The sequence below is a fragment of the Nocardia sp. CDC160 genome, from assembly GCF_035818795.1.
Lineage (GTDB): Bacteria > Actinomycetota > Actinomycetes > Mycobacteriales > Mycobacteriaceae > Nocardia.
The window spans coordinates 1,439,462-1,647,133 of the sequence record NZ_JAYKYT010000001.1; the positions used below are offsets into that span (position 1 = coordinate 1,439,462).

Below are 207,672 nucleotides of genomic sequence, written 5' to 3' on the forward strand. Positions count from 1 at the left end.
CTCATCGAAGATCGGTGTCATGGCCTGCAGCGCCGCCGGGAATCCCGCACCGCCGCCCGCCCGGATCGTCTTGTCGCGCAGCACATCGAAGAACGGCGACACATCGACACCGTGCCGTGCCCAGTAGTCGCGATACACCCGCTGTTCGGAGACCACCGCCGGAATGGTGGCCCCGTTCGCGCCGAGATACCGATTGCCCGCCGCACTGCCCAGCCAGGCCAGCACCCGCCGCACCGCGTCCGGATGCGCCGTGGCCGCATTGCCCGCGACCCCGATCGCATTGTCGGCCGATGCCCGCCCGGCCGGACCCGCGGGAATCATGGCCAATCCCCAGGAGAATCTGGCACTTTGCGCGACGGTGGCCAGAGTGAAACTGCCGGATTGGAACAGCGCCATGCGCCCCTGTAAGAAGGCGTTCTTCGCGAAATCACCGCTGGTATTGGTATCGGCAGCGGACGGTGACAACCCGTCCGCGACCAGGCCCACGGTGTAGCCGAAGGCGTCGCGTCCCGCCGGAGAGTCGAAGGCGAACTGTCCGTCGCGCTGCAACTGCCCGCCCGCCGACCCCAGATACGGCAGCGTGATGGACTGAAAGTCATTGGCGGCGTTGTACGGCCACGTCGACACCGAGGCCAGCCGCCGCAGCAGGGGACGGAATGTGTCCTGCCCCGCGTCGGGACTCCACCGGGCCGTTTCCAGTTCGGCCGGATCGACCCCGGCTCGCGCGAGCAGATCCCGGTTGACATACACCGCGCTGCCGCCATCGACGAATTGCGGTACCGCCCAGAGCTTTCCGGATCGCGTGTATTGCGCGACGGCACGCGGATCCCAGTCCCGCGCGGCCTGCGGTCCGAGCGCCGCCCCGATATCGATCAGGTGCCCGCTGTCGGCGTAGTCCTCGTACAGGTTGGTCCAGAACAGGTCGTCGGCAATGCCGCCCGCCACATCCAAACGCAGCTTCTGCGCGTAGGAAGCCCACGGCACCAGCGTGATTCGCACCTCGATATCCGGATTGTCCCGCTGGAACTCGTCGAGTGCGGCCCGGTAGGCGGAGACGAAACTCTGATCCCAGATCCGCATCCGGACAATGGTGCGTCCGCCGCCCTCGCCCTCCCGCCCCAGCCACAGTGCCGCCGCCACCAGCAGCACGGCCACCACCACGATCCCGAGCACGGCCCGGGTCGAATCCTTCGGCCGCAACCCGCTCATTTGAGCCCCGTCACCGCGATGGACCGCAGCACCTGCCGCTGGAACACCACGAACAACACCACCAGCGGCACGATGGCCAGCGTGGTGGCGGCCATGATGAGCGTCCATTGCGCGTTGTATTCGGTCTGCAGGGTCGCGGTGGCGACCGTCAGCACCTGCCATTTCGGTCCCGACGCGGCGACCAAGGGCCACATGAAACTGTTCCACTGCGAGACCACGGTGATGACCGTGAGCGTGGCCAGAATGGGTCGGCTCATCGGCACCACCACGCTGACGAGGATGTCCAGCGTCGCGGCCCCGTCCACCCGCGCCGCGTCGATGATCTCGCCGGGTATGGCCCGAAAGTACTGGCGCAGTAGGAAAATCGCGTATGGCGACCCGAACAGGAACGGCAACACCAGCGCCCAGAAGGTATTGAGCCAGCCCAGTTTCGCGAACATCAGATACAGCGGCACCAGCGTGACCACGCTCGGCACCATCATGGTCGCGAGATAGGTCCAGAACAGCGCGTCGCGCCCGGGAAAGTCCAGGCGCGCGAAGGCGTACGCGGCCATGATCGCGGTGAGCAGCTGCCCGCACGTGATGCAGACCGTCATCAGTGCGGTGACCGCCACCGCGCGCCCCAGCCCTTGCTCGAGGACCGTCCGGAAATTCTCGAGGGTGGCGGGATGCGGCGTGGCCAAGGCGGATTCGTTCGCGAACTGGCGCGGCGTCTTCCACGCGGTCTGTGCGCTCAATACCAGCGGCGCGACCGTCACCAGCGCCCCGAGGATCAGCACCGCGTACGCCGCCGCGGCGCGGCCCCACCGCCGATCAGTACGCATAGCTCGTCCGATCCCGGAAGTACCGATGCTGCGCGAGCGTGATCACGAACATGACCGCGAACACCACCACCGCCATGACGGCCGCCCGCCCCGGATGCGCCGCCTCGAACGCCTCCGAATAGATCCGCATGGCAACCACATCCGTGCGATGGTCCGGCCCGCCCTTGGTGAGCGCGTACACCGCGTCGAAGGTCTGAAAGACATTCAGCACCCCGGTGACCAGCACGAAGAACATGGTCGGCCGCAGCAGCGGCAGGACCAGCCAGCGAATCCGCCGCCACCCCGTGGCACCGTCCAACGCACCGGCGTCGAGTATCTCGGTCGGTATGGCCCGAATCCCCGCCACGAAGAACAAGGCGACATAACCGACATTCATCCAGACGATCACCGCCGCCACCGCGGGCAACGCGAGCGTCGGCGAGCTCAACGACTCCACCCGCCGCCCCAGCAGCGCGTTCAACGCCCCGTCGGTCGGCGCGAAAATCCACTGCCACACCACGCCCACCGCCACTGGCGCGCACATCCACGGCAGCGCGTAAACCACCCGCAGCACGGTCCCGCCCCGTCCCCGCCGCGCCAGCAGGGTCGCCACCGCGAACCCCAGCGCCGTCTGCACCGGCACCGCGATCGCCGTGAGCGCCAGGGTCACCACGATCGAATGCCCGAACCGCCGATCGGTCAGCACCGAGCGCCAGTTGCTCCACCCCGTGAATCCCATGGGCCCCAAGAGATTCCAGCTGTGCACGCTCAGCCACAGCACCACCGCGATCGGCACCAGCAGAAAACACCCCACCCCGACCAGACTGGGCAGCAGCAGGGCATAGCCGACCGCGGCGCGTCCGCGCCGTGCCGTCACGGGATGGCGAACCGTCCGGTCCATGGTCCGCGACGCTACCGGGGCGGCCCGCCGCCCCCGCTCTCCCACGCCCGATCTGCCCGATATTGTGCTGTGCCCGACGCGATTTCGGACTGGCCTCCACCCGGTGCGCGCGCCTGGCGCATGATAGTTTCAGCCGCGCTCGTTCATAGCGTTACGGCGAGGCTGGCCACGACAGGGCAGGGGACGGCGTCGATGAGAATCAAGCCACGGGAACAGATCCTCGGAGTCTGGCGGTCGCTGTTGACCGCGTGTTACCACGATGAAGCCTGGGTCTGGGGCGGCCGCAATGGCTCGAACTCCATCAGCGACGCCGAACAACTGCTGTGCCTGCTGTATCCGGCCACCGAGATCGACGGCTTCGGCCTGGAGCGTCCCGACGAGATCGCCGACGACATCCGCGAGGTGCTCTCACCCCTGGGCGACAACGACCTCAAGATCGGCGAGCGGGTGGTCTGGCTGCTCGAGCAGTACATCGACCGCCACACCGAGGGCGAACCCGGCACCGCCACCGAACTGCCGATCTTCGCCGCGGGCAGCTACCTGGCCTCCTCCAACGGCGACGAGCCGACGCCCGCGCAACGCGCCCTCGATGTCGTCGACTCCTATTCCATGTCGCTGACCCTGTGCCTGGCCGCGCTGAAGTTCCTGCGCGGTTTCAGCGGCCCGGTCGCCGAGCGGGCGGTCGGTCGCCGCACCCGGCTCGCGGTCGAATTGGTCCCGCGCATCGAGCGACTCGACGCCCGCGTCAATGTCCGGCTCACCGCCGCCATGGTCGGTCTGATTCGCAGCTTCGTGGTGAATACCGTCGAGCCCCGCTCCGAGGCCGGGCAGGCCATGCTGTCCATGCTCAATCAGACCGGCGGGCCGCCCGAAGCGGTGGTGCACGCCGTCCAACAGCGCCTGGACCGGGTCCGCATTCGACTACGCAATGACGCCACGCTCAGCCAGGTCGAGGGCGTGGACCTCGACAGCGACGACATGCTCTTCGAATGCGGCTGGAGCTGGGGCATCGTGCGCAAGGCCGCGGGCATCGACTTCGTGGACATGGCCATCGCGGATCAACCCGGCCACGCCATCGCGCGACCGTATCTGCATTTCACGGTGGTGGCCCTGGACGGCATCAATGACCTCACCTCGGTCCGCACCCGCGAACTCGACCTGCTCAACGGCCAGCAGCGCCGCCTGGCCGAGGCGCTGCAGCTGCGCTGGGATCTGGCCCAGCGCTACTGGGCGGCGGTGGCGCGCTTCGGATCCGGTCGCTGGCCGCTCGAGGACATTCCGTGGCGCACCTCCGACGGCGAGGAGTCGGACTACTTCAGTCTCATCGTGTCCGCGGTTCTCATGCAGGATCTGCTCAATCGCGAGGCCGATGACGACGATCTGGACCGCGCCGCAACGATTTTCGACGAGCTGGCCCGCCGCGGCCGGATCATTCGCCGCTTCACCGAGGGTGATCCGGCGCGCACCATGCACACCCCGGGCGTGAGCCTGCGGCTGCTGGGCAGCGAGGAGCTGGACGGCCCGCTGCTGCTGTGGACCGTATCCGATTACGCCACCGTGCTTTTGAAGCGCACCCTGCAGGCCGCGCGCCTGTCGGGCACCATCGAGACCCGCGATCAGCTCATGAGCCTGGCCCAGGCCACCATGGACCATCTGGATCTGCGTGCCTTCCGCGAGGGCCCGGCCACCGGCCTGTGGGACGATCCCAGTCGCCTCTTCGGTGGCGGCGTCGAATCCCTTTTGCCGTCCTGGTATCTGACCGAGCGCGTCGTGGAGTGCATGGTGACCGCCGCGCGCATGTACCGCGAGCCGCCGCTGCGCTCGCCCACCTCGGTGACCCGCGCCATGGAACTGCTCATGGAGGCCGAGCACCTGCTGAATCGGGAGATGCTGGAGCTCAGTGAGACCGATATGTCCGCCGGGCGCACCGCCCTGACGCTGGCCGAACAGCGTCTGGAGCGCGCCCGCAAGCTCATCGACGAACGCCCCGGCACCGCCGTCAGTCTCGCCTCGCAGGCCCTACTGGAACTGGACGAGCTCGCCTACGCACGGTCCGACGCCACCAGGAGTGTGTGACCGTGCTCGTGTTCTCGGCTTCCGACAAGGGCGGCACCGGCCGCTCGGTCACCAGCTGCAATATGGCCTACTGGCTGAGCATGAAGGGCTACAAGGTCGCCTATCTGGACTTCGATTTCGGATCACCCACCGCGGGCGGCACTTTCGAGATCAGCCGGATCGACAATGGCGTGCGCGACGGCACCGGCCTGCACGCCTACCTGCTCGACGAGAACGGGACACCCGCGCGGCTGAGCGTGCGCTCGGAGACCGATCGCCTGGAGCTGAGCCGCTCCCGCCACCCCTCGGGCCGCCTGGTGCTGTTCCCCGGCGATCTCGGCGGCTCCGAGTTCACCACGCTCGACGAGCCGATGATCGACCGCTGCGCCGCGCTGTTCGCCACCTGCGAGCAGGAATTCAATATCACCTTCGTGGATTTGAGCGCGGGCCGCTCCATCGCGCTGGCCCTGGCGCTCAGCGCCACCAAGCATCCGCAGCTGGCCCGCGCGGTGTGCCGATGGCTGATCTTCCACCGCTGGACCCGCCAGCACATCGCCGCGGCCCGGGGCCTGGTCCACGACGAGCACGGCGTGCTGGCCACCGGCCTGGCCTGGGGTCACGATCGGACCGCACTGCTCAATTCGCTGCGCTATGTCCGCACCGCGGTGCCGGAACTCGGCGCGACCGCGGGGCTGCGTCCGGCCCAGGCGGCCTGGCTGCAGGAACAGCACAACACCCTGACCCGCGCGGCGAACCGGCACGGCATGGGCGAGAGCGGGATACTCGGAAAGATTCCGGTAGAGCCCATGCTGCAATGCCGGGAACAGGTGATCCTGGATGTGGACGTGGCCGCGCATGTGGCCAATGCCGAGACCGTGGCGGCGTTTCGGGAGCTGACCGAGAAGCTCATGAACGAGGCCGTCTGGGAACAGGTGGAGGTGCGCCGATGAGCTCCGCGACCGACTACAGCGAGGCCGGTGAGCGCAATCGCGTGGCCGGGCAACCGCTCTCGCACCTGTCCATCGAGGTCGGCCACTTCTATATGGACGAACTCGTCAACGGCGTCGACCGTATCCACGCGCAGTTGCGCAAGGTCGCGCCGATCGTGGCGGATCAGATCGCGGCGGCCGAACGGGAATTCGGTCCCGGCGCGCGGGTGAGCACCTGTTTCCTGGTCGACGACTACTTCTGGAATCGGACCGGTGCCCGCTCCCGGGAGACCCGGCGCACCGCCGATCCCCGCGAGGTGCTGCCCAAGCTGCTCGAGGCGGCACAGACCTGCGGGGTGCCCATCGACTACCTGGCCCGCGAGGCCGGATGCGCCGAGGTCCCGTCGTTCCTGGACGGCGAGCCGGTCGGCGCGCCGGTGCGCCTGGCGGAAATGATGGCCGCGCGTATCGTGCCCGAACCCGAACGCGAGGGCACCGGCCGCCGCCCGCCGACGGTCGAGTCGGGGTGGCTCTGCAATGGTCGCCGATCCTCGGAATTCGATGCGGGACAGGCCATGCGGATCGCGCGCTACCGGCCGCCGGAGGAGTTCGGCGCGCGCAATCACTCGATCTTCCTGGATGTGCAGCTGTGGAGCCGCCAGCTCGAGGAGGTCGCGGGCGAACAGGTGGAGCGGATTCTGTGGTCCTGCCCCTTCCTCGCCTCCATCTGGCAACTGTTGCGGCTCGGGCTGATTCGCGATGAAGGGGCCATGGTGGCCGCGCCGGTGCCCTGGCCCGATCCCTGGCCCAGCGACTGGTCCCGGCTGCCCGCGGTCGTCCAGCTCAACCCCGACGCCAAGCCGTTCGCGGCCTATCGGGCGCTGTCGGTGCTGCCCTACGGCTACCTGGGCATCGAGCATGCGGTGCGGGTCATTCTCGACCATCTGCAGCTCGACGAGGACGTGCAGGCCAAACTGGTGGAACGCGGTGCCAGCGAACGGAATCCGGTGCCGGTACCGCGGCTGGCCACGCGGCGGCTCAACCACATCTTCCTCGGGGATGTGTGAGGTGGCGCGCGCATGAGCGATCCGCTGGTGCTGTTGGGGGAGGTACGCACGGCACTGCTGCCGAACTCGGGGGCGCTGGCGGCGCGCGAGGCGTCGGCATTGTTGTCACTGCTGCCGGGGCAGCGCGTGTTGATGCGGGAACGCCCACTCGCACTGGCGATTTCGCCGAGCTCCGCGGTCGGCGTGGACTGTCGGCTGGCGTCGACCAAGGAGACGCGGGCCATCGGGACGGTGGCGGCGCACGCGGTGCTGGTCGGTGGCCGGGTGGCGCAGAGTTCGGCCTGCTCGACGGTGGTGCGGGCGCCGGACAAGAATCGGCGGCCGTGGTCGCATTATCTGACCCAGGTCGGGACGGTGGAGGTGTGGCACCGGATCACCGAGGACGCCCCGGCCGCGGTGGATCTCACCGAGGGCTTCCTCGGCGGCTCCAGTGCCACCACCCTGGATCTGGGTTCGATCAGCGATCGGCTGCTCACCCGGGTGCGCACCGATCGACGGCTGGATCAGGATCCGCCCGTGCGATCCAGCGCGACCCGATTGCGATGGGCCGCGCGGGTCGCGCCGCCGCTCGGGGGCAGCGTGCGCGAACGCGCCCACCTGTCCTTCCGGCTGGAGGACGAGACCACCCGCTCGGTGCAGATCATTGTGCCGTCGATCCGGGAGCTGGGTTTCGTGCAGCGCTTCTGCGAGGATCTGGCAGTCCACGACTGGCTGCTGTCGGTGCTCGGCGCGGCGCTGTCCGAGGCCGATCGCCCCATGCCCGAACGGGATTCGACCGCGCAGCTGGCCCCGCTGCTCGAGCAGCTGGTGCACCTGTGGATGCCCGGCGCGCACACCCCGCCCAAACTGCGCGACCTGTGGACCCGGCTGGAATCCGATCCCGGCTTCACCCGGCAGTGGACGGCCCAGGTGGGTCAGCTGCGCGACCGCCTGGCGGTGGCGACCCTGGAGGCCCTGCGCAGCTCCAAGATCAGCACCATCCAGTGGTGACGCCGTGCGTTCGACCGGGAGCTACAGCCGGAACCAGCGGCGCACCAGCAGGGCGAAGAACACCGACATGGTGACCGCGCCCAGATAGCTCTCGACCACGAAGATCGCGCGCCCGCCCACCCGGAGGTTGGTGGTATCGCCGACGCCCAGGGGATTCAGATAGTTCATCAGCACCTGGAAGACGGTGACGGCGGGCGGCTGGTCCGCCCGCAGCAGCACGGCCAGGACGAAGACCAGCAGCTGGCAGGCCACGAACCACAGCATGCGGAAGGGCCGATACCCGTAGCCGCAGATCAGGTCCGGCACCAGCCCGCCGACGCGCTTCCAGCCCACCGGCTGCGCCAGCCGCCGCGCCCGCGCCAGGGCCAGACCGCACCGGTCCTCGGCGTCGGTGTCCTCGTCGATGCGGTACAGGCTGCCCGCGCGGCGGTAGGCCAGCGCGGCGTGCGCGGGCAGTCCGGCCTGGACCAGCGGCGGACCCACGCGCTCGTACGCCTCGGCCAGCAGCCGATTCTGGGTGCGGCTCAGGCGCAAGGGGCCCCGGAACTCGACCTCGGCGGCGATCAGCGCGGTCAGCAGGACGGTGACCGGCAGGGCCTGCGGGGACGCGGTGGCGGTGTGCTCCAGCACCGGTGCGTAGAGGTGGGTGAAGACGAGACTGTCTCCGGCCCTGCGGATTCCGGGCGGATCGTAGGTGGCCACCACCGCCTCGGTGTGGCGGGTGAACAGATCCAGCAGCGGCTGTTCGGTGGCGCGGCGGCGCAGGCCGTGCGGCTGCTCGAGAAACTCGGTGACGCTCTCGGCGTAGGTGGCGGCGTGCCGTTCGATACGCATGCTCATGTCCGCCACGAATGGCGAAGAGGGAGCGCTTTTCTCGAGCATGATCAATGGTAGATCTTGTGCACCAGGACATCTCGGGGCTCGTCGGCCCCGAAGTAGGTCGCCTCGTGGCTGGCCCAGACGAAGCCGACCTCCTTGTAGAGGTGGTAGGCCGTGCGATTGGCAGGCTTCACGGTCACGAAGACCTGGTCCGCGCGGGCGCGACGGCATTGGTCCAGGGCGGCTTCCAACAGCGCCCGACCGTAACCCTGGCCCCGGCAGTCGGCGGCCACGGCAAACCCGAGGAACCACGCCGCACCTTCGCCGCCGATGGCGGTGAGGACGTAGCCGCACACCTCCCCCGCCTCTTCAGCAACCGTCCAGTTTGCTCCGTGCAGCTCGAATAGTTGGCGGAGTACGAAATACGGATACGCGAGGTGTGCGAACTCGGACACCTCGAGCGAATGAATGGCGTCCAGATCCGCCAGCGACGCGGTCCGGCACACCGGAACATACGGCTGTTCGAAGGCCAACAACGGTGTTCCCCTTCACCCCTGGGCACGCCGCGGGTTCGGGCGGAACGCGCGGTGGATTCCAGGGTAGGCGTCGCACCGGATCTTGGGTGCGGTTCGGCCGCCCGCCGTCTGTGGAGCGGGCGGGCCGAACCGCGCTGCAGCACCGCGATGGGGACTGCGCCACCGTTCCCGGAGGTTAGGCGCGGGGCGTTCGAAAGCGCTGTGCGGCAGCGTTTATCGCGGCCGGGGGCCTTCCCCGGTACGTCCCGGGCCGCGAAGTCTGAATTGTCCGTTGCTGTGTGGTTCCGAGGTGACGGCGCAGGGCGGCGCGGGTGTCCAGGGCCAGCCACAGCAGGCAGTGAACCAACCGGTCGGAACGGGTTGGGGCGGAATGGGCGGTCATGGGAGGGCGCGCTCGTCGAGCACGCACCGGCCCTCCTCGACCAGGATGGCCCTGGCGCGCCTGCGCACCTTGCAGGTTGCCACGGTGCAATCGAGGTGCAATTGCATTGCGGCATGGGCTTGTTCGACGGACATCACACCCGGATCACGGCGGCAGCGCGACAGACCGGCGATGTGCATATTGAGGGACGTCAGTTGCATGTCCAGACCACTCCAGTTCCCACTAGTTCCTGAAGTGCCCGGAGACTCAGGAAAGGAAAGGGGCCTAGCTACGCGCTCCGGGCACACATCTAGCACACCACGAGCAGACGCCAGGCGGGCGAATTTCGAGAAGGAGAACGCAAAATTGCGCGAATTCCCAGCAGCGAATCCACCTGGGGGAGGACGATTCTCCATAGTGGACGAGGCCCTCGCCGCTGAGCAGCCCCGATTCACGCCAACCCCGATCCATGCCCGCGACCGCGAATGGAGCGTGTTGTGTCCGAAGGTCCCGCGTCATCCACCCTGCCTCGCCGCCAACTCGGCCGTTATCTGCGCGACTGGCGCATCCAGGCGGGTCTCACCATCGCCGAAGCCGCCAAGCTGATGGAGTGGGGTGCGAGCACCTTACAACGCTTGGAAAAGGGCAATGCCGATCGCATCCGGACCATCGACATCCAGGCGCTGTGCCGGATCTACGGCATCCCCGCCGAAATCGCCGAGGGCCTCAAGGGTTTGGCGCAGCAGGCGGCGGTGAAGAGTTGGTGGCACTCCTACGGCGATCTGATTCCGGAGAACTTCGACGTCTACGTGGGCCTGGAGGCATCCGCGCAGCAGTTGTCGTGCTACCAATCGGAATTGGTGCCCGGTCTGCTCCAGACCGCCGAGTACGCAAGGGCTCTGAACCGCCTCGGCTATCCGGAGGAGACCGCCGCGGAGGTCGATCGTCGCGTTCAACTGCGCATGCAGCGCCAGGCCATGATCACCCGCCCGCTGCGCCCCGCGAACATCGCCATGGTGTTGCACGAATCGGTATTGCGCCGCCTGGTGGGAGGTGCAAGGGTGATGGCGGCGCAGGTGCGGCACTTGGCGGAATTGAGCACCCGGACCAATGTCGCCTTGCGTATCCTGCCCTTCGCAGCCGGTGTCCCCCTGGGACTTTCGACCGGCCCGTTCGTGATTCTGGAGTTCGGAACCGACAGCAAGGGGCAGCCGGTCGAGCCCCCGGTGGTCTATGTGGAGGGGTTCACCGGCGATCTGTATCTCGAAAGACAGGGCGACGTTCAGCGGTACCGCCGGGCGCTGGCCGGGTTGGAACGCTGCGCGCTGGACGTCCAGGACAGCAGAAACCTGCTGCGGCAGGTGGCGAAGGAGTATTCGGCATGAGTGTGGATCTTTCCGGGGCCCGCTGGTTCAAGAGCAGTCGCAGCGGGGCCGGTAAGGAATGCGTCGAGGTGGCCTGGCTGGCCGCGGGCCGGGTCGGCGTGCGCGACAGCAAGAATCCCGCGGGCCCGGCGCTGGTATTCGGCGCGGCGGAATGGCGCTCGTTCACCGCGGGTATCGAAAGTGGTGTTTTCGACTTGTGATTCGCTGATCGAGGGTTCACGGGCCCCGATCCCGTGAACCCTCGCGTCATAGGATTGCGACGACGCCCAGGGCGACCGCGGCCACGAGCACGCCGATCGCCAGTGCGGGCATCAATGCGCCGGTAAGTACGTATACGCCCATCGCCGATACCGCGAAGAGCATCCCCACGATCAGCCGTTCGACCCAGTCATCGGGACCCATTTTCCGGTACCGGGGACGAGCATTTCTCAGTCCACGGTCCACGAATAGTTGGATACCCATGCTTAGCCGCGGCAAACGTGCTTCCGTTGCACAATCGTCGCGGTGTCGTGATCTACCCGGCTAACGGCGGAAAAGCTTGTTGCCGAGCCACACTACGGGGTCGTATTTGCGGTCCACCACGCGTTCTTTCATGGGAATCAACGCATTGTCGGTGATCTTGATGTGCTCCGGGCAAACCTCCGTACAACACTTCGTGATGTTGCACAGGCCCAGGCCCGCGTTCTCCTGCGCCAGATCACGGCGGTCGGCCACATCGAGGGGATGCATTTCGAGTTCCGCGATGCGCATCAGGTAGCGCGGACCCGAGAATGCGTGCTTGTTGTCCTCGTGATCGCGCACCACATGGCAGGTGTTCTGGCACAGGAAGCATTCGATGCACTTGCGGAATTCCTGCGACCGTTCCACATCGGCCTGCGCCATCCGGTAGTCGCCCGGTTTCAGATCCACCGGCGGGGTGAAAGACGGGACTTCGCGCGCCTTTTGGTAGTTGAAGGACACATCGGTGACCAGGTCGCGAATAACGGGGAAGGTGCGCATGGGCGTCACCGTCACCACCTCGTCCTGGGTGAAGGTCGACATGCGCGTCATGCACAGCAGTCGCGGCCGCCCGTTCACCTCCGCCGAGCACGAACCGCACTTGCCCGCCTTGCAGTTCCAGCGCACCGCCAGATCCGGCGCCTGGGTGGCCTGCAGCCGGTGGATGATGTCGAGCACCACCTCGCCCTCGTTCACCAGCACGGTGAAGTCCTGCAGGCCGCCGCCCTCGGTGTCGCCGCGCCACACCTTGAACTTCGCCTCGTAACCCATGGCTATTCCGCCTTTCCGGCGTCGTCCCGCAGCGCTGCGAGATCCGCGGAGGTGTAGTACTTTTCGAGCTCCGCCAGGTCGAACAGGCGGAGCAGATCGGTGCGCATGGGCACCTGGGCCTGCGGGGTGACCGTGACGGCGGGCACCGAGAAGCCCACCTCGTCCGGGTCGACGGTGCAGACCAGCAGCTTGTTGCGCCAGGCCGGATCCATGCCCGGATGGTCGTCGCGGGTGTGCCCGCCGCGGCTCTCGGTGCGCAACAGTGCGGCCTGGGCGACGCATTCGCTGATCAGCAGCATATTGCGCAGATCGAGGGCCAGGTGCCAGCCCGGATTGAACTGCCGATGCCCCTCGACGGTGACGTGGTCGTAGCGGTCGCGCAGTTCGGCGAGCTTCTCGATGGCCTGCTTCAGCTCGTGTTCCTTGCGAATGATGCCGACCAGATCGTTCATGGTCTGCTGCAGGTCCATGTGCAGCGTGTACGGATTCTCGCCCGGACCGCCCTCGCTCGGCGGATCGAACGGTGTCACAGCCGCTTTCGCGGCCGCGGCGAGATCGGTGTCGGAGATCTTGGGCCGGGCCGCCAGATTCTCCACATAGGTGGCCGCACCGAGTCCGGCGCGGCGGCCGAACACCAGCAGATCCGACAGCGAGTTGCCGCCCAGCCGGTTGGACCCGTGCAGGCCGCCCGCGCACTCACCGGCCGCGAACAGCCCGGGCACGGTGGCCGCCTGGCTGTCCGGGTCGACCTCGATGCCGCCCATGACGTAGTGGCAGGTAGGACCCACCTCCATGGGTTCCTTCGTAATGTCCACGTCCGCCAGCTCTTTGAACTGGTGGTGCATGGACGGCAGCCGCTTGACGATCTGATCGGCGGGCAGGCGCGAGGCGATATCCAGGTACACGCCGCCGTGCTCGGTGCCGCGCCCCGCCTTCACCTCCTCATTGATGGCGCGCGCCACCTCGTCGCGCGGCAGCAGATCCGGTGTGCGCCGGGCGGAATCGTTGTCCTTCAGCCACTGATCCGCCTCTTCGATGGTCTCGGCGTACTGGCCCTTGAACACCGGCGGGATGTAGTCGAACATGAAGCGCTTGCCCTCGGAGTTCTTGAGCACTCCGCCGTCACCGCGCACGCCCTCGGTGACCAGAATGCCCTTGACCGACGGCGGCCAGACCATGCCGGTCGGATGGAACTGCAGGAACTCCATATTGATCAGCGACGCCCCGGCCCGCAGCGCGAGCGCGTGCCCGTCGCCGGTGTACTCCCAGGAGTTCGAGGTCACCTTGTAGGACTTGCCGACACCGCCGGTGGCGATGACCACCGCGGGGGTCTCGAAGAGGATGAAGCGCCCCGATTCCCGCCAGTACCCGAAGGCCCCGGCGATCCGGTCGCCGTCCTTGAGCAGTTCGGTGATGGTGCATTCGGCGAAGATCTTGATCCGCGCCTCGTAGTCACCGGTCTGCGCGAAGTCCTCCTGCTGCAGCGAGACGATCTTCTGCTGCATGGTGCGGATGATCTCGAGCCCGGTGCGGTCGCCCACGTGCGCGAGCCGCGGGTAGGTGTGGCCGCCGAAGTTGCGCTGGCTGATGCGGCCGTCCTTGGTCCGATCGAACAGCGCCCCATAGGTTTCCAGCTCCCACACCCGGTCGGGAGCCTCCTGGGCGTGCAGCTCGGCCATGCGCCAGTTGTTGAGGAACTTGCCACCGCGCATGGTGTCCTTGAAATGGGTCTGCCAGCTGTCCTTGGAGTTGGCATTGCCCATGGCGGCCGCGCAGCCGCCCTCGGCCATGACGGTGTGCGCCTTGCCGAACAGGGACTTGCAGACCACCGCCACCGACAGGCCGTGTTCCCGGGCCTCGATGACCGCACGCAGACCGGCGCCACCGGCACCGATCACGACGACGTCGTACTTGTGCCGCTCGACTTCAGGCATGGAACCGAATACTCCTGGGAGAGAAGAGGATTGGAAGCTTGGGTGCTCAGCCGATGAGGCGCGGGTCGCTGATCGTCCCGCTCGCGACGAGCATCACGTAGAAATCGGTGAGCACCAGCGTGCCCAGCGTGGTCCAGGCCAGCTGCATGTGCCGGGTGTTCAGCTTGGACACCACCGTCCAGAACCGGTACCGCACCGGATGCTGCGAGAAGTGCTTGAGCCGCCCGCCCGCGATGTGGCGGCAGGAGTGGCACGAGAGCGTGTATGCCCACAGCAGCAAGGCGTTTCCGGTGATGATCACCGTGCCCAGGCCGATCCCGAAGCCGCCCGGCGCGTGGAAGGAGATGACCGCGTCATAGGTGTTGATCACCGAGATGATGACCGCGACGTAGAAGAAGTAGCGGTGCGCGTTCTGGATGATCAGCGGAAGCCGGGTCTCCCCCGTGTATTTCGCGTGCGGCTCGGCCACCGCGCAGGCGGGCGGCGACATCCACACCGACCGGTAGTAGGCCTTGCGGTAGTAGTAGCAGGTGAGCCGGAACAGCAGCAGGAACGGCAGCACCAGGAAGCCCAGCGGAATCCACATGGGCAGGTGGCCGATCGGCGTGCCGAAGTGGCTGGAGCCCTCGACGCACGAGGCGCTCAGGCACGGCGAATAGAACGGTGTCAGATAGTGGAAGTCCGACACCCAATACGCGGTGCGCACAAAGGATCTGATGGTCGCGTAGATGACGAACGCCGCGAGCCCGAGCACCGTCATGAGCGGCGGCAGCCACCACTGATCGGTGCGGAGCGTGCGTGCCGCGATGGCGGCGCGACCCCGACTGAAAACCCCGGTTGTGCTCGATTCGGAAACCTTGACTGGTGCGGCGCTCAACGCTGGATGCCTCGCTGCTCTACCCCGTGGAACGTCATCGTTACCTCCGGCATCGAATGTGATGGTGAGCACCCTACGACAGCGGCGCTATCACTCGAGCTGGCAACAGCTATTTCGTGACCCAGTGATTTGCGCCACATTTCCTGCGGTGACCAGCGATTCGTTTGCTTAGTGAACAAACGGCAATCTCGCGAACTTCACGGCGTGTCAGAAAGATTCGGATTTCGGACATTGTGGCGGGCGGCGGACCGGCTTTTGGCGGTTACACACCGTCACACGGCAGCAACAACCGTATGGTGGCCTGTCCCCTGGGCTGGACAAATCCGACAAGGGGACCGGCGATGAGGTTCGAAGGGAGCCGGTGATGAGACGAGCGGCGATCGTCATGCCGATGCGGACGCCACTGGGTCGCACGGGTGGAGCGCTCGCGGCGGTGCCGCCGGATCGGCTGATAGCCACGGTGTTATCGGCGGTACTCGGACGGGCCGGGCTGGACCCGCGGCGGGTCGAGCAGCTCGTCACGGCGACCCCCGACGCCGAGGCCGTGCTCGCCGCGGCGACCGCGGTCGGATTGCCTTCCGAGGTCGGCGATTTCGCGATCGGCGACGGTCCCGGCGCCGGACTGCGCGCCCTGATCACCGCGTCCATGCTGGTGCACACCGGCGCGGCCGACGTGGTCCTCGCGGTCGGCGCTGAATACACGAGTGTTCCGGCATACGCGGGTGCCCCGGCCGAATCCATGGCGCAACCGCCCAGCGCACCGCGCCCCACCGCGCCGCCCCGCGGCGCGGACGACACCGAACCGACCACCGACGAGCAGATCGCGATCTGGGCGGCCACCGAACCGCAACGCGGACAGGCGGATTCGCTGCGCGCCGAACGGCTCGCCCACGACCACGGTCTGACCCGCGGCGCGGCCGACGATTTCGCCGCCGCCAGTCACCGCCGCGCCGCCCGCGCGCACCGGCAGGGCATCTTCGGTACGGAGATCGCGCCCGTGGTGGTGTGCGCCGATCCGCACGATCCGGATTCGGCGGTCGTGCAATTGGTGGACCGCGACGAGGGCCTGCGCGACGACGTGTCCGCCCGCGCCTTCGCCGCCCTCGCCCCCTTTCTGCCGAACGGCGTCACCACCGCCGCCAACAGCAGTACTCCCGGTCTCGCCGCCAGTGCCTGCCTGGTCGTGGCCGAAGATCGACTGGTGGATCTGGGTCTGGAACCCCTGGGCTACCTGGTGGATTGGGCCTCCGCGGCCGCCCCCGCCGACGCGCCGATTCCTGCCACCACGCCCGCCGTCTCGAAGACGCTGTGGCGCAGTGGATTCCAGCTCGCGGACCTGGAGCTGCTGGAGGTGGAGGAGACCTCCGCGATCGACGTGCTGGCCCTCACCCGCTCGCTGGGCCTGCCGGATTACGACCCGGATCTGGTGAATGTGCACGGCGGTGCGATCGCGCTGGGCGATCCGGGCGGTGCCGCGGGCCTGCGCATGATCACCACCATGCTGCACGAATTGTCCCGCCGCGACGGCGGTCTCGGCCTGGCCGTCAGCGCCACGGGAGCGGGCGGCGCGGTGGCCGCCCTCTTCGAATCCCCCAACCTGGAACCGGTCGCCCAAGCCCCCCTGGGCGCTCGCTTCCGCGGCGCGGGCAGCCGCCGCCCCGGGCGGGGACGACACCGGCACTGAAGAGCTGGGAGAGCACACGGGAATCTGCCGGGTCACGCGCGCTGGTCGCGGCGACATTGCCGCTGGAACCAGAGCGGTCGTAATCCGTGCGGGGTTCGGGGCAGCGCCCCGGGAGAGTTACGAGAGTTGTTTTCCCTTACTTGGTGCGGGGGCGGCTGTGGAAGCCGAGGCCCTCGTCCTGCGCACCCATCCACGCCGCCTCGTCGTGCTTGGCGTCGGGGACGTAGATGATCTCCTGCTTGGCCGCCGGGGTTTCCGGGGGTGGGGCCTGCTCGAACTCGTCGGCGTCGATGACGAGCCTTTCCAGATCGTTCTCCAGGCGGCGTACCGTGCCCGCGTCTCCGTAGTGGGAACGCAATGCGCTGACGCACTGCCGGAGCTGGCCGACCGCGTAGCGGAGTTCAGCAATTTCGCTGCGTGTCATCGAAACCCTCCTCGAGCCGTGTGACAGACCACACATCGTGATCTACAACACAGTACGTGATCATGTGCGATCCGTCTTGTTCGGAAGACATATTCACAGGTCAGAGGCCTGTCATCCGGACCGGAATCGGGCCGGATTGCGTTTCAGATGCTCGAATTGTCCCCCTGCCGAGCAGCTCCCGGCTACCCCGCGATGGCGTACTCGGGCCCGCAATCCGGCCCGCACTCGGGGTCCTCGGTGCGTGTCGCCGCGGTGTCGTCGGTGCGGCCCGCCGCGATGGCGCGGGCGACCAATGCCACCACCGCCGCGGCCACCTCCTCGGCGCGTTCGAGGATCACGCTGTGCCCGGCACCGTCCAGCCGCACCAGCTCGGCGTCGTCGACCTGCGAGGCCAGCACCACCGAATGCGCGAACGGAATCATGATGTCGGCCGATCCGGCCAGCACCAGCACCGGAATCATGCCCAGCCGGTGCAGGGTGGCCGATTCGTCGAAGCGCATGAGCGATTCCAGGAAGCTGGCCATGGTCAGCAGCGAGGTGTCGTTGAGCATGGCCGTCGCCACCGCCAGCATGCGCGGGCTCACCTTGCGGGTGCCCAGGGTGGCGTCGCGCATGATGGGCTCGAAGATGCGGCGCGACAGGTGTTTCGAGGCCTGCATGGCCCGCGGCGCGCGCCGCACCGCCACCCGCAGCGAGCTCACCGCGGGCGCGCTCAGCAGCCGACCCAGCCCCACCCGGGTCACCCCGCTGGCGGCGCTCGAGAGCAGCCCGATGCCGACCACGCGGGTCCCGATGGTTTCCGGGTACAGCCGCGCGTAGGCAAGCACCGTCATGGCGCCCATCGAATGCCCCACCAGCACAACGGGTCCGGTCGGCACCACGGCCCGCAGCACGGCGTCCAGGTCCCGCGCCAACTGTTCGATGGTGTAGGTGGACGGGTCGGCCGCGCCCGAATCCCCGTGTCCGCGATGGTCGTAGAACACCATGTGGGTGTCGTCGCCCCAGGTCCGCAACAGATGCCCGCGCATGAACGCCCACGACTCGGCCCGCAGACAGTGCCCGTGGACGAAGACCACGGTGACCGGAGCATCGGCCGCCCCGAACTCGCGGACCGCGAGTGGCACGCCGTCATCGGCGGAGACGGTGATGTGGCGGCCGTCGAAATCGGCGGCGCGGGTGTCGATCGTGGACATGACGGCCTCCCGAAGAGTGCGCCTTCTTGCCCGGTTGTCGATAGAGATAGCCAGCGCGTTAACCCCCCACACCAGGCGTTATGCACAAGTTGTCCAACTGTCGCCGCCGATCTATGCAACCCTCTCGCCGGATCTACTCGACTCTCGGCAACTTGCTAGACCCGCATAGAGATCCCTGTCCACTCGTCCGGGCTCAGGTAGATCTATCTAGATCTAGTGAATTAACTAGATACCGGTAGAGATGGATACACGGCGGCCGAGCGGCCGCGATGGACACAAGAATCTGCCTCTATCTAGCCGAATGACTAGATAGAGGCAGATTTCTATCGCGATCAGCTTTCGCCCCGTACTGCTCCCGCTAGGTCGCGGCCCCCGTCCTGGTGGACGGCAGGAACGGCCGGAGCAGGTTCGCCTCCGTGGAGGGACCGAACTGCCATTCGGCGATCCACGGCCCGGTCCCCTCGCTCGGGTCGAGCGCCCCGGCCTCGACGAAGCGGTAGCGGCCGTCGAGCACACCGCGCGCCAGCTCGGTCCCGGCGTCATCGGTGTTGGACCACAGGGCATTGAAGAGGTTCTCCACCCGCAGCCGGGCCTGACGGCAGAAGACATCGGCCAGTTCCTCGGCGGCCACGCCGTCGGGATCGCCTGCCACGCGCAGGGATTGGGCGCGCACGCAGGCCGCGGCCATGGCGAACAGTTCCGCGCCGATATCGACGATGCGGCCGAGGAATCCCTGCTTGTACTCGAGCTTGGCCTGCCAGCGGGCCATGCCGTACATGAGCGCGCGGGCCTGCTTGCGCGACATCCGTTCGATGAACCGCATATGCCTTGCGAGCGGCCCGAATTCGCCGAAACTCACCGGAGCGCTGCCCGCGCCGACGGTCAACTGCGGGAACCACTTGCCGTAGAAGCCGCTCGCGCCGACGGCCGCCTTGGCCTTGTCCTTGAATTCGGCATTGCGGTCGACCAGCGCGCCCGCGGCGGTCATGTGGGCATCGGCCATCTCACGGGCGATGAGCAGCCGCATGATCTCGCTGGAGCCCTCGAAGATGCGGTTGATGCGCAGATCGCGCACCAATTGCTCGGCCCCGACCGCTCTTTCGCCGCGCGCCTGCAGGGACGCGGCGGTCTCGTAGCCGCGCCCGCCGCGGATCTGCACCAGTTCGTCGGCGATATCGCAGGCCTGCTCGGAGGCCCACAGCTTGGCCAGGGCGGCCTCGATGCGAATGTCGTTGCGGTTCTCGTCGCACATGGTGGCCGACAGATCCAGCACCGACTCCAGCGCGAACGTGGTCGCGGCGATGTAGGCGATCTTCGCGCCGACCGCGGCGTGCTCACCGACCGGGCGACCCCACTGCACGCGGGTGGACGACCATTCCCGCGCGATCTTCAGCGACCACTTGGCCGCCGCGGTGCACATGGCCGGAATCGCGAGGCGTCCGGCGTTCAGCGTGGTGAGCGCGATCTTGAGCCCGTCACCCTCGCGCCCCACCAGATTCCGTTTGGGGACACGGACATTGTGCATGCGGGTGACACCGTTCTCGATGCCGCGCAGACCCATGAAGGCATTGCGCCGCTCCACGGTGATGCCCGGGCTGTCGGCCTCCACGATGAAGGCGGAGATGCCGCCGCGGTGCCCCTCGCTCTTGGGCACGCGGGCCATCACCACGAGCAGTTCGGCCACCACGCCATTGGTGGTCCACAGCTTCACGCCATTGATCTCGTAGGCCTCGCCGTCGGCGGTCGGGGTGGCGGTGGAGGCCATGCGCGCCGGGTCCGAACCCACATCGGGCTCGGTCAGCAGGAAGGCGCTCACCGCGCCTTTGGCGCAGCGCGGCAGGAACTCTCGTTTCTGCTCGGGGGTGCCCGCCAGCTTGAGCGGCTCGGGCACGCCGATGGACTGGTGCGCCGAGAGCAGCACGCCGAGGCTGGCGTGCGCGGAGCCGACCAGCATGAGGGACTTGTTGTAGCCGACCTGGGACAGCCCGACGCCGCCGTATTCCTCGGGAATCTTGAGTCCGAAGCAGCCGAGTTCGGCCAGCCCGCGCACGTATTCGTCCGGAATCCGGCCCTCGGCCTCGATGCGCTGGCCGTCGATGGTCTCGCAGAACGCGCTCAGCCGCTTCAGATAGGCCTCGGTCTTGGCGGCGTCCGCGGCATCGGGGCGCGGGAACGGGTGGATGAGGTCGAGCCGGAACCGTCCGAGGAACATCTCCTTGGCGAAGGATGGCTTGGCCCACGTGGTTTCGCGGGACTCCTCGACCAATGCCCGGGCTTGTTCTTCGGTGGCGTCGACTTTGGCGTGAGTCGCCATGATGTCCTCCTCGACCGTGATGAGAATCACATTCGAGTGTAGGAGTCTTTGTTACCCACCGGTAGGGGCTGGCAAAGATCGAAAACGCTTGTCGGAGAACGATCTTGATGCAAGGGCTAATCTTTGGTTACTGCACGCTCCGCAGATATCGGCCGAAATGCGGGACGGTGAAACCGATGCTGCCGCGCTCGGCGGAGTAGATGAGTCCCTTCTTGATCAACCCATCTCGGGCCGGGGACAACGAGGCCGGTTTGCGGCCGAGCTCGGTGGCGACGGCCGACGTCGCCACCGGGCCGTCGTCGCCGGACAAATCGGCCATGGCGCGCATATATTCTCGCTCCGCCGGGGTCGCCCGTTCGTAGCGGGAGCCAAAGAAACCGACCGCCAGTTCCTCTTCGGCGGCGGGCGCGGCCACCGCCACATCCTCCGCGCTGATCGGACTCTGCGCGGCCGCGTCCCAGGTCGCCTTGCCGTAGGCCTGCACGAAATACGGGTAACCGTCGGCTTTTTTGTAGAGGGCGTCCAGGGCCTCCGCGCTGTACTTCACGTTCTCGCGATCGGCGGGCGCGATGAGGGCCTGGTCCGCCGACTCCCGATCCAGTCGGTCGATGCGGTGATAGGAGAACAGTCGCTCGGAGTAGCTCTTGGAGGCCGACAGCACCGCGGGCAGATGCGGCAACCCCGCCCCCACCACGATCAAAGGCGCGGCGTCCTGGCTCAATTCGTGGCAGGCCCCGCAGATCGCCGAGATGTCGGCCGCCCCGAGATCCTGCATCTCGTCGATGAAGATCGCGATGCCGATGCCGATATCGCGCACCAGCGCCGCCGCCTCCATGAGCAGCTCCACCAGATCGATCTCGATATCCCCGGAGTCGGCCCGCCCGGTCACCGCGGGTACGTCGATGCCCGGGTTCCAGCGGTCGCGCATGCCCTTGTCGGCGGTGGAGCGCAGCGCGAAGGCCTTGAGAATCCCCAGGAAATCATCCACCTGCTCCGGATTGCGGTGCGCGACAGCGATGGAGCGCACCGCCATGTGCAGGGCGGAGGCCAGCGGTCGTCGCAATTCCTGCTCCGGGCGGGCCTCCAGCTTGCCGGTGCCCCAGCCGCGCGTGCGGGCGGCCGAGCGAAGCTGGTTGAGCAGCACGGTCTTTCCGACCCCGCGCAGGCCGGTGAGCATGACGCTGCGCTCCGGACGTCCCCGGGAGACCCGTTCCAGCACGATGTCGAAGGCGTCGAGTTGCTTGTCGCGGCCCGCGAGTTCGGGTGGCCGCTGCCCCGCGCCGGGCGCGTAGGGATTCCTGACGGGGTCCATGCCGCCCAACCGTAGCGCGGGAATCGCCGATTATCCGGGCATCTATCGACGGTGCTAGACGCAGCTATCGATTGGCATACGAGAGTGATCGAGTTGGTGCCCGTGGTGTCCGCGGGTGTCTCTACCCTTATGCCTGATTCGTTGGAATCCAGCGCAGGAGGGTTCATGTCGGAAGAAGCCGTACCCACCGTCGCGGAGGTGGTCGAATCCTGGAACGTGCCCGCAGACGCGATCGTCGCCGCGCGCATCCGCAACAACATTCTGGTGGCCATCGAGCGCGGGTACGACGATCCGCAGTTGGTGGCGGACCTCGCGGTGGGTCCGTTGGTGATGGCGCTGGGGCAGTTGGAGGTGGACCTCGCCGATGCTCGCCGCCGGATCGCCGAGCTCGAGCGAGTGGTGGAGGCGAAGGGTTGATAACGGCCGAGTCGATCACCTATACCAACTCGTGATCTGGGGCCCTATACACCGAATTGCCCCTTCAGCGGGGCGTTTTGGAAAAGGTGCGACACACCCCTCCCGTCGGGTGGACAACCGGCGGGGCTAGTCGTAATCTTCTCGTGACTTAGCGGAGTCTGTTGCTTCATCGGAGAGGCAGCCCGCGACGTTACAGCAGCAAGATCGGAGATGCGGCTCAGTGGGTAAGCACAGCTTGCAGCGGGAATCTCGGCTTCCGAATTCCGTGAAGGGTGCCATCGTCATGGGTGCGATGGCTGCGACGACGACCGGCGCGTTCCCGGCGATCACCGCCACCGCCGCCACCGTCGAGATCCCCGGCATTGGAAACTTCGACGTACCGGACGAATTCGCGCCTCAGGTGCAGCAGTTCAACCAGACGGTCAAGGACGCCGAGACGGCGATGCAGACCCCGGGCGGACTGGGCGGCGGCGCCCAGGTCGGCGCCCCGGCGGTCGCCCCGGCTCCGCAGTTCCAGCTGCCGTCCCTGTTCAACAAGCCCTCCAGCGTCGGCGACATCGCGCTGCACGCCGCCGAGACCAAGGTCGGCGCCCAGTACTCCTGGGGCGCGACCGGTCCGTACTCCTTCGACTGCTCGGGTCTGGTCCAGTGGGCCTACAAGCAGGCCGGAATCGACCTGCCCCGCACCAGCTTCGAGCAGTCCAATGTCGGCGCTCCGGTCGCCTTCGAGGACCTGCAGCCCGGCGATATCGTCGTCACCAACAATGGCGGCCACGTGGGCATCTACGCCGGTGATGGCAAGCTGCTGAACGCCGTGCAGACCGGCACCCCGGTGTCTTACACCCCCCTGCACCCCAGCCAGGTCGTCACCGCCCGCCGCATCAACGCCTGACGCGATTGCGTCACGCGGGACCGACGGCGTAAGTGGCGCAATCGCGCCGCAGTATTGTTGCCTTGTGACTTCCGCTCCATTGAGCACCACGGCCCAGGCCCGAGTTGATTCTTGGACCTGGGCCGTCCGCATTTTCAAGACGCGCTCGGCGGCGGCCGCGGCCTGTCGCGCGGGGCATGTTCGGGTCAACGGCGTACCTGTGAAGCCCGCGCACAATCTGAAGCCCGGTGACGAGATCCGCGTCCGCGTCAATGGTTTGGAACGCATCGCCATTGTCGAGCAGCTCATCACCAAGCGGGTCGGCGCGGCCGTCGCCGTGCAGTGCATGATCGACAAGAGCCCGCCCCCGCCCGATCCGCAGCTGGTGGCCCTCATGCCGCGCCGGGATCGCGGTGCGGGTCGCCCCACCAAGCGCGAACGCCGCGAGACCGACCGATTGCTCGGCCGCGACCAGGAGTGATCAGGGCTTCGAATCTCCCTGCTGATCAACCGAATTGCCCGATTGCGTGGCGGCGGCCGTGCGCGCTCCCCAGGCGGCCGCGGCAATGGTGACCAATGCGCCAAGCATGAGTGCCGCGGGTTCGCCGGGTTTCAGGACGTGCAGTTGGGTGCCGACGGTGACCGCCGCGACCGGGACTCCGATCTGGGCCGAGGCGATGGCTCCGAGCGGAATCGGTTGTCCCTGAAGGCGCATGAGCGCGTGGGCGAGGACCGCGGCCAGACCGAGCATCAGGCCCAGCAGGATCAGATACGGGTGGTCGCCGAACTCGCGCAGGTTCAGGCGCGCGCCCAGCCACACGAAGAACATGGGGGCCAGGAAGCCGTCGCTGAGGGCGAAGAGCTGTTTGGCGACGCGGCGCGGCTCCCCGATGGCCGCCACCGCGAGTCCGAGGGCGAAGCCCGCCAACATGATCGACACGTGGCTGCGGGTGGCGAGCGCGCCCAGGGCGAACAGCAGCGCCAGGCTGACCCGCAGCTCGAGCGCGAAGCCGCGCTCCTCGGAGACCCGGTGCAATCGATGCCGGATGCCGGAGTCCTCGAGCCAGCGCAGGAAGTAGTACACGGCCACGGCCGCTCCGCCTACCAGCACCGCGCCCAGGGCGGCCCGGCCCGCATTGCCCGGGTCGATCACCAGCGGCAGCGCCACCACCGCCGCCGCGTCGGCCAGGGCGACCTGGGCGGTCAATTCCAGCACCGGTTTTCCGCTCAGCCCCTGCGAATCGATGATGGGCAGCACGATGGCCGCCGAGGAGGAGGCGATCAGCACGGCGTAGAGCAGCCCGTGCCCGGTGTCGAACCAGACCGCGATGCCCTGCCCCGCGACCACCGCCAGCAGACCGACCAGCACCGCGCGTAGCGCACCCCGACCCAGCGCCGACCGAATCGACGCGTCGCGCACCGGCACATGTGTGCCCGCCACGAACATGACCACCGCGAACCCGACATCCGCGAGGAAGGTGAAGGTCGGATCGGTCGGATGCAGCAGCCCGAAGCCGGTGGCCCCGAACACGATTCCGGCCAGCAGCTCGCCCAGGATGACCGGCAGATGCCAGGACTGTCGCCAGGCCAGCCAGGGCCCGGCCAGCCCAATCACGGAAATGAGGGTGAGGGTCTGAAAGGTCACGGCACCACCATGGCGTCATCATTCACGCCCAACCGACCGGTCGCCCATCGACACGCGGTCTCAGGCCGCGGGCCCCACCTCCCACTCCACACAGATCACCCGCCGATCCGCCTGCGCCGCCGCCAATTCCCGCACCGCCCCGGGCTCCTCCGCCCCCGGCGTCGAGGTCAGCAGCACCGTGAAATCGGTCGGATCGGCCGCGGTCAACTCCAGCAGATTGGTCGCGGCCACCAACCGCGATTCCCCGGACGCGTGCACGATCCCCCGAATCGGCGACCCGCATTCGCGGATATCCTGCAATGCCGTGGCCAGATCGGTGGGATCCGCGCAGTCGCAGCGCACCAAGACGATCCGATCCTCCATGCCCGCCAGCGACCCCGGCAGCGGACGCGGTGTTCTGGTCAGTACCACCACATCCCGTGCCCCCGCCGCCAACAACCACCGCACGGCGACCTCACCCCGCACTCCCAGCCCGCCCGCGACCACATACGCGCCCTCGGGCCGGATTTCCACGGAGGGAAACGCCGGGGCAACCGGTTGCCCGGCCGGATAGACCGCGCTCCCGCCCCCACTCCGCCGCGTCTCACCACCGGATTCGCTTCTACTCCATTGCCTTTGCGGTGGCGCGGCCGTATGCGGCCCGAGCGCGGTCCAATCCACCGCCCGCCCGTCCACATACAGCCGCGCGATGGTCCGCAGAAAACTCCCCGCCTCGTCCTCGCGCGTCAGCACGCCCTGCGCGCCCTCCCGGAACGGCGCGCCCTCCCGCAGCCTGGGTGTCAGCACCGGGTGCGGCCCGACTTCGAGCACCATCGAGATGCCGTCGGACACGGCAGACTCCAAGGCCGATGCCAATTCGACAGTGCCGGAGGCATTGTCTGCCCAATACTCACCATCCAACCGAACATTCGGCGGAGCGCACCTGCTCGCGGTGGCTGCGCCGGGTTCGAAGTTCGCCGTGCCGAGGTCGGTCGGCGCGGCGCAGTCGCCCGGCGTCCGCAGCACCAATCCACGACGGGTCGTCGAATACAGCGGTCGGCGGGGTGCTCCCGGCGCGAGATCGACCAGCACGCTGAGCAATTCGGCGGACCGTGCCCGAATCCTTGGCAGATGTAGCGGTGTCGGCATGGCGTCGGCGGCGATGCGTTGCGCGAAGATGGCCCTGCGATGGGCGCGGCGCACGAGCGCATCGATATAGCGGGGCTCGCCGGATACGGTGATCGCGGTCGGCCCGTCCACCGCCGCTACCGCCACATCGGCACGCATGGGTTCGACCAGCCGCAGCACCTCCGCGAGTGTCGCCTCCAGTGTGGCGGCGGCCCCGCCCAGCCCGGCTCGTTCCACCAGCCCCGCCCGGGCCACGACCACCCGAGCACCGTCCTCCAGCGAAAGCGCTCCGCAGACAACCGCCGCAGCTATCTCGCCGACCCCGTGTCCAGCGACCGCGTCCGCCCGAATTCCCCACGAGTCGAGCAATTCCGCCAGTGCCACCTGAAACACGAACAGCGACGCGTGCGCGAAAACCATATCGCCCCAACCATTGTCGAATTCAGCCGTGATCTGGAGTTGGCTCGCGCCGACCTGCGGTGGCCACTCGTCCTCGGCGCTGCGGGTCGCGCCGGTTCCGGCGCTGCATCGTGGTCCGCCGACCGGGCCGGTTGGGCGGGGCGAGTGGCGAAATCCATTGCGGGGTGTCCAGACTCGCGGACCACCCGCGGCCACCACGGCATCGGTGGCCGTGGTGAGGGCCGTGGCGAAGACGGGGAATCGGGCCGCCAGCGCGCGGCCCATGCGCGGATGGTCGCCGCCGCCCGGGAACAGGAACAGGAGGTCGCCGCCGCGGCGGTCGACGGTGGGCTCGAACACCTCGTCCGCGCTCGCGCGCGCGGTCGCGGGCGTGATGATTTGCGGTGGCGGTGGCTGCGCGGCCGTGCCCACCGCGATCCGGCGCGCCAGCGCGCGGAGTCGGGCCGCGGCCTCGGCGCCGTCGCGGGCCAGGACGGCGGCGCGCGTGCGCTCCGGGACCAGTCGGGCCGCGGCGGTGGCGAATTCGCGCACCGAGCGGTAGGAGCCGACCGCCACCGCCCAGCGCAGGGCGAGGTCGTGCACGGCGGCCGGATCGCGGCCGGTGACCGGAATCAGAATGGGTGGTTCGTCGCCGCGATCGAGGGGGGAGCGATGAATGGTGTGCGCTGGATCGTCGAGGGCGATATGCGGATCCCGGTGGGCCTCCCGGAAGCCCAGCCCGGGGCCGGTGATGTCGGCGTAACGGCGGGTGCGGGTAGCGGCGGCGTCGGTGGTGCGCTGGAGGATCAGGACGGTGCACACCCCGGTGCCGGTGCGGGGCCCCGGGATGCGAAGGTCTGAAATGTCCGGTAGCAGAGCGAGATCCACGCCGCCCGCGAGCACGAAGGGCACCGACTCGTCGGCCAGCAGGCGAACGCCCATATCCACCGCGACCAGGGGCGCGGCGCGTTGGCTGTCGACGGTGAGGCTGGGGCCGTGCAGGTCGAGGGCGCGCGAGAGCAGATTGGCCGCATTGGTCCCGCCGGACGCGCCGAAGACCACCGCCGCGTTGGATTCGCGTGCCAGGCAGCCCAATCCGGAGTCGTCGAGGGCCTCCACGGCCACCTCGAGATTCGCGCGCTGGCGCGGGGTGAGCCCGGCGGCCTCGAGCCGGTCCATGCCGAACCATTCGTGGTCGAAGTCCAGGCCGGTGGCCCGGCAGCCGACGCCAACGATCGACACCCGTGGGAAAGGGGTGGAATCGGTCGATGCTCTCGTACTCTGCCGCACAGGAAGCCCTCCCGTGTCCGCGCGCTGTCGGCCGCCGAGGTACCTCCGGCGATTCTGCCAAGATTTCGCCGCGCTCAGAAGGGCTTTGGCCCATGATTACGAGGCCGTGGCCTCCCGCGCCTGAAAGGGATGGTCGAAATCCTCGGCCGTGGCGTGGGTGCTGAAGAACCGCAGTGCTAGGTTCACCGCGTCCTGTTCGGTGTAGACACCCGAGATTGCCATGGTCCGCCGCAGCGCGTCGTCGTCGAGATATATACGAGTGATTGCCATTTCAGGCACCTCCGCCGCGTTGTCGTGTACTGAAAAGCATGACGGATCCAGCGTGCGGTGATAGCCGAAATGACTAGAGCCCCCGGCATGAAGCCGAGGGCTCTGTCGTAATTGCCTAGGATGGGCGGGCTTTCGCCGGATTTACCCGATCATGCCCGCGAGCCGCTGGTTGATCAGCGCCTCGGCCTCGGTCACCATGCGGGAGACCAGTTCGCCACAGGTCGGAATGTCGTCGATGAGGCCCTGCACCTGACCGGCGGACCAGATGCCCGCGTCCAGATCGCCCTCCTCGAACACGCGGCGGCCGCGCGCACCGGCGACCAGATCCCGCACGTCCTCGAACTTGCCGCCCGCCTTCTCGATTTCGACGACCTTGCGGCTGATCTCGTTGTCCGCCACCCGCGCGGTGTTGTGCATGGTGCGGAAGATGAGCTGGGTGGCCCGCTCGGAATTGGCGACGATCTGTTCCTTGACCGTCTGGTGGATGGCCGATTCCTGCGTGCACATGAAGCGGGTGCCCATGTTCACGCCGTCCGCGCCCAGCGCCAGCGCCGCGACCAGGCCGCGGGCATCGGCGATGCCGCCGGAGGCGATGACCGGAATGTCGAGGGCCTTGGTGGCGGCCGGAATCAGGATCAGGCCCGGCACATCGTCCTCGCCCGGGTGGCCCGCGCATTCGAAGCCGTCGATGGACACGCCGTCCACGCCGATCTTCTGCGCCTTGAGCGCGTGCCGGACGCTGGTGCACTTGTGCAGCACCTTGATTCCGGCCTCCTTGTAGTACGGCAGGAAGGGCTCCGGATTCGACCCGGCGGTCTCCACGATCTTCACGCCGGACTCGATGATGGCCTGCACGTACTCCTGGTACGGCGGCGGGTTGATGGATGGCAGGATGGTGACGTTCACGCCGAAGGGCTTGTCGGTGAGCTCGCGCGCGCGGTCGATCTCGCGGCGCAGATCATCGGGGGTGGGCTGGGTGAGCGCGGTGATGATGCCGAGACCGCCCGCCTCGGAGACGGCGGCGGCCAGTTCGGCGCGGCCGACCCACATCATGCCGCCCTGCACGATGGGGTGCTCCACCCCGAAGGTCTCGGTGAACCGTGTCTTCAGTGCCATTGGCGCTGTCCTCTCCTGCCTCTCACGACTGCCCAGATACTCGCATAGTTGCATATGGGCCGACAACCCCGATGTGAGTGGAAGTTTGCAGTCACTACGGCAAAATTACCTGGTCTGTAACCCTTGTCACGTTAGAAAGTTAAGCGCTATTCTCACGAGCGATCAGCGTGAAAGGACACCGCATGACCTTCCAGCCGCTCGACGAGCCGATCCGGTCGCGTCGCAATCACTGGGTGAACCAGGTCGCGACCCACGCGGCCATGCGGCCGGACCACGTGGCGTTCAAGTTCAAGGGCGTGGACACCACCTGGAAGCAGCTGCACGAGCGGTCGGAGAAGTTCGCCGACGCGCTGTCCCGTCGAGGGGTCGGGTTCGGCGATCGTGTGCTCATCCTGGCGCTGAACTACACCGAGTACATCGAGGCGGTCATGGGCATCAATGCCCTCGGCGCGATCGCGGTACCGGTGAACTTCCGGCTCACCCCGCCCGAGGTGGCCTACATCGTGGGCGACTCCGGTGCGAAAGCCATTGTCACCGACTCGATTCTGCAGCCGCTGGCCGTGGGCGTGGCGGGCCAGGCCGCGGAGCTGTCGACGGTGGTCGTGATCAATGGCCAGACCGGCGAGGGTGTGATCGGCTACGAGGACTTTCTGTCCGAGCCGGGCGAACCCCATGCGCCGCTGGACATTCCGGAGGAAACGCCCTGCCTGATCATGTACACCTCGGGCACCACCGGCACCCCCAAGGGCGCGGTGCTGACCCACGCGAACATGAGCGCGCAGGCGCTGACCTGTATCCGGGCCATGGAGATCACCCCGGATTCCATCGGCTTCTGCACCTCGCCGCTGTTCCACATCGCCGGATTGGGCAGTCTCACCCCGTATTTCATGCTCGGCGGCAAGACCGTGCTGCATCCCCTCGGCGCCTTCAACGCCACCGAGTTCCTCGACGAGGTCGAGAAGGAGCAGGCCACCGCCGCCTTCTGCGTGCCGGTGCAGTGGCAGCTCATCTGCGAGGAGCCGACGGTCAAGGAGCGCAAGCTCGCGCTGCAGGCGCTGTGCTGGGGCGCGGCCCCCGCCTCGGACACCGTGCTGCGGGCCATGGCCGACTGCTTCCCGAACGCCTTCAATGTGGCCGTCTTCGGGCAGACCGAGATGTCGCCCATCACCTGTGTGCTCGAGGGCAAGGACGCGCTGCGCAAGATCGGTTCGGTGGGTCGGCCCATCCCGACCATTCAGGCCCGCGTCGTCGACGACGAGATGAACGACGTCGCCCCCGGTGAGGTCGGCGAGATCGTCTATCGCGGACCGACTCTCATGCAGGGCTACTGGAACAAGCCGGAGGCCACCGCCGAGGCCTTCCACGGCGGCTGGTTCCACTCCGGCGATCTGGTCCGCGTCGACGAGGAGGGCTTCGTCTACGTGGTGGACCGCAAGAAGGACATGATCATCTCCGGTGGCGAGAACATCTACTGCGCCGAGGTGGAGAACGTGCTCTTCGCCCACCCCAAGATCCACGAGGCCTCGGTGGTCGGTCGCCCGCACGAGAAGTGGGGTGAGGTGCCGGTCGCGGTCGTCGCGCTGGTCGAGGGCGTCGACGACCTCACCCTCGAGGAACTGACCCCGTTCCTCAACGAGTCCCTGGCCCGCTACAAGCACCCCAAGCATCTGGTGATCGTGCCGGAGCTGCCCCGCAATGCCAGCGGCAAGGTCGTGAAGAACGAACTGCGCAAGCAGTATTCGGCCTAGATCATGTCTTTTGCGGTGAGCCAGCGCATGATCGGCCAGCCGCAGAAGACCGGGAGCCAGCAGGTCAGCACCCGGTAGAGCAGCACGGCGGGGACCGCGATCTCCGCCGAGACACCGAAGGCGGCGAGGCCACCGATGAGGGCGGCCTCCACCGCTCCGACGCCGCCGGGGGTGGGTGCGGCCGAGGCCAGGGTGCCGCCGATCATGGTGACAATGGTGACGGTCACGAAAGTCGTACTGCCGCCGAAGGCTTCGATGCTGGCCCATAGGGCCAGCGCCATGCCGAGGGTGGTGGTGGCGCAGCCGCCGACGATCATGGCCAGCCGCCAGGGCTTGCGGCCCAGATCCTTCAGCTGCCCCAGCACATCGGCCAGCTGCGGACGCACCTCGTTGAGCAGCCAGCGGCGGACCGTGGGAATGAACATGGTCGCCCCCAACACCCCCAGCAGCGCGCCCGCCACCAGATACAGCACGGTGGCATTGGGCACGAAATGCGAGAGGTCGGTGGAGGTTCCGGCCAGCGCGCCGAAGATCAACAGCAGGATCACGTGCGTGATCACCTGCACCGTCTGCTGCAAGGCGACGGCCGCGGTGGCGCGCACCGCGCCCAATCCGCCCTTCTGCAGGAAGCGCACACTCAACGCCAGACCGCCCACACCGGCGGGCGTGGTGGTGGCGGCGAAGGTGTTGGCGATCTGCATGAGCAGCAGGTTGCGGAACTTCACCGCCTCGGAGGCGCACGCCCACAACGCCATTGCCGCACCCACGTAGGTCAGCGCCGACACCGCCAGCCCGAGCGTCGCCCAGCCCCAGTGCAGTTTGTTCAGTTCGCTGAAGAAGGTCGGCACCTGGCTGATGTACGGGTAGGCCACGTAGACCAGGCCGATGAGCAACACCAGCTGGATGATCTGATTGCGCGAGAACCGGGTCACCTGCGCGGCCTCGATCTTGTCCTGCCCGGTCTGGTCGGTCACCTCCTCGCGCAGCCGCTTCATGAGCTCACCGGCGTCGGGCACCGCCTTGCGCAGATGCGCGGGCATGGCGGTGCGGGTGAGCCGGGCCGAGGCGTCCAGCACCGCTTGCTTGTCGAGCACCCCCAGCGCGGTGCGCACCGCCGGTTCCACCCCGAACAGGGCGGCCGAGGACAGCAGCAGCTGTGCCACATCGGAGTCGAAACGCACCTTGTACGCACCGAATTCGGATTGCACGAAACCCTCGAACAGCACGGTGTCGTCGTCGAGCACGCGGATCTCGTCGGTGCGCAGATCGCCGTGGGAGATCTGGGCCTGATGCATGCTGTGCAGCGTCTGCCACACCCGGGTGAGCGTCTTCTCCCCGTCGGCGGCGGCCAGCGGTCGACCCTGGGGCACGGTGTGCGCGTACATCATCCAGCCACGGTCCAGCTCCGCCACGGTGAGCGGCTTGTTGCTGGCCAGCCCGAGATCGGCGATGGCGAAACCCATCAGCGCCCGGTGCTCGACCGCGCGCCGCATGGACGCGAAGGAGGCCGGATACTCGCCGCTGCGCAGCGTGAGCCGTCGCTTCAACTGCTGCAGCATGCCGCGGCTGCGCTGGTTGGCTCCGTACAGCTCGAGGATCAAGGCGTTGTCGGGCGAACGGGATTCGCCGGGCGCGGGCTCGGTGCCCGCCGAGGAGGGCATGTTCGGGGAGGCGGCGAGCTCCGGCTGCGGCACCGTGCTGGCCGAAATCACCAGCGGCCCACGGGCGGCCGGGCGCACCACCTTGAACGCCGTCACCCGGAAACCGCGCTGGGCCAGCACCCGCACCGCCGCGCCGAGCGGCACCTCCAGCGCGGGCGTGCCGACGACCAGCACGATGACCGCGCCCACCAGCCAGCCCACCACCAGCCCCAGCGCGGCGCGGGCGGGCACCACCAGCGAGACGAACAGGTGGATCGGCACGAAGGCCAGCAGCAGCGTCCACCACCAGCGCCGCCAGCGCGCGGGCAGCCATGGGCTGGCCACCGTGAGCACCGCGGCCAGCATGGCGATCCAGCGCGGATCGTCGAGGAATTGCGACAGAAAGGTATTGACCTGCTGCGGTTCCGACAGATGCCAGCGCGGTGCGGAGAATCCGGTGCCGGTGATGGAGAACAGCCCGAGCGCGATGAGTCCCGCGAACAGGAAGCCCGCCAGCAGCTTCCACTGCCGCTGCAGCACCAGCCGCACCAGGATGGCGAAGGGCAGGGCCAGGATCGCGATGCCGTAGACGATGTAGACCAGGTTGGACTGTTCCGGGGTGAGGAACCCGACGATATTGGAGACCGAGCGCTCCAACTGCTCCCACTGCGGCCGGGTGATCAGCGACCCGGCGATGACGATGGCGACGGCCAACGCGGACAGCACAACGCGCAGAATGTCGGTGGTCCGGCGGATCCGCGGCTGCAGCAGGCTGCCGGAGACGGGAATCTCCCGCCCGTCGACTCGCATGTCCTATTCGCGCTTTCGGATCGTGGGAACGGCCTCGGTCCCATGGTCGGCTGGTGTGAGTATGCGGCAGGCGGTGCCGTCACCGGCCACCCAACACGCCGGTAACCGTAACCCGTCGGGGGTACGTCCGACGTTCCGACCACCGGCACGCCGGGCCGAGATATCGGTTTTTCCTGCTTATTACGAGCACTGAACTTTCCCGTGACCGGCGTGCGAGGATCGGAACGTGGTGCTCGATCTTCGTGTTTGCTTCGTGGGGGAATCGTTCGTCGCGGGGGTCGGTGATCAGAAATGCCTGGGCTGGGCGGGGCGGCTGGCGGTCAGAGCGATCGCCGCGGGCCAGCCGCTCACCTATTACAACCTCGGTGTCCGCCGCGAGCACAGCACCGAATTGGCCGCGCGCTGGGAGGCCGAGTGCACGCCGCGGCTACCGCAGGGCGCGGACTGCCGGGTGGTGATCTCCACCGGCGTCAACGACACCCAGTTCGAGGACGGCCGCCCCCGCGTCGAGCCCGAGGACTCGGTGCGCAATCTGACCGACATGCTGCGCCGGGTGCGGGAAAAGGGCTGGCAGGCAATGGTGGTCGCGCCGCCGCCGAATGTGGACGACGCGCACAATGCCCGGATCGTGGACCTGGACGCCCGCTTCGCCGACCTCTGCGAGGAGGCCAAGGTTCCGTATCTGCGGGCGCATCAGCCCTTGCGCGAGAACCAGATCTGGATGCAGGACGTCGCCGCCGGTGACGGCTACCACCCGGGTGCGGCGGGCTACGACGAGTTCGCGGCCCTGCTCGCGCCTCACTGGCTGCTCTGGCTCGCCGATCCCGGCTCCGAACTGCCTGTGGTGCGTTGAGATTCCGTGGTGAGCTGAGACTCTGTGGCGCGCTGGGATTCCGCGGTGCGCTGAGATTCCGCGTTGATCGCGGCGTGGCGGCCCGTGTCGGGGCCGAGCCAACCCTCGACCATGTGCTCCAATCGCGGCCGTCGCGTCGAGGCCACCAGGCCGGAACCGACCAGCACGCCCATCGCGATGGCCAACACCGTGAGCACCGCGTTCACCACCACGTGCAACCCATTGGGATCGTTCTTGGTGACCAGCTCCGAGACACCGGTCAGTCCCATGCCGCCGGGCACCAGCATCCAGAAGGCGGGCAGGAACACCACCTGCGTCGGCGGGGCGTCCTTGCTGCGCTGCACCAGATAGGCCACCGGCACCGCGATCATGCCGCCGAGGAACGAGCCCAGCAGGCCGCCGCCGTGCAACTGCTGCCCCAGCTGCTGTCCACTGAACGCGGCGTACAGCACGATCAGCAGCCAGCCCAGTGACTTCTTCGGCGCGCTCGCCCGCCAGCTGTGTCCCAGTCCGATCAACAGCACACCGAGAGCCGGTGTCCACCAACCCAATCCGCCCGAATGCGGAGGCGTGGCGGGTGTCAGCGTCCCCAGCAGTTGCAGACCGATGAGAATGCCGAAGGCCAGCAGCAGCAGCTTGTTGAAGCCGTAGATGGTGCGGCTGGCCCCGGCCACCATGCTGCCGGTGGCCAATTCGATGGAGCCGTTGGTCAGCGCCGATCCCGGCAGCAGACTCGACACCGACGGCACCAGCAGCTGGGAGGGATTGCCGCCGCCGAGCGCATTGGGAAAACCGAAGGACAGCAACGTGACCACCGCGCCCGCGACCACCGGCAGGCCGGTCGAGAGCAGCCGGAATCGGTCGGCGGCCATGATCAGCACCTGCACCACCAAGCCCAGCACGATATAGCCGAGCAGCGCGGTGGAGGTCGGATTGAGCATGAGGCCCAGCCCGACGGTCAACACCACGTTGCCCAGCAGCAGCCGCCACACCGGGGTGGGCTGCGGCGAGGCGAGAATCTCCACCAGCGCGGCGGTCGCCTCGGACGGCGGCGGCACCTCCTTCTTGATCCGGTCGATCAGTTGATACAGCGAGGCGATCTGATCCAGGCGCAGGGTGTCGGAGGCGGCCTCGAGCAGATCCACCGCCGAGCCGCGCGAATCCTGTACGCGCACGAACACTCCCGTGGGCAGCACGAAGAAGTGCACCTCGTCCACGTCGTAGCGGTGGGCCAGATCGTCGAGGATGTCCTGCACGCGCCCGGTGGTCTCACCGGAGCGGATGAGCGCCACGCCCAGATGCCGCAGCAGGTTCAGCAGGTCCTGGGAGACCGGCGGTTCCACCGGCTCCGGCGCTTGGTCGGGCGGGGCGGCGGTCTCGCTGGCGACCCGTTTCAACCAGCGGTCCATCGACCCCGCGGCACGCCGGGTGGCCCCGTAGAGGGTGCGGGACACCGGGCCCCGGCCGCGCGACACGCGCCGGTGCTGTGGATAGTGCGCCCGAGGTTCGCTCGTGACTCATCGCCTCCGCTGGCAAATATTTCGCAACACAAAGCACCCTAGCGCGGGGTGGCGCGGGAGGGCCGGAGCGGCAAGGGTTTTTCGACGTCGTGCGGCCGCGACTCGAACCGCCGGGTACGAGAACTGCCGATAGCATCCTGGTGGAATCCCGTCTTCCAGGCCATGGGGTATGCCTACCGGTTGCCCTGTTCCTAACCTGGTGGCATGGATATCGACACGCGACTGCTGCGTTACTTCCTGGCAGTCGCGGATGCGGAGAACCTGCCGCGGGCGGCGACGCGACTGCACGTCGCGCAGCCCGCGCTGGCGACCCAGATCAAACAGCTGGAACAGCAACTGGGAGTGGAGCTGTTCATTCGGTCGCGGGCGGGCTGGACCCTGACCGCGGCGGGAAAGGTGCTGGCCGAACAGGTCCCGGCGCTGCTGGCGTCCTGGGACCGGATACTGCGCGACACCAAGAGCGATGCCAGCCGTGCCTCGCGGGTGCTGCGGCTGGGCTGTGTGAACAGCGCGGCCGACGCGCACATCCCGGAGATCATTCGGGTCTTCCATCGCCTGCATCCGGACTGGCAGGTCGATATCCACACCGGCGGCTGGACCGATCCGACCGCGGGACTGGACGAGGGCGATGTGGATGTGGCCCTGTTGCGCCTGCCCTTCCCCGGCCAGGAGGAATATCACCTGCGGGAGTTGTTCGCCGAGCCACGCTGGATCGCGCTGCCGCAGGATCATCCGCTCGCCGATCGCGACGATATCGCCTTCCGGGAGCTGTGGGATGAGCCGTATGTCGCCTCGCCCGCGGAAACCGGCTGGTGGCGCGACTATTGGATGGGTCTGGACGCCCGGCCCGCCGATACCGCCATCATCGGGGCCATCGCCCGCAATACCGAGGAGTGGTTGCGCGCCATCGCCAATGGGTTCGGCGTGAGCTTCACCCCGGCCTCGACCGCGCGCACCGAGTATCCGGGCGTGGTGTTCCGGCCGGTGCACGGCATCGGCCCGACCCGGGTGGCGGTGGTGTGGCCCGACGCCTCCGAGGCGGATCCGGTGATGCGCTACTTCATTCGCTGCTGTTCGGACATCATGGGCGGCCAGCACGGCGCGGACGGACGCCGCACCTCCTGAGTTCACCCGGGCGGGGCCGTCCCGTCGGACATGATGGGTGCATGAGCGACCAGCACGAGCACTGGCAGCGCACCTACAGCGCGCATCCGGGCATGTACGGTGAGCAGCCCTCGGAGGCGGCCGTGTACGCGGCGGAGGTCTTCCGCGAGACCGGCGCCGTCGACGTGCTGGAGTTGGGCGCGGGTCACGGCCGCGACGCGATCTACCTGGCCCGCCAGGGGTTTCGGGTCACGGCCTCGGACTTCAGCGCGATCGGGCTGGCGCAGCTGCGCGAGCGGGCCGACGCGGCCGGGCTGGGCGACGGCATCCGCACCGTGGAACACGATGTCCGCCAGCCCATTCCGCTGCCCTACCGCAGTGTGGACGCGGTGTACGCGCACATGCTGCTGTGCATGAATCTGAGCACCCAGGAGATTCGCGATCTGGTCGGCGAGATCCGCCGGGTGCTCAAACCCGGCGGTGCCTTCGTCTACACCGTCCGCACCACCGAGGACGCGCACTACGGCACCGGCAAGGCCCTCGGTGACGACATCTACGAGCACGGCGGGTTCGCGGTGCACTTCTTCTCCCCCGAGCTGGTCGACATCCTGGCGACGGGATGGGAACTGCGCGAACGGCATTCGTTCGAGGAGGGCGAGCTGCCGCGACGGCTGTGGCGGGTCACCCAAACGCTGCCGCGGCACTGAGCTGGGCTCTCGGTTGGCACTGAGCTGGGCTCTCGGTCGGCGCTGAGCTGGGTTCTCAGCCCTGCTCCAGGACGGCCATGGCGGCATTGTGGCCGCCGATGCCGCTGACCCCGCCGCCGCGTACCGCGCCCGCCCCGCACAGCAGGATATTGGGGTGGCCGGTCGCGACACCCCAGCGGGCGGCCGGGCTGTCATCGTCCCCGTCGCGATACGGGAAGGCCAGGTCCGCATGGAAGATGTGGCCGCCGGGCATGCTGATCTCACGTTCCAACTCGACCGGAGTCCTGGCCTCCACGCACGGGTTGCCCTCGCCGTCGAGCGCCAGGCAGTCCTGGATCGGCTCGGCCAGGACCGAATTCAGTTGTGCCAGTGTGGCATCCACCAGGCGGTTCTTCGCTCCGCGCGGATCGTCGGCGAAAAGCCGTGCGGGCGTGTGCAATCCGAACAGGGTCAGGGTGTGGTAACCCTGCTCGATCAACTCCGGCGCGAGGATCGACGGGTCGGTCAGGGTGTGGCAGTAGATCTCCGCAGGCGGGGCCGAGGGCAGCTCACCCGCCGCCGCCTCCCGATACGCCCGCTCGAGCTGGCTCGCGGATTCGGAGATGTGGAAGGTGCCCGCGAACGCGGTGCGCGGATCCACCTGCGGGTCACGCAGTTTCGGCAATCGCCGCAGGAGCATATTGATTTTCAGCTGTGCGCCTTCGGGCTTGGTCGCAGTCTCACCCAGCAGTCCCGCCAGTACGTAGGGCGCGGCGTTCACCAAGACGTGGCGCGCGCTCGCCGTGCCCTCGCCGGTGCGGCAGGCATAGCGCACTTCGGCTGTGCCGCCGTCTGTTTCGATGCCGGTCACCAGACACCCGGTGCGGATCTCGGCACCGGCCGTGCGGGCGGCGCTCGCGAGCGCGTCGGTCAGCGCGCCCATGCCGCCGACCGGCACGTTCCAGTCACCGGTGCCGCCGCCGATCACGTGGTAGAGGAAGCACCGGTTCTGCAGCAGCGACGGGTCGTGGGCGTGGGTGAAGGTGCCGATGAGCGCGTCGGTGAGCACCACGCCGCGCACGGCGTCATCGGCGAATCGGGCGTCCACCGATTCGCCCAGGGGTCGTTCGAAGATCGACTCCCAGGCCGTGGAATCGCCCACGGTGCGCTGTAATTCGGCGCAGGTAGGCAGCGGCTGGGTCAGGGTCGGGAAGACGCGCTCGGCGACTTGCCCGGTCATGGCGTAGAAGTCCCGCCAGGCCGCCCAATCCCGCTCGGACCCGGTGACCTGGGCGAAGCTGGCGCGGGTGGCCGCCTCGGAGCCATTGTCCACCAGCAGCCCGGTGGCACCCACCGGCGTGTAGGAGGAGATGCGCCGCTTGCGAACCTCGAACTGCAGGTCCAGATCTCGCACAATGCGCTGCGGCAGCAGGCTCACCAAATACGAGTAGCGCGACAGCCGCGCGTCGAACCCGGGGAACACCCGCTCCGACACGGCCGCGCCGCCGGTGTGGTCCTGGCGTTCCAGCACCAGCACCGAGCGCCCGGCCCGGGCCAGATAGGCGGCGGCCACCAACCCGTTGTGGCCGCCGCCCACCACGATCACGTCGTACCCGGCCCGGCCGGGGCTACCCGCTCGCGTCATGCCCACCATCGCATCACACTCGGGGCGGCGCAGGGGGCTAGCGGGTGGTCATGTCGAGGGCGGCCAGGTGGCTGAACAGCACCGACGCGCCGATCGGATTACCGCCGCCCGGATAGACCGTGCCGCTCACGGCGGCCATGGTGTTGCCCGCGGCGTAGAGGCCCGGAATCGGTTCGCCAGCTCGGTTCAGCACGCGCGCGGCCGTGTCGGTGCGCAGCCCACCCTTGGTGCCGAGATCGGAGATGCCGAACGCGGCGGCATGGAAGGGACCCCGCGTGATCGGGGTCAGGGGCGGTTCGCCATTGCTGAAGGCGCGGTCGTAGGCCTCGTCGCCGCGACCGAAATCCGGGTCCACACCCTCGGCGGCGAACTCGTTGAAGCGGGTCACGGTGGCCACCAAAGCCTCGGCGGGAACACCGATTTCGGCGGCCAGCTGCTCGAGGGTGTCGGCGGTCTTCCACAGACCAGCCTCGACGTAGCGTTCGGTTTCGACCATCGGCACATTGCTGGCCTTGATCGGCGGCACCGGGCCCTCGGTGTCGTCGTAGATCATCCAGAACGGCAGGGTGGCCGAGCCGTCGTTCAGGTGCTCGATGATGTCGCGGCCGAGCCGGTCGTAGGGCGCGGATTCGTTGACGAACCGCTCGCCGGACTGGTTGACGAAGATGCCGCCGGTGAACCACAGCGCGAACGCGGCCCGCCCGTCCGGATGGATCAGGCCCGGCGACCACCACGCCTGATCCATCAGGTCGGTATCCGCGCCGACCGCGATCGCGGCCTCGAGCGCCCGGCCCTGATTTCCCCACGGCCCCATGGTGTCCCGGGCCGCGCCGGGCACGCCGTAGCGCTGGCGCAGTTCGTTGTTGCCCTCGAAGCCGCCCGCCGCCAGCAGTACGCCCTTGCGCGCCCGGATGGCCACCCGCTGCCCGTCGCGCTCCACGATCGCACCGGTCACCGCGCCGTCCGCGGTGACCAGCTCGACCAACGGCGTGTTCAGGTAGAGAGAAGCGTTGGGGTACTTGGACAGTCCGAGCAGAAATCGGCCGACCAGGGCGCGCCCGCCGATCAGATAGTCCGGCTGCGGATCGCCGTGCCGGTCGTTGCCCAGGGGGCCGCGCACGGATTCGCTGAGCGCACCGAGCTTCGCGGCCTTCAAGGGTGCCGGAACGATGTGCCGCTTGCCGTCGGTCCGCGCCTTCGGCGCCTTCCCGAAATAGTCGGGCCACGGGAACATCTGGAACTTGAACGCCTCGTCCTGCTCCAGGTACTCGATGACCTTCGCGCCGGTGCGGACGTAGGTCTCCTGCAACTCGGCGGGTGTGCGGTCGCCCACCACGGACCTGAAGTAGGTGAGCGCGTCCTCGAGCGTGTCGTCCACGCCCGCGCGCCGCAGCACCGGATTGCACGGGAACCAGACCCCGCCGCCGCCCGAATACGAGGTGGTGCCACCGAATTTCTCGGTGGCCTCCACCACCGCCACGGTCAGCCCCTCGCGGGCTGCCGTATAGGCCCCGGCCAGGCCGCCGCCCGTGCCTGCCACCAGGACATCGACTTCTTCGTTCCAGTCCGTCACCGTCAACTCCCTGAAAGACGCGCTCTCTCCGCGACGGTATGCGTCGGAATCGCCGGACGCAGCAGAAGTCCCGATGGCCGGATGAACCGATCAGTCGGCCCAGGGGGTGAGCACGATCTTGCCGCGCACCCGGCCGGATTCGCTCAGCTTGTGCGCCTCGGCGATATCGGCGAGCGACAGCACCCGGTCGATCTCACCGCGCAGCCGCCCGGCCACCACGAGCGCGGCCACCTCGGCCAGGTCCGCGCCGGACGGGTGGAAGTAGTGGCGGTAATAGCGGGGATCGCCGATCGGTTCCTCGCCCTGGGCGTCGATCACCCGGCCGTTCGGGGTGAGCACGAGCAGGGAGCGCTCGGAGTAGTCGCCGCCGACCAGATCGAAGGCGACATCGATATCGGCGACCGCGGTGGTGAAATCTGTTGTCGTGTAATCGATCAGCTCGTCCGCACCGAGTCCGCGCAGGAACTCGTGATTGGCCGTGCGGGCGGTGCCGATCACGTACGCGCCGCGCGCCTTGGCGATCTGCACCGCCAGATGGCCCACGCCGCCCGCCGCCGCGTGTATCAGAACCCGTTGTCCTGCAAGGACATCGGTGAGGCCCTGCCACGCGGTGAGCACGGCCGTCGGCAAGGCGGCGGCGTGCACATGGTCCAGCTCCGCGGGCTTACGGGTCAGGAATTCCGCCGGTGCGACCACGTATTCGGCGTACGCGCCAGCGCGGCTCACGACATTGCCGAAAACCTCGTCCCCGGGCGCGAATTCGGTGACCTCCGCGCCGACCTCGGTGACCACGCCCGACAGATCGAGACCGAGGGTGAAGGGCGGCGGCCCCAGCTTGGTGATCGTGCCCGAGCGCAGCTTCCAGTCCGCGGCATTGATCGACGTGGCGGCCACCCTGACCAGAACCTCACCGCTACCCGGCCGCGGGATGGGCACCTCCGCCGTCTCGAGCACATCCGGTCCGCCGAGGGTGCTCTGGGTAATCGATCGCATGCTGTCGCTCGTCATGGGCTCGATCCTGCGCTCGGTAGTATCCGAGGGGAAGAAGGCACTATTTCTATCCCGAGGTACCTCATGGATACCGTCTCCTGCTGGGAGCCATCCGGAAATCTGGTCGAAAGCTACCTGCGGCGTTGTCCGGCGCGCGACGTGCTCACGGTGCTCGCGGACAAGTGGGTGCCGCTGGTGCTGGGCACCCTGCGCAACGAGGGCGGCCCGATCCGGTTCAACGAATTGCGCCGCCGCTTGGACGGCATCACCCAGAAGATGCTCACCCGCACCCTGCGCAACCTGGAACGCGACGGGCTGGTGCGGCGCACCGTGTATCCGACGGTGCCGCCCCGGGTGGAGTACGAATTGACCGGCCTCGGCGCGGATCTAGGCGTGATCACCCACGCCATGGGCCAGTGGGCACTGCGCCACGCGGACGAAATCGGTGCCGCCCGAATCGAATTCGATGAACGGGCGGCCCGAGATCCGGAACCGGTCAGGCTCTGACGGCCAGCACGGTGGCGTGCGGGGTCCGCTCGTCCGGGCGGGCCGCCCGCGACAGGCTGGCCGTTGCCCGGAAACCATGCGCGGCAAGGGTTTCCACAAAGGTGTCCGGAGCCCAGCGATAGGCGGGCGCGACCTTGTGCGCGTACTCGGTGACACCGGTGGGCTCATCGGCGGCTTGGAAGGCGAACACGGCCTGCCCGCCGGGGCGTACCACCCGCGCGCATTCGGTCAGGATCGCGGGCACGCGCACCGGTGGGGTGTGAATGATGGAGTACCAGGCCACGATTCCGGCCAGCGCGCCGTCCGCGTAGGGCAGTTCCTCCATTGGCCCGACCTCGAAGGGAATGTCCGGGTGGGCCGCACGGGCCAGCCGGATCATCTCGGGTGACAAATCCAGCCCCGACATGTCGAGCCCCGCCGCCGCGAGATGGGCGGTCACCCGGCCGGGCCCGCAGCCGATCTCGGCCACCGGACCGAATCCATTGTCCCGCACCGCTTCCGCGAAGGCCTCGAGCATCATCCGGTCGAAAACATTGTCCTGCAACTGCCGCTGGAAGAGTCCGGCGTACAACTCGGCGACCTCGTCGTAGGCGGCCCGGGTGATGCGCATGTCCTCGGGTTCGATCATGGGTCGAGCCTAGGCGCTCGCACCGCCCCCGATCGCACCCGTGGCGGGCGAGCGCACCGGCTGATCCAGTCCGTTCAACAGCACCCGCAGCGGAGCCGCGGGCGGCATCAGGGTGCGCAGCGGCCACACCGCCAGCCGCGCCAGGCGACGCAGGTCGCGCGGCAGGGCGGGCAGACGAAGTTCGATGCGCCACAGCGGATATCGATGATCGGGATGCTGCCAGCCGTCGCGCAGCATGAGCTTCAGCACCCGCGGCGACAGGGCGCGCGCGGTGGCGCTGGCCAGTTCGAGGCGCAGCAGCTCGTGATCGCGGTCGATGCGGGCGCGATGCGGCTCACCCGCGTCCACGGTCAACTGCCCGGTCTCGGTGAGATCGGCGATGAGTCCGGCGAGTTCGGCGAAGAATTGCGCCCATTCGCGCTCGTGGGCGCGATGTGCAGCGCGCTGCTGCTCGATGATGAGACGGCGGTCGCGGTCGGCGGCCGGGACCAGATACAGCTCCACGGTGTCGGTCTCGGCGACCAGCCCCAGGGTGAGCCCGGCGTCCGGCCACGCCGGACCGTGCGACTGCCCCAGCACCCCGTGCCGGGGCACGCCGAATTCCGCGCGGAACCCGTCCACCGCGCGGGCGTGGGCCGCATCGCGTTGCTCGCGCACCTCGGCGGGCAGACCCTCGTCGTAGAGGAACGATTCGATGCTGTCGCTGAGGGTGACGCAGACGGCCTCGAGGCGATCCCCGTCGAAACAGAAGCGGGCGCGCGGATCGTCCACGCGTAGGTCGGTGTCGGCCCACACCGTGCGCTCCCCGGTATCGGTGTCGTGCACCGGCTTCCAGCCGACGGCCGCCGCGAAGCCCGCGAGATCGGCGCGGGTCCAGGTCCAGTCGAAGCCGCGGGCCGCGCGGGCGATGTCGATCCCGGCGGGCACGTCGACCCGCAGCGGTCCGGCGTCGAAGTCGTAGGTGGCGTGGCGGCGCAGGAACTCGGCCCGCTGGGTGCGCGAGGTGGGATGCGGCGGCACGCCCAGCACGGACACCTCCAGGTCCGGGCCGCCCTCCACCCAGGCGTCGGCGACCAGTTCGGTGGTGGCGGTCGCGCCGATCGTGCGCAGGGCGTCCACGGTGCGCAGCGCCAGGCCGCTCATGGCGACGGTGCCCGCGCGCCGCGACAGGGTGCGCGACCAGTTCGCCTCGCGCGGCGGCGTCCAGCCCTGGTCGATGAGCCGCTGCTCGATCTCCGGGGTGTATCGCCAAGTCGGGTCGATGAATTCGCTGCGGGCCAGCTCACCGGTCAACTGTTCGGGCCCGGCCTCGAACTGCACGAACCGCCCGCCGGGCACGGTGATCACCAGCCGCCCGTCCACCGGCAGGGTCTCCAGGAAGCCCGCCAGGTTCTCCGCGAAGCGACCCCAACCGCCCGCGGCGCTGCGGCGGCGGGCGAGTTCGTGGCGGCGATCCATCCAATACCGTTGCGCCGTCGGATTCACCAGCAGCAGATCCACGGTGTCGTACCCGATGGTCAAGCCCGCGAACACATTCGCGAAACGCCAGGCCACCCCCTCGGCCGGGCCCGCGTCGGCGCTCTCCGGCTCGCCCCAGTGCTCGGTGAAGGCGGCGGTGGCGCGGGCCAGGGCGGCCTCGAGGAGTGCGCGGTTGCCGACGTCGTCGGGTGCGGGGCAGTCGGAGATGGTGATTCGCACATGGTCGAGGCCGCGTTCGCTGCCCCAGAACATGGCCGAGTCCCACCAGACCGACAGTCCGGTGCGGGAGAACACGGGACCGTTGCGCAGCGTTCCAACCGGTTGCGGGCTACTCCATCCGACCAGTCGGGAGAATTCGGAGACATTGCCGGACCCCCACCGCCAGCCGAACCCGGCTGCCGCTCTGACGATCTCGACCGCACCCGCGGTATCGACACGCACCTCGAAACCCACCCCGCGACACTAACCCCGGGTGCGGGGGTGCCGGGCCGCGAAGGGTCTCAGTGCTCCAGCGGGAATCGGGTACTGCCCGCGTCGCCCGCCGGAATGATCGGCAACACCAGCGCCGACGGGTGGTCGGCGTCGTGGAAGATGGTCTGGGTCGCGATCTGCGTATTCGTATTCGCACCGAAGGGATCACCGGTGTTCGGATTGGGTGCGAACTGTGGGAAATCGCTGCTCGAGACCTCGACGCGAATCTTGTAGCCCGCCTTGACGAGATAGCTGGTCGGCCAGATGTCGATCGTGTACTTGTAGGGCTGGCCGGGCGTGATGGGCGACGGGTGCTCGAGCGAATCCCGGAACGCCGCCCGGATGATGCCGTTGTTCAGGTTCACCGTCGATCCGTCCGGGGCCACCGCCACCAGTTTCGCGGTGAAGTCGGTGTCGGGCGCGGTCGAGGCGGCCCACAGCGTCAGGCGGGTCGGACCGGTCAGTTCGGTGTCGGAGGCCATCGGGGCGGTGGTGTAGGTCAGCACGTCCGAGCGCTGCTCGACCACGAACTGGTCCACTGGCCCCTGCGGTCCGCTCGACGCGCCGCAACAGGAGTGCCCGCCCGCGCTCGGCACGGGATTGAGCGGGTCGTAGGCGTAGTGGTCCGGCTGCTGGGGATCCTTCGGGGCGTCGGTGGTGAGCTGGCCGACGCGGCCCTGAATTCCGTTGCCGCCACTACCCGACAGGTAGTAGGTGGTCCACTTCGTATTCGGCAGCGGCCAGGCCGACGCGGACTTCCACTTGTTCGCGCCCATCAGGAAGTAGTCCACCACGGGCTTCCCGGAAACCTTGTTGTCCTTGCCCTTCAGGAAGTGGTCGTACCAGGCCAGCATGAGGTCGTTGATCGGACTGTCGCCCGCCTCGCCGGTGGCGGCCAGCATGGGCGTCTCGACATTGCTGCCCGGCCGTCCCCAGCCGACATGATCCCACGGACCCAGCACCAGCCGCTGATTCGACTTGGCCTCGGGCGTACCGCCGTTCGCGACCATTCCGGCGAAGTTCTCCACCCCGCCCGCCAGGAACGCGTCGTACCAGCCCTCGACATTCAGCACGGGGACTTTGACATTCGCGTACCGGTCGCGAATGCTCCACTGCTTCCAGTAGTCGTCGCGGGTGGAGTGGGAGATCCAGTCGTAGAACCACGGCGCGATGGTCGGATCGCCCGGGTGTAGCGGCGGAAACTGCTGGTACGGGCGAAATCCCAGCCACCGGGTGTAGTCCGCGCCGTCGATCTGCAACTGTTTGGCGGTGCCGGTGTCGCCGCGATTGAGCGCGGCGCTGGCCCCGATGGTCTCCATGGCCCACGGCTCTACGAACGCCAGCCGGAACGCGCCGCCCTCGTAATTCCAGCCGTCGTAGTAGTCCGAGGACGTGTTGGCGGGAACGATCGTGGTCAGGTGGGGTGGTGCGCCGACGGCCGCGAGCCATTGTGTCGCACCGACATACGAGGACCCGTACATGCCGACCTTGCCATTCGACCCCGGCAATCCGGCCGCCCATTCCACCGAGTCGTATCCGTCGTTGGTGTCATTGCCGAACTCGGTGAAGGTGCCGCCCGACTGGCCCTGGCCCCGAATGTCCTGGACCACAACCAGATAGCAGTGGGAGGCGAACCAATCCGGTGTCTGGTACCGGTACGGCTGGATCTGCGCCGCCGACTTCCCGTACTGGGTGCGCATGAGGATGACCGGCACCGAGTCGTTCGTCTTCGGTTTGTACACATCGGCCTTCAGCACGACGCCGTCCCGCATGGTGGCGGGGACGTTCTCCTGCTTGTCCACCGCGCAGGACCCGCGACCGCCCGATGGCGGCCAACTGCCCGCGGCCTGCGGTGTCGAGTTGTCTGCGCTGCTCCCGCAGCCCGCCGCGAGCAGCGCGGCCGTGGCCGCCACCGCCCCGGCCCGAATGATACGAACGCGCCCTCTTCCGCTCCGCCTCATCAATCGACCGTAACCCAGTGCGCAAGGTCGGCCCGAGGGAATCCGCACCCGATTCTCGGGGCTTGACCTGGGGCGATGCACTCGCTCAAAAATTCTCGCTAATTTTCAGCAACAGAGTCGGCGAACTGGACGATAGGTACATCGAGCGCGCGTGGCGACGGGAACTGCCCCCGTCGTCACGCCGCTTGTTCGCCCGCTCGAGCGAGAGGACCTACGTCGATGAGATCGATTCGAAGTGTTTTTGCCTTGATCGTGGCCTTGGTCGCACCACTGCTGGTCGCCGTATCCGGCGGCGGCGCAACGGCATCGGCGGCCTTCGATCCCGCCGCGTTCGACTTCTGGGTCGACTCCCCGACCATGGGACCCATCAAGACCCGCATCCTGCGCGCGGCCGACGGCAATACCGACCGGGTCGTCTACGCCCTGGACGGCATGCGCGCCCGCGAGGACCTCAGCGGCTGGGAAATCGAGACCAACGTGGCCGAGGCCATGGCCGCGGCCAATATCAATGTGGTCATGCCCGTCGGCGGCCAGTCCAGTTGGTACGCCGACTGGAACGCACCCAGCTCATTCCTCGGCATTCCGCCCGGCACCGGCTCCTCCAACACCGGCTCCGGCGCCACCGACATCCTCGGCGGCGGCCCGGGCAAGAGCTACCGCTACACCTGGGAAACCTTCCTCACCAACGACCTACGCTGGGCGCTGCGAGACCGCCTGGGCTTCAACCCGAATCGCAATGGCGTCTTCGGATTGTCCACGGGCGGTTCGGCGGCCCTCACCCTCGCCGCCTACCACCCCGACCAGTTCAGCTTCGCGGGCGCGTTCTCCGGCTACCTCAACAACTCCGCACCCGGCATGCGCGAGGCCATTCGCCTGGGCATGATCGACGCGGGCGGCTACAACGTCGACTCCATGGCCCCGCCCTGGGGCCCCCAATGGCTGCACATGGACCCCTTCGTCTTCGCCCCCAACCTCGTAGCCAACAACACCCGCCTCTACATCTCCGCCGCCAGCGGCCGCCCCACCGCCCAGGACGGCCCCTCCATGGGCACCGTCAACGGCATGGCCCTGGAAGCCCTGGCCCTCGCCAACACCCGAGCCTTCCAAGTCCGCATGGCCACCCTAGGCGCCACCAACGTCACCTACTCCTTCCCGGACTACGGCATCCACGCCTGGAACACCTGGCAAGACGAGGCCTACCGCATGCTCCCCGACCTCTCCGCCAACATCGGCTGAAGACGCGCTGATCCTCCGCGCGGCAGGTGCCGTCGGCGGTGCGAAAGGTGTTCGATTCTCGGTATGACCGAAGACGGCCTATACCAAGACAAACGCCTCACCGCCGACGCCCACGGCCTCACCGTGCGCGCCTACTACTTCCCCACCGCCACCCCGAAACACATCCCCTACGAATCGATCCGCGCGATCCACCGCTACCCCATGACCACCTGGTCCGGCCGAGGCCGCCTCTGGGGCACCTCCGACCCCCGCCTCTGGTTCCCCCTAGACCCCTCCCGCCCCCGCAAAACCCTCGCCTTCGTCCTAGACCTAGGCCGCCGAATCCACCCCGTCCTAACCCCCGACAACCCCACCACCTTCGAATCCACCCTCCACACCCACAACCTCCCCATCACCCACCACGAATCCGCCCACGACCTCAGACGAGAACTCAGCTGACCTACACACCGGCGGAAACCACGACACCGTCCGCCACGAGATTTCCAGTGCCACATACGGTTGCCGAGAACACCTCCTGAACACCCAGGTGAGTGATCTCGGTGATCCGATCCCAGAAGACCTCACTGGTGCAGAGCAGCGCCAGATCTGGAGCGTCCAGGATACGGGCCGCTCGAGCCAAACGGTCACGGCTCGGGGAGTGCTTCCACATGGTGGATCCGCAGAACTGGCTTCCCATCTCGGATTGAAACTGACGATGAGTCATTCCGCGTTTTGAGAGGAGTGCTCGAACCTTGTCCCAGATCTCCTTCGGGACGGTGTCGACATTCGTATTTCGATTCATCAGCTCCAGCTTGGCCAGTGCGGCCTCTCCTGCCACACCGCGGAGGCCGTGCGCGCCGATATTGGTCAGGAAGGTGCACTGGTTCTCCGCGCCATCGACTGTGAGGTGCCAGCAGTCGCGGTAACCGGCCTTTTGAACTCGTTTGATTCGTCCGTGGATCTCGAGGCGGAGCAGTAGATTCGCGACATCGTTGATGAGCCGCAGACTGGTGGAGGCATAGTAGATGCGAGCTTGACGTCCGCGCTCATCCCAACGAATCGAGCCGTCAGTGGCCCACAGATGCCGCAGGAAAATCGCGACGTCTTCAGTCGGCAGCGCGAAAACAGATGCGGGGATGAACTTCTCGTAGCTACGGAGTCCGAAGAGACCAAGCTCGTCAAGCCAGGCTGCGATGGGATTACGTCTTCCGTGGGTAAGGCGATACGGCGCGGGCAGGCGCAGGGTGGTGACCCTGGCTGCCGCGTATTCGTCACGGACTGCAGTGATTCCGAAGTGAGCGGCCGCGGCCGTCACTGCTGCGAGGTTCTCCTCATCGATGCTCGCGTATCGAATCGGCTGGCGTTTGACGCAAGAACCGTCGCCGATCATGTGTGCCAACAGGATTACCTCGGGCGAGGGCATTTCTACGACCTGAACAGGCGCTGGTATCCGTCGGGGAACAGCAATGCGGTCATCGACCGCGAGAGCCGCCAGTTGTCTCCATCCTTCGATGGTGAGCGGGCGTGATTCCGGGACGAGTTCGACCGAACGGCCGGATGCGAGTCGAATTGCCGTGATTTCCCGACTGCCGCAGGGCAGTACGGATTCCAACAGCTGCGGAACGAAGCGCAAACGGTCGTCCAATGACCATACGACGCCCCGTCCATCGCAGGACAGCAACTCTTTCAGAGTCATCGCTGCCCCGCTGTCGGCACGAAAGACTCGGGCCGACTCGGTAAGAACTCCTGGTTCCCGGAGTCCAAAGGGGTTGGTGCGCTTGCCGATCTGCCCATCTGAAGCGTGATTCGCATGCACAGCCCAGACTGTAGATCGAATCTATGTTCGACACGCAGAAATCTGACGGTTTGATCGTTTATCTGCGTGTCGTTGTCGTTGTCGGTAAGCGGATGGCGGGGAGTCGTTCAGCCTCGTGCCATATCGACGAACCGGCTCAAATGGAGTTGGTGGGCGACGGTAATCGTTGCGGTGGGGCCGTTTCGGTGTTTGCCGAGGATGAGGTCGGCTTCGCCGCCGCGTGGATCGTCGCGTTCGAAGGCGTCCGGACGATGGAGGAGGATGACCATGTCGGCATCCTGCTCGAGGCTGTTGTGAACCGAAATGCCTTGGGCCACAAAGTTATGCGTTTCCGCGACGGTTCCATCGTAGACGTCCTGCTCACCCAGGCTGGTAATTTCGACGATACGGTCCCAGCGGACATCGTTGGTCGCGTACATATCGATTCCGGCCTCGTCCAGGACCGCGGCGACACGAGCCAGGCGGGATCGCGTCGGTGAGTGCTTCCCACGCGTGGAGCCGCAGAAGCGCGAGTCGATGGCGGAGCGAATATCTCGGGGGGCGATCTCGTCGGCCGAGAGAAGAGTCCGGACCTTGCTCGCAACCAGGTCGGGAACCGCGTCGGCCTGGACCGTGCGTGCGGCAGGCGCAGGCTCGGACGGAGCATGGCCGTCGAATCCCTGTGCCCCTACCGCTTTCAGGAAGGTCGCCTGGTTGTCCGCGCTGGCGACCTGGATGCGCCACTGAGCGTGACCGGAGGAGGCCTGGGCGAGCTTGATGACGCTGTGCACGCCCAACCGCAGGAGAAGTTGTGCGATGTCGTCGATCAGACGTCGACTTGTCGAGGTGTAGTCGATACGGCCATGGTTGTGCGCATCGTCCCAGCGAATCGATCCGCTTGTCGCCCACAATTGCTTCAGAAAGTCCGCTACCTGATCATTCGGGAGCGAGAAGACACGATCCGCAATCGGCTCGTCACTGTTCGCCGCAGCGTGTGCCAGCCCGACGACGTCGTCGTGAGGCAGTCTCTCGACACCCGAGGGCTCGCGAACGACGCGCGGAACCGCGAGCTGGTCGCCAATGTTCAGCTTCTCCAAGGGGATCCACCCATCCAGCGTCAGGAAGGGGTGATTGCCGGTTGCCTCGACCTGGCGTCCCGAGGCCAGACGGAGCCGGAAGACCTCCTTGCGACCGCTCGGGAAGACTTTCACCATCGGCCGAGCGACCATGCGCATCCGCTCGTCGAGCGACCACACCAGCGGCTGCTCACCGCTGTGTAGCAGCTCGCCGAGGGTGACTTCACTGCCGGTGTCGGCCCGGAGAATTCGCGTGGACGCGGGCAGGCAGCCCGACTCACGGAGGTCGGAGACCATGGGGCGCTTGTCGGTTCGCTGCTCGGGGCCACGGTTCAGCTGCGAGATGGCGATAACCGGAACTTCGAGTTCCTTGGCCAGCAGTTTCAGGCTTCGGGAGAACTCCGAAACTTCCTGCTGACGTGATTCGACCTTCTTGCCCGATGTCATCAGCTGGAGGTAGTCGACGACCACGAGTCGCAAGTCGTGTCGCTGCTTCAGCCGCCGGGCCTTCGCCCGAATCTCCATCATGGTGAGGTTCGGTGAATCGTCCACGAAAAGAGGCGCTTCACTGATCTCACTCATCCGCCGCGCCAGCTTCGTCCAGTCATCATCACTCATACGCCCCGACCGCATATCGCCCAGCTTGATCTTCGCCTCTGCGGATAGCAGACGCATGACGATTTCGGTGCGACTCATTTCGAGCGAGAAGATGACGCTGGCCAATCCGTGTTTGATCGAGCAGCTTCGCATGAAATCCATACCAAGCGTGCTCTTGCCTACGCCGGGTCGGGCCGCGACGATGATCATTTGGCCTGGGTGGAGGCCGTTGGTGATTTCGTCTAGTTCGGTGAAACCGGTTGGTACGCCTAGGGAGATGCCGCCTCGGCTGGCGATGGAGTCGAGTTCGTCCATCGTGGGCTGGAGGATGTCGGTGAGGGGGGCGAAGTCTTCGGAGGAGCGGCGTTCGGTGACGTCGTAGAGTTCGGCCTGGGCTCGGTCCACGACCTCGGCTACGTCTTGGCCGTCGGCGCCCGCGTAGCCGTATTGGACGATGCGGGTTCCGGCCTCCACCAGGCGGCGCAGGATCGCCTTCTCGGCAACGATTTCGGCGTAGTAGCCCGCGTTGGCGGCGGTGGGGACGGTTTGGGTCAGGGTGACCAGGTAGGGGGCGCCGCCGATGCGCTTGAGTTCGCCGCGGCGGTCGAGGGTGGCGGCGACGGTGACCGGGTCGGCTGGCTCGCCGCGGCCGTAGAGGTCGAGGATGGCGTCGTAGACGGCCGCGTGGGCGGGACGGTAAAAGTCGCCGGGGCGGATGACCTCGACCACGTCGGCGATGGCGTCCTTGGACAGCAGCATGCCGCCGAGGACGGACTGTTCGGCGGCCATGTCGTGGGGTGGCTGGCGGCCGAAATCCTCGCCGGGGGCATCGGGATAATCGGCGGGTCCGTGATCCTCGTGGCCGCGATCGTCGACGACTGCCATCGGCTCGACCGTCCTCTCTCCTCGCGCCCGCAACGACGTGCATGACCGTTGTACGCCTGCGCACCGACATGTTCGGGCCGCCACGCGGAGCCGACGCGCCGACATGCGAAGGCGCCGTGGCAAACCGGTGGTGGGAGCGCTGGGAACACGGAGTCGTGCCGTCCCCGGGCTGTGGTCACGACATCGAATGCGAACCTAGGCGACCGGGCGGGCGGCCGCCAAACCGAGCTGTGTACACACCTGTGGATAACGTGGGTATTGTTCACCAACCGTTGTGCACCCCCTGTGGAGAACTTGGGGACAACGGTTGATCCAGTGCCTCGATGCACTGGTAGTGGCCGAATTCTCATTGTGAGTAACTGTGGATCAATTCGATCCGGCGTGTCGCCGGTCGGTAACGTCCGGGCGTGTTGGGTAAACGGACGGTCTCGCACCTGTGACCTGCCACACAACGAGAATGGTTGGTTTGCTGAGCAATCCAAACCCCGGGCGAACGCCGCGGGTCATGCCTGCCGAACCCTCGCGCGCACGGCGACCAGCAACCCACAGCCACCCTCCGGCAAACAAAGAAAATCGGAGGCCACCCCCACAGGGAAGGTGGCCTCCGACGAACCGAATTACTCGGCGGCGGTGACCTGCAGGTCGACCTTGGCGATCACATCCGGGTGCAGGTGCACCACGACACCGTGCTTACCGGTGCTCTTGATGTGGGCCTTCGGCAGCTCGATGCTGCGCTTGTCGACGACCGGGCCACCGGCGGCCTTGATGGCCGAGGCGACATCGGCGGCGGTGACCGAACCGAAGAGCTTGCCGGTGCCCGCGGTCTTGACCGCGAGGGACACGCCGGACAGACCCTCGAGGGCCTGCTTCAGCTCGTTGGCGTGGTCCAGGTCGCGCACGCGGCGGGCGTCCTGCGCCCGGCGAATGCCCTCGACCTGCTTCTGCGCGCCACGGGTGGCCACGATGGCCAGCCCGCGCGGGAGCAGGAAGTTACGGCCGTAGCCGTCCTTGACCTCCACGGTGTCGCCGGGCGCACCGAGGTTGTCGACATCAGCGGTGAGGATCAACTTCATTGCTGTGCCTTCCTTTCTCAGCGAGCGGTGGACACGTAAGGCAGCAGGGCCACCTCACGCGAGTTCTTCACGGCGACAGCGATATCGCGCTGGTGCTGGACGCAGTTGCCGGTCACCCGGCGCGCACGGATCTTGCCGCGGTCGGACACGTACTTGCGCAGCAGCGCGGTGTCCTTGTAGTCGATCTTCGCGCCAGCAGTGTTGTTCTTCTTGCCAGCCTTGTCTTCCTTGCAGAAGGTGCAAGCCTTCTTCTTCAGCACCTTTTCGCGTGCCGGTGCTTTGGCCATGGTCTTTCAACTCCGTAATTTTGGGAATCACCCGTCGGGCGGATTCCGGGGAAAGCCGTTGTCTAGAACGGCGGTTCGTCGTCCATTGGGCCGCCCACGAAGGAGCCGGCCGCGGGGGCACTGCCCCACGGGTCGTCGCCGGCGCTCTGGCCGCCACGACCCCCACCACTGCCACCACCGGAGAAGCCGCCTTGCTGGCCGCCGCCCTGTCCGCCACCGCCGAAGCCGCCGCCACCACCGCCACGGGTGGTCTTGTTGACCTTCGCGGTCGCGTACCGCAGCGAGGGACCCACCTCGTCGACCTCGAGTTCGACGACCGTGCGCTTCTCACCCTCGCGGGTTTCGTAGGAGCGCTGCTTGAGTCGTCCGCTCACGATCACTCGCGAGCCACGGGTCAGGCTCTCGGCGACATTCTCCGCAGCTTCACGCCAGATGTTGCAGCGCAGAAAAAGCGCTTCGCCGTCTTTCCATTCATTGGTATTACGGTCGAACACGCGGGGAGTCGACGCGACCGTGAAGTTCGCGACGGCCGCTCCCGCGGGCGTGAATCGAAGCTCGGGGTCAGCCGTCAGATTGCCGATGACGGTGATGACCGTGTCGCCTTGGGCCATGGTTCCTCCTGCTTTCCGGTGCAGTCCGCAACGCGCTCCATGCATGAGCACGGTTTGCCAGTCAGCCTAGAGATAGGGACCGACGCTTTACGAGCGACGTTGCGGGAGGACTGGACTTACTTCTTGTCGGTACGCAGCACCTTGGTGCGCAGGACCGACTCGTTCAGGCCCAGCTGGCGATCGAGTTCACTCACGGTCTCGGACTTGGCGGTCAGGGTGACGACCGCATAGATGCCCTCGGCCTGCTTGTTGATCTCGTAGGCGAGACGGCGGCGGCCCCAGATGTCGACGTTGTCGACCTTGCCGCCCTCGGCACCGATGACACCGAGCATGGTGTTCAGATTCGGGCCGACGGTGCGCTCGTCCAGGCTCGGATCGAGAATGACCATCACTTCATAATGACGCACGGACCTCATCACCTCCTGTGGACTGTGAACGGCCCACGGACTGTCCGTGGGCAGGAGGGTTCGTTGCGTCAGCAACCCGACAAGGCTACATGAGGCCGCGTGAGCTGCGAAATCGGGTCGGTTCCGAGTTGAACGAGCGGACACGCCGAAGGTCGGCCTAGGGTGGGGCGCATGTCGAACCGACCCGTCGTCCGCGAAATGGTTTCTCGCCGTCGCGATTCGGGTCGATCCATGATCGCGATCACGTCGACGCTCGTGTGCGGCATCACATTGTGGATCGCCTATATGAACAAGGCGCGGTGCGCGGGCGGGACCTTCGAGGAGTCGGGCCGCAGTGCGATCTTCGACGTGATCAAGGATTCGCACGTCTGCTATTCCGATATTCAATACCTGTGGCTGGGCCGCGGGATCAATGAACACGTCTTTCCCTATATAACCGGCGGCATCACCCCGGACGGCCAGTTGACCGGCGGCGCGGTGGAGTACCCGGTGCTGAGTGGGCTGCTCATGTGGATCGGCGGGATCGGTTCGCACAACGACGCGGACTTCCTGTTCCACTCGGCCCTGCTGCTGGCCCCGTTCGCGCTGCTCACCGCCTATCTGCTGGCTCGCATGGCGGGTCCGGCGGCGCTGCTGTGGGCGGCCGGGCCGCCGCTGATCCTCTACGCCTTCCACAATTGGGAACTGCCGGTGGTCGCGACCGCGGTCGCGGCGTTCTATGTGATGACGGTCCTGACCCGGTATTCGCTGCGGGATCGGGCGATCGCCGCGGCGGTATTCCTGGCCATCGGCTTCTGTTTCAAGCTGTATCCGGGAATCTTTCTGCCGCCGTTGCTGATCTACGTGCTGGTCGGTGAACACCCCTTGCGCGAGAAGCGATTCGATGTGCGCGGCGCGCTCATGGTGGCGGCCACCGCCATCGGCACGGTGGTGGCGATCAATCTGCCCTTCGCCCTCGCGGGGTACGACGGGTGGCGGGCGTCGATCACCTTCCAGCAGTTGCGGCAGGCCGATATCACCACCAATTCCATTTGGTATTGGGGTCTGGGCCCGCTGTTCGCCAATACCCGCAGTGGCTACGACACGTTCCAAGACATGGTGTCGGTGGCCTCGCCGACGCTGATCGTGGCGTCCTTCGCGCTGGCGTGCTGGCTGGGGTGGAAGAAGTATCAGCTGTCGGGGATCTATCCGTGGATCGGCGTCAGCGGGGCCATGCTGTGTGGATTCCTGTTGTTCCACAAGGTGCATTCGCCGCAGTACACGCTGTGGCTGATCCCGTTCCTGGTGCTGCTGGAAGTGCCGTGGGGCCTGATCGTCGCCTACCTCATGGCCGACGCCTGCGTCGGCATCGGCGTCTTCCGCTACTTCTATGCCCTGGGCGCGGGCCGCAATGCCGACTTCGAGCAGAACATCGTGCAGATCGGCGTGTGGGGGCGGGCCGCGCTGCTGGCCATCTTCTTCCTGTTGTTCATCGGCGCTCGGGCGCGGTCACACGGTCGCCTGGGTGTTCCGGGCGCGGTAGGCCTTGATCTTGGCTCGGTTTCCGCAGACCGCCATATCGCACCACCGGCGCGAACCGCCGCGTGAGGTGTCGAGGTAGAGGCGCGAGCATTCGCTGCGCCCGCATTCCTTGATGCGTTCCCGGTCCGGGCCGCCGAGCAGTTCGAGGGCCGAGCGGGCGATCGCCGCCAGTGCGGAATCGATTGTCCCGGTACGGGTTACGGTGCCGTCCGGGCGCAGGGTGAGGTCGGGTACCCGATCGGCGGCGTGCCGGTTCACCAGTGCGGCGTCGGCCGCGGCCGGGCCTTCGCCGTGTAGCTCGGCCTGCATGATGCGCCAGGCCGCCTCGCGCAGCGCCTTGGCGCGGTCGAGCGCCCCGGTGCAGTCGGGCGCGGTGTCGAGCACGCCCGCCGCGACCGCCCACTCGCCCAGATCCGCTTCGGTGGCGAGCCGCTCGATGTAGGTCGAGCGCCGTTCCTGCGCGGTGCCGATGAAGTTCAGGGCCAGGTTGCCGCTGACGAACAGGTGCGGATCGCCGGAGATGGACATGCCTCCAATAGTAACCCCCTTGACAGGTTACGCAAGGAGCTGCCACGGTAGTAACTACCTAAAGCGGTTACCGGCAGGAGGAATCATGGACAACCGGCTTCTCGAAGTGGCGGGTCCCCCGGCGCTCATCGTCATGTGGAGCAGCGCCTTCATCGCCGGAATCATCGGCGTCGGCGCGGCGCCGCCCATGCTGGTGCTGTTCGCCCGCTTCGGCATCGCCGCCCTGCTGCTGGTCGCGTATGCCCTTGTGGCACGGGCGGTCTGGCCCCGCGGCCGGGTCCTGGCCCACACCCTGGTGGCCGGATTCCTCATGCAGATGGTGCAGTTCGGCGGCTTCTACTCGGCCATGCACGAGCACGTCACCGCCGCGGTCATCTCACTGGTGCAGGGCCTGAGCCCGATCGTGATCGCGCTCTTCGCAAGCGGCATGGGCGAATCCGTCAGCCGTCGGCAGTGGCTGGGCTTCGGCGTGGGCGGGGTCGGCGTCGGCCTCGCGGTGCTCGATCAGTCCCACTTCTCACTGCCGGGACTGCTGCTGTGCGTGCTCGGTCTGCTCGGTCTGAGCCTGGGCACCGTCTACCAGAAGCGCTTCACCCCGGCCGTCGATCCGCGCGCGGGCACCGCCCTGCACCTGGTGATCAGCGCACCCTTCGCGGGGGTGCTGGCCGCGCTGACCGGCAGCTTCCACATCGCCGATCCGGCCCGCTTCGGCGGTTCCCTGGTCTGGATGGTGCTGATCAACTCCATCGGCGCGTTCCTGCTGCTGAACACCATGATGCTGCGCTGGGACACCAGCCGGGTCAGCCGCTTCTTCTTCGTCATCCCGGCGGTCACCGCGGTCATGGCCTGGCTGTTCATCGATCAGCCGTTGCGCCCGTTGACCATTGCGGGCCTGGGCGTGGGCCTGATCGGCACGGTGCTGGCGTCCCGCCGCGACGCGGCTCAGCCGACGCTGCTGGACCGCTCCAGGTTCACGTCGTCATCGTCGCCGGTCTCCTCGGCCTCGCGCCGATTGCGAATGACGCTGGTGACGAAGGCCGCGCCGATGAACGCCACGCCGACCAAACCGCTGACCACCTCGTTGACGTGAACGCCGATGGTGACGAGCAGGATGACCGCCAGCGCGCCGATGGCCCAGAACGCGCCGTGCTCGAGGTAGACGTACTCCGAGAGCGTGCCCTTGCGCACCAGGTACACCGTGATGGACCGAACGAACATGGCGCCGATCAGGCCCAGGCCCAAGGCGATCAGGATGGGGTCGGAGGTAATGGCGAACGCGCCGATGACCCCGTCGAAGGAGAACGAGGCGTCGAGCACCTCCAGGTACAGGAACAGGAAGAACGCCGCCTTGCCGGTCGCCTTCACAATCCCCGACGGCCCGGCCGCCGCCTCCTCGGCGTGCTCCTCGGCATGGAACAGCGAGCCGAGTCCGTCGACCACGATGTAGGTCATCACGCCGAGAATGCCCGCCAGCAGCACGGTGCCGCGATCATCGTCGGCGGCAATGAATTCCGCCGCCAGCACGATGCCGCCGAGGGTGAGCACCACCGCCAGCATGTCCAGCTTGCCCAGCCGCTGCAGCGGCCGCTCCAGCCAGCCCAGCCAGGTGACCTCGTGCTCCTCGAGAATGAAGTTGAAGAACAGCAGCAGCAGGAACGCGCCGCCGAAGGCCGCGATCTGCGGATGCGCGTCGGTGAGCAGCTTCTCGTAGGAGGGGCTGCCGTCGGGGAAGGTGAGCGCGCCGTCGGCGGGCGGGTTCATGGCCAGGTCGAAGGCGCGGATCGGGCTGAGACCGGCCGTGATCCACACGATGGCCAGCGGAAACACCAGGCGCATACCGAAAACGGCGATGACGACGCCGACGGTGAGGAAGATGCGCTGCCAGAACTCGCTCATCCGCTGCAGGATGCTGGCATTGATGACGGCGTTGTCGAAGGACAGCGACACCTCGAGGACGCCGAGGATGGCGCACAGCACCAGCGCCGTGGGGCCGCCGTACACCAGCGCCGCGATCAGCGCCAAGACGGTGACGACGATGGAGAGGCCGAAAATTCGCACCGCGGTGGGCCTTTCATGAGTGGCGGGTGGGGTGACGGTGGCGGGGGTGAACAGACGAAGAGGGCTCGTGCGACCGAGCCCTCTTCGCGCCGCTAGTTATTCGATTCAGACATTGACGCCGAAGTCGCGGGCGATGCCCGCGAGACCGGAGGCGTAACCCTGGCCGATGGCGCGGAACTTCCACTCACCATTGTTGCGGTAGAGCTCGCCGAACACCATGGCGGTTTCGGTGGAGGCGTCCTCGGTGAGGTCGTAGCGGGCCAGCTCGGCGCCATTGGCGCGGTCCACCACGCGAATGTAGGCATTGCGCACCTGGCCGAAGCTCTGGCCGCGCGAGTCGGCGTCGTAGATCGAGACCGGGAAGAAGATGGATTCGATGGTCGGCGGGGTGTTGGCCAGGTCGATATTGATGACCTCGTCGTCGCCCTCGCCCTCACCGGTGAGGTTGTCGCCGGTGTGCACGATGGTGCCCTCCGGGGACTGCAGGTTGTTGAAGAACACGAAGTGCTTGTCCGACAGCGCCTTCTTGTCGCCGCCGGTGGCGATGGCGCTGGCGTCCAGGTCGAAGTCGGTGCCGGTGGTGGTGCGGACGTCCCAGCCGAGGCCGACGGCCACCTGGGTCAGGTTCGGAGCCTGCTTGGTCAGTGAAACGTTTCCGCCCTTGGACAAACTGACACCCATGGTGGGAATCCTTCCGTTGTAAAGCGTTTGGTGCGTTTCTTGCTCAACGGCGTGTTCCACGTATCGGTTCCGCCGTCTCGACAGTAATGGTTTCCCCAAGTCTTGGGTAGGGAAGGTTCAAGGAGCCTTGCGATTACACCCTGTCACAGGACAGCGTCACACACTGCATCGCGTCGGTCGCCGGGTTCGTCAACGTTCTCCTACCATCGGGGGCGTGGCAGGCCGTCGACGCGGATGGTTCCGGACAACACGGAACACGGAATGGGTGCAGCAGGCCCGGCAGGTCCTGACGACCGCCTTCCTGGATATGGATCAGCGGCAGAGCATTGCCGAGGCCGCCGTCGCCGCATCCGCGGCGCTGTTCCCCGAGCGCGGCATGGCCGCGCGCTGGGATCCGGTGCGCGCCCGCTGCTATGGCGCCTCCGGGGCCTACCTGGCCCTGAATGATCGCCTGGACCAGGCCGAACGCGAGGGCGGCACGATTCCGCAGCCCGAAATCGACGGCGTAATCCGGGGTTTGGCCGACGCCGCGCGCGGGGTGGACGAGTTCTATCGCGGCAATCAGGCGCACCTCGAGCACGCGGTCGCGGTGTACGGCTCGGTGCCGCAACTCGCCGCGCAGGCGCGGGCGCAGGCCCAGCAAGCACGGCAGGCCGTCGAGTCCTCGCCCTACGCCGGGTATCCCTCGATCCGGCAATGCGCGGCCGCCGTGGATGAGGCACTGCTCACACTCGAGGCCGCGGCGGCCGGGGGTGCCGGGGGCGCGATGCGCGAGGCCGCGACCCGGCTCGAGACCGTCACCCGCGAGCTGTCCAGTGCCCTGGAAGCCGCTCCCGGAAAACAGCATTCGGCCACCACCGCCCTGGCCTCCGCGGCCACCCGGCTCGAGGCCGCCCGCAACCGGTTGGACCGGGTGCCCCCGGCCATGTCCGCGCTGCTGCGCGAATTCGCGGCTGCGTCCTCGAACGATTTGGCCAACAATGAGCGTCAAGCCCGGGAGGCCATCGCGGCCGCCGACGCGGAATTGTCGCGCGCCCGGGCGGCCCTGGCCGCCAACGACCCGGAGGACGCGCTCGACCTGACCACCACCGCCCGCGCCCACCTCGCCACCGCCGAGGAGCGCGCCGAGGCCGTCACCGATCGGCTCGCCCTGCTGCGGCAGGTGCGCGAGCAGCCCGCCGAGCGCGCCAAGGCCGTCCGCTTCAAACTGCGTGACGCCCAGATGCTGGCCGTCAACAAAGGCGTGGTCCCGCAATGGGGATCGGTGCTCGACGCCCAAGCCGAACGCCTGGACCGGGCCGCCGCGGGCCTGACCGGACGCCACCCCGACTACTGGGCGTACGTGTCCGAACTCGACGCCATCTCCGCGTTCGTCGCCGGGGTGGTCGAGCGCATGCGAAATACCGACAGATAGACCGAAAGTCAGCAGGAGGACGGCCGCACCGATGACCGCCACGATCACCGGCGAACCCGGCCTCGCCACCGTCTCCCTGCGGAAACGCTTCCCGCTGCGGCATTTCCGGCAGGTGCCCGGCCCCGAGCTGCGGCGGCTGTTCCATCGACTGCCGCAGGCCTTCGGCGGCTCCCGGGATCGGGAACTGCTGGCCATGGCGCTGGGCGCGACGCTGTACGTGCCCGCCACCCGACCCGACCTCACCGCGACCATCACGCGGCGGGCCGAGGGCGGGGTGTGCTCGATGGTCATCGACCTCGAGGACGCGGTGGCCGACCATGCCGTCGAGGCCGGAAAGTGGCAGGCCGTCCGCACTCTCGACGAACTGGCCGACGGCGATGAGGCGCATCCGCTGCTGTTCGTGCGGGTGCGCGATCCCGACAGCGTCGGTGAGATCGCCGCCCGGCTCGGACCGGGGGTGGGCGCGCTCACCGGATTCGTGCTGCCCAAATTCGACACCTCCTGCGCGGCCGACTACCTGCACGCCGTGGCCGCCGCCTCGGAACGCCTCGGCCGCACCGTGTTCGGCATGCCGGTGCTGGAATCGCCGTCGCTGGTCCACCGCGAGACCCGCGATCGCGAGCTGCACCGCATCGGCGAGCTGCTCGCCGCCCATCGCGAACGGGTCCTGGCCGTGCGCATCGGGGCCACCGATATGTGCTCCACCTTCGGGATTCGCCGCGACCGCGACCTCACCATCTACGACGTGCGCGTGGTCTCGGACGTGATCGCCGACATCGTCAACTATCTGGGCCGCGCCGACGGCACCGGCTTCACCATCACCGGACCGGTGTGGGAGTACTTCGCCGACCACGCCCGCATGTTCCGGCCGCTGCTGCGCACCTCACCGTTCGCCGAGATCGACGCCGTGCCGTTCCGGCAGTCGCTGGTCAGCCGGGACCTGGACGGGCTGCTGCGCGAGATAACCCTGGACCGCGCCAATGGGATTCAGGGCAAGACCGTCATCCACCCCTCCCATGTGGCGGTGGTGCACGCGCTGTCGGTGGTGACCCACGAGGAGTACTCCGACGCGCTCGACATTCTGCGCGCCGACTCCGGTGGCGTCGCCGCCTCCGAATACCGCAACAAAATGAACGAAATGCGCCCCCACCGCAGCTGGGCCCACCAGATCACCCTGCGCGCCCGGGTATTCGGCGTCGCCAACCAAGGAGTCTCCTTCGTGGACCTGCTCAAGGCCCTGGTCGAATCATGACCGCCGACCCCGACCTATCCGCGCATACCCGGGGACTCCCCGGTACCACCCACGGAAATCCCCAGACCACACACGGACTTCCCCGGGCTACGGGCAAAATTCCGTGGGCCACACGCGAACTGGGACTTGCCCTTCGCCACGTCGATTCCTCGATTCGCGAACCCGATTGGCGCATAGAGGATCTCGTCGAACCGGGCTTGCGCCGCAACACCCGCCGCGCCCACCTGCTGGTCTCCACGGTCCTCGGCAAACACCTCCCCACCGACCCCCACCGCGTCCTCGACGCGGGCAACCGCCTCGGCGACCTGGTCTCGGAGATCCTCGCCGCGCACCCCGCCGGTGGCATACGGGCGTGCACCCGCGAGGGTGCGGAAGGGGTTGCGCCACAGTCGATTCGTCCCGCGTTCGGCGCGGGAAGACCGGTCACCGCTCGATCCAGCGGCGAGGACGTCGGGCCGAGGCCGAGGCGGTCCGGCGGCCACGCCGTGGTGCTGGGCTTCGCGGAGACCGCGACGGGCCTGGGCCACACCGTCGCGGCCAGGATCGGCGCGCGCCGCTATCTGCACTCCACCCGCCGTGACGTACCGACCGCGCAAACCCTCACCGGATTCGAGGAGGGCCATTCCCACGCCACCTCGCACCTGTTGCAGCCGATGCCCGCGTCGGTGTTCCGCAACGATCTCCCCATGGTGCTGGTAGACGATGAGATATCCACCGGTGCCACAGCTCTGGATGCCATTCGAGCGCTGCACGCGCACACCCCGCGCAGGCACTACATCCTGGCCTCCCTGGTGGACATGCGCACCGAACAGGATCGTCAGACCTTCGAAGCCTTCGCCTGCGACCTCGGCATCCGCATCGATACCGTCAGCCTGGCCAACGGTCGCACGGTGCTCCCGGCCGACCTGACCGAGACGGTCATGGCCACCCTGCCGGAGCCCGAGCTGAACCCGGTCGCCGACCGGCGCGGTAGCTACACCCGCATCGAATTGCCCTGGCCGCGTGAGGTTCCCGAAGGCGGTCGCCATGGCTTCCTGGACACGGACACCCCGGCCTTCGAGGCGGCACTCGAGCGGGCGGTGGTGACGCTGCGCGGCGCGCTGGTTCCCCAACGCCCGATATCTCCCCAGCGCCCGGTGATCGTCCTCGCGCACGAGGAACTCATGTATCTGCCGCTGCGCATCGCGGCGGCCCTGGCGGATCGGGACATTCCTACCCGCTACCAGACCACCACCCGATCCCCCGCCTATGTACTCGACGAGGCCGGATACCCGCTGCGGCGCGGATTCCGTTTCACCGCACCCGAACTCGGTGAGGACGCGCCGCGTTTCCTGTACAACGCGCAGTGGCCGGAGCTCGCTCGGGCGGCACGGCCGAACCCGCCCGCCGGTGACGGCGCCGCCGTCGATGAGTCGTGTGTGGGAGAGAGCGCGGGCGATCCGATCCTGCTCGTGATCGCGGATCGACCCGCAGACACCGAAAGGCTCACCGCGACAGGCGGTCTCATCGATGTGCTGACCGCGTCCGGGGCGGACGTCGTGCTGGCCGTGCTGGACGGCGCGGACCCTCGGGTCCTGGCGCAGACCCGCCGGAGCGCGGGCTCTCCGCCGAACCGGCTCGGCGACGAATCGCCAACCGTCCTGCCGGAGCCGTTGCGTGGGCCCGAGTTCGGGTCGTATGCGCGGAATGAGGTGGCCTGGCTGTTGACCGATCTGTCGGGGGTGGCGCTGGAGGCCGAGGTGGCGGAGCGGGAGCGGCGGATTCAGGCGGGGGTGGCGCATTACGCGGAGTCGTTGCCGGTGGAGTATCAGCCGGATGACGCCTATCGGGAGTTGTTCGAGAAGGTGTTGGCGGAGAGTGCCGAGCGGCTGGCGCTGGCGGTGGCGACGGTGTCGGAGTTGGTGGTCGCCGAACGGGGCGGGGATATCGTGTTGGCGTCGCTGGCGCGGGCGGGGACGCCGGTCGGGGTGCTCATGCGGCGGTGGCTGGCCGGGCGCGGTCTCGAGGTGCCGCACTATGCGGTCTCGATCGTGCGGGATCGGGGGATCGATGCGGTGGCGCTGGATTATCTTGCGCGGCACCATGATCCCGCTCGGGTCGTGTTCGTGGACGGATGGACCGGCAAGGGTGCGATCACCCGGGAGCTTGCCGCGGCGCTGTCGGCGTACGAGGCCGCGGGCGGAGCGCGGTTCGATCCGGAACTCGCGGTGCTCGCCGACCCGGGCGGCTGTGTGCGCACCTTCGGCACCCGCGACGACTTCCTCATCGCGTCGGCCTGTCTGAATTCGACGGTGTCCGGCCTGATTTCGCGCACCGTCCTCAATGACCGGCTGATCGGGCCGGGACAGTTCCACGGCGGCAAGTTCTATCGCGAGCTCGCGGCCGAGGATGTGTCCAACCGTCTGCTCGATGCCGTCAGCGACCGCTTCGACCGGGTGCGCCCGCTGGTGGACGACCAGGTCCGAACCCTGCTGGCCGCCGACCGCACGCCGACCTGGGCGGGCTGGGCGTCGGTGGAGCGGGTGCGCGCCGAATACGGCATCGCCAGCGTGAATTTCGTGAAACCCGGTGTGGGCGAGACGACCCGGGTGCTGCTGCGGCGCGTGCCCTGGCGGGTGCTGGTGCGCGACCCGGAGGCGGGCGAACACGCCCACATTCGGCTGCTGGCCGCGGCACGCGGAGTACCGGTCGAGGTGGTTCCGGATTTGGCGTATGCCTGTATGGGCTTGATCAAGGATGTGAAGGGGTAGCGGTGCGCGGTGTGATGGTGGCGACGGATCTGGACAAGACCGTGATCTACACGCGGTCGTCCTTCGGGCATCCGGAGCCGGAAACGGTGTGCGTGGAACACCATGAGGGGCAACCGCTCTCGTACATGACGGTGACGGCGGCGAAGCGCTTCACCGCGCTCGCGTCGGCGGTGGCGCTGGTCCCGGCCACCACCCGCACCATCGAGCAGTTCCACCGCGTCCGGCTGCCGGGCGGGCCGTGGCCCTACGCCGTCACCAGCAATGGCGGCACCATCCTGCGCAATGGCCTGCCGGATCGGCGCTGGCGCTCCGCGCTGGAGGCCCAGGTGCGCGCCGAGTGCGCCACCCTGGTCGAGGTGCGCGCGGAATTGCGTGCGCGCGTGGACGAATCGTGGGTGCTGCGCCTGCGCGAGGCCGACGACCTGTTCGTGTATCTCGTCGTCGACCCCGCCAAGGTGCCCGACGGCTTCCTCGCCGACTGGGAGGCCTGGTGCCGCCCGCGCGGCTGGTCGGTATCCCAGCAGGGCCGCAAGATCTACACCATGCCCGTTCCGGTGTGCAAAAGCCGTGCGGTGCAGGAGGTTCGACGCCGCATGCTGGAGGCGGGCGAGCTGCACCCCGACGCCCGGCTGCTGGCCGCGGGCGACGGGGCGCTCGACGCCGAACTCCTGCGCGTCGCCGATGCCGCCATCCGCCCGCGCCACGGCGAACTGGAGGAACGGAACTGGACCCATCCGGGCGTGTCCGTCACCGCGGCATCGGGCATCCACGCCGCGGACGAGATCCTCGACTACTTCCTCGGCGTCCGGGCCTGATCAGCGCCAGCCCGCCAGCAGGCGATTCGTCTGCTCGGTCAGGGCGCGCTGCAGGAACGGGCCGAAACTGACTCGCGCCACACCGAGTTCGGCGAAGTAGGCGGGCGACCCCTGATCCGGAATGCCGATGGCGTTCACGGGCAACGGCAGCTGCGAGGTCAGCGTGCGCTGCACCTCGGGCTCGTGGCGGCCGACCGGGTACAGCACGTCCGCACCGGCCTCGGCGGCCAGGCGCAGCCGAGTGAGCGCGCTCTCGAGCCGCTCCTGCGGTGTACCGGTGTCCTGGCGCAGGAAGACATCGGTGCGCGCGTTCACGACCACGTGCACTCCGGTGGCATCCGCGGCGGCGCGCAGCTCGCCGACCAGATCGGCGTGCTCCTGCGGTGTGCGCAGCCGCCCGCCCTCACTGTGCACGGAATCCTCGATATTGAAGCCGACCGCACCTGCCTCGAGCAGGCCCTCGATAATGCGGGACGGCTTCTCCGCGTACCCGGACTCCAGGTCCACCGAAACCGGAATGTCCACGGCCGCCGTGATTTCCCGGACGCGGCCCAGCACCTCGGCGAAGGTCATGCCCTCCTGGTCGGCCTTGCCCATGGAGTCGGCGAGCGGGTGGCTGCCGATGGTGAGGGCCGCGAAACCGGCGTCCCGCACCAACTTCGCGGACCAGGCGTCCCAGACCGTCGGCAGGATCACCGGATTGCCGGGCTGGTGGAGGGTCAGGAAGGTGTGGGCTTTCTCAGCGAGGCTGGTCATACGCTCGATCTTGCCCCGGGCAGTGTTGAGCGGGGAAGGATTTCGCCGCGTATATATCTCACGCGGCGCGGGGGAATAGGTCAGTGACCGTCGATCAGGGCGCGGACCGTGGCGACCGCCTGGGCGGCCTGGGGACCCGTGGCGGTGACTTCCAGTAGCTGGCCGGGCAGGACACCGAGGGTGAGGACACGGGTCAGGCTGTCGGAGGGCACCGGGCCCGCGCCGGTCGTGGCGTTGCGCAGTCGCACGTCCGCGTCGAATTCCCGTAGGGCCGCGACCAATTCGGCGGCCGGGCGGGCATGCAGACCGTGTTCGCCGGATACCTCGAAGGTGTCGGTCACCGAATCATCCACAGGCATCACACCTGTGGACAACTGTGGATCGTTTTCGACCGCGCCGTCAGGGGATTCACCGAGCTGACCGCGCTTGGCCGCCAGCGCGTTCTCGGCTTCGCGCACGACGGTCCTCAGGTCCGCCCCGCCGCCCGCCGCCGCCAGGGCCGACAACAGCCCCTCCACCAGCGGCGCGGCGGAAAGCATTACCTCGATGGGGGATTCGAGCAGATCCAGCGCGGTCTCGGCGGACAGCACCGCGCTACCCAGATCCATGAGCACCAGCACCCCATCACCGGAGTCGGCCTCGGCGATGGCGTCGGCCACCGCGACCGCGTCCGTGCCCAGCTCATTGTCGTGCAGCCCCGCCGCGATCCGGATCGCCACGCCCTGATCGGGCAGCAGTGCGGCGGCCAGCGCCACCGCCGCCTCGGCCAGCGCCCGGCTGTGCGACACCACCACCAGACCGATCATCGGACCGCCTGCCGGGCGGCCCGCACCAGCAGCGCCGCACTGGTCGCGCCCGGATCCTGATGTCCCGCACTGCGTTCCCCGAGATAGGAGGCGCGCCCCTTGCGGGCCACCAGCGGTGTGGTGGCATCGCGCCCCGCCTCGGCGGCCGCGACCGCCGCATCGAGGGCGTCCTGCGCCGAGGCTCCCCCCGCGACCTGCTTGTCGAGCGCGTCCGCCGCCGGGCCGAGCGCGTCCACCATGGTCTTGTCCCCCGGCTCGGCCTTGCCGCGGGCGATCACACCCTCCAGCCCGGCCCGAAAACCGCGCGCGAAATCGGCGATCTCCGCACCGCCGTCGACCGCACCGGCGAAGCGCAGGAAGAACGTCCCGAACAGCGGCCCGCTCGCCCCGCCGACCGTGCGGATCAACACCATGGCGGTCTGCTTGCTCACCTCGGCCGCGGTGCCCGGCGCCGAATCATTCAGTGCCGCAGAATCGTCCAGCGCCGCAACGGCCGCCGCCAGGCCGCGTTGCATATTCGTGCCGTGGTCGGCGTCGCCGATGGCGGCGTCCAGGGCGGTCAGCTCGCTCGCGTGCGCGTCGATCAGCGCGGCGAACTCCCGCACCCACGCCGCCGCGTCCACCGTCGCCATCAGATGCCCCACCGCAGTGCCGGAGTCCGCACCGGCGCGTCCCACAGCGCCGTCAGCTCCTCGTCGAGCCTGGTCAGAGTGATCGAGCAGCCCGCCATCTCGAGCGAGGTGATGTACGGCCCGACCAGGGAGCGCTCGATGTGGATGCCGTGCCCGCGCAGGATGCGCGCCACCTCGTCGAACATCAGATACAGCTCGATGAGTGGTGTGCCGCCCATGCCGTTGACGAAGCACAGCACCCGATCCCCCTGTGCGAAGGGCAGATCCGCGAGAATCGGGTCCAGCAGCATTTCCGCCACATCGCGGGCCGGGGCCAGCGGCACCCGCAGTCGCCCGGGCTCGCCGTGAATGCCGATGCCGATCTCCATCTCCCCGTCGCCCAGTTCGAAGGTCGGATGCCCGACCGCCGGTACCGTGCACGAGGTCAGCGCCATGCCCATGCTGCGCGAATTCGCGTTCACCGCCTCGGCGATGCGCGCCACCTCCGCCAGCGGGCGGCCCGCCTCGGCGGCCGCACCCGCCATCTTCTCCAGGATCACCGTCGCGCCGACACCGCGCCGCCCGGCCGTGTAGAGGCTGTCCTGCACCGCCACATCGTCATTGACCACCACCGACCGCACCTCGGTGCCGGATTCGGCGGCGGCCAGTTCGGCGGCCATCTCGAAATTCATGACGTCGCCGGTGTAGTTCTTCACGATGTGCAACACGCCCGCACCGGCATCCACCGCCGCGGTGGCGGCCTGAATCTGATCGGGCACCGGCGAGGTGAAGATCTCGCCCGGACAGGCGGCGTCGAGCATGCCGAGGCCGACGAATCCGCCGTGCAGCGGTTCGTGCCCGGAACCGCCGCCCGAGACCAGCCCGACCTTGCCCGGCACCGGCGCGTCGGCGCGCACCACCAGGCGCTGTTTCACGTCCACCCGCAGCTCCGGATGCGCCGCGGCCATACCCGCCAGCGCGGCGTCCACCACCTCGGTCGGATCGTTGATGAGCTTCTTCACCGAAATCTCCCCTCGGCAGGCCGGTTAACGCGCGGGCTCCTCCAGTGTGCGGGCCAGTTCGATATCGGTCACCAACTGCACCATGAGATCCCGTAATTCGCAGTCGGGCAGGTGCTCGGCGGCGAACTCGAACGGCTCGGACACATCCAGCCCGCCCTGGGTCGCGGCCAGGATCACCCAGGGAATCCCCACCTCGGCGACCCCGAGCCGCTCCCGGATCAAATCGACGGTGTCGTCCATCAGCCCGTTGCGGGCCGTCACCGCCGCGGTCATCTGCTCGTCGAGCTCGGCCCGGCGCTGTTCCAACAGGCCCGGATCGGAGCTCAACTCCTGTGCGGGCGTGGTGCGCACCGAACCGTCCTCGTAGACCTGGAAGCCCTCGTTCACGCAGATGGTGCCCAGCCTCACCTCGGCCTCGGCCAGTTCGGGCAGGGTGCGCAGACAGTCCAGCACCGCGTCCAGCGCGGCCACCAGCCGGTCGCGAATATCGCGGCGGCGCACCAGCTCCCGGTCGGCGTCCTCCCGCTCGGACAGCACCTGCTCGACCGCGCGGCCGATCTGGAAGGCCATGGCCGTGGACTCCGGGGCCCAGCCGCCGCGCGGCACGTACTCGCCGTCCTTGGGAGTGATGGTGTCCAGGAACGCGTTCACCGCGTCGAGCAGGTCGCGCAGCTGGTCGCGGGACACGGCGGGATGCCGGAAGGCGCTCAAATACTGTTCGTGCGCTTCCCCGGGATCGACCTCACCGTCGCTCACTCCGCCGATACTGCCACGCCCGCCCGCGCGGACCGCTCACCACGGCCCCGTCCCCGTGTCGTCGGATTCTCGTAGAGTGGCGGCGATAGCACCGACAAGCGAAGGGTCGATCTTGTCCGCAGTTTTGGTGAAGGGCCAGAACGGTCCCTTGAGTGTCCATGACCTGGTGATCAGCGTGCAGGTGGCCGCGCCCGCGGATCTGTCCGCGCTGCTGGTGACCGCCTCCGGCAAGGTGCGCTCCGACGCCGATTTCGTCTTCTTCAACCAGCCCTCCGGACCCGGGGTGCAGCTGCGGCCGGGCGCGGCCGGGCAGCCCGCGGTGCTGGCGGTGTCGCTGGCCGCCATTCCCGCTGATATCGAACAACTTCGGGCCGTCATCACCCTGGACGACGCCAATGGCAGCTTCGGGCAGTTGCCCGCGCCGATCGCCACCGTCGCCGATGCCGCCGGAAACGCGTTGTACGAGTACCGGATCGAGGGGTTGAGCACCGAATCCATCGTCATCGCACTGGAGTTGTACCGCCGCCAGGGCGACTGGAAGGTCCGCGCCGTCGGCCAGGGCTACGCGGGCGGCTTCGCCGCCCTGGTCACCGACCACGGCGTCCAGGTCAACGACGCACCCCAACCCGTGCCCCAGCCCGCGCAATACAACCCTGCGCCCACCGGATACCCCGAACCCGCCCCCACCGGATATCCCGCGCCCGCCGACCAGTTCACCTCCGGCACGGGCTATCCCCCGCCGCCCCCGGCTCAGTACGCGCCCACCGGTGGGTATCAGGCTCCGGGACAGTCGTATCCACCGCCGCCGAGCTACCTGCAGCCCGCCGGGTACCCGCCGCCGCCCGGTTACGCGGCCGCGCCGCCGCCGGTTCAGGAGGATCGCGACCTACCCGCTGGCCACGCCGTCAGCCTGGTCAAGGGCCAGCGCATCAACCTGCGCAAGGAGGGCGGGGCGGCGCTGGGCTACGTGAAGATGGGCCTGGGCTGGGATCCGGTCAAGCGCGGCGGCATGTTCGGAAACAAGTCCGTGGACGTGGATCTGGACGCCTCGGTCGTGCTGTTCGCGGGGACCAATCCGGTCGATGTCGTCTACTACGGCAGCCTCAACTCCAAGGACGGCTCCATCCGTCACCAGGGCGACAACCTGACCGGCGAGGGCGAGGGCGACGACGAGGAGATCATGGTCGACCTCACCCGCATCGCGCCTTCGGTGAGCACCCTGGTCTTCATCGTGACCTCCTACAAGGGCCACACCTTCGAGCAGATCGCCAACGCCTACTGCCGCCTGGTCGACAGCACCACCAATGCGGAACTGGCCCGCTACACCCTCGCGGGCGGCATGCCCTTCACCGCCATGGCCATGGCCAAGGTGTATCGCCCGGCGCCGGGCGCGGATTGGAAGCTGGAAGCCCTCGGCGAGGGCTTCCAGGCCAAGCATCCGGGCGAGGCGGTCCCGCAACTGGCCCGGTTCCTCTAGACCGCCGGGTGGCTACGCCACCGGGACCGGGTGCGACTCCGGAACCGGGTGGCGGGGCCGCAAGAACGCCGGGAGCCAAGGGATTTGGGGATCCGGGGCGTGGTTCAGCACCCCGCCGCCCGGATCGTCGATCCCGTCCCGGCGCACCGGATCGTCACCCGGCCGGTAGATCTGCCGGATCACCAGCACGCACAGCGCGATCACGGCCAGATCCCGCAGCACCACCGTGCCGGTGAACCACTGCTCGGGCAGGCCCTTGTGGTCCTGGCCCAGGTAATAGAACATCCGCGGCACCCACACCAGCGCATCGATCGTCATCCACGCCAACAGGATTCGCCGCTGCGGCAGCGCCAGCACCGCCAGCGGCACCAACCACAGCGAATACTGCGGGCTCCACACCTTGTTGGTGAGCAGGAACGCCGCCACCACCAGGAACGCCAACTGCGCCAGGCGCGGTCGCCGCGCCGCGGTCAACCCGATCCAGGCGATGCCCGCGCAGGCCAGGATGAACAGCACCAGCGACACCTGATTCAGCCACACCGGCGTCTGCTGCGGGCCCAACACCCCGTCGAATCCGGGCCAGCCGGTGAACGAGGTGATCACGTTGTAGATCGAATCCGGGTCGGCGTGCCGTTCGGTATTGAGCCGGAAGAACTCTCGCCAGCCGTCCGGATACAGCGCCGCGATGGGCGCGTTCACCGCCAGCCAGGTGACCACCGCCGCGGCGACCGCACCGCCCGCCGCGCGCAGGGGACGGATACCGCCCCAGGCGGATTCGTCCTCGCCGACCCGCTCGGCCCGCAGGCACAGCACCAGGATCGGCCCCAGCAACAGCAGCGGATACAGCTTCGCCGCCCCGCCCAGACCCAGCAGCACACCCGCGAGCACCGGTCGCCGCCGCGCCCACGCCAGCAGCCCGCCCGCCGCGAAAGCCGTTGCCAGCGCGTCGAAATTGGTGAACGCGTGCACCAGCACCAGCGGCGACAGCGCCACCAGCGCGGCATCCCACACCCGGCGACCGGCCAGCAGCGCGGTCGCCCAAATGGTCACCAGCCACGCCAGCGACAGCCCGATGGCCACCACATTGAAGTAGATGACCACCTCGAGGGCGGTGTGCCCGGGCAGCGCGGACAGCTTCCACGCCTTGGCGATTCCCATGGAGGCGTACTGGTAGAGCCCCGACAGCACCGGATACTCCATGTACCGGACCTGCGGCTTGCCGTCGCTGAACTCCACCCACCGCTTCTTGTAGGGGAACGCGCCCTCGTTCAGATGCTCGGCCCCGTACAGCGGCACCGTGTCCGAGTAGCACATGGCGATGTACTGGCGGCCGTTGTTCCAGTCCAGCCCCATCACGCCGTCGGCGTCGGGCCGCTGCTGAATACAGCCCGCCTTGCCGAACCAGCCGAAGGCCAAGAACAGCACCGCGAACGCCATCATGACGCGCATGGGCGTCCAGAAGCGGACCCGGCCGATCACCGCGTGATCGCCCACCGGGCCGCCGATCACATCGCACAGTTGCGCGGTCAGCGTATCGGTGCGACTGGGCTTGTCCCGATCGTCGACCGATCGCAGATCCGCCGCCAGCGGCTCCGGTGACTCGTAGACCATCGCGGAATCACGCTGTGCGCGAGCATCTTCCACCGCTGCCTCCCCCGGCTTCAGCGCGTCACCGGCCGACACGCCAGGGGCGGTCGGCCGGTGCACCAGTTCCTGCTCGATCACGGCAGCAGGCTACCGAGTCGGCCGTGACCCGTTGCCGTTGCCGTTCCCATTGCCGCCACCGCCATTCGGTGACGTGGTCGGTGTCGATCCGTCGGCGGGCGCCACCGGTTGGCCGGACATCGGCCCGCCGTCCTGCGGATTCGCCTGCTGGCTCTGCGGATTCGACTGCCGCTGATTGTTCGGATTGGGCGCCAGACCCGGCACCGGGATGGTGAGGCCCGGCAGGATCTCGACCTGGCTCTGGGTGATCACCGGGGGCAGCACCTGCTGCTCGGTGGTCGGCGCGGGCGTGTACGGCGCGGACCAGGACGGCACGCCCGCCTGACCGCCGATGGTGCCCGGCTTCGGGAAGTTCTCGTTGGGCGTGCCCTTGAGGGCACCGTCCATGGTCGCCTTCCAGATGTCGGCGGGCAGACCCGAACCGTAGATCATGCCGCCGTTCGCGTTTCGCAGCTTCTCACCGTTGTCGGTGCCCACCCAGACCGCGGTGGACAGCGACGGGGTGTAGCCGACCATCCAGGCGTCGCGGTTCTCGTCGGTGTCGCCGAGCTGGTTGGTGCCGGTCTTGGTGGCCGAGAGGCGCCCGCCCGCCAGCTGGTGGTTGCGCGACCACGCCGCGATGGGCTTCATCGCGTCGGTCACGTTGTCCGCCACCGCCGCCGAGACCCGCTGCTCGCCCGCGGGCTCGCCGCGATCCAGCAGCACGGTGCCGTCGGAGGCGACGACCTTCTGCACGAAGTGCGGCGCGTGGTACACGCCCGAGGCGGCCAGGGTGGCGTACGCGGACGCCATGTCCAGCGGGCGCACCTGGTACTGGCCCAGCACGATGCCGTTGTTGGGGCCGGAGCCGTCCTTCTCGGTCAGCGTCTTGCCCACGCCCGGAATGGTGTCCGGGATGCCCAGCTTGTGGGCCATGTCGGCGATCTTCTGCGGGCCGTTGCCCGGCATGTCCAGCTGCATGCGGTAGAAGCTGGTGTTCAGCGAGCGCTTGAGCGCCTCGGCGATGGTGCACATGCCGCACTGCTCGCCCTCGACGTTGGTGATCTTGATGCCGTTCACGGTGACCGGTGAGGAGTCGTAGAGCGTCGAGAGCGGCTTGCCCAGTTCGAGGTTCTCGGCCAGACCGAACACCTTGAACGAAGAGCCCGGCGGCAGACCCTGATTGGCGTAGTCCAGGCCCTGGCCGTCGGAGCCGCCGTAGTAGGCGCGCACCGCGCCGGTCTTCGGATCCACCGACACCGCGGCGGTCCGCAGCTTGTCCGGCTCGCCGTCCATCACCTTGTTGACCGCGTCGACCATCGCCGTCTGCGCCTTGCTGTCGATGGTCGTGGTGATCTGCAGGCCCTCGGTGTTCAGATCGTGTTCGCTGATGCCCGCGGCCTCGAGCTCCTTGAGCACCTGGGTCTTGATCAGGCCCTCCGGGCCCGCGTCCAGGGTCTTGTCCTTCTGTGCCTGCGCGGCCGGAATCACCGCGGGGTACTGCATGTTCGCGCGATCGGCCGCGGACAGATTGCCGCCGTCGACCATGCCGTCCAGCACGTACTTCCAGCGGGCCTGCGCGCCTTCGGGATTCTTCTCCGGATCCAGATTCGACGGCTGCTGAATGGTCGCGGCCAGCACCGCGCCCTCGGCCACCGTCAGATCCGAGACCGGCTTGTTGAAGTACGCCTTGGACGCGGCGTCGATGCCGTAGGCACCGCGGCCGAAGAAGATGGTGTTCAGATACGCGGTCAGGATCTGGTCCTTGGACCACTGCTTGGCCATCTTGGCCGAGATCACCAACTCGCGCAGCTTGCGGCTGAGCGAGTGCTCATTGCCGACCATGGCGTTCTTCACGTACTGCTGCGTGATCGTCGAACCACCACCGGCACTGGTATTGCCGGTCAACTGGCCCACGATGGCGCGGCCGAAGCCCTGGATCGAGAAGCCCGGATTGGTGTAGAACGAGCGGTCTTCCGCGGCGATGACCGCGTTGCGCACGTGCGGCGGAATCTGATCGATGGTCACATCGGTCCGATTGCCTTCCGGCGGAATGACTTTCGCCAGCACCGAGGTGCCGTCGGCCATGAACATGGTGGCCACCTGATTGTTCTTCAGGTCGCCGGGCTGCGGCACGTTGACCGTCGAGTACATGAACAGGAAGCCCGCGCTCGCGACGCCGAGCACCGCGGCCATGCCGAGGTAGATCACGCGGCGGACGAGGCGCCAGACCGAGCGCTTCTTCGGCGCGCCCTTGCGGCCGCCGCCGGAGCTGCCCGATCCACTCGGGCCATTGCCGCCGGGCCGCCGCGGCGGCGGACCGGCCGGATCGCCGGTCTGCGGTCGCCGGGCCGCGGGCTGCCCGCCCGAGGGCGGACGGGTGCGGTCGTCGACGGGCCGCGGCCGGGTGCCCGCGCCCGATCCCGCGCGCACCGCGCGGTCGGAGACGCGCTGGGTGCGGTCGGAGGTGGCCGCCCGGGAGATGTGATTCGGAACCGCCTGTCGCGCGCCGGTATTCACCTTCGCGTCGGAATTGGCGGGATTGGGTAGCTTGCGGGTCGCGTCCGGAGCGCCGGGTCGCTGCGGCGGCGGTACGGGACGTCGAGGGGGCTGACCGCCCTGCGGCATCGGACCGCGCGGCGGCTGGCCACCCGGGCCGCGCGGGGGCAAACCCTGGCCGCGCGGAGCGCCGGGTCCCGCGGGCTGGCGTGCCCCGGGCGGCGGGCCTGCCGGTCGAGGCGGCGGGTAGCCGCCGGGGCCGGGTTGCGAACCGCCACGGGGGCGGCCGCCGTGCGGTCCGTCGTCATAGGGCGATGTCACAGCCTGGCTCTCCAATAACTCTCGATACGGTCCTGTTGCTCTCGGATGCGGTCACGCATGTGCACCGCGGCGGGCACGGGTATACCCACTGGATCAGCAGTCGACGTGGCCTCTCACTCGGCGGCCGTGCGACGGGCGCTGGTGCGACGACGCCCGGTCGGTGCGGGCGCTAGGCCCAGCACATAGGACTGCACCAGATGATTCCAACTGCAGGTCCGGCACACCTCGACCACGTGCACCGAGAACTCCTCACGAGTCTCGGCCAACCGGACCAACTCCTCCGGCGTGCGGGCCGATCCCGCGACGGGCCCGAGCCCGTCACCGTAGACCCACGATACGAGAGTCAACTGCTCTTTCCTGCAGATAGGGCATGTGACCTCGCTCCCCCGCCCGTGGAATTTCGCCGCACGCAACAGGTACGGATTCGCATCGCACACTTCCGCGACGTCCACCCGTCCCGCGTAGACGTCGGCCAGCAGCGACTTACGCCGAAGCGCATAGTCCACTACCTGCCGCTGTATTCGCACGCGACCCAGAGTACTTGCGGCCCCCGACCGCCCGCACTCCCCGAGTCGACTCTCACGAAATCTCCACAAGAGATTGGGGTCCGGGCGCGAGCACTAGGGCCGCTTCGCCCTTGGGCTTTGGGGGTCCGGGGGCTTGGCCCCCGGGACCCTTTCACCTTGGGGGTGTGGGGCGTCAGCCCCACAAACACGCGCCAACTATATCGGCGCGATATAGTTTGGAACTGCATCCATCGGTTAGGTTCTGAACACACGACAGTCAGGAGGTGAAGCCCGTGCTGGAACTGGCAATCCTCGGGCTGCTCCTCGAATCACCGATGCACGGCTACGAGTTGCGCAAGCGACTCACCGGTCTGCTGGGGCCCTTCCGGGCCTTCTCCTACGGGTCGCTGTATCCGACCCTGCGGCGCATGCAGGCCGACGGCCTCATCGCGGAGGAGAGTCCGCAGGGATTGGCCACCCGCCGTGCGCGGCGGGTCTACCAACTGACTGACCCCGGGCGGGAGCGGTTCGCCGAACTGCTCGCCGACACCGGGCCCCAGAACTACACCGACGACGGCTTCGGCGTTCATCTGGCCTTCTTCGGCCGCACCCCCGCGGAAGCGCGGATGCGAATCCTGGAGGGGCGGCGGAGGCAGGTCGAGGAGCGCCGAGAGGGACTGCGGGAAGCGATCAAACGCGCGAGCGGGCAATTGGACCGCTATACCCGTCAGCTCCATCAACTCGGTCTCGAATCAAGCGAGCGCGAAGTGCGCTGGCTCAACGAGTTGATTGCCGCAGAGCAATCGACGAAGGCGGCACCACAGAAAGAGGGAAATATCGGCCATGAGTGACATCAATCAGGCTGGCGGAGCCACCGAAGTTCGCGTGGCCATCGTGGGTGTGGGCAACTGCGCATCCTCCCTGGTTCAGGGCGTGCACTACTACAAGGACGCGGACGCGGATTCCACCGTTCCGGGCCTCATGCACGTCAAGTTCGGCCCGTACCACGTGCGCGACGTGAAGTTCGTCGCCGCGTTCGACGTGGACGCCAAGAAGGTCGGCTTCGATCTCTCCGACGCGATCTTCGCCAGCGAGAACAACACCATCAAGATCTCCGACGTGCCGCCGAGCGACGTCACCGTGCAGCGCGGCCCGACCCTCGACGGCATCGGCAAGTACTACGCCCAGACCATCGAGCTGTCCGACGCCGAGCCGGTCGACGTGGTCAAGGCGCTGAAGGACGCGAAGGTCGACGTCCTCGTCTCCTACCTTCCGGTCGGTTCTGAAGAGGCCGACAAGTTCTACGCGCAGTGCGCCATCGACGCGGGCGTGGCCTTCGTCAACGCGCTGCCGGTGTTCATCGCCTCCGACCCGGTCTGGGCCCAGAAGTTCGTCGACGCGGGCCTGCCCATCGTCGGCGACGACATCAAGTCCCAGGTCGGCGCGACCATCACCCACCGCGTGATGGCCAAGCTGTTCGAGGACCGCGGCGTCGTGCTGGACCGCACCTACCAGCTCAATGTCGGCGGCAACATGGACTTCAAGAACATGCTCGAGCGCGAGCGGCTGGAGTCCAAGAAGGTCTCCAAGACCCAGGCCGTGACCTCCAACCTCGAGGGTCCGCTGGCGGGCAAGGTGCACGACCGCAATGTGCACATCGGCCCGTCGGACTACGTCGAGTGGCTCGACGACCGCAAGTGGGCCTACGTCCGGCTCGAGGGTCGCGCCTTCGGCGACGTGCCGCTGAACCTGGAGTACAAGCTCGAGGTGTGGGACTCGCCGAACTCGGCGGGCATCATCATCGACGCGGTGCGCGCGGCCAAGATCGCCAAGGATCGCGGCATCGGCGGGCCGGTCATCCCGGCCTCGGCCTACCTGATGAAGTCCCCGCCGCAGCAGCTCGCGGACGACGTGGCTCGCGCTCAGCTGGAAGCCTTCATCATCGGGGCGGAGTAACAACTCTCGTAGCTCTCAGGGGGCTCCGCCCCCCGAACCCCCGAAACGAAAGGGCGGCATCGCGAATCGCGATGCCGCCCTTTCTCGTTCACGCTCAGTCGAGCGAGACGTACACCTCGACCGAGGTCGGCCCGGTGTAGCGCTCGATCTCCGCGGTGTGGGAGCGGGTGATGGTGCCCGCGTTCTCGGCCTTGGCGACCTTGGCCCACGCTGTGCGCAGCAGGTCGTAAGGCTTGTCCGAGACAACGAATTTCGCGTAGCGGCCCGCGGGGATGCGGGTCATCACGTCTCCGGTGTCCAGGGTGGCGAGGCCCGAAAGCTCATATCCCAGAACGGCTACCGCGTGATCGTTCTGACCGATGTAGGCGGCCACGCGCTCGGCCTTCTTCTCGCGGGCCAGGTAGCGGTCCCAGGTGAAGTTGACCAGGTCGAGGTCGCGGGCGGTGACCTCGCGGCCCGCGAGGGGGATGGTCAGGCCACCGACGAGGAATTCCTCCAGGGTGACGATTTCGAAGTCCACTTCCTGCCCCTACCCCTCGGTGCTCGGATCGAGCGCGACGAAAACCTCCACCGTCCGGTTGTCCGGATAGTGCTCGAAATCCCCGGTGTAGGCGCGCACCAGGGTGCCCGCCGCCTCGAGGTCCCAGACCGTGCGCCAGATCGAGACGATGATGTCGCCGAGATTGTCGCCACTGCGAATGAAGCGGGCGAATTTACCGGCCGGGATACGAGCGAGTACATCGCCCGGCAATAGGTCGTCCAGCTTCTTGCATTCGTAGCCGACGATATGCGTCAGATACGAACCGATCTCGGGTGCGTGATCCACATACGCGGTCGCGGGCGGACCGGGCAGATCGCGTGCCAAATTGCGTTTCCAGGCCTCCTCGACCTTCGAACGGCGCGGCCCTTCGACCGCGAGTGCCGGACTGCGTAGCACCGTTCCGGCTACCAGCGTTTCGTGGCGTTCAACGACATTGAAATCCACCGGCGTCGCCCCTATGTCTCGTGCTGTCTCCGACCCCACCCTGCTCCCAACCCGCATCCTGCCACCGTCCCCCGGAGTCATTGAAGCCGGTAGCGGTCTCCACCATATCCGCGCCCGTCCACGCGTGGGCACAGTAGCCACGAAACATGATCAACAGCGCATCACAGTTCCGCGTCGGCGCTCCCTTATCCGGGAACAGGGATGCTGAGGCCCGGGAAGATTTCTACTTCTTTGGGGGTGGGGGCCGGGGGGATAACCAGCACCGGTTCTTGTTGGGGGGCGGGGGTGCCGGGGTTGAGGATGTCGTAATTGCCGTTGCCGGGGGGCATTCCGGAGATTTGTTCGGGGTTGGGGAATTGGTCCACGGGGGTGTCGGCGAGGGCCGCGTCCATGGTTTGTTTCCAGAGGTCGGCGGGGAGGCCGGAGCCGTAGATGGCCGCGCCGCGGGAGGTCCGGATGGGTTGGGACTGTTCGGTTCCCACCCAGACGGCCGTGGACAGGGACGGGGTGAAGCCGACCATCCAGGCGTCCTTGTTCTGGCCGGTGTCGCCGAGCTGGGTGGTGCCGGTCTTGGCGGCGGCCGGGCGACCGCCCGCGAGATTGTGATTGCCCGAGTAGGCGGCGATGGGCAGCATGGCCTGGGTGACCGTGTCGGCGACCGCGGTCTGAATGCGCTGCTCGGATTTGCGCGGATCCTTGGCGCGGTCGAGCAGCACGTGGCCGTCGCCGGTGATCACCTTCTGCACGAAGTAGGGGGCGCGGTAGGTGCCGGAGGCGGCCAGGGTGGCATACGCCGAGGCCATGTCGATGGGCCGCACCGAGTACGCGCCCAACACGATGGCGGGCAGCGGTGCGGCGCCGTCCTCGGTCAGCGTCTTGCCGGGCACGCCGGGGATCTGGTCCGGGATCCCGGCCTGGTGGGCCGCGTTGGCAATGGCCTTCGGCCCCTCGAACAGGGTTTGGGCCAGGCGGTAGAAGCTGGTGTTGAGCGAGCGCTTGAACGCCTCGGCCAGCGAGCAGGTGCCGCAGGACTCGCCGCCCACGTTCTGGATCTTCTCGCCGTTCACCGTGAGCGGTTCGCTGTCGAGCTTGTAGGACAGCGGGATGCCCTGCTCCAGGGCGGCCACCACCGCGAAAGTCTTGAAGGCCGAACCGGTTTGCAGCGGGGCCTGCGCGAAGTCGAAGCCGATACCGTCGGGTCCGCCGTAGTAGGCGCGCACCGCCCCGGACCGCGGATCGATCGACACCACGGCCGTGCGCAACTCACCCGGCTGCCCGCCCAGCACATTCCCGACGGCGTTCAGCGCGGCCTGCTGCGCCTTGGCGTCGATGGTCGTGATGATCTGCAGCGCACCGGTGTTCAGCTCGTGCTCGCTGATGCCGGAGGCACGCAACTCGCGCAGCACCTGGGTGCGGATCAGGCCCTCGGGACCGCGCGGGGTGCTGTCGTCCACCTCGGTGACGGGCAGGATGGGCGGAAACTGGGTGGCGGCCCGCTCGTTTCGGTTCAGCACACCCATCGAGACCATGCCGTCGAGCACGTACGCCCAACGCGCCTTCAGCTGGTCGAGGTGGTTCTCCGGGTCCAGCAGCGAGGGGGTGCGGATCACCGAGGCCAGCACCGCGCCCTCGGCGAGGGTCAACTCCGGCGGGGTCTTGCCGAAGTAGGCCTTGGCGGCCGCCGCGATGCCGTACGCGCCGCGCCCGTAGTAGATCGTATTGAGGTAGGCGGCGAGGATGTCGTCCTTGCTCCACTCGCGGGCCATCTTGGCGGAGATGATGAGCTCGCGCATCTTCCGGCTGAGCGTGCGCTCCGAACTCAGGAAGGCGTTCTTCACGTATTGCTGGGTGATGGTGGAGCCGCCGCCCGCGTCGTCGCGACCGAGCAGGTTGTCGCGGGCCGCGCGCAGGAACGCCGAGGTGGAATAGCCCGGATTCGTGTAGAAGTTGCGGTCCTCGGCCGAGAGCACCGACAGCCGCACCGGTTCGGGTACGTCGCTCAGCGGCACCGGCACCCGATTGCCTTCCGGCGGAACGACCTTCGCGATGACGCTGTTGCCGTCGGAGGTGAGGATGGTGGCGATCTGATTGGTCTGCACCGCGTTCGGGTCGGGAATCTCGGCGCTCCAGTAGGCGATGCCCATGAGTGTGGTCGGCATGACCACCAGCACCAGGAACAGCGCCAGCAGCAGCCGTCGGATCCGCTGGCCGCGGGTGCGGCGCGGACGCAGCCCCGGCTCGGCCGACTTCGCCCGCTTGGGCGGCTTGGCCCGGCGGCGCGGGCGGCTGTGGGAGGCACCCGCCTGCCTGCGCGACGCCGCGGTCGCCAGCTCGCTCCACCCTGCCGAGTTGGCGTACGGGGCCGGTTGGCCACGGCGCCGCTTGCGGGACGAGCTCACGAGCATCTCCTTCCGGAGCGTCGACAAAGCTGGTGTCGGGTGACGCCGTGGACGATCACGGCGCGACCCATGCTAATCGACGTTGCCGGGCGTCCCTAGGACTTCACGCCGCCCGCGGTGAGGCCGGAGATGATGCGGCGCTGGAACAGCAACACCATGATCACCAGTGGAATGGTGACGATGGTGCCCGCCGCCATGATGGCGGTGTAGGGCTGCACCAGCGGGTTGTTGCCGGAGAAGCGGGCGACCGCGACCGTCACCGGCTCGGTCTTGTCGCTGGAAAGCAGTCGCGCCAGCAGGTATTCGTTGACCGCCGCGATGAAGGCCAGGATGGCGGTGGTGAACACCGCCGGGGCCGCCAACGGCAGCATGACCAGCCGGAAGGCCTGGAATCGCGACGCGCCGTCGATGCGCGCGGCCTCCTCGAGCTCCCACGGGAGTTCGGTGAAGAACGAGGCCAGGATGTAGACGGTCATGGGCAGCACGAACGAGATGTTCGGAATGATCATGGCCTGGTAGTGGCCGATCCAGCCGAGGTCGGTGAACAGCTGGAACAGCGGGGTCACCAGCACCACCACGGGGAACATGGAGGCGGACAGGATGAGTCCGGACACCACGTACTTGCCCTTGAAGGTGAGCCGCGCCAGCGCGTAGGCGGCCATGATGCCGATCAGCAGCGCCACCACCGTGGTGGCCAGGCCGATGATCACGCTATTGCCCAGTGCCCGGCCGAAGTCGTTGCCGCGGCTGGTGTCGAAGGCGTTGCGGAAGTTCTCCATCGTCACGTGGGTGGGCCACGGGGTGTTGTCGAAGGTGTACTCCGGGTCGCGCAGCGCGGTCACGACCATCCAGTAGAACGGGCCCAGCCCCCACACCAGCACGATCAGCGCGCCGAGGTAGACGCGGCCGGAGGTGAGCCGCTTTCCCAGCGGAACCGATTGGCGGACGGGCTTTTTCGTGGTCTCGACGACAGTGGTGCGCCCGCCCGTCGCCCCGCCACCACCCCTGACCGAATCGCTACGCGATGCTTTATTCATCAGTGCGCCTCCCGCTGTGCTTCCTGGGTGCGAACGGCGTTGGCGCCCAGGACCTTCACCAGGAAGAAGGCCACCATGAAGATGAGCAGGAAGGTGATCACCGACAGGGCCGAGGCGCTGTTGGGGCCCTGACGCACCTGATCCACCACCAGCATGGAGATGGTGCGGGTGGCCGGGTTGGACTGGGTCATGATCGCGGGCAGGTCGTACATGCGCAGCGCGTCCATGGTGCGGAACAGGATCGCCACCAGCAGAGCGGGTTTCAGCAGCGGCATGGTGATGTGCCAGAAGCGCTGCCACGCGGACGCGCCGTCCACGCGCGCGGCCTCGTACACGTCCTCCGGAATCACCTGCAGCCCAGCGAGAATCAGCAGCGCCATGAACGGGGTGGTCTTCCACACGTCGGCGGCGATGACCGCGAAGCGGGCGGGCCACGGGTCGGCGGTCCACAGGATGTGAGTGCCGAGGACCCGGTTGACCACGCCGTCGTACTGGAACATGAACTCCCACAACCGCGCCGTGACGGCGGTGGGAATGGCCCACGGGATGAGCACGGCCGCGCGCAGCAGGGCGCGGCCCTTGAAGGTCTTGCCCATGATGACGGCCATGCCCAGGCCGATGGTGGCCTCGAGCGCCACCGTCGCCAGCGTGAACAGCAGGGTGACGCCGATGGCGGTCCAGAACTGGGAGCCCAGATTGCCGGTCGGGCAGTCGACGGTCTCGCCGAGCCCATTGGTGCACTGCTGCAGCAGCCAGTGCGTGTAGTTGCTGAATCCGGCCCCGCCGCCCTCGACGAACATGCCGGTGGACTTGTCCAGGCCGGAGTCCTTCTGGAAGGACATGATCACGGCCCGGACCACCGGGTAGCCGACCACCACGGCCAGTGCGAGCAGCACCGGCGTGACGAACAACCAGGCCCGAGCCGAAACGCCCAGCGGCTTGCGCGCGCGTTTCGGCCTTTGGCCTTGGGGTGCTTGGGATTTCACGATCGACTCCGTGCGGTCGGGCGACGCGACATCGGTCGCTCCCGAAGGACGTGACACCTTATCTCTTCTCCTACGGGACCAACTCGTCGTCGAGCACGCCCTACGATCCGGCGGTCTCGATGCCCTTCTGCATGCCAGCGATGGCGTCGTCGACCGACTTGTTTCCGGTCAACGCAGCATAGGCGTTGTCCTGGATGGCCTTCGACACCGCCGGGTAGAACGGGGTGACCGGACGCGGCACCGCGGAGGCGATGGAATCCTTGAGCGCGGGCAGGTACGGCATCTTGGCGATCAGGGCCGGATCGTCGTACACCGAGGCGCGGACCGACGGCAGCGCGCCCGAGGCCACGATGTGCTGGGCGTCCTCGCTGATCAGGAAGCGCAGGAAGTCCAGCGCGGTGGCCTTGTTCTTGGAGTACGCGCTGATGGCCGCGTTGTAGCCACCCAGGGTCGAGGCGCCGATGCCGTCCTTGCCGGGCAGCGGGGCGACCCCGAACTTGTCCTTCACCGCGGAGGCGTCGGAACCGGCGTCACCGTAGGACGACGGCCAGCCGCGCATGAACAGGAGCTTGCCGCTGACGAAGGCGGTCTGCGACTCCGGCTCCTTGAAGGAGATGGCCTCCTTCGGGATGTCACCGTTCTTGTAAGCGTCGACCAGGGTCTGCAGACCGGCCTTGGCCTGCGGGCTGTTCACGGTCGGGGTCTTGCCGTCGGGGCCGACGAAGCTGCCGCCGAAGGCATTGATGACCTCGGCGGTGTTCACGGTCAGACCCTCGTAGGGCGCGAATTGCCCGGCGTAGCAGCCGATTCCGGCCTCCTTGGCCTTCGGGCAGTCGTTGAGCAGCTCGGCCCAGGTCTTGGGCGGCTCGTTCACCAGATCCTTGCGGTAGAACAACAAGCCGCCGTTGGTGTTCCGCGGGGCCGCGTAAAGGGTGCCGTTGTAGGTGGCCGAGGCGACCGGCGGCGAGAGCAGGGTGGAGGTGTCGATCGCGAAGGAGTCCTTCAGCGGCTGGATCCAGCCCTTGGCCGCGAACTCCGCGGTCCACGGCACGTCCAGGGCGACCACGTCGTAGTCCGAGGCCTTGGCCTGCATGTGCTGCTTGAGGTCGTCGTACTGCTGGGAGGCGTCGTTGGACTGCTCCTTGAACGTCACCTTCTCGTCCGGGTGGGCGGCGTTCCAGCGCTCGATGAGCTGCTTGACCGCGCCGGTCTCGGTGGTGTCCTTGCCCTCGACATAGGTGATCGGGCCACGGCCGGTGAGGTTCTCGGCGGTGGGGTTGGAGCCGCTCGAGCTGCTGGAGCAGCCGCTGGCGAAGGTCGCCGTCAGCAATGCCGCCGACGTCACGGCCATGACGGCGCGCGGCACCAGCGTCGATCGTAGGGACGACATGTTCTTCAAAGCCATCGCGGATACTCCAGGGTCGAGACGTGAGCGGCGGCACACCCAGCCGGTTGCACAAGGGAAGATACATGGTGGACGTTCCGCGCGCGGGGACTACCTGATCACGCGCGCGTGACCACGGGCTCGGCGATGCCGCTAGGCTGTGTCGCGATGTCTTCTCAGGACAAGATGCTCACCCGAATCGGCGGACTGCTGCGACAGGCCGAATCGACCGACAACGAGCACGAGGCCGAGGCGTTCCTCGCCGCCGCGCAGCGGCTGGCCACCGGCTCGTCGGTGGATCTGGCGGTGGCGCGGGCACATATCGCCAATCGCGAGCGGCGGCCCACGCCGACGCAGCGGGTGATTCCCATCGGCGAGGCCGGAAAGCGCGGGCTGCGAACGTATGTGCAGCTGTTCGTGGCCATTGCCGCGGCCAATGACGTGCGCTGCGATGTGGCCCGATCCTCGACCACGGTGTACGCCTACGGATTCGACACCGATATCGACACCTGCGAGGCGCTCTACACCAGCCTGCTGATCCAGATGGTGAAGGCCTCCGACCACTACATCAAATCCGGTGCGTACAAGGGCGCGACGGCCGAGAAGATCGTCGTCGAACGCCGCTACGGGCGGACCTACCATCGCCCGGTCGAGGTGCCGGTGGCGGCGGTGACGGCGCGGCTGAACTTTCAGATGGCCTTCGCCTCCCGCATCGGGCGGCGGTTGGCGCAGGTGAAGGCGGATGTGGAGACCGAAGCCGTCAAGGCCGACGCGGCCGAATCCGCGCCCACCGGAACGGCTCTCGCCCTGCGGAACAAGGAGCTGGAACTCACCGACTTCTACTCCCGCACCTCCGAGGCACGCGGGACGTGGCAGGGGCCGCAGGCCTCGGCCGGGTATTCGGCGGCGGCCCGGCGGGCCGGGGATCGCGCGGGCAAGGCCGCGCGACTGGGCAATTCGCCGGAGCTGGGTGGCGTGCGCGGGCAGCTGCCGCGCGGTTCGGGCGAATAGCGGTCGCGCGCATGGCGGTGCGGGATGCACAGCGGTCCCAGGTGTACGACGCCGAGGGGCTGGTGCGCGGAATGTTCGATCGCGCCGACGAATTCGGTGCGCGGACGGTGGAGCTGCACGGCTCGCACCTCACGCTGCCGATCGAGCGGCGGTTCGCGTCGGTGGAATCGGTGCAGACGTATGTGGATCGGGTGCTGGCGCTGAATTGGGTGCTCGCGCAATGGGATCGGGCGAAGGTCGCGGTCACCGTGCGGACGCGTTCCGGGGCGAAGGCGGCCCACTACGAGTCCGACGGGGCGGTGCTGGCGGTGCCCCTGCATACCGGTGGAACCGCTTGGGCGCTACGGGAATTGGTGATTCTGCACGAGCTCGCCCATCATCTCGAGCCCGAGCTGGCCGACGTCGCGCCGCACGGACCCGAATTCTGTGCCCGCTACCTCGAGCTGGTGGACGGTGTCATCGGGCCCGAGGCGGCATTGCTGCTGCGCACCACCATGTATTCGTGCGGAGTGCGTATCTCCTGATCAGGGCAGGAGTTCGCGGACCCGCGCGAGGCGCTGTCGCCACCACCGCGTGCGTTCCGGATCGGGATGGCGGTAGCGGTCGAGCAATTCGGGGTCCGGTGTCGGCGCGGTGCGGGGGACCAGGAGATAGCCGTCGACCGGGCGCAGCGGTTCGGTCACCACATCGCCGGTGAGCAGGGACAACGTGTCCAGGCCGCAGGCGAAGTCGAGATGGGGGAGTGCCCCGGCGAGGGCGACCTGGGCCGCCAGGCCGACGCTGGTCTCCAGCGCGGAGGACACCAGGCACGGCAGCCCGGCCGCCGCCGCGACCTCCAGCGCGCGCCGGACCCCGCCCAGCGGAGTGCATTTCAGCACCGCCACGTCGGCCGCCCCGGCCACCGCCACCCGCAGCGGGTCCTCGGCTCTGCGGATCGATTCGTCCGCGGCGATGCGCACGCTCACCCGCTCGCGCACCGCGGCGAGCTCCTCGATCGTGCGGCAGGGCTGCTCGACGTACTCCAAACCGCCTGCGGCCCGGTCGATTCGCTCGATCTGGGCGACCGCGGTGTCCACGTCCCACACGCCGTTGGCGTCGACGCGCACCGCGCCGTCCGGCCCCAGCGCGTCGCGTACCGCCGCCACCCGCTCCAGATCCTCGCCCAGCGAGTCCGGATGGTCCGCGACCTTCACCTTGGCCGTGCGGCAGCCGGACTCGGCCACGATCTCGTGCGCCCGCTCCGGCCCGACCGCGGGCACGATGCAGTTCACCGGGATCCGATCCCGTACCGGCGCAGGCCATCCCGCGCTCGCCTGCTCCACCGCCGTGGCCAGCCACGCCGCCGCCTCCCGATCCTCGTACTCGGGAAACGGGCAGAACTCGCCCCAGCCGTTCGGCCCGGGAATCAGCATCCCCTCGCGCACGGTGATCCCCCGGAATCGGGTCCGCATGGGAATCGCGTAGACCACCGCCGACTCGAAATCCACCGCATCGCCGTCGCTCACGTTCACGCACCCTACCCACCGCGCGATTCCGTAAGAGGTGGCGGCGCGGCCCGGGCGCGGTCACAATCCGAAGGAGTCGATCGTCGGCTTCGCACACCTGCGCCTTGGGGGAGACCGCAACCATGAACCCGCCCAACCCGCCCCGCCGCCCCGACGCGGACCACGGGCCGGTTTCCAGTCCCGGCTTCCGCCCGCTACCTCCGCGCGACACCGACGGCAACGAGCGCCCCGCCCCACCGCCCAGGGACGGACGGCAGCCCGGTGGCGCTGCGCCGCAACGTAATCCGAATCCGGCGGGGCAGCGGGGTCCGATGGGCGCGGGAGCTCAGCGGCCCGCGGGCCCACCGCGACCCCAGTCGGGCGGACCGGTCGGTTCCCCTGACCATGAGGATCTGGCCGGAGCGGCGGGGCCGACGCTGCCCGGGGGTGGTCGCCAGGCCCCGCCACCTCCGGCCCCACCGCAGCCGCCCGGAGCGCGTCCGCCCGGGGAGGATCCGGCAACAGCTGGACCGACCATGCCCAAGGGCGGTCGGCAGGTCCCGCCGCGGCCCCTTCCGCCGCAGCCGCCCGCCGGTCCTCCGGGTGCGCCCGGTGGGCAGCGGCCCGGTCCGATCGACCCGGCCGGTCCCACCCTCCCGAAGGGCGGTCGGCAGGCCCCGTCCGCACCGGTTCCCCCGGCCGCGCCCGGAACCCCCGGCGGCCCACCGCGTTTCGGCGGTCCGGCCCGTTCGCCGGATCCATGGGGCCCCGGCGGCCCCGGCCCCGCCCCGGCCGCGCCGCAGGCGGTTGCGCCGGGACCGGTCTCGGGTGAGGACGATCTGACCATGCCGGGCACCCGTCCGCCGGGCGAGGCGGCCGCGGCGGTGCCCGGCGGGCCAGCTCGTAAGCCGGTGCGCCGCAAGGATGTTCTGATTTCCGCGGTGCTGTATCTGGTGGGCGTGGCCGTCGCGTTCGGCTGGGCCTATGACCTGTTCGCGAAGCTGTTCGACCTCGTCCACAACCGCTGCACCCTGCAGAAGACCGATTTCTCGGTGAAGTGCGCGGTGATTCGTCCGCCCGCCTCGGCCCTGTGGGGCCTGCTGATCGGCGGTGGCGGCATGTTCCTGGCCCTGGTCGGGGCCTTGGTGCTGGCGGCGGTGGCGGCCATGACGGGTCGACGGGCCTGGCTCTGGCCCGCGATCGCCGTGCCGCTCATCGCCATTGCCGGTGGGGCCGGACATGTGCTGGTGGCCACCGCCATCAACTGATCAGAGGCGTTCGTAGATAGTGGCGTTGGCCAGACCGCCCGCCTCGCACATGGTTTGGAGGCCGTAGCGGGCGCCGCGGTCGTGCATGGCGTGGACCAGCGTGGTGGCCAGGCGGGCACCCGAGGCACCCAGCGGGTGGCCCAGGGCGATGGCGCCGCCGTTGACGTTCACCTTGGAGAGGTCCGCTCCGGTTTCCTGCGCCCAGGCCAGCACCACCGAGGAGAACGCCTCGTTGACCTCGAACAGGTCGATGTCGGAGAGCTCGAGTCCGGCGCGCCGCAGGACCTTTCGGGTCGCGGGGATCACCGCGGTGAGCATGAACAGCGGATCGTCGCCCGCGACCGCGAAGCTGTGCAGGCGGGCGAGCGGACGCAGGCCGAGCTGGGCGGCGCGCTCGCTGGTCATGATCAGGGTGGCGGCGGTGCCGTCATTGATGGGACTGGAATTGGCGGCGGTGATATTCCAGCCGATCTGCGGGAACCGGGCCGCCATCTCCTCGCTGTAGAAGGCCGGGCGGAGCGCGCCCAGGGTTTCCAGGGTGCTGCCGAGTCGGATGCCCTCGTCCTCGGTCAGCCCGCCGAAGGGACTGAGCTGGGCCTCGAACGCGCCGTTCTTGGTTGCGGCGGCGGCCTTTTCGTGGCTGGCCAGGGCGAACTCGTCGAGCTGGGAGCGGCTCAGCCCCCGTTTGGCGGCAATCAGTTCGGCGCTGATGCCCTGCGGAACCAGACCCTCGGGGTAGCGTTCGGCAAAGCCCACACCGGAGATGTCCTCGGCCCCGACCAGGTTGGCCCCCATGGGAACCCGGCTCATGGACTCCACGCCCGCGGCGACCACGATGTCGTAGGCCCCGGCGATGACGCCCTGGGCGGCGAAGTGAATGGCCTGCTGGCTGCTGCCGCACTGGCGATCCACGGTGGTGGCCGGAACCGACTCGGGGTATCCGGCGGCCAGGGCCGCGCGGCGGGTGAGGTTGGAGCCCTGCTCGCCGACCTGGGTGACCACGCCGCCGATCACATCGTCGATCAGCGCCGGGTCGATCTCGGTGCGGCGCACCACCTCTCGCAGGCTGTGGGCCAGCAGGTCGGCGGGATGGACGCCGTGCAGAGCGCCGGTCGCCTTCCCCTTGCCGATCGGTGTGCGGACCGCTTCGACGATGACTGCGTCTCTCATGACGTTCCTCTCGACATCTAGCTTCATCGCTATAAAGTCAGGTTAGAACCTGGCCATAGTGAGGGCAAGTCAGCATCTGTATGATGTACGCCATGTCGGCAGTGATGGAAGGAAAGCTCAGCGATCTGAGCGCGTGGAAGCCCGAGGGGTGCTCGATCGCCAAGGCGGTGGAGATCATCGGGACACGTTCGGCGATCCTCATCCTGCGCGAGGCCTACTACGGCACGACCAGGTTCGACGGGTTCGCCGCGCGCGTGGGGATCACCGACGCGGCCGCCTCGACGGCGCTGCGCAAACTCGTGGACGCCGGGCTGCTGGAGAAGCGGCCGTATCAGGAAGAGGGCAAGCGCACCCGGCACGAATACGTCCTCACCCAGATGGGTGAGGACGCGCTGCCGGTGATCATCGCGCTGTGGCAGTGGGGCGACAAGTATCTCCAGAACGGGCTCGCGCCCCTGGAGCGGCTCGAGGACACGACCGGCGAACCGGTGCGTGTCGAGTTACGCAGCGCCTCGGGAAACAAAGTGCCCCTGGAGAATTTGCGAGTCCGCGTGAACGACGAATGGCGGCGGAAGCACCGCCGCCCCCGCACCCCCGAATAAGGGGGCTCGGGGGCTTGGCCCCCGAAACCCCTTGGAACCGACCGGAGGTCAGTTCAGACGGCGGCCGTCCTCCGGGTGGAAGAAGTAGGTGTGCTCCGCGTCCGCCACCAGCGCCAGGCGGGTGCCCTTGGCGGGCGGGTTGCGCCAATCCGCGCGCGCCACAATGATTTCCCCGTCACCGAGGGTGCGGCCGTAGATGTAGGCGTCGGAGCCGAGTTCCTCGACCACATCCACCTCCATGGCGATGCCCGCACCGTCGCCGACCGGCTCCAGGTGCTCGGGCCGCACGCCGACCACCACGCGCTCCCCGGTGGCCGCCGCCACGGACCGCGGCAGCGGCACCGGGCAACCACCCAGGGTCACACTGCCATTGCCGACCGGCAGGGTGAACAGATTCATGGCCGGTGAACCCATGAAGCCCGCGACGAACAGGTTGGCCGGGTTCCGGTACAGATCGCGCGGCGAGGCGCACTGCTGCAGCAGCCCGTCCTTCAACACCGCCACCCGGTCGCCCATGGTCATGGCCTCGACCTGGTCGTGGGTGACGTAGACGGTGGTGGTGCCGAGCCGCCGCTGCAGCTGGGCGATCTGGGTGCGGGTCTGCACGCGCAGCTTGGCGTCCAGGTTCGACAGCGGCTCGTCCATCAGGAACACCTGCGGCTGGCGCACGATCGCGCGGCCCATGGCGACACGCTGCCGCTGACCGCCGGACAGCGCCTTGGGCTTGCGGTCCAGGTACGGCTCCAGATCGAGCAGCTTGGCCGCCTCGAGCACGCGCTGTTGCCGCTCCTCTTTGGACACCTTGGCCATCTTCAGCGCGAAGCCCATGTTCTCGGCCACGCTCATGTGCGGGTAGAGCGCGTAGTTCTGGAACACCATGGCGATATCGCGTTCCTTGGGCTCGGCGTTCGTGACGTCCTTGTCCCCGATGAGGATTCGGCCGTCGCTCACCTCCTCCAGACCCGCCAGCATGCGCAGCGAGGTGGATTTGCCACAGCCGGACGGACCGACGAGAACCAGGAATTCGCCATCGGCGATCTCCAGGTTCAGCGCGTCGACCGCGGGCTTGTTCGCGCCCGGGTAGAGCCGGGTGGCCTGGTCGAAAGTCACCGTTGCCACGGTTTAACACTTCCCTTCACCGGCAGGAACGTGCCGGACGATCCGTTGTAGAGGGGTGGACCCAACTCTCGGGGACTCTCAGGGGCTTCGCCCCCGAACCCCCAAAAGCAAGGTTCCGCGCCTGATCGTATGCGGACGGGAATGGAACCATCCCGGTAGCCTCGAAGCTGATCTCCGACCGGCAATCAGGAGTACGTCATGAGCCGACCTGTTCGTATCGGTGTTCAACTCCAGCCCCAGCACGCGCCCGATTACGGATTGATCAGGGACGCGGTGCGGCGATGTGAGGACGCCGGGGTGGACATCGTCTTCAACTGGGACCACTTCTATCCGCTCTACGGGGATCCCGAGGGCGCGCATTTCGAATGCTGGACCATGCTGGGCGCGATCGCCGAGCAGACCGAGCGGGTGGAGATCGGGGCACTGGTCACCGGCGGCGGATATCGGAATCCGGACCTGCTCGCGGACATGGCCCGCACCGTGGACCACATCAGCAATGGGCGGTTGATTCTCGGCATCGGGGCGGGCTGGTTCCAGAAGGACTACGACCAGTACGGGTACGAATTCGGTACGGCCGGAAGCCGTCTCGCGGGGCTGAAGGACGCCATGGCCCGCATTACCGACCGCCTGGCCAAGCTGAACCCGCAGCCGGTGCGCGATATCCCCATTCTCATCGGCGGTGGTGGCGAGAAGAAGACGCTGCGGCTGGTCGCCCAGTACGCGGACATCTGGCACAGCTTCTCCGATCTCGACGTGCTGAAGCGCAAGATCGGGATTCTGGGCGAGCACTGCGCCGAGGTCGGCACCGATGCCTCGGCCATCGCCAAGTCGGTGGCGTGGCCGGGCGCCGATCAGGTGGATGCCTACGCCGACGCGGGCGTCACGCTGTTCACGGTGGGCACGGGCGGACCCGACTACGACATCAGCCGGATTCTGGAGGCGGTCGCCTGGCGCGACCGGCGTAACCAGGCCTGAAGCTGCCTGGCGAACCACCCCCACTAGGGTGGTTTGTCATGGTTTCCTTGCGCCCGGCCGCGCCTGCGCGTCAGTGGCTCGCACTAGCGGGAGTTTTGCTGATCGGCCTGCTCGGCACCGTCACCCTCGGTGCGGGCGGGGCCTCGGCCGACGACCGCGACCTGTGTTCGCCGCCCGGCCTCTCCGCGGCCAGCGCCGCCCCGACCAATCTGGCGTCGGGGCAGCAGAATCCGGCCGCGGACCGGTTCACCACCGCCACCACCGAGCCGCTCGACAAGGTCGATATCGGCGCGCTGGGCCTGCTCACGCCCGGCAAGCTGAGCGTCGGCACGCTCTCGGACGCGCCGCCGAGCATCTGTGTCAATTCCAAGGGTGTGTTCACCGGCTTCGACAATGAGCTGTTGAAGGCCGTCGGCGCCAAGCTCGGTCTGCAGGTGGAGTTCACCGGCACCGAATTCGCGGGCCTGCTGGCCCAGGTCGCCAATGGCCGCTTCGATATCGGCTCGTCGAGCATCACCACCACCGATGCGCGCAGGCAACTGGTCGACTTCACCAACGGCTACGACTTCGGCTATTTCTCGCTGGTGGTGCCGAACGGCAGTGCCATCAAAGGCTTCTCGGATCTGCATCGCGGCAATCGCGTCGGCGTCGTGCAGGGCACCGTGCAGGACGAGTACGTGGTCAATGAGCTGCACCTGGATCCGGTGAAGTTCCCCGACTACAACACCGCCTACGCCAATCTGAAGTCCGGGCAGATCGACGCCTGGGTCGCGCCCTCGCAGCAGGCCATCGGCGCGATCAAGCCGGGCGATCCGACCTCGATCGTGCAGAACACCTTCAGCGTCAACAACTTCACCGCCTGGGCGCTGCGCAAGGGCAATCGGCCGCTCGCCGATGCCCTCAATGCCGGTCTGGACGCGGTGATCGCCGACGGCACCTACGCCAAGCTGTACGAGGACTGGGTGCCGCGCGAACTGCCGCCGGGCTGGAAGCCGGGCTCCAAGGCCGCGCCGATGCCGCAGCTGCCGGACTTCGACAAGATCGCGGCGGAGAACGCGGGCAAGAAAACCGACAATTCCGCGGTCGCGCCGAAATCCACGCTGCGGCAGTTGAAGGACACGTTCTTCGATTGGTCCCTGTACCGCAAGGCATTTCCCGATCTGATCAAGACGGGTTTGCCCAATACCCTGATTCTGGCACTGGTTTCGGGTGCGCTGGGCACCGTGCTCGGCATGCTGCTCGCGGTCGCGGGAATCTCCCGCACCCGCTGGTTGCGGTGGCCCGCACGGGTTTACACCGATATCTTCCGTGGCCTGCCCGCCGTGGTCATCATCCTGATCATCGGCCTGGGCGTGGGGCCGGTGGTCAAGAACCTGACCGGCAACAATCCGTACTGGCTGGGCGCGGTGGCCTTGGCGCTGCTGGCCTCGGCCTATATCGGTGAGATCTTCCGCTCGGGCATTCAGTCGGTGGAGGCCGGGCAGCTGGAGGCCGCGCGCGCCATCGGTTTCGGCTACCGCCAGGCCATGACGCTGGTGGTGATTCCGCAGGGCGTGCGCCGGGTGCTGCCCGCGCTCATGAACCAGTTCATCGCGCTCATCAAGGACTCGTCGCTCATCTACTTCCTGGGTCTGCTGGCCAGTCAGCGCGAATTGTTCGCGGTGGGACGGGATCTCAACTCGCAGACCGGAAATCTGTCGCCGCTGGTCGCGGCGGGCCTGGTGTATCTGCTGCTGACCGTGCCGCTCACCCACCTGGTCAACTACATCGACAAGCGCATGCGTGAAGGGCGACCGCAGAGCGCGGCGGAACCGGTCGAAACGGCCGCCATCACCGAAGGGCGTGGAGCATGAGTGCCTCCCTCACCGGCACCGGCCTGCGATTGACGCTGGGCCACAACGAGATTCTGCGCGGCGTGGACATCCACGTGGACGCGGGCAAGACCACCACGGTGATCGGCCCGTCCGGCTCCGGCAAGTCCACCCTGCTGCGGGTGCTCAACCGGCTGCACGAACCCGACTCCGGCGACATTCTGCTGGACGGGAAGTCGGTGCTGGCCGAGAACCCGGACCGGCTGCGGCAGCGCATCGGCATGGTGTTCCAGCACTTCAACCTGTTCCCGCATCGGACGGTCGCGGACAATATCGCACTCGGCCCGCGCAAGCTGCACGGGCTGTCCAAGGAGCAGGCACGCACGCTCGCGGTGCAGCAGCTGGAGGCGGTCGGGCTGGCGGGCAAGGCCGATGCGCGCCCGGCGAATCTGTCCGGCGGTCAGCAGCAGCGGGTGGCCATCGCGCGAGCGCTGGCCATGAAACCGGACATCATGTTCTTCGACGAGGCCACCTCGGCGCTGGATCCGGAACTGGTGAAGGGTGTGCTCGCGCTCATGTCCGAGCTGGCACAGGGCGGCATGTCGATGATCGTGGTGACACACGAAATGAGCTTCGCGCGTTCGGTTTCCGACCGCGTCGTGTTCATGGATCACGGACAGGTCGTCGAAACCGGAACGCCGGAGCAGATTTTCGAGAACGCCGAGACGCCGCGGCTGCGGCAGTTCCTCTCACAGGTTCTCTAACTGCTACCGCGCCCGCTGCCGCTGAAGGGGATATTGGCGTAGCCGCCGAAATCGCCCTGGGCTCCGCTGTAGACATTGATGTCGACGGCTCCACCGATGCCGGGGATGTCGCCGGAGCTGGTGGTCTGCCAGAACGTCCAGGTGGGCCAGCCGCCCGGTACCTCCGGCTGGTCATTGCCGCGGTAGTCGGCGATCCAGAGCGGATACGAGGTGAACTGGTTGGTATCGGCCATGGCCGTCCGCCAGAACCGCGGATAGGTGTAGATGATCGGCCTGCGCCCGGTCAGGGCCTGCACGGTATTGAGGTACCGGTGGGTCCAGTCGATCAGGGCGTCGGGCGGCAGACCGCCGGAATCCTCGAGATCCAGCACCGCGGGTAGATCCAGCAGCCCATTCTGACCCAGCACGATGGTGGCGTAGAGCGCGGCCTGCGGCTCGGGCGGCAGGTTCGGCCGCGCGAAATGGTATGTGCCCCTGGCGACTCCGGCCACCCGCATGGCCAGACTGTCCGAGACGAAGTAGGGGTTCACGTAGTCGAGGCCCTCGGTGGCCTTGAGCATGGCGAACTGGTGTCCGGCCGCGCGCACCGCGAACCAGTTGATGCCTCCGCCGCCCGGATGCTGCCAGGAGGCCACATCCGGGCCGGTGATATCGGCGGCCGCCACCCCGGTGGTGGTAGCCGTCAGGATGCCGGTAGCTGCGACAGTGAGCACTTTCATCAGGCTGTGTCCGGTCATGACCGAAAACGCTAGGTCGGTCCGGTCCTAGAGCTGTGAAAGCGCGGCTGTGATGTTCGCCAATTGTTAGCTCAAGGCTGGTCAGCCCAGCCAGTCGAGCACCGAGGCGGCCGTCCAGGACTGTTGCATGCTGCCCAGCGGCTCACCGGTGAAGGGCTCGTAGTACTCCGCGAAGCTGCCGTCGCTGGCCTGTCGCAGCCCCTCGGCGCGCAGCATGAACGAGCGTTCGGCCCAGCCGCGGCGCGCGAACACCCAGGAGAACAGCCAGCTGATCACCGGCCACACCGGTCCGCGCCAGTACTCGCGCGAGCGGAAGTCCTTGGCCACCGGGGAGGTCGAGGGCGGCAGCGCGTAGCGCAGGTCCGGATGTCCGCACCAGCGCGGGCCCTCGAACAGCCGCAGCAGTCGACGTTCGGCATCGCGCGGCAGCCCGCCCGAGATGAGCGGCGCGAAGCAGGCCAGGGTCTCGGTCTCGATCCACCGGTCCGCGCGCACATCGAAATCCCGGGCCACGCCGGTGCGCGCGTCGGTGGTGGCGACCACGCCCGCGCGGAAGTAGTCGGCCCATTCGTAGAGTTCGCGCACGTCCGCGTGCGGCTGCTTGTAGTCCTCGCCGATATTGGCCAGCACATCGCAGGCCAGCGCGAAGATCGCGGTCACGAACACGTCCTCGACGGCGAAGCTCATGGTCGAGGCCAGCTGGTAGTCGTCGTAGCCCGCGCGCCGCATCTGTTCGAGCAGCCACAGGTAGCGGTCGTACTCGCGATCCGAGGGCCGCTGGGTGGGATCGCCCACCACCTGCAGATCGGCGCGCTCGTAGGGCGGCAGGTCCGGGCCCGGAATCACGTTCTCGTAGGCGCGATCCCAGCGCGGCGAGTTGTCCATGCCCGATTCCCAGCCGTGGTACAGGGTGATGCGGCCGTGCTGTTTGGGGTCGCGGGCGTAGGCCAGCCAGCGATGCCAGCGCATGAGGTCGGGCCAGCGCCGCTGCAGGAACTCCTCGGCGATCGCCCGGGTGCTGCGGCCGTGGCGGCGCGAATGGTCCAGAATCCGTTGCACCGCAATGGCATGCACGGGTGGCTGGGTAATGCCCGAAGTGTCGGGACCGTCCGGTGCGTCCGCGGCCAGGCGGCGGCACTCCCAGCGGGAGGGGCCGGGAAAGTAGCCGTCCTGGCCATTGGCGAAGACGATGTGCGGGATCATCCCGTTGCGCCATTGCGCCGACAGCAGGGTGTCGAGTTCGAGGGCGGCGCGTTCGACACTCAGCGGTGCCAAACCGACCGCTACGAATGCTGCGTCCCAGCTCCACATGTGTGGATACAGTTTCGGCGCGGCGCTGGTCATGGTGCCCAGGTCGTTGCCGCGCAGCAGGTAGGCGGCGCGCGCCGCGAGCTGGGTGGGCGTGAATCCCGGGTGTGTCATCGCCCCATTCTGCGCTGGAACCCGCAGGTATGCGCGATGGAGGGGAGGGTCGGACGGTGAGCTGGACCGCACGGCGTAGGTGATGGACCGCGCGAGTTGGCCCAAGGATGACTCCTGGTCGCCAGATTGCACTTCGTTCGCCTTCTTCGGGAATCAGCTAGCGGTGGTGTGCCCGACCGAAGCATCGCAGGCCGGGGTCACGCGGTTACGGTGATCTCATGGCGAATTCCGCGAAGACCAGCACCGACCGGCCGACCGCGTTGATCACCGGGGCCAGTCGCGGGCTCGGTGCGGCGATCGCGCGGGAGCTGGCGCCCACGCATCGACTGCTGCTGGGCGCGCGCACGCCGACGGCTCTGGAGCAGATCCTGCGTGAGCTGCCGGGCACTGCCGGATGGCCGGTCGATCTCACCGACTACGCGGCGGTGGCGCGCGCGGTCGAGGGAATCGAACGGCTGGAGGTACTGGTCCACAATGCCGGAATCGCCGACCTGGGAACGATAGCCGATTCGTCGGTGGCGCAGTGGCGGAATACGTTGGAAGCCAACCTGATCGCGGTCGCCGAGTTGACCAGGCTGTTGCTGCCCGCGCTGCGTGCCGCCAATGGCCATGTGGTGCTGATCAATTCGGGTGCGGGGCTGCGGGCAAATCCGGGCTGGGGTGTGTACGCGGCCAGCAAGTTCGGGCTGCGCGCCTTCGGCGACGCCCTGCGGCTCGAGGAGCCCGAACTACGGGTGACCTCGGTGCATCCGGGGCGCATCGACACCGACATGCAGCGCGAGATCATTGCGGGAGAAGGACGCGAGTACGACCCGCGCGAGTTCCTCACGGCCGAAACGGTGGCCGCCGCGGTGCGCAATGCCGTGCAGACCCCGCGCGACGCACACCCCACCGAAATCGTGCTGCGCCCGATCGCACGCTGAGAGCAGCCTTAATTTCTGCACTGAATTCGAATCATTTCGCACAGATTTCGTGTTCAGTTCACTGCTTCTGGATATAACTAGTGGGCCAGCGAGGGAGGCATGGCGCAAAAGATATATCTCGGAGTGAACAACACGTATGGATAGACGTCAGTTGCTCGCAGTGCTCGCCGCGGGTACTGCGACAGCCCTGACGGGCTGCGCGTCGGGCGACCCCTCCCCGCACAAGGTCACCCCCCGGATCAGCGGTCCGGTGCCGACTCCCTCGACCTCGGCGGCCGCGAAGGCGGCCTTGCCCACGCCACCGGGTGGGCCCAAGTCCGCCATTCCCGCCGGGACCATCACCGCGTTGCCCGGCAAGGGCAGCAATTTGGCGCTGACCGTGGATGACGGGGCGAGTCCCGAAGTGGTCGGCGCGTATATCAAATTCGCGAAGGACACCGGGGCGCGATTCACCTTCTTCGTCACCGCGAATTACGACTCCTGGACCACCCACCGCGCCGAGCTGCGACCCCTGGTGGAGTCCGGGCAGGTTCAGCTGGGTAATCACACCTGGGACCATCCGGATCTGGTGAAGCTGTCCGCGGCCGAGGTGTCCGCGCAGCTCAGCAAGGCAAAGACCTTCCTGCACAACAACTTCGGCGTCGACGGTACCCCGTATTTCCGGCCCCCGTACGGCAGCCACAATGCTACGGTCGACAGGGTGGCAGCCGATCTCGGTTACACCGTCCCCACCATGTGGTACGGCTCGCTGTCCGACTCCGGCGTCATTACCGAGGACTACCTGATCGAGTGCGCGCGAAAGTATTTCAACGCGCAGGCCATCGTGATCGGGCACGCCAACCATCCCCCCGTGACGCACTGCTACGGCCAGTTGGTCGACATCATTCGCGAGCGCAACCTGTCGCTGGTGACGCTCAACGATGTCCTGGTGTCGCCCACGTAGCCGGGTTCGGTTGGGGGAGCGCGAGTTTCCGGCACCGGTGCCGGAGTGAGGGAATGAGGTTCGACATGGACAGACGACGGCTGCTGACAATGCTGGCGGCGGGCACGGCCGCCACCCTGCTGGGCACCGGCGAGGCACGCGCCGACTTCCCCTTCGACACCGGCTCTTCCGGAATCGTCCCGCAGATACCCGGGATACCCCAGATCCTGCCGCCCAACTTCGGCCCCAAGACGCCCATCGGGCCGGGCACCATCACCGCGCTGCCCGGCGACGGAAACCATTTGGCGCTCACCATCGATGACGGCGCGAGCTCCGAAACCATTCGCGGTTTCATCGATTTCGCCCGCAATACCGGCGCGCGGCTCACCTTCTTCGTGACCGCCTACTACCCCGGCTGGCTGGACCACCGAGATGTGCTGCGGCCCCTGGTCGATTCCGGCCAGATCCAGCTGGGCAATCACACCTGGGACCATCCGGATCTGACCCGGCTCTCGGGTGGCGCGATCGCCGATCAGCTCAATCGCTGCAAGGACTTCCTCTGGAACCAGTACGGCGTGGACGGGACCCCCTTCTATCGCCCGCCCTACGGTCGGCACAACGGCGCGGTGGACGCGGTGGCCGCCGACTGCGGCTACACGATTCCGACCATGTGGTACGGCACCTTGAACGACACCAACAAGGTGATCAACGAGGACATGCTGCTGGACGCGGCGCGGCAGTGGTTCCGCGCGCAGTCCATTGTCATCGGCCACGCCAACCGGCCCACCGTCACCCACATCTACGACCAGCTCATGGATATCGTGCGCGAGCGCAGCCTGCAGTTGGTCACGCTCAACGACGTGCTGGCCACGTAATCGGCGACGGCCGCGCGAATCAGCCGGTGAAGACGGCGGATTCGCGCAGCCGGTGCAGGCGCAGGGCGAGCTGGATCTCCAGGGCGCGATCGGGATGCTGCCAGCCCTCGCCGAGCAGTCCGGTAATGCGGTCGAGCCGCTGCGTCACCGTATTCACGTGCACGTGCAGCTGTTTGGCGCTGCCGCTGAGGCTGCAACCGCTGGCGAAATACGCCTCCAGGGTGTGGATGAGCTCCGTGCGGCGACGGCGATCGTATTCGGCCACGGGACCGAGGGTCTTGTCCAGGAATCCGGGTGCGTCGGCGTCGCCGCTGATCAACAGTCCGACGAAGCCGAGATTCGCGGCGCTGGCACAGGATCCGGTGCGGCCCAGGGCATGCAGCACCCGCACACAGCGCAGCGCTTCGCGGTAGGCGGCCGCCGCGTCGGCGGGCAGCTCCACCGGCCCCGCGCCCGCGATGGTGGCGCGCGCGCCGAGCGCGGCGGTCAGCTCGCAGCCCACCTGATCGGCCGTGGCGGTGGGATCCGAGCCGGGCAGCAACAGCACCGTGTGCCCACCGCGGGTCGCCGCCAGGCCGTGTTGGGACATGCCGTAACCCGTTGTCCAGGTGGCCGATCGGCGATGATCGCCGTGGTCGACGACGACCAGCACATGCGGACGCCCCAGCTCGATGCCCAGCAGCGCGGCCCGATTGGCCAGCGTCTCCCGGTCCGCGACCCGTCCGGCCAGCAGATCGTCGAGCAGTTCCCCGCGCACCCGGCCCTCGGCCTCGGCAATGCTGCGGCGGAACAGCAACAGCAGCGCGGTGACCAGTGCCGCGCGCTCGAGGATGCGTTGATCCGAGGACGAGAGCGGTTCGGGGTGGTGCAGCACCAGGGTGCACAGTGGTTCGCTGCCCGCACCGCCGGGCGCGGCCCAGAGCTCCTTCAGCTGCGCGGTGCGCCCGAGTTGGGCTGCCGTGGCGGCGATCTCACTCAGCAGCGCGTCCTCGTCGAGCCGATCGGACGGCCCGCCGTCCGGTGCGTCGACCGCGCCGATCCGGCGTCCGTCGGCGTCGAGCACCAGCAGCGCGCCGCCGAGAATGTCGGCGGCGACCGCGGCCACATCGTCCACGCCGCCGCCGCGCACCACCACGTCGGTCATGCGGTCGTGGGCCTGCGCGGCGCGCTCCACGGTGTTGTAGTGGTCGTGCATGACCTCGTTGGCGGCCCGCAATTCGGCCAGCGCCGTGCGGGTTTCGGTGAGCAGCCGGGCCGAGTCCAGGGCGATGGTGGCGTGCGCGGCCAGCGAGGACAGCAGCGCGATCTCCTCGGGCGCGTAGGGCCGGGCATCGCGGTGCGAGGCGAACAGCACCCCGATCACCCGCTCGCCCAGCTTCATGGGTACCCCGAGGATGGCCACGATGCCCTCGTCGCGCACCGCGTCGTCGATCTCCGCGGTGTGGTGAAATCGCTGGTCCGCGAAGTAGTCCGGGGTGCAGTACGGCATGCCGGTCTGCTGGACCAGGCCGCCCAGTCCCGCGCCCATCGGCAATCGACAGGCGCGGAAGGCCGGTGAGCCCGAGCCGTCGGTGACCCGCATGTAGGTGTCCCCGCGCGCCGGATCGGGCAGCGTCATATAGGCGATGTCCGAGCGCAGCAGCCGCCGGGCGCGGTGCACGATGGCCCGCAGGACCGCGTCCACCTCGCGCAGTCCGGCCAGATCGCTGGCGGTGTCGAACAGCGCCGCCAATTCGGCCTCGCGCCGGGCGCGGCGTTCCAGCAGGGCCCGCACCCGCAGCGCCGACAACTTGGCCGCCTCCAGGGCGGCCACCTCGGCGGCGGATGCCCCGGCGGCCCGCGCCTCCAGCACCGGGGCCTCGAACTCGACGGCCGGGGCTTCCCGCTCGAGCAACTCCAGGAAGACCTCACCGCTCATGGCGAGCCATTGTGGTCCAACTCCACGCGGCGCGGGCGTGTTTCAGATGTGGTCCTCCCACATAGTGAGTGCCCGGAGTATCCCTTCGATCCACATGAGGTGATCTCCGACACATTCGCGGTCGGAAATGTGGGTGGCATCCACCTGGCCGCGGCCCGGCCCGCTGAACAGACTTTCCGGCATTTCCGCTCGAGAGGGAGTCCGATGCCACCAGCACCCAGCCGGACGCACATCGCCACCGTGACGGCCATCGTCGTGGTGGCGGGAGCCATGACCGTCGGGCACGCGGCCGGAACCCCGGGCTGTTCCGCGCCCGTGGTGCTCGGCGCGCAGTTCCAGATCGCCTCGTGCCTGGACGATCTGACCACCGCGGGCACGGTCGCCACCGGGCACACCGTGCCCGCCGACTGGGCCGGACTGCACCCGGCCGGGGCGCGCAATCCGAGCGGTGTGCCCGGCACGCAGATCGACGGCTACTTCCCCGACAACTCCACCACCAACACCAATAATGGGTGGAATCACGACAGCCAGTTCGTGATTCGGCTGCCCGAGCACTGGAACGGCGGCCTGGTGGTGACCGGATCGCCGGGCAATCGGCGGCAGTACGCCAATGACTTCGTCATCTCCGACTGGGTGCTGGCGCAGGGCTATGCCTTCGCCGCCACCGACAAGGGCAATACCGGTGCGGACTTCTTTCGTGACGATGTCGCGCCCGGCGACGCCATGGCCGAATGGAACAGCCGCGTCACGCAATTGACCGTCGCGGCGCAGGCCACCGTCGCGCAGCGCTACGGGCGACCGGCGGCGCACACCTACATGGCCGGACTGTCCAATGGCGGGTATCTGGTGCGCTGGCAGCTGGAGAACGCGCCGTGGCTCTACGACGGCGGGGTCGACTGGGAGGGAGCCCTGTGGACGGATGTGGACAACTTGCTCACGGTCCTTCCGAAGGCCATCGCGAATTACCCGGAGTCGCAGTCGAATCCGGCGGCCCGCGACGCGATCGTGGCGGCGGGCTTCGATGCCGAGTCCCAGCCGCTGTGGGAGTACCACGACAAGACCTACTGGGAACTGACCCAGCGCATCTACCGCGAGGAATTCGATCCGACGTACGCCGGTGCGGACGCCGACTACGACTACGCCTCGCGTCCCCGAGCGGTCCATGACGCCGTGGCGCGAATCGCGCTCACGGGCCGAATTCAACGGCCGCTCCTCACCATTCACGGCACCCTCGACACCTTGCTGCCCATCGGCCACGACTCCGACGTCTACGCCGCCATGATTCGCGACCAGGGCCGCGCCGACCTGCACCGGTACTACCGCATCGAGGGCGGCAATCACGTCGACGGCCTCTACGACATCCACCCGACCCTGCTGCGGCCCATGCTGCCCTGCTTCCGCAGCGCCTTCACCGCGCTCGAATCCTGGACGGCCGCAGGGCAATCGCCGCCGCCGAACGCGACCGTGCCCCGATCCGACGCCGGTGATCCGGCCAACAGCTGTGCCCTGGGCAACTGAGCCCCACCCCTCGAGGAAATCCCGATGAAATTTGGTAATGCCCTGTCCGCCTTGGCCATAGCGGCCGGTCTGGCGGCGCTCACCGCGACCGTGGTGACCGCCGCGGTCCCCGGTCCCACGCCGGATACGCTGCACGGCTACAACATCAGCGACACCTATGTCTCCGGCGTCTCGTCCGGCGGGTACATGGCCAATCAGCTGCACGTCGCCTACTCCAGCGTCTTCGCCGGTGCGGGCATCTTCACCGCCGGTCCCTACCGCTGCGCCGGGGACTTCGACAACGCGGTGCGGGCCCAGAATTCGTGCATGCAGAACGTGGCCTATCCGGGCCGTGACACTCCGGCGCAATTGGAGTCGCAGACAAGGGATTTGGCGAGCCAGGGGAAGGTCGATCCGGTGTCGAACCTGTCCGGGGCGCCGGTCTACCTCTACCACGGCACGAGTGACAACACCGTGGTGCAGGCCGTCAACGACGATCTCGCGACCTACTATTCGGACTTCGGCGCGAACGTCACCTACAACAAGGCCAGCGCGGCCGGGCACTCCTGGGTCAGCCCGCTCGGACCGGTGAACTGCTCGGACACCGCCTCGCCGTTCATCAACAACTGCAACAACGATCCGGAGAAGGAGATGCTCGCCAAGTTCTTCGGCAGTGTGAGCGCCCCGGCCACCACCCTGAACGGCAAGCTGATCCAGTTCGACCAGAACGCCTACGCGCCCGGCGGCAGCGCGAGCGCCATCAGCATGGACGACAAGGGATTCGCCTATGTTCCGCAGTCCTGCGCGGGCGGCACGAGTTGCCGGTTGATGGTCGCCCTGCACGGCTGCAAGCAGGGCTACGACTACCAGTCCTTCGGCGACACCTTCATGAAGGACGCCTACCTCAACGAGTACGCCGACACCAACAACATGATCGTGCTGTACCCGCAGGCGATTCCGCTGAGCAACGGCAACCCGAACGGCTGCTGGAACTGGTGGGGCTACAGCGGCGACGCGAACTACGCCTGGCACGGCGGCAAACAGATCGAGGCCATTATGGCCATGGTGCACAAGATCAGTAGCGGTGCGACGCCGACCGGCACCACCACCCCGACGGCCACCACCACACCGACCAGCACGACCACCACGACTACGACGACCACCACGACGACGGTCACGACCACGCCCACCCCGACCTGCGTGACCGCCAGCAACTACGCGCACGTGCAAGCCGGTCGAGCCCACCAGTCGATGGGAACCGCCTACGCCAACGGGTCGAATCAGAACCTCGGCCTCTGGAACACCTTCGTGACGAGCACGATCAAGGAAACCAGCCCCGGCTACTGGGAAAAGTGCTGAGATAACCCAACTCTCGGGACCTCTCAGGGGGCTTCGCCCCCCGAACCCCCCGCACATGAATCGGCCCGGTGCGCGCTCGCGCACCGGGCCGACTTCGTTCCAGCGCTAGGCGACGATATTCACCAGTCGGCCCGGCACCACGATGACCTTGCGAGGCGCCTTGCCGCCCAGCAGTTCCGCGATCTTCTCCTCCGCCAGGGCGGCGGCCTCGACCGCGGCCTGGTCGGCGTCGGCCGGGACGCTCACGCGGGCGCGGACCTTGCCGTTGACCTGGATCGGGTACTCGACCGAATCCGCCACCAGCAGCGCCGGATCCGCGACCGGGAAGGGGCCGTGGGCCAGGGCCGTGGTGTGGCCCAGGCGTTCCCACAGTTCCTCGGCCACGTGCGGGGACATCGGGGCCAGCATCAGGACCAGCGGCTCGACCAGGGATCGGGGCGCGCCGTCGCCGTAGTTCTTGGTCAGGTAATTGGTCAGCTCGATCAGCTTCGCGCCCGCGGTGTTGTCGCGCAGGTTGGCGTAGTCGTCGTCGACACCGGCGATCGTCTTGTGCAGCAGGCGCAGTGCCTCGTCCGACGGCTGCGCGTCGGTCACCTTGACCGCACCGGTCTCCTCGTCCACCACCAGTCGCCACACGCGCTGCAGGAAGCGGTGCGCGCCCACGACGTCCTTGGTGGCCCACGGCCGCGAGGTGTCCAGCGGGCCCATCGACATCTCGTAGAAGCGGAAGGTGTCCGCGCCGTACAGATCGCACATCTCGTCGGGCGAGATGGCGTTCTTCAGCGACTTGCCGATCTTGCCGTACTCCTGGAAGACCTCCTCCTCCACGCCGGAGGCATTGGTCCAGAAGAACTTTCCGTCCCGCTCCACGATCTCGGCGGCGGGCACGTACGCCCCGCGCGCGTCGGTGTAGGCGAAGGCCTGGATGTAGCCCTGGTTGAACAGGCGGCGGTACGGCTCGGAGCCGGACACCTCACCCAGGTCGAACAGGACCTTCTGCCAGAAGCGCGCGTACAGCAGGTGCAGCACCGCATGCTCGACGCCGCCGACGTACAGGTCCACGCCGCCCGGATCCTTGGGGCCGTGCTCGGCCGGGCGCGGGCCCAGCCAGTACTGCTCGTTCTCCGGCGCGCAGAAGACCTTGTCATTGGTCGGATCCGCGTAGCGCAGCTGGTACCAGGAGCTGCCCGCCCAGTTGGGCATGACATTGGTGTCGCGGCGGTACATCTTCGGGCCATCGCCCAGATCCAGTTTCACGTTCACCCAGTCGGTGGCCTTGGCCAGCGGCGGGGACGGCTCGGAGTCGGCGTCGTCCGGGTCGAAGGTGACCGGGGCGAAGTCGTCGATCTCCGGAAGTTGCACGGGCAGCATGGATTCCGGCAGCGCGTGCGGCGCGCCGTCCTCGTCGTAGACGATGGGGAACGGCTCGCCCCAGTAGCGCTGGCGGGCGAACAGCCAGTCGCGCAGCTTGTACTGGACGGTGCCCTTACCGTGGCCGTCGGCCTCCAGCTGGGCGATCACGGTGGCCTTGGCGGTCTCGATGTCCAGGCCGTCCAGGTAGCCGGAGTTCACCATGGTGCCCTCGCCGGTGTACACGGCCTGCGAGACGTCCCCGCCCGCAACGACTTCCACGATCGGCAGGCCGAAGGCGGTGGCGAATTCCCAGTCCCGGGCGTCGTGGCCGGGGACGGCCATGATGGCGCCGGTGCCGTAGCCGCTCAGCACGTAGTCGGCGATGAAGATCGGCACGCGCGCGCCGTTGACCGGGTTGGTGGCGTAGGTGCCCAGGAAGACGCCGGTCTTCTCCTTGTTCTCCTGACGCTCCAGATCCGACTTGGCCGCGATCGACTTGCGGTACGCCGCAACGGCTTCCGCGGGGGTGTCGGCACCGCCGAAGGTCCAGCGGGCGTCGGTACCCGAGGGCCAGGACGCACCGGTCAGCTTGTCGACCAGCTCGTGCTCGGGGGCCAGCACCACATAGGTCGAGCCGAACAGGGTGTCGGGGCGGGTGGTGAACACCTCGATCAGATGCGAGCCCGCCTCGAACTTGACCTGCGCGCCCCGCGAGCGGCCGATCCAGTTGCGCTGCATGGACTTCACGTTCTCCGGCCAGTCCAGCTCGTCCAGGTCGTCGACCAGGCGATCGGAGTAGGCGGTGATGCGCATCATCCACTGCCACAGGCGCTTGCGGAACACCGGGAAGTTGCCGCGTTCGGAGCGGCCGTCCGCGGTGACCTCCTCGTTGGACAGTACGGTGCCCAGACCCGGACACCAGTTGACCATCGAATCGGTCTGGTAGACCAGGCGATAGGAGTCGATCAGGGCATTGCGCTCGGCCGGGGTGCGCTCGGCCCAGGAGCGGCCCTCCACGGGATTGCGCTTGCCGGTCTCGAATTCGGTGATCAGCTCGTCGATCGGGCGCGCCTTGCCCAGGCCCTCGTCGTACCAGGCGTTGTAGATGCGCAGGAAGATCCACTGCGTCCAGCGGTAGTACTCGGGATCGGTGGTGGCGAAGGTGCGCCGCCGGTCGTGGCCCAGGCCCAGTCGGTCCAGCTGGCGCTGCATGGTCGCGATGTTCGACATGGTGGTGTCGCGCGGGTGCGCGCCGGTCTGCACGGCGTACTGCTCGGCGGGCAGGCCGAAGGCGTCATAACCCAGGGCGTGCAGCACATTCCGGCCGTGCATGCGGTGGTAGCGGGCGAAGACATCGGTGGCGATGTAGCCCAGCGGGTGCCCGACGTGCAGCCCCGCGCCCGACGGGTATGGGAACATGTCCTGGATGAACAGCTTGTCGGCCGGGGTCTCGCCCTGCAGCGGGCCGACCGGGTTGGGCGCGAAGAAGGTGCCGCGTTCCTGCCAGTTCCGCTGCCACTTCTTCTCGACCCGCCCGGCGAGCTCGGCGTTGTAGCGGTGTGCGGGAACGTCGCCGCCCCCAGCCGCGGTCGCGGTGGGTGTTTCGGTTGCACGAGGGTCCTGCACGGTCCTGCCTTCTTTGTCGAGCCGTTCCCCGATAAGGTCGCCCACCAGCGTAAAACGTGGCCTGCCCCGGGCCCAAAAAGGGTAGGGGTACCGTTTACCGGGTGTTCGTCGTAGCGCTGATCCTCTTTGTCTTCGCGGCTGTGGCCGTGGTCACGGGCGTGCTCGGGTTCACCGGCACCCTGCCCGGCAATCGGTACTTCGGGGTGCACTCCGAGGCCGCGGTGAAATCCGAGGCGGCCTTCAAGCTGGCCAACAAGGTGGCCGCGCCGACCTCGATCGTGGCCGGGCTGCTGCTCGCGGCGGCCGGGATGGTCGCCCTGGTGGCGGGCGGGATTCCGGCACTGATCATCGCCGTGGTGGCCGTGGTGATCTCGCTGTTCACCCTCGGCGCGGGTGCGGCCGCCGCCGAGAAGGCGCTCGCCACCGCGTTCCCGGAGGAGAAGATCGGCGGCTGCGGCAGTGCCTGCGGCGGCTGCTCGCTGCGCGACGCCTGCGAAACCCCGGCCAGCTGAATCGTTTTTCCGCCGGGCGCGGTCAGTTCCCGAGGGTGCGGCGCATCCAGATGTGCGGGATGCCCGCGTCCATGCCGATCTCGCCGTACGCCTCGTAGCCGAGCTTCTCGTAGAAGCCGCGGGCATGGGTCTGCGAATGCAGTTCGACCGAGGCGAGTCCGCGCTCGCCCGCCCGCTCCTCGATGGCGCGCACCAGGGCGACGCCGAGCCCGGTGCCGCGGGTCTCCTCGAGCACCGCGAGGCGGCCGAGGACGCCGACGCCCTCCCGAACGATCAGGCGTCCGGCCCCGACCGGCTTCCCGTTCAGCCGCGCCAGGAAATGATCGGCAATCTCGTCGAGCTCATCGATCTCGATCTCCGCGGGCACACCCTGCTCATCCACGAACACCTTCATCCGCACGGCATAGGCGTCGGCTAGTTCCTGCTCGGTGCTGACGGTGACGACCTCGATCATGAAACCAGCATGCCTCAGTGGCCGAGATCACCTGCCGAGTGATCGCCACGGCAATCGCGACCGCAGGCCGCGTTTCGGGGTCGGGTCGGGCAGGCCGAGGTCGCGGGCGAAGGCGGCCGCGTCGTCCGTGGTCGTCGTCTTCGGTCGCGTCCGTGCCCATTCGACGTACCGGTCGGTGAAATCGGAGCCGAGGGCATGGACCAGTCGCGGGAACCGCCGCCGCACCTCGTCGGCGCGCTTGTGCAGCAGGCCGTGCGCGGTGGCGGTGAGATCGTCCGCGTCGAAGCCCGCGGGCGGGTCGCCCCCGGCCACCAGCGCCCGCACCAACGCTGCCTGCCGTTGCGCCAATGTCCCTGTGGCCCGGTCGGATTCGCCGATCATGCCGGAATCGATTCGGTGCGCAGGGTGACGGGTGGGCGAGCGGAGGCGGTGGCGATGGCGTTCAATTCGGCGACGAGTTCGGTTGCGGGCGGGTAGTTTCCATCGCGTTCGAGCATGAGGGGAACCGGGCGGCCCGGCGCGAATTTCGCCACCAGCGCCAGGACCTCGGCGGGGATCGGATGGACGTGGGTGTCGATGTAGCGGCCGCCGGATTCGTGGCCGCCCGCGATATGGCAGTAGGCCAGGCGTTCGGTCGGCAGGCGCAGCAGTTCGGTCAGCGGGTCGCGAGCGGTGTTGCGGGCGTTGGCGTATACGTTCGCGATGTCGAGCAGCAGGTATACGCCCGTGCGCTCGACCAGTTCCTGCAGGAACTCGGCCTCGGTGTATTCGGCGTCCGGCCATTCGAACAGCGCCGCGATGTTCTCCACCGCGAGCGGCACGTCGAGGCTGCGCATCACCCGGAAGATATTGCGCTCCAACACATCCAGCGCCTCGCGGGTGCGGGGGAGCGGCAGCAGGTGCCCGGCCTCGAGGCCGCCCGCGCGCACGAAGGCGATGTGCTCGCTCACCAGCGGTGAGCCGAGCGTGCGCGCCGACTCGGCCAGTTGGGTGATCCGCCCGTCGTCGACGCCCTCCGCGCTGCCGAGCGACAACGAGATGCCATGGGGGACAGCCGGAATGCCGCGACGCACCAGCGCGGCGAGTTCCTCGGGCACGGTGACGGTCGCGCGGCCGCGCGACCGAGAGTCCCTGGGCGGCCGAGAGTGATCGGCCGTCAGGGATTCCGCGATGACCTCGCAGAATCCAATGCCCTCCAGACCCGCGAGCATCCCGCAGATCTCGCGCCGCCAGCCGATCCCCAGCGCCCCGGCCGGGAGTGGTGAGCCGTTCATCCGCCGCAGCCTCCACCGCACCCGCTGCCGCAACTACTGCCGCAGCTGGACCCGCCACCGCTGTCGCCGCTGCTGCCGCAGGTGGATCCGGAACCGCAACTGCTGCCGCCGCCAGCGCCGCCGCCCGCCGCGATCTCCGCGGCCCCGGCGAGCGCCGGATCGAGGGTCCACAGCACCAGGCCGCCATAGAGCGCGACGGCCAGCGCGGCACTGTCGGGGCCATAGGCCGAATAGGCCGGGGCATTGGCCGGGCGCAGATGGCGGTTGCCCGCCGTGGCGCTCGCGAGCGCGTCGCGACCGCGCTGGGTCAGCCGCGGCGGCCGCCCCACCCCCCAGGTGAACAGGGCCACCGCGATCATGGCGAACACCAGGAAGCCCACCGGATGACCGCTCGACGCGAACAGCCGGGCGAAGCCCAGCAGCAGCATCGCGAGCAGCGGAATCCTGGCCGTCCACAGGGCTTTCCGCTGCTTGTCGCCGAACAGGTAGCCCCGCGCGGTGAGACTGTCGCGCAGCCCCCGCACCGCGGTGCCGGTCGCCGTCACCATGTCGCGGACGCGCCGCCGGTCACTGCCGAGCAGATGCGCGTACAGCGTGCCGGAGATCGGATCCAGGTGGCGCTGTTCGGAATCGGTCGGTGTTCGCACCGGTTTGCCGGTGGAGTCGATGATCTGGTGGCCGCGCAATTGCGCGAGCCCGGCCAGCACCGGCCGCCGGTCGTCGACCAGCATGGCGGTCTCGCTGGGCCGCAGCGGACCCTCGGGCGGCCAGGCCGGGTCCACGGCGCGCAGGACGGCGGCCCGGCGGGCGAACCCGAGACCCACCGCCACCGCGGCGGCGATCACGTAGCAGAGCATGAACACTGGGCCCGAGATCCCCCAGGTCTCGGGTACGGCCGTGGCCGCTGCGGTCCACTGGACCATGGCGATTCCCCTCGCGAATCGTCGAAAATTTGTCGATCACCACCAGTATCGCGGCTGCGCGGGTGCCGCGTTATCCCGAGAAATTTGGGTGTTTAGCCTGATTCGGTGCGATTCCTCAGCAAGTTCTATATAGACGGATTCATCCTGGGGATCCTTGCGATGGTCCTGCTGGCCAGTGTCTTCCCGGCCCGGGGTGAGGCCGCCGACGTCGTGAGCTGGCTGACCAAGATTGCCATCGCCTTGCTGTTCCTGCTGTACGGCACCCGGCTCTCGCCGCAGGAGGCGTTCGCGGGCCTCAAGCACTGGCGGCTGCACCTGACCGTGCTGGCCTGCACCTTCGTGCTGTTCCCGGTGCTCGGCCTGGCCGCGCGGCTGCTGGTGCCGCACGTCCTGACCAGCGACCTCTACACCGGCGTGCTGTTCCTGTGCCTGGTGCCGTCCACGGTGCAGTCCTCGATCGCCTTCACCTCGATCGCCAAGGGCAATGTGGCGGGCGCGATCGTGAGTGCCACGGTGTCGAACCTGCTGGGCGTCTTCCTGACTCCCGCCCTGGTGATCGCGTTGATGAACACCACCGGGCAGGCGCGGGTCGATCCCTCGGCGGTTGTCGACATCGTGCTGCAGCTGCTGGTCCCGTTCTTCATCGGCCAGTTGCTGCGCCCGAAGGTGAAGGGCTTCCTGTCGCGCTACGCCGAGCCGACCAAGCTGGTGGATCGCGGGTCCATCCTGCTGGTGGTCTACAGCGCCTTCAGCGCGGGCATGGTCGAGGGCATCTGGCATGCCATGTCGCCGTGGCGGATTCTGCTGTTGGCCGTGGTGTGCTGCGCCATTCTGGCCATGGTGCTGGCGGCCACCGGATTCCTCGGCGAGGCCCTGCGTTTCGATCGCGCCGACCGGATCGTGGTGGTCTTCTGCGGCTCCAAGAAGAGCCTGGCCACCGGACTACCCATGGCGACGGTGCTGTTCGAAGGGCATCCGGTGGGCCTGATCGTCTTGCCGCTCATGATGTTCCACCAAATTCAGCTGATCACGTGCGCGGCCCTCGCCGGGCGCTGGGCTCGTATCGCGCAGTCAGCGTGAGCAGGCGGCTGTCCTCGCGCCGCAGCGAGCGCATGCCCGCGGAGGGCCGGTCGGCCAGCGCGTGCAGGACGGCCCGATCGGCGGCCGGATCACCGACCGCGATGCGGGCGCTGCCGTCCGGATAGCGTTTGGCCACGATCCCGGCGCGTGCCAGCGCGGGCGCGATATCGCGGCCGGGCAGGTAGAGGAAGTTGGCGCTGGAGCGGGGGACCCGAATGCCGCCGCGCCGCAATTCGGCCCGCAGCAGCTCGCGTTCGGTGGTGATGCGCAGAATCCGTTCGCCCAGTTCGGCTTCCGCCGCATAGGACGCGCGCACCGCGGCCACCGCGGTGGCGGGCACCCCGAACGGCAGTTGCAGCCGGTGCACCCGGCGCACCAGCTCCGCCGCGCCGAAGGCGTAGCCTATCCGCAGCCCGGCCAGGCCGTAGGCCTTGGAGAAGGTGCGCAGTACCAGCACATTGGGGTGCCGGTGAATCAGTTCGAGGGTGTCGAGAGTGTCGGCCGCGCCGAGGAATTCGACGTAGGCCTCGTCCAGCACCACCGGCACCCGGACCGGAATCGAGTACAGGAACGCCTTGAGCTCACTGGCCGCCACCACGGTGCCGGTCGGATTGTGCGGACGGCAGATCGCGATCAGCCCGGTGCGCTCGTCCACCGCGCGCGCCATGCCCCACAGGTCCTGGCGGCCGTGCGGATCCAGCGGCACCGCCACCGACCGCAGCCCGATCATGTTCGCCATGATCGGGTAGCCGTCGAAGGTCGGTGCGGCGTAGACGAATCCGGCCCCGGCGCGGGGCAGGGTCTGCATGATCTGCATGGCCACCCCGGTCGCGCCCGAACCCACCACCACCTGCTCGGCGTCCACGCCCAGGTGATCGGCGATCACCTGGGGCAGTCGCTTGGGCAGGAACTCCGGGTAGCGGTTGGCCTTGTCCAGGCAGTCCTCGAGCGCGTCGACGACCGAAGGCAGTGGCGGAAAGGGGTTTTCGCTCAGGCTCAGGTCGTAGCGGAGGGTGGGCGCGCCGTATCTTTCGGGCGCATCAGAAGATCGGTCGTGCGGACCCGAGGGTTCGGCCAGTTCACCGCCGCGCAGGCCGGTCGGCCAGCGCGTCGGTGCCACCATCCGCGGCGCGGGTCGGCTGCTGTCCCCCGCGCCCGGGGCGGTCATCGCGCCGCCCCCCAGCGCACGGCCGCCGCCCCCGCGAAATCCCCGGCGTGTGCGAACGCCGCCATCAACACCACCGATCCATTGCGCAGGCGCCCGGCCCGGTTCTCGGTGTCCAGGGTGACCGGAATGCCCGCGGCGAAAAGGTTTCCGCAGCTGTCGAAGGTGTCCGGATGCCGTTCCGGCGGCAACTCCATGGCCTCGTTCCAGTTGCGCAGGAACAGCCGGTTGGGCTGGTTGGTCACGAAGGTGTCGATATCGCGGGACTTCACCCCGATCCGCTGGCACACCGCCTGCGCCACCTCCGGCACCAGCCGATTACCGCGCGTCATCACCTTGGCCACCTTGGATTCGGTGAAGGTGACGCAGCCCTGGCCCTCGCCGGGCTCCCAGTACTTGCGGTCGCCATTGGTGCTGAATTCCATGTCGCCCGCGAACTCCGGGTAGGTCCGGCATTCGATATCGAGGATGGGCGCGGCATTGTTCTTCACCAGCAGCCCGACACCGCAGCCGTCACCGGGCACCGGGGCCTGCGCGAGCCCGCGAATCTCGGACTGGGTGAACACCGGTCCCGCGCAGTTCTGGGCGCAGGCGATGAGCGCGGTGCGCGCCTCGGTCGTCTGCAGGATCATGCGGGCCATCCACATCATGTGGATGAACGCGGCGCAGCCGCCATTGTGGACGTCGAACACCCAGCGCGGCTTCATGTCCAGCCGCCGCGCCACCTCCGGTCCGGCCCCCATGACCGGATTGTCGGGCAGCTGGGTGTGGGTGAGCAGCACGTCGATGTTCGAGAGTTCCTGTGTCCCATGGCGATCCACGAGCGGGGCAACAGCGCGCTCGATCATGTCCACGGCGGTCTCGTCGCGGGCCACGTGATGGCGGCCCTTGGGTGCGCGGAACATGACGTTCTTGGCCATGCGATCCGAGCGGGAGAACTGGGTGAAGTATTCGGTGCCGACCGGTTCACCCGGCAGATAACCGGCCACATCGACCAGGCTGACAGGCGGCGTCCTCAAAGAGGGTTCGGTGAAATCCATGACCGTACAACTCATTCCATCCAAGCGGGCTTGATCGGCAGGCCGTGCGACGCGCGATACTCGGCAATGGCCTTGAGGTTGTCGAGCTCCAATTGGTGCCCGGCGGAGAACATCTCCCAGAAGTCACCCACCCAGACCTTGCGCTTGTCCGGCGCGGTGTCCTTGTAGGGGTTCTTGTCGTAGAACGGGTGGTGGCAGTTCGTCCACAGCACCACCGATCCCGGCTTGTCGAACACCACCTGGGCGTCGACCACCCGCATCAGATAGATCATCCACAGGTGCTCACCCTGATCCCAGGCGCAGTGGTAATCCACCGTCATGGCATCGGGATTGGCGACGGTGCGGGTGTAGATCTTGGTGCTGTCGCCCAAGCGGTCGTAGGAGACCCACAGGCCCGGCTCGTCGGTTTCGGTGAAACCCCGCAGGCTGTAGGTCCACTCCTCCAGGCAGCGGGTATCGGCGAGGTACTCGTACAGCTCCCGGGGCGGAGCCTCGATATAACCCTGAACCGGGCAATAGTCGCCGTAGATTTGGTCGTGCGGATACACCGACCGCAACATGTCCAGGATGATCGGGGTGGTGGCGTCGCGATCGGAGTTCTCGATGCGCAGGACGCCGGGGACGGCTTCGGGGATATCGCTGAGTGCGGGCAGGGCGCTGGTGGTCACGGGTTACCTCCTGGGGGGCGTCAGGAACGGTGTGAACGGCGGGATTTCGTCGGGGTCACAGTCGACGCTGACGAACGAGGGCCCCGGTCGATCGGCGCAGTGCCGCAGCGCCGCGTCGAGCTCGGCCGGGGACTCCGGTGCGTGGGCGCACAGATCCGGGAACATGGCGGCCATGCCCGCGCCCGGATACGCGGGACGAAATCGGTTGAAGCTGTAGCGATCTCCGTAGTACAGCTGCTCTCGGGTGATGCACATGGCGTGCGCGTTGTTGTTGAACACGATGAAGGTGATGGGCAGCTCGTGCTCGATGGCGGTGTGAATCTCCATGCCGTGCATGAAGAACGCGCCGTCACCGGCGATCACGTAGGTGCGGCGCGCGCTGCCGTCGGGGCGGCGGTGCCGGGCGAAGGCCGAGCCGATCCCGGCCCCGAAGGCATAGCCCATGCCGCCCATGCCGAGCGCGACCGTGAACCGCCCGTGCCGGGGCAGTCGCAGGTGATGCACCACGGCCGCACCGGTATTGCCCGCGTCGGCGAAGACGTCCGCACCCTCGGGCAGTGTCGCGTTGATGGTCTCGACAACCTCCCGGTAGCGCAGTCCCGGGCCGTCGGAGGGCGGCACGGACAGCGAGGTCAGCGGCGGCTCGTGCGGGGAGCGTGACCGTGGCGGGACCGCCTCGGCCTCGGGATCGCCTGCGGCGGAACCCAATTCGCCGATCAGTTCGGCGAGGGTCTTGGCCAGATCGTTGCTGTGCGCGTGCCGGGCGGGCAGAAAGGGCGGCATCACGCCGATACTCGCCAGCGGCACCGCACCGAGCGCGTCCTCCATCCCGGCGCGCGCGGTGACCGGCATGCGGGTGCCGATCAGCAGGCACAGCGCCGCCCCGCGCAGGGCGTCCAGCAGTTCCGGATTGCCCATGCTGCCCGAGACGCCGCAGAATCCCGGATCCGCCTGGTGGTACACGTCTTTGGCGTCCGGCGCGACACCGACCGCCGCGTCCAGGGCGGCCGCGAATCGGGCCAGTTCGGCGCGGGCGTTATCGCGGGCCACCTGATCCCCGGCAATGATCACGACCTTGCCGGTGGCCCGCGCGCCGCGCACCACGTGCAGCACGCGCCACAGGGTCTCGATATCGCGGCGGTAGGCGTGCGTGGGCGGCACGAAGTCCGGTGCGTCCAGCTCGGCCTGCTGAATGTCCTTGGGCAGCAACAACACCGCGGGTCCGCCGCGCCGGGCCGCCGCGGCCGCGTGGGTGAGGTGAGCGGGCAGGTCGGCGGGCGACTCGACGCGCGCACAGTAGTGCGAGATCGGCGTGAACAACGCGACCGCGTCGAAGGAACCGGCCTGCCCACTCGAGTCCTGGAACGCGCCCTTGCCCTCCAGGACCGTCGGGGGTTGCCCGACCAACGCCAGCACCGGGACGCGGGAGGCGTAGGACTCGGCCAGCCCGGCAACGAGATTGACGGCACCGCCGCCGGAGGTGGCGCACACGACGCCGAGCCCGGAGGTGGAGCGGGCGTACCCGTCGGCCATGGTGGCGGCGGCGAACTCGTGCTTGGCGACCACGGCGGTGACCAGCTCGCGATGATCGAAGGCCGCGTCGTACAGATCTTCGATATTCGCTCCGTCGACACCGAAGATGTGCCGGACGCCCAGGGCCGAAACCGCCTTGACCAGGTGATCGACGACCCGTTTACCGCTGTGCATGGGCGCTTCCTTTCGGTGGTGGCCACCGGTGCCCGAGTACCCTCATCCGGGATACGAATGCGAGTCGTGAGCGGTTCAATATCGCTTTTTCGCGACCGGGCTTGCCGTGTACGTATACATCTACGTATAGTTGGGGCATGCCGAACAAGACGATTTACGTATCCGATGACGACCTGAAGCTGTTTCAGCGCGCGCAGGAACTGGTGGGGGGCAATCTGTCGGGCGCGATCGTGACGGCGTTGCGGCGCTTCATCGAGCTCGAGGAGGGCCGCCAACAGGGCTACGACGAGGTGGTCCTGAAGGTGGGCAAGGACGGCGTCCGGCAGGTCCGGTTCTCCGGTCAGCTGCTCACCCACTGGCACCAGATGGCCAACGAGCGCATCGAGGACATCCGGGTGTACCGCACCCGCAAAGGCGCGTATGCGGTACACAGCCACTTCTCCTACTGGTCGGAGTTCCCGACCGACACCAACGTCCTCAAGGACTGGCGGCAGTGGCGTCGCTTTCTCGGTCTGGGCGAACAGGATTGGGGTGACTTCACCCTCGAGGTCTTCGACACCATCGACGATCTGAAGGGCAAGATTCCCGACACCCTCTACGCCCGCGTCGTGGACGCGACCCAGCACCCGCAGGTCGAGGACCTCGATATCTAACCGAAAAACCCTGTAGCACAACTGAATAGCGAGATAGGAACACTTTGGCCGCAAGCCTCGGCGGCCACGGCCTGGATGACGCATGCATTCATGGCTATCTATTGATGAAAGAGAGGGGAGCAATGAACCAGCCCGGATCGGCGGCCATCGCGGTCACCGGCCTCTGCAAATCCTTCGGCGAGCACATCGTGCTCGACCGCATCGACTTCACCGTTCCCGAGGGCAGCGTCTTCTCGCTGCTCGGCCCCAATGGCGCGGGCAAGACCACCACCGTCGAGATCCTGTCCACCCTGAAGCGCGCCGACGGCGGCGAAATCTCCGTGGGCGGTTACGATCTCGCCACCCAGGCCGACGGGGTGCGCTCGCTCATCGGCGTCACCGGTCAGTTCTCCGCGGTCGACGAACTGCTCACCGGGCGCGAGAACCTGCTGCTCATGGGCGATCTGCACCATCTGCCGCGCGGCGAGAACCGCAGGATCGCGGCCGAACTGCTGGCCACCTTCGATCTGGAGGAGGCCGCCGACAAGGTCGCCTCGAGCTACTCCGGCGGCATGACCCGCCGCCTGGATCTGGCCATGACCCTGGTCGGCGATCCGCGCATCATCTTCCTCGACGAGCCGACGGTCGGGCTGGATCCGCGCAGCCGCCGCGCCATGTGGGACGTCGTCCGACGGCTGACCGCGCGCGGCACCACCATCTTCCTCACCACCCAGTACCTGGAAGAGGCCGATCAACTGGCCGACCGCATCGCGGTCCTGCATCAGGGCCGTCTGGTCGCCGAGGGCACCGCCGATCAACTCAAGCGCCAGGTGCCCGGCGGCTACATCCGCCTGGACTTCGCTCAGCGCGACGAATTCGACGCCGCCGCCCGGCTTTTCGGTGACGCGGCCCGGGTCAACGGCGATCTCACCCTGGCCATTCCCAGCGATGGCGCGGTGCGTTCGGTGCGCGAGGTGCTCGATCGGCTGGACGCGGGGCGGATCGAACCCGCGGGCCTGTCCGTGCACACCCCCGACCTCGACGATGTCTTCCTCGCCCTCACCGGTGGGCACGCTCCGGAAAAGGAGAGCACCAAATGACCACGATGGGTACGTCTTTCGTTGATTCGAAGACCATGCTGCGCCGGAATCTGGTGCACGCCAAGCGGTATCCGGGCATGAGCTTCGCGCTGATCATCATGCCGGTGTTCCTGCTGCTGCTGTTCAACTACGTGTTCGGCGGCGCGCTGAAGTCCTCGACCGGCGGCAAGTACATCGACTACCTGACACCGGGCATGATGCTCATCATTCCGGCGTACATGGTGGCGGGCGTCGCGGTCGGCATGGCCACCGATATGACCAAGGGTATTATCAATCGCTTTCGCACCATGCACTTTTCGCACGCCTCGGTGCTGACCGGGCAGGTGGTGGGCTCCCTCATCCAGGGCATGCTCGGCGTGACCGCCATGACGCTCACCGCCCTGGCCATCGGCTTCCGACCGCACGCGAATGTGCTGGAATGGCTGGCCGCGTTCGGTCTCATCGCGCTGACCGTGTTCGCTTTGAACTGGCTCGGCGTCGGTTTCGGGCTGATCGCCCAGACGCCCGAGAGCGCCTCCAATATGCCGACGCCGATTCTGTTCCTGCCCTTCCTGGGCAGCGGGCTGGTGCCCACCGACACCATGCCCGCCGGGGTCAAGCAGTTCGCCGAGTACCAGCCCTTCACGCCCATCACCGAAACCCTGCGCGGGTTGCTGATGGGCGGTCCGATCGGGCACAACGGCATTCTCGCGGTGGGCTGGTGCGTGGTGATCGGGGTGGTCGGATACTTCTGGTCCACCACGACCTTCCGCCGCAAGACCCGCTGACGGTCAGATACCCGCCGCGAGAAGGACTTTCCCCGACATATTGCGGATCTCGACCGTCTTGAGCTGCTCCGGCGACACCGACGTGGTGCCGTCCGGAGTCAGCGTCTGTCCGGGCTTGACCGTCCACTCGGCGAGCTTGGACTGCACGCCGTCGTCGCGGGTCACCCACATCGACAGCGTCCACATGTAGGACAGGTCGTCCTTGTCGGCGGGCGGCGGGTACTGGCACCACATGTCGACCCGGGTCTGCCCATTGATGGTGACCACCTTGAACGTGGCCTGAATCGGGGTGTCGGTCTGCGGTTTCAGCGGTCCCTGCGCCACCACCTGCTGCACCGGTGCCGGGCTCTGTTCGCGGGCGACGTTCGCGGTCACCGGGACCGCGATCATCACCGCCGCGGCCGCCGTCGCCACGGGTCCGCCGATGGTCCACCATCGCCCCCGGCGCCGCCGTTTGGCGGCCTGGGCCGCCAGCGTCGGCAGCAGTCGCTCGGGCGGTGGCGGCACGGTTTCCGGCGGATCCTCCTGCGCCGCGATCGACAGCGCGGTGTCGGTGTCCACCAGGGCCAGCAGGCCGGGCAGCCCCGCCAATTTCCCCACCGCGGCGCGGCACGCCTCGCATCCGGACAGATGTTCCTCGTACTCGCGGCGGTCGTCCCGGGCGAGAGCGCCGAGCACATACGCGCCGTCCCACGTGGTGTAGCCATCACACAGCTCATGGCCCTCGGTCATCTCGTCACCCCCATTTCCTGAAGCACCAATCGCAATGCCCGCATGCCGTAGTGCATTCGGGACTTGACCGTGCCCTCGGGAATCTCCAGCTCCTCCGAGATCTGGTGGGTGGAAAGCCCCCGATAGTAGGCACGGACGATGACCTCGCGGTGATCGATGCTCAGCCGCGCCAGCGCGTCGGCCACCAGCCACCCGTCCAGGGCCCTATCCGTTTTGTCGGGTTCGGGAACCTCGGGCGGGTGATCGGTGCGGAACTCGCGTCGACTGCGCGCGCTGCGGTGTTCGTCCACGGCCAGATTACGTGCCACCGTGAACAGCCAGGCCCGCGCCGAGCTCGTCGACTGATCCAGCACATTGGGCCGTTGCCACGCGCGCAGCAGCGTTTCCTGCACGATGTCCTCGGCCCGCCCCGGATCCCCGACCAGCCCGTAGGTGTAGCGCCACAGTGCCGCCGCGTGCTCTTCATAGAGCGCGCGGAGCAGGGCGGCCTGGTCCTCCGGCATCGCTCACCTCCGCATCGATCACGACACAGACGTTCCGACGGTTCAGTTCGTTGAAGCGCGGATCAATTTCGTTCGAGTTCGATGGGGTGCGTGGCCAACAGCGAGAGCGGGAGGGGCTGGCGGCGCAGGACCTGGGCCCACAGATCGCCGCGGCCCGCGAGGGGGTCGGTGGGCAGGGCGGACAGGACGATCCAATCGCCGCGGTCCAGTTCGCCTTCCAGCTGGCCGAAGGTCCACCCGGCATAGCCCGCGAAGACGCGCACGCCTTCGACCAGGCCCTCGATTTGCTCCGGATCGGAGTCGAGATCGATGAGTGCGACGCGGCCGTCGACGCGCCGCACCCCGGATAGCCCGGCGATGGACGCGCCCACCTTGATGGTGGCCAGGCACAGGGCCGCATCGCGTTTCACGGGGCCGCCGATATAGAGCGCGCGGGGCGCGGCAGCCAGTTCCGACCAGCTGGGGAGCACATCGTGCAGGGCGGTATCGCTGGGTTTGTTGAGGACCACGCCCCAGGTGCCGCCGTCATTGTGTTCGAGGATGTAGACCACGGACCGCCGAAAGGACGGCTCGACGAGATCGGTTGCGGACACCAGGAGTGTGCCGGGGCGAACTACCTGGTCCTCGTGCCGGAATTCGCGTCGAGAACGGTCACCGTGTTCCTCTGCGCGTGCCACCCCGCCATCATCGCACTGAGACAGGGTAATTGCGTTGCTTAATTTGCTGGTTACCCATTTGTGCCGCGGCGGGGTCGCCCGGAGCCGGAAAAACTTGTCCCGCATACCTTGCGGTTGGTAGCTAGGGTGGGCGCTATGGAACGTCCCGAGGTGCTCCTCGAGAACAGCGACGCCGTTTACGACTTCTATCGCGACCACCGGCAGAACCTGTTGAAGGCACGGGCGGCCTACTGGCTGTTGGGACGTCGCTACCGGCCGCGGGTGGACTACGCGCCGGGGGCCCGGGAAGGCCTGCGGGAGTACATCTCCCAGGGCCGTCCACTGCTCATCGCGGTGAACCACCTCTCGCAGCTGGATCCCTACACGGTCGCCGCCGCGGCCTGGCGCAGCGATCTGCGGCCGGTCATCGGGCGCACGCGGGTGCTGGCCAAGGACGAACTGTTCCTCGAACCCAAGCTGCGCGAGCGCATCGACATGATGGGCGGCATTCCGGTGTTCCGGGGCAAGGACCACGGGTTGCGGGCGGTGAACGCGGCCGGGCAGCGCATGATCGACATCTGCGCCGAGCGCATGGCGCGCGGTGACGGGGTGGCGGTATTTCCCGAGGGCACCTGCAACGACGTGGACCCCACGCGGGTGCAGGCGGTGGGAACCGGTATCGGGCACATCGCTTTCCGGGCCAAGAAGCTCGGCGCGCGGCCGGTGCTGGTCAGTCTGGGTCTGAGTTATGGCCCGCGCCCGGATCCCAAGGTGGAGCCCACCAAGGAGGAGGCGCATTCGGCCAGCTTCTATTTCGGGGTGCCGGTGGCGGAACTGCCGACCAAGCCCGCCGAGATCACGCGGGTGGTGCGCGACGAACTGCAGGCCGCGCTCGACGGCGCGGTGAAGGCGTACTGACGGTGAAGGTGTCCTGACGGGGCCTCAGCCCTGGGGTAGGTTCAACCGTCCTCTGGACCAGTGCGGCACCAAAGCCAGGTATTCCGGCCGGGATTCGACGAAGTGATGCACCATCGGGCACATGGGCAGAATGCCGTAGCCCTCGTCCCGGGTCTGGTCCAATGCGCCCTGCACGAGCTTGCGCCCGTAGCCGAGCCCCTCGAACTGGGGATAGATCTCGGTGTGCACGAACGCGCGCTCGTTCGCGGTGTCCTGATAGGCGGCGACACCGGCGAGGTATCCGTCGACGAACAACTCGAACCGATCCAGAGCGTCGTTCTTGCGGACCTCGATCGACTGACTCGACATGGGCACGACGTTAGTGCGCGCGACGCGCCTATTTGTCCGAATACGAGAAGGGTGGCCTCGGGCGTGTCGTTTGCCACACCCATGATCAGAATGGAGGGGTGACGAACCCACCGCCGCGCCGGGTGTTGCTGGCCCCGGACAAGTTCAAGGGCTCCCTCACCGCCGCGCAGGTGGCGGCCGCGTTGGCGGCGGGCATCACCCGCGCCGCGCCCGACACCCGGATCCGGCAGCTGCCGATCGCCGACGGCGGGGACGGGACCGTCGACGCCTTCGTGGCCGCGGGCTGGGAACGGGTCGAGATCGAGAGCTACGGCCCGACCCTCGCACCGGTGAGCACCTCCTACGCCCTGCGCGGACCGACGGCGGTGGTGGAGCTGGCGGCGGTCAGCGGACTCGCGAGACTGCCCGGCGGACAGTTCGATCCGCTGCACGCCAGCACCTACGGTGTGGGTGACGTGGTCGGGGACGCCCTGGACCGGGGCGCGCGCGATATCGTGCTCGGTCTCGGCGGGAGCGCCTCCACCGATGGCGGCGCGGGCCTGTTGCAGGCCCTGGGCCTGCGGATCCTCGACGCGGACGGCACCGAATTGCCCTGCGGCGGTGCGGCACTCGCGCGTGCGGTGCGCGTGGACCGGAGCGATCTGCATCCGGGCCTGGCCGATGCGACGGTGACGTTGGCCAGCGATGTGGACAATCCGCTGCTCGGCCCGAACGGCGCGGCCGCCGTCTACGCCCCACAGAAGGGCGCGAATCCCGAGCAGGTCGCCACTCTCGAAGCGGCACTGAAGAATTGGGCCGCCGTGCTGGGCCCCGAATGGGCCGACAAGCCGGGCGCGGGCGCGGCGGGCGGCACCGGCTTCGGCGCGCTGGCGGCCCTCGGCGCGCGCATGCGCTCCGGCATCGACCTCATCCTCGACCTCATCGACTTCCGGGCGCAGGTGGCCGACGCCGATCTGGTGATCACCGGTGAGGGCTCCCTGGACCGGCAGAGCCTGTCCGGCAAGGCGCCCATCGGCGTCGGCGACGCGGCGCGGGCGGCCGGGGTGCCGGTGATCGCGGTCGCGGGCCGCGTCCTGCTCACCCCGGAACAGGTGCGTGCCGCCGGATTCGCGGCCGCCTACGCGCTGTCCGATCTGGAGCCCGATCCGGCCCGCAGCATGGCCGACGCCGCCGCGCTGCTGACGTGCATCGGTGCGCGAATCGCCGAAAGTATGGGGTGAATCAGCTGGCCGGGGTGAGGGCGCGGCCGAGAATCCGGTCGCGATTGCGGTCGCCCCACTCCTCGAGCGGACGTAGGGCCGCGCTCAGCTCCCAGCCCAGCTCGGTGAGCGAATACTCCACGCGCGGTGGGATTTCCGGGTAGATCTCGCGGTGCACCACACCGCTGGCCTCCATCTGGCGCAGGTTCTCGGCGAGCACCTTCTCGCTGACCCCGGTGAGCAGGCGGCGGATCTGCCCGAACCGCTGCGGGCCCTCGGCCAGCACCCACATCAGGTGCATCTTCCACTTGCCGCCGACCACATCGATGGCCACGGACATGCCGCACTGCGTGTTATCCGCGTCACTCTCGGTACTCATCGCGCCCTCTCTGACCAGATTTCGAACCTCCAGGTAAGCAACCCCACGCGAACGTGCGGTCTTCCCGAGGCTACCGACCCGGGACACCATCGAGGTCAGCGCGCTGCACCCGTCCATCGACATCGAAGGAATACCAACCCATGTCCGAGAATCGATCCGTCACCGTCATCGGCCTGGGCCCAATGGGGCGCGCCATGGTCACGTCGTTCCTGAAGGCGGGCGTCGAGGTCACCGTCTGGAACCGCAGCCCCGAGAAGGCCGACGCCATGGTCGAACTCGGCGCCAAGAAGGCCGCGACCGTCGCCGCGGCCATCGACGCCAACGAGGTGATCGTGCTGAGCCTCACCCACTACGCCGCCATGTACGACGTGCTGGGTCCGGCCGCGGATCGCCTGCGCGGCAAGGTGATCGCCAACCTCTCGTCGGATTCGCCGGAGAAGGCCCGCGCGGGCGGTGCCTGGGTCCGGGAGCACGGTGCCGAATTCCTGTCCGGCGGCGTCATGTCGGCGGGCAACAATATCGAGCACCCGGCGTCGTACATCTTCTACAGCGGTCCGCGGGAGGTCTTCGACGCGCACGCCGACCTGCTGCGTCCGCTGAGCCCGCAGGAGTACCTGGGCACGGACGACGGTCTGGCACAGGTCTTCTACCAGGGCCTGCTCACCATCTTCCACCCCTGGCTGCTGGCCTTCGATCAGGCCACGGCCATGATCGCCCGCTCCGGCCACGACATCGCGCAGTTCGTGCCGTTCGCGGTGCGCTCGAATGCCGCCTTCCCGTACTTCATGGAGCAGTTCTCGGTGGAGAACCAGAACGGCGGCTGGGCCGATGTGGCCGGACTGAAGATGATGGACGCGGGCGCGCAGCACATCATCGACGCCAGCGAGGAGGTGGGTGTGGACGCCACCCTCTCGCACACGGCACAGGCGTTCTGGCGCCGGGCGGTGTCCGCCAGCGCGGGCGCGGGCAAGGCGGTCTCGACCTTCGAGCTCATGAGCGCGGTGCCCGAGACCGCCTGAGGGCGAATCAGGCGCTCTCGGAACCGATTCGAGGAAACGGTGTGGTGGAGAAGATGATCTCCACCGGCACCTCGAAGTACTGCGCGAGCCGCAGCGCCAGGTGCAGGCTCGGGCTGTACTCGCCGCGTTCGAGATAGCCGACGGTCTGGTAGTGGACTCCCAGCGCCTCGGCCAGCTCCCGGCGCGAGATGCCGCGCTCGGCGCGCAGCATCGCGATCCGGTTGTAGATGACCTCGCTAGTAGGCACGTTGCATGGCCTTCTCGCGGCGGGCCGCCACCGAGGACCCGGATTCCCGACGAGCCATGCGGCGCAACACGATCGGGGCCACCGCGATGCCCACTACCGCCCACGCGCCCAGCACCGCGACGGTCTCCAGGTGTCGCCAGGAGTGGGTCAGCTCCACCACCGCCGCGCTGTCGGGCAGCATGGCCGAGCGCATGCCCAGACCCAGCCAATAGATCGGGAAGACCTGCGCCACCGCCTGCAACCAGCCGGGCAGGCCGGTGATCGGGTAGAAGATTCCGGAGATCGCCACGATACCCATGATGGGGAACGAGACGAAGCCGACGCTGCGCGGGCTGTCGAACAGCGAGCCGATGATCGCGCCCAGCGGCAGGCAGGCCAGCAGGCCCAGCACCAGGACGCCGATCAGGGCGACCCAGGAGCCGACGCTGTCCAGGCTCACGCCGCCGATGGCGATCAGGCCGAAGCCGAGGATCAGCGCTACCTGCACCAGGGCGACCCCGGAGACCGCGGTGATCTTCCCGATCAGATAGCCCAGCATCCCGTTGGGAGTCGCCTTGGCGCGCAACAGGGTTCCGTCCTCCCGGTCCAGCGAAAGCCCCTGGGCGACACCGAACATGCCGTTGAACGCCACCAGCATGCCCAGCACGCTGGGCAGCGCCAGCGCGCCCAGCCCGATGCCGGTGCCCTGGAAGCTGCCGTGCCGCATGAAGAACACCGCGACCATGGTGGCCACCGGCCAGAAGAACTGCGAGAACACGTCCATGCCATTGGTGAGGGTCTGGACGAGTTCGATGCGGCCGCGCCGGAATCCGGCCCGCACCGCGACCGAGGTGGGATTGGTGAGCGCTGCGGAACTCATCGGGCCATCTCCTCCAGGCTGCGCAATTCGGTGTCGCCCTGGCCGGATTCGAAACGCCGTACCAGGGTCATATAGGTGTCCTCGAGCGAGGCGCGGCGCACCTCGAGCTCCTCGACCGACTCCCCGAACTGCTGGAACAGCTCGTAGACGAACTTGGTGGACTCGGTGGTGGTGTGCACGAAACGCTGCCCGTCGCGGGTCCACTTCACCTCGGCCTCACCGGCGATGCGGCGGGAGAGCTGATCGGCCGAGCCGTCGGCGATGATGCGCCCGCCCGCCAGGATGAGGATGCGGTCGGCCAGCTTCTCGGCCTCGTCCAGGTCGTGGGTGGTGAGCAGGATGGTGGTGTGCTGGTCGTCGGCGAGTCGGTGCACCAGGTCGTGGAATTCGCGGCGGGCCTGCGGATCGAAACCGGCGGTGGGCTCGTCCAGGAACAGCAGCTCGGGGCGGCCGACAATGCCGATGGCCACGTCCAGGCGGCGGCGCTGACCGCCGGACAGCGTCATGGCCTTGGCGTCGGCGTGCTCGGTGAGACCGACCGCGGCGATGAGTTCGTCGGTGTCCCAGGGCCGTTGGATGTCGGCGGTGGAGTAGGGCGCGTAGAACATGCCCAGGTACTGCAGCAGTTCGCGCACCCGCCACTTGCCGTGATCGCGCCAGGACTGCAACACCACGCCCAGCCGGGCCCGCCAGGCCTCGTCGCCGTGCGCGGGATCGGTGCCCAGCACCGCGACCCGCCCCGCCGAGCGCATGCGGAAGCCCTCGAGGATCTCGATGGTGGTGGTCTTGCCCGCGCCGTTCGGGCCCAGCAGCGTCAGCACCTCACCGCGATGCGCCTGGAACGTGACGTCCTGGAGCACATCGCGGGTGCCGTAGCGCATTCGTAAGTTCTCGACGTCGAGCACGACGCCTTCGCCGACCGACATATCACCCCTCCGTAGTAGAAGCCGGATCGGATGTAGCATACCTACTACATTATGACGGCCTCAAGCTATTTACCGGGCATGAAAAAGGGCCCGGCTCGAAGTGAGCCGGGCCCTTCCGATCAGTGCTTCTAGCGGGTACAGAGAAACTCGACCGCCGCGGCGTAGCCCTGGATCCCCATGCCCGCGATCACCGCGGTGGCGATGGGCGAGACGTAGGAGTGATGCCGGAACTCCTCGCGGGCATGCACATTGCTGATGTGCACCTCGACGATCGGCACCTCGGGGATGACCAGCGCGTCCCGCAGCGCCACCGAGGTGTGGGTCAGTCCGCCCGGATTGATGACGATGCCGGACTCCATCCCGCGCGCGGAATGGATCCGGTCGATCAGCGCCCCTTCGTGATTGGACTGGAACGCCACGATCTCCCGATCGAAGCGCGCCGCGGTCTTACGGCACAGTTCCACCACGTCGTCGAGGGTGTCCGCCCCGTAGACCTCGGGCTGGCGGGTGCCGAGCATGTTCAGGTTCGGGCCGTTGAGCACCAGGATCGGGGCGGTTGCGGGCATGCGCACACTCTACGACCACAGGCCCGGCGGTCCCGCGACCACCGACTCCGCGGTCCGGCGACTACAGGCCCTGCGGTCCCTCGGCGCGCAGGTCGTCGACTTTGCGCATGGCCGAGCGCAATTCCTCGAGCCATTCCTCGGCGTGCTTGCCCGCCAGCTTGACCGTCCAGGCCAGGGCATCGGAGCGGGAGCGGGCCACGCCGGAGTCGACCAGGGTGTCGAGCACCTTGCGCTCGGGCTGGCGCAGCCGGGTCATGACCGGAACGGCCAGGTGGGTGAACATGATTCGCTCGCCATTGACCGTGACGCCCCAGGCCACATTGCGGCCGTAGCGGGCCTGGGCCTCCTGGGCGATCTGCATGCGGGCCGGGCGGGTGGTCTCCCGAAAGCGGGCGATGACACCCTCGCGGGTGGCCTGCGGCACGTCGGCGGGAGCGTCCTCGGCCGGGGCGTCGGCGGCGGGTTCGGCTGCGGGGAGGGGGAGTTCGCCGACCACGACGATCTCGTCGCGATCGATCTCGAGGGTTGCGGGACCGCTGAACCAGTCGGCTGGCAATCGTCCAGCGAACCAGTCCGGAGCGTCCGAGGCGTCGGGAAGGTCGGCTTGCTGCCAGCCGCCGGTGCGCCCGAAACCGTGTCCACGATGTCCGTGTCTCATGTTGGTCACTCTCACTAACTGCATGGAGTTGTAATACTGATTACAACGTTACGTCGTTATGGGCCGCCTGGATTCCGCTCTGGGAGAACGCGGTTCGCCTGCTTCGAACCGAATGGTCCGAATGACTGGCATCAGTGAGAACCGAACGGTCTTCAGAGTCGCGAATACGCCAGGCCCGTAACCGACCGGTGATCATGTAAGTGGTCACTGCTGACCGATTTCGGCACTATGGTGGTGCTCAGAACAAGCACGCCTGGTGGAATGGTGGAACCGTGGGCCGTCGGCGCGCGGTACCGTGGACCTGTTGCTGATGTGGCCAGAGTGAAGAGTGGGCGATATGGATGTGTGGGGATCCCGCCGCTTCCGGGTACGGGGTGCGATCGCACTCGCGGGTGTGGCGGCTGTCGCGATCGCGATGGGGTCATGTGGGGTTCGGGAGCGGTCGACGGGTGCGGAAGCGGTGGTCGAGAAGTTCACCACGCTGATCGACAAGAAGGACTACGACGGCGCGTCGCGGCTCACCTCCTACCCGGCGGGTGCTTCGGCAACGCTGAAGCAAGTTTTCGAAGGCCTCGATCCGGGCAAGCCCGACTACCGCAAGACCCAGTACATCGAACTGGACGGCACGACCGGACTCTTCTCCATGACCGGCGCCTGGAACTTCGGCGACAAGCGCGACTGGAAATTCGACCTGCAGGGCACCGTGCGCAAACTCAGTGTGGGCTGGCGCATCTCGTGGGATCCGGCCCTGGTCATGCCCCAGCTGGACGCCAAGCGCTCCGCCAAACTGGTCCGCACCTTCGCCCAGCCCTCGCCCAAGGTGAACGACATCGTGGGCGCGCCGCTCATGGCCGAGCAGACCATCAATGTCGTCAAGCTGGACCCGGCCAAGATCACCGACCCGGTCGCCTCCACCAACGCGCTGGCCGCCGCCATCGCACCGGTCGCCCCGCTCATCGACGGACCGGCTCTGATGCAACAGCTTTCGGCCTCGCAGGGCAAACCCATCGTCGCGGTCAATCTGCGCGACGGTGACTTCAATATCCTCGAGCCGCGCATGGCCCCGATCCCGGGCGTGGTGATGGAGAAGCAGCCCAAGCTCATCTCCGTCGACCGTCGGGTCTGGTCGCCGCTGCTGGACGCGTTCACCAAGGTGTGGCAGGACAATCGGGATCAGCACTCCGGCTGGGGCGTTCAGCTCTTCGAACCGGACGGCAAATTCGTCACCCAGCTGGCCGGGGAGCAGGGCCCGCCCGGGCCGGACATCCCCGCCACCATGGACCAGCGCCTGCAGCGCGCCGCCGAGGACGCGGTGGTGAGCACCGGTGCGCCGACCTCGATCGTGGCCATCCAGCCCTCCAGCGGGGCGGTGGTCGCGGCCGCGCAGAACAGCCAGGCCAGTGAGCGCGGCAATGTCGCCTTCACCGGGCTGTATCCGGTCGGCGGCATGATCGAGCTGTTCAAGAATGTCGCTGCGGTCACCAAGAACAAAGCGCCGCAGGATGTTTCGGTCGGGGACGCCGCGGACGCGGCCAGCCTGCTCGGCATCGGCATCGACTTCAAGGTGCCGGGCCTGGACGAGACCACCGGACGCCTGCCCACCGGCAAGAACGCCGCAGAGAACGTGGGTCGCGGCAATGCCGCCGACTCGCTGCTGGCCAGCCCCTGGGGCATGGCGATCGCGGCGGCCGCCATCGCCAACGGCCAGGTGCCCAAACCCATGATCACCATCGGTCAGCCCGCCACCACCGAGGCCGATCTGGCCGCCCTGCCCGGCGGCGCCACCGATCGGCTGCGCGCCATGCTGCACGACGGGGTGGGCGCGCCGGAAATGGTGAGCCTCAACCGGTATCGCGACGTCCAGGCCTTCGGGGCCACCACCGGCAACAGTGGCTGGCTCATCGCCACCATGGGTGACCTGGCCTTCGCCATTCACATCGACGATCCGGACAGCGGCGACCTCACCGCGCGGGTGGCGGCGCGACTGCTGCAGTCGCTGGCCTCCCCGGACTAGATCGGCCTAGCGGGCGCGCAGGATTTGCACCGCCGCCCGCCAGCCGATCAGGAACAGGGCCAGGAAGGTCGCGGCCACCAGGACGAAGCTGAGGGCGACGCCCTGACCGGACACGGCACGTAGGAGCATGCCGCCGATCAGCGTGCTGAGCCAGACGATGACGCCGGTCGGCCACACCGCCCGGGCGTCGAAACGCTTTGCCGCGCTGACCCCTTCCCGCCCCGAGGCCACCGCCACGGCGATCACCCACCCCAGCACGACTCCGGTGCCGAACGGCCAGAACGTCCGCAGCAGCCCCGCCCCGAGAACGGCCTCGTCGTGGCTGCGTCGCCCGAGCATGCTGAAGAAGAGCACTAGCACGACATCCACGACGAACGGCATCGGTTTCCTCACGCGCCACAGGGTAACGGGCGTTATCGGCGCGTCTGTGCAGGGACACCGCACCCTGTCCAGTCAGGCGGCGGTACCGTCCGGGTTCGCGGGGGGAGTGGCGCGGCGGCGGTCGGTGACCAGTGAGTTGCCGCGCTGTTCGAATTCCTTCTCGTATTCGTCGTCGTCGGCCTGGGGCTTGCGGAAGAGGAAGAGGAAGACGACCCAGCCGACGATGGCGACCAGGATGAAGCTGATCAGGCGGTAGAGGAAGGCCGCGGCGACGGCCTGGGCGGCGGGCAGACCGGCCGCCGCGGACAGCGAGTAGATGAGGGTGGCGTCCACGTAGACGATGCCGCCCGGGGCCAAAGGAATGGTGCCCACGGCCTTTCCGGCCGCGAAGGCCAGCATGAGTCCGGCCCAGCGCGGATCCGCGCCGACCGCGTAGCACGCGGCGCCGAGGCAGGCGACATCGGCGAGCCGATGCACCAGCGCCCACACGACCACCCACGCGCCATCGCGTTTGCCCAGGTCCACCGATTCCAGCTGGGTCAGGATCTCGCCCACCTTGCCCATGCCGGTGTCGGCGGGCCGGTGCCGAATCCGGTTGACCCGGGCCAGAATCCGGCGCGCCACCGCCTCGATCCCGCCCGGATGCCGGGACAGATAGTTGAAGGCCCAGATCAGCAGGGCCACGACGCCGAGGGTGAGGATCACCTTGAGCGGCCCGACCTGGTCGCCGGACAGGACCGTGCCGAAGAAGCCGAGCAGGGTGAGTCCGGCCGCGGCCACCACCCCGGACATCACCAGCTGCCAGGACGCCACGATCGGGCTCGCGCCCCAGCGCCGGGTCTGGCGGTAGGTGAAGGCCGCCGAGAACACCTGGCCCGCGGGCAGGGTCAGCGACATGCCGGTCGCGCCGTAGACCACCGCCACCGATTTGCGCTGACTCACCTCCACGCCACCGGCGTTCAACAGCTGTTTCTGGATGCGGCCGAAACCGCTCATGGAAAGCGCGGCCATGAAGACGCAGGCGACGACCCAGCCCCAATGGATTTCGGTGAGGTTCTTCCAGGATTCGTGCAGGCGCGGATAGAGATATATGCCCTCGGATATCAGCAGTGCCGCGAGCGCGGCGCCGAGAACCCATTTGGCCCACCAGAACCTGCCACGGTGCGAGTTATTCGCGGCTGGCGTGGGATCTCCCGCCAACTCCCCATGGGCCGTCACGTCGTCAGCCTAACGAACTCGCCGCCGCCTCGTCTGCATCAGTCGGGTCGGGGCTTTCCAACGGCCAGGCCAAACGGGTTTTCCGGCGGCGGCCGCGCAGTTGCACCTCTTCACCGGTCTGCCAATGCCGCTGCTCGTTCTCGTCGGCGAAAAACAGTGCGCTCGAGGAGGTCAGCACCCGTTCGGGCCGGTCCTTGGCGAGTTCGGTGAGGCGCGAGGCCTCGTTCACCGGATCGCCGATCACCGTGTATTCGAAACGATTCGCGCCACCGATATTCCCGGCCACGGCCAGCCCGGCCGAGACGCCGATGCCGATATCCAGCCCGGCCACCTCGCGCAGGGCTTCGCGCAGCTCACGGGCGGCGGCCAGGGCCGCGGTCGGGGCATCCGGGCGGTCCAGCGGCGCACCGAAGATGGCGAGTGCGGCATCGCCCATGAATTTGTTGATGAGTCCGTGATGGCGGTCGATGACATCCACTACGACGCGGAAGAACTCATTGAGCAGGCTGACCACTTCGGTGGGCGGGCGTTCCGCGGCGGTGGCGGTGGAACCGACCATATCCACGAACAACACGGCCACGAATCGGGTTTCACCGCCGAGTTCGGTGCCGTACTCGAGGGCGCGGATCGCGACGTCCTCACCGACGTGGCGGCCGAACAATTCCTGCAGTTCACGGCGTTTCGCGGCCTCACCCATCATGCGGTTGAAGCCAACCTGCAGCAGTCCGATTTCCGAGCCGTCGAAAACTTCCACCTGCACGTCCCGCGCGCCTTCCTGCACCCGGTCGATGGCCTGGCTGAGCTGGCGGATCGGATCGGAAATGGACGAGCCGGTGAGCATGGAAAGCGCCAGCGCCTGCATGATCACCACACCGCACAACAGCAGAATCGAGACGGCCAGCGACTGCGCGGAAAACTGGACCCGAGAAGAAATCTGGGTGACGCACAGCAGCACGATGGCAATGGTCGGCGCGAAGGTGCCCATGCCCCAGGTCATGGCCATGCGGGTGCCGACGCCCGGCGTCAGGGTGTGGTCGAAGGCCCCCGTGGTCAGGGCCTCGGCCGCGACCGGACGCAGAATGCGCTCGCCCAGCATGTAGGTGAAGCCGAAAACGATGGTGGCGGCCATACATTCGGTGACGATCACCGCCGCGGCCAGCTCCGGCGTGCGCACGATGATCAACGACGCCAGCACGCCGCCGCCGACCAGCCACAGCACCAGGTGCACGATGGCCTCTGCCGCAGCGGCGCGTGCAGCGCCGCCATCTGCTCCTGTCGCGACGGCGGGCCGCCCCGCATCTGCCACCGCATGACCGGCCGCAGCATGAACGCCGACGCGGCCAGACTCAGCAGCCCGGCGACCAGCACGACGACCGCGGGTATCAAGAAGCCGGTCTGCCGGGTCGCACTGGTCCCGCCCTCGGGAACCGGCAGCCCGTATTGAATGAACGCCCACACCAGGACAGCGCCGAACGCGTTGGCCGCGAGCATGGAAGCTAAGTACAGCGGCCAACGCGTCCTCATGGTCTGTTTGACCGCTTCCAGGGGCGCCGACACGATCACCAATCTAGCTGCCCGGCCCCTCCGAAGCTCCAGTGCGAGCTCCAGTGCGCACCGGGATGGACGGGACGCTCAGCGCCGCGGCACCCACAGACTGGCCACCGCCAGGCCGCCCGCGATGAGCGCGAACAGCAGGACAACGCTGGCCAGCATGGGGTGATGGATTCCGTCCATCCAGATCTGACCGACCGCGGTGATCGGTCCACTCCACATACTCATGAACGACCTCCTTCGTGCTCGCGGGTGATACCTCCATTGGCCTACGGATCGACGCACGCGGCCAATGCCGTTCCCGGTCGCCCATATACCGAAAACCGAATACCGAGCCGAAACGTCGGTCGGCACGGAATGCGAACCACGCCGTTTCGCACCGACGCGAATGACGCGCCGCACCCAGTAGGCTCGCCTACGTGAGTGAGGTGCAGGCGGCGTCCAGCAGATCCGGCGAGTCCGGCGGGGTGCGCCGTCGCGACACGGAGGCCGTGCACCCGATCGTGCGGCAGGCGGCGGAGTGGTGCTGGCGGCTGCTCATCATCTTCGCGGCGGTGCTGGCGGTGGCCTACCTGGCGCGGAAGCTGTCGACGGTCACGATTCCAATGTCCATCGCGCTGCTCGGGGCGGCATTGATGGCGCCGCTGGTGAATTGGATGCAGCGCTTCGGGGTGCCGCGCGCGATCGGCGTGTTCGTGGCGTTGGTCGGCGCGCTCGGATTGCTCGCGGGGATCATGACCTTCGTCGTGGAGCAGTTCGTCTCCGGTGTGCCGCAGCTGTCGGACGAGTTCAAGACCTCCGTGCATCAGGTGCAGGACTGGCTGATCAACGGGCCGCTGCACCTGAGCAACGACCAGATTCGCAATGCGGGCGACACCATCGTCAAGACCGTCGAGTCCAACAAGGACGCGCTGACCAATGGCGCGCTCACCACCGCCACCGTCATCGGCGAGTTCTTCACCGGCGCCTTCCTGACCCTGTTCATCCTGATCTTCTTCCTCTACGGCGGGGATCAGATCTGGGAGTTCGTCACCCGGATCATTCCGACCGCGCACCGGGAGCGGGTGCGCACGGCCGGGCGGCTGGGCTTCGGCACCCTGACCGGATTCGTGCGCGCCACCGTCATGGTGGCGGCCGTGGACGCCATCGGCATCGGCGCGGGCCTCGCGATTCTCAGTGTGCCGCTGGCACTTCCGCTGGCCTCGCTGGTCTTCATCGGCGCGTTCATCCCCATCGTGGGCTCGTTCATCGCGGGCTCGGTGGCGGTGTTCATCGCGCTCATGACCAAGGGCCTGGTGACCGCGCTCATCGTGCTGGGCATCACCATCGCGGTCATGCAGCTGGAAGGCCATGTGCTGCAACCGCTTCTGATGGGTCGCGCCGTGCGCATCCACCCCCTGGCGGTGGTGCTCGCGATCGCCGCGGGCGTGGTGCTGGCCGGTCTGGCGGGCGGTCTGCTCGCGGTGCCGTTCGTGGCGGTGCTCAATACCGCCATTCGCTCGCTGCTGGCCGATTCGCCGGAAGAGGCGTACCAGGAACTGCACACCGGCGATCCGCACGAGCCCATGTTCCACGCGGATCCGGACGATCCCGATGAGCTGCGCCCGAAGGTCCCCGCGGACGATCATCAGGCGCCGAAGCCTCCCGGCGGCAGCGGTGACACCGGGGACTGACCCTTATGACACCGGGGACTGACACCGATCCCGACTGGGCCGCCTCCGCGCCGCTGTGGCGCGCCGTGCAGGCCTTCCGGCTGGTCACGCTGCTGTATGCGGTGGGCCAGCAGATCGCCTCGGTGCCGCACTACACCAATCAGCGGCTGAGCTGGTTCCTCATCGCCATCATGGTGGTGTGGTCGGGCATCTCGGCGGTGCTGTTGTCGCAGTGGCGAATTCGCCACCACCCGCGGGTGCGCACCGCCGTCGTGCTCGGCGACCACGTCGTGGTCATCGCGCTGATCTTCGCGACCCGGCTGGTCGCGCCCTACGACTGGTACCACGGCCACCAGACCCTGCCCACCACCCTGTGGGCCGCCAATGCCGTGGTGTCCGCGGCGATTCTGCGCGGACCGCTCGGCGGCATCTGTTCGGGACTGCTGATCTCGGGCGCGGTCATCACCGCGCGCGCCCAATGGGATTTCGACGTCTGGCGCGACGCCACCCTGCCCGTCCTCATCTCGGTCGGGTTGGCCCTGGGCCTGGCCTCCAATACCGCCCGCCGCGCGCACGCCCAACTGCAGCGCGCGGTCCGGCTCACCGCCGCCGCCCAGGAACGCGAACGCCTGGCGCGCGAAGTGCACGACGGGGTGCTCCAGGTGCTCAGCTACATCAAGCGCCGCGGCAATGAGATCGGCGGCCCCACAGCGGAATTGGCTCAGCGCGCGGGCGAGCAGGAGGTGGCGCTACGGGTGCTCATCTCCGAGCAGGGACGACGGCCCGACACCGGTGGCACGGAAGAGGATCTGCGACCGCTGCTCACGGCCCAGGCCACGCCGTCGGTCTTCGTCTCCACCCCCGGCGATCCGGTGCTCCTGGGCCGCTGGGAGGCCCGCGAGGTCGCCGCCGCCGTGGCCGCCGCCCTGGCCAATGTGGCGCAGCACGCCGGACCGGGCGCGAAAGCCTATGTGCTGCTGGAGGATACCGGCGACGAATTGATCGTGAGTGTGCGCGACGACGGACCCGGCATTCCGCCCGGTCGGCTGGTGGAGGCGGAAGGCCAAGGGCGCATGGGTGTTTCGCGCTCGATCGTCGGCCGCATTGCCGCGCTCGGCGGCACCGCGCAGCTGCTGTTCGAGGCGACCCCGGTCGAGGGCGAGGAGGGTGCGGGCGCGGAATGGGAATTCCGGGTGCCCGTGCGGCGGCGACATTGAGACCGGCTGGCGACACTGAGACCGGATGGCGACAAGGGGAGCGGAGGCGGAGATGGCGGACCCGGACCCGATCACGGTGATGGTGGTCGACGACCACCCGATCTGGCGCGAAGGCGTCGCCCGCGACCTCGTCGAGGCCGGGTTCGACGTGGTCGCGACCGCCGACGGGGTCCGCGCCGCCGGGGCCCGCGCGAGCGCCGTCCAGCCGCGGGTGGTCCTGATGGACATGCAGCTCCCCGACGGCAATGGCGCGGATGCCACCGCCGAGGTGCTGCGCGTCTCGCCCCGCACCCGAGTGCTGGTGCTGTCCGCCTCGGCCGAACGCGACGACGTCCTCGACGCCATCAAGGCCGGTGCCACCGGCTACCTGGTCAAGAGCGCCTCGGCCGCCGAACTTCTCGACGCCGTCCGCGCCACCGCCGCCGGGCAGGCCGTCTTCACCCCCGGCCTGGCCGGTCTGGTCCTCGGCGAGTTCCGGCGCATCGCCAATACCCCCGCCGATCGCGACGAACCCCACCGCCCCGCCCTCACCGACCGCGAGACCGAGGTGCTGCGCATGGTGGCGAAGGGCTTGTCCGCCAAGCAGATCGCCACCCGCCTGGGGCTGAGCCACCGCACCGTCGAGAACCACGTCCAATCCACCCTGCGCAAACTGCAACTGGGCAATCGGGTGGAGTTGACCCGCTACGCCATCGAGCAGGGTCTCGACGAATAGGCGGGCAGGGACTCGACGAGTAGTGGGGGAGCGGATCAGGGATTGCCCTGATGCGCCGACGGCCCTTACCGGCCTAGCCTCGAAGGCATGGGAGGTCCTGAAGCGGTTTCCGCGATCGCTACCGGCAACGCCGTGATCGGCGACCGGGATCTACGGGTATCTGATGTCGAACGCGAACATGTCGGCCGTCTGCTGCAGCGCGCGGTGGGGCTGGGCATGCTGTCGCTGGGGGAATTCACCGAGCGCATGGACACCGCGCTCGCGGCCAAGACCCGCGGCGAACTCAATACGGTGCTGGTCGATCTGCCGGGCATCCGGCTCGTCGGGCAGCCCACCCAGGCCCCGGCGCCCGCGCCCGGCTTCCACCAGGGCCCACGCTATCTGCACCAGCCGCATCGCTACGCGGCGGCGCAGCGCATGCCACAGGCCGTGCCGGGCAATGTGATTCGCGCCCGCCTGTCCAGCGTGGAGCGCAAGGGCGCGTGGCAGGTGCCGCCGACGCTGATGATCAACAGTCTGCTGGGCAGCGTCCGCCTGGACTTCACCCAGGCCGTGATGTCCACCCAGGTGGTCGAGATCCACGTCAACGACACCTGCGGCTCGCTCGAGCTGATCGTGCCGCCCGAGGCCACCGTCGATATGAACGCCATCGACCTGGTCGCCTCCAGCGCCGAGACCAAGGTCCGCACCGGCCCGCCCATCGGCCCGCTGCACATCATCGTGCACGGCACCCTGCGCTTCAGCTCGGTCAAGGCCAAGCACCCCTTCGGGACCAACTGGAAGCGGTTCCTCAACGGCGCGTGACCGCCCGCACCGCCGGGTCGCGCCCTGCGACCGAGCGCGATCGCGCCCCGCGACCGAGCGCGATCGAGCCGGGCGACCGAGCGCAATCGGGCCCGGCGGCAAGCGGATCCGGAATCGGTTAGGGTCGCGGGCATGGAAGGCGTCGAGGTTCCGGAGGCAGTGCACCGATCCGGCGGCGGCGAACCGCTGCTCCTGCTGCACGGCGTCCTGCTGACCTGGCAGTCCTGGGGATCGGCGCTCGACGCACTCGCCACCGATCACGCCGTCCTGGCGCCCACCTTCCCCGGCCACTGGGGCGGGCCCGAGGCCGCCCGGCCCGCCACCGTGCGCGCGCTGGTCGACTACTGCGAACGGCTGCTCGACGAATCCGGTTGGGACACCGCGCATATCGCGGGCAATTCGCTCGGCGGCTGGGTCGCCCTGGAACTCGCGGCCCGCGGTCGAGCGCGCTCCTGCACCGCCATCGCGCCCGCCGGTCTGTGGCGGGCCCCGGCCGCCGCGGATTCCCTGCTGCGCAAGTTCCGCGCCTTCGGCCCGCTCATCGGCCTGGGTCCGGACCGGCAGCCGACCATGCCGACGCTGCTGCGCAGCCTGCTGCTGCCGCTGCTGGCGAATCGTCCTGCCGCGGTACCCAATCCGCTGGCCAAGGCCATGACCGCGGCCATCACCGAATGCGCCATCGTGGACGACCTGGCCGAGGATCCCGCTCTCCCAACGGGTTTCACCGGCCTGCCCGAGCTGGAAATCCCGACCACGATCCTGCTCCCCGCACACGACCGCGTCCTGCCACCCCACGTCTACGCCCCACTCACCTCCACCCAGACCCTCGAGGTACGCACACTCCCCGCCCTCGGCCACGTCCCCATGCTCGAAGCCCCGGACCTGATCACCGCCGAGGTGCGCGCCACCATCGCCCGCGTAGCGGCCACCGCGCGCCCCGCGTGATCGCCCCCAACCCGCGGCCATATGCCGCTGCCCCGTCGCATGACCCGCGTCGCGGGCGCGTCGCTCCGATTCGCGTAGTAATCACGGTTGGCCCGGGTGGTTCTACTCATGTGAGCCGAGGCCCAGGTCGAAAGTATGGCGGACATGAATCTCGCCATCGATCCTCGCCTGATCGCGCGGCTGTCGACTGAATTCACCTCGCTCAGCGAGCACCTGAACATCCTCGGCCGCGACCTCGAAACCCTCCGCTGCCAGGTCGTCGCCGAAAACGCCCGCCCCACCCAGCAGCCGACCCCGCCCCCCCGCGCCCGCCGCCGCACCCCAGGCGACGGGCGCGACCATGCCCACGGCCCCCGATCCGATCACGACCCCGGGCACCACGCCTGGAGGGGCAGCCCGTGGAACCGCCGCCGGTGGTTCGTCGAGTCGTGACGTGCCGCCGCCGCCCGCGCCGGTGGCGGGCCAGCCGCCCGCGTTTTCCGGCACATCAGCCGGTGGCCCGACCGCGGTTGCGTGGAATCCTTTCACGTCCGTGAATAGTGGTGGAACCAGCCGGAATTCGCCGATCGCACCGATTGCTGGTTGGGGCGGTCAGTCCGTGCCGACCGCGGGACCGACTGCGAGCCAAGGCGTTCCGTCCGCCGGAGTATGGCCCGGCTCGATGGCTCCGGTGCCGCAGCAGCCCCCCTATAAGCCCATGCCACCGCTACCGCAGCAGCGGCGTGGCGCGTATGCCCGGCCGGTTCGCGCGCCGTGGTGGCAGCGGGAAGGCGTGATCAGCCGGGTGCTGGCCGTCGCCGGTGTGGCGGTCACGTTGATCGGCGTGGTCATGCTGCTGGTGTTGGCGGCGCAGGCCGGGTTCTTCGGGCCGGTGCCCAGAGTTGTTGCGGGCGCGCTGTTCTCGGGGGCGCTCGTGGCCATCGCCATTCGCGTCGCCGGGAAGGCGGGCGGCAAGGTTGGGGGAATTGCGTTGGCGGCCACCGGTATCGCAGGGGGATACCTGGATGTCATCGCGGTGACCTCGATCTACCACTGGTTGCCCCCGGTGGTCGGGTACGCGGTCGCGTTGGGGATCGCGGCCGGGGGTGTCGCCCTGGCGGTGCGGTGGGGGTCGCAGGCACTGGCCGTGCTGGTGGTGCTCGGTGCGGCGCTGCTGGCCCCGTTCGTGAGCACCGAGTTGGTGGTGCTGCTGGGCTTCCTCATCGTGTTGCAGATCGCCGCTCTCCCGGTGCAATCGGTGCGTGACTGGCCGGTCCTGCACGTGGTGCGGACCCTTCCTGCTGCACTGACCACGCTGTTGGCCGTCGCGGCATCGGCCCTGGAGCTGAGCGGTGACGACACCTCGACGGTGCAGCGAATCCAGGTGCTCGCCGCGGCCACCGTCATCGCGGTCGCCGGGCTGGTGGGTGCGGTACTCGCCGGACGGCGACGGGCCGGGGATATCGCGGCCAGCCTGAGCTTCGCCGCCGCGACCCTGCCGCTGCTCGCCGCGCCGATCATGTTCGACCGCACCGGTTCCGTCCTCGTCTCCGCGTCCTTCGCGGCCGTGCTGCTGGTCGTCGCGGCCCTGCCCTGGATTCCGAAACTGAGTGGTGCCCTGCGGATTCCGGGTCACCTGGCGGTGGTGTCCGGCCTCGCCGGTGCGTTCGCGCTCCTGGAGGCGTGCATTGGAATCTCGCGGGTGCAGACCCTGCCGGTGGCGCTGTCCGTTGTCGCCATGGGCTTCCTCGCGGTGGCGGGTCAGCAGCGGTCGCGGGTCGCGGGTGCGCTCGGGGCGGCCTACGGTGCGCTCGCGGGGATGACCTTCTTCTACCGCGTCGACCCCGGAACCCTCGCCGGACGGTCGGAAGCCGCAGCGCACCTGGGCATTTCCACCGCGCTGTCCGCGCTCATGATTCTCGCGGTGCTGGCGGTAGCGGGTTGGAGTGCCCGCCGACTCGGCCTGCTGGATCGGGAATCCGATGCCACCGTGCTGTCGGTGTTCGCGGGTCTGGCCGGGCTGTACGCGGTCACGGCGCTGACGGTCTCCCTCGGCGTCGCCACCGGCAACCCGGACGGCTTCCGGGCCGGTCACGGCATCGCCACCGTGGTCTGGATGGCCAGCGCGACCGGTGCCCTGCTCTACGGCCTGCGCAGCCTGTCGCGGACCCCGCAGCGCGCGAAGGTCGCACTCGCCGCGGGACTTCTGGTCACCGCCGCCGCGCTCGCCAAGCTGTTCCTGTTCGACCTGGCGACCCTGGACGGACTGCTGCGGGCCGGTGCCTTCCTGGTGGTCGGCGTCCTGCTGCTCCTGGTCGGCACCCGCTACGCGCGCGCCTTCGCCGACGTGGACACCCGCACGCCCACCGCGTGATCCGCACGAAAAACGAACGCCCGGCCGAGAATTCGGCCGGGCGTTCGCGGTGTCGCGCTCAGTCGCGGTTCTGGCGACGCAGCAGTTCGTTGACGCTGACCTGGCGGCCCTCACCGCCGCGGTGCTTGGCGTCCTCGTCGGGCTTGGGGCGGCGGCGCGCGGAGCGCAGGTCCGACATCCAGCCCTCGATGCTGCTGCGGTTGCCGCCCTGGGGCTGCTCCGGCGCGGCGTGCTGCGTCGGATGTTCCTCCGGGGCAACAGCTTCCGCGGGCTGCTCGGTCTCGGGCGACTGCGGCTGGTACAGCTGGGCCCGCGTCGCCGGATGCGGCGGGAGCTTGGGGGTGGGCGGCGCGGACGGTGCCGACGGGGGCAACACCCGCTCGGAGCCGACCACGGGAGGCGGTGCATCGCTCGGCGCGGCGGGCGCGGTGGGTTCCGAGATCGACGGCAGCCCGGTCGGCTGTGCGGCGGACGGTGCGGGCGGCGGCGTGAAGGCGCCGTCCTGACCGCGCGCGGCTCCCTTACCGGGAGAAGCGAAGTCGCCGATCGGGTGCGGAGCCACCGGACCGCGCGCCGACGAGCCGGAACCGAGATCGGTGGTCGGCGCGTCCGGGGACGCCGCACTGGTGACCCGGCGCGGCGGGAGCGCGCCGCCGGACTCCGCCGGGCCGCCGAGATTGGTCAGCGGTGCGGCGGAACCGGATTCGGGTCCACGGGTCGAAGACGTCTGGTCGGCCTTGCCGGAAGTGTCGGTGCCGGAATCGGATTCGGGCGTCGAGACCAGCCCGGAGAGCGGGCTCGGGGTGGCGGTGCCGCTCGGCTTCGCGACGAAGTCCGGCGCCGGGCGCGACGACGGTGTCACCCCGTGGCCGGGACGCGCTGTGGCGGAAGGGAATCCGGGCGCGGGCCGATCGGCCTCGGGAGCCGGTGTGGCGGCGGGCGGTGTGGGCTCGGCGCGGTCGATGCGCTGGGTCGGGGCCTCACTGTCGATGTCGACGGTGCGGCGCGGACGCGGCTTGCGCGGCCGCGCGGGCGCGGAACCGTCGGTGACCATGGGGATCTGCATGGTGACCGGGTCGGTGATCGGGGTGGTCTTGACCAGGTCGACCACCTCCCCGCCGCCGGGTCGCTCATCGTCGAGAATGGGCTCGCCCAGGCCGATCTTCTGCTGAATCTTCTTCATCCACTTGGGCGCCCACCAGCAGTCGTCGCCGAGCAGCTTCATGGTGGCCGGGACCAGCAGCATGCGCAGCACGGTCGCGTCGATGAACAGCGCCGCCACCATGCCGTAGGCGATGTACTGCATCATCACCAGATCGGAGAAGGCGAACGCGCCGGTGACCACCAGCAGGATGAGCGCGGCCGCGGTAATGATGCGGCCGGTCTGCGCGGTGCCGGAGCGCACCGCCTCGGTCGTGCTCGCGCCCTGGGTGCGCGCCTCGACCATGCGGGAGAGCAGGAAGACCTCGTAGTCGATGGATAGGCCGTAGACCACGGAGATGATCAGCACCAGCACCGGCGACATGATCGGCTGCGGCGTGAAGTTCAGCAGGCTCGCGCCATGGCCGTCGATGAAGATCCAGGTCAGGATGCCCAGCGTGGAACCCAGGCCGAGCGCGCTCATGAGCGCGGCCTTGATGGGCAGCACCAGCGAGCCGAAGGTGAGGAACATCAGGATGGTCGTCACCAACACCACCAGCGCGATCATCAACGGCATGCGCTCTTCCAGCGCGTTGATGGAGTCGGCCTGAATGGCGGGCTGGCCGGTGACCATGACCTCCGCGTCGTCGGGCACCTCCATGGCGCGCAGCGCGGCGATGGCCGCATTGGCGTCCGCGCCCTTCTCGAGGCGGCCCTCGGAAACCCAGACATTGGAGCCGTTCGGCGGCTTCTGCGTCGGGATCTGGAACTTGCCGGTCGAGATCAGGCCCGGCGTATCGGCATTCGCCTCGCTGATGATCGGCCCGACATTGCGGCTGTTGTCGGTGACGATGACCAGCAGCAGCGGATCCGACTTGCGCATCGGGAAGACTTCGTCGAAGTGCTGCTGCGCCAGGCGGGTCGGATTGTCCGGCGGCAGATAGGTTTCGCTGATGCCGCCGAAGGCCAGGTTCTTCACCGGGATGATGAGCAGCAGCAGGCCGACGGTGATCGGAATGGCCACCTTGAGCGGGTGCTTCATCACCCACGCGGTGAGCTTGCCCCAGAAGCCGTTCTCGATCTCCTCGGTGCTCTTGGTCTTGCGGAACCACTTGAGCCCCAACGCATCCACCCGCTTGCCCAGGATGGACAGCAGCGCGGGCAGGATGGTGAGCGCGGACAGCGCCGCCAGCGCGACCGTCGCGATGGTGCCGTAGGCCACCGACTTCAGGAAGCCCTGCGGGAACAGCAGCATGCCCGCGCTGGCCGCGATGATCATGGTCGCGGAGAAGACGACGGTGCGTCCCGCGGTCATGATGGTGCGCCGCACCGCCGATTTGGTGTCGTACCCGTCGGCGATCTCCTCGCGGAAACGGCTCACGATGAACAGGCCGTAGTCGATGGCCAGGCCCAGGCCGATCATCGAAACCACCGGGGAGACGAACGAATTCACCTCGGTGAACTTGGTGATCCCCATGACGATGCCATTGGCGCCGACCACGGTGAGACCACCGATGATGAGCGGCAGCGCGGCCGCGACAATGCCGCCGAAGATGAAGAACAGCAGGATCGCGACCACCGGGATCGCGATGACCTCCATGCGCTTCTGGTCCTGCGCCATGGTGTCGTTGAGCGTGCCCGCGATCGGCACCATGCCCGCGACCTCGACCTTGACGCCCGGAATGCTCAAGTCGTTCTTGATATTCCGGTAGTTGCGCATGTTCTCGGTGTCATTGTTGCCATTGAGCGCCAGCGTCGCGAAGGCGTGCTTGCGATCCGGGCTCGCGGCCTGCGCGACCTGGGTACCGGTGTCGAGCTTCCACGGCGCGAAGACCACCCCGGAGATCTCGGGATGGTCCTTCGGCAGGCTGTTGAGCTTGTCGATGACCTTCTGGCTCCAGGCCGGATCATCGATGGTGTCGCCGTCCGGCGCGGTGAACAGCATCACGATGTCGCTGCCGTGATCGCGCCCGTAGACCTGATCGCGCAGCACTGCGGCCGCGGTGGACTGCGAGGTGGGGTCGTCCCATCCGCTGGAGCTGAGATGGTCCTCCAACCCGAAACCGAACGCGCCGAGTGAGAGCAGTGCCGCCACAACCACACCCAGAACGGTGTATCGCAGCTTGTAGACCAGGTCGCCCCAGCGGGTGAACACTAAGCGACTCCTTGAGCGGGGCGGGAGGTGAGCAGGGCCGACAGCGGCCGGAACGGCTGCAACCAGGCTCCCTCGTCGGGCAGCGAGTCGAGGCTGACCCGGGGCAGCGGTTCACGGAACACGCCCGGGATGTCCTCGAGGTCGATGAACTCGAGAATATCCGACGTGACGGCCCAACTCGCGTGCTCGCGGAAACCCAGCACCTGAACAGGCACGCCGGAGGCGGCGATCTCCTCGAGCGGCGCGCGGAACGCCTGACCGTCGGCGGAGGCCACCATGATTCCGGCCAAACCGGCTCCGCGACGGCGCAACTCGATATGGGCCAGCATGTCGCTGTCCACATCGGAGTCCTCGTCGATCTTGGGCTTGGCGAAGACGGCGTAGCCGACATTGCGCAGGGCCTCGACCCAGGGGCGCACCACATCGGCGGTTCCGGGGGCGATATTGGTGAAGACGGTCGCCTCGGGTTCGACCCGGGTCTTGCTGCCCACCGACAGTTCCGCGGTGCGGGCCAGCAGCCAGCGGCCCAGCGCGTCGAAGCGCGGGCGGTAGGCGGCGGTCGGGCGACCGCCGAGGATCGCGCCGAGGCCCATGTCGAGGTTCGGCGCATCCCAGACGAGCAGGACGCGGCGCACATCGGTGGCGGTGCCACCTAGGCCAACAGTGGCGGTGCCGCCGAGGCCCGCGGTGCCCGATAGTTCGGCCGACGGGGTGCCGTGCATTATTTCGGCAACTTCCGTGACCTCCGGGGCCATCTCACTGACGCTCATGATTCGATCTTCCCCCAGATGAACTCGGTGATGGCGCTACCCGCGCGGAGTCCTTTGTTTTCGAACTTGGTAATCGGGCGTTCGAAACCAATCGGTGCCTTGGTTCGATAGGCCTCCGGGTCCCCGCCCGTGGGCTCGTTCATGCCGATGAGCTGCGGTTCCGCATTTCCGTAGTGCGCGATCCACTCCGCGTAATCGGCATGATCAGTAGCGACATGCAACACGCCGCCCGGAATCAAGCGAGTCGCGATGAGTGCGAAGGTTTCCGGCTGCAGCAGCCGTCGTTTGTGATGCCGCGCCTTCGGCCAGGGATCCGGAAAGAACACGCGAACCCCGGTCAGCGATTCGGGAGCAATCATATTTTCCAGGACATCCACGGCATCCCCGCGCAGCAGTCGAATGTTCTCGATTCCCTCGCGCTCCACGCGCTGCACCAACTGCGCCAGACCCGGCTTGTAGACCTCGATGCCGATCAGATTGAACTGCGGCTCGGCCTGCGCCATGGCCGCGGTGGCCGTGCCGGTGCCGCAGCCGATCTCGATGATGAGCGGTGCCGAGCGCCCGAACCAGGCGTCGGCGTCCAGCTTTTCGTCGGAGACGTCCTTGCCGATCCGTGGCCACACCCGATCCCAGGCATCCTGCCGCGCCGGTGACACCGCGCCGCGACGAGCGCGGAAGCTGGTGACACGGGGGTAGAGGCGGTTGCCGCCCGGCTGGCCGGGAACAGGCTCGGCGGTGTGGTTCGCGGCGTCGTTCACGGCGTCCATTGTCCAGTATTGGATGATTAGCGCAGCAATCGACCAGGGGTTGCGGCGAGCGCGAACACTCAGGCTGCCAGGCCCGACACCTCGCCGGACGCCGGTGCGGCGGGCGCCCGCAAGGGCAGTCCGAGCGTGACTCGCATTGCGGTAGTTGCCATTTCCACCATGCCGCGCCAATGCGCCGGGGACAGCGCGACCGACCAGACGGTCTTGGTTATGGGTTCGGTAAGAGTTTTCCCGGCCAGCCGATCGGCGAGCCAATCCAGGCTCATCGGGGTCGCCAGCGGCAGCAGCGAGAAATGCTCGCTGAGGCGATCGCGGACGTACCAGACCGCCGCGCCGCCCGCCCGGTACCGATCGACCTGACCGTCGATGCCCTCGACGTCGATGACCTGGTCGTGCACGGGCTGGATCACCAGTACCGGACAGGCGGGCGCGCGATTGCCCAGGCGCAGATCGTCGAACATGGCCTCGAGGTCCGGGAGGATCTCGACCAGGGGCCGCGACAGGTAGTCGTCCATGCGGCGGCCCACCAGCAGCGGCAGCACCGCGATCGGGCCCAGACTGCGCGCCCGGTCGAGCAGGCGACGGCCCTCGGGCGTGAAATCGCGGCGGACCACCTCGGCCATGGCCGGATACACCTGCCGCAGTGCGGCGATCACGATGGCGGGGAAGCCCGCGAACGAGCTGCCGTCGAGTTTCAGGAAGACGTGGCGGGGATCACCCACCGGCGCACCCAGCACCGCGCCGACGATGGTCAGCTCGGGCGCGTACTCCGGGGCCATCTCCACCAGCCACGAACTGGCCATGCCGCCACCGGAATAGCCCCACACCGCGACCCTGGTGTCGGCGCGCAGGCCCAGCGGGGCGAAGCGCAGGGCGGCCCGAATGCCGTCCAGCGCGCGATAGCCGGGCTCGCGCGCGACACCGAAATTGCCGTGCGGCCCTTCGTGATCGGCGATGCTGACGGCCCAGCCGCGGCGCAGCGCGCCCGCCACCAGCAGCCACTCCAACTGGGTGATCGAGCCCGGCGAGAGCGCACCGCGACGCAGGGCATACGACGGCGCGCAGCGATCGGTGACCGCGTCCATGGCGGTCTGGAAGGCCAGCAGCGGGCGTTCGGCATCCGGCGCCGCGCCCGCCGGGAGCAGCACGGTGGTGATCGCCACCTCGGGCTTTCCGTGCAGATCCTGGCTGCGATACAGCAGTTGCCACGCGGTCACGTGCTGCGGCACCAGGCCGAAGAGTGCGATCTCCACCTCGCGGTGCCGCAGGATGGTGCCGGGCGCCCGCCGCGCGAAGCCGCGCGGCGGGTGGAAGAACGGATCCTGACTCGGCGGCAGCGGCCTCCCGCGCTCGGGTGTGCCGCTGTGTTCGGGTGTCGGTGCGAGGGCGACCCGCGTGGGAATGCTCGGTGGGGTGCGGCGGGCCCGTTTCGGCCGCGGTGTCTCGGATCCTCCGATGACGTCGGCATTGACGGTCATCGCTACCTCCCCTCGTCGCGGCGGCCGTGGACCGAGAGGGATCGCCGCAGCCGTGCATCGGCTCTGATGCCGACCGAATCGCCAGAGTAGGCCGTTTCGGGGGTGTCTGTGAAGAGCCGTCGCAGCGAATTGTGCTGGCGCACAGAAGAACCCGGATCGGTCTGTTCTCACCGCGTGACCTGTGAGTTTGTGATGCGAAACCCGCACGCGCCCAGCGGGTTCCGGCTAGGCTGCCCGCGTGCCGGTCGGGCGATCTCCGCGCATCCAGGTGACGGGCCGGGCCCGCGCGGGCAAAACCACCCTGCGACATGCGCTGTCACTGCTCACCGCCGAAGAAACCCGACCGGTCGATCAGCCCGGGCAACCACCCCCCACCCTCGATGCCGACCTACTCCTCTATGTCCTCCCGGGCACCGCCGACCGTGCCGACCGCCGCCTGCTCGCCACCCTGCCCCCGGAACGCACCCTTGTCGTCCTCAACAAGGCCGACGCCATCGGAACCCGGTGGTCCGACGCGGCGACCATGGCCGAAAACCTCCGCTCCGACCTCGGATTCGCGACCTTTCCGGTGGTCGCCGTCCTGGCCGCCCACACCCGCTCCGGCATCCTCACCGACGCCGATCTCGACACCTTGCATCGCCATCGCGACCGCCCGGACCCACCCCTGACCCTGTCCCACGACCTGTTCACCGCTCCGGACCTCGCCCCCGATCCCGAAGCGCGCCAAGCCCTCCTGGACCGCTGGGACCTGCACGGCGTCTCCTGCGCCGTCACGGCCCTCCGGCACGACCCCACCCTGGACGCACGGGCCCTGCTACAGATCCTCCACTGCGCCAGCGGGATAGACCGCCTCCACCACGAAATCCACCGCCGCTACACGGCGATCGCGTCGACCTCTGCCACGACGTATCCGGTCCCGGCCAAGTCGTAACCGGCCGTGGCCAAGCCGAAACCGCGCGCGGAACGAATCAGCGGTGTTGATACCCGATGACCACCCCGCCGATCCGCCGCTTCCCGAACCGAAGCCGGTGGCCTCCCCGAGCCACCCGCCGACGAGTGATCCGTGCGTCCCGTCACTGCGGCTGCCACCGATAACGGTGCCGCCGGAACCGACTGCCGCCCCGCCGGATAGCGGGCCGCACGTGACCACCGCGCCACGGCCGACGTCCGATCGGCTCGAACTGCCACCACCGGTGCGTGTGCCCGCGGACCCGGTGCCGCCGCCGCGATCCGCCCGCGCGACCCCGGCTTCGGCCGCCGAGCCGGAATCCGGTGCTGCCCCAACGGGGCCGGACCCGCGCGGTGGCGGGCTGGAACCTCCACCGCTGCCGCCCGCGGCGGAAGCCGTGGTGATGCGGTGGAATCCGCACGGCGTGGCACTGCTGCGGGCGGTGGTCCGCCCCGCGCGGGCGGCGACGCCGACCGTCGCCCTGATCAGCGCCGACGAATCGCATGCGGCCGCGCTGCGGGTCGAGCTCGCGCGCTTTCTTCCGCGCATCGACGTGGACGTGATCGCCGCGCAGGCCGAGCGGGTCCCCGACAAGGTCGAGACGGAATCCGTTCGGCGCGATACCGTCCCGGTGCCCGTGGCACTCATCGTGCTCGAGGCCGGAGCCCTGATCGGCGAGCACCTGCTCGCCGAGGTGCGGCGGTTGCGCGCCGAAGGGACACGGATCGTGTTCGCGCTGGACGGGATTCACGCGCATCGGGAGTGGCGAGAGGTGCGCAAGCTCGACACCGAATTGCTCGCGGAGATCGACGGCGGCGGCGAGGAGATCGTGCCGGTCTCGGCGCGGATGGCGGCGGTGGGGCGGGCGAGCGGGGACGCGGCGCTGGTGGATCGATCGGGGGTGGGCCTGTTGCACGCGCGGCTGGTGGCCGCCGCGGGGGCGGGCGCGGTCGGGGATCAGGTCGCGATCGTGCGGGAGCGGGTCCTGGCCGAGACCCGGCGGCGCATCCGCGCACAGGTGGACAAGCTGCGGGGCCGCGATGACGTGGCGGCGCTGCGGGAGGAGCGGGCGCGGCTGCTGGCGGTGAACGACGGCGGGCGCGGCAGTGCCATGGCCGTGGTGCGCAATCGCGTTCAGCTGGCGCGCGTCGACCTATTACACGAGGTAGGGACCCGAATTCGGGCGCTGCACACCGACCTGCGTGCCGAAATCGACGGGTTGGCGCGCGGTGCGCACGCGGAATTCTCGCGCCACGTGAGCGAATCTGTGGAAAAACTCACACGGGAGATGGACCGCGCGATTCGCTTCCGGATGGCCGAATTGTGCCGCCAAGTCGAAGAATCCGTCGCGGAGGAATGGCATATATCTTTTCCGCCGCCCACGGAACGGGGTTCGCGGTCGGTACCGACGCCGGGGCCGCGGCTGCGGGGCGTGGAGGACCACCTGGTGATCGCGCTCGGCGCCTCGGCGGGGTTCGGTCTGGGCCGCCTGGTGGCGGCCCCGCTGAGCCTGCTGCCCGCCCTCGACTACGCGATCATGCCGGTCGGTTTGGCCCTCGGTGCCGCGGCCGCCAGCTGGTTCGTGCGCGCCCGCAGACACCTCGCCGACGGCGCTCACCTGCGGCAATGGGTCGCCGACGCGCTGGTGGACGCCCGTGCGCAGCTGGAGCAGCGGGTGGCGACGGCCCTGGTCGACGCCGAGGAACGACTCACCGACGAGGTGCTCGGCAGTGCCACCGCGCGCATGGTGGAAATCGACCTGCGGGTCGGTGAATTGGAGGAGCAATTGCGTCAAGCCGCCCATCGGCGCCCCGCTTTACTGCAGGCATGCGAACGTGACCTGGCAGTACTCGAATTCGCATAGTGGCTGTTCGGAGGTTTCGACCCGATACCGACTGGACAACCCGATTCCGTACACGTCGATATGTGGCGTTAACCTCTATGGCAGGAACTAGGGCATCCGCCGCGCTCTTGTACGCACGTCCAGCCGGGACGGGCTGACGGCGAGACCGGAGGGGGCCCTGCCGCACTTGGTGGCACTCGGTGTCGCGAGCCGCGCTCCTCGGCTCGAGGCCATCGGGGCCGCCCATCTCAGGAGAGTTTTCATGACCTCAGCGACCATTCCTGGTCTTCACGATGGCACCGCGCCCACCGAGCACAAGGAACTGCTTGCCTGGGTACAGGAGGTCGCAGAACTCACCCAGCCCGACCGCGTGGTGTGGTCGGACGGGTCCGAGGAGGAAGCGGCCCGGCTCTCCGAGCAGCTGGTCGCCGCGGGCACCTTCAAGAAGCTGAACGAGAAGAAGAAGCCCAACTCCTACCTGGCGCTCTCCGATCCCTCCGACGTCGCCCGCGTCGAGTCCCGCACCTACATCTGCTCGAAGACCGAGGCCGACGCCGGTCCGACCAACAACTGGGTCGACCCGACCGAGATGCGCGCCACCATGACCGAGCTGTACCGCGGCTGCATGAAGGGCCGCACCATGTACGTGGTGCCCTTCTGCATGGGCCCCCTCGGCGCCGAAGACCCGAAGCTGGGCGTGGAGATCACCGACTCCGAGTACGTCGTGGTGTCCATGCGCGTCATGACCCGCGCGGGCTCGGCCGCCCTGGAGAAGCTGGGCACCGACAAGCCGTTCGTGAAGGCCCTGCACTCGGTGGGCGCCCCGCTGGCCGAAGGCCAGGCCGACGTGCCGTGGCCGTGCAACGAGACCAAGTACATCACCCACTTCCCCGAGGATCGCGAAATCTGGTCCTACGGTTCGGGTTACGGCGGCAACGCGCTGCTGGGCAAGAAGTGCTACTCGCTGCGCATCGCCTCCGCCATGGCGCACGACGAGGGCTGGCTGGCCGAGCACATGCTCATCCTCAAGCTGATCTCGCCGGAGAACAAGAACTACTACATCGCCGCCGCGTTCCCGTCGGCCTGCGGCAAGACCAACCTCGCCATGATCCAGCCGACCGTCCCGGGCTGGCGCGCCGAGACCCTCGGTGACGACATCGCGTGGATGCGCTTCGGCAAGGACGGCCGCCTCTACGCCGTCAACCCGGAATTCGGCTTCTTCGGTGTCGCCCCCGGCACCAACCACAGCTCGAACCCGAACGCCATGGCCACCATGGAGGCCGGTAACACCGTCTACACCAACGTCGCCCTGACCGACGACAACGATGTGTGGTGGGAGGGCCTCGAGGGCACCCCGGACCACCTCATCGACTGGAAGGGCAACGACTGGTTCGAGCGCGAGTCGGAAACCCTGGCCGCGCACCCGAACTCGCGCTACTGCACCCCGATGTCGCAGTGCCCGACCCTGGCTCCCGAGTGGGACGACCCGCAGGGCGTGCCGATCTCGGCCATCCTGTTCGGCGGCCGCCGCAAGACCACCATCCCGCTGGTGACCGAGTCCTTCGACTGGCAGCACGGCGTGTTCATGGGCGCCACCGTGGGCTCCGAGCAGACCGCCGCCGCCGAGGGCAAGGTCGGCACCGTGCGCCGCGACCCGATGGCCATGCTGCCGTTCATGGGCTACCACGTGGGTGACTACCTCAACCACTGGATCACCCTCGGCAAGAACGCCGACGCTCAGGCGCTGCCGAAGATCTTCTACGTCAACTGGTTCCGCCGCGGCGCCGACGGCCGCTTCCTGTGGCCGGGCTTCGGCGAGAACTCCCGCGTGCTGGAGTGGATCGTGGGCCGCATCGAGGGCACGGCCGCGGCCGAGGCCACCCCGATCGGCAATGTCCCGCACGCCGCCGACCTCGACCTCGAGGGCCTGGACGTGAACCCCGACGACGTCGAAGAGGCGCTCGCGGTGAACGTCGAGGAGTGGAAGAACGAGATCCCCTCCATCGAGGAGTGGTTCGAGTTCATCGGCGACAAGCTACCCTCCGGCCTGCGCGACGAGTTCGAGGCGCTCAAGCAGCGCTTGGCTTGACAGCCGGTCGTGGGGGCTACGCCCCCACACCCCCGGAAAAGGTATGCGGGGGCCATGCCCCCGCACCCCCAAAGCTGGGTGCGAGCCGCACCCCGTAACGCAATGGCTCGCCCGCACTTTCAGTGCGGGCGAGCTGTTTTCGTTCAGCGCTTCACGAACCCATGGGCAGGAGAAGGGATTTGGTCTCGCAGTAGGCGTCCAGGCCTTCGGGACCGTTCTCGCGGCCGATGCCGGAGGTTTTGTAGCCGCCGAAGGGGGCGCAGGGGTCGAAGGCGTACCAGTTGATGGCGTAGGTGCCGGTGCGGACCTTCGCGGCCACAGCCGCGCCGTGCTCGATGTCGGTGGTCCAGACGGAACCCGCGAGGCCGTAGTCGCTGTCGTTGGCGATGGCGATGGCCTCTTCCTCGGTGTCGTAGGGCAGCACCGAGAGGACCGGGCCGAAGATCTCCTCGCGGGCGATCGTCATCGAGTTGTGCACGTCGGCGAAAACCGTTGGGCGGACGTACCAGCCGGGGAGGTCGTCGGGGCGGTCGCCGCCGCGGATCAGGCGCGCGCCCTCGTCCTTGCCCTTGGCGATGTAGCCCTCGACGCGTTCGCGCTGCTTCGCGGAGATCAGCGGGCCGAGCTGGGCGGCCGGATCGTCGGGCAGGCCCAGTGGGAAGAGGTCCACGGAAGCATTCAGGGCGTCGAGGATCTCGTCGTAGCGGCCGCGCGGGGCGAGGATGCGGGTCTGGGCCACGCAGGCCTGGCCGCTGTTCATCAGACCGGCGAAGGCGAGCTTGGGCATGTCCTCGATGTTCATGTCCGGCAACAGGATTGCCGCCGACTTACCGCCCAGCTCGAGCGAACAGCGCTTGAGCTGGCTACCCGCGATCGCGGCGATCTTGCGGCCCACCGCGGTGCTGCCGGTGAAGGTGACCTTGTCCACGCCCGGGTGCGAGATCAGGTATTCCGACGCGTCGGCCTCGGCGGGCAGCACCGACAGCACGCCCTCGGGCAGACCGGCCTCGGCGAAGATGTCGGCGAGCACATTGGCGGCCAGCGGGGTCAGGGGCGCGGGCTTGAGCACCACGCTGCATCCGGCCAGCAGGGCGGGCGCGAGCTTGTTGACCGCCAGGAAAACCGGGACGTTCCAGGCGATCACGGCGGCCACCACACCGACCGGTTCGCGGGAGACGCGCGTGGTGCCGAACAATCCGGTGCGAGTCTCGTTCCAGGGGAACGACTTTCCGAGCCCGGCGTAGAAATCGAGGGTGGCGCGGGCCGGGACGTAGTTGAGGGTGCTGGCGGCCATGGTCGGCGCGCCCATCTCGGCGGACAGCGCGGCGTTCAGCTCGCCCGCCTTCTGATCGAGCAGGGCGATGACCCGGGTCAGCAGCGCGGCGCGCTCCTCGGGCGGGGTGGCGGGCCAGGGTCCGCTGTCGAAGACCCGGCGGGCGGCCGCGACCGCGGCATCCACATCGGCGCGGGTGACGACGGGCACGCTGCCGACGGTTTCCAGGGTTGCGGGCGAGACGACGGGGAGGGTGTCGGGACCGGCCGGTGCGGTCCAGCGGCCACCGATGAACAGACTCTGGTACTCCATGAGAACACGTTACAGTTTTGCGTCTTCGACTGTCCCGGTCATGGCGGGCAACCGTCCCGCTGACCGGGATCTTTCTTTGAAATTCGACCTCTCGGTTTCTAAGCCGCCTTGTTACCCGTGCGGCAAAACGTGGTTCGGATTCGGAGTTGCCAGGCGGTGGCCTATGCTCTGCGAAGTACGCCTTTCTCCACCAATCCGGTCGGTTGCTATGTATTAGCTTTGCGAAAGGTAGATCCCCGCATGACTGATATGCGCATCGATGACTTCCTGCTCGGCGAGTTGTCCGATGTCGACTCGTCGGAGATCAGCACTCCCATGCGGCGGGCCGCCAATCAGTTGCAGCGCGTGCTACCGCCCGGCTGGCGCGTCGAGGTCGTGGAGGCGACCTATCCGACGGTGCGACAGGGGCAGCCGGTGCTTCGACTCATGATGCCGGAGGGCTGAATCCGCCGCCCCAGAGCGGGAATCGCGCCGAATCCGCAGGGGTGCAAGCGGTTCCGCATCCTTGTGGCAAATCCATAGCACCGCGAAAAAACGAATTCCAACCTGTCGGTTCGCTTTTCACCGAACGCACTATTGCATTCGACGGCCGTAGCGAGCATGCTTTATAGCTACCGTGGATAGCTCGCTCGATACATGAACCGTTACCGCACAGGGGAGTCCGAGTCATGGCGGTGCAAGTGGTCGATCGGTCGCTGATGACCAGTGATCTCACCCCGCATCAGGCGAAAAGCGTTGGCGCAGGCGGATGGGTGGTGTCCTTCCTGCCGGGCCGGACCCTCACCCTGGCACAGGCCGCCGCCGCCCTGCAGGCGGCCGAGGCGGTTGCCGCGGTGAACGCCCTCGCCGGTCAGGTCGGCCTGACCGCAATGGAGACCGTTGGGTTGGCTACCCAGGAGTCACCGTGGAGCGAACCGGAGCCGTGTACCGGTTTACGCCGCATCTTCCGGTGCGGTCTCGCCGAACGCTGACCGCGCCCGCTTGGTCGCCACCACCACCAGGTTGCTGACCAGCAGCTCCCGCAGGCCCGGCACGCGCACCAGCCACCAGGCCCACCGCGGGTGATAGCGCGGGAACACGGCGAGAATCTCGATGTCGTCCGGAGTTTCGCGCGCCCAGCGGATGCCCTCCGACGCGCGCACCGCGAACAGCGAGCGCCCGAAGCGGTTCTTCGGCTCCCGCCCCTGCTTGCGCCGATACCGCCGCGCCGCGTACTCCCCGCCCAGGTAGTGCCACGGCCCGGTCTCGTGGCCGCCGAACGGTCCCAGCCACACGGTGTACGAGAAGACCATCAGCCCACCGGGTTTGGTGACCCGAAGCATCTCCTCCGCCATCACCCACGGCTGCGGCACGTGCTCGGCCACATTCGAGGAAATGCAGATCTCCACGGCGTCATCGCGGAACGGCAGCGCCATCCCCGACCCGCGCACCGCGCCCGCCACCCGCAGCCCGGCCGCGTGCATCTCCGACGGATCCGGCTCCACCGGCAGATACCGGGCCCCTGCCCGCCCGAACTCGTCCGCGAAATACCCCGGCCCGCCGCCCACATCCAGCACGATCGTCCCGCGCAACGACTCCCCGGTCAGATCCCGATAGAAATCCCCCACCAGATCCGCGGTATCGGCGGCCACGCCCCCATAAAAAACAGCCGGATCGCTCTGCTCGAACCGAAAACTCCCCAGCAGCCGAAGCGACCTGCGCAGCGTCGCCCGCCGGGCGAATCGCGGGCGCTGCCCGGCACGGCGCGTGAAGGACTGCTCAGCTCGAAGCACGGCGGCAAGTCTCGCATAGCCGAGTCGGCGTGCACCGCGGGCCTTCGGGACCGGGCTACTGATTTGGCGAGGCGAGGGTAACTTCTGGGGTACCCCCGAAATGGGGTCGGCTCCCAACCGCAGCACGGATGCATGGCGATGAACGGCTCCTAGCCGTCCGCTGAAGTTGCGGGGAGGCGGTACGGTGGAGCCCATTGTCTGTCCGCCCCTGACCGTCATCGTCCTGTCGAGTCCTTAAACCCTGGAGATCCGCCCGTGCGTGAAGTGCTGCTGCTGTGCTGGCGCGACACCGGGCATCCGCAGGGTGGGGGTAGTGAGCGGTATTTGGAGCAGGTCGGCGCGCAATTGGCCGCGCGGGGCGTGAAGGTGACGTTGCGGACCGCCTGGTATCCGGGGGCTGCCCGGCGGGAATCGGTGGACGGCATCGAGATCAGCCGGGGTGGGGGTCGGTTCACCGTGTATCCGCGGGCGCTCGCGGCCATCGCGCTCGGTCGCCTGGGGATCGGTCCGCTCAAGGGGCTGCGGCCGGACGCGGTCATCGACACTCAGAACGGCATTCCGTTTTTCGCGCGCGCCGCGACGGCCGCGCCGACCGTGGTGCTCGTGCATCACGGCCATCGCGAGCAGTGGCCGGTGGCCGGGAAACTGGTGGGCCGGATCGGCTGGTGGATCGAATCGCGGCTGTCGCCGCGCGTGCATCGGCGCAACCAGTACCTGACGGTCTCGCTGCCCTCGGCCGAGGAATTGACCGCACTGGGCGTGGGCGGATCGCGAATCGCGGTGGTGCGCAATGGCGCCGAGCCGGTACCCGCGCGCGTGCCCGCCGGGGACGAGAGCACCCGCACCGCGCACCCGAGCATCGTGGTGCTGTCGCGGCTGGTGCCGCACAAGCAGATCGAGGACGCCATGGCCGTGGTGGCCGGGCTGCGCGGCCGGATTCCGGGCCTGCGCCTGGATGTGATCGGCGACGGCTGGTGGGCCGACAATCTGCGCGCACACGCCGATGAGCTCGGCATCGCGGCGGACGTCACCTTCCACGGCCACGTCGACGAGGACCAGAAGCATCGGCTGCTGGCCCGCGCCTGGGTGCACGTGCTGCCCTCGCGCAAGGAGGGTTGGGGTCTGGCGGTCATCGAGGCGGCCCAGCACGGGGTGCCGACGGTGGGCTACCGCAGCTCGCGCGGGCTCACCGACTCCATCGTGGACGGCGTGACCGGACTGCTGGTCGACGATCCCGCCCAATTGACCGAGGCGGTCGGCGATCTGCTCGACAATCGCGAGGCGCGCATCGTGCTCGGCGAGAAGGCGCGGGCGCGGGCACGCGAATTCTCCTGGGAGCAAACCGGAAACGGCGTGTACGAGGTGCTGTCCGCGGTGACGCGCGGCGAGCGGGTCAGCGGCCTGATCGCCCCGGCACGCGACTGAATCTCGGCCGTTCGAGATCGGCATCTTCCGCGAACCAAGCGTGCGGATCTACTACGCCTCATAGTCTCGAAGCATGTGGATCATCGTCGTCATCGCGTTAGTCAGCATTGTCGTGATCGGGGTGGGGTTCGCGCTCGGCTTCCCGAAGGACTGAACGGCGCACCGAGGGTGCTGCGGCGTGCCGCATGGAAGGCACTGCGGCGGTGAGGAATCCGCCGATGAGCAGGGCGGCCCACAACAGATGCGCGGCCCCGGATGCCCGACGGCTCTCGGGTGAGGCGTCATTGGGTGTGATGTCGCCCGGCACCTTGTACAACTGGAGATTCGCGTCGGAATACACCGGATTCAACTGGGACAGAGTATTTTTCGACTCCCCGAGCGGTCCGGGCGTGCCGCCCTCGACCAGCACCCAGCCCACACCGAGCACGGCCAGCTTGGACGCGGGCTCGCCACGCGACAGCATTTTCTCCACCCGCCGCGCCCGGACCCCTTCACCGGCGACGACTCCGGCGCGCACCGGAAGTTCCCCCGTCTGCAGGACATCTCGGCGCAGCATGCGCGGGGCGGGATCCAGCACCGGCGCCTCGCCCGAATACCCGAACCTGCGGAACATTCCGCCCGGTAGCACGGCGACATCACCCGGCGCGTCGACCAGCGCGGCCACCCGCTCCCACCCTGCCGGGTAGTGGACCGGTCGCAGCGCCCCATCGACACCCCACGCCATATCCGGCAGGGCGATGAGCGTCGCGACAATGAAAAGCGTTGCGGCAGCGCCCGTCCGGGTCCGCGCGGGCCGTTCGCCGAACGATCCGTCGAGGACGTTCGCCGAGATCCACCGCCCGGCGACCCGGCACCCCGCCGCCGCGCACAGCGTGTACGCGGGCATGGCGAGCGCCACGTATTTCTGGGTGTCACGGAACAATCCGGCCCCCGGCACCCGCGTCACCAGGAACTCACCCACCGACAGTCCCCACCCGGTGGCACCGAGGGCGGGCAGGACGATGGCCGCGGCGGCCAGCCAGAGCAGTCGCCGCTCGACGGTTCCGGCGCGGTGGACCGCGCGCAGTCCGGTGGCCACCACGGCGAGCAGCGCGATCGTCCCGATCAGCGCGTAAAAGGTGGTGCGGGAATCGGGTACGGCCGTGCCGTTCCAGATGCCGCCCAGCCCCGCCAGGCTGCCCAGCGTGCCGAGCCAGGGTTCGGCGCGGGCCGCGAAGGCGGCGATGCCCGCCGGATCGGAGGGGGCGGCACCCGAGCTGGACAGCGCGGTCGCGACCAGCCAGGGCGCGGCCGAGAGGATCCAGAGTGCCAGCACCGCCGGAAGATTCCGCTTGCCCGCCACCAGCAGGGCCACGCAGCCCGCCAGCAGCGAACCGGTCGGGGTCAGACCGGCCGCGGCCAGGCAGCCCGTCAGCGCGGCCCAGGTGAAAATCGTGCCCGCGGGTTCGGCGGCGCGTAATCGGGCCGCCAGCAGCGCGATCCAGGGCAGCGCGCCATAGCCGGTGAGCAGGCTCCAATGCCCTTGCAGCAGCCGCTCGGCCACATAGGGATTCCAGATGGCGACGGTCGCGGCCACCAATTGCGGGCCGAGTGACACGCCGAGCAGCTCGCGCGCCAGCGCGGCCGCGCCCCACCCGGCCAGCCAGATGGCCACCAGCAGAATCGCTTTGACGAGGATCCCGCCGTCCACGACCGTCGACAGCGTCGCGAGCAGCGCGTCCTGCGGCACCGCGCGCGGCGCGGCATCGCCGAGCCCGAGCGCGGAGTCGGTGAGATACGAGCGCGGGGTGCTGACCGCGTCCCGCAGCAGCAGATAGCCCGAACCCAGCAGCGGGCCCAGCACGAGCAGGGCCAGCGCCAGGCTGTACCCCGCCGGTACCGCCCTGCGCCACCGCCGCTCCCCGACCTCCGCGTTCACACCCGGCACCCTACGTTCCGCCCGCCCCGAGATCGGGGACGGGCGAAGGGTTTTTCGCGCCGTCGCGTGCCGCGCGCAAGGCCAGGCCGGTGATCACCAGCGTGGTGACCGCCGCGGTCCCGGTCGCGATGCCGATCAGCGCCAGCAGCGAATGCGCGCAGGTCAGCATGACCGCGACCCCGACGCCCAAGCCGATCCAGGTGATCGCGGCGGGCGCGGTCCGATCCGCCGCGATGGCCGACAGCAGCGCCGCCTGCAGGATCGCCAGCAGCGCGCCTTCGAGCGCGAACAACCACAGCAGCCCTTCGATGGGCGCGTAATCGCGGCCCGCGAACAGCGGTGCCAGCGGCGCGGCCACCGCCGCGCCGAGCACGGTGATCGCCCCGATCCCGACCAGGACGGCCAGCGCCGAGCGCATGGCCCGCGCGGAGTGCTGCGGCTGCGCCATCTTGGGATAGAGCACCACCCCGACCGCCTGCGGCAGCCAGAACGCGATCTTGGCCGCGATCGCCCCGAGCGCATAACGCCCGGCATCGTTCTCATCCAACACGATTCGCGACACCAGCAGATCCGCCGCCGACAGCGCCGTCAACGCCGCTTGCACCTGCACCGCCCGAAACACCGCCGCCACCCCGAGCCCCCACCCGCCCGCTCGCTCGGCAGCGGCCGACGCCGATTCCCCGCTCAGTGCCGACCAGTCGGCCGTATTCTGCGCGGTGGCAGCCGTTTCGGCGTCTACCGCGGTCAGTGCGCGGGCGGAGACCGTGGTATCGGAGACCCGCCGAGCCGCAGCGGCGGCATGGGTGAGGCGGTGGGCGAGAAGGGCTGCGAGCGCCGCACCGCCCGCCCCGGCCCACAGCGCCGATGCGGGTCCGAAGCCGCAGGCCAGCAGGATCAGCGCGGGCGTGACGCGAATGATCGTCGCGCCGCCCAGCACCGTGGCCAGTTCGCGGAAGCGGCTGCACCCTTGGAGAATGCCCTGCTCACCCGCGAGCAGCACGAGCAGCGGTGCGGTGCACAGCGCCCCGGCCGACGCGGCGAGGCTCACCGTCAACACCGCGCTGATAATGGGCGCCAGCACGATGGCCAGCGCGGCAACCATTCCCGCGCACCGCAGGGCCAACGCCCGCGCGGCCGCCATTGGCGCGCCCCGAACGATCTCCCGCGCCACCACGTTCTGCAATGCCAGGGCTGGTACCGCGCACATCATCTGCACCGCGAGCAGACTCGCGAAGGCGCTGTATCCGCTCACACCCAGCCACCGGCTGGCCAGCAATTGCAGCAGGTACCCCGCCACATTCGCGGTCATCGCCCCCGCCGTCACCAAGGTCAGGTCTTTGACCACGGGCAGACGGCGTACAGCAGACACGCCCGCAATGCTGCCATTCGCCGCCCGCGAAACGACAACGGCCCAGCACCTTCGAGGTGCTGGGCCGTGTAGCGAACGCGAGCGCTACGGCTACTTGTTCATATCGATCTGCTGGGTCGGCGGGTCGAAGCCGGGGCCGCCGGACGGGGCCGGGTTGGAGCGACGGATCACGGTGGGGCCATCGTCGTTCTTGCCCAGGACGCCGAACAGAATGCCGAGGATCAGCAGGACCAGGCCCGCGATGCCGAGGATGATCGGCAGGATGCGGCCGTACAGCGACAGCTTGTCCATATTGTCCTTGGCGACCGAGATCTGCGACTCGATGGTGTTCTCGTCGAAGACCAGGGTCGACTTCAGCGCGGTCACCTCGGGCTTGTCACCGCTGCGGGCGTAGAACAGGTGAATCTGCTCCTGGCCCTTGATCACCGTGCCGGTCTCCGGCTCGACCCACAGGTCGCGCACATTCGTGTAGTAGCGCGCCATGGTGACATCGCCGTCGCCGTCGACGCCCCACTTGGCGGCGGGCAGGGTCAGCTTGTTGGTCGGCGAGTTGGCGACGGTGGAGAGATCGGTGACCGGGACGGTCATCTGGAAGTGGTAGACCTTCAGATTGTTGATCTCGGTCTCTTCGACGTAGTTGATGTCGAAGCTCTTGCGCACGTTCAGGTCGAAGTACGGGTAGGTCTTCTTGTCCGTCCCGATGGGGAAGCGGTACTGGAGTCCGGTGTGCTGCACCGGATCCATGACGCTGTCGCCCTTCTTGTCGACCGTCACCGCGATCGCGCCGTTCGGTCCGCCGTCCACCGATTCGACCGGCTCGCCGGTCTTGCGGTCGATGGTGACCCGGTCGATGGTCGCGGTGAGCAGGCCGGTGTCGCCCTGCTTATCGGTGCGGCGCAGGGTCTGACCGGCCTGAATGGTCATTTCCGAAGCGTTGGCGGGGTTTTCGACGGTGAGGAAACGCTGCGAGACGAGGGGAACGTTCTGATCCACCTTCGCCGATCCGGAGGGCGAGGTCAGCGACTTGGCGTCGAGGACTTCGCTGGGCGCCCCGGTCTGCGGGTTGGTCGCGACGGTCGTGATCTCCAGGTCCAGCGGCGTCTTCGCGAGGCGGCTGATCGTATAGGTGGGGATCATGATCGCGGCGACGAGCAGCATCGCACCGAGCCCCACGAGTACGCAGGCCACCGTCCTTCTGGTACCGGCACTGAGTGCCATGCAGGTTCTCCTCGTCGTCGAACACGTGTTTCTTCGCGCACTGCGGTCGCCGCGCAGCACTCGTGAGCCCAGACACTAACAGTCCGAGCGGTCGCAGAGTGCGGCCGAGTCAGGAAAACACCCCGAAAATCCCCCAAGTCAAACGGGGAATGCTCACATAAATGCCGACAGGGCACACTGATACGCGATGACCACGACCCTCGATCCCGCGGCGACACAGGTTCCGGCCGAGGTGCCCGCCGAATTTCGGCTCGGGCGCTTCGTTCCGGCGCTGGAGGGCATGCGCGCGTTGGCGGCCTTGGGTGTCGTGCTCACCCACGTCGCCTTTCAGACCGGCGCGACCGGGCAGCCGCTGCTGGGTCGGGTGTGGGAGCGATTCGATATGGCGGTCGCGGTGTTCTTCGCGCTGTCCGGGTTTCTGCTGTGGCGGCCGCACGCGCTCGCGGCCCGGGGGCAGGGGAGCGCGCCGAGTGCCGGGCGGTATCTGCTGCATCGCGCGGCCCGCATTCTGCCCGCCTACTGGGTGGTCGTGTGCGCGGTGCTGATCCTGTTGCCCAGCGCCGCGCATACGGCCGGAGTGCGGGTATGGCTGTCGAATCTCGGCCTGCTGCAAGTATTTGTGCCGTTCACATTGACCGACGGGCTCACCCAGATGTGGAGTCTGTCGGTGGAAGTGGCGTTCTACCTGGTACTTCCGCTACTCGCCGGGGTGCTGGTGTGGTTGCGGGGACGGCGCGCGCGGTTCCGGGTCCCGGTGGTGGTGGGCCTCGGACTGCTGTGCCTGGCCTGGAACTTCCTGCCCGTTCCCACACCCGAGGGCATTCACGCCGACAACTGGCTGCCCGGATACCTGCCGTGGTTCGCGGTGGGCATGCTGCTGGCCGAACTCGCGGACCTGCCCGCACCGCGCTGGCGGCGAATCGCGGGGGACTACCGGGTGATGTGGCCGCTGGCGGCGGTGGCAATGCTGTTGGCGGCCACCGATCTCGCGGGTCCGCCCGGTCTGAAGCACGGCCAGCCGTGGCAATACGTGATGAAGATGGCGCTCGGCGCGATCATCGGCTTCGGACTGCTGGCCCCGCTGGTGCTGCGGCCGGATCGGCGGCACCGCCTGCTGTCCGGGCGTGTCGCCGCCACCCTCGGACGCTGGTCCTACGGCATCTTCATCTGGCATCTGGCGGTGTTGTCGATCATCTTCCCCGTGTTCGGCATCGTGCCGTTCCGCGGGCACTTCGTCATCGTCTACCTGTTGACCGTCGCCTTCACGCTGCCCTTGGCCGCCGCGAGTTACGCACTCGTCGAAGAGCCGATCCGGCAGTGGACCCGCCGCCGCTTCGGCTGAGCGCGAGCGAGATTTCCGCTGAGCGGCAGCGGGATTCAGCGCCGGGGCGGGAGCGCCGCGATACCGACCGCGATCACCGCGACCAGGGCCGGGAACTGCACCCACGGCGAACCGCCGACATAGCCCTCGAACGAACGCCACGGACCGGTCGACAATGCCGCCGCGCAAATGGCCGTGCCACCGCCCGCGAGGGCGACCAGCGCACGCGGCCACCAGCGCGGCGACAGGTGGTCGCCGATCAGGCCGACCAGCGTGATCACCAGGGCGACCGGCCCCGCGATGAGTCCGGCCCCGGCGGCCAGGCCCAGACCCGCCACCGCGCGACCGCGCCACGCCCGCGGGGCGGGACCGTCGTCCCGGACCGGCGCGCGCGCACCCCGGAAGGCCAGTGCCACAAGGGGAATCAGCAGCAGAAGGCCGCCGAAAATGGCCAGGCGATACCAGCGATCGGTGGGGAACGCGACGGTGATCGGCCCCTGTGTGCCCGCCGGGACCAGCCAGGCCTGCTGCCAGCCATTGATCACCACGGGTTTCAAGGTGTGACCGTCGGCGGTGCGGGCCTGCCAGCCCACATTGGTGCTGAGGGGCAGGACGAGCACCTGCGTGCCCGCCGTGCCCGTGGGTTCGGCGACCGGAGGCAGCGCCGGGGTCCGGTTCAAGCGCAGTTCGTCGACGGTGAACAGATCGGTCGGCGCGACCGCGACATCCACACGCCCGGAAGGGAATTCGAAGCCGGACTCGGTACCGGTCGAGCCGGGAGGGGAGTCGTCCACCGCGCACACCGTCGCGGGCAGCGGTGCGCCGGACAGCAATTCGGCGGCGGTGCCGGTGACCGTCGTGTGCAGGGTGCGGCCCGCGGCGGCAATGGTGGGCCCGTGCGCGCAGTCGATGGTGAGCTGTCGATTCGGGTCGGCCGGGGCCGGATAGTCGGGACCCAGCACGTTCACCTCGGCCAGCCCCGGCGGCTGCTCCTGCGCGAAACCCAGTGCGGTGCGGTCGAGTACGCCATCCCAGGTCTGAATGCTGATCTCGATCCGATCGGTGACCCGGGGATGCAGGTCGATGCGGGTGGCCACGCCGGAGTCCGGATTCACCGCGCGCACCTGCGGGCCGTCGCCGAGATTCACCGAGACCGAGGTCGGGTGGGCGGGCAGATCACCGCGCGAGGGCGCGACCTCGAGCCCGGTCACCAGGGTCGGGGCCGGAAGTTCGATGGTGAGCGTGGGTTTCGCGCCCGCCGGGTTGCGCACGGTCGTCTCCGGCGCGGTCCAGCTGGTGCGCGGGTCGCCGTCGGTGGCGGCGAAGGCGGAGCCGCGCGGGTCGGCCACATCGGCCTGGCCGCGCGCGATCGGCCGGTCCGGATCGGTGAGCAGGGCCTCCAGCGCCGGTCCGGGGCGGGTGTGCACGATCAGGTCCGGGGTTACCGAGATCGGTTGCGGCACCTGCAGGGTGCGCTCGAACAGGCCGGGCTCCTCGGCGGCCAAGGCGAGGCCCTTGCTGCAGCGGACCCGGTCGGGAGAGTCGAAACAGGCGCTGCGGCCGGGGAATTCCTGTCCCAGGTCCCAACCCCGTACGGGCGCACCGGCGGGCGCGGGCGGGAGCACGGTGCGGTGGCGGATGTCCACGGGCACCGGGTTCTCGCGGTCGGCGTAGTCGTCCAGGGTCAGCTCACTGATGCCGAATTGTCCACCGGCACTGCCGTCCTCGGTGTTCATGGCCGTGATCTTGATCCAGTCGGTGCGGCCGGGCGGCAGCGAGATCGGCACCGGTGTACCGGGTTCGGTGATGCGCGCGGCCACCGTGCCCTTGGCGGTCTCCACCTCGACCCACTTCACCGGGCTGCCGATGGCGGCCGCGCTGGTGGTGAGCCGCAGCACCGCGGTGCTGACCGGCTTGTCGAGATCCAGCCGAAGCCATTGGCCCACGGCGTGTTCCGCGCCATTGCTGATCCAGGCGGTGGCCGGGTCGCCGTCCACCACGGCGGCGGTGGAGCTGCCGGGTGCGGCCCCGCCGAGCTGGGTCGCGTCACCGGCGGAACTGGAGGCGGTAATGGTCGCGCCGGACCATTCGCCCTCGACGAGTTGCGCGCCGTACACGGGGTAGTCGGGTACCAGGTTGTGGGTGCGGCGGGCGTCGTTCGGCGCGCGCAGGGCCGAGTTGTGGTTGTCCACGCGGCCGAAGTCGGACTCGCGGTCCATGGGGGTGTCGGTGATGGTGACACCGTCCATGGGCAGTCCGGCGGTGGCGGCGTCCGAGGCCAGCATGGTCGGCCCGGCGGGTGTCGCGGGATCGCGCCGCAACCGTTCCACGACCTCGGGTCCACCCTGGACGACCGGGATGCTGTCCAGCGGTACGGTGACCGCGCCCGGGAACGAATTCGGTGCGCCGACACCGCTGTGCACCTGGGTGGGTGTGCCGGGCACCGTCGGCTCGACGCGGTAGATCTCGATGGCCGGGTAGTCGGGGCGCAGATCCCCGTCCGCCACCAGGCCTTCCACCTTCCCGGTCTCGACCGGCTCGCCGAATTCGGCGACCTTCGTCAGACCCGGCGAGCCTTCGATCGTGCGATGGGCGAGCATCGGCCGGGTCGAGCGCGAGGTCTCCGGGTCGAGATCATTGCGCAGCACCAGGATTCCAATGCCCTGCCCGGCCAGCGTGGCCGCCAGCCCCGTCGACGGTCGCCCGTCGGCAATGAGCCGCTGCACCGAGTCCATGGCGCGAATCGCGCCGGGCGGATTGAGCGGCACCGCGTCTCGCACCGCCCACGGGGTGCTGGCCAGCGCCTGCAGTGGCTCGTCGCGGGTGAGGCCCCATACCTGACTGCCGAAGGGCGCGCCCGGCACCACCAGGGCGCGGGTATCGGAAGCGTTGTGCGCCAGCCAGTCCGCCGTCTGCTGCCAATACCCCGGCACCCGGTCGTAGCTGCCGCGCGGTGCGAGCTTGCCGGTCCAGGCCAGCGAGGTGGACAGCGCCAGCGCGGTCAGGATCAGCGCGCCGACCGCGACCATCCGGTCGCGTTCGGGATGCGCGAAGGCCCTGCGCCACACCGGCATCGGCACCGAACCCGGCAGCGGCACCCGGCGCAGCAGATGGGCGAGACCGAGCACCAGCGGCAGCCGGATGAGGGGTTCCAGCTTGTGCACATTGCGCAGCGGCGCGCCGCCGGAGTCGAGGAATATTCGCACCTGTTCGGCGAACGGGCCGCCCAGCGCACCGGCGTAGCCCGCGCAGATGCCGACCAGGCCGACCAGCAGGATGAGCGCGAGGCGTCCCCGAAACGGATTGGATCCCATGGCCAGCCCGGCCATTCCGGCGGCCGCCAGCAGTCCGGTGGCCAGCACCGCGGCGGGCTGGGTCACCAGCACCGCGCCCGCGATGCGCTCCGGGGACACGAACGGCGTCCAACTGTCGGTGCCGCGCAGCACTTCTCCGAGCGAGGCCCACTGGGTGGTCACCCCGGAGGACTCGATGTAGTCCAGGAACGGCGGACTCACCTTGCCCAGCAACAGCAGTGGCACCACCCACCAGAAGGTGCCCAGCACCAGCAGGGGGATCCAGGCGCGGGTGAAGCGCCACCACGTGCGATTCGGCTTGTAGGAGAGCCACCACAGCGCCGCGGGCAGGAAGGCGGCGGCCGTGGCGACCGCGTTCACCGAACCCATCAGCGCCAGCGCGAGCGCGCTGCCCGCAGGTGTTGCCCAGCCGCGCCGGGCGGGCGGATCGGTGGTCGGGCGTTTCATGGCCACGCCCAGCGCGGCGGGCGCGAGCAGCACCCACGGCGCGAGCATCATCGGCAGCGTCTCCGAGGAGATCGAGCCGAGCGTGGTGAGTACCCGGGGCGAGAGCGCGAACGCGATCGCGGCGACCACCCGGGAACCGCGACTGCCCAGGCCGAGTACCTCACAGAGCCGGATGATGCCCCAGAATCCGGCGAGCAACAGCAGTGCCCACCAGATGCGCTGGGTCACCCACCCCGGCAGGCCGAGGATGTGCCCGAGCGAGAAGAACGCGCCGTGCGGAAAGAAGTAGCCGTAGGCCTGGTTCTGCACCTGCCCCATCGGGGCCTGGCTGCTCCACAGATGCGAAGCGCGGGAGAGGAAGCCGAGCGGATTCTGCGCCAGATCGTATTTCGTATCGGCGACGGTTTGCCCGGGTGCCTGCAGAAAGGTCAGCAGGAAGGCGGCGATGACGCTGCCGAGCAGCCAGCGACGGCCCAGCGGTGTGGTGTTCGGTGACCGGTCCTCGCCCGGACCGGTCGCGGCAGACTGCGCGTCCTCGGGGTGAGACCGCGCGTCCTCGGGGTGGCCTGGTTCGGAGGTCAGCCGGTCAGCGCGAGCCGTACTCAACGTTGTTCAATAGCGACGACGAGGCGTCGCCACTGCGGTCGATGTCGGGCCGCTTGTCCTGCGCAGCCGCCATCGTGATGACCAGGACCGCCGCCAGCCCGACCAAGGCCCCACCGACAGCACTCGCTGCACCAGGAACGGCAAACTTCATCGCGGTACTCCCAACATCGGCCCATGCGTACAACTCGAGCCAACCTAGCAGACGGCGGTGTTCCGGATGCCAAGGCGACAACTGATTTCGTAGCGGTGGGGGTAACTCGTCGGGGACGTCCAAAATCGGTTCGGCTCCCGACCGTCGGCACGCGTGCTCGACGCCAACGGCTCTCAGCCGTGCGCTGAAGGCGCGGGGAGGCGGGGGAGCTACTCGGGGATCTCGCAGTCGAAGCCGCCGAGGAAGGTGCGGAGTTTGGCGGTGGTTTCTTGGAGTTCCGTCTGCGGATCGGAGGCCGCGACGATGCCGCCGCCGCCGAAGGCGCGCAGTGTGCGGGCGTCGGCGGAGAGTTCGGCACAGCGAATGGCTACGTACCAGTTGCCGTCGCCGGAGGCGTCGCACCAGCCGACCGCGCCGCCGTAGAAGCCGCGATCGCCCTCGAGGTCGGCGATGGCGTCGAGGGCCAGATCGGTCGGGGTGCCGCAGACGGCCGGGGTGGGGTGCAGCAGCACGGCCAGGTCGAGTGCCGTGGTGGTCGGATCGCGGAGTTCGCCGCGAATGGGGGTGGCCAGGTGCCAGACCTGCGGGGTGGCGAGCAGTTCCGGGCCGTCGGGGATGGTGAGCTCGGTGCAGACCGGGGTCAGCAGCTCGCGGATCCAGTCGATGACGAAGGCGTGCTCATCGCGATTCTTGGTGCTGGCCAGCAAATCTCGGGCGCGGGCCGCGTCCGCCGCCGGATCGGCCAGCCGCGGCATGGTCCCGGCCAGCGGCCGCAGGGTCACCGTGCGCCCCTGGCGCGAGACGAGCACCTCGGGCGTCGCGCCGAGCAGGGTGTCGCCCGGCCGCCCGGCGGGGGACAGGTCCACCGCGTAGACGGCGGCGCGGGGATGGCGGGTCACCAGGTGCGCGGCAATGACCTCGGCCGCCAGCGGCGCGTCGGCCGCGGCCACCAGCGAGCGGGCCGCGACCACCTTGCGCAGCGGCTGGCCCGGATCGCCCAACTGCTCCACCAGTTTCGTGACCCGTGCGACATGCTCTGCGGCACTGGGAATTTCGGAGATCACCCGGACCTCGGGCAGCTCCGGCAGGGCCGCGGGCCGCCACGGACCGGCGGTGTGCACGGCCTCCTCGGGCGCGACCAGCGCGGCGGGTCGACGCGGATCGAAGGCCAGCGCCCCGACGATCAGCTCGGCCGCGCCGGACCGCAGCGCCGCCGCGGCGGCCGCCGCCGAATCGAAGGCGGCGCGGCTGCCGGAGGCGCGGACGACACCCTCCGGCGTCGCGAGCAGAAATCCGTCCATGATGCTTCGACCATAGCCCTGCGGCCGGGCGCGCGGCGCCGGGGAGCGACGCATCTCTCACCTGGTCGCGGGCGTGTTGCCAGGGATCTTCCTGGGGCCCAGCACCTTTCCCGCAACGGGGTGTGGCGACCGGTCGGTCAGGCGTGTCCGGAGCCCGGCTCACGCCCCGGCGGCACCATGAGCACCGGCCGGTGGCAATGCTTGAGCACCGCGTCGGCCACGCTGGAATGCATGAGGGCGCGGATACCGGTGGCCCCGCGCGTGCCCGCCACGATGATGTCCACGTCCAGTTCGTCCGCCACCTCGACAATGGCGGTCCAGATGGTGGTGGTGCACTCCACCGTGCGCGCCTCGGCGTTCAGACCGGCCAGTTTGGCCAGCCGCACCCCTTCGGCATTGATATTCCTGGCGTCCACGAGGGCGACGTCCTCTATTTCGTCGTCGGTCATCCACTCGGGCTGCATCACCCCCGACAACCCCGACAGGCGAGCGGCCTGCCGCACCATCGGCTCCCACGCGGTCAGCACCACGGCGCGGTTCGCCGCCAGGAACCGGCCCGCGTATTCGACGGCCCGCCGAGCGTTCTCGGAGCCGTCGTAGGCGATCAGCATCAAATCGCAGGGCATGACGTACCTCCTGGTAGGAACGTCTGGCTGTACCCCCGAGGCTACCCCGGAAACCGACCGTTCAGCGGACTTGGCAACCACCGGCACGTCGCAAGTTCTCCACAGTTTGCGAACGATTCACCCAAAGCGGTGGTGTGAAGGGACATGCGGGTTTTCACTGAAGTTCGACATCGCCGTCGTTGGAGCTGGGCCCGAACGAGGGGTGGAATGTGCGGTTGGACGAGCTGACGACCCCGCAGGAGTGGGCACGTGTGTACCGCTCCCTGTTCGGTCTCCCCTACGTGCACGTGACCACACCCGGATTCGTGGTGCTACCGCTGGTCGACACCATCGCCGCCCTGAACACGCCGGAGTCGTTGGGTGCCTTGATCCTTGACGAACTGGTCGGGCGGGGTGTGCCCGGCCCGGTGCTGGTGCGCGACAAGCCGCCGCGGCGCACCTTCCTGGCGGTCTTCGACGGCTACCCGTCCGATCAATGCCTGGAACTGTTGGAGCGCAACAGCATCGACATCGGCCCGCACCGCAGCAATGTCATCCTGCCCACCGGATTCGGCCGCCACACCCACGAGGGCCGCTGGTGGGCGCGCGCACCCCAGCGCGACGAATCCCTGCCCCTACTCTCCGAGGTGGTCGCGGCCACCCAGGCGGTGTTGTGACCATAGAGTCGGCCTTCTTCGGCCACCACGAGGCCGACCCGCGCGCCCTGCTGTACTACGAATGGTGTCAACGCATCGAATCCGGTTACGCGGTCGACGATTTCGCCGAGGAGGTGCACGAGCTCACCCACACCGAGCATCCGGTCCCGGGGGCCTGCTGGCGACTTCTCGATCGCATCGAGCGGGCGCGCCGGATTCCGGACTGGCCGTACACCGAGTGGCGGGACGCACCGTGGAGCGCGAATCTGCCTGAAGCAGAGCTTGATTCGCCGCCGACAGTGTCGGATAGGGAACTGCTGGACCGCATTCACGGCGGCTGGCTGGGCCGCTGCGCCGGGTGCACCCTGGGCAAGCCGCTGGAGAACGGCTTCCTCTGGACACCCGAACGCATTCGCGCCTACCTCGAGCCCTACGACGCGTACCCGTTACGCGACTACGTGCCCGTGTCCGAGCCCATCCCGCCGGAGATCGCCAGCCGAAGGGATTGGCGCGCAGCGACTCTCGGTGGCATCGACGGCTGCCCCCGCGACGACGACATCGACTACACCATTCTCGGCCTGCACCTGCTCGAGCAGCACGGCCCGGACTTCACCGCCGACGATGTGGCCGCCCTCTGGCTCGAGCGCCTGCCGTTCCTGCAGACCTACACCGCCGAACGCGTGGCCTACCGCAACCTCATCGACGGCTACGCCCCACCCGACACCGCCACCTACCGAAACCCCTACCGCGAATGGATCGGCGCGCTCATCCGCGCCGACATCCACGGCTACACCCACCCGGGTCAACCCCGCCGCGCCGCCGTGGCCGCCGCCCGCGAGGCGTCGATCTCCCACGTGGGCAATGGTTTGTGGGCCGCCATGTGGTCGGCCGCTCTGGTCTCCGCCGCTTTCACCACCCCCGCGCCCGCCGACCTGCTGGCCATCGCCGAATCGGTCATCCCGGCCCGCTCCCGCCTCGCCGTGGCCCTGGCCGACGTGCGCGACGACCACCGCGGCGGGCGCTCCTGGGACGCGGCCGTGGCCGCCGTCCGGGCTCGCCACGACCGCTACAGCTGGGTCCACGCCATCGGCAACGCCTGCCTCATCGCCGCCGGATTGCTGTGGGGCGAGGGCGATTTCACGACAACCATCGCCCTCACCGTGCAGGGCGGCTGGGACACCGACTCCAATGGCGCGACCGCGGGCTCGGTAGCGGGCGTCCTCGCCGGAGCCTCGAACCTCCCCGCCCACTGGGTCGCGCCGTTCCACGACACCGTGCACAGCGCGGTATCGGGCTACGACGGCACCCGCATCTCCGATCTGGCCCACCGCACCCGAAACCTGGTCGTCCAGGGGTGAATACGACGAGGGCGGTACGGGTCAGGAGACCGGTACCGCCCTCGAATGGGATTTGGGAGCAAGGCCCCCATCCCCCAAGGGGTTTCAGGGGCGTAGCCCCCGGCGCGTCAGCGCTCGACGATCGCCACGACGCCCTGGCCGCCCGCGGCGCAGATGGAGACCAGCGCGCGGCCGCCACCCTTCTCCGCCAGCTGCTTGGCGGTCTGGGCGATGATGCGGCCGCCGGTGGCGGCGAACGGGTGGCCCGCGGCCAGCGAGGAGCCGTTCACGTTCAGCTTCGACCGGTCGATCTTGCCCAGCGCGCCGTCCAGGCCCAGGCGCTCCTTGCAGTACTGGTCCGACTCCCACGCCTGCAGGGTGGCAAGCACGACGGAGGCGAAGGCCTCGTGAATCTCGTAGTAGTCGAAATCCTGCAGCGTCAGGCCGTTTCGGGCCAGCAGGCGCGGCACCGCGTAGGTGGGGGCCATGAGCAGCCCGTCCGGACCGTGGATGTAATCCACCGCGGCCACCTCGGAGTCGACCAGGTAGGCCAGCGGCTGCAGGTTGCGCGAGGCCGCCCACTCCTCCGAGCCCAGCAGCACCGCGGACGCGCCGTCGGTGAGCGGGGTGGAGTTGCCCGCGGTCATGGTCGCGTCACCCAGCTTGACGCCGAAGACCGGCTTCAGGGTGGACAGCTTCTCGATGGTCGAGCCCGGGCGCAGGTTGTCGTCGCGGGTCAGACCCAGGAACGGGGTGATGAGATCGTCCATGAAGCCGCGGTCGTAGGCGGCGGCCATGTTCTTGTGCGAGAGGTAGGCCAGCTCGTCCTGTGCCTCGCGGGAGACGCCGAACTCCTTGGCGGTGATGGCGGCGTGCTCACCCATCGAAAGACCGGTGCGCGGTTCGGCATTGCGCGGGATCTCGATGCCGACCATCGAGGGGCGCAGGCGGCCGACCAGCTTCACGTAGTCGGAGTTCTTCTTGGCGCGGTTGGCGTCGAGCATCCACTCGCGCATGCCCTCGCTCACGCCGATCGGCGCGTCGGAGGTGGTGTCGGTGCCGCCGCCGACGCCGTTCTCGATGCGGCCCAAGGCGATTCCGTCGGCCACGGTGACGATGGACTGCAGGCCGGTGCCGCAGGCCAGCTGCAGATCGTGGGCCGGGGTGTAGGGCGAGAGGGTCGAGCCGAGCACGCTCTCGCGGATCATGCCGTGCTCGCCGACGCGCTTGAGCACCGCGCCGCCGACGACCATGCCCAGCCGCTCACCCTGCAGGCCGAAGCGGGCGACCAGCCCGTTCAGCGCCGCGGTGAACATGTCCTGGTTGGAGGCGTGGGCGTACTTGCCGTCCGAACGGGCGAACGGGATGCGGTTACCGCCGAGGATGGCAACCGGGCGCGCCTGCTTGGTGGTCTTGGCCGCGGCCTTCGCCGAACGGGCTTTGGTGGTCACTCGAGTCTCCAGTGTCTCGTCGGTGGAATTTCCGCCACGCGCTATCGCTCGGGACGCGCGTCACTCGGTTTACATTAAACTTACTCTGGAGTAAGTTCATTTGTCGACACCGAACCGCGCATGTGTGCGCAATACCGCTTTTGGCGGGCCGAAACCAAGGAGAAGGTAGGAAACGTGGCTGCCAGCAAGAGCAAGGGCGCTCCCAACCTGTACGGATCTTTCGTTCACTCCGCCCCCGGCGCGTTCCTGGCCAGCAAGCTCGGCCTGCCGCAGCCGGAGACGCTGCGCCGCTACAAGGCCTGTGAGCCCGCGCTCCCCGGCCCGGTTCTCGTGGGCGGCAAGGGGCGCGTCGCCGACGCGGTGCGGAACCTGCTGGGCGACTACACCTTTGTGGATTCGATCACCCCCGGCGTGAAGTTCGGCGCGCTCGTGTTCGACGCCACCGGCATCAAGACCATCGAGGAACTCGAGCAGCTGTTCCAGTTCTTCCAGCCCGCCATGCGCAGCATCGCCCCCTCCGGCCGCGTGCTGGTCATCGGCACCACCCCGGAACTGTCGGCGTCGGTCGACGAGCAGATCGCGCAGCGCGCGCTCGAGGGCTTCACCCGCTCGGTCGGCAAGGAGCTGCTGCGCGGCGCCACCGCCAACCTGGTCTACCTGCACCCCGAGGCCGCCACCGCCGCAACGGGTCTGGAGTCCACCCTGCGCTTCATCCTGTCCGGCAAGTCGGCCTTCGTCGACGGCCAGGTCTTCCGCGTCGGCAAGGACGATTCGACCGCCCCGTCCTCCTGGGACAAGCCGCTCGAGGGCAAGGTCGCCGTGGTCACCGGCGCCGCCCGCGGCATCGGCGCGACCATCGCCGAGGTCTTCGCCCGGGACGGCGCGACCGTGATCGTGGCCGACATCCCGGCCGCCGGTGAGGCGCTCTCGGAGACCGCCAACAAGGTCGGTGCGACCGCGCTCGCCCTCGACGTCACCGCTCCCGACGCCGCCGAGAAGCTGGCCGAGTTCGCCACCACCCGCTTCGGCGGCATCGACATCGTCGTGCACAACGCGGGCATCACCCGCGACAAGCTGCTCGCCAATATGGACGAGGGCCGCTGGAACTCGGTCATCGGCGTGAATCTGGCCGCGCCGCACCGCATTACCGAGGGCCTGGTGGCCAAGGGCGCGCTGAAGCAGGGCGGCCGTGTCATCGACGTGTCCTCCATCGCCGGTATCGCGGGCAACCGTGGCCAGACCAACTACGGCGCGTCCAAGGCCGGTGTCATCGGCATGGTGAACGCCGAGGCCCCGAAGCTGGCCGAGAAGGGCATCACCATCAACGCCGTGGCCCCCGGCTTCATCGAGACCGCCATGACCGCCGCCATCCCGCTGGGCACCCGCGAGGCCGGTCGCCTGCTGTCCTCGCTGCTGCAGGGCGGTCAGACCGTGGACGTCGCCGAGACCATCGCCTACTTCGCCTCCCCGGCCTCGAACGCGGTGTCGGGCAACATCATCCGCGTCTGCGGCCAGGCCCTGATCGGAGCATGATGTCGCAGACCATCAACCTCACCGAGGTGCCGAAGAACAGCGGCCTGTTCGTCAAGGCCGCCCTGGGCGCGCTGCCGGTGCCGGGACTGTCCAACCGCAAGTCCACGCTGCCGGACCGCACGGTGCGGCTCGAGGGCTTCAAGGCCGATCCCGATCACCTCGCCGCCTACTGCCGGGCCACCGGCCTGCGCTTCGGTGACGCACTGCCGCTGACCTATCCGTTCGTGCTCAGCTTCCCGCTGGCCATGCAGCTGGTCGTCGCCCGCGACTTCCCGTTCGTGGCGGTCGGCGCGGTGCACGCGGAGAACGTCATCGAGCGCACCCGCGAGATCTCGGTGTCCGAGCCGCTGGACTTCGAGACCCACATCGAGAACCTGCGCGAGCACCCCAAGGGCCTGCTGGTGGACGCCATCACCGAGGTCAGCGTGGGGCGGGAGCTGGTGTGGCGTCAGGTCACCACCTTCCTGCACCAGCAGCGCACCTCGCTGTCGGGCGGTCCCAAGCCCGAGCCCAAGCCCGACGAGGTGCCACCGCCGCCACTGCGGGCGCTGCGCGTCGATCAGAAGATGATCACCCGCTACGCCAATGCCTCCGGTGACCACAACCCGATCCACACCTCGGCGCTGGGCGCCAAGGCCTTCGGCTTCCCCAAGCCGATCGCGCACGGCATGTGGTCGGCCGCGACGGTGCTCGGGGCGATCGAGGGCCGCATTCCCGAAAAGGTCACCTACGCGGTGAAATTCGGCAAGCCGATCTTCCTGCCGTCCACGGTGAACCTGTACGCGGATCAGGTTTCCGGTGGGTGGGACATCTCCTTGAAGAACCCGAAGAAAGGCTTCCCGCACCTGACCGCTACGCTGCGCTGAACGTGGCTTACGCGTCACCCAGGGATTCGGGCGATACCGCCGCATAGGCGGTCCGCCCGACGGGGGTGAAGAGCCGCACATTGTTTCGCCTATATGGATGTCGCCACGCAGGGGTTTCTACATCCACCGAGACAGTGTGCGGCTCTTGTATTTCCGGGCTAGGCGAGGACGGCCCGCGCATTGCGGGCATCGGAGACCAATTCCAGCACCTCGCCCAGCCACGCCGGGGTGAGGCCCGAATCCGGCCCGGCGGCAATGTGGTGGTCCGGGCGGATCAGGAGCGCCTTGCCCTCGGCCAGGCCCGCCCGCTCGGCGCAGTCGGAGACGGGTAGGGCGTGCACTGCGATGTCGATGCCCGTGTCGCGCTGCGCCTTTGCCGCGGCTTCGCGCCAGGCACCGGCCGCACCGGCGATCAGCAGGGTGAAACCCGGGCCGCACAGGTCGAGGGTGGACAGGGTCCACGATCCGGCGTCGACCCACCAGTGCGGCAGGCGGGTTCCGGTCTGGCCGTGCAGGGCGGGCACGTGCGGCGACGAATCCGCGGTGTCGAGGACGGCCGACGAGGTGTAGCGGTAGCGGTTCATGACCGCCGACATGTCGAGCCTGCGGGCCAGATCCCCGGCATTGTCGGGTGTTGGGATGCCGTAGCGGGTCCGGAAATCGGTGCCCAGGCGTGATTGCTCGACCGCGACCTGTGCGCGCGGACGACGTTCGGCCGCATAGGAATCCAGCAGCGCCGGTCCGGCGGTGCCGCGCAGGGTCGCCGCCAGCTTCCAGACCAGGTTGTGGGCGTCGGCGACCCCGGTGTTGCCGCCGTAGCCACCCCACGGCGCGTGCCGGTGCGCGGCATCGCCGACCAGGAAGACGCGGTCGCGGCGGTACTCGTCGGCCACGAAAGCGCCGGTATCCCAGGCGCTTCGGGCCAGGATCTCCACCTCGAGGTCGGGCGCGCCGACCATGGTCCGGATGGCCGCGTACACGCGGTCGTCCGGCCAGTCTGCGGGTGATTCGAGCGCCGGGTCGTACTCGATGTGGAAGGACCATTCGTCGGTGTTGTTCTTGGTCAACACCAATCCGCGCACCTGCGGACCGGTGATCTCGCACTGGCTGAACCCGCGGCCATCGAGAATTCCGGTGAGATCGGTGCGGGCGAACACATTCAGATAGTGGTGGGTCGGCGGCAATTCGGTGCCGGTGATGCCCAGTGCCTGCCGGATCGGGCTGCCCGCGCCGTCGGCCGCGATCAGGTAGTCCGCCCGCAGCACCGAGCGCGCACCCGCGGCATCGCGCAGCACCGCGGTGACACCGTCGGCATCCTGCGCGAATTCCACCAGCTCCGTACCGAATCGGAGATCGCCGCCGCGTTCCCGGGCCGCCTCCGCCAGCACCGGTTCCAGCTGCACCTGCGGCACGAACACGAACTGCGCCGGACTCGGATCCGCGCCCGCCGCGATGCTCGCCCCGAACGCCGACAGATCCAAGGCCTCGGCCGTCCGCACCGACCCGCCGGTCCACGCCCCGCCGAACTTCCCGGCCTTCAACGCAGTAGCCGCGACCTCCAGAATCCGCGCCTCCAACCCGACCTGCCGGTACATCTCACCGGTCCGGGTATGCAGCCCGCGCGAGCGCGGCAGCGGCGACGGCGTGCCCCGCCGCTCCACCAAAACATAGGGAACACCGTGGTATTCGAGAAACAGCGCGGCCGACAACCCGACCAGACCGCCGCCGACCACCAGTACGGGAACATGTGCCGAAGTCATGCCGTAACACTGCGCGGCCCTACTTGCACACCCCTTGCACGGCGATCACACCAATCTTGCCGGGTGTTGCCAGCCCGTCCGGCGGCGTCAGCAGTCGCAACCGCAGTCGCAGCCCCCGCAGTCACAGCATCCACCGCAGCCGTCGCAGTCACAGCAATCGCAGTCGCAGCAGTCACTGCAATCGCAGTCGCAGCGGTTGATCCACGCGTCCTTGCGCTGGCCGCTGCACGGCCGGGTGTGCGTCGCGCAGCAGGCGTATCCGGTGCAGTACTGGGTGCAGAGGATGCCCAGTCCCTGGAGCAGGTTGGGGCCTTGCGGCGGTTCGGGTGGCTCGAGTCCCGGCTGCGGGGTGAACGGCGCGCCCGGCTGCCATGGCTGCTGGCCGTGCGCGGCCGGTGAGCGGCCGCCACCTTCGAACATGCCCGGCCGGGTCTCGACCAAATCGGTGACCACGCTCGATGGCGGGTCGGTCGCGCCAGCGGCAGTGGTCGCACCCCGTGTCCGGCAGGCTCCCGTCGCGCAGGTGTGGGCGATGCCCGCGGTGCGGCCGAGTTCGCGGACCACGCCGCGTAGGGGATCGAGCAGGCTCCAGCGGATGGTGGCGATTCGGTCCAGGGCGACGCGGGCGAGGGCGGCCCGCAGCAGCGAATTCGATTCGGCCACCAGGGAATGCGCCCGCTCGGGTGTGGTGCCGGTGGCGATCAGCGGGTTGAAGTGGCCCTGAGCGCGGTCCGCGTCGAGGTCTTCCAGGGCATCGGCGAGGTGGGCGATGCGGCCGAAGTGCCAACCGGCTTCGCGCAGGGCGTCGGTGTTTTCGGGGCGGTCGGCCAGAATCGCGGTGTGCGCGAACAACTCCGCAGCACACAGCTGCGTCGGTGCGGTCAGGTCGTCGAGCGTGCTCTCGGGCGAATTCTCCAGGCGCAGTTGGGATTCGATCGCGGTGATGAGCGGTTCGATATCGAGCCCGAGCGGCGCGGCCGAGGAGCGGGCCCTGGCCTGCCAACAATTCGAGACGCGGTTCAAGGGGCGGCGGGTCAGGCGCGCGGTCTCACCGTCGTCCATGTGGTCGCGAATCTTGGCCGCGGCCAACAGGAGTGAGGCGGTGGCGGCGAGCCGGACGCCCGGGGCATCGGCGGCGACCACCGAGGCGCGCCGCATGCCGCGCAGCGCGCAGGGCCCGGCCGCCGTCCGCGCCGCCGGGGTCGACTGCTGTGCCTCGGTGAGTATTTCGAGCACGATGGCATCGGTATTGGTGGCCGCGCGGGCCAGCTGACCGTGGCCGTCGCGCAGTCCCAGGCACAGTCCGCACAGATGGGTATGCCACGCCGACGGGTCGATACCGTGGCGCGCGGCGCTGTGCGCGCACGGCCTCAGCAAGCCGAACAACTACGTCCCCGTTCCCCGGTCGAATCGACCGTCCGCAAACATGATCGCAGCGACTGTAGTTCAGGGACCGATCGCGAGCATGCCGGTCGCCGTCAGACCTGTTCGGCCTTCTTCTTGTTGCCGGACAGACCGCGCCAGGCGAGATCGTCGAGCAGGTTCACGGCCTCGGCCATGTCGATCTGGCCGCTGGCCACCCGGTCGGCGATGGCCTCGCCCGCGCCGATCACCGCGACCGAGACCACCTCGAAATTGGTGCCCGGCTCGGCGTACTTGGCGCTGGATTCCAGCAACTTGGCGGTCAGCTCGATGACCCGGTCGCGGCTGTTGGAGATCTCCGAGGCGAAGGGGGCCTGGCCCAGGGCCTGCCGGTAGAGGACCTGCCAGGACAGCCGGTTCTGGTCCACGTAGGACAGGAAGGCCTCGAGGCCCGCGCGCAACTGCTCGTGCGGGGTCAGCTTGGGGTTGCCAGCGACCGCGACGGCCTCGATGAAGCGCATGCTCTCGCGGTGGATGCAGGCGCGGAAGAGCTCGTCCTTGGATCCGTAGTAGAGGTACAGCATGGGCTTGGAGATCTTCGCCTCGGCGGCGATGGCGTCCATGGAGGTGTCGTGGTACCCCTTGCGCGAGAAGACCTCCACGGCGGCGTCGAGCATCTGCTGCTCGCGCACCGCGCGCGGAAGCCGTTTCGTTCCGCCAGCCATTCACTCTCCTATGGACAATTCCGAAGCTCTTATCTTACTCCATGGTAAGTTCCGCGATCGTGAATTGCCGAGGATTTGCCTGCCGCTCAGCAGTGCGGCGCGGAGCCCTTGAACTTTGCCATGCGCATGACCGACTTATCCACTTGGGTGCCCGGTAAGCGGCCGTTCTTGACCGCGTCCTCCAGTCGATCGAGCACCTTCGGTACCGCGTCGGTCGTGATCCACAGGGCATTGTCGGCCCCCGCGACCAGGGCGTCCTCCACCGCTTCCTCGATGGTCATGCGGTTGGTGATGGCCGCCATGCCGCCCAGATCATCGGTGAAGATGACGCCCTCGAAGGGTGCTGCGCCGTAGCCGGTGCCTTGCCGCAGGAGTGCCATGGCTGCCTTGCTGATGCTGGCAGGTCGATCCGGGTCGGTGAGCCCGGGCACGTCGAGGTGTCCGACCATGACGGCCGCCCCCGAATCCACCAGTTTCCGGAACGGCACCAGATCCTTGTTCTGCAGCTGATCCAGCGGCGGGGTGTGCACCGCGCCGGTGTGCGAGTCGCCCGAGCCGGACCCGTGGCCGGGGAAGTGCTTCATGACACTGCCCATCCCGGCGTCGTTCATGGCCCGAATGAACGCGCCCGCGTACTGCACCACCACATCCGGATCGTCGGAGAAGGAGCGGTCGCCGATGACCGAATCATCGGGCTGGCTGCTGACATCCACGTCGGGGGCGAAGTCCACGGTCAGGCCCAGCGCCTTCAGCTTCTTGGCCCGGTCCAGGCTGAAGCTGTAGAACTCGTCGGGGCTCATGGATCCCGGGATGGACCGCGCGGGCGGCGCGACCCCGATCAGGTCCTTCGCGCGCGAAACCCGGCCGCCCTCTTCGTCGATGGTGACCATGAGCGGTATTCGCGAGGCCTTCTGCACCGCGTCCACCTGGTGCTGGGCCAGCATGGCCTTGTCGGTCCAGCTGCCGATGAAGATGCCGCCGATCTGCTCGGTCTTCACCACGTTCTCGGCATCGGCCTCACCGGTGACGCCGACGGTCAGCAATTGCGCCAGCTTCTGCCGCAGCGTGAACTGCGACAGGTACATGGCCGCGCAATCCTGTTGCGTCGGAGTCGTTGTCGGCGCGGCACTGCTGGTGCTCGGCGCTCCGGTGCTGGTCGAGGCCGATTGATTGGACGAGTTCGAGCCACTCGAGCAGGCGGTCAGGGCGAGAGCGGTCACCGCGACGGCGATCCCCGGAGCAAGGCGCATGCCCCGACGGTAGCTCCCCGCGCGGGAGTTCTCGCCATCGACACCGGGTGTTCCACCCCATCGGCACCGGGTGTTCCACCGTGCGTGGCGAATTCACCCCTGCGGAAGCTCGTGATGCCCGCCGAAGGCCTGCCGCATGGCCGAGAGGATCTTGTCGCCGTAGACCGCGTTGCCGCGCGAGGAGAAGCGCTGGAACAGCGCCGCCGCCAGCACCGGGGTGGGGACGCCCTCGTCGATGGCGGCGTCCACGGTCCAGCGGCCCTCGCCGGAATCGGAGACGCGGCCGGAGAAGGTGTCGAGGTTCGGATCGGCGTACAGCTCGGCGGCGGTCAGATCGAGCAGCCAGGAGGCGACCACCGAGCCGCGCCGCCACACCTCGGTCACCTCGGGGACGTCGATGTCGTAGGAGTAGTACTCGGGATGTTCGAGCGGCGTCACCTCCGCGGAATGCTCACCCTTCTGCTGGGTGCCGATATTCGCCTGGTGCAGGATGTTCAGGCCCTCGGCGTAGGCGGCCATCGCGCCGTATTCGATGCCGTTGTGCACCATCTTCACGAAGTGGCCCGCCCCGGCGGGACCGCAGTGCAGATAGCCCTGCTCGGCGGTGGAGGGGGTGCCGGTGCGGCCGGGGGTGCGCGGCGCGGCGTCCACGCCGGGCGCGATGGATTTCAGCAGCGGGTCCAGGTAGGCGACGGTGTCCTTTTCGCCGCCGATCATCAGGCAGAAGCCGCGGTCGAGGCCGAACACGCCGCCGGAAGTGCCGATGTCGACATAGTGGATGCCCTTGGGCCGCAGCGCCTTCGCGCGCGCGATGTCCTCGTGGTAGCGGCTGTTGCCGCCGTCGATGATGATGTCGCCGGGTTCTAGCAGCTCGGCCACGCTGTCGATGACCGCGCCGGTCGCGCCCGCCGGAATCATGACCCACACCACGCGCGGGGCGTCGAGCATGGCCACGAACTTCTGGAGTTCGGTGCTGCCCTGGAAGCTTTCGCCGAGTTCGGCGGAGAGCTGGTCGATGTTCTCGACCCGGCGTTCGTAGCCGACCGCGGTGTGTCCGTCGCGCACGATGCGGCGCACGATATTCGCGCCCATCCGGCCGAGTCCGATCATTCCGAGCTGCATGGAGGTCTCCTCGCGTCGTAGGTTCCCGGTCCGCCCCGATTGTCCCAGTCGAGGGTTGCAGAATTTTTTTCCGATCGGATGGAACGGTGTGTAACGCCCTGAATCCGGTATCGATAGAAGGGGTGGCTCCGTGCTGTTGCCAGACCCCCGACCCGGCAACCGCACGGGGCTCTCTTTATGCCTCCCGCTATCGTTGCAGAAGATTTGCTGCCTGCTGGGGAGGATGTTCGTGACCGGTGAAAGCGCTGGCCTGCGTCACTTTCTGAACTCGAATACGGCTCGCCGCGCCGGAATCGCCATGGGTGTGCTGATGGCCGCGGCCGGGATCGGGTACGCGGTGGACTGGTCGCTGTCGTCCGGGCAGGTGCCGCGCGGCACGCAGGTGGCCGGGATCGATATCGGCGGGATGGACCGGGCTGCGGCGCGGAACCGGCTCGAGACGGCGCTCGATCGGCGTGCGGCACAGCCGCTCACGGTCCGCACCGGGGATGTCACCACCGATCTGGTGCCGCGTGACATCGGGTTGGGTGTGGACTGGGATGGCACCTGGGCGCGCGTCGGCGGGCAGCCGAAGAATCCGTTCACCCGGCTCGCGTCGTTCTTCGTCACCCGGAAGGTGGAGCCCGCGGCCACGATTGACGCCCCCGCCCTGGATCGGGAGCTCGATGCCCTGCGTGCGCACGACCGGCAGCCGGTCGAGGGCGGGATCGTCTTCGAGGACGCCAGGGCCGTGGCGGTGCGCCCGGTTCCCGGTCGCGTGCTCGACGTCGCGGCCGCGCGCACGACGCTCGCCGAACACTGGGCCGACGGCTCGGTGCTGGAGCTGCCCGTGGTGCAGACCCCGGCGCGGGTGCGCTCCGACGCGGTGGACCGCGCGCTGCGGGAGGTCGCCGAACCCGCCGTGCGGGCCCCGATCACCTTCACCGGTCAGGGCGGTGACGCCACCCTCGACCCGGGCCAGATCGCGGGCGCGCTCTCCTTTCACCCGAACGACCAAGGCGGACTGGACCTTTCGACGAATACCGAGGCGTTGACGGCCGGATTGGCCCCGCAACTACAGTCCACCGAGGTACCGCCGCGCGACGCGGGTTTCGAACTGTCCGGCTCCCGCGCGAGCGTGCGCCCCGCCGTCGTCGGCACCCTCGTCGACTGGGGCAAGACCCTCGACGGGCTTACCGCCGTGCTGGTTTCGCCGTCGAGCCGCTCGAAGGCCGTGGTCTATCGGCAGGTTCAGCCCAAGCTGAGCACCGAGGACGCGAACAAGCTGGGTGTCGTCGAACCGGTGGGCTCGTTCACCACGGGCGGCTTCAGCGGCCCGTCCGGCGTGAACATCCGGGTGATCGCCCGCAAAGTGGACGGCGCGCTCGTGAAGCCCGGAGAAACCTTCTCGCTCAACGACTTCACCGGCCCGCGCGGCGCGGCCCAGGGCTACGTGGAGTCCGGCATCATCAACAACGGCCGCCCGGCCACGGCCGTCGGCGGTGGCATCTCCCAGTTCGCCACCACCCTCTACAACGCCGCGTACTTCGCGGGCCTCGAGGACGCGGGCCACACCGAGCACAGCTATTACATCTCCCGCTATCCCGCCGCCCGCGAGGCCACCGTCTTCGACGGCGCGATCGACCTGAAGTTCCGCAACAACACCCCTTACGGCGTCGTCATCGAAACCGCCGCCGACGACTCCTCGATCACGGTCCGGCTGTGGAGCACCAAAACCGTTGAGGTCGAATCCATCACCGGCGACCGCACCAAACCCACCGAGCCCAAGACCATCACTCTCCCCAAGGGCAAGGACTGCATCGCCTCCACCGGCGCACCGGGTTTCACCACCTCCGACACCCGCGTGATTCGAGATGCCAAGACCGGCAAGGAAATCTCCCGCCACACCCGAACCGTCAAGTACGACCCGGTCCCCACGGTCATCTGCGAGTGAGCCCCGCGAGCAGGCGGTCCACATGGATCCCGGCCTGCTCCGGATCGAGTTCGCGGTCGGTGAGCAGCCGGTACCAGAACACGCCGAACACCTGATCGGCGGTGTACTCGGCATCGATCTCCGGCGACACCTGCCCGCGCGCCACACCTCGCTCCACGAGCTGGATGACGACCGCCCGGCGTCCGGCCGCCCACTCCTCGAAGGCCACCGCGAACGCCGGATCCAGCTGCGCCTCGGCCATGAGTCCGCGAAGTGCCTTGACCCGCACCGGATATGAGCCGATCCCGTACAGCCCGGTGGTGAATTCCGTGAGATCGCCGCGGATATCGCCGGTGTCGGGGATCGGCATGCGCTGTTCGACGGTTCGCCGGTAGGCCTCCATCACCAATTCCGGCTTGGACTTCCACCATCGGTAGATCGTGCTCTTGGCGACCTTCGCGTGCTGCGCGACGCCTTCCATGGTGATGCGCCGATACCCGATCTCCTCCAGCAGTTCGGCGGTGGCGGCGAGCACGGCATCGTGGGCGTCCTGGCTGCGCACCCGCCCGCCGGTGCGGGTGGGGCGATCGGTCGTGGGCATGGGGTCACGGTAGCAGCGGCCTTGACTCCAATCAAATCGAAACGTAGCGTTTCGATTTGTTGGCAGTACGACACCACCCTGATGGAGACGGACATGAGCACGATCGTCGTATCCCACGGCTACGCGATGACCCCCGGGGACCACTGGTACCCCTACCTGCGCGCGGAACTGCCGGGCGACGACGTGCGCGTCCCCGCCCTGCCCGAACCCGCGAATCCCATTGCCGCCGACTGGCTCTCGGCCCTGCAAAAGGCGGTGCTGGAGGCTCCTCCCGCCGACACCGTCCTGGTCGGCCACAGCCTCGGTGGCGTGAATGTGCTGCGCCTGCTCGAAAGCCACGACACCGAGGCGAGCGGCCCCTTCGCCGGTGTCGTGCTGGTCGCCTCCATGGCGGGCGAGGTCGGGTACGACGCCCTGGCCCCGTTCTTCGCGGGCGGCTTCGACTGGCCACGAATCCGCCGGTCCGCCAAGACCTTCCGCATCCTGCACGCCGCCGACGACCCGGTCACCGCCGCCGCCACCCCCGACCACATCATGAAGTTCGTGACCGAACTCGGCGCGACCGCCACCGTGACCCCCTCCGGCGGCCACTTCCCCCGCACCGGCGAAACCGCGACCGAACTCCCCGAAGCGCTCCGTCTCATCCGAGAAACTCTGGGCCGCTGACGGTTTCCCCGCGGTGCCGCTGACCGTTTCCCGGTATTTGGGGCGGGAGCGCCAGCGGGGTTTGGGGCGGAGCCCCAGCGGGGGCTCGGGGGCGGAGCCCCCTGAAATTCCCTCCCCATAAGGAATGGGGCCCGGGTATCTACCCGGGCCCCATTCCTTATTCAGCCTTCACGGGGTGAAACCCCTTGCGCCGCCGCGTCAGAACGCGGCTTCGTCCAGCTCCATGATGTCGTTGTCCAGGTTGGACAGGACGGTGCGGACCGAGGTCAGCTCCGGCAGCACGTTGCGGGCGAAGAACTGGGCGGTGGCGATCTTGCCCTCGTAGAACTTCTCGGTCGAGCCGTTGTCGAGGGCGTTGATGGCGACCTCGGCCTGAGCCAGCAGCAGCCAGCCGATGAGCAGGTCGCCGACGGCCAGCAGGAAGCGGACCGAACCCAGGCCGACCTTGTAGAGCTCCTTCGGGTCCTGCTGGGCGGCCATCAGGTGCCCGGTCAGGGTGGCGGCCATGGCCTGGACATCCTCGAGGGCGGTGGCCAGCAGCTTGCGCTCGGCCTTCAGGCGGCCGTTGCCACCCTCGCGCTCGATGAACTTCTGTACCTGCCCGGCCACGTGGGCCAGGGCCACGCCGCGGTCGCGGGCGATCTTGCGGAAGAAGAAGTCCTGCGCCTGGATGGCGGTGGTGCCCTCGTACAGCGAGTCGATCTTGGCGTCGCGGATGTACTGCTCGATCGGGTAGTCCTGCAGGAAGCCGGAGCCACCGAAGGTCTGCAGCGATTCGGTCAGGTACTGGTAGGCCCGCTCGGAACCGACACCCTTGACGATCGGCAGCAGCAGGTCGTTGACGCGGAACGCGGTGTCCTTGTCGGCACCCGAGACCAGCTCGGCGATGTCGGCGTTCTGGTGCGCGGCGGTGTACAGGTACACCGCGCGCAGGCCCTCGGCGTAGGCCTTCTGCATGGCCAGCGAACGACGCACGTCCGGGTGGTGGGTGATGGTGACGCGCGGCGCGGCCTTGTCGGTCATCTGGGTCAGGTCGGCGCCCTGGACACGGGTCTTGGCGTACTCGAGCGCGTTCAGGTAGCCGGTCGACAGGGTGGCGATGGCCTTGGTGCCCACCATCATTCGAGCGTTCTCGATGACGTCGAACATCTGCGCGATGCCATTGTGGATCTCGCCGACCAGCCAGCCCTTGGCGGGCACGCCGTGGCCGCCGAAGGTGACCTCGCAGGTGGCCGAGACCTTGATGCCCATCTTGTGCTCGACATTGGTGACGAACACGCCGTTGCGCTCACCCAGGGTCTGGGTCTCGAAGTCGAAGTGGTACTTCGGCACGTAGAACAGCGACAGGCCCTTGGTGCCCGGTCCCGCACCCTCGGGGCGGGCCAGCACCAGGTGCATGATGTTCTCGAACAGGTCGTCGGAGTCACCCGAGGTGATGAAGCGCTTTACGCCCTCGATGTGCCAGGAGCCGTCCTCCTGCTGGATCGCCTTGGTGCGACCCGCGCCGACGTCGGAACCGGCGTCGGGCTCGGTCAGCACCATGGTGGCGCCCCAGTTGCGGTCGGCGATGATCTGAGCCCACTTCTTCTGCTCATCGGTGCCGTTGTTGTAGAAGACCTGCGCGAAACCCGCACCGGCGGCGTACATCTGGGCCGGGGGGTTGGCGCCGAGGATCATCTCGCCCAGGGCCCAGCCGACGACGGAGGGGGCACCCAGGCCACCCAGCTCCTCGCGGACCGGCACCTTGGACCAGCCGCCGTCCTCGAGGGCGCGGTAGGACTTCTTGAAGGACTCGGGGAGAGTGACCGTGTGGGTCTCGGGGTTGAAGACCGGCGGGTTGCGGTCGGCGTCGGCGAAGGACTCGGCCAGCGGGCCCTCGGCCAGGCGACGGACCTCGCTCAGCATCTCCTTGACGGTGTCGGCGTCGAGATCCCCGTAGGCACCGGCGTCGAGCAGCTTCTGGATGCCCAGGAACTCGAACAGGTTGAACTCGAGGTCGCGAACGTTGCTCTTGTAGTGACCCATGGTCGTACTCACTCTCCATTGAGATGGGTGCGGTTCGGTGTGTGCCGTTCCCGCCCGTTAGGTCTCCACCGGGTAGACACCGTAAAGCAGCGCTACTGGCGGGTAACTTATGCGCCATGTTACCGACCGGTAGGAGGGTCGCCAAGGTCATCGCGGCCGAATGTGACAGAAAGCACGCGAGTTGCCGAGACCCGGGGTTCCGTTGAGCCCGTGGGGATCCCGTTCCCGCAGCTAGCGCCGGTGCCGCGAGATCGACGCCGTCGGGACATGAGTCCCTCGACACAGTGGGTGCGGCCGAGTAGGCAACCCCCGCGCACACTGGATTCATGACCCCGGACCTGGTGATTCTGGGCGCGATCGCGAGCCTCGCCGGGCTGGTCGCGGTCTGGATCATCGAATCCAGGCGTCGGCGCTGAGCCGTCGTTGCGGTGTGCCGCGCGGGGCGGACGCGGGCGGCTGGCTACCGTGCCCTCATGCGCATCGAGACGAGTGGTGGACCGGCGGAGGTGGAGCTCGACCGTCCCGGGCGGAACAAGCCGACCTTCCTGCTGGTGCTGACGCACGGCTCGGGCGGCGGCGTCGACGCGAAAGACCTGCTCGCCGTGCGTGATTCGGCCGTAGCACTGGGCGGCGCGGTGGCCTTGGTGACCCAGCCCTACCGGGTCGCGGGTCGGCGGGCCCCGGGCAAGGCCGAGGCGCAGGACGCGGCCTGGCTGGAAATCATTGCGGCACTGCGCAAGAAGGTGCGCGGGGTGCCGGTGATCCAGGGCGGGCGCAGCAATGGCGCGCGGGTCGCGTGCCGGACGGCGCGCGCGGCCAAGGTTCGGGGCGTGCTCGCCCTGTCGTTCCCTCTCCACCCGCCGGGCAAGCCGGAGAAGTCGCGCCGCGACGAGTTGCTCGCCCCCGCCGATATCGAGGTCATCGTCGTGAACGGCGCTCGTGACCCCTTCGGCATCCCCGACGCCGCCGACGCGACCGAGGTGCATGTGATTGCCGGACAGGCGCATTCGTACCGCGCGGGCTTCGAGGACATCGTCGCCGCGGTAACTCCGTGGCTGGAGCGCTGGTCCACGACCTGAGCCCCGGACGGGTCAGCGGGCGCGGGTCAGGTACGTCAGGAGGTCGTCGACCAGGTCGGTGGGATCCGCGTGACCCTTGCCGTCGGCGGACAGGTGGCCGGTGGCGGCGAACCCGACGGCACCGTGGGCCGTGGCGCGCACGAGGGAGGCCAGGCGTTCGGGATCCGCGGCGGGCAGGCTGCCCGCCGCCTGGGCCTGCGCGACCAGGGCGATCAGGGCGGCCTGGGCATTGGCGCCGGTCTCGGCGAGTTCGGGGGTCTCCTCGGTCCAGCGGCCGAAGACCAGGTGGAAGCGGGCGGGGTATTCGAGGGCCCAGGAGATGTAGCCGTGCAGGACCGCGCGCAACATCTCGAGGGGGTCGGGGCGGTCCTGGACGACGCGGGCGAATTCCGCCACGCGCTCGGACAATTCGCGCGCCGCGACGGCCGCGAGCAGTGCCTCCTTGTTCGCGAAGTGCTTGTAGGGCGCGTTGTGCGAGACGCCCGCGCCCTTGCCGACCTCGCGCAGTGTGACCGCGTCCGCGCCTCCGGCATCGAGCAGGCGCAGGGCGGAGTCGAGCAGGACGGTGCGCGTGGACAGGGGCATCGGACCATCCTAATCGGCGGTTGACAACGTCAACCTCTGCCCTTAGGTTGACGTTGTCAACCTCGAAGGGAGTGGGCATGGATCAGGGCACGACGGCCGTCGTCACGGGTTCGACGAACGGCATCGGGGAGGCCATCGCGCGACAACTGGCCGCCGCCGGAATGGAGGTGGTGCTGGTCGGGCGGGACCGGGGGCGTTTGGCCGCCGCGCGGGAACGGATCACCGCCGCGGTCCCGGGCGCACGACTGCGCGACGAACTGGCCGATTTGTCCCTGCTGGAAGACGTCCGGCAGCTTGCGGATCGCCTGCGGGACACCAGGATCGACATTCTGATCAGCAATGCGGCCGTGGTCGCCGAACTCGGCGATCACACGGCCGAAGGGCTGCAGCGCACGTTGGCAACCAATCACCTCGCGCCGTATCTGCTGCTGCGCACACTGGGCGAGAACATCGCCGCCGCAGGCGGATCCGCGCGACTGATCGTGGTGGGCGCGTCACCGACCGCACTGCGGAGAGTTCCCGCGAATCTCGAGGATCTCGGTTTCGAGAACCCGCGCGGCCTCGGATTCCCGCCCAGTTTCCGGCCTTTCGTGGCCTACGGGCAGACCAAGAACATGAACGCGATGTTCGTCTACAGCCTGGCCGAACACCTCGCGGGCAGTGGCGTCACCGTCAATGGCGCGCACCCGGGCATCATTCGCCACACCGGCCTGGGCCGGGACTCCGCGCGTGGACTCCTTCGGGTCTTCGGCTGGTCCCAGTGGATCAACCCGCTGCTGCCCGGTCCGGACGCGGGTGCGGACACCCCGGTGTGGCTGGCCACCGCGCCGGAGCTGGCGGGCGTGACCGGCCGATTCTTCGTGCGCCGCAAGGACGTTCCCACCGCGGCCCACACCACCGAGCCGGGCCGACGGGCCGAGCTGTGGGCGAAGAGCGCGCACCTCACGGGCTTGCCTGCCCGGCGCCGACGAGCGCTGGATGGCTAGAAGAGATCGAGGGTCGGGGGCTGGGGGACCCCGCCGAGGGCGGGTTCCTCGGTAGGGGGTTCGGGGATAGGTTTGGTGGCGACCACCAGGGCGTCGATGGCGTCGTGGGATTCGGTGGGGCGGCGGACGCGGTCGGCGTGACGGACGCGGATGTCGGGTTCGGCGGGTGCCAGGTCGGCGAGGATGTCGGCGGGGGTGAAGGTCAGGGCCGGATTCCGTTCGCCGCCATAGCCTTCGGTCAGGTTGAGGGTGTCGTTGCCGATGACGAGCAGGGTGCCGCCGGGGGAGAGCATGTCGACCGAATGCAGCAGGAGCGCGCGGCGATCGTCGGCGGGCAGGTGCAGGAAGGCCATGAGGATGAGCTCGTAGGGGCCGGTGATGTCGGCGGCGTCCAGCTTGGTGACATTGGCGTGGACCCAGTGGATGCGGCCGCGCACCGAGCGGGACAGTCGCGAGGCGACCGTGCGGCCCTTGTCGATGCCGGTCTGCGAGAAGTCCACGGCGTCCACCTGCCAGCCGTGGGTGGCCAGCCAGAGCGCGTTGCGCCCCTCGCCGCACCCCAGATCCAGGGCCCGCGGCAGTTCCGGCCGCGGCTCGCCGATCCCGAGCCCGGCCACCGGCACCCGCCGCTCCAACCCGAAAACCTGCTCGACCACCGTCTCGTTCGGAGGTGCGCCCCACACCAATTCGGTCTGGGAGTAGTGCTCGTCCCATTCGGCGGCATCCATGACTGCGAGTCTATGAGCCGTGCCCACGAACGACGACGGCCGCGAACCGGGAATCGGTTCGCGGCCGTCCCGAGAGTTGGTTAGAGCGTGGTGTGCATGAGGATCACGTTGTACTGACTGTGGACCGTGGTGAGGAAGTACAGGTCACGGCCGGTCTGGTACGGGAAGATGTACGGCGCGTAGGCCGTCGGCAGCTCCCGCGTGTCGATGAGCACCGAGGGCGCACTCCACGGCCCCTCCGGATTGGGCGCGGTGTACATGACCACCGAGTTCCACGGGTCGGTGGTGAGCAGGATGTACTGCCCCAGATAGTCGTTCCACTGCACGGACATCTCCGCGACACCGCCGCCGATCACCGGCTGCGCCGCGTTCACGTCCTTCTGCCACTTGGAGCCGTCCCAGTACTCGTAGGCGCCCATATCGGTGACGGCCGGTTCGGGTACGCGGGCGACGTAGGCCGGGTGATTGCGTCCGGACCCGGTCCCGTACTCGTAGAGGAACCCGTCGCGCTTGACGAAGGCGTTCATCTGGAAGTTGGCATTGCCGCCCTCGTCCGGTCGGCGCGTGGCGGGCAGTTCCACCCAGTTCTCGCCATTGTCGCCGGAGACCGCGAGGCTGGAGTAGTTGGTCGTCCACTCGCCCACGTCGTCCCAGCTCTTCACCGACATGAGGCTCATGAACTGGGTGGGGCCGACCGAGATGCCCGCGGTGGGAATCCGGCTGATCTCGATGAAGGGGATCTTCGGGCTGGGGATCAGATCGCGGGCCTGCCCGAACCAGTCCCGCACCACCGAATCGAAGTAGATGCCATTGCTGGGGTTCTGGGTGTGCGAGCGGACCAGGATGTTGGAGCGCCACGCCCAGGTGCTGCCGACCAGCAGGTTGGGCAGGCCGAGCCCGGCGGTGTCACCGAAGGCGGTGAGCATTTCGCCGTTTCCGTTGTCCCACATGATGCCCAGGTCGGTGCCGAGCACGTTGTAGGACTGGGTGTTGTTGGGGCTGGCCATGCCGGTGACCTGGAAGACCGCCTTGGTGCGCCCGGGGAGTTGAGGTAGACCGTTGGTGCCGTTGAGGACTGGAATCGGGTTGATCGCGTTGGGGTTGGCTGCGGCCGGTGTGGTCACGGTAAGGAGCAAGGCCGTGGCACCTGCTAAACCGGACAGCAGCAGGGGGGCGGCTTTGGTCAATGCGGTGCTTCCTCCGGGTCTCGCCGAATAATGCGCGGACCACACCGTATGTGACGGGCCGCACAATGCGTTCGACTCGTTGGCAAAGTGTGAAAATGCTAACAGCGATACCCGAAAATTGGGGCTTGCAAACCGCATTGTTTGCCGTGAATTGGCTTACATCTCGGTATCGCTCGCCTAGCCGTTGCGGCCCAGCGCCTGCCGGATGATGAGCGGCAGTTGGGTCGCGCGCTCCACCGCCAGCGTCCGACGCACCGACGACTGCCAGGTCCGATCGAACAGTTTCTTGGCGCTCGCCACCGCGTGCGGCGAGCGCGCCGCGATCCGATCGGCCAGCTTCTCCGCGGCCGCGCGCGGATCCGCGGTCACCTCGGTGACCAGGCCGATGCGCTCGGCGTAGGCGGCATCCACCGGGTCGGCGGTCATGGTGAGCAACAGCGCCTGATCGATGCCGATGAGCCGCGACAGCGTGGCCGCGCCGGTCATGTCCGGAATCAGCCCGTGCTTGACCTCCATGACCGAGAATTCGGAATCCGGTGTGGCGAACCGGAAATCGGCGGCCAGCGCGATCTGCAGTCCGCCGCCGTAGCACCGCCCGTGCACCACCGCGATCACCGGCTGCGGCAGCCGCCGCCAGGCCCAGCACGCCTCCTGGAAGGTATTGGTGCCCAGCCACGGCAGCGGAACGAACCCGCGCACCACATCCAGCGGATTGCCCATGGCCTTGGCGACATCCAGCCCGGAGCTGAAGCTGGGCCCGTTGCCCTACAGGATGACCGCGCGGATGTCCTTGCGCTTACCGATGATTCCGGCGACGCGGACCAGTTCGCGCAGCATGTCGATGGTCAGGCCGTTGTGCTTGTCGGGCCGGTCCAGGGCCACGTGGGCGCGGTCGCCGTCGAAGGTCAGGGAAACGTTGTGGCTCACGGTCTTTCCTTTGATTCGAGCTATTCGAGCTGGTCCAATAGCAGGCGGGCGCAGCCCGCCGGGTCGTCGTAGAAGGGCGTGTGGCCGCTGCCGTGCAGGGTGACGTGCCGCGCGCCGGGCAGTACCGCGCGGGCGCGGCGGGACTGGGTGGCGTACGTGAGCAGAATGTCACGATTGCCCCAGGCGATGGTGATCGGGATGCCGTCGAAGGCGCTGCGGTCGGGGAGTCGGAAGTCGGTGAAGGAGGCCAGCGCGGCGTCGAAGCCGGACGCGCCGAGCAGCCCCTCGACGGTGTCGACCGCGACCCGCGCGTCCACCGCCCACGGCTTGCCGAACACCAGCCCGAGGAAAGTGGAACGGCCCGCGGCGTTTCCGAGCAGCGCGGGCATCGCCGGATGCAGGACCTTGCTGAGCTGTTTGGCGCGTCCCAGGGCCTGCTGGCACCAGACGCGGCCCGCGGTATCCCAGAACGCGATGGGGGAGTAGGCGGTGACCGAGCGGGCCAGCCCGCGCGCGGCCAGGTCGAGCACGATCCCGCCGCCCATGGAATTGCCTGCCAGATGCGGGTTTTGGATCCCTTCCGCGGCGAGGAAATCGACGAGCGCGTCGGCGAGCGTGGACACGGTGGTGTGCGCCAGCGGCGCGCTGCCCCCGAATCCGGGCAGGTCCACCGCGATCACCTCGAACGAGGCGGCCAGGGTGTCGATGATCGGCTCCCACACCTGCCAGCGGCTGCCGACGCCGTGCACCAGGACCAGCGGATCGCCGCTGCCGACGCGGTGATGGTTCAACTTCGTCACCGATCGAACCCTACAGTCGTTGACGCGTCGCCAACATGAGGAAAAGGGACACGTCGGCGGTACGATAAAAGGTATGGCAACCCGGAAAGTGACGCTGTCGCTGGACGAGGCGGCCTGGTCCTACGCACAGGATGCCGCCGCCCGCGCGGGCATGTCGCCCTCGGCGTGGATCTCCCGCGCCGCGCGCCGCGAAGCCGTGCGGCTGGGGTGCGCCCCCGTGCCGGACCCGGTCGAACTCGCCGCGGCCGACGAGGCGGAAATCGTGGCCGCCGAGAAGGAGCTGCGTGCGCAGGGGTGAGCTCTGGGTCTATCACCCGCACGGCACCACCCGAACCCGCACCATCATTCTCATCTCCAGCGACGGCATCAACGAGTCGCCGCGGCCCTGGCTGATCGCTGCCGAGGTCGAGGCCGAGGACCCGCGGGACATTCTGGCCGTGCCCATTCCCGGCCACGGCTGGGTGCACGCGGGCAATCTGGGTCGCATCTATCGCGGCTGGCTGGACGAGCGGATCGCGGAGGTCGACGGCGAGACCGCCGAGCGAATCGACACAGCGCTGCGCGCCGCCATGGATTTGTGAGATCGTGCCTGCGGCAGTTTTCGTCGAGTTATCGAGAGTCGAGGCCCCCGTGCGCATCTCCCTGTTCGCCGCAGCGCTCGTCGCGCTTCCCCTGCTGGCCGCCTGTGGCGGCAGCACCAGCGACAAGTCCGCCGATGTCACCCAGGCGGACGTCTCCAAGGCGCTACAGGACAGCGGCCTCAAGGATGCGAAGTTCGCCGATTGCGCCGCGAAAATCTATGTGGATCAGGGTATTTCGCAGGCGGGGCTGCGGTTGATGATCAAGAACGACGCGAAGAACGCGTCCGCGCAGGATCCGGAATCGCTCGGCATGAGCAAGGAGGACGCCGAAAAGGCGCGCACCGCAACGAACAAGATCATCACCGACTGCATGAAGCAGTGATCTCGGGTTGTTAACCCTCGGATGCCGGTGTGCAATCTCTGAACGACCGGGATCGTCCCGGCATCCGGGAGGGATCATGTTGCGGAAATCCATCGTCGCCGCGGCGCTGCTGGCGCTGCCCCTGCTGTCCGCGTGCAGCAATAGTCAAGACTCCGTCACCGCCGCGAGCACCACGCCCGCTCCGGCATCGGTGACCTCGGCCGCGAAGACCACGGTGTCCGGCGCGCCCACCACCAGCCCCGGCGCGACCACCGCCCCGGGCGGCAGCGGCGCTCCCGGCGGCGGCCTGACCGCCGAGCAGATCTCGAAAGCCTTGCAGGACAAGGGCAAACTGAGCGCGACGACCGCCGACTGCGTGGCCAACATCTACATCCAAGAGGGCCTGTCCGACAGCGGCATTCAGAAGATCATCGACAGCGCCAACGGCACCAACCCGGCCAAGGTCAGCCTCGGCACCGACGACCTCGTCAAGGCGGGGAAGGCCACCAAGCGCATCGCCACGGAGTGCACGAAGTAACAACTCTCGTAACTCTCAGGGGTTCCCCTGAAACCCCCAAAGCTCCCTGGGGGTTCCCCTGAACCCCCAGAAGCCCCTGACATGCGAGAAGGCCCCCACTGCAGTGGTGGGGGCCTTCTCGTGGAGCCGATGACGGGAATCGAACCCGCGCTACCTGCTTGGGAAGCAGGAGTTCTACCATTGAACTACATCGGCAGCGTCTGACTCGCGTTCGCGACTCTATCAGACCGCCTCTCACCCGATGCAACTTCTTAGATGTCCCCGCAGGTCGTGCGCGGGGAGAGGCGGCATTTCCACACCTTCAGGGGGCCGGGGACTGGGTCCCCGGCCCTTCTTTTGGGGGTGTGGGGGCCCAGCCCCCACACCCTTCTCTGTGTCGCAGGCGGCACGCCGAAGATCGCGAAGCTCTTTCGCAGAAGCAGCTTGTTACGCCTACAGGCGGTCGTAGACTGACCCGCAGGGTCGAAAACCCGTCCACCACAGGAAGTTTGGATGCGCTGAATAGTTGCTGGCGCGCTCTCAGCACATCCTGCTCGGCGGTCGAGGAGGACGTATGACCGCAGTGCCCGCTCGTGAAGTGCCCGAGCTCGAAGCCGTGCGGCCATTTCCACGTCGGATGGGACCCAAGGGGTCGTATCTGTGGAAGGCCATCACCACCACCGATCCCAAGATGCTCGGGAACATGTATTTGTTCACGGCCATGGCGTTCTTCCTGATCGGCGGCCTGATGGCGCTGCTGATGCGCACGGAGCTGGCGCGGCCGGGCATGCAGTTCCTGACGCCGGAACAGTTCAACCAGCTGTTCACCATGCACGGCACGATCATGCTGCTGTTCTATGCGACACCGATCGTCTTCGGATTTGCCAATGCGGTGCTGCCGCTCCAGATCGGTGCGCCCGATGTGGCGTTCCCGCGCCTCAACGCGCTCAGCTACTGGCTGTACCTGTTCGGCGCGACCATGGCCACCCTCGGCTTCGTCACCCCGGGCGGCGCGGCCGACTTCGGCTGGACCGCCTATACCCCGCTCAGCCTGGCCGAGCACGCGCCCGGCGTGGGCGCGGACCTGTGGATCATGGGCGTGGCGGTGTCCGGTGTCGGCACCATCCTGGGCGGGGTCAATATGATCACCACGGTCATCTGCCTGCGCTGCCCGGGCATGACCATGTGGCGCATGCCCATCTTCACCTGGAACATTCTCGTCACGAGTGTGCTTGTGCTGCTGGCGTTTCCGATTCTCACCGCGGCGCTCATGGGCCTCGAGGTGGACCGGCACCTGGGTGGGCACATCTACGATTCGGCCAATGGCGGCGCCATCCTCTACCAGCATCTGTTCTGGTTCTTCGGGCATCCCGAGGTCTACATCGTGGCGCTGCCGTTCTTCGGCATCGTGACCGAGATCTTCCCGGTGTTCAGCCGCAAGCCGCTGTTCGGCTACACCACCCTGGTGTACGCGACCATCGCCATCGGCGGGCTGTCGGTCGCGGTCTGGGCGCACCACATGTACGCCACGGGATCGGTGCTGCTGCCGTTCTTCTCGTTCATGACCTTCCTGATCGCGGTGCCGACGGGCGTGAAGTTCTTCAACTGGGTCGGCACCATGTGGCGCGGGCAGCTCACCTTCGAGACGCCCATGCTGTGGGCGGTCGGCTTCCTGGTGACCTTCCTCTTCGGTGGTCTGTCGGGCGTCATTCTCGCCAGTCCGCCGCTGGACTTCCATGTGTCGGACACGTATTTCGTTGTCGCGCATTTCCATTACGTGCTGTTCGGCACCATCGTGTTCGCGACCTTCGCGGGCATCTACTTCTGGTTCCCCAAGATGACCGGCCGCATGATGGACGAACGGCTCGGCAAACTGCATTTCTGGACGACATTCCTGGGTTTCCACACCACCTTCCTGGTGCAGCACTGGCTGGGAAATCAGGGCATGCCGCGGCGCTACGCGGACTATCTGCCCAGCGACGGATTCACCACGCTCAACACCATTTCCACCATCGGGTCGTTCATTCTCGGGCTCTCGATGATCACGTTCGTCTGGAATGTCTTCAAGAGCTATCGCTATGGCGAACTGGCGACCGTGGACGATCCGTGGGGTTACGGCAATTCCCTGGAATGGGCCACCACCTGCCCGCCGCCGCGTCACAACTTCTACGAACTGCCGCGCATCCGCTCCGAACGCCCGGCCTTCGAGCTGCACTATCCGCATATGGTCGAGCGCATGCGGGCCGAGGCCCATGTGACGTGGGGACTGCGCAAACCCAAGGCCGTCACCGAGGCCGGGCCAGTCGATTCACCGACCGACCATTGACATACGCTCTTGCCCGTGCTGCTTTCAGATCGCGACATCCGCAAGGAAATCGCCAATGGGCGTCTCGGGCTCGAGCCCTTCGACGAGAAGCTGGTGCAGCCGTCGAGTATCGATGTGCGGCTGGACAGCCTGTTCCGGGTGTTCAACAACACCCGCTACACGCATATCGATCCGGCGCAGCGGCAGGACGAGCTGACCACGCTGGTCGAACCGGCGGCGGGTGAGCCGTTCGTGCTGCATCCGGGCGAGTTCGTGCTGGGCTCCACCCTCGAGGTGTGCTCGCTGCCCGATGACCTGGCCGGACGCCTGGAGGGCAAGTCCAGCCTGGGCCGTCTGGGGCTGCTCACCCACTCCACCGCGGGCTTCATCGACCCCGGATTCAGCGGGCACATCACCCTCGAACTGTCGAATGTGGCGAATCTGCCGATCACGCTGTGGCCGGGCATGAAGATCGGCCAGCTGTGCCTTTTCCGGCTCACCTCCCCGGCCGAGCATCCGTATGGCAGCGCGGCCGTGGGATCGAAATATCAGGGGCAGCGCGGGCCCACGCCGTCGCGCGCCTACCTGAATTTTCCCGTCTCCCAGTGAGTTGCGTGACGGGGTAGCGGGTGCCGTCCGCCGGACGGCGTAAATCGGCCGCTGCCTGGACAGTTGACCGTCGCAGGTGGCGCGATTACGCCGACCGGTATGGGGGGTTACCGGGTGTACGGATGGCGCGGTACGTCGTAAGGTGACGGCGACAAGGTCTGTGGAAACGAGATGGGCAGCGGATGAGTTCGGTTCTGGGAGTTTCGGTGGGGGCGAGTGCGGTTCGCATCGCACGCCCGATCGCCGGTGATTCCGCGGAAACCGCTGCCACCCGCAACTTTTCCGCGCCGCCGCCCGGATTCGGCGGCTACGACGGTGCGTTCGGCGGCTACGACGGCGCGCCCGACGCCTTCGACGTGCAGGCCGTGCCGGTCGGGGAACGACGGGTCGACGAACTGGCCGCCGATGTGATCGGCGCGGTGCTGGCCGCGGACTCGCGCATCACCGCCACCGCCATCGCCTATCGGGACGAGAATCACGCGCGCGCCATTCGCGCCGAGCTGGCCCGGCGGCAGTTCACCAATTACGAACTGGTGCCCGATGTGGTGGCGGCGCTGGAATTCCTCGAATGCTCCGGTGAGTTGCGGGGTTTCGGCACGGTCGCGCTCTACGACCTGGGTGCGTCCGGTTTGTCCGTAACGGTGGTCGACACCGCCACCCGGCAGGTCTGCTTCAGCGAGCGCACCAGCGATATCAGTGGCGACTACCTGGATTCGCTGATTCGCGAACAGCAGATCGCCTCCGGGCGCATCGCGCATCCGCCGGACCACACCGGGCTGGCCGCGCTGGACGCGCTGTGCCGCCAGGCCAAGGAACAGCTCTCCGGCAGCAATGCGGTGGCCCTGCCCTCCACCGAGGGGCTGGTGCTGCTCTCGCAGGAGAACTTCGAGGCCCTCATCATGCTGGCCGTCGAATCCTCCGCGCGCATGACCCGCGATGTCATCCTGCGCTCCGAGCAGCCGGTGCAGGCGGTCGCCCTGCTCGGCGGCTGCGCCCAGATTCCGCTGGTGGCAAGGGTTCTGCGGCGGTGGCTGGGTGTTCCGGTCATCGTGCCCGCGGCGCCCGACACCGTGGTGACCCGCGGTGCGGCCATGCTGGCCCGCCCGGTCATGGCGCGCCCCGCGCCCGCGCCGTTCCCGGCCGCCGTCCACGACCAGACGCCGCCGCCGGTCGAGCCGACCCAGCCCTGGCAGCCCGGACCCGCCCGCGCGGTGGAGAAGTTCGGCCGCCGCCGCGAGGTCAGCCTCGCCGGTGTGGCGGTCGGCGCACTGGTCGTGGTGGCCGCCATCGGCGTCACCCTCGGCTGGGGACCCCGTGTCCTGGAACATGATTCGCAGCAGCGCCAGGACGCGGTCACCAGCTCCGTCCCGGTGACTACCACCCACCCGGTCGAATCCGCCACCCTCGCCCCCACCACCAGCGAAGCCACCAACGAATCCCTGGCCGCACCCCCACCCCGCTACGCCCCGACCACCACCGAGGCCCCACCCCCCACCGCGGGTCCCAACACCATCACGATCATCCCGGGCCTCCCCCCGGTCGTCGTGCCGACGCTACCCCCGCTCTTCCCGGCCCCGCCCGCACAAGAGCACTGACACAAGGGTTTTCACTTCGCGCGCACGCGCGCCGAGTCCGCCCCGTCGACTGCCAGAAGGGGGCGGACTCGGTGGGACCGGCGCGAGCAAGCGCCGGGTGCGAGGACCGGCTGCGTTCAGTCCCCGCTTCCGGTTCCCACCGCCAGAGCTGTCGTCACGATTGCCGACAGGGGTGGGAGTTTGGAGTCGCGCGCGGGCGGCGTCACCCAGTGGCACCCCTCGCGCGTCCAGCGGCCCAGGCCGGTGGGCAGCATGACCGCGCTGCCGACCGCGGGAATTCCGATATCGAGGCTGTTCAACACCTCCATGACCTGATCGCCGGGCCGTGAATCCGGTTCGGCGAGAAAGCTCCAGCGAATCTGCCGGGCCAGCATCGGGGCCTCGCGATACTGCTGTTGCAGTGTGCTGCGGACCTTTTCGGCCCGGGCGACGGGCAGGTGCACGACGCCGATGCGGGAGGTGACGGGCAGCATCACGAATCCGCCGCGTTCGGTGACCGGCAGCCCGAACTCGTGCCGGTAGTAGGAAACCCAGTCGTCGACTGTTCTGAGCTTGTCCGCGTTCACATCCCCGCCTCCTTCCCCTGACCACAAGGGTCGCGTGCCGGGAGGCACTGTGAAAACGCCCGCACACCCGCCTTCCACTGCCTTTCCGCCGCCACTATTACCGAAACGCATAAAGCCTGGTACCAACCGGGTTTCGGATGTGGTCGCGGCCAGTTTCCGCTCGTACCCTGGAGTTCGGAGTTCGTTCGGAAGGGATGGCACCGTGGTCCGGCACTGGTCAGGCAAAGAGGCCCGGGCCCTCCGCGATGCCAAACGCATGAGTATCCGGGAGTTCGCCGCCCACCTGGGCGTGCACGAACGACTGGTCTCGAAATGGGAGGCCGGGGGCCATCGGGTGCATCCCCGTCCCATCAACCAGGCCGCCCTCGATACTTCCCTTGCCAGGTCCGACGATGTTGTGCGGGCACGGTTCGCGGCCTTGATCGACCAGCCCTTGATCGACCGCCCCGCCGCCGTTCCCGGTTTCGATGTGCGCCATGGCGGTTCCGAGCTTTCCGAGCTATGGAACCCGATGCCCGCGCCAGCCAGTTATTCCAGCGACGCGGAACTGCTGGCACTCGTCGATACGGGTGCGATGAGGGGCGATGCGTTAGCGGCGATTTCGGAGAGGGATCTGATCATGGCGGCTGCCCACGAAGCAAGCGAGCACGCCGGCAGGGCCGAGAGCACCAATGTGGGTGCGACCATGTTGGAGCAGCTCGACGCCGATGTCACGCGCATCGCCAACGACTATGTCCACATGGCGCCGGTGCCCATGATGGTGGAGATGCTGCGGGTGCGGCGGCGGGTGTACCGACTGCTGGAAGGCCATCAGCGCCCGGCCGACACCTCGCACCTCTATCTCTTGGCGGGCACTTTGTCCGGTCTGCTGGCGAATGCCAGCACCGATCTGGGCTATTTCGACGCGGCCGGTGAACAGGCAAGGGCCGCTTGGGCTTACGCCGAACTGTGCGAGCACAATCCGCTGCGGGCCTGGACCCGCGGCATGCAGGCGCTCATCGAGTACCGCTCCGAGCGGCCGCGGCGCGCGGTGCTGCTGGCCCAGAGCGGTCAGCGCTACGCCGAATCCGCGACCTCGCGGGTGCGGCTGCTGAACATCGAGGCCCGCATCTGGTCACGGCTGGGCAGCACCACCGACACCGAGCGCTGCATCCGGGCCGCCGACGACGCCCGCGAGAGCGAATCCAGTGACACCCTGCACGACGAGGTCGGCGGCGTGTTCGGATTCAACCAGCCCAAGAGCCACTACTACGCGGGCGCGACCTACATCCATCTCGGTCAGGCCGAGCCCGCGCTGGAGGCCACCAACCGGGCCATCGACCTGTACGTGAACGGTCCCACCGACAAGCGCTCCTACGGCGCGGAGTCGCTGGCCCGGGTCGACAATGCCGCCGCGCACCTGATCAACGGCAGCCTCGACGGGGCCACCGCGGCCCTGGAACCGGTCCTGGAACTGGACGAGGACAAGCGCATCGCGCAGTTGGAGGAGCGACTCTCCGCCGTGCGGCAGCGCTTGGCCTCGCCGGAATTCCGGGATGCCGGGGAGGCTCAGGACCTGGACGAAAGGATCGAGGAGTTCTGCGGCTCCACCGCGGCCCGCAGCGTACTGCCGCCCGATACCGCTCGGTAGCTTGATGGCACCATTGATCGGGTGAGCCCTTCGAGTCACCTACCGCATCGGTCCCCGCGCGCGCTGGAGCAGTCCACCAAGCTCCAGAACGTTCTGTACGAAATCCGGGGCCCGGTACACGCGCACGCGGCACGGTTGGAGTCCGAGGGCCATCGGATTCTCAAGCTGAACATCGGCAATCCCGCGCCCTTCGGGTTCGACGCGCCCGACGTCATCATGCGCGACATGATCGCGGCGCTGCCCTACGCGCAGGGCTACAGCGAGTCCAAGGGCATCCTGCCCGCGCGGCGCGCCATCTTCACCCGCTACGAGCTGGTGCCGGGCTTCCCCGAATTCGACGTGGACGACGTCTATCTGGGCAACGGCGTCTCCGAGCTGATCACCATCGTCATGCAGGCGCTGCTGAACAATGGCGACGAAGTGCTCATCCCCGCGCCGGACTATCCGCTGTGGACGGCCATGACCTCGCTCGCGGGCGGCACGCCGGTGCACTACCTGTGCGACGAGTCCAACGACTGGCAGCCGGACATCGCCGACATGGAATCCAAGATCACCGACAAGACCAAGGCGATTGTCGTGATCAACCCCAACAACCCCACCGGCGCGGTGTACTCGGCCGAGGTGCTGCAGCAGGTGGTGGATCTGGCCCGCAAGCATCAGCTGCTGCTGCTGGCCGACGAGATCTACGACAAGATCCTCTACGACGATGCCAAGCACGTCTCCCTCGCAACGCTCGCGCCGGATCTGCTGTGCCTGACCTTCAATGGGCTGTCCAAGGCCTACCGGGTCGCGGGCTATCGCTCGGGCTGGCTGGTCATCACCGGGCCCAAGGAGCACGCGGGCGGTTTCCTCGAGGGCATCGACCTGCTCGCCTCCACCCGACTGTGCCCGAATGTGCCTGCGCAGCATGCCATTCAGGTCGCGCTGGGCGGCCATCAGAGCATCGACGACCTGGTGCTGCCGGGCGGGCGACTGCTGGAACAGCGGGATGTGGCCTGGGAGAAGCTGAATACCATTCCGGGTGTCTCGTGCGTGAAGCCCAAGGGCGCGCTGTACGCGTTCCCGCGGCTGGATCCGGAAGTCCATGAGATCCACGATGATTCGAAGCTGGTGCTGGATCTGCTGCTGCAGGAGAAGATCCTGATGGTGCAGGGGACCGGGTTCAACTGGCCCCATCACGACCACTTGCGGATCGTCACCCTGCCGTGGGCGCGTGATCTTTCGGTCGCCATCGAGCGGTTCGGGAACTTCCTCGCCAGCTATCGGCAGTAATTTCCGGCTGAAAATTCTCGATCATGGCGTACTTGTGGGGTACGCTGGAGTACCGACGCGCACCCCCGGGTTCCCCTGTTGACCTGCGGTAATGCGATTCTGTCCACTCCTGGACACCCCCTCGTAGCCCCTATGGCACAGGTGAGACCCTGGCTAAAACAAACCGCTGGTACGAAAAAGTTGGGTTTTTAGAGACTTAGCTAGCGCAAAGAACCGTCTTTTGTGTACAGTGGTCCTCGGCACTTCGAGTGCCCCGGCCGGACCGCCTACCCCCCCTGGGCCGTCCGGCCCTGCGTTGGCTGGCCTACCCCCCCTGGGCCACCGATGCCGGGCGGCGGAGACATCCCCCTGCTCTCCGCCGCCCCTCCAACCCGCCTCCCCGAGCCTTTAGCGGGCGGCTAAGAGCCGTTGCCGATTTCGCTTCCGTGCCTGCGTTGAGTGCCGAAACAATTTTGGACGTACCCGGTGAGTTACCCCGAACGTCGCGAAATCAGTTGTCGCCTTGGGAATCGAAAACAAACCCCCAACAGCCCCGACAACCTCTCAGCATGTCAGAAATCGTTTTCGTTTAGGCTCGGCCCGTGAGCGATCACCACCACCATCACCACCATGACCATTCCGGGCCAATCGCGATTGGGGCGACCGCCGCGCGGGTGGTTGTCGGGCTGCTCAGCGCCATCGGGGTTTTGGTTGTGGTGGGGCTGATTTGGTTGTGGCCGAGTGCGCAGCATGTGGATATCCCCCTGCCGATGCAGAACGGGGGTGGCGGGGCGGTGCACACCGAGGGCGGGACGGTGATCAAGCAGGATCTGGGTCCGTGCGGTGACGCCTCGAACGGGAAGGTGGTCACCAAGGAGCCGGATCTGCTGCCCGCGGCCCAGAAGCAGTGCGCGCGCAGTGTGGTCGCCATCGAATCCGGTCCGGATCAAGGGAATTGGACGATATTCGTCAATTCGCCGACACCGGATCAGCCCAATCTGAAGGTGGGCGACAAGATTCGCGTGGTGCGGCAGGCGGATCCGAGCGGCACCACCATCTATTCGTTCGACGATTACGCGCGCGGGCTGCCCCTGACGATCATCGGGATCGTGTTCGCGGTGGTGGTCATTGCCGTCGCGCGATGGCGCGGTCTGCGGGCGCTGATCGGGCTCGTCATCGCGTTCGGCGTCCTGGTGCTGTTCCTGCTGCCCGCGCTGCTGGACGGAAAACCCGCCATACCCGTGGCCTTGGTGGCGGGCGCGGTGATCCTGTACGCCGTGCTGTACCTGGCGCACGGGGTGAATCTGCGGACCAGTTCGGCGCTGCTGGGGACCTTGACCTCGATGGTGCTGGCGGCGGTGCTGTCCTGGGTAGCGCTGAAGATCACGCATCTGACCGGGCTGTCCGAAGAGCAGAACACCAATGTCGCCGCCTATATCCAGCACGTCAGCATTACCGGGCTGCTGCTGGCCGGATTCATCATCGGCTCGCTGGGTGTGTTGAACGACGTCACCATCACCCAGGCGTCGGCCGCCTTCGAACTCGCCGCGCTCGACGAGAAGGCCACGCGGCGCAGCATTTTCGCCGCCGCCATGCGGGTCGGCCGCGACCATATCGCCAGTACCGTCTACACCCTGGTGCTCGCCTACGCCGGTGGCGCGCTGCCGCTGCTGCTGTTGTTCAGCGTGGCGGGACGATCCATTCGCGACGTCCTGACCGGCGACGCCGTGGGTATCGAGATCGCGCGGTCGGCGGTCGGCGGCATCGCGCTGGCCCTGTCGGTGCCGCTGACCACCGCCATCGCGGTTCTCCTGGCCCGACCCCTCGGGTCGAAACCGACCCCGGCGCGCGCGGGAGCCGGTACCCCGCGGCCGCGCGGCGCGGGGGCGCAACGGAATACGCCGCGTCGCGGGACCGGGCCGCGCACCGGGGCCCCGCGCACCGGTGAATATCCGGCCGCGCCGAGGAGCGGTGCACAGCCCCGGGTCGCGTGGACCGGCGAGCAACAGGCGGTCCCGCGGAACGATGCGCCGGGCGGTACCGAATCGCCGACGGTTCCGAGAACCAGTGTGGTGCAGCCGAACCCGCCCCAGCCCGAGGCCGTGCAACCCGGTCCGGGATGGTACGGGGCGGAGGCACCGCCGCAGCCGCAACCTCCGACCTCCTCCTGGTTCGATCCGAACGAACCGTGGGCGGAGCCCGAACAGCGAGAGCAGAACTGGTCGCCGCAGCCGCAGGCTTGGCCGACCGACGAGGGCGACGAGGATTGGCCGGAGCCGCGGCGCGGCGGGCGGCACTCCCGGCCCTGATCGCTCGAGGGGCGATGTCCTGATCGCTCGAGTGGGCGAAAGTTGTTGCGAGGGGCGTGTTCCCATGGGGAACACGCCCCTCTCCGTCGTGGGCGTAGGGTTGCCGGGTTTCCGCGACGGCTAGGCGCGGCGGTTCCGTCGCAGTACGACCGACTCGGTGTGGCTCGGCTCGATTCGGCGGATTCGGGCCTGCCACTTGCTCATGACGGGGTCTTCGGGGAGGGGATCAGTCGATCATCTGCCACAGGGCGGGTGCGGCTTCCGGGTTCCAGCCGGGGTCGTACACGGTGTGGGCCTGCAGGCAGCGGTAGGTCATGCCGTCGTAGGTGACGACATCGCCGATGTTGTAGTGTGCGCCGACCTTCCAACTGCTCGAGGCGGGTTTGCCGGTGGAGGTCGTGGGCTGAGGCGTGGTTGTGGGCTGAGGCGCGGTGGTGGTCGGCGGCGTGGTTTTGGTCGTTGGCTGAGCCGTGGTCGTGGGTGGCGTGGTGGAGGTGGTCGGGGGTGTGGTGGTGGTCGGCGGGGGAGTCGTTGGGATGGAAGGCGTTCCGCCGCCGCCGATCTGCAGATCCACGCAGGAGTAGAAGGCATTGACGGTGTCGCCGATGTTCCAGACGGCGAGGAGTTTCTGTCGGCCGCTGAAGGCGCTGAGGTCCACGGTGTGGCTGACGCCGCTTGCGGGCGGGGGATTGTTGCCACCGTCGAAGACCGCCACCCGGGTCGAGCCGATGTAGTACTCCCAATTGAGGGTGCGGTGCAGGGTGGTGAAGGTCCAGGTGAAAGTGACTGTGCTGCCGACGGATTGGACCTGCCAGGGCTTGGTGTCGTCGTCGAGTTCGGGGAAGCGGGCGTTGCCGCCGCTGCATTGGGTGGAACCCTTGGGCGCTTCCACGCTCTGGGGCTCGTATTTGATGTCGCCGCAAGGCAATAGGCCCTTGGTGCACTGCGCCTGTCTGCTCAACGGCGAGGACACGTAACCGTGGGCATTGGCGACTGCGGCGGGCAACAAGGCGACGATCACCGGTGCGATGCCCGCGGCCGCGAGCAGGGACAGACTTCTTCTATCGAGCACGTGAAACCCCTTGTGAGAGTGGGGCAGCGGCGGCCGACAAGCTGTCCCGTGACGGATCTGTGACGTGATCCAGACCACTTTGTAGCAAAAGCGTGCTCTAAAAGATATGACTCAGCAACGCTTTGGTCAAGCGTCCTATCACGGGTGACCGAATTATCCTGTTGCTCAGCAAACTTCGCAGGTCAGCCAGCAAACTTCAGTGGGATTTCCGGGCCGCCTCGCACAGTGCGGCGACACCGTCGGCATCGGTGGCGAAGTGATCGAAGCCGCTCGGCACCCCGAATTCGGCGAAGGAGACCTCGGTATCGGGCGCGGGTCGTCCCGGCACCGGAATGCGCACGGCCGCATGCAGATCCCGCGTCCCGGTCAGCTCGATCACCCGGCGGGCATTGTCGGCGCGCAGACCGCCGCAGGCCATCACGTCGATGCGGCCGTCGGCGAGATTCACCAGGCGCGCGATGAGCGACGCGCCGTCCAGCACGGAGATCTGACGGCCCGAGGTGAGCAGTCGGGTGAAACCCAACTCCAGCAACTGCTCGAAGCCCTCGGCGGGATCCGCGCACACATCGAACGCGCGATGGAAGGTGACCTCCAGATCGTCGGCCGCGGCCAGCAGTTCGGTGTTCGCGGCCGGATCGATGTGGCCGTCCTCGTCGAGCACGCCGATCACCACCCCGTGCGCACCGGCCGCGCGCGCCCGCTCGATATCGGTGCGCATGAGCGCCACCTCGTCGGCCGAATAGCGGAAGTCGCCGGGGCGCGGGCGGATCAGCACGTGGATCTGGGTGTGCCCCGCCGCGGCCACGGCCGCCTCGACGAGCGCGGGCCCGGGCGTGAGTCCCCCGACCGTCAAGCCGGAACACAATTCCACCCGGGTGGCACCCGCCTGTTCGGCGATCCGGACCCCCTCCAGAGACTCCACCCCGATCTCCACCCGCACCGTGCGCGCATCCGTCATACCTTGCAGTATGGCGAACTCCCGCCCGACATGTTGCTCGCGAATAGCCATCGGGCCATTAATGCCCCGTGAACAGACCGCGCAAACCTGGCGTACCGGCGGCGTGTCGCCATAGTGTGGCGATCCACACAATGACGCGGGCGGCGCTACCGAGGTGGTAGCGCCGCCCGCGTGAATCAGGTTCGGCCGCCCGATATTTCGGGCCCGAGGCTAGCTCTTCTTGCCCGGGGCCTTCATCCCGGACTTGAAGCCGAGTCCGCCCGGCTTGGCGGCGGGCGGCGTGGCGGAGCCATTGCCCTCCGAGGTGGCACTGCTTTCCGATGTGCCATTGCTCTCGTTGGCGGCCGGGGCGGGTTCGACCGGAGCCTCCGCCACCGAATCGGCCGGGGCGGCAGGCGCTTCCGGAGCCGGGGCGGCGGGCGCGGCGGCACCCGGAGCCTTCGGCCCGGGCCGCTTCAGCCCGGACTTCATGGCCAGACCGCCGGGCTTGGCACCCGGAGCCTTGAGCCCGCCCTTCATGGCTAGCCCGCCCGGCTTGGCGGCCGGAGTCGCGGGCGCGTCGGTCGCGGGCGCTGCCTCGGCCGTGGCCTCCGCCTCGGCGGGAGCCGGAGCGGCGGAGGCGGTTTCGGCCTTCGCACCCGGGGCCTTGGCGGCACCCTTCATCTGCAGACCCTTGCCACCGGGAGCCTTCAGGCCACCCTTCATGCCGAGCCCGCCAGGCTTGGCGGTCGGAGCCGCCGGGGCCTCGGCCGCAGTCTCGGCCTCGGCGGCCGGAGCGGCCTCGGCCGGAGCCGCGGCCTTCGCGCCGGGGGCCTTGAGCCCGCCCTTCATGGCCAGACCCTTGCCGCCGGGAGCCTTCGCCCCGCCCTTCATGCCCAGACCGCCACCGGCCGGAGCGGCCTTCGGCGCAGTCTCGGTAGGTGCTTCGGCGACCGCGGTCTCGGCCTTGGCCGGTGCGGGAGTCGAAACCGGTTCGGGCTCTTCGGCCTTCGGGGTCTGGATGACCTTCAGGTTCTCGGTCAAGGTCGCCGCATCGACGCGGTCGATGGACTGCAGCATCAGCTGGGCGACGTCGACGACCTCGACGCCCTGGCCGACTTCGCCGCCGTCCTTGCGGGCGGTCACGCCGTCGGTGAGCATCACCCGGCAGAACGGGC

General features: G+C 68.3%; 184 protein-coding genes, 1 tRNA gene and 4 pseudogenes (1 of these 189 running past the window's edge). 79 read left to right on the forward strand and 110 right to left on the reverse strand.

The genetic code is table 11. The features are described 5' to 3' along the window. The 3 genes in view from VMT40_RS06415 to VMT40_RS06425 are tightly spaced (each overlapping or abutting the next) and all read right to left on the reverse strand, a layout consistent with a single transcriptional unit that may run on beyond the window. Positions 1–1,209, reverse strand: the 5' portion of a protein-coding gene (locus VMT40_RS06415; RefSeq protein ID WP_326356988.1) for an ABC transporter substrate-binding protein. Its footprint begins 81 nt before the window's first position; 1,209 of the gene's 1,290 nt are visible here — the first part of the coding sequence; the start codon lies at positions 1,207–1,209; its stop codon lies off the left edge, out of view. Next, positions 1,206–2,033, reverse strand: coding sequence for a carbohydrate ABC transporter permease (locus VMT40_RS06420; protein WP_326356989.1), 828 nt, complete (start codon positions 2,031–2,033; stop codon positions 1,206–1,208). Before VMT40_RS06420 ends, VMT40_RS06415 begins: the two co-directional genes overlap by 4 nt. Next, positions 2,023–2,913, reverse strand: coding sequence for a carbohydrate ABC transporter permease (locus VMT40_RS06425; RefSeq protein WP_326356990.1), 891 nt, complete (start codon positions 2,911–2,913; stop codon positions 2,023–2,025). The genes VMT40_RS06420 and VMT40_RS06425 overlap by 11 nt, the downstream gene beginning before the upstream one ends. A 192-nt stretch (positions 2,914–3,105) precedes the next feature. Here VMT40_RS06425 and VMT40_RS06430 point away from each other — a divergent pair, with 192 nt between their 5' ends. Genes VMT40_RS06430 through VMT40_RS06445 form a run of 4 tightly spaced genes read left to right on the forward strand, consistent with a single transcriptional unit; the run spans position 3,106 to position 7,954 of the window. Further along, positions 3,106–4,989: an SCO2524 family protein gene (locus VMT40_RS06430; RefSeq protein WP_326356991.1), complete on the forward strand. Its 1,884-nt coding sequence runs from the start codon at positions 3,106–3,108 to the stop codon at positions 4,987–4,989. After that, a complete protein-coding gene (locus VMT40_RS06435) occupies positions 4,986–5,918 on the forward strand; it encodes an SCO2523 family variant P-loop protein (protein ID WP_326356992.1) in 933 nt (310 codons plus the stop codon). Before VMT40_RS06430 ends, VMT40_RS06435 begins: the two co-directional genes overlap by 4 nt. Further along, positions 5,915–6,964: an SCO2522 family protein gene (locus tag VMT40_RS06440; protein WP_326356993.1), complete on the forward strand. Its 1,050-nt coding sequence runs from the start codon at positions 5,915–5,917 to the stop codon at positions 6,962–6,964. Before VMT40_RS06435 ends, VMT40_RS06440 begins: the two co-directional genes overlap by 4 nt. A 12-nt stretch (positions 6,965–6,976) precedes the next feature. Then, positions 6,977–7,954, forward strand: coding sequence for an SCO2521 family protein (locus VMT40_RS06445; RefSeq protein WP_326356994.1), 978 nt, complete (start codon positions 6,977–6,979; stop codon positions 7,952–7,954). A gap of 21 nt (positions 7,955–7,975) precedes the next feature. Here VMT40_RS06445 and VMT40_RS06450 read toward each other — a convergent pair whose 3' ends face one another. The 3 genes from VMT40_RS06450 to VMT40_RS06460 form a co-directional block, all read right to left on the reverse strand. Further along, positions 7,976–8,788 carry a hypothetical protein gene (locus VMT40_RS06450; RefSeq protein WP_326356996.1) on the reverse strand — a complete coding sequence of 271 codons (813 nt, stop codon included), beginning with the start codon at positions 8,786–8,788 and terminating at the stop codon, positions 7,976–7,978. Between the two features lie 50 nt (positions 8,789–8,838). Beyond that, positions 8,839–9,309: a GNAT family N-acetyltransferase gene (locus tag VMT40_RS06455; RefSeq protein ID WP_326356997.1), complete on the reverse strand. Its 471-nt coding sequence runs from the start codon at positions 9,307–9,309 to the stop codon at positions 8,839–8,841. Between the two features lie 378 nt (positions 9,310–9,687). Continuing rightward, complete coding sequence (locus tag VMT40_RS06460) at positions 9,688–9,891, reverse strand: hypothetical protein (RefSeq protein ID WP_326312809.1); 204 nt, start codon at positions 9,889–9,891, stop codon at positions 9,688–9,690. Between the two features lie 276 nt (positions 9,892–10,167). On the opposite strand from VMT40_RS06460, the gene VMT40_RS06465 reads away from it, so the two are divergent. Both VMT40_RS06465 and VMT40_RS06470 read left to right on the forward strand, forming a co-directional pair. Further along, positions 10,168–11,055 (forward strand): helix-turn-helix domain-containing protein, encoded by an 888-nt coding sequence (locus VMT40_RS06465; protein WP_442789913.1) that lies wholly within the window; start codon positions 10,168–10,170, stop codon positions 11,053–11,055. Continuing rightward, complete coding sequence (locus VMT40_RS06470; protein ID WP_326356999.1) at positions 11,052–11,255, forward strand: DUF397 domain-containing protein; 204 nt, start codon at positions 11,052–11,054, stop codon at positions 11,253–11,255. The genes VMT40_RS06465 and VMT40_RS06470 overlap by 4 nt, the downstream gene beginning before the upstream one ends. Before the next feature lie 46 nt (positions 11,256–11,301). Here VMT40_RS06470 and VMT40_RS06475 read toward each other — a convergent pair whose 3' ends face one another. The 4 genes from VMT40_RS06475 to VMT40_RS06490 all read right to left on the reverse strand — a co-directional run bounded on the left by VMT40_RS06475 (position 11,302) and on the right by VMT40_RS06490 (position 15,135). Next, positions 11,302–11,499 (reverse strand): hypothetical protein, encoded by a 198-nt coding sequence (locus VMT40_RS06475; RefSeq protein WP_326312812.1) that lies wholly within the window; start codon positions 11,497–11,499, stop codon positions 11,302–11,304. Positions 11,500–11,577: 78 nt separating this feature from the next. Beyond that, on the reverse strand, positions 11,578–12,324 hold the full coding sequence (locus tag VMT40_RS06480; RefSeq protein WP_326357000.1) for a succinate dehydrogenase/fumarate reductase iron-sulfur subunit: 747 nt from the start codon (positions 12,322–12,324) through the stop codon (positions 11,578–11,580). A gap of 2 nt (positions 12,325–12,326) precedes the next feature. Further along, complete coding sequence (locus VMT40_RS06485; RefSeq protein ID WP_326357001.1) at positions 12,327–14,258, reverse strand: fumarate reductase/succinate dehydrogenase flavoprotein subunit; 1,932 nt, start codon at positions 14,256–14,258, stop codon at positions 12,327–12,329. Between the two features lie 46 nt (positions 14,259–14,304). Beyond that, positions 14,305–15,135 (reverse strand): hypothetical protein, encoded by an 831-nt coding sequence (locus VMT40_RS06490; protein WP_326312815.1) that lies wholly within the window; start codon positions 15,133–15,135, stop codon positions 14,305–14,307. A 364-nt stretch (positions 15,136–15,499) separates the two neighbouring features. On the opposite strand from VMT40_RS06490, the gene VMT40_RS06495 reads away from it, so the two are divergent. After that, the gene (locus tag VMT40_RS06495) at positions 15,500–16,819 is read left to right on the forward strand and encodes an acetyl-CoA acetyltransferase (RefSeq protein WP_326357002.1); all 1,320 of its coding nucleotides are present in this window, start codon (positions 15,500–15,502) and stop codon (positions 16,817–16,819) included. A 136-nt stretch (positions 16,820–16,955) separates the two neighbouring features. Here the strand turns inward: VMT40_RS06495 and VMT40_RS06500 are convergent, their stop codons facing one another. The 4 genes from VMT40_RS06500 to VMT40_RS06515 all read right to left on the reverse strand — a co-directional run bounded on the left by VMT40_RS06500 (position 16,956) and on the right by VMT40_RS06515 (position 22,062). Then, the gene (locus tag VMT40_RS06500) at positions 16,956–17,243 is read right to left on the reverse strand and encodes a hypothetical protein (RefSeq protein ID WP_326312817.1); all 288 of its coding nucleotides are present in this window, start codon (positions 17,241–17,243) and stop codon (positions 16,956–16,958) included. 182 nt (positions 17,244–17,425) lie between these two features. Continuing rightward, positions 17,426–18,436: an alpha/beta fold hydrolase gene (locus VMT40_RS06505; RefSeq protein WP_326357003.1), complete on the reverse strand. Its 1,011-nt coding sequence runs from the start codon at positions 18,434–18,436 to the stop codon at positions 17,426–17,428. Positions 18,437–18,794: 358 nt separating this feature from the next. Beyond that, the gene (locus VMT40_RS06510) at positions 18,795–20,750 is read right to left on the reverse strand and encodes an acyl-CoA dehydrogenase family protein (RefSeq protein ID WP_326357005.1); all 1,956 of its coding nucleotides are present in this window, start codon (positions 20,748–20,750) and stop codon (positions 18,795–18,797) included. Positions 20,751–20,877: 127 nt separating this feature from the next. Further along, the gene (locus VMT40_RS06515; protein ID WP_326357006.1) at positions 20,878–22,062 is read right to left on the reverse strand and encodes an ATP-binding protein; all 1,185 of its coding nucleotides are present in this window, start codon (positions 22,060–22,062) and stop codon (positions 20,878–20,880) included. Positions 22,063–22,227: 165 nt separating this feature from the next. Between VMT40_RS06515 and VMT40_RS06520 the strand changes: the two genes are divergently transcribed. The 3 genes from VMT40_RS06520 (at position 22,228) to VMT40_RS06530 (ending at position 23,831) form a co-directional block, all read left to right on the forward strand. Next, entirely contained in the window at positions 22,228–22,479 is a 252-nt protein-coding gene (locus tag VMT40_RS06520) for a hypothetical protein (RefSeq protein ID WP_326357007.1), read from the forward strand. A 283-nt stretch (positions 22,480–22,762) separates the two neighbouring features. Beyond that, positions 22,763–23,371, forward strand: coding sequence for a C40 family peptidase (locus tag VMT40_RS06525; RefSeq protein WP_326357008.1), 609 nt, complete (start codon positions 22,763–22,765; stop codon positions 23,369–23,371). 64 nt (positions 23,372–23,435) lie between these two features. After that, complete coding sequence (locus VMT40_RS06530; protein ID WP_326357009.1) at positions 23,436–23,831, forward strand: RNA-binding S4 domain-containing protein; 396 nt, start codon at positions 23,436–23,438, stop codon at positions 23,829–23,831. Here VMT40_RS06530 and VMT40_RS06535 read toward each other — a convergent pair whose 3' ends face one another. The 4 genes from VMT40_RS06535 to VMT40_RS06550 form a co-directional block, all read right to left on the reverse strand. Further along, positions 23,832–24,995 carry a cation:proton antiporter gene (locus tag VMT40_RS06535; protein WP_326357010.1) on the reverse strand — a complete coding sequence of 388 codons (1,164 nt, stop codon included), beginning with the start codon at positions 24,993–24,995 and terminating at the stop codon, positions 23,832–23,834. Positions 24,996–25,055: 60 nt separating this feature from the next. Continuing rightward, positions 25,056–27,743 (reverse strand): acyltransferase domain-containing protein, encoded by a 2,688-nt coding sequence (locus VMT40_RS06540; protein WP_326357011.1) that lies wholly within the window; start codon positions 27,741–27,743, stop codon positions 25,056–25,058. 144 nt (positions 27,744–27,887) lie between these two features. Then, entirely contained in the window at positions 27,888–28,061 is a 174-nt protein-coding gene (locus VMT40_RS06545; protein ID WP_326312824.1) for a type II toxin-antitoxin system VapB family antitoxin, read from the reverse strand. Positions 28,062–28,202: 141 nt separating this feature from the next. Then, complete coding sequence (locus tag VMT40_RS06550; RefSeq protein WP_326357012.1) at positions 28,203–29,177, reverse strand: NAD(P)H-dependent flavin oxidoreductase; 975 nt, start codon at positions 29,175–29,177, stop codon at positions 28,203–28,205. Between the two features lie 182 nt (positions 29,178–29,359). Between VMT40_RS06550 and fadD5 the strand changes: the two genes are divergently transcribed. Then, positions 29,360–30,925, forward strand: a complete 1,566-nt coding sequence (gene fadD5, locus VMT40_RS06555; protein ID WP_326357013.1) for a fatty-acid--CoA ligase FadD5 — start codon at positions 29,360–29,362, stop codon at positions 30,923–30,925. On the opposite strand, the gene VMT40_RS06560 is transcribed toward fadD5, so the two are convergent. After that, positions 30,922–33,375, reverse strand: a complete 2,454-nt coding sequence (locus VMT40_RS06560) for a lysylphosphatidylglycerol synthase domain-containing protein (protein WP_326357014.1) — start codon at positions 33,373–33,375, stop codon at positions 30,922–30,924. The genes fadD5 and VMT40_RS06560 overlap by 4 nt on opposite strands. Before the next feature lie 226 nt (positions 33,376–33,601). On the opposite strand from VMT40_RS06560, the gene VMT40_RS06565 reads away from it, so the two are divergent. Next, a complete protein-coding gene (locus VMT40_RS06565; RefSeq protein ID WP_326357015.1) occupies positions 33,602–34,228 on the forward strand; it encodes a GDSL-type esterase/lipase family protein in 627 nt (208 codons plus the stop codon). Here VMT40_RS06565 and VMT40_RS06570 read toward each other — a convergent pair. Next, positions 34,174–35,703 carry a threonine/serine ThrE exporter family protein gene (locus VMT40_RS06570; protein ID WP_326357016.1) on the reverse strand — a complete coding sequence of 510 codons (1,530 nt, stop codon included), beginning with the start codon at positions 35,701–35,703 and terminating at the stop codon, positions 34,174–34,176. The two genes, VMT40_RS06565 and VMT40_RS06570, sit on opposite strands and share 55 nt — an antisense overlap. A gap of 249 nt (positions 35,704–35,952) precedes the next feature. Between VMT40_RS06570 and VMT40_RS06575 the strand changes: the two genes are divergently transcribed. Continuing rightward, positions 35,953–36,873, forward strand: a complete 921-nt coding sequence (locus VMT40_RS06575) for a LysR family transcriptional regulator (protein WP_326312830.1) — start codon at positions 35,953–35,955, stop codon at positions 36,871–36,873. A 41-nt stretch (positions 36,874–36,914) separates the two neighbouring features. Further along, entirely contained in the window at positions 36,915–37,559 is a 645-nt protein-coding gene (locus VMT40_RS06580) for a class I SAM-dependent methyltransferase (RefSeq protein WP_326357017.1), read from the forward strand. 55 nt (positions 37,560–37,614) lie between these two features. Here VMT40_RS06580 and VMT40_RS06585 read toward each other — a convergent pair whose 3' ends face one another. The 3 genes from VMT40_RS06585 to VMT40_RS06595 form a co-directional block, all read right to left on the reverse strand. Then, positions 37,615–39,183, reverse strand: a complete 1,569-nt coding sequence (locus VMT40_RS06585) for a phytoene desaturase family protein (protein ID WP_326357018.1) — start codon at positions 39,181–39,183, stop codon at positions 37,615–37,617. A 37-nt stretch (positions 39,184–39,220) separates the two neighbouring features. Next, complete coding sequence (locus VMT40_RS06590) at positions 39,221–40,756, reverse strand: FAD-binding protein (RefSeq protein ID WP_326357019.1); 1,536 nt, start codon at positions 40,754–40,756, stop codon at positions 39,221–39,223. Between the two features lie 90 nt (positions 40,757–40,846). Then, complete coding sequence (locus VMT40_RS06595) at positions 40,847–41,764, reverse strand: NADP-dependent oxidoreductase (protein ID WP_326357020.1); 918 nt, start codon at positions 41,762–41,764, stop codon at positions 40,847–40,849. A 66-nt stretch (positions 41,765–41,830) separates the two neighbouring features. Between VMT40_RS06595 and VMT40_RS06600 the strand changes: the two genes are divergently transcribed. Beyond that, positions 41,831–42,253: a winged helix-turn-helix transcriptional regulator gene (locus VMT40_RS06600; RefSeq protein WP_326357021.1), complete on the forward strand. Its 423-nt coding sequence runs from the start codon at positions 41,831–41,833 to the stop codon at positions 42,251–42,253. Here VMT40_RS06600 and VMT40_RS06605 read toward each other — a convergent pair. The 3 genes from VMT40_RS06605 to VMT40_RS06615 are packed head-to-tail and all read right to left on the reverse strand — an operon-like array spanning position 42,243 to position 46,792. After that, a complete protein-coding gene (locus VMT40_RS06605; protein ID WP_326357022.1) occupies positions 42,243–42,881 on the reverse strand; it encodes a class I SAM-dependent DNA methyltransferase in 639 nt (212 codons plus the stop codon). The two genes, VMT40_RS06600 and VMT40_RS06605, sit on opposite strands and share 11 nt — an antisense overlap. Before the next feature lie 9 nt (positions 42,882–42,890). Then, positions 42,891–44,813 carry a DUF6301 family protein gene (locus tag VMT40_RS06610; protein WP_326357023.1) on the reverse strand — a complete coding sequence of 641 codons (1,923 nt, stop codon included), beginning with the start codon at positions 44,811–44,813 and terminating at the stop codon, positions 42,891–42,893. Between the two features lie 47 nt (positions 44,814–44,860). Beyond that, positions 44,861–46,792, reverse strand: a complete 1,932-nt coding sequence (locus tag VMT40_RS06615; RefSeq protein WP_326357024.1) for a CocE/NonD family hydrolase — start codon at positions 46,790–46,792, stop codon at positions 44,861–44,863. Between the two features lie 219 nt (positions 46,793–47,011). On the opposite strand from VMT40_RS06615, the gene VMT40_RS06620 reads away from it, so the two are divergent. Together VMT40_RS06620 and VMT40_RS06625 are read left to right on the forward strand one after the other, a co-directional pair. Next, a complete protein-coding gene (locus VMT40_RS06620) occupies positions 47,012–48,028 on the forward strand; it encodes an alpha/beta hydrolase (protein ID WP_326357025.1) in 1,017 nt (338 codons plus the stop codon). Positions 48,029–48,091: 63 nt separating this feature from the next. After that, positions 48,092–48,466, forward strand: a complete 375-nt coding sequence (locus VMT40_RS06625) for a hypothetical protein (RefSeq protein WP_326357026.1) — start codon at positions 48,092–48,094, stop codon at positions 48,464–48,466. A gap of 1 nt (position 48,467) precedes the next feature. On the opposite strand, the gene VMT40_RS06630 is transcribed toward VMT40_RS06625, so the two are convergent. The 6 genes from VMT40_RS06630 to rpsF form a co-directional block, all read right to left on the reverse strand. Beyond that, on the reverse strand, positions 48,468–49,823 hold the full coding sequence (locus VMT40_RS06630) for an LAGLIDADG family homing endonuclease (RefSeq protein ID WP_326357027.1): 1,356 nt from the start codon (positions 49,821–49,823) through the stop codon (positions 48,468–48,470). 107 nt (positions 49,824–49,930) lie between these two features. After that, positions 49,931–52,360: a replicative DNA helicase gene (locus VMT40_RS06635; protein ID WP_326357028.1), complete on the reverse strand. Its 2,430-nt coding sequence runs from the start codon at positions 52,358–52,360 to the stop codon at positions 49,931–49,933. Between the two features lie 617 nt (positions 52,361–52,977). Then, positions 52,978–53,433, reverse strand: a complete 456-nt coding sequence (gene rplI, locus VMT40_RS06640) for a 50S ribosomal protein L9 (protein WP_326312842.1) — start codon at positions 53,431–53,433, stop codon at positions 52,978–52,980. 17 nt (positions 53,434–53,450) lie between these two features. After that, positions 53,451–53,720, reverse strand: a complete 270-nt coding sequence (rpsR, locus tag VMT40_RS06645; protein ID WP_040814320.1) for a 30S ribosomal protein S18 — start codon at positions 53,718–53,720, stop codon at positions 53,451–53,453. 62 nt (positions 53,721–53,782) lie between these two features. Continuing rightward, positions 53,783–54,331, reverse strand: coding sequence for a single-stranded DNA-binding protein (locus tag VMT40_RS06650; RefSeq protein ID WP_326357029.1), 549 nt, complete (start codon positions 54,329–54,331; stop codon positions 53,783–53,785). Between the two features lie 116 nt (positions 54,332–54,447). Continuing rightward, on the reverse strand, positions 54,448–54,738 hold the full coding sequence (gene rpsF, locus VMT40_RS06655) for a 30S ribosomal protein S6 (RefSeq protein WP_326312844.1): 291 nt from the start codon (positions 54,736–54,738) through the stop codon (positions 54,448–54,450). A gap of 231 nt (positions 54,739–54,969) precedes the next feature. On the opposite strand from rpsF, the gene VMT40_RS06660 reads away from it, so the two are divergent. Next, positions 54,970–56,325, forward strand: a complete 1,356-nt coding sequence (locus tag VMT40_RS06660; protein WP_326357030.1) for a glycosyltransferase family 87 protein — start codon at positions 54,970–54,972, stop codon at positions 56,323–56,325. On the opposite strand, the gene VMT40_RS06665 is transcribed toward VMT40_RS06660, so the two are convergent. Next, on the reverse strand, positions 56,227–56,787 hold the full coding sequence (locus VMT40_RS06665) for a CGNR zinc finger domain-containing protein (RefSeq protein ID WP_326357031.1): 561 nt from the start codon (positions 56,785–56,787) through the stop codon (positions 56,227–56,229). The genes VMT40_RS06660 and VMT40_RS06665 overlap by 99 nt on opposite strands. A 133-nt stretch (positions 56,788–56,920) precedes the next feature. On the opposite strand from VMT40_RS06665, the pseudogene VMT40_RS06670 reads away from it, so the two are divergent. After that, a pseudogene (locus tag VMT40_RS06670) lies at positions 56,921–57,703 on the forward strand (DMT family transporter); the annotation flags it as partial. Positions 57,704–57,729: 26 nt separating this feature from the next. Here VMT40_RS06670 and VMT40_RS06675 read toward each other — a convergent pair. Beyond that, on the reverse strand, positions 57,730–58,845 hold the full coding sequence (locus VMT40_RS06675) for a DUF475 domain-containing protein (RefSeq protein WP_326357032.1): 1,116 nt from the start codon (positions 58,843–58,845) through the stop codon (positions 57,730–57,732). A 105-nt stretch (positions 58,846–58,950) separates the two neighbouring features. Next, positions 58,951–59,526, reverse strand: a complete 576-nt coding sequence (locus tag VMT40_RS06680; RefSeq protein ID WP_326357033.1) for a TerD family protein — start codon at positions 59,524–59,526, stop codon at positions 58,951–58,953. 214 nt (positions 59,527–59,740) lie between these two features. Between VMT40_RS06680 and VMT40_RS06685 the strand changes: the two genes are divergently transcribed. From VMT40_RS06685 to VMT40_RS06700, 4 genes are all read left to right on the forward strand, one after another. Further along, positions 59,741–60,940: a hypothetical protein gene (locus tag VMT40_RS06685; RefSeq protein ID WP_326357034.1), complete on the forward strand. Its 1,200-nt coding sequence runs from the start codon at positions 59,741–59,743 to the stop codon at positions 60,938–60,940. A gap of 94 nt (positions 60,941–61,034) precedes the next feature. Next, on the forward strand, positions 61,035–62,192 hold the full coding sequence (locus tag VMT40_RS06690) for an HpcH/HpaI aldolase/citrate lyase family protein (RefSeq protein ID WP_326357222.1): 1,158 nt from the start codon (positions 61,035–61,037) through the stop codon (positions 62,190–62,192). 152 nt (positions 62,193–62,344) lie between these two features. After that, complete coding sequence (locus VMT40_RS06695) at positions 62,345–64,942, forward strand: phosphoribosyltransferase (protein WP_442789927.1); 2,598 nt, start codon at positions 62,345–62,347, stop codon at positions 64,940–64,942. 14 nt (positions 64,943–64,956) lie between these two features. Next, on the forward strand, positions 64,957–65,757 hold the full coding sequence (locus VMT40_RS06700; protein ID WP_442789928.1) for an HAD family hydrolase: 801 nt from the start codon (positions 64,957–64,959) through the stop codon (positions 65,755–65,757). On the opposite strand, the gene VMT40_RS06705 is transcribed toward VMT40_RS06700, so the two are convergent. From VMT40_RS06705 to VMT40_RS06725, 5 genes are all read right to left on the reverse strand, one after another. Beyond that, positions 65,758–66,513 carry an isocitrate lyase/PEP mutase family protein gene (locus VMT40_RS06705; protein ID WP_326357036.1) on the reverse strand — a complete coding sequence of 252 codons (756 nt, stop codon included), beginning with the start codon at positions 66,511–66,513 and terminating at the stop codon, positions 65,758–65,760. Positions 66,514–66,593: 80 nt separating this feature from the next. Beyond that, positions 66,594–67,319, reverse strand: a complete 726-nt coding sequence (gene dhaM, locus VMT40_RS06710; RefSeq protein ID WP_326357037.1) for a dihydroxyacetone kinase phosphoryl donor subunit DhaM — start codon at positions 67,317–67,319, stop codon at positions 66,594–66,596. After that, positions 67,316–67,951 carry a dihydroxyacetone kinase subunit DhaL gene (dhaL, locus tag VMT40_RS06715; RefSeq protein WP_326357224.1) on the reverse strand — a complete coding sequence of 212 codons (636 nt, stop codon included), beginning with the start codon at positions 67,949–67,951 and terminating at the stop codon, positions 67,316–67,318. The genes dhaM and dhaL overlap by 4 nt, the downstream gene beginning before the upstream one ends. Beyond that, complete coding sequence (gene dhaK, locus VMT40_RS06720; protein WP_326357038.1) at positions 67,951–68,952, reverse strand: dihydroxyacetone kinase subunit DhaK; 1,002 nt, start codon at positions 68,950–68,952, stop codon at positions 67,951–67,953. The genes dhaL and dhaK overlap by 1 nt, the downstream gene beginning before the upstream one ends. 24 nt (positions 68,953–68,976) lie before the next feature. Further along, positions 68,977–69,708: a hypothetical protein gene (locus VMT40_RS06725; protein WP_326357039.1), complete on the reverse strand. Its 732-nt coding sequence runs from the start codon at positions 69,706–69,708 to the stop codon at positions 68,977–68,979. A 112-nt stretch (positions 69,709–69,820) separates the two neighbouring features. Between VMT40_RS06725 and VMT40_RS06730 the strand changes: the two genes are divergently transcribed. Beyond that, positions 69,821–71,185 (forward strand): TerD family protein, encoded by a 1,365-nt coding sequence (locus VMT40_RS06730; protein WP_326357040.1) that lies wholly within the window; start codon positions 69,821–69,823, stop codon positions 71,183–71,185. A gap of 12 nt (positions 71,186–71,197) precedes the next feature. Here the strand turns inward: VMT40_RS06730 and VMT40_RS06735 are convergent, their stop codons facing one another. The 3 genes from VMT40_RS06735 to VMT40_RS06745 form a co-directional block, all read right to left on the reverse strand. Further along, positions 71,198–72,796 carry a glycosyltransferase family 87 protein gene (locus VMT40_RS06735; RefSeq protein WP_326357225.1) on the reverse strand — a complete coding sequence of 533 codons (1,599 nt, stop codon included), beginning with the start codon at positions 72,794–72,796 and terminating at the stop codon, positions 71,198–71,200. A 123-nt stretch (positions 72,797–72,919) separates the two neighbouring features. Beyond that, positions 72,920–75,085 (reverse strand): transglycosylase domain-containing protein, encoded by a 2,166-nt coding sequence (locus VMT40_RS06740; protein WP_326357226.1) that lies wholly within the window; start codon positions 75,083–75,085, stop codon positions 72,920–72,922. A gap of 737 nt (positions 75,086–75,822) precedes the next feature. After that, on the reverse strand, positions 75,823–76,236 hold the full coding sequence (locus tag VMT40_RS06745; RefSeq protein WP_326312855.1) for a DUF5318 domain-containing protein: 414 nt from the start codon (positions 76,234–76,236) through the stop codon (positions 75,823–75,825). Between the two features lie 272 nt (positions 76,237–76,508). Between VMT40_RS06745 and VMT40_RS06750 the strand changes: the two genes are divergently transcribed. Both VMT40_RS06750 and VMT40_RS06755 read left to right on the forward strand, forming a co-directional pair. After that, positions 76,509–77,066, forward strand: coding sequence for a PadR family transcriptional regulator (locus tag VMT40_RS06750; RefSeq protein ID WP_326312856.1), 558 nt, complete (start codon positions 76,509–76,511; stop codon positions 77,064–77,066). Further along, complete coding sequence (locus tag VMT40_RS06755; protein ID WP_326357041.1) at positions 77,059–78,171, forward strand: inositol-3-phosphate synthase; 1,113 nt, start codon at positions 77,059–77,061, stop codon at positions 78,169–78,171. Before VMT40_RS06750 ends, VMT40_RS06755 begins: the two co-directional genes overlap by 8 nt. A 94-nt stretch (positions 78,172–78,265) precedes the next feature. Here the strand turns inward: VMT40_RS06755 and VMT40_RS06760 are convergent, their stop codons facing one another. From VMT40_RS06760 to VMT40_RS06785, 6 genes are all read right to left on the reverse strand, one after another. After that, positions 78,266–78,691, reverse strand: a complete 426-nt coding sequence (locus VMT40_RS06760) for a GyrI-like domain-containing protein (RefSeq protein ID WP_326357042.1) — start codon at positions 78,689–78,691, stop codon at positions 78,266–78,268. Positions 78,692–78,700: 9 nt separating this feature from the next. Beyond that, positions 78,701–79,156: a GyrI-like domain-containing protein gene (locus VMT40_RS06765; RefSeq protein WP_326312859.1), complete on the reverse strand. Its 456-nt coding sequence runs from the start codon at positions 79,154–79,156 to the stop codon at positions 78,701–78,703. Between the two features lie 185 nt (positions 79,157–79,341). Next, on the reverse strand, positions 79,342–81,561 hold the full coding sequence (locus VMT40_RS06770; protein WP_326357043.1) for a transglycosylase domain-containing protein: 2,220 nt from the start codon (positions 81,559–81,561) through the stop codon (positions 79,342–79,344). An 89-nt stretch (positions 81,562–81,650) separates the two neighbouring features. Further along, a complete protein-coding gene (locus VMT40_RS06775) occupies positions 81,651–82,592 on the reverse strand; it encodes a carbohydrate ABC transporter permease (protein WP_326357044.1) in 942 nt (313 codons plus the stop codon). Further along, positions 82,592–83,578 carry a carbohydrate ABC transporter permease gene (locus VMT40_RS06780; RefSeq protein ID WP_442789929.1) on the reverse strand — a complete coding sequence of 329 codons (987 nt, stop codon included), beginning with the start codon at positions 83,576–83,578 and terminating at the stop codon, positions 82,592–82,594. Before VMT40_RS06780 ends, VMT40_RS06775 begins: the two co-directional genes overlap by 1 nt. A 100-nt stretch (positions 83,579–83,678) precedes the next feature. Beyond that, positions 83,679–84,983 carry an ABC transporter substrate-binding protein gene (locus VMT40_RS06785; RefSeq protein WP_326357045.1) on the reverse strand — a complete coding sequence of 435 codons (1,305 nt, stop codon included), beginning with the start codon at positions 84,981–84,983 and terminating at the stop codon, positions 83,679–83,681. A 147-nt stretch (positions 84,984–85,130) separates the two neighbouring features. On the opposite strand from VMT40_RS06785, the gene VMT40_RS06790 reads away from it, so the two are divergent. Together VMT40_RS06790 and VMT40_RS06795 are read left to right on the forward strand one after the other, a co-directional pair. Further along, positions 85,131–85,973, forward strand: coding sequence for a DUF2786 domain-containing protein (locus VMT40_RS06790; RefSeq protein WP_326357046.1), 843 nt, complete (start codon positions 85,131–85,133; stop codon positions 85,971–85,973). A gap of 11 nt (positions 85,974–85,984) precedes the next feature. After that, positions 85,985–86,497, forward strand: coding sequence for a TIGR04338 family metallohydrolase (locus VMT40_RS06795; RefSeq protein ID WP_326357047.1), 513 nt, complete (start codon positions 85,985–85,987; stop codon positions 86,495–86,497). Here VMT40_RS06795 and VMT40_RS06800 read toward each other — a convergent pair whose 3' ends face one another. Further along, complete coding sequence (locus VMT40_RS06800; RefSeq protein ID WP_326357048.1) at positions 86,498–87,478, reverse strand: o-succinylbenzoate synthase; 981 nt, start codon at positions 87,476–87,478, stop codon at positions 86,498–86,500. It abuts the gene before it with no gap. A 122-nt stretch (positions 87,479–87,600) separates the two neighbouring features. Here VMT40_RS06800 and VMT40_RS06805 point away from each other — a divergent pair, with 122 nt between their 5' ends. Then, the gene (locus VMT40_RS06805) at positions 87,601–88,725 is read left to right on the forward strand and encodes a hypothetical protein (RefSeq protein WP_326357049.1); all 1,125 of its coding nucleotides are present in this window, start codon (positions 87,601–87,603) and stop codon (positions 88,723–88,725) included. Here VMT40_RS06805 and VMT40_RS06810 read toward each other — a convergent pair whose 3' ends face one another. Next, positions 88,726–89,895, reverse strand: a complete 1,170-nt coding sequence (locus VMT40_RS06810; RefSeq protein ID WP_326357050.1) for a thiolase family protein — start codon at positions 89,893–89,895, stop codon at positions 88,726–88,728. 92 nt (positions 89,896–89,987) lie between these two features. Between VMT40_RS06810 and VMT40_RS06815 the strand changes: the two genes are divergently transcribed. Continuing rightward, positions 89,988–90,497: a winged helix-turn-helix transcriptional regulator gene (locus VMT40_RS06815; RefSeq protein WP_326357051.1), complete on the forward strand. Its 510-nt coding sequence runs from the start codon at positions 89,988–89,990 to the stop codon at positions 90,495–90,497. A 48-nt stretch (positions 90,498–90,545) separates the two neighbouring features. On the opposite strand, the gene VMT40_RS06820 is transcribed toward VMT40_RS06815, so the two are convergent. Beyond that, complete coding sequence (locus VMT40_RS06820) at positions 90,546–91,616, reverse strand: ABC transporter ATP-binding protein (protein ID WP_326357052.1); 1,071 nt, start codon at positions 91,614–91,616, stop codon at positions 90,546–90,548. Positions 91,617–91,814: 198 nt separating this feature from the next. Here VMT40_RS06820 and VMT40_RS06825 point away from each other — a divergent pair, with 198 nt between their 5' ends. The 3 genes from VMT40_RS06825 to VMT40_RS06835 are packed head-to-tail and all read left to right on the forward strand — an operon-like array spanning position 91,815 to position 95,166. Continuing rightward, complete coding sequence (locus VMT40_RS06825) at positions 91,815–92,591, forward strand: LLM class F420-dependent oxidoreductase (RefSeq protein WP_326357053.1); 777 nt, start codon at positions 91,815–91,817, stop codon at positions 92,589–92,591. 38 nt (positions 92,592–92,629) lie between these two features. Next, a complete protein-coding gene (locus VMT40_RS06830) occupies positions 92,630–94,444 on the forward strand; it encodes an ABC transporter substrate-binding protein/permease (RefSeq protein WP_326357054.1) in 1,815 nt (604 codons plus the stop codon). Further along, the gene (locus VMT40_RS06835) at positions 94,441–95,166 is read left to right on the forward strand and encodes an amino acid ABC transporter ATP-binding protein (RefSeq protein WP_326312872.1); all 726 of its coding nucleotides are present in this window, start codon (positions 94,441–94,443) and stop codon (positions 95,164–95,166) included. Before VMT40_RS06830 ends, VMT40_RS06835 begins: the two co-directional genes overlap by 4 nt. Here VMT40_RS06835 and VMT40_RS06840 read toward each other — a convergent pair. Together VMT40_RS06840 and ggh are read right to left on the reverse strand one after the other, a co-directional pair. After that, positions 95,163–95,885, reverse strand: a complete 723-nt coding sequence (locus VMT40_RS06840) for a glycoside hydrolase family 25 protein (RefSeq protein WP_326357228.1) — start codon at positions 95,883–95,885, stop codon at positions 95,163–95,165. The genes VMT40_RS06835 and VMT40_RS06840 overlap by 4 nt on opposite strands. 99 nt (positions 95,886–95,984) lie before the next feature. Further along, positions 95,985–97,325 carry a glucosylglycerate hydrolase gene (ggh, locus tag VMT40_RS06845; protein WP_326357055.1) on the reverse strand — a complete coding sequence of 447 codons (1,341 nt, stop codon included), beginning with the start codon at positions 97,323–97,325 and terminating at the stop codon, positions 95,985–95,987. A gap of 218 nt (positions 97,326–97,543) precedes the next feature. Here ggh and VMT40_RS06850 point away from each other — a divergent pair, with 218 nt between their 5' ends. The 3 genes from VMT40_RS06850 to VMT40_RS06860 all read left to right on the forward strand — a co-directional run bounded on the left by VMT40_RS06850 (position 97,544) and on the right by VMT40_RS06860 (position 100,045). Further along, the gene (locus VMT40_RS06850; RefSeq protein WP_326357056.1) at positions 97,544–98,248 is read left to right on the forward strand and encodes an SDR family oxidoreductase; all 705 of its coding nucleotides are present in this window, start codon (positions 97,544–97,546) and stop codon (positions 98,246–98,248) included. 136 nt (positions 98,249–98,384) lie between these two features. Further along, positions 98,385–99,191, forward strand: coding sequence for a polysaccharide deacetylase family protein (locus tag VMT40_RS06855; protein WP_326357057.1), 807 nt, complete (start codon positions 98,385–98,387; stop codon positions 99,189–99,191). Between the two features lie 65 nt (positions 99,192–99,256). Then, on the forward strand, positions 99,257–100,045 hold the full coding sequence (locus VMT40_RS06860) for a polysaccharide deacetylase family protein (RefSeq protein ID WP_326357058.1): 789 nt from the start codon (positions 99,257–99,259) through the stop codon (positions 100,043–100,045). 19 nt (positions 100,046–100,064) lie between these two features. Here VMT40_RS06860 and VMT40_RS06865 read toward each other — a convergent pair whose 3' ends face one another. Further along, a complete protein-coding gene (locus VMT40_RS06865; RefSeq protein WP_326357059.1) occupies positions 100,065–101,963 on the reverse strand; it encodes a helix-turn-helix domain-containing protein in 1,899 nt (632 codons plus the stop codon). A gap of 204 nt (positions 101,964–102,167) precedes the next feature. Between VMT40_RS06865 and VMT40_RS06870 the strand changes: the two genes are divergently transcribed. After that, entirely contained in the window at positions 102,168–103,481 is a 1,314-nt protein-coding gene (locus VMT40_RS06870) for a tannase/feruloyl esterase family alpha/beta hydrolase (protein ID WP_326357060.1), read from the forward strand. 24 nt (positions 103,482–103,505) lie between these two features. Further along, positions 103,506–104,819, forward strand: coding sequence for an extracellular catalytic domain type 2 short-chain-length polyhydroxyalkanoate depolymerase (locus tag VMT40_RS06875; protein ID WP_326357061.1), 1,314 nt, complete (start codon positions 103,506–103,508; stop codon positions 104,817–104,819). Between the two features lie 105 nt (positions 104,820–104,924). Here VMT40_RS06875 and leuS read toward each other — a convergent pair whose 3' ends face one another. Next, positions 104,925–107,798, reverse strand: coding sequence for a leucine--tRNA ligase (gene leuS, locus VMT40_RS06880; RefSeq protein WP_326357062.1), 2,874 nt, complete (start codon positions 107,796–107,798; stop codon positions 104,925–104,927). Positions 107,799–107,899: 101 nt separating this feature from the next. Between leuS and VMT40_RS06885 the strand changes: the two genes are divergently transcribed. Next, the gene (locus VMT40_RS06885) at positions 107,900–108,310 is read left to right on the forward strand and encodes an SdpI family protein (RefSeq protein WP_326357063.1); all 411 of its coding nucleotides are present in this window, start codon (positions 107,900–107,902) and stop codon (positions 108,308–108,310) included. Positions 108,311–108,332: 22 nt separating this feature from the next. On the opposite strand, the gene VMT40_RS06890 is transcribed toward VMT40_RS06885, so the two are convergent. From VMT40_RS06890 to VMT40_RS06905, 4 genes are read right to left on the reverse strand one after another with little or no spacing between them, the layout of a single operon-like run. Continuing rightward, positions 108,333–108,764 (reverse strand): GNAT family N-acetyltransferase, encoded by a 432-nt coding sequence (locus tag VMT40_RS06890; RefSeq protein WP_326357064.1) that lies wholly within the window; start codon positions 108,762–108,764, stop codon positions 108,333–108,335. A 27-nt stretch (positions 108,765–108,791) separates the two neighbouring features. Next, complete coding sequence (locus tag VMT40_RS06895) at positions 108,792–109,145, reverse strand: hypothetical protein (protein ID WP_326357065.1); 354 nt, start codon at positions 109,143–109,145, stop codon at positions 108,792–108,794. Beyond that, a complete protein-coding gene (locus VMT40_RS06900) occupies positions 109,142–110,038 on the reverse strand; it encodes a DUF692 domain-containing protein (protein WP_326357066.1) in 897 nt (298 codons plus the stop codon). The genes VMT40_RS06895 and VMT40_RS06900 overlap by 4 nt, the downstream gene beginning before the upstream one ends. Beyond that, positions 110,035–110,961: a TIGR04222 domain-containing membrane protein gene (locus tag VMT40_RS06905; RefSeq protein WP_326357067.1), complete on the reverse strand. Its 927-nt coding sequence runs from the start codon at positions 110,959–110,961 to the stop codon at positions 110,035–110,037. Before VMT40_RS06905 ends, VMT40_RS06900 begins: the two co-directional genes overlap by 4 nt. A 105-nt stretch (positions 110,962–111,066) precedes the next feature. Between VMT40_RS06905 and VMT40_RS06910 the strand changes: the two genes are divergently transcribed. Next, entirely contained in the window at positions 111,067–112,041 is a 975-nt protein-coding gene (locus VMT40_RS06910; RefSeq protein WP_326357068.1) for a bile acid:sodium symporter family protein, read from the forward strand. Here VMT40_RS06910 and VMT40_RS06915 read toward each other — a convergent pair. The 4 genes from VMT40_RS06915 to VMT40_RS06930 are packed head-to-tail and all read right to left on the reverse strand — an operon-like array spanning position 111,989 to position 116,621. Then, positions 111,989–113,209: an aminotransferase class I/II-fold pyridoxal phosphate-dependent enzyme gene (locus VMT40_RS06915; RefSeq protein WP_326357069.1), complete on the reverse strand. Its 1,221-nt coding sequence runs from the start codon at positions 113,207–113,209 to the stop codon at positions 111,989–111,991. The genes VMT40_RS06910 and VMT40_RS06915 overlap by 53 nt on opposite strands. Then, on the reverse strand, positions 113,206–114,246 hold the full coding sequence (locus VMT40_RS06920) for a 3-oxoacyl-ACP synthase III family protein (RefSeq protein ID WP_326357070.1): 1,041 nt from the start codon (positions 114,244–114,246) through the stop codon (positions 113,206–113,208). Before VMT40_RS06920 ends, VMT40_RS06915 begins: the two co-directional genes overlap by 4 nt. Before the next feature lie 11 nt (positions 114,247–114,257). Then, complete coding sequence (locus VMT40_RS06925) at positions 114,258–114,914, reverse strand: SRPBCC family protein (RefSeq protein ID WP_326357071.1); 657 nt, start codon at positions 114,912–114,914, stop codon at positions 114,258–114,260. A gap of 3 nt (positions 114,915–114,917) precedes the next feature. Beyond that, entirely contained in the window at positions 114,918–116,621 is a 1,704-nt protein-coding gene (locus tag VMT40_RS06930; RefSeq protein ID WP_326357072.1) for a thiamine pyrophosphate-binding protein, read from the reverse strand. A 137-nt stretch (positions 116,622–116,758) separates the two neighbouring features. Here VMT40_RS06930 and VMT40_RS06935 point away from each other — a divergent pair, with 137 nt between their 5' ends. From VMT40_RS06935 to VMT40_RS06945, 3 genes are all read left to right on the forward strand, one after another. Further along, positions 116,759–117,274: an EXLDI protein gene (locus VMT40_RS06935; protein ID WP_326357073.1), complete on the forward strand. Its 516-nt coding sequence runs from the start codon at positions 116,759–116,761 to the stop codon at positions 117,272–117,274. 122 nt (positions 117,275–117,396) lie between these two features. After that, positions 117,397–118,353 carry an ATP-binding cassette domain-containing protein gene (locus VMT40_RS06940; RefSeq protein WP_326357074.1) on the forward strand — a complete coding sequence of 319 codons (957 nt, stop codon included), beginning with the start codon at positions 117,397–117,399 and terminating at the stop codon, positions 118,351–118,353. Continuing rightward, positions 118,350–119,120 (forward strand): ABC transporter permease, encoded by a 771-nt coding sequence (locus VMT40_RS06945; RefSeq protein ID WP_326357075.1) that lies wholly within the window; start codon positions 118,350–118,352, stop codon positions 119,118–119,120. The genes VMT40_RS06940 and VMT40_RS06945 overlap by 4 nt, the downstream gene beginning before the upstream one ends. A 3-nt stretch (positions 119,121–119,123) precedes the next feature. On the opposite strand, the gene VMT40_RS06950 is transcribed toward VMT40_RS06945, so the two are convergent. The 3 genes from VMT40_RS06950 to VMT40_RS06960 all read right to left on the reverse strand — a co-directional run bounded on the left by VMT40_RS06950 (position 119,124) and on the right by VMT40_RS06960 (position 121,032). Next, positions 119,124–119,852, reverse strand: a complete 729-nt coding sequence (locus tag VMT40_RS06950) for an anti-sigma factor family protein (RefSeq protein WP_326357076.1) — start codon at positions 119,850–119,852, stop codon at positions 119,124–119,126. Next, positions 119,849–120,355: a sigma-70 family RNA polymerase sigma factor gene (locus VMT40_RS06955; RefSeq protein ID WP_326357077.1), complete on the reverse strand. Its 507-nt coding sequence runs from the start codon at positions 120,353–120,355 to the stop codon at positions 119,849–119,851. Before VMT40_RS06955 ends, VMT40_RS06950 begins: the two co-directional genes overlap by 4 nt. Positions 120,356–120,417: 62 nt before the next feature. Further along, complete coding sequence (locus VMT40_RS06960) at positions 120,418–121,032, reverse strand: YqgE/AlgH family protein (protein ID WP_326357078.1); 615 nt, start codon at positions 121,030–121,032, stop codon at positions 120,418–120,420. Between the two features lie 135 nt (positions 121,033–121,167). Between VMT40_RS06960 and VMT40_RS06965 the strand changes: the two genes are divergently transcribed. Next, on the forward strand, positions 121,168–121,929 hold the full coding sequence (locus tag VMT40_RS06965) for a lysophospholipid acyltransferase family protein (protein ID WP_326357079.1): 762 nt from the start codon (positions 121,168–121,170) through the stop codon (positions 121,927–121,929). A 24-nt stretch (positions 121,930–121,953) separates the two neighbouring features. On the opposite strand, the gene VMT40_RS06970 is transcribed toward VMT40_RS06965, so the two are convergent. Then, positions 121,954–122,277: a GNAT family N-acetyltransferase gene (locus VMT40_RS06970; RefSeq protein ID WP_326357080.1), complete on the reverse strand. Its 324-nt coding sequence runs from the start codon at positions 122,275–122,277 to the stop codon at positions 121,954–121,956. 98 nt (positions 122,278–122,375) lie between these two features. On the opposite strand from VMT40_RS06970, the gene VMT40_RS06975 reads away from it, so the two are divergent. Next, positions 122,376–123,497, forward strand: coding sequence for a glycerate kinase (locus VMT40_RS06975; RefSeq protein WP_326357081.1), 1,122 nt, complete (start codon positions 122,376–122,378; stop codon positions 123,495–123,497). 1 nt (position 123,498) lies between these two features. On the opposite strand, the gene VMT40_RS06980 is transcribed toward VMT40_RS06975, so the two are convergent. Next, positions 123,499–123,855 (reverse strand): winged helix-turn-helix transcriptional regulator, encoded by a 357-nt coding sequence (locus tag VMT40_RS06980; protein WP_326357082.1) that lies wholly within the window; start codon positions 123,853–123,855, stop codon positions 123,499–123,501. Between the two features lie 140 nt (positions 123,856–123,995). Here VMT40_RS06980 and VMT40_RS06985 point away from each other — a divergent pair, with 140 nt between their 5' ends. After that, on the forward strand, positions 123,996–124,874 hold the full coding sequence (locus tag VMT40_RS06985; RefSeq protein ID WP_326357083.1) for an NAD(P)-dependent oxidoreductase: 879 nt from the start codon (positions 123,996–123,998) through the stop codon (positions 124,872–124,874). A gap of 7 nt (positions 124,875–124,881) precedes the next feature. Here VMT40_RS06985 and VMT40_RS06990 read toward each other — a convergent pair whose 3' ends face one another. From VMT40_RS06990 to VMT40_RS07010, 5 genes are all read right to left on the reverse strand, one after another. Then, positions 124,882–125,085, reverse strand: coding sequence for a helix-turn-helix transcriptional regulator (locus tag VMT40_RS06990; RefSeq protein WP_326312988.1), 204 nt, complete (start codon positions 125,083–125,085; stop codon positions 124,882–124,884). A 25-nt stretch (positions 125,086–125,110) separates the two neighbouring features. Then, the gene (locus tag VMT40_RS06995) at positions 125,111–125,980 is read right to left on the reverse strand and encodes an ABC transporter permease (protein WP_326357084.1); all 870 of its coding nucleotides are present in this window, start codon (positions 125,978–125,980) and stop codon (positions 125,111–125,113) included. Then, complete coding sequence (locus tag VMT40_RS07000; RefSeq protein ID WP_326357085.1) at positions 125,977–126,906, reverse strand: ABC transporter ATP-binding protein; 930 nt, start codon at positions 126,904–126,906, stop codon at positions 125,977–125,979. Before VMT40_RS07000 ends, VMT40_RS06995 begins: the two co-directional genes overlap by 4 nt. Positions 126,907–127,034: 128 nt before the next feature. After that, the gene (gene aroQ / locus VMT40_RS07005) at positions 127,035–127,472 is read right to left on the reverse strand and encodes a type II 3-dehydroquinate dehydratase (protein ID WP_326357086.1); all 438 of its coding nucleotides are present in this window, start codon (positions 127,470–127,472) and stop codon (positions 127,035–127,037) included. Positions 127,473–127,533: 61 nt separating this feature from the next. Continuing rightward, the gene (locus tag VMT40_RS07010) at positions 127,534–128,130 is read right to left on the reverse strand and encodes a hypothetical protein (RefSeq protein ID WP_326357087.1); all 597 of its coding nucleotides are present in this window, start codon (positions 128,128–128,130) and stop codon (positions 127,534–127,536) included. A gap of 337 nt (positions 128,131–128,467) precedes the next feature. On the opposite strand from VMT40_RS07010, the gene VMT40_RS07015 reads away from it, so the two are divergent. Next, the gene (locus VMT40_RS07015) at positions 128,468–130,144 is read left to right on the forward strand and encodes an NTF2-like N-terminal transpeptidase domain-containing protein (protein WP_326357088.1); all 1,677 of its coding nucleotides are present in this window, start codon (positions 128,468–128,470) and stop codon (positions 130,142–130,144) included. Positions 130,145–130,150: 6 nt separating this feature from the next. Here the strand turns inward: VMT40_RS07015 and VMT40_RS07020 are convergent, their stop codons facing one another. The 4 genes and pseudogenes from VMT40_RS07020 to VMT40_RS07035 form a co-directional block, all read right to left on the reverse strand. Next, positions 130,151–130,537 (reverse strand): DUF3054 domain-containing protein, encoded by a 387-nt coding sequence (locus VMT40_RS07020; protein ID WP_326357089.1) that lies wholly within the window; start codon positions 130,535–130,537, stop codon positions 130,151–130,153. Positions 130,538–130,597: 60 nt separating this feature from the next. Further along, positions 130,598–131,743, reverse strand: a complete 1,146-nt coding sequence (locus VMT40_RS07025; RefSeq protein ID WP_326357090.1) for a lysylphosphatidylglycerol synthase transmembrane domain-containing protein — start codon at positions 131,741–131,743, stop codon at positions 130,598–130,600. A gap of 4 nt (positions 131,744–131,747) precedes the next feature. Continuing rightward, positions 131,748–133,267, reverse strand: a pseudogene (locus VMT40_RS07030) (adenylate/guanylate cyclase domain-containing protein). Positions 133,268–133,375: 108 nt separating this feature from the next. Next, the gene (locus tag VMT40_RS07035; RefSeq protein WP_326357091.1) at positions 133,376–133,522 is read right to left on the reverse strand and encodes a hypothetical protein; all 147 of its coding nucleotides are present in this window, start codon (positions 133,520–133,522) and stop codon (positions 133,376–133,378) included. A gap of 200 nt (positions 133,523–133,722) precedes the next feature. Between VMT40_RS07035 and VMT40_RS07040 the strand changes: the two genes are divergently transcribed. The 7 genes from VMT40_RS07040 to VMT40_RS07070 all read left to right on the forward strand — a co-directional run bounded on the left by VMT40_RS07040 (position 133,723) and on the right by VMT40_RS07070 (position 140,980). After that, the gene (locus tag VMT40_RS07040; RefSeq protein ID WP_442789930.1) at positions 133,723–134,967 is read left to right on the forward strand and encodes an AI-2E family transporter; all 1,245 of its coding nucleotides are present in this window, start codon (positions 133,723–133,725) and stop codon (positions 134,965–134,967) included. Between the two features lie 5 nt (positions 134,968–134,972). Continuing rightward, complete coding sequence (macS, locus tag VMT40_RS07045; RefSeq protein WP_326357092.1) at positions 134,973–136,163, forward strand: MacS family sensor histidine kinase; 1,191 nt, start codon at positions 134,973–134,975, stop codon at positions 136,161–136,163. A gap of 52 nt (positions 136,164–136,215) precedes the next feature. After that, a complete protein-coding gene (locus tag VMT40_RS07050) occupies positions 136,216–136,878 on the forward strand; it encodes a response regulator transcription factor (protein ID WP_326357230.1) in 663 nt (220 codons plus the stop codon). A gap of 135 nt (positions 136,879–137,013) precedes the next feature. After that, the gene (locus VMT40_RS07055) at positions 137,014–137,682 is read left to right on the forward strand and encodes a DUF1707 SHOCT-like domain-containing protein (protein ID WP_326357231.1); all 669 of its coding nucleotides are present in this window, start codon (positions 137,014–137,016) and stop codon (positions 137,680–137,682) included. Between the two features lie 132 nt (positions 137,683–137,814). After that, entirely contained in the window at positions 137,815–138,627 is an 813-nt protein-coding gene (locus tag VMT40_RS07060) for an alpha/beta fold hydrolase (protein ID WP_326357093.1), read from the forward strand. Between the two features lie 144 nt (positions 138,628–138,771). Continuing rightward, positions 138,772–139,059 (forward strand): hypothetical protein, encoded by a 288-nt coding sequence (locus VMT40_RS07065; protein WP_326357094.1) that lies wholly within the window; start codon positions 138,772–138,774, stop codon positions 139,057–139,059. A 265-nt stretch (positions 139,060–139,324) separates the two neighbouring features. Beyond that, positions 139,325–140,980 (forward strand): DUF2339 domain-containing protein, encoded by a 1,656-nt coding sequence (locus tag VMT40_RS07070; RefSeq protein WP_326357095.1) that lies wholly within the window; start codon positions 139,325–139,327, stop codon positions 140,978–140,980. 58 nt (positions 140,981–141,038) lie between these two features. Here VMT40_RS07070 and VMT40_RS07075 read toward each other — a convergent pair whose 3' ends face one another. From VMT40_RS07075 to VMT40_RS07090, 4 genes are read right to left on the reverse strand one after another with little or no spacing between them, the layout of a single operon-like run. Continuing rightward, positions 141,039–144,275 (reverse strand): MMPL family transporter, encoded by a 3,237-nt coding sequence (locus VMT40_RS07075; RefSeq protein WP_326357096.1) that lies wholly within the window; start codon positions 144,273–144,275, stop codon positions 141,039–141,041. Beyond that, positions 144,275–145,045: an NYN domain-containing protein gene (locus VMT40_RS07080; RefSeq protein ID WP_326357097.1), complete on the reverse strand. Its 771-nt coding sequence runs from the start codon at positions 145,043–145,045 to the stop codon at positions 144,275–144,277. The genes VMT40_RS07075 and VMT40_RS07080 overlap by 1 nt, the downstream gene beginning before the upstream one ends. Continuing rightward, positions 145,042–145,812, reverse strand: a complete 771-nt coding sequence (gene trmB / locus VMT40_RS07085; RefSeq protein WP_326357098.1) for a tRNA (guanosine(46)-N7)-methyltransferase TrmB — start codon at positions 145,810–145,812, stop codon at positions 145,042–145,044. The genes VMT40_RS07080 and trmB overlap by 4 nt, the downstream gene beginning before the upstream one ends. A 59-nt stretch (positions 145,813–145,871) precedes the next feature. Then, positions 145,872–147,290 (reverse strand): lipase family protein, encoded by a 1,419-nt coding sequence (locus VMT40_RS07090; RefSeq protein ID WP_326357099.1) that lies wholly within the window; start codon positions 147,288–147,290, stop codon positions 145,872–145,874. A 238-nt stretch (positions 147,291–147,528) separates the two neighbouring features. Here VMT40_RS07090 and VMT40_RS07095 point away from each other — a divergent pair, with 238 nt between their 5' ends. From VMT40_RS07095 to VMT40_RS07105, 3 genes are all read left to right on the forward strand, one after another. Next, a complete protein-coding gene (locus VMT40_RS07095) occupies positions 147,529–148,221 on the forward strand; it encodes a hypothetical protein (RefSeq protein ID WP_326357100.1) in 693 nt (230 codons plus the stop codon). A gap of 211 nt (positions 148,222–148,432) precedes the next feature. Then, positions 148,433–150,103 carry a hypothetical protein gene (locus VMT40_RS07100; protein ID WP_326357101.1) on the forward strand — a complete coding sequence of 557 codons (1,671 nt, stop codon included), beginning with the start codon at positions 148,433–148,435 and terminating at the stop codon, positions 150,101–150,103. Between the two features lie 241 nt (positions 150,104–150,344). Beyond that, positions 150,345–152,171 (forward strand): phosphoenolpyruvate carboxykinase (GTP), encoded by a 1,827-nt coding sequence (locus VMT40_RS07105; RefSeq protein WP_326357102.1) that lies wholly within the window; start codon positions 150,345–150,347, stop codon positions 152,169–152,171. Between the two features lie 151 nt (positions 152,172–152,322). Here VMT40_RS07105 and VMT40_RS07110 read toward each other — a convergent pair whose 3' ends face one another. Beyond that, positions 152,323–153,756, reverse strand: coding sequence for an aldehyde dehydrogenase (locus VMT40_RS07110; protein ID WP_326357103.1), 1,434 nt, complete (start codon positions 153,754–153,756; stop codon positions 152,323–152,325). A gap of 240 nt (positions 153,757–153,996) precedes the next feature. Between VMT40_RS07110 and VMT40_RS07115 the strand changes: the two genes are divergently transcribed. Beyond that, positions 153,997–154,200 (forward strand): hypothetical protein, encoded by a 204-nt coding sequence (locus VMT40_RS07115; RefSeq protein ID WP_326357104.1) that lies wholly within the window; start codon positions 153,997–153,999, stop codon positions 154,198–154,200. Positions 154,201–154,424: 224 nt separating this feature from the next. Further along, positions 154,425–154,727, forward strand: a complete 303-nt coding sequence (locus VMT40_RS07120) for a hypothetical protein (protein WP_326357105.1) — start codon at positions 154,425–154,427, stop codon at positions 154,725–154,727. Here VMT40_RS07120 and VMT40_RS07125 read toward each other — a convergent pair. After that, on the reverse strand, positions 154,689–155,528 hold the full coding sequence (locus tag VMT40_RS07125; RefSeq protein WP_326357106.1) for a class I SAM-dependent methyltransferase: 840 nt from the start codon (positions 155,526–155,528) through the stop codon (positions 154,689–154,691). The two genes, VMT40_RS07120 and VMT40_RS07125, sit on opposite strands and share 39 nt — an antisense overlap. A 255-nt stretch (positions 155,529–155,783) precedes the next feature. Here VMT40_RS07125 and VMT40_RS07130 point away from each other — a divergent pair, with 255 nt between their 5' ends. Continuing rightward, positions 155,784–156,953, forward strand: coding sequence for a glycosyltransferase family 4 protein (locus tag VMT40_RS07130; protein ID WP_326357107.1), 1,170 nt, complete (start codon positions 155,784–155,786; stop codon positions 156,951–156,953). Between the two features lie 97 nt (positions 156,954–157,050). On the opposite strand, the gene VMT40_RS07135 is transcribed toward VMT40_RS07130, so the two are convergent. From VMT40_RS07135 to VMT40_RS07145, 3 genes are all read right to left on the reverse strand, one after another. Then, positions 157,051–158,871 (reverse strand): hypothetical protein, encoded by a 1,821-nt coding sequence (locus VMT40_RS07135; protein WP_326357108.1) that lies wholly within the window; start codon positions 158,869–158,871, stop codon positions 157,051–157,053. Between the two features lie 10 nt (positions 158,872–158,881). Next, a complete protein-coding gene (locus VMT40_RS07140) occupies positions 158,882–160,240 on the reverse strand; it encodes a polysaccharide biosynthesis protein (RefSeq protein WP_442789914.1) in 1,359 nt (452 codons plus the stop codon). A gap of 90 nt (positions 160,241–160,330) precedes the next feature. Further along, complete coding sequence (locus VMT40_RS07145) at positions 160,331–161,458, reverse strand: DUF3068 domain-containing protein (protein ID WP_326357109.1); 1,128 nt, start codon at positions 161,456–161,458, stop codon at positions 160,331–160,333. A 187-nt stretch (positions 161,459–161,645) separates the two neighbouring features. Between VMT40_RS07145 and VMT40_RS07150 the strand changes: the two genes are divergently transcribed. Next, positions 161,646–162,800 (forward strand): acyltransferase family protein, encoded by a 1,155-nt coding sequence (locus VMT40_RS07150; protein ID WP_326357110.1) that lies wholly within the window; start codon positions 161,646–161,648, stop codon positions 162,798–162,800. 35 nt (positions 162,801–162,835) lie between these two features. Here the strand turns inward: VMT40_RS07150 and VMT40_RS07155 are convergent, their stop codons facing one another. The 4 genes from VMT40_RS07155 to VMT40_RS07170 all read right to left on the reverse strand — a co-directional run bounded on the left by VMT40_RS07155 (position 162,836) and on the right by VMT40_RS07170 (position 169,224). Next, positions 162,836–167,017 carry an alpha-(1->3)-arabinofuranosyltransferase gene (locus VMT40_RS07155; protein ID WP_326357233.1) on the reverse strand — a complete coding sequence of 1,394 codons (4,182 nt, stop codon included), beginning with the start codon at positions 167,015–167,017 and terminating at the stop codon, positions 162,836–162,838. Between the two features lie 109 nt (positions 167,018–167,126). Next, positions 167,127–167,297 carry a DUF2613 domain-containing protein gene (locus VMT40_RS07160; RefSeq protein WP_326357111.1) on the reverse strand — a complete coding sequence of 57 codons (171 nt, stop codon included), beginning with the start codon at positions 167,295–167,297 and terminating at the stop codon, positions 167,127–167,129. Positions 167,298–167,506: 209 nt separating this feature from the next. Beyond that, the gene (locus tag VMT40_RS07165; protein WP_326357112.1) at positions 167,507–168,598 is read right to left on the reverse strand and encodes an isochorismate synthase; all 1,092 of its coding nucleotides are present in this window, start codon (positions 168,596–168,598) and stop codon (positions 167,507–167,509) included. Positions 168,599–168,735: 137 nt separating this feature from the next. Then, positions 168,736–169,224 carry a universal stress protein gene (locus tag VMT40_RS07170; protein ID WP_326357113.1) on the reverse strand — a complete coding sequence of 163 codons (489 nt, stop codon included), beginning with the start codon at positions 169,222–169,224 and terminating at the stop codon, positions 168,736–168,738. A gap of 215 nt (positions 169,225–169,439) precedes the next feature. On the opposite strand from VMT40_RS07170, the gene VMT40_RS07175 reads away from it, so the two are divergent. Continuing rightward, the gene (locus VMT40_RS07175; protein ID WP_326357114.1) at positions 169,440–169,880 is read left to right on the forward strand and encodes a hypothetical protein; all 441 of its coding nucleotides are present in this window, start codon (positions 169,440–169,442) and stop codon (positions 169,878–169,880) included. Next, positions 169,877–171,217 carry an ADP-ribosylglycohydrolase family protein gene (locus VMT40_RS07180; RefSeq protein WP_326357115.1) on the forward strand — a complete coding sequence of 447 codons (1,341 nt, stop codon included), beginning with the start codon at positions 169,877–169,879 and terminating at the stop codon, positions 171,215–171,217. The genes VMT40_RS07175 and VMT40_RS07180 overlap by 4 nt, the downstream gene beginning before the upstream one ends. Before the next feature lie 107 nt (positions 171,218–171,324). Here VMT40_RS07180 and VMT40_RS07185 read toward each other — a convergent pair whose 3' ends face one another. Next, on the reverse strand, positions 171,325–172,647 hold the full coding sequence (locus VMT40_RS07185) for an acetyl-CoA C-acetyltransferase (RefSeq protein WP_326357116.1): 1,323 nt from the start codon (positions 172,645–172,647) through the stop codon (positions 171,325–171,327). Between the two features lie 174 nt (positions 172,648–172,821). On the opposite strand from VMT40_RS07185, the gene VMT40_RS07190 reads away from it, so the two are divergent. Then, positions 172,822–174,180 carry a 3-oxoacyl-ACP reductase gene (locus tag VMT40_RS07190; RefSeq protein ID WP_326357117.1) on the forward strand — a complete coding sequence of 453 codons (1,359 nt, stop codon included), beginning with the start codon at positions 172,822–172,824 and terminating at the stop codon, positions 174,178–174,180. Next, complete coding sequence (locus tag VMT40_RS07195; RefSeq protein ID WP_326357118.1) at positions 174,177–175,046, forward strand: MaoC family dehydratase; 870 nt, start codon at positions 174,177–174,179, stop codon at positions 175,044–175,046. The genes VMT40_RS07190 and VMT40_RS07195 overlap by 4 nt, the downstream gene beginning before the upstream one ends. A 158-nt stretch (positions 175,047–175,204) precedes the next feature. Here VMT40_RS07195 and VMT40_RS07200 read toward each other — a convergent pair whose 3' ends face one another. The 5 genes from VMT40_RS07200 to gnd all read right to left on the reverse strand — a co-directional run bounded on the left by VMT40_RS07200 (position 175,205) and on the right by gnd (position 181,265). Continuing rightward, a complete protein-coding gene (locus tag VMT40_RS07200; protein WP_326357119.1) occupies positions 175,205–176,806 on the reverse strand; it encodes an FAD-dependent monooxygenase in 1,602 nt (533 codons plus the stop codon). Positions 176,807–176,893: 87 nt separating this feature from the next. After that, positions 176,894–178,192: a DUF5685 family protein gene (locus VMT40_RS07205; protein ID WP_326357120.1), complete on the reverse strand. Its 1,299-nt coding sequence runs from the start codon at positions 178,190–178,192 to the stop codon at positions 176,894–176,896. A gap of 92 nt (positions 178,193–178,284) precedes the next feature. Next, the gene (locus VMT40_RS07210; RefSeq protein ID WP_326357121.1) at positions 178,285–178,893 is read right to left on the reverse strand and encodes a TetR/AcrR family transcriptional regulator; all 609 of its coding nucleotides are present in this window, start codon (positions 178,891–178,893) and stop codon (positions 178,285–178,287) included. A gap of 86 nt (positions 178,894–178,979) precedes the next feature. Then, on the reverse strand, positions 178,980–180,143 hold the full coding sequence (locus tag VMT40_RS07215; RefSeq protein WP_326357122.1) for a glycoside hydrolase family 3 N-terminal domain-containing protein: 1,164 nt from the start codon (positions 180,141–180,143) through the stop codon (positions 178,980–178,982). A gap of 93 nt (positions 180,144–180,236) precedes the next feature. Next, a complete protein-coding gene (gnd, locus tag VMT40_RS07220; protein WP_326357123.1) occupies positions 180,237–181,265 on the reverse strand; it encodes a phosphogluconate dehydrogenase (NAD(+)-dependent, decarboxylating) in 1,029 nt (342 codons plus the stop codon). Positions 181,266–181,494: 229 nt separating this feature from the next. Between gnd and VMT40_RS07225 the strand changes: the two genes are divergently transcribed. Next, the gene (locus VMT40_RS07225; RefSeq protein ID WP_326357124.1) at positions 181,495–183,198 is read left to right on the forward strand and encodes a VanW family protein; all 1,704 of its coding nucleotides are present in this window, start codon (positions 181,495–181,497) and stop codon (positions 183,196–183,198) included. Here the strand turns inward: VMT40_RS07225 and VMT40_RS07230 are convergent. Then, positions 183,185–183,778: a TetR/AcrR family transcriptional regulator gene (locus VMT40_RS07230; protein ID WP_326357125.1), complete on the reverse strand. Its 594-nt coding sequence runs from the start codon at positions 183,776–183,778 to the stop codon at positions 183,185–183,187. The genes VMT40_RS07225 and VMT40_RS07230 overlap by 14 nt on opposite strands. Positions 183,779–183,871: 93 nt before the next feature. On the opposite strand from VMT40_RS07230, the gene VMT40_RS07235 reads away from it, so the two are divergent. Further along, positions 183,872–184,444 carry an RBBP9/YdeN family alpha/beta hydrolase gene (locus tag VMT40_RS07235; RefSeq protein ID WP_326357126.1) on the forward strand — a complete coding sequence of 191 codons (573 nt, stop codon included), beginning with the start codon at positions 183,872–183,874 and terminating at the stop codon, positions 184,442–184,444. A gap of 198 nt (positions 184,445–184,642) precedes the next feature. Here the strand turns inward: VMT40_RS07235 and VMT40_RS07240 are convergent, their stop codons facing one another. Beyond that, positions 184,643–186,469: an acyl-CoA dehydrogenase gene (locus VMT40_RS07240; protein WP_326357234.1), complete on the reverse strand. Its 1,827-nt coding sequence runs from the start codon at positions 186,467–186,469 to the stop codon at positions 184,643–184,645. 473 nt (positions 186,470–186,942) lie between these two features. On the opposite strand from VMT40_RS07240, the gene VMT40_RS07245 reads away from it, so the two are divergent. Then, the gene (locus tag VMT40_RS07245; protein ID WP_326357127.1) at positions 186,943–187,548 is read left to right on the forward strand and encodes an alpha/beta hydrolase family protein; all 606 of its coding nucleotides are present in this window, start codon (positions 186,943–186,945) and stop codon (positions 187,546–187,548) included. 12 nt (positions 187,549–187,560) lie between these two features. Here the strand turns inward: VMT40_RS07245 and VMT40_RS07250 are convergent, their stop codons facing one another. After that, a complete protein-coding gene (locus VMT40_RS07250; RefSeq protein ID WP_326357128.1) occupies positions 187,561–188,133 on the reverse strand; it encodes a TetR/AcrR family transcriptional regulator in 573 nt (190 codons plus the stop codon). Positions 188,134–188,210: 77 nt separating this feature from the next. On the opposite strand from VMT40_RS07250, the gene VMT40_RS07255 reads away from it, so the two are divergent. Then, positions 188,211–189,119 carry an SDR family NAD(P)-dependent oxidoreductase gene (locus VMT40_RS07255; protein WP_326357129.1) on the forward strand — a complete coding sequence of 303 codons (909 nt, stop codon included), beginning with the start codon at positions 188,211–188,213 and terminating at the stop codon, positions 189,117–189,119. On the opposite strand, the gene VMT40_RS07260 is transcribed toward VMT40_RS07255, so the two are convergent. The 5 genes from VMT40_RS07260 to VMT40_RS07275 form a co-directional block, all read right to left on the reverse strand. Continuing rightward, positions 189,116–189,847, reverse strand: a complete 732-nt coding sequence (locus tag VMT40_RS07260) for a class I SAM-dependent methyltransferase (protein ID WP_326357130.1) — start codon at positions 189,845–189,847, stop codon at positions 189,116–189,118. The two genes, VMT40_RS07255 and VMT40_RS07260, sit on opposite strands and share 4 nt — an antisense overlap. An 80-nt stretch (positions 189,848–189,927) precedes the next feature. Continuing rightward, the gene (locus VMT40_RS07265) at positions 189,928–191,034 is read right to left on the reverse strand and encodes a DUF4185 domain-containing protein (protein WP_442789915.1); all 1,107 of its coding nucleotides are present in this window, start codon (positions 191,032–191,034) and stop codon (positions 189,928–189,930) included. A gap of 177 nt (positions 191,035–191,211) precedes the next feature. Then, entirely contained in the window at positions 191,212–191,772 is a 561-nt protein-coding gene (locus VMT40_RS07270) for an enoyl-CoA hydratase-related protein (protein ID WP_442789931.1), read from the reverse strand. A gap of 27 nt (positions 191,773–191,799) precedes the next feature. Beyond that, complete coding sequence (locus VMT40_RS39325; RefSeq protein WP_442789916.1) at positions 191,800–191,961, reverse strand: hypothetical protein; 162 nt, start codon at positions 191,959–191,961, stop codon at positions 191,800–191,802. Between the two features lie 20 nt (positions 191,962–191,981). Beyond that, the gene (locus tag VMT40_RS07275) at positions 191,982–192,761 is read right to left on the reverse strand and encodes an alpha/beta fold hydrolase (RefSeq protein WP_326357131.1); all 780 of its coding nucleotides are present in this window, start codon (positions 192,759–192,761) and stop codon (positions 191,982–191,984) included. A 73-nt stretch (positions 192,762–192,834) separates the two neighbouring features. Between VMT40_RS07275 and VMT40_RS07280 the strand changes: the two genes are divergently transcribed. From VMT40_RS07280 to VMT40_RS07295, 4 genes are all read left to right on the forward strand, one after another. Beyond that, a complete protein-coding gene (locus VMT40_RS07280; protein ID WP_033085930.1) occupies positions 192,835–193,059 on the forward strand; it encodes a hypothetical protein in 225 nt (74 codons plus the stop codon). Then, complete coding sequence (locus VMT40_RS07285; protein WP_326357132.1) at positions 193,046–193,342, forward strand: hypothetical protein; 297 nt, start codon at positions 193,046–193,048, stop codon at positions 193,340–193,342. The genes VMT40_RS07280 and VMT40_RS07285 overlap by 14 nt, the downstream gene beginning before the upstream one ends. A 49-nt stretch (positions 193,343–193,391) precedes the next feature. Further along, positions 193,392–193,724 (forward strand): hypothetical protein, encoded by a 333-nt coding sequence (locus tag VMT40_RS07290; RefSeq protein ID WP_326357133.1) that lies wholly within the window; start codon positions 193,392–193,394, stop codon positions 193,722–193,724. 76 nt (positions 193,725–193,800) lie between these two features. Beyond that, positions 193,801–194,241 (forward strand): hypothetical protein, encoded by a 441-nt coding sequence (locus tag VMT40_RS07295; protein ID WP_326357134.1) that lies wholly within the window; start codon positions 193,801–193,803, stop codon positions 194,239–194,241. Between the two features lie 121 nt (positions 194,242–194,362). Here the strand turns inward: VMT40_RS07295 and VMT40_RS07300 are convergent. Then, positions 194,363–194,436, reverse strand: a tRNA-Gly gene (locus tag VMT40_RS07300). 358 nt (positions 194,437–194,794) lie between these two features. Between VMT40_RS07300 and ctaD the strand changes: the two genes are divergently transcribed. From ctaD to VMT40_RS07315, 3 genes are all read left to right on the forward strand, one after another. Next, entirely contained in the window at positions 194,795–196,546 is a 1,752-nt protein-coding gene (gene ctaD, locus VMT40_RS07305; RefSeq protein WP_326357135.1) for an aa3-type cytochrome oxidase subunit I, read from the forward strand. Between the two features lie 15 nt (positions 196,547–196,561). Further along, positions 196,562–197,134 (forward strand): dCTP deaminase, encoded by a 573-nt coding sequence (gene dcd, locus VMT40_RS07310; protein ID WP_326312954.1) that lies wholly within the window; start codon positions 196,562–196,564, stop codon positions 197,132–197,134. A 182-nt stretch (positions 197,135–197,316) separates the two neighbouring features. Further along, entirely contained in the window at positions 197,317–198,729 is a 1,413-nt protein-coding gene (locus VMT40_RS07315; RefSeq protein WP_326357136.1) for an Hsp70 family protein, read from the forward strand. Positions 198,730–198,845: 116 nt separating this feature from the next. Here VMT40_RS07315 and VMT40_RS07320 read toward each other — a convergent pair whose 3' ends face one another. Then, entirely contained in the window at positions 198,846–199,295 is a 450-nt protein-coding gene (locus VMT40_RS07320; protein WP_326357137.1) for a hypothetical protein, read from the reverse strand. Positions 199,296–199,551: 256 nt separating this feature from the next. Here VMT40_RS07320 and VMT40_RS07325 point away from each other — a divergent pair, with 256 nt between their 5' ends. The 3 genes and pseudogenes from VMT40_RS07325 to VMT40_RS07335 form a co-directional block, all read left to right on the forward strand. Further along, positions 199,552–200,925: an ABC transporter C-terminal domain-containing protein gene (locus VMT40_RS07325; RefSeq protein WP_326357138.1), complete on the forward strand. Its 1,374-nt coding sequence runs from the start codon at positions 199,552–199,554 to the stop codon at positions 200,923–200,925. Between the two features lie 12 nt (positions 200,926–200,937). Continuing rightward, a complete protein-coding gene (locus VMT40_RS07330; protein WP_326312995.1) occupies positions 200,938–202,197 on the forward strand; it encodes a pyridoxal phosphate-dependent aminotransferase in 1,260 nt (419 codons plus the stop codon). Between the two features lie 581 nt (positions 202,198–202,778). Next, a pseudogene (locus VMT40_RS07335) lies at positions 202,779–204,032 on the forward strand (YibE/F family protein); the annotation flags it as partial. Between the two features lie 679 nt (positions 204,033–204,711). On the opposite strand, the gene VMT40_RS07340 reads toward VMT40_RS07335, so the two are convergent. The 3 genes and pseudogenes from VMT40_RS07340 to VMT40_RS07350 form a co-directional block, all read right to left on the reverse strand. Beyond that, positions 204,712–205,557, reverse strand: a complete 846-nt coding sequence (locus VMT40_RS07340) for a lytic polysaccharide monooxygenase (protein ID WP_326357139.1) — start codon at positions 205,555–205,557, stop codon at positions 204,712–204,714. Positions 205,558–205,753: 196 nt separating this feature from the next. Then, positions 205,754–206,515, reverse strand: a complete 762-nt coding sequence (locus VMT40_RS07345) for a copper homeostasis protein CutC (protein WP_326357140.1) — start codon at positions 206,513–206,515, stop codon at positions 205,754–205,756. 210 nt (positions 206,516–206,725) lie between these two features. After that, a pseudogene (locus VMT40_RS07350) lies at positions 206,726–207,672 on the reverse strand (Fe-S oxidoreductase); the annotation flags it as partial.

Coding starts and splice junctions, on each gene's coding strand:
- VMT40_RS07215 (WP_326357122.1), bottom strand. CDS start 180,143: ATGCGCCTTGCTCCGGGGATCGCCGTCGCGGTGACCGCTCTCGCCCTG.
- gnd (WP_326357123.1), bottom strand. CDS start 181,265: ATGCAGCTCGGAATGATCGGACTCGGCCGGATGGGCGCGAATATCGTG.
- VMT40_RS06830 (WP_326357054.1), top strand. CDS start 92,630: ATGGTTTCCTTGCGCCCGGCCGCGCCTGCGCGTCAGTGGCTCGCACTA.
- VMT40_RS07160 (WP_326357111.1), bottom strand. CDS start 167,297: ATGAAGTTTGCCGTTCCTGGTGCAGCGAGTGCTGTCGGTGGGGCCTTG.
- VMT40_RS06930 (WP_326357072.1), bottom strand. CDS start 116,621: ATGCACAGCGGTAAACGGGTCGTCGATCACCTGGTCAAGGCGGTTTCG.
- VMT40_RS06950 (WP_326357076.1), bottom strand. CDS start 119,852: ATGACCGAGGGCCATGAGCTGTGTGATGGCTACACCACGTGGGACGGC.
- VMT40_RS07035 (WP_326357091.1), bottom strand. CDS start 133,522: ATGAGTATGTGGAGTGGACCGATCACCGCGGTCGGTCAGATCTGGATG.
- VMT40_RS06460 (WP_326312809.1), bottom strand. CDS start 9,891: ATGCAACTGACGTCCCTCAATATGCACATCGCCGGTCTGTCGCGCTGC.
- ggh (WP_326357055.1), bottom strand. CDS start 97,325: ATGACACACCCGGGATTCACGCCCACCCAGCTCGCGGCGCGCGCCGCC.
- VMT40_RS06940 (WP_326357074.1), top strand. CDS start 117,397: ATGAACCAGCCCGGATCGGCGGCCATCGCGGTCACCGGCCTCTGCAAA.
- VMT40_RS06480 (WP_326357000.1), bottom strand. CDS start 12,324: ATGGGTTACGAGGCGAAGTTCAAGGTGTGGCGCGGCGACACCGAGGGC.
- VMT40_RS06500 (WP_326312817.1), bottom strand. CDS start 17,243: ATGACACGCAGCGAAATTGCTGAACTCCGCTACGCGGTCGGCCAGCTC.
- VMT40_RS06915 (WP_326357069.1), bottom strand. CDS start 113,209: ATGACCGCCCCGGGCGCGGGGGACAGCAGCCGACCCGCGCCGCGGATG.
- VMT40_RS06510 (WP_326357005.1), bottom strand. CDS start 20,750: ATGGCGACTCACGCCAAAGTCGACGCCACCGAAGAACAAGCCCGGGCA.
- VMT40_RS06995 (WP_326357084.1), bottom strand. CDS start 125,980: ATGAGTTCCGCAGCGCTCACCAATCCCACCTCGGTCGCGGTGCGGGCC.
- VMT40_RS06665 (WP_326357031.1), bottom strand. CDS start 56,787: ATGTCCATCTCCGGCGATCCGCACCTGTTCGTCAGCGGCAACCTGGCC.
- VMT40_RS07250 (WP_326357128.1), bottom strand. CDS start 188,133: ATGCCCCTGTCCACGCGCACCGTCCTGCTCGACTCCGCCCTGCGCCTG.
- VMT40_RS06445 (WP_326356994.1), top strand. CDS start 6,977: ATGAGCGATCCGCTGGTGCTGTTGGGGGAGGTACGCACGGCACTGCTG.
- VMT40_RS06835 (WP_326312872.1), top strand. CDS start 94,441: ATGAGTGCCTCCCTCACCGGCACCGGCCTGCGATTGACGCTGGGCCAC.
- VMT40_RS06865 (WP_326357059.1), bottom strand. CDS start 101,963: ATGAGCGGTGAGGTCTTCCTGGAGTTGCTCGAGCGGGAAGCCCCGGCC.
- VMT40_RS07110 (WP_326357103.1), bottom strand. CDS start 153,756: ATGGAGTACCAGAGTCTGTTCATCGGTGGCCGCTGGACCGCACCGGCC.
- VMT40_RS07070 (WP_326357095.1), top strand. CDS start 139,325: ATGCCACCGCTACCGCAGCAGCGGCGTGGCGCGTATGCCCGGCCGGTT.
- VMT40_RS07090 (WP_326357099.1), bottom strand. CDS start 147,290: ATGACCGTCAATGCCGACGTCATCGGAGGATCCGAGACACCGCGGCCG.
- VMT40_RS06615 (WP_326357024.1), bottom strand. CDS start 46,792: ATGAGGCGGAGCGGAAGAGGGCGCGTTCGTATCATTCGGGCCGGGGCG.
- VMT40_RS06860 (WP_326357058.1), top strand. CDS start 99,257: ATGGACAGACGACGGCTGCTGACAATGCTGGCGGCGGGCACGGCCGCC.
- rplI (WP_326312842.1), bottom strand. CDS start 53,433: ATGAAGTTGATCCTCACCGCTGATGTCGACAACCTCGGTGCGCCCGGC.
- VMT40_RS07295 (WP_326357134.1), top strand. CDS start 193,801: ATGTTGCGGAAATCCATCGTCGCCGCGGCGCTGCTGGCGCTGCCCCTG.
- VMT40_RS06580 (WP_326357017.1), top strand. CDS start 36,915: ATGAGCGACCAGCACGAGCACTGGCAGCGCACCTACAGCGCGCATCCG.
- VMT40_RS07255 (WP_326357129.1), top strand. CDS start 188,211: ATGGATCAGGGCACGACGGCCGTCGTCACGGGTTCGACGAACGGCATC.
- VMT40_RS06795 (WP_326357047.1), top strand. CDS start 85,985: ATGGCGGTGCGGGATGCACAGCGGTCCCAGGTGTACGACGCCGAGGGG.
- VMT40_RS07080 (WP_326357097.1), bottom strand. CDS start 145,045: ATGAGCGTCAGTGAGATGGCCCCGGAGGTCACGGAAGTTGCCGAAATA.
- VMT40_RS06855 (WP_326357057.1), top strand. CDS start 98,385: ATGGATAGACGTCAGTTGCTCGCAGTGCTCGCCGCGGGTACTGCGACA.
- VMT40_RS06785 (WP_326357045.1), bottom strand. CDS start 84,983: ATGGCTTTGAAGAACATGTCGTCCCTACGATCGACGCTGGTGCCGCGC.
- VMT40_RS06620 (WP_326357025.1), top strand. CDS start 47,012: ATGAGATCGATTCGAAGTGTTTTTGCCTTGATCGTGGCCTTGGTCGCA.
- dhaL (WP_326357224.1), bottom strand. CDS start 67,951: ATGGCGACGGTGGACGCGGCGGCGTGGGTGCGGGAGTTCGCCGCGCTG.
- VMT40_RS06805 (WP_326357049.1), top strand. CDS start 87,601: ATGAACCCGCCCAACCCGCCCCGCCGCCCCGACGCGGACCACGGGCCG.
- VMT40_RS06870 (WP_326357060.1), top strand. CDS start 102,168: ATGCCACCAGCACCCAGCCGGACGCACATCGCCACCGTGACGGCCATC.
- VMT40_RS06955 (WP_326357077.1), bottom strand. CDS start 120,355: ATGCCGGAGGACCAGGCCGCCCTGCTCCGCGCGCTCTATGAAGAGCAC.
- fadD5 (WP_326357013.1), top strand. CDS start 29,360: ATGACCTTCCAGCCGCTCGACGAGCCGATCCGGTCGCGTCGCAATCAC.
- VMT40_RS07165 (WP_326357112.1), bottom strand. CDS start 168,598: ATGGACGGATTTCTGCTCGCGACGCCGGAGGGTGTCGTCCGCGCCTCC.
- VMT40_RS07120 (WP_326357105.1), top strand. CDS start 154,425: ATGGCGGTGCAAGTGGTCGATCGGTCGCTGATGACCAGTGATCTCACC.
- VMT40_RS06450 (WP_326356996.1), bottom strand. CDS start 8,788: ATGCGTATCGAACGGCACGCCGCCACCTACGCCGAGAGCGTCACCGAG.
- VMT40_RS06585 (WP_326357018.1), bottom strand. CDS start 39,183: ATGACGCGAGCGGGTAGCCCCGGCCGGGCCGGGTACGACGTGATCGTG.
- VMT40_RS06875 (WP_326357061.1), top strand. CDS start 103,506: ATGAAATTTGGTAATGCCCTGTCCGCCTTGGCCATAGCGGCCGGTCTG.
- VMT40_RS06545 (WP_326312824.1), bottom strand. CDS start 28,061: ATGGCAATCACTCGTATATATCTCGACGACGACGCGCTGCGGCGGACC.
- VMT40_RS06515 (WP_326357006.1), bottom strand. CDS start 22,062: ATGGACCCCGTCAGGAATCCCTACGCGCCCGGCGCGGGGCAGCGGCCA.
- VMT40_RS06770 (WP_326357043.1), bottom strand. CDS start 81,561: ATGCTCGTGAGCTCGTCCCGCAAGCGGCGCCGTGGCCAACCGGCCCCG.
- VMT40_RS07145 (WP_326357109.1), bottom strand. CDS start 161,458: ATGGCACTCAGTGCCGGTACCAGAAGGACGGTGGCCTGCGTACTCGTG.
- VMT40_RS06840 (WP_326357228.1), bottom strand. CDS start 95,885: ATGAAAGTGCTCACTGTCGCAGCTACCGGCATCCTGACGGCTACCACC.
- VMT40_RS07050 (WP_326357230.1), top strand. CDS start 136,216: ATGGCGGACCCGGACCCGATCACGGTGATGGTGGTCGACGACCACCCG.
- VMT40_RS07060 (WP_326357093.1), top strand. CDS start 137,815: ATGGAAGGCGTCGAGGTTCCGGAGGCAGTGCACCGATCCGGCGGCGGC.
- VMT40_RS06970 (WP_326357080.1), bottom strand. CDS start 122,277: ATGTCGAGTCAGTCGATCGAGGTCCGCAAGAACGACGCTCTGGATCGG.
- VMT40_RS07235 (WP_326357126.1), top strand. CDS start 183,872: ATGAGCACGATCGTCGTATCCCACGGCTACGCGATGACCCCCGGGGAC.
- VMT40_RS06495 (WP_326357002.1), top strand. CDS start 15,500: ATGAGACGAGCGGCGATCGTCATGCCGATGCGGACGCCACTGGGTCGC.
- rpsR (WP_040814320.1), bottom strand. CDS start 53,720: ATGGCCAAAGCACCGGCACGCGAAAAGGTGCTGAAGAAGAAGGCTTGC.
- VMT40_RS06895 (WP_326357065.1), bottom strand. CDS start 109,145: ATGATCGGCGAATCCGACCGGGCCACAGGGACATTGGCGCAACGGCAG.
- aroQ (WP_326357086.1), bottom strand. CDS start 127,472: ATGCCCGCAACCGCCCCGATCCTGGTGCTCAACGGCCCGAACCTGAAC.
- VMT40_RS06560 (WP_326357014.1), bottom strand. CDS start 33,375: ATGCGAGTCGACGGGCGGGAGATTCCCGTCTCCGGCAGCCTGCTGCAG.
- VMT40_RS06850 (WP_326357056.1), top strand. CDS start 97,544: ATGGCGAATTCCGCGAAGACCAGCACCGACCGGCCGACCGCGTTGATC.
- VMT40_RS06905 (WP_326357067.1), bottom strand. CDS start 110,961: ATGGTCCAGTGGACCGCAGCGGCCACGGCCGTACCCGAGACCTGGGGG.
- VMT40_RS06705 (WP_326357036.1), bottom strand. CDS start 66,513: ATGACCAGCCTCGCTGAGAAAGCCCACACCTTCCTGACCCTCCACCAG.
- VMT40_RS06920 (WP_326357070.1), bottom strand. CDS start 114,246: ATGGATTTCACCGAACCCTCTTTGAGGACGCCGCCTGTCAGCCTGGTC.
- VMT40_RS07345 (WP_326357140.1), bottom strand. CDS start 206,515: ATGACGGATGCGCGCACGGTGCGGGTGGAGATCGGGGTGGAGTCTCTG.
- VMT40_RS06735 (WP_326357225.1), bottom strand. CDS start 72,796: ATGGTCTACGAGTCACCGGAGCCGCTGGCGGCGGATCTGCGATCGGTC.
- VMT40_RS06425 (WP_326356990.1), bottom strand. CDS start 2,913: ATGGACCGGACGGTTCGCCATCCCGTGACGGCACGGCGCGGACGCGCC.
- VMT40_RS07240 (WP_326357234.1), bottom strand. CDS start 186,469: ATGGGTCACTACAAGAGCAACGTTCGCGACCTCGAGTTCAACCTGTTC.
- dhaM (WP_326357037.1), bottom strand. CDS start 67,319: ATGATCGGTCTGGTGGTGGTGTCGCACAGCCGGGCGCTGGCCGAGGCG.
- VMT40_RS06965 (WP_326357079.1), top strand. CDS start 121,168: ATGGAACGTCCCGAGGTGCTCCTCGAGAACAGCGACGCCGTTTACGAC.
- VMT40_RS06485 (WP_326357001.1), bottom strand. CDS start 14,258: ATGCCTGAAGTCGAGCGGCACAAGTACGACGTCGTCGTGATCGGTGCC.
- VMT40_RS06810 (WP_326357050.1), bottom strand. CDS start 89,895: ATGAGAGACGCAGTCATCGTCGAAGCGGTCCGCACACCGATCGGCAAG.
- VMT40_RS07200 (WP_326357119.1), bottom strand. CDS start 176,806: ATGACTTCGGCACATGTTCCCGTACTGGTGGTCGGCGGCGGTCTGGTC.
- VMT40_RS07000 (WP_326357085.1), bottom strand. CDS start 126,906: ATGTCGGTCGGCGAAGGCGTCGTGCTCGACGTCGAGAACTTACGAATG.
- VMT40_RS07105 (WP_326357102.1), top strand. CDS start 150,345: ATGACCTCAGCGACCATTCCTGGTCTTCACGATGGCACCGCGCCCACC.
- VMT40_RS06790 (WP_326357046.1), top strand. CDS start 85,131: ATGTCTTCTCAGGACAAGATGCTCACCCGAATCGGCGGACTGCTGCGA.
- VMT40_RS06520 (WP_326357007.1), top strand. CDS start 22,228: ATGTCGGAAGAAGCCGTACCCACCGTCGCGGAGGTGGTCGAATCCTGG.
- VMT40_RS07170 (WP_326357113.1), bottom strand. CDS start 169,224: ATGCCCTGCGATTTGATGCTGATCGCCTACGACGGCTCCGAGAACGCT.
- VMT40_RS06575 (WP_326312830.1), top strand. CDS start 35,953: ATGGATATCGACACGCGACTGCTGCGTTACTTCCTGGCAGTCGCGGAT.
- VMT40_RS06680 (WP_326357033.1), bottom strand. CDS start 59,526: ATGGGTGTCAGTTTGTCCAAGGGCGGAAACGTTTCACTGACCAAGCAG.
- VMT40_RS06635 (WP_326357028.1), bottom strand. CDS start 52,360: ATGGCAGTCGTCGACGATCGCGGCCACGAGGATCACGGACCCGCCGAT.
- VMT40_RS07245 (WP_326357127.1), top strand. CDS start 186,943: ATGCGCATCGAGACGAGTGGTGGACCGGCGGAGGTGGAGCTCGACCGT.
- VMT40_RS06900 (WP_326357066.1), bottom strand. CDS start 110,038: ATGAACGGCTCACCACTCCCGGCCGGGGCGCTGGGGATCGGCTGGCGG.
- VMT40_RS06890 (WP_326357064.1), bottom strand. CDS start 108,764: ATGATCGAGGTCGTCACCGTCAGCACCGAGCAGGAACTAGCCGACGCC.
- VMT40_RS06605 (WP_326357022.1), bottom strand. CDS start 42,881: ATGATCGAACCCGAGGACATGCGCATCACCCGGGCCGCCTACGACGAG.
- VMT40_RS06505 (WP_326357003.1), bottom strand. CDS start 18,436: ATGTCCACGATCGACACCCGCGCCGCCGATTTCGACGGCCGCCACATC.
- VMT40_RS07015 (WP_326357088.1), top strand. CDS start 128,468: ATGGATGTGTGGGGATCCCGCCGCTTCCGGGTACGGGGTGCGATCGCA.
- VMT40_RS06595 (WP_326357020.1), bottom strand. CDS start 41,764: ATGACGAGCGACAGCATGCGATCGATTACCCAGAGCACCCTCGGCGGA.
- VMT40_RS07195 (WP_326357118.1), top strand. CDS start 174,177: ATGATGTCGCAGACCATCAACCTCACCGAGGTGCCGAAGAACAGCGGC.
- VMT40_RS06525 (WP_326357008.1), top strand. CDS start 22,763: ATGGGTGCGATGGCTGCGACGACGACCGGCGCGTTCCCGGCGATCACC.
- VMT40_RS06945 (WP_326357075.1), top strand. CDS start 118,350: ATGACCACGATGGGTACGTCTTTCGTTGATTCGAAGACCATGCTGCGC.
- VMT40_RS06935 (WP_326357073.1), top strand. CDS start 116,759: ATGCCGAACAAGACGATTTACGTATCCGATGACGACCTGAAGCTGTTT.
- macS (WP_326357092.1), top strand. CDS start 134,973: ATGACACCGGGGACTGACACCGATCCCGACTGGGCCGCCTCCGCGCCG.
- VMT40_RS07325 (WP_326357138.1), top strand. CDS start 199,552: ATGAGTATCCGGGAGTTCGCCGCCCACCTGGGCGTGCACGAACGACTG.
- VMT40_RS06600 (WP_326357021.1), top strand. CDS start 41,831: ATGGATACCGTCTCCTGCTGGGAGCCATCCGGAAATCTGGTCGAAAGC.
- VMT40_RS06740 (WP_326357226.1), bottom strand. CDS start 75,085: ATGGCCGCGGTGCTCGGCGTCGCGAGCGCGGGCTTCCTGTTCATGTAC.
- VMT40_RS06815 (WP_326357051.1), top strand. CDS start 89,988: ATGTCGGCAGTGATGGAAGGAAAGCTCAGCGATCTGAGCGCGTGGAAG.
- VMT40_RS06825 (WP_326357053.1), top strand. CDS start 91,815: ATGAGCCGACCTGTTCGTATCGGTGTTCAACTCCAGCCCCAGCACGCG.
- VMT40_RS07315 (WP_326357136.1), top strand. CDS start 197,317: ATGAGTTCGGTTCTGGGAGTTTCGGTGGGGGCGAGTGCGGTTCGCATC.
- VMT40_RS06420 (WP_326356989.1), bottom strand. CDS start 2,033: ATGCGTACTGATCGGCGGTGGGGCCGCGCCGCGGCGGCGTACGCGGTG.
- trmB (WP_326357098.1), bottom strand. CDS start 145,812: ATGGACGCCGTGAACGACGCCGCGAACCACACCGCCGAGCCTGTTCCC.
- VMT40_RS07115 (WP_326357104.1), top strand. CDS start 153,997: ATGACTGATATGCGCATCGATGACTTCCTGCTCGGCGAGTTGTCCGAT.
- VMT40_RS07210 (WP_326357121.1), bottom strand. CDS start 178,893: ATGGCTGGCGGAACGAAACGGCTTCCGCGCGCGGTGCGCGAGCAGCAG.
- VMT40_RS06440 (WP_326356993.1), top strand. CDS start 5,915: ATGAGCTCCGCGACCGACTACAGCGAGGCCGGTGAGCGCAATCGCGTG.
- VMT40_RS07280 (WP_033085930.1), top strand. CDS start 192,835: ATGGCAACCCGGAAAGTGACGCTGTCGCTGGACGAGGCGGCCTGGTCC.
- ctaD (WP_326357135.1), top strand. CDS start 194,795: ATGACCGCAGTGCCCGCTCGTGAAGTGCCCGAGCTCGAAGCCGTGCGG.
- VMT40_RS07150 (WP_326357110.1), top strand. CDS start 161,646: ATGACCACGACCCTCGATCCCGCGGCGACACAGGTTCCGGCCGAGGTG.
- VMT40_RS06660 (WP_326357030.1), top strand. CDS start 54,970: ATGATCGCGATCACGTCGACGCTCGTGTGCGGCATCACATTGTGGATC.
- VMT40_RS06470 (WP_326356999.1), top strand. CDS start 11,052: ATGAGTGTGGATCTTTCCGGGGCCCGCTGGTTCAAGAGCAGTCGCAGC.
- VMT40_RS06550 (WP_326357012.1), bottom strand. CDS start 29,177: ATGGCACTGAAGACACGGTTCACCGAGACCTTCGGGGTGGAGCACCCC.
- VMT40_RS06985 (WP_326357083.1), top strand. CDS start 123,996: ATGTCCGAGAATCGATCCGTCACCGTCATCGGCCTGGGCCCAATGGGG.
- VMT40_RS06625 (WP_326357026.1), top strand. CDS start 48,092: ATGACCGAAGACGGCCTATACCAAGACAAACGCCTCACCGCCGACGCC.
- VMT40_RS06755 (WP_326357041.1), top strand. CDS start 77,059: ATGAGTGACATCAATCAGGCTGGCGGAGCCACCGAAGTTCGCGTGGCC.
- VMT40_RS06980 (WP_326357082.1), bottom strand. CDS start 123,855: ATGAGTACCGAGAGTGACGCGGATAACACGCAGTGCGGCATGTCCGTG.
- VMT40_RS06650 (WP_326357029.1), bottom strand. CDS start 54,331: ATGGCCCAAGGCGACACGGTCATCACCGTCATCGGCAATCTGACGGCT.
- VMT40_RS07065 (WP_326357094.1), top strand. CDS start 138,772: ATGAATCTCGCCATCGATCCTCGCCTGATCGCGCGGCTGTCGACTGAA.
- VMT40_RS06700 (WP_442789928.1), top strand. CDS start 64,957: ATGGTGGCGACGGATCTGGACAAGACCGTGATCTACACGCGGTCGTCC.
- VMT40_RS06990 (WP_326312988.1), bottom strand. CDS start 125,085: ATGCTGCGCGCCGAGCGCGGCATCTCGCGCCGGGAGCTGGCCGAGGCG.
- VMT40_RS07260 (WP_326357130.1), bottom strand. CDS start 189,847: ATGGATGCCGCCGAATGGGACGAGCACTACTCCCAGACCGAATTGGTG.
- VMT40_RS06775 (WP_326357044.1), bottom strand. CDS start 82,592: ATGAATAAAGCATCGCGTAGCGATTCGGTCAGGGGTGGTGGCGGGGCG.
- VMT40_RS07010 (WP_326357087.1), bottom strand. CDS start 128,130: ATGAGACACGGACATCGTGGACACGGTTTCGGGCGCACCGGCGGCTGG.
- VMT40_RS06430 (WP_326356991.1), top strand. CDS start 3,106: ATGAGAATCAAGCCACGGGAACAGATCCTCGGAGTCTGGCGGTCGCTG.
- VMT40_RS07230 (WP_326357125.1), bottom strand. CDS start 183,778: ATGCCCACGACCGATCGCCCCACCCGCACCGGCGGGCGGGTGCGCAGC.